General features: G+C 60.5%; 200 protein-coding genes, 5 tRNA genes and 6 pseudogenes (2 of these 211 running past the window's edge). 89 read left to right on the top strand and 122 right to left on the bottom strand.

What is annotated here, in order from left to right:
• The 8 genes from tldD to mreB form a co-directional block, all read right to left on the bottom strand.
• Nucleotides 1–957, bottom strand: partial view of a metalloprotease TldD gene (gene tldD, locus ACUN0G_RS18055; RefSeq protein ID WP_010170608.1) — the 5' portion only. 486 nt of this gene lie to the left of the window's left edge; only the first 957 of its 1,443 coding nucleotides appear in the window; its start codon is at nt 955–957; its stop codon lies off the left edge, out of view.
• Between the two features lie 16 nt (nt 958–973).
• Nucleotides 974–1,822, bottom strand: a complete 849-nt coding sequence (locus tag ACUN0G_RS18050; protein WP_008437218.1) for a carbon-nitrogen hydrolase family protein — start codon at nt 1,820–1,822, stop codon at nt 974–976.
• 48 nt (nt 1,823–1,870) lie between these two features.
• On the bottom strand, nt 1,871–5,686 hold the full coding sequence (locus tag ACUN0G_RS18045) for a YhdP family protein (RefSeq protein WP_258348020.1): 3,816 nt from the start codon (nt 5,684–5,686) through the stop codon (nt 1,871–1,873).
• Between the two features lie 75 nt (nt 5,687–5,761).
• Nucleotides 5,762–7,219, bottom strand: coding sequence for a ribonuclease G (gene rng, locus ACUN0G_RS18040; RefSeq protein WP_003216085.1), 1,458 nt, complete (start codon nt 7,217–7,219; stop codon nt 5,762–5,764).
• Between the two features lie 70 nt (nt 7,220–7,289).
• Nucleotides 7,290–7,886 (bottom strand): Maf family protein, encoded by a 597-nt coding sequence (locus tag ACUN0G_RS18035; protein WP_445573946.1) that lies wholly within the window; start codon nt 7,884–7,886, stop codon nt 7,290–7,292.
• Between the two features lie 50 nt (nt 7,887–7,936).
• Nucleotides 7,937–8,425, bottom strand: a complete 489-nt coding sequence (mreD, locus tag ACUN0G_RS18030) for a rod shape-determining protein MreD (protein WP_258348024.1) — start codon at nt 8,423–8,425, stop codon at nt 7,937–7,939.
• Complete coding sequence (gene mreC / locus ACUN0G_RS18025; protein WP_445575564.1) at nt 8,425–9,543, bottom strand: rod shape-determining protein MreC; 1,119 nt, start codon at nt 9,541–9,543, stop codon at nt 8,425–8,427. The genes mreD and mreC overlap by 1 nt, the downstream gene beginning before the upstream one ends.
• Nucleotides 9,544–9,683: 140 nt before the next feature.
• On the bottom strand, nt 9,684–10,721 hold the full coding sequence (gene mreB / locus ACUN0G_RS18020) for a rod shape-determining protein MreB (RefSeq protein ID WP_002555108.1): 1,038 nt from the start codon (nt 10,719–10,721) through the stop codon (nt 9,684–9,686).
• Nucleotides 10,722–10,931: 210 nt separating this feature from the next.
• On the opposite strand from mreB, the gene gatC reads away from it, so the two are divergent.
• The 6 genes from gatC (at nt 10,932) to ACUN0G_RS17990 (ending at nt 16,154) form a co-directional block, all read left to right on the top strand.
• On the top strand, nt 10,932–11,219 hold the full coding sequence (gene gatC, locus ACUN0G_RS18015; protein WP_003216077.1) for an Asp-tRNA(Asn)/Glu-tRNA(Gln) amidotransferase subunit GatC: 288 nt from the start codon (nt 10,932–10,934) through the stop codon (nt 11,217–11,219).
• A gap of 16 nt (nt 11,220–11,235) precedes the next feature.
• Nucleotides 11,236–12,687 (top strand): Asp-tRNA(Asn)/Glu-tRNA(Gln) amidotransferase subunit GatA, encoded by a 1,452-nt coding sequence (gene gatA / locus ACUN0G_RS18010; protein WP_445573945.1) that lies wholly within the window; start codon nt 11,236–11,238, stop codon nt 12,685–12,687.
• A 10-nt stretch (nt 12,688–12,697) separates the two neighbouring features.
• A complete protein-coding gene (gatB, locus tag ACUN0G_RS18005) occupies nt 12,698–14,143 on the top strand; it encodes an Asp-tRNA(Asn)/Glu-tRNA(Gln) amidotransferase subunit GatB (RefSeq protein ID WP_445573944.1) in 1,446 nt (481 codons plus the stop codon).
• Between the two features lie 156 nt (nt 14,144–14,299).
• Nucleotides 14,300–14,671 carry a septal ring lytic transglycosylase RlpA family protein gene (locus ACUN0G_RS18000; protein WP_093205155.1) on the top strand — a complete coding sequence of 124 codons (372 nt, stop codon included), beginning with the start codon at nt 14,300–14,302 and terminating at the stop codon, nt 14,669–14,671.
• A 59-nt stretch (nt 14,672–14,730) separates the two neighbouring features.
• Nucleotides 14,731–15,777: a calcium/sodium antiporter gene (locus ACUN0G_RS17995; RefSeq protein ID WP_258348638.1), complete on the top strand. Its 1,047-nt coding sequence runs from the start codon at nt 14,731–14,733 to the stop codon at nt 15,775–15,777.
• A complete protein-coding gene (locus ACUN0G_RS17990; RefSeq protein WP_063027132.1) occupies nt 15,774–16,154 on the top strand; it encodes a carboxymuconolactone decarboxylase family protein in 381 nt (126 codons plus the stop codon). Before ACUN0G_RS17995 ends, ACUN0G_RS17990 begins: the two co-directional genes overlap by 4 nt.
• Here the strand turns inward: ACUN0G_RS17990 and ACUN0G_RS17985 are convergent.
• The 5 genes from ACUN0G_RS17985 to kdgD all read right to left on the bottom strand — a co-directional run bounded on the left by ACUN0G_RS17985 (nt 16,151) and on the right by kdgD (nt 22,698).
• The gene (locus ACUN0G_RS17985) at nt 16,151–17,092 is read right to left on the bottom strand and encodes an AEC family transporter (RefSeq protein WP_177008730.1); all 942 of its coding nucleotides are present in this window, start codon (nt 17,090–17,092) and stop codon (nt 16,151–16,153) included. The two genes, ACUN0G_RS17990 and ACUN0G_RS17985, sit on opposite strands and share 4 nt — an antisense overlap.
• A gap of 175 nt (nt 17,093–17,267) precedes the next feature.
• Nucleotides 17,268–18,821: a galactarate dehydratase gene (garD, locus tag ACUN0G_RS17980; RefSeq protein ID WP_258348051.1), complete on the bottom strand. Its 1,554-nt coding sequence runs from the start codon at nt 18,819–18,821 to the stop codon at nt 17,268–17,270.
• Between the two features lie 13 nt (nt 18,822–18,834).
• Nucleotides 18,835–20,199, bottom strand: coding sequence for an MFS transporter (locus tag ACUN0G_RS17975; protein ID WP_167662905.1), 1,365 nt, complete (start codon nt 20,197–20,199; stop codon nt 18,835–18,837).
• An 87-nt stretch (nt 20,200–20,286) separates the two neighbouring features.
• Complete coding sequence (locus ACUN0G_RS17970; protein WP_258348053.1) at nt 20,287–21,732, bottom strand: aldehyde dehydrogenase family protein; 1,446 nt, start codon at nt 21,730–21,732, stop codon at nt 20,287–20,289.
• Between the two features lie 54 nt (nt 21,733–21,786).
• Complete coding sequence (gene kdgD / locus ACUN0G_RS17965) at nt 21,787–22,698, bottom strand: 5-dehydro-4-deoxyglucarate dehydratase (RefSeq protein ID WP_003216058.1); 912 nt, start codon at nt 22,696–22,698, stop codon at nt 21,787–21,789.
• Nucleotides 22,699–22,932: 234 nt separating this feature from the next.
• Between kdgD and ACUN0G_RS17960 the strand changes: the two genes are divergently transcribed.
• Nucleotides 22,933–24,090: a phospholipase gene (locus tag ACUN0G_RS17960; protein WP_445573943.1), complete on the top strand. Its 1,158-nt coding sequence runs from the start codon at nt 22,933–22,935 to the stop codon at nt 24,088–24,090.
• A 143-nt stretch (nt 24,091–24,233) separates the two neighbouring features.
• On the opposite strand, the gene ACUN0G_RS17955 is transcribed toward ACUN0G_RS17960, so the two are convergent.
• The 8 genes from ACUN0G_RS17955 to rplM form a co-directional block, all read right to left on the bottom strand.
• A complete protein-coding gene (locus ACUN0G_RS17955; protein WP_008437251.1) occupies nt 24,234–24,983 on the bottom strand; it encodes a FadR/GntR family transcriptional regulator in 750 nt (249 codons plus the stop codon).
• 170 nt (nt 24,984–25,153) lie between these two features.
• The gene (locus tag ACUN0G_RS17950; protein ID WP_003216051.1) at nt 25,154–25,573 is read right to left on the bottom strand and encodes a ClpXP protease specificity-enhancing factor; all 420 of its coding nucleotides are present in this window, start codon (nt 25,571–25,573) and stop codon (nt 25,154–25,156) included.
• Between the two features lie 17 nt (nt 25,574–25,590).
• Nucleotides 25,591–26,208, bottom strand: coding sequence for a glutathione S-transferase N-terminal domain-containing protein (locus tag ACUN0G_RS17945; protein WP_010170749.1), 618 nt, complete (start codon nt 26,206–26,208; stop codon nt 25,591–25,593).
• Between the two features lie 145 nt (nt 26,209–26,353).
• Complete coding sequence (locus tag ACUN0G_RS17940) at nt 26,354–27,133, bottom strand: cytochrome c1 (protein ID WP_445573942.1); 780 nt, start codon at nt 27,131–27,133, stop codon at nt 26,354–26,356.
• Complete coding sequence (locus tag ACUN0G_RS17935) at nt 27,133–28,344, bottom strand: cytochrome b (protein ID WP_076014447.1); 1,212 nt, start codon at nt 28,342–28,344, stop codon at nt 27,133–27,135. Before ACUN0G_RS17935 ends, ACUN0G_RS17940 begins: the two co-directional genes overlap by 1 nt.
• Nucleotides 28,344–28,940, bottom strand: coding sequence for a ubiquinol-cytochrome c reductase iron-sulfur subunit (petA, locus tag ACUN0G_RS17930; protein WP_003216040.1), 597 nt, complete (start codon nt 28,938–28,940; stop codon nt 28,344–28,346). The genes ACUN0G_RS17935 and petA overlap by 1 nt, the downstream gene beginning before the upstream one ends.
• 266 nt (nt 28,941–29,206) lie before the next feature.
• The gene (gene rpsI, locus ACUN0G_RS17925; RefSeq protein ID WP_003216038.1) at nt 29,207–29,599 is read right to left on the bottom strand and encodes a 30S ribosomal protein S9; all 393 of its coding nucleotides are present in this window, start codon (nt 29,597–29,599) and stop codon (nt 29,207–29,209) included.
• 14 nt (nt 29,600–29,613) lie between these two features.
• Nucleotides 29,614–30,042 (bottom strand): 50S ribosomal protein L13, encoded by a 429-nt coding sequence (rplM, locus tag ACUN0G_RS17920; protein ID WP_003216032.1) that lies wholly within the window; start codon nt 30,040–30,042, stop codon nt 29,614–29,616.
• A gap of 248 nt (nt 30,043–30,290) precedes the next feature.
• Here rplM and ACUN0G_RS17915 point away from each other — a divergent pair, with 248 nt between their 5' ends.
• The gene (locus tag ACUN0G_RS17915) at nt 30,291–31,331 is read left to right on the top strand and encodes an NADP(H)-dependent aldo-keto reductase (RefSeq protein ID WP_445573941.1); all 1,041 of its coding nucleotides are present in this window, start codon (nt 30,291–30,293) and stop codon (nt 31,329–31,331) included.
• Nucleotides 31,332–31,489: 158 nt separating this feature from the next.
• Here ACUN0G_RS17915 and ACUN0G_RS17910 read toward each other — a convergent pair whose 3' ends face one another.
• The gene (locus ACUN0G_RS17910) at nt 31,490–32,626 is read right to left on the bottom strand and encodes an acyl-CoA dehydrogenase family protein (RefSeq protein WP_445573940.1); all 1,137 of its coding nucleotides are present in this window, start codon (nt 32,624–32,626) and stop codon (nt 31,490–31,492) included.
• Nucleotides 32,627–32,845: 219 nt separating this feature from the next.
• Here ACUN0G_RS17910 and ACUN0G_RS17905 point away from each other — a divergent pair, with 219 nt between their 5' ends.
• Entirely contained in the window at nt 32,846–33,766 is a 921-nt protein-coding gene (locus ACUN0G_RS17905) for a GlxA family transcriptional regulator (protein ID WP_172834601.1), read from the top strand.
• A gap of 123 nt (nt 33,767–33,889) precedes the next feature.
• Here the strand turns inward: ACUN0G_RS17905 and zapE are convergent, their stop codons facing one another.
• From zapE to ACUN0G_RS17890, 3 genes are all read right to left on the bottom strand, one after another.
• Complete coding sequence (zapE, locus tag ACUN0G_RS17900; protein ID WP_421552050.1) at nt 33,890–34,984, bottom strand: cell division protein ZapE; 1,095 nt, start codon at nt 34,982–34,984, stop codon at nt 33,890–33,892.
• 78 nt (nt 34,985–35,062) lie between these two features.
• Nucleotides 35,063–36,418 (bottom strand): tryptophan--tRNA ligase, encoded by a 1,356-nt coding sequence (locus ACUN0G_RS17895; protein ID WP_445573939.1) that lies wholly within the window; start codon nt 36,416–36,418, stop codon nt 35,063–35,065.
• A 16-nt stretch (nt 36,419–36,434) separates the two neighbouring features.
• Nucleotides 36,435–37,064: an alpha/beta hydrolase gene (locus ACUN0G_RS17890; protein WP_445573938.1), complete on the bottom strand. Its 630-nt coding sequence runs from the start codon at nt 37,062–37,064 to the stop codon at nt 36,435–36,437.
• A 147-nt stretch (nt 37,065–37,211) separates the two neighbouring features.
• Here ACUN0G_RS17890 and ACUN0G_RS17885 point away from each other — a divergent pair, with 147 nt between their 5' ends.
• A complete protein-coding gene (locus tag ACUN0G_RS17885) occupies nt 37,212–37,649 on the top strand; it encodes a YhcB family protein (RefSeq protein ID WP_445573937.1) in 438 nt (145 codons plus the stop codon).
• A gap of 198 nt (nt 37,650–37,847) precedes the next feature.
• Here ACUN0G_RS17885 and ACUN0G_RS17880 read toward each other — a convergent pair whose 3' ends face one another.
• From ACUN0G_RS17880 to ACUN0G_RS17870, 3 genes are all read right to left on the bottom strand, one after another.
• Nucleotides 37,848–39,572: an ABC transporter ATP-binding protein/permease gene (locus tag ACUN0G_RS17880; RefSeq protein WP_445573936.1), complete on the bottom strand. Its 1,725-nt coding sequence runs from the start codon at nt 39,570–39,572 to the stop codon at nt 37,848–37,850.
• Nucleotides 39,573–39,672: 100 nt separating this feature from the next.
• On the bottom strand, nt 39,673–40,233 hold the full coding sequence (locus ACUN0G_RS17875) for a response regulator transcription factor (RefSeq protein ID WP_003216016.1): 561 nt from the start codon (nt 40,231–40,233) through the stop codon (nt 39,673–39,675).
• Nucleotides 40,226–41,488: an ATP-binding protein gene (locus ACUN0G_RS17870; RefSeq protein ID WP_076016515.1), complete on the bottom strand. Its 1,263-nt coding sequence runs from the start codon at nt 41,486–41,488 to the stop codon at nt 40,226–40,228. Before ACUN0G_RS17870 ends, ACUN0G_RS17875 begins: the two co-directional genes overlap by 8 nt.
• A 206-nt stretch (nt 41,489–41,694) precedes the next feature.
• Between ACUN0G_RS17870 and ACUN0G_RS17865 the strand changes: the two genes are divergently transcribed.
• From ACUN0G_RS17865 to ACUN0G_RS17815, 11 genes are all read left to right on the top strand, one after another.
• A complete protein-coding gene (locus ACUN0G_RS17865; protein WP_445573935.1) occupies nt 41,695–42,408 on the top strand; it encodes an SIMPL domain-containing protein in 714 nt (237 codons plus the stop codon).
• Between the two features lie 193 nt (nt 42,409–42,601).
• Nucleotides 42,602–45,910, top strand: coding sequence for a dermonecrotic toxin domain-containing protein (locus tag ACUN0G_RS17860; protein ID WP_445573934.1), 3,309 nt, complete (start codon nt 42,602–42,604; stop codon nt 45,908–45,910).
• A 102-nt stretch (nt 45,911–46,012) separates the two neighbouring features.
• On the top strand, nt 46,013–47,614 hold the full coding sequence (locus tag ACUN0G_RS17855; RefSeq protein WP_445573933.1) for an ABC transporter substrate-binding protein: 1,602 nt from the start codon (nt 46,013–46,015) through the stop codon (nt 47,612–47,614).
• A gap of 258 nt (nt 47,615–47,872) precedes the next feature.
• The gene (locus ACUN0G_RS17850) at nt 47,873–49,501 is read left to right on the top strand and encodes an ABC transporter substrate-binding protein (protein ID WP_177077925.1); all 1,629 of its coding nucleotides are present in this window, start codon (nt 47,873–47,875) and stop codon (nt 49,499–49,501) included.
• A gap of 364 nt (nt 49,502–49,865) precedes the next feature.
• Entirely contained in the window at nt 49,866–51,410 is a 1,545-nt protein-coding gene (locus ACUN0G_RS17845) for an ABC transporter substrate-binding protein (protein ID WP_445575563.1), read from the top strand.
• A 171-nt stretch (nt 51,411–51,581) separates the two neighbouring features.
• Nucleotides 51,582–52,979 (top strand): OprD family porin, encoded by a 1,398-nt coding sequence (locus ACUN0G_RS17840; RefSeq protein WP_258348115.1) that lies wholly within the window; start codon nt 51,582–51,584, stop codon nt 52,977–52,979.
• Nucleotides 52,980–53,060: 81 nt separating this feature from the next.
• Entirely contained in the window at nt 53,061–54,659 is a 1,599-nt protein-coding gene (locus tag ACUN0G_RS17835) for an ABC transporter substrate-binding protein (RefSeq protein WP_445573932.1), read from the top strand.
• 74 nt (nt 54,660–54,733) lie between these two features.
• Nucleotides 54,734–55,744 carry an ABC transporter permease subunit gene (locus tag ACUN0G_RS17830; RefSeq protein WP_003215992.1) on the top strand — a complete coding sequence of 337 codons (1,011 nt, stop codon included), beginning with the start codon at nt 54,734–54,736 and terminating at the stop codon, nt 55,742–55,744.
• A gap of 10 nt (nt 55,745–55,754) precedes the next feature.
• Nucleotides 55,755–56,666, top strand: a complete 912-nt coding sequence (locus ACUN0G_RS17825) for an ABC transporter permease subunit (protein WP_003215991.1) — start codon at nt 55,755–55,757, stop codon at nt 56,664–56,666.
• A 10-nt stretch (nt 56,667–56,676) separates the two neighbouring features.
• Nucleotides 56,677–57,645 (top strand): ABC transporter ATP-binding protein, encoded by a 969-nt coding sequence (locus ACUN0G_RS17820; RefSeq protein ID WP_008437263.1) that lies wholly within the window; start codon nt 56,677–56,679, stop codon nt 57,643–57,645.
• Nucleotides 57,645–58,616, top strand: coding sequence for a peptide ABC transporter ATP-binding protein (locus tag ACUN0G_RS17815; RefSeq protein WP_445573931.1), 972 nt, complete (start codon nt 57,645–57,647; stop codon nt 58,614–58,616). The genes ACUN0G_RS17820 and ACUN0G_RS17815 overlap by 1 nt, the downstream gene beginning before the upstream one ends.
• Before the next feature lie 108 nt (nt 58,617–58,724).
• Here ACUN0G_RS17815 and ACUN0G_RS17810 read toward each other — a convergent pair whose 3' ends face one another.
• The 3 genes from ACUN0G_RS17810 to ACUN0G_RS17800 all read right to left on the bottom strand — a co-directional run bounded on the left by ACUN0G_RS17810 (nt 58,725) and on the right by ACUN0G_RS17800 (nt 61,984).
• Complete coding sequence (locus tag ACUN0G_RS17810; RefSeq protein ID WP_421525981.1) at nt 58,725–58,994, bottom strand: hypothetical protein; 270 nt, start codon at nt 58,992–58,994, stop codon at nt 58,725–58,727.
• Between the two features lie 112 nt (nt 58,995–59,106).
• The gene (locus tag ACUN0G_RS17805; protein ID WP_445573930.1) at nt 59,107–59,382 is read right to left on the bottom strand and encodes a hypothetical protein; all 276 of its coding nucleotides are present in this window, start codon (nt 59,380–59,382) and stop codon (nt 59,107–59,109) included.
• 1,018 nt (nt 59,383–60,400) lie between these two features.
• Complete coding sequence (locus ACUN0G_RS17800) at nt 60,401–61,984, bottom strand: peptide chain release factor 3 (RefSeq protein WP_010175060.1); 1,584 nt, start codon at nt 61,982–61,984, stop codon at nt 60,401–60,403.
• A gap of 331 nt (nt 61,985–62,315) precedes the next feature.
• On the opposite strand from ACUN0G_RS17800, the gene ACUN0G_RS17795 reads away from it, so the two are divergent.
• From ACUN0G_RS17795 to ACUN0G_RS17775, 5 genes are all read left to right on the top strand, one after another.
• Complete coding sequence (locus ACUN0G_RS17795; RefSeq protein ID WP_003215977.1) at nt 62,316–63,032, top strand: ABC transporter permease; 717 nt, start codon at nt 62,316–62,318, stop codon at nt 63,030–63,032.
• A gap of 38 nt (nt 63,033–63,070) precedes the next feature.
• Nucleotides 63,071–63,964, top strand: a complete 894-nt coding sequence (locus ACUN0G_RS17790) for a glycine betaine ABC transporter substrate-binding protein (protein WP_258348144.1) — start codon at nt 63,071–63,073, stop codon at nt 63,962–63,964.
• An 11-nt stretch (nt 63,965–63,975) separates the two neighbouring features.
• Nucleotides 63,976–64,629, top strand: coding sequence for an ABC transporter permease (locus tag ACUN0G_RS17785; RefSeq protein ID WP_010175055.1), 654 nt, complete (start codon nt 63,976–63,978; stop codon nt 64,627–64,629).
• Complete coding sequence (locus tag ACUN0G_RS17780; protein WP_008437274.1) at nt 64,626–65,783, top strand: osmoprotectant ABC transporter ATP-binding protein OsmV; 1,158 nt, start codon at nt 64,626–64,628, stop codon at nt 65,781–65,783. Before ACUN0G_RS17785 ends, ACUN0G_RS17780 begins: the two co-directional genes overlap by 4 nt.
• Nucleotides 65,784–66,258: 475 nt before the next feature.
• The gene (locus tag ACUN0G_RS17775) at nt 66,259–67,422 is read left to right on the top strand and encodes a type III PLP-dependent enzyme (RefSeq protein WP_003215969.1); all 1,164 of its coding nucleotides are present in this window, start codon (nt 66,259–66,261) and stop codon (nt 67,420–67,422) included.
• Nucleotides 67,423–67,480: 58 nt separating this feature from the next.
• Here the strand turns inward: ACUN0G_RS17775 and ACUN0G_RS17770 are convergent, their stop codons facing one another.
• Both ACUN0G_RS17770 and ACUN0G_RS17765 read right to left on the bottom strand, forming a co-directional pair.
• On the bottom strand, nt 67,481–68,278 hold the full coding sequence (locus tag ACUN0G_RS17770) for a tetratricopeptide repeat protein (protein ID WP_445573929.1): 798 nt from the start codon (nt 68,276–68,278) through the stop codon (nt 67,481–67,483).
• Nucleotides 68,279–68,280: 2 nt separating this feature from the next.
• Entirely contained in the window at nt 68,281–68,961 is a 681-nt protein-coding gene (locus ACUN0G_RS17765) for a Fe2+-dependent dioxygenase (protein WP_063027088.1), read from the bottom strand.
• Between the two features lie 218 nt (nt 68,962–69,179).
• Here ACUN0G_RS17765 and ACUN0G_RS17760 point away from each other — a divergent pair, with 218 nt between their 5' ends.
• Both ACUN0G_RS17760 and ACUN0G_RS17755 read left to right on the top strand, forming a co-directional pair.
• Nucleotides 69,180–71,471: a TonB-dependent receptor gene (locus ACUN0G_RS17760; RefSeq protein WP_445573928.1), complete on the top strand. Its 2,292-nt coding sequence runs from the start codon at nt 69,180–69,182 to the stop codon at nt 71,469–71,471.
• 134 nt (nt 71,472–71,605) lie between these two features.
• A complete protein-coding gene (locus tag ACUN0G_RS17755) occupies nt 71,606–74,131 on the top strand; it encodes a PepSY domain-containing protein (RefSeq protein WP_445575562.1) in 2,526 nt (841 codons plus the stop codon).
• A 132-nt stretch (nt 74,132–74,263) separates the two neighbouring features.
• Here ACUN0G_RS17755 and ACUN0G_RS17750 read toward each other — a convergent pair whose 3' ends face one another.
• From ACUN0G_RS17750 to ptsP, 4 genes are all read right to left on the bottom strand, one after another.
• Nucleotides 74,264–75,805, bottom strand: coding sequence for an alkaline phosphatase D family protein (locus ACUN0G_RS17750; RefSeq protein WP_445573927.1), 1,542 nt, complete (start codon nt 75,803–75,805; stop codon nt 74,264–74,266).
• 186 nt (nt 75,806–75,991) lie between these two features.
• The gene (locus tag ACUN0G_RS17745) at nt 75,992–77,704 is read right to left on the bottom strand and encodes a PTS fructose-like transporter subunit IIB (protein WP_445573926.1); all 1,713 of its coding nucleotides are present in this window, start codon (nt 77,702–77,704) and stop codon (nt 75,992–75,994) included.
• A gap of 11 nt (nt 77,705–77,715) precedes the next feature.
• Nucleotides 77,716–78,636: a 1-phosphofructokinase gene (gene pfkB, locus ACUN0G_RS17740; RefSeq protein ID WP_445573925.1), complete on the bottom strand. Its 921-nt coding sequence runs from the start codon at nt 78,634–78,636 to the stop codon at nt 77,716–77,718.
• Entirely contained in the window at nt 78,637–81,495 is a 2,859-nt protein-coding gene (gene ptsP / locus ACUN0G_RS17735) for a phosphoenolpyruvate--protein phosphotransferase (RefSeq protein WP_445573924.1), read from the bottom strand. It abuts the gene before it with no gap.
• 293 nt (nt 81,496–81,788) lie between these two features.
• On the opposite strand from ptsP, the gene cra reads away from it, so the two are divergent.
• Both cra and ACUN0G_RS17725 read left to right on the top strand, forming a co-directional pair.
• Nucleotides 81,789–82,784, top strand: a complete 996-nt coding sequence (cra, locus tag ACUN0G_RS17730; RefSeq protein ID WP_445573923.1) for a catabolite repressor/activator — start codon at nt 81,789–81,791, stop codon at nt 82,782–82,784.
• A 5-nt stretch (nt 82,785–82,789) separates the two neighbouring features.
• Complete coding sequence (locus ACUN0G_RS17725; protein WP_258348167.1) at nt 82,790–83,566, top strand: TatD family hydrolase; 777 nt, start codon at nt 82,790–82,792, stop codon at nt 83,564–83,566.
• A gap of 18 nt (nt 83,567–83,584) precedes the next feature.
• Here the strand turns inward: ACUN0G_RS17725 and ACUN0G_RS17720 are convergent, their stop codons facing one another.
• From ACUN0G_RS17720 to ACUN0G_RS17705, 4 genes are all read right to left on the bottom strand, one after another.
• Complete coding sequence (locus tag ACUN0G_RS17720) at nt 83,585–84,289, bottom strand: methyl-accepting chemotaxis protein (RefSeq protein WP_445575561.1); 705 nt, start codon at nt 84,287–84,289, stop codon at nt 83,585–83,587.
• Nucleotides 84,290–85,849: 1,560 nt separating this feature from the next.
• Nucleotides 85,850–86,686 carry a regulatory signaling modulator protein AmpE gene (gene ampE, locus ACUN0G_RS17715; protein WP_421525587.1) on the bottom strand — a complete coding sequence of 279 codons (837 nt, stop codon included), beginning with the start codon at nt 86,684–86,686 and terminating at the stop codon, nt 85,850–85,852.
• Nucleotides 86,683–87,246 (bottom strand): 1,6-anhydro-N-acetylmuramyl-L-alanine amidase AmpD, encoded by a 564-nt coding sequence (ampD, locus tag ACUN0G_RS17710; protein ID WP_445573922.1) that lies wholly within the window; start codon nt 87,244–87,246, stop codon nt 86,683–86,685. Before ampD ends, ampE begins: the two co-directional genes overlap by 4 nt.
• 61 nt (nt 87,247–87,307) lie before the next feature.
• Nucleotides 87,308–89,467, bottom strand: coding sequence for a DUF1631 domain-containing protein (locus ACUN0G_RS17705; protein ID WP_445573921.1), 2,160 nt, complete (start codon nt 89,465–89,467; stop codon nt 87,308–87,310).
• 284 nt (nt 89,468–89,751) lie between these two features.
• Here ACUN0G_RS17705 and nadC point away from each other — a divergent pair, with 284 nt between their 5' ends.
• Nucleotides 89,752–90,600, top strand: a complete 849-nt coding sequence (gene nadC / locus ACUN0G_RS17700) for a carboxylating nicotinate-nucleotide diphosphorylase (protein WP_010175009.1) — start codon at nt 89,752–89,754, stop codon at nt 90,598–90,600.
• A 69-nt stretch (nt 90,601–90,669) separates the two neighbouring features.
• Here the strand turns inward: nadC and ACUN0G_RS17695 are convergent, their stop codons facing one another.
• From ACUN0G_RS17695 to ACUN0G_RS17680, 4 genes are all read right to left on the bottom strand, one after another.
• Nucleotides 90,670–90,975, bottom strand: coding sequence for a DUF6388 family protein (locus ACUN0G_RS17695; RefSeq protein ID WP_076016485.1), 306 nt, complete (start codon nt 90,973–90,975; stop codon nt 90,670–90,672).
• Between the two features lie 136 nt (nt 90,976–91,111).
• Nucleotides 91,112–91,184 (bottom strand) — tRNA-Thr (locus ACUN0G_RS17690).
• 39 nt (nt 91,185–91,223) lie between these two features.
• On the bottom strand, nt 91,224–92,633 hold the full coding sequence (locus ACUN0G_RS17685; protein ID WP_445573920.1) for an O-antigen ligase family protein: 1,410 nt from the start codon (nt 92,631–92,633) through the stop codon (nt 91,224–91,226).
• 86 nt (nt 92,634–92,719) lie between these two features.
• A complete protein-coding gene (locus ACUN0G_RS17680) occupies nt 92,720–93,133 on the bottom strand; it encodes a pilin (protein ID WP_445575560.1) in 414 nt (137 codons plus the stop codon).
• Nucleotides 93,134–93,334: 201 nt separating this feature from the next.
• Between ACUN0G_RS17680 and ACUN0G_RS17675 the strand changes: the two are divergent.
• The 4 genes and pseudogenes from ACUN0G_RS17675 to yacG all read left to right on the top strand — a co-directional run bounded on the left by ACUN0G_RS17675 (nt 93,335) and on the right by yacG (nt 96,233).
• Nucleotides 93,335–94,541: pseudogene (locus ACUN0G_RS17675) on the top strand (type II secretion system F family protein).
• Nucleotides 94,538–95,416 carry a prepilin peptidase gene (locus tag ACUN0G_RS17670; protein WP_445573919.1) on the top strand — a complete coding sequence of 293 codons (879 nt, stop codon included), beginning with the start codon at nt 94,538–94,540 and terminating at the stop codon, nt 95,414–95,416. Before ACUN0G_RS17675 ends, ACUN0G_RS17670 begins: the two are co-directional and overlap by 4 nt.
• The gene (gene coaE / locus ACUN0G_RS17665) at nt 95,413–96,036 is read left to right on the top strand and encodes a dephospho-CoA kinase (protein WP_421553130.1); all 624 of its coding nucleotides are present in this window, start codon (nt 95,413–95,415) and stop codon (nt 96,034–96,036) included. Before ACUN0G_RS17670 ends, coaE begins: the two co-directional genes overlap by 4 nt.
• Nucleotides 96,033–96,233: a DNA gyrase inhibitor YacG gene (gene yacG, locus ACUN0G_RS17660; RefSeq protein WP_063027056.1), complete on the top strand. Its 201-nt coding sequence runs from the start codon at nt 96,033–96,035 to the stop codon at nt 96,231–96,233. Before coaE ends, yacG begins: the two co-directional genes overlap by 4 nt.
• Here yacG and ACUN0G_RS17655 read toward each other — a convergent pair.
• The 3 genes from ACUN0G_RS17655 to ACUN0G_RS17645 form a co-directional block, all read right to left on the bottom strand.
• Nucleotides 96,230–96,445: a hypothetical protein gene (locus tag ACUN0G_RS17655; RefSeq protein WP_258348194.1), complete on the bottom strand. Its 216-nt coding sequence runs from the start codon at nt 96,443–96,445 to the stop codon at nt 96,230–96,232. The genes yacG and ACUN0G_RS17655 overlap by 4 nt on opposite strands.
• Nucleotides 96,446–96,510: 65 nt before the next feature.
• A complete protein-coding gene (locus ACUN0G_RS17650) occupies nt 96,511–97,200 on the bottom strand; it encodes an energy-coupling factor ABC transporter permease (RefSeq protein WP_258348195.1) in 690 nt (229 codons plus the stop codon).
• The gene (locus tag ACUN0G_RS17645; RefSeq protein ID WP_445573918.1) at nt 97,197–97,664 is read right to left on the bottom strand and encodes an FAD/FMN-containing dehydrogenase; all 468 of its coding nucleotides are present in this window, start codon (nt 97,662–97,664) and stop codon (nt 97,197–97,199) included. The genes ACUN0G_RS17650 and ACUN0G_RS17645 overlap by 4 nt, the downstream gene beginning before the upstream one ends.
• 102 nt (nt 97,665–97,766) lie before the next feature.
• Here ACUN0G_RS17645 and ACUN0G_RS17640 point away from each other — a divergent pair, with 102 nt between their 5' ends.
• From ACUN0G_RS17640 to ACUN0G_RS17630, 3 genes are all read left to right on the top strand, one after another.
• Nucleotides 97,767–98,396: a DUF1780 domain-containing protein gene (locus ACUN0G_RS17640; RefSeq protein WP_445573917.1), complete on the top strand. Its 630-nt coding sequence runs from the start codon at nt 97,767–97,769 to the stop codon at nt 98,394–98,396.
• A gap of 89 nt (nt 98,397–98,485) precedes the next feature.
• Nucleotides 98,486–98,659, top strand: a complete 174-nt coding sequence (locus ACUN0G_RS17635) for a DUF3094 family protein (protein ID WP_076016477.1) — start codon at nt 98,486–98,488, stop codon at nt 98,657–98,659.
• A gap of 60 nt (nt 98,660–98,719) precedes the next feature.
• On the top strand, nt 98,720–100,018 hold the full coding sequence (locus tag ACUN0G_RS17630; RefSeq protein WP_258348198.1) for an NAD(P)/FAD-dependent oxidoreductase: 1,299 nt from the start codon (nt 98,720–98,722) through the stop codon (nt 100,016–100,018).
• A gap of 192 nt (nt 100,019–100,210) precedes the next feature.
• Here ACUN0G_RS17630 and ACUN0G_RS17625 read toward each other — a convergent pair.
• The 7 genes from ACUN0G_RS17625 to rluD form a co-directional block, all read right to left on the bottom strand.
• Nucleotides 100,211–100,287 (bottom strand) — tRNA-Pro (locus ACUN0G_RS17625).
• A 94-nt stretch (nt 100,288–100,381) separates the two neighbouring features.
• Nucleotides 100,382–100,457 (bottom strand) — tRNA-Lys (locus ACUN0G_RS17620).
• 5 nt (nt 100,458–100,462) lie between these two features.
• Nucleotides 100,463–100,539: transfer RNA gene (locus ACUN0G_RS17615), tRNA-Pro, on the bottom strand.
• A gap of 10 nt (nt 100,540–100,549) precedes the next feature.
• Nucleotides 100,550–100,625, bottom strand: a tRNA-Asn gene (locus ACUN0G_RS17610).
• Between the two features lie 300 nt (nt 100,626–100,925).
• Nucleotides 100,926–103,490: an ATP-dependent chaperone ClpB gene (gene clpB, locus ACUN0G_RS17605; protein WP_017477793.1), complete on the bottom strand. Its 2,565-nt coding sequence runs from the start codon at nt 103,488–103,490 to the stop codon at nt 100,926–100,928.
• Between the two features lie 135 nt (nt 103,491–103,625).
• The gene (gene pgeF / locus ACUN0G_RS17600) at nt 103,626–104,351 is read right to left on the bottom strand and encodes a peptidoglycan editing factor PgeF (protein WP_445573916.1); all 726 of its coding nucleotides are present in this window, start codon (nt 104,349–104,351) and stop codon (nt 103,626–103,628) included.
• Nucleotides 104,348–105,310 carry a 23S rRNA pseudouridine(1911/1915/1917) synthase RluD gene (rluD, locus tag ACUN0G_RS17595; protein ID WP_003215899.1) on the bottom strand — a complete coding sequence of 321 codons (963 nt, stop codon included), beginning with the start codon at nt 105,308–105,310 and terminating at the stop codon, nt 104,348–104,350. The genes pgeF and rluD overlap by 4 nt, the downstream gene beginning before the upstream one ends.
• A gap of 149 nt (nt 105,311–105,459) precedes the next feature.
• Between rluD and ACUN0G_RS17590 the strand changes: the two genes are divergently transcribed.
• Entirely contained in the window at nt 105,460–106,485 is a 1,026-nt protein-coding gene (locus tag ACUN0G_RS17590; protein WP_258348207.1) for an outer membrane protein assembly factor BamD, read from the top strand.
• A 124-nt stretch (nt 106,486–106,609) separates the two neighbouring features.
• Nucleotides 106,610–106,843: a PP0621 family protein gene (locus tag ACUN0G_RS17585; protein ID WP_076014003.1), complete on the top strand. Its 234-nt coding sequence runs from the start codon at nt 106,610–106,612 to the stop codon at nt 106,841–106,843.
• Here ACUN0G_RS17585 and thiO read toward each other — a convergent pair.
• The 5 genes from thiO to pilV all read right to left on the bottom strand — a co-directional run bounded on the left by thiO (nt 106,830) and on the right by pilV (nt 110,131).
• A complete protein-coding gene (thiO, locus tag ACUN0G_RS17580) occupies nt 106,830–107,939 on the bottom strand; it encodes a glycine oxidase ThiO (protein ID WP_445573915.1) in 1,110 nt (369 codons plus the stop codon). The genes ACUN0G_RS17585 and thiO overlap by 14 nt on opposite strands.
• Nucleotides 107,940–108,001: 62 nt before the next feature.
• Complete coding sequence (locus ACUN0G_RS17575; protein ID WP_445573914.1) at nt 108,002–108,403, bottom strand: type IV pilin protein; 402 nt, start codon at nt 108,401–108,403, stop codon at nt 108,002–108,004.
• A 12-nt stretch (nt 108,404–108,415) separates the two neighbouring features.
• On the bottom strand, nt 108,416–108,943 hold the full coding sequence (locus ACUN0G_RS17570) for a pilus assembly PilX family protein (RefSeq protein WP_445573913.1): 528 nt from the start codon (nt 108,941–108,943) through the stop codon (nt 108,416–108,418).
• Nucleotides 108,944–108,950: 7 nt separating this feature from the next.
• Nucleotides 108,951–109,658 (bottom strand): PilW family protein, encoded by a 708-nt coding sequence (locus ACUN0G_RS17565; protein WP_445573912.1) that lies wholly within the window; start codon nt 109,656–109,658, stop codon nt 108,951–108,953.
• Nucleotides 109,655–110,131, bottom strand: coding sequence for a type IV pilus modification protein PilV (gene pilV / locus ACUN0G_RS17560; protein ID WP_445573911.1), 477 nt, complete (start codon nt 110,129–110,131; stop codon nt 109,655–109,657). Before pilV ends, ACUN0G_RS17565 begins: the two co-directional genes overlap by 4 nt.
• Nucleotides 110,132–110,350: 219 nt before the next feature.
• On the opposite strand from pilV, the gene ACUN0G_RS17555 reads away from it, so the two are divergent.
• Nucleotides 110,351–110,932 carry a GspH/FimT family pseudopilin gene (locus ACUN0G_RS17555; protein ID WP_445573910.1) on the top strand — a complete coding sequence of 194 codons (582 nt, stop codon included), beginning with the start codon at nt 110,351–110,353 and terminating at the stop codon, nt 110,930–110,932.
• Here the strand turns inward: ACUN0G_RS17555 and ispH are convergent.
• The 6 genes from ispH to murJ form a co-directional block, all read right to left on the bottom strand.
• Nucleotides 110,886–111,833, bottom strand: coding sequence for a 4-hydroxy-3-methylbut-2-enyl diphosphate reductase (ispH, locus tag ACUN0G_RS17550; protein ID WP_048724209.1), 948 nt, complete (start codon nt 111,831–111,833; stop codon nt 110,886–110,888). The genes ACUN0G_RS17555 and ispH overlap by 47 nt on opposite strands.
• 139 nt (nt 111,834–111,972) lie before the next feature.
• Nucleotides 111,973–112,410 (bottom strand): FKBP-type peptidyl-prolyl cis-trans isomerase, encoded by a 438-nt coding sequence (gene fkpB / locus ACUN0G_RS17545; protein ID WP_003215879.1) that lies wholly within the window; start codon nt 112,408–112,410, stop codon nt 111,973–111,975.
• A 7-nt stretch (nt 112,411–112,417) separates the two neighbouring features.
• Nucleotides 112,418–112,927, bottom strand: coding sequence for a signal peptidase II (gene lspA, locus ACUN0G_RS17540; protein ID WP_003215877.1), 510 nt, complete (start codon nt 112,925–112,927; stop codon nt 112,418–112,420).
• Entirely contained in the window at nt 112,920–115,751 is a 2,832-nt protein-coding gene (gene ileS, locus ACUN0G_RS17535) for an isoleucine--tRNA ligase (protein WP_258348228.1), read from the bottom strand. Before ileS ends, lspA begins: the two co-directional genes overlap by 8 nt.
• A 13-nt stretch (nt 115,752–115,764) precedes the next feature.
• Nucleotides 115,765–116,703, bottom strand: coding sequence for a bifunctional riboflavin kinase/FAD synthetase (gene ribF, locus ACUN0G_RS17530; RefSeq protein ID WP_076014011.1), 939 nt, complete (start codon nt 116,701–116,703; stop codon nt 115,765–115,767).
• A 118-nt stretch (nt 116,704–116,821) separates the two neighbouring features.
• The gene (murJ, locus tag ACUN0G_RS17525; RefSeq protein WP_445573909.1) at nt 116,822–118,360 is read right to left on the bottom strand and encodes a murein biosynthesis integral membrane protein MurJ; all 1,539 of its coding nucleotides are present in this window, start codon (nt 118,358–118,360) and stop codon (nt 116,822–116,824) included.
• A gap of 254 nt (nt 118,361–118,614) precedes the next feature.
• Between murJ and rpsT the strand changes: the two genes are divergently transcribed.
• The gene (gene rpsT / locus ACUN0G_RS17520; RefSeq protein WP_003215870.1) at nt 118,615–118,893 is read left to right on the top strand and encodes a 30S ribosomal protein S20; all 279 of its coding nucleotides are present in this window, start codon (nt 118,615–118,617) and stop codon (nt 118,891–118,893) included.
• A 147-nt stretch (nt 118,894–119,040) separates the two neighbouring features.
• Here the strand turns inward: rpsT and ACUN0G_RS17515 are convergent, their stop codons facing one another.
• From ACUN0G_RS17515 to rplU, 5 genes are all read right to left on the bottom strand, one after another.
• A complete protein-coding gene (locus ACUN0G_RS17515; protein WP_076014013.1) occupies nt 119,041–119,502 on the bottom strand; it encodes a CreA family protein in 462 nt (153 codons plus the stop codon).
• Nucleotides 119,503–119,519: 17 nt separating this feature from the next.
• Nucleotides 119,520–120,638 (bottom strand): glutamate 5-kinase, encoded by a 1,119-nt coding sequence (gene proB, locus ACUN0G_RS17510; RefSeq protein WP_017477809.1) that lies wholly within the window; start codon nt 120,636–120,638, stop codon nt 119,520–119,522.
• Between the two features lie 123 nt (nt 120,639–120,761).
• Nucleotides 120,762–121,985, bottom strand: a complete 1,224-nt coding sequence (gene cgtA / locus ACUN0G_RS17505; protein ID WP_003215864.1) for an Obg family GTPase CgtA — start codon at nt 121,983–121,985, stop codon at nt 120,762–120,764.
• A 193-nt stretch (nt 121,986–122,178) separates the two neighbouring features.
• The gene (gene rpmA, locus ACUN0G_RS17500; RefSeq protein ID WP_003215862.1) at nt 122,179–122,454 is read right to left on the bottom strand and encodes a 50S ribosomal protein L27; all 276 of its coding nucleotides are present in this window, start codon (nt 122,452–122,454) and stop codon (nt 122,179–122,181) included.
• 34 nt (nt 122,455–122,488) lie between these two features.
• The gene (gene rplU / locus ACUN0G_RS17495; protein WP_003176051.1) at nt 122,489–122,803 is read right to left on the bottom strand and encodes a 50S ribosomal protein L21; all 315 of its coding nucleotides are present in this window, start codon (nt 122,801–122,803) and stop codon (nt 122,489–122,491) included.
• Nucleotides 122,804–123,180: 377 nt separating this feature from the next.
• On the opposite strand from rplU, the gene ACUN0G_RS17490 reads away from it, so the two are divergent.
• The 3 genes from ACUN0G_RS17490 to ACUN0G_RS17480 all read left to right on the top strand — a co-directional run bounded on the left by ACUN0G_RS17490 (nt 123,181) and on the right by ACUN0G_RS17480 (nt 125,130).
• Nucleotides 123,181–124,149, top strand: a complete 969-nt coding sequence (locus ACUN0G_RS17490; RefSeq protein WP_003215860.1) for a polyprenyl synthetase family protein — start codon at nt 123,181–123,183, stop codon at nt 124,147–124,149.
• A 184-nt stretch (nt 124,150–124,333) separates the two neighbouring features.
• Nucleotides 124,334–124,675, top strand: a complete 342-nt coding sequence (locus ACUN0G_RS17485) for a zinc ribbon domain-containing protein YjdM (RefSeq protein ID WP_177026205.1) — start codon at nt 124,334–124,336, stop codon at nt 124,673–124,675.
• A 197-nt stretch (nt 124,676–124,872) separates the two neighbouring features.
• Nucleotides 124,873–125,130, top strand: coding sequence for a PA4570 family protein (locus ACUN0G_RS17480; RefSeq protein WP_003215856.1), 258 nt, complete (start codon nt 124,873–124,875; stop codon nt 125,128–125,130).
• 131 nt (nt 125,131–125,261) lie between these two features.
• On the opposite strand, the gene ACUN0G_RS17475 is transcribed toward ACUN0G_RS17480, so the two are convergent.
• Nucleotides 125,262–125,879 (bottom strand): FKBP-type peptidyl-prolyl cis-trans isomerase, encoded by a 618-nt coding sequence (locus ACUN0G_RS17475; protein WP_034115957.1) that lies wholly within the window; start codon nt 125,877–125,879, stop codon nt 125,262–125,264.
• A gap of 121 nt (nt 125,880–126,000) precedes the next feature.
• The gene (locus tag ACUN0G_RS17470) at nt 126,001–126,489 is read right to left on the bottom strand and encodes a TIGR00645 family protein (RefSeq protein WP_076014015.1); all 489 of its coding nucleotides are present in this window, start codon (nt 126,487–126,489) and stop codon (nt 126,001–126,003) included.
• A gap of 166 nt (nt 126,490–126,655) precedes the next feature.
• Here ACUN0G_RS17470 and ACUN0G_RS17465 point away from each other — a divergent pair, with 166 nt between their 5' ends.
• Entirely contained in the window at nt 126,656–128,491 is a 1,836-nt protein-coding gene (locus ACUN0G_RS17465) for a hypothetical protein (RefSeq protein ID WP_445573908.1), read from the top strand.
• Between the two features lie 133 nt (nt 128,492–128,624).
• Here the strand turns inward: ACUN0G_RS17465 and ACUN0G_RS17460 are convergent, their stop codons facing one another.
• Together ACUN0G_RS17460 and ACUN0G_RS17455 are read right to left on the bottom strand one after the other, a co-directional pair.
• Nucleotides 128,625–128,951, bottom strand: a complete 327-nt coding sequence (locus ACUN0G_RS17460; RefSeq protein WP_076014017.1) for a PA4575 family protein — start codon at nt 128,949–128,951, stop codon at nt 128,625–128,627.
• Nucleotides 128,952–129,151: 200 nt separating this feature from the next.
• Entirely contained in the window at nt 129,152–131,590 is a 2,439-nt protein-coding gene (locus ACUN0G_RS17455) for a Lon protease family protein (protein ID WP_258348254.1), read from the bottom strand.
• Nucleotides 131,591–131,857: 267 nt separating this feature from the next.
• Between ACUN0G_RS17455 and ACUN0G_RS17450 the strand changes: the two genes are divergently transcribed.
• From ACUN0G_RS17450 to ACUN0G_RS17435, 4 genes are all read left to right on the top strand, one after another.
• Nucleotides 131,858–132,346 (top strand): DUF3015 domain-containing protein, encoded by a 489-nt coding sequence (locus ACUN0G_RS17450; RefSeq protein WP_003215845.1) that lies wholly within the window; start codon nt 131,858–131,860, stop codon nt 132,344–132,346.
• Nucleotides 132,347–132,439: 93 nt separating this feature from the next.
• Nucleotides 132,440–134,293, top strand: coding sequence for an Lnb N-terminal periplasmic domain-containing protein (locus tag ACUN0G_RS17445; protein ID WP_445573907.1), 1,854 nt, complete (start codon nt 132,440–132,442; stop codon nt 134,291–134,293).
• Between the two features lie 149 nt (nt 134,294–134,442).
• On the top strand, nt 134,443–134,739 hold the full coding sequence (locus tag ACUN0G_RS17440) for a chorismate mutase (RefSeq protein ID WP_445573906.1): 297 nt from the start codon (nt 134,443–134,445) through the stop codon (nt 134,737–134,739).
• A gap of 390 nt (nt 134,740–135,129) precedes the next feature.
• Nucleotides 135,130–136,215, top strand: a complete 1,086-nt coding sequence (locus ACUN0G_RS17435) for a type I restriction endonuclease (protein ID WP_445573905.1) — start codon at nt 135,130–135,132, stop codon at nt 136,213–136,215.
• A 116-nt stretch (nt 136,216–136,331) separates the two neighbouring features.
• On the opposite strand, the gene ACUN0G_RS17430 is transcribed toward ACUN0G_RS17435, so the two are convergent.
• Nucleotides 136,332–136,622: a DUF3077 domain-containing protein gene (locus ACUN0G_RS17430; RefSeq protein ID WP_076014022.1), complete on the bottom strand. Its 291-nt coding sequence runs from the start codon at nt 136,620–136,622 to the stop codon at nt 136,332–136,334.
• A gap of 428 nt (nt 136,623–137,050) precedes the next feature.
• Between ACUN0G_RS17430 and ACUN0G_RS17425 the strand changes: the two genes are divergently transcribed.
• Nucleotides 137,051–137,407 carry a hypothetical protein gene (locus ACUN0G_RS17425; RefSeq protein ID WP_258348258.1) on the top strand — a complete coding sequence of 119 codons (357 nt, stop codon included), beginning with the start codon at nt 137,051–137,053 and terminating at the stop codon, nt 137,405–137,407.
• A gap of 70 nt (nt 137,408–137,477) precedes the next feature.
• A complete protein-coding gene (locus ACUN0G_RS17420) occupies nt 137,478–137,975 on the top strand; it encodes a GreA/GreB family elongation factor (protein WP_445573904.1) in 498 nt (165 codons plus the stop codon).
• Here the strand turns inward: ACUN0G_RS17420 and gdhA are convergent.
• Nucleotides 137,972–139,309, bottom strand: a complete 1,338-nt coding sequence (gene gdhA, locus ACUN0G_RS17415) for an NADP-specific glutamate dehydrogenase (protein ID WP_445573903.1) — start codon at nt 139,307–139,309, stop codon at nt 137,972–137,974. The genes ACUN0G_RS17420 and gdhA overlap by 4 nt on opposite strands.
• A 348-nt stretch (nt 139,310–139,657) precedes the next feature.
• Nucleotides 139,658–141,322 (bottom strand): energy-dependent translational throttle protein EttA, encoded by a 1,665-nt coding sequence (gene ettA / locus ACUN0G_RS17410; RefSeq protein ID WP_003215833.1) that lies wholly within the window; start codon nt 141,320–141,322, stop codon nt 139,658–139,660.
• 285 nt (nt 141,323–141,607) lie between these two features.
• On the opposite strand from ettA, the pseudogene ACUN0G_RS17405 reads away from it, so the two are divergent.
• Nucleotides 141,608–145,461 (top strand): annotated as a pseudogene (locus ACUN0G_RS17405) (EAL domain-containing protein).
• 241 nt (nt 145,462–145,702) lie between these two features.
• Nucleotides 145,703–146,956, top strand: a complete 1,254-nt coding sequence (gene glyA / locus ACUN0G_RS17400) for a serine hydroxymethyltransferase (RefSeq protein ID WP_063027005.1) — start codon at nt 145,703–145,705, stop codon at nt 146,954–146,956.
• 126 nt (nt 146,957–147,082) lie between these two features.
• Here the strand turns inward: glyA and yjiA are convergent, their stop codons facing one another.
• The 3 genes from yjiA to ACUN0G_RS17385 form a co-directional block, all read right to left on the bottom strand.
• A complete protein-coding gene (gene yjiA / locus ACUN0G_RS17395) occupies nt 147,083–148,042 on the bottom strand; it encodes a GTPase (protein WP_445573902.1) in 960 nt (319 codons plus the stop codon).
• A gap of 147 nt (nt 148,043–148,189) precedes the next feature.
• A complete protein-coding gene (locus ACUN0G_RS17390; RefSeq protein ID WP_003176208.1) occupies nt 148,190–148,387 on the bottom strand; it encodes a YbdD/YjiX family protein in 198 nt (65 codons plus the stop codon).
• 15 nt (nt 148,388–148,402) lie between these two features.
• The gene (locus tag ACUN0G_RS17385) at nt 148,403–150,469 is read right to left on the bottom strand and encodes a carbon starvation CstA family protein (protein ID WP_445573901.1); all 2,067 of its coding nucleotides are present in this window, start codon (nt 150,467–150,469) and stop codon (nt 148,403–148,405) included.
• Between the two features lie 173 nt (nt 150,470–150,642).
• Here ACUN0G_RS17385 and ACUN0G_RS17380 point away from each other — a divergent pair, with 173 nt between their 5' ends.
• Entirely contained in the window at nt 150,643–151,011 is a 369-nt protein-coding gene (locus ACUN0G_RS17380; protein WP_445573900.1) for a PilZ domain-containing protein, read from the top strand.
• Between the two features lie 115 nt (nt 151,012–151,126).
• Here ACUN0G_RS17380 and radA read toward each other — a convergent pair whose 3' ends face one another.
• Genes radA through katB form a run of 3 tightly spaced genes read right to left on the bottom strand, consistent with a single transcriptional unit; the run spans nt 151,127 to nt 154,667 of the window.
• Nucleotides 151,127–152,494, bottom strand: coding sequence for a DNA repair protein RadA (gene radA, locus ACUN0G_RS17375; RefSeq protein ID WP_003215821.1), 1,368 nt, complete (start codon nt 152,492–152,494; stop codon nt 151,127–151,129).
• A 34-nt stretch (nt 152,495–152,528) separates the two neighbouring features.
• A complete protein-coding gene (locus tag ACUN0G_RS17370) occupies nt 152,529–153,068 on the bottom strand; it encodes an ankyrin repeat domain-containing protein (protein WP_445573899.1) in 540 nt (179 codons plus the stop codon).
• A gap of 57 nt (nt 153,069–153,125) precedes the next feature.
• Nucleotides 153,126–154,667, bottom strand: a complete 1,542-nt coding sequence (katB, locus tag ACUN0G_RS17365) for a catalase KatB (RefSeq protein WP_093204888.1) — start codon at nt 154,665–154,667, stop codon at nt 153,126–153,128.
• A 286-nt stretch (nt 154,668–154,953) separates the two neighbouring features.
• Here katB and mscL point away from each other — a divergent pair, with 286 nt between their 5' ends.
• Nucleotides 154,954–155,370, top strand: coding sequence for a large-conductance mechanosensitive channel protein MscL (gene mscL / locus ACUN0G_RS17360; protein ID WP_003215816.1), 417 nt, complete (start codon nt 154,954–154,956; stop codon nt 155,368–155,370).
• A gap of 42 nt (nt 155,371–155,412) precedes the next feature.
• Here the strand turns inward: mscL and ACUN0G_RS17355 are convergent, their stop codons facing one another.
• Nucleotides 155,413–156,189, bottom strand: coding sequence for a ferredoxin--NADP reductase (locus ACUN0G_RS17355; protein ID WP_445573898.1), 777 nt, complete (start codon nt 156,187–156,189; stop codon nt 155,413–155,415).
• A 404-nt stretch (nt 156,190–156,593) separates the two neighbouring features.
• Here ACUN0G_RS17355 and ACUN0G_RS17350 point away from each other — a divergent pair, with 404 nt between their 5' ends.
• Nucleotides 156,594–157,304 carry a helix-turn-helix transcriptional regulator gene (locus ACUN0G_RS17350; RefSeq protein ID WP_445573897.1) on the top strand — a complete coding sequence of 237 codons (711 nt, stop codon included), beginning with the start codon at nt 156,594–156,596 and terminating at the stop codon, nt 157,302–157,304.
• Nucleotides 157,305–157,431: 127 nt separating this feature from the next.
• Nucleotides 157,432–158,556: a methyltransferase gene (locus tag ACUN0G_RS17345; protein WP_445573896.1), complete on the top strand. Its 1,125-nt coding sequence runs from the start codon at nt 157,432–157,434 to the stop codon at nt 158,554–158,556.
• 41 nt (nt 158,557–158,597) lie between these two features.
• Here ACUN0G_RS17345 and ACUN0G_RS17340 read toward each other — a convergent pair whose 3' ends face one another.
• The 4 genes from ACUN0G_RS17340 to ACUN0G_RS17325 all read right to left on the bottom strand — a co-directional run bounded on the left by ACUN0G_RS17340 (nt 158,598) and on the right by ACUN0G_RS17325 (nt 163,445).
• Entirely contained in the window at nt 158,598–158,765 is a 168-nt protein-coding gene (locus ACUN0G_RS17340; protein WP_003215809.1) for a DUF2474 domain-containing protein, read from the bottom strand.
• A 12-nt stretch (nt 158,766–158,777) separates the two neighbouring features.
• On the bottom strand, nt 158,778–159,785 hold the full coding sequence (cydB, locus tag ACUN0G_RS17335; protein ID WP_008432810.1) for a cytochrome d ubiquinol oxidase subunit II: 1,008 nt from the start codon (nt 159,783–159,785) through the stop codon (nt 158,778–158,780).
• A 3-nt stretch (nt 159,786–159,788) separates the two neighbouring features.
• Nucleotides 159,789–161,228: a cytochrome ubiquinol oxidase subunit I gene (locus tag ACUN0G_RS17330; protein ID WP_008432808.1), complete on the bottom strand. Its 1,440-nt coding sequence runs from the start codon at nt 161,226–161,228 to the stop codon at nt 159,789–159,791.
• Nucleotides 161,229–162,320: 1,092 nt separating this feature from the next.
• Nucleotides 162,321–163,445: an IS481 family transposase gene (locus ACUN0G_RS17325; RefSeq protein ID WP_421553410.1), complete on the bottom strand. Its 1,125-nt coding sequence runs from the start codon at nt 163,443–163,445 to the stop codon at nt 162,321–162,323.
• Nucleotides 163,446–163,701: 256 nt separating this feature from the next.
• On the opposite strand from ACUN0G_RS17325, the gene ACUN0G_RS17320 reads away from it, so the two are divergent.
• Nucleotides 163,702–164,943 carry an MFS transporter gene (locus tag ACUN0G_RS17320; protein ID WP_421526034.1) on the top strand — a complete coding sequence of 414 codons (1,242 nt, stop codon included), beginning with the start codon at nt 163,702–163,704 and terminating at the stop codon, nt 164,941–164,943.
• Here the strand turns inward: ACUN0G_RS17320 and ACUN0G_RS17315 are convergent.
• The 4 genes from ACUN0G_RS17315 to ACUN0G_RS17300 form a co-directional block, all read right to left on the bottom strand.
• Complete coding sequence (locus tag ACUN0G_RS17315) at nt 164,940–167,123, bottom strand: xanthine dehydrogenase family protein molybdopterin-binding subunit (protein ID WP_445573895.1); 2,184 nt, start codon at nt 167,121–167,123, stop codon at nt 164,940–164,942. The genes ACUN0G_RS17320 and ACUN0G_RS17315 overlap by 4 nt on opposite strands.
• Nucleotides 167,120–168,109, bottom strand: coding sequence for an FAD binding domain-containing protein (locus ACUN0G_RS17310; protein WP_421526035.1), 990 nt, complete (start codon nt 168,107–168,109; stop codon nt 167,120–167,122). Before ACUN0G_RS17310 ends, ACUN0G_RS17315 begins: the two co-directional genes overlap by 4 nt.
• Nucleotides 168,106–168,630 (bottom strand): (2Fe-2S)-binding protein, encoded by a 525-nt coding sequence (locus ACUN0G_RS17305; protein WP_258348292.1) that lies wholly within the window; start codon nt 168,628–168,630, stop codon nt 168,106–168,108. Before ACUN0G_RS17305 ends, ACUN0G_RS17310 begins: the two co-directional genes overlap by 4 nt.
• Before the next feature lie 106 nt (nt 168,631–168,736).
• Entirely contained in the window at nt 168,737–169,189 is a 453-nt protein-coding gene (locus tag ACUN0G_RS17300) for a DUF4879 domain-containing protein (RefSeq protein WP_445573894.1), read from the bottom strand.
• Between the two features lie 200 nt (nt 169,190–169,389).
• Between ACUN0G_RS17300 and ACUN0G_RS17295 the strand changes: the two genes are divergently transcribed.
• Together ACUN0G_RS17295 and trmA are read left to right on the top strand one after the other, a co-directional pair.
• Nucleotides 169,390–170,685 carry an NCS2 family permease gene (locus ACUN0G_RS17295; protein WP_003215557.1) on the top strand — a complete coding sequence of 432 codons (1,296 nt, stop codon included), beginning with the start codon at nt 169,390–169,392 and terminating at the stop codon, nt 170,683–170,685.
• Complete coding sequence (gene trmA / locus ACUN0G_RS17290) at nt 170,682–171,761, top strand: tRNA (uridine(54)-C5)-methyltransferase TrmA (protein ID WP_445573893.1); 1,080 nt, start codon at nt 170,682–170,684, stop codon at nt 171,759–171,761. The genes ACUN0G_RS17295 and trmA overlap by 4 nt, the downstream gene beginning before the upstream one ends.
• A gap of 163 nt (nt 171,762–171,924) precedes the next feature.
• Here the strand turns inward: trmA and ACUN0G_RS17285 are convergent.
• Nucleotides 171,925–172,083: pseudogene (locus ACUN0G_RS17285) on the bottom strand (TolC family protein); the annotation flags it as partial.
• Here ACUN0G_RS17285 and ACUN0G_RS17280 point away from each other — a divergent pair.
• A pseudogene (locus ACUN0G_RS17280) lies at nt 172,084–172,155 on the top strand (hypothetical protein); the annotation flags it as partial.
• A 163-nt stretch (nt 172,156–172,318) separates the two neighbouring features.
• Here the strand turns inward: ACUN0G_RS17280 and ACUN0G_RS17275 are convergent.
• Nucleotides 172,319–172,477, bottom strand: a pseudogene (locus ACUN0G_RS17275) (TolC family protein); the annotation flags it as partial.
• On the opposite strand from ACUN0G_RS17275, the pseudogene ACUN0G_RS17270 reads away from it, so the two are divergent.
• Nucleotides 172,478–172,549 (top strand): annotated as a pseudogene (locus ACUN0G_RS17270) (hypothetical protein); the annotation flags it as partial.
• Nucleotides 172,550–172,712: 163 nt separating this feature from the next.
• Here ACUN0G_RS17270 and ACUN0G_RS17265 read toward each other — a convergent pair.
• The 7 genes from ACUN0G_RS17265 to ACUN0G_RS17235 all read right to left on the bottom strand — a co-directional run bounded on the left by ACUN0G_RS17265 (nt 172,713) and on the right by ACUN0G_RS17235 (nt 182,267).
• Nucleotides 172,713–174,041, bottom strand: a complete 1,329-nt coding sequence (locus tag ACUN0G_RS17265; protein WP_445573892.1) for a TolC family outer membrane protein — start codon at nt 174,039–174,041, stop codon at nt 172,713–172,715.
• Nucleotides 174,038–175,369, bottom strand: a complete 1,332-nt coding sequence (locus ACUN0G_RS17260; RefSeq protein ID WP_445573891.1) for an HlyD family type I secretion periplasmic adaptor subunit — start codon at nt 175,367–175,369, stop codon at nt 174,038–174,040. The genes ACUN0G_RS17265 and ACUN0G_RS17260 overlap by 4 nt, the downstream gene beginning before the upstream one ends.
• The gene (locus ACUN0G_RS17255) at nt 175,366–177,108 is read right to left on the bottom strand and encodes a type I secretion system permease/ATPase (RefSeq protein ID WP_445573890.1); all 1,743 of its coding nucleotides are present in this window, start codon (nt 177,106–177,108) and stop codon (nt 175,366–175,368) included. The genes ACUN0G_RS17260 and ACUN0G_RS17255 overlap by 4 nt, the downstream gene beginning before the upstream one ends.
• An 87-nt stretch (nt 177,109–177,195) precedes the next feature.
• Complete coding sequence (locus ACUN0G_RS17250; RefSeq protein WP_421552842.1) at nt 177,196–177,816, bottom strand: heme acquisition protein HasA; 621 nt, start codon at nt 177,814–177,816, stop codon at nt 177,196–177,198.
• An 81-nt stretch (nt 177,817–177,897) separates the two neighbouring features.
• Nucleotides 177,898–180,558, bottom strand: a complete 2,661-nt coding sequence (locus ACUN0G_RS17245) for a TonB-dependent hemoglobin/transferrin/lactoferrin family receptor (RefSeq protein WP_445573889.1) — start codon at nt 180,556–180,558, stop codon at nt 177,898–177,900.
• A gap of 134 nt (nt 180,559–180,692) precedes the next feature.
• Complete coding sequence (locus ACUN0G_RS17240) at nt 180,693–181,682, bottom strand: FecR family protein (RefSeq protein ID WP_258348305.1); 990 nt, start codon at nt 181,680–181,682, stop codon at nt 180,693–180,695.
• Nucleotides 181,683–181,745: 63 nt separating this feature from the next.
• Nucleotides 181,746–182,267, bottom strand: a complete 522-nt coding sequence (locus ACUN0G_RS17235) for an RNA polymerase sigma factor (RefSeq protein WP_093204841.1) — start codon at nt 182,265–182,267, stop codon at nt 181,746–181,748.
• Between the two features lie 205 nt (nt 182,268–182,472).
• Between ACUN0G_RS17235 and aroQ the strand changes: the two genes are divergently transcribed.
• Both aroQ and ACUN0G_RS17225 read left to right on the top strand, forming a co-directional pair.
• Nucleotides 182,473–182,910, top strand: coding sequence for a type II 3-dehydroquinate dehydratase (aroQ, locus tag ACUN0G_RS17230; protein WP_445573888.1), 438 nt, complete (start codon nt 182,473–182,475; stop codon nt 182,908–182,910).
• On the top strand, nt 182,907–183,773 hold the full coding sequence (locus ACUN0G_RS17225; protein WP_445573887.1) for a shikimate dehydrogenase: 867 nt from the start codon (nt 182,907–182,909) through the stop codon (nt 183,771–183,773). The genes aroQ and ACUN0G_RS17225 overlap by 4 nt, the downstream gene beginning before the upstream one ends.
• A 60-nt stretch (nt 183,774–183,833) precedes the next feature.
• Here ACUN0G_RS17225 and ACUN0G_RS17220 read toward each other — a convergent pair whose 3' ends face one another.
• Both ACUN0G_RS17220 and quiC read right to left on the bottom strand, forming a co-directional pair.
• Complete coding sequence (locus ACUN0G_RS17220) at nt 183,834–184,499, bottom strand: TetR/AcrR family transcriptional regulator (RefSeq protein ID WP_258348313.1); 666 nt, start codon at nt 184,497–184,499, stop codon at nt 183,834–183,836.
• 71 nt (nt 184,500–184,570) lie between these two features.
• The gene (gene quiC, locus ACUN0G_RS17215; RefSeq protein WP_445573886.1) at nt 184,571–186,469 is read right to left on the bottom strand and encodes a 3-dehydroshikimate dehydratase QuiC; all 1,899 of its coding nucleotides are present in this window, start codon (nt 186,467–186,469) and stop codon (nt 184,571–184,573) included.
• On the opposite strand from quiC, the gene ACUN0G_RS17210 reads away from it, so the two are divergent.
• Together ACUN0G_RS17210 and ACUN0G_RS17205 are read left to right on the top strand one after the other, a co-directional pair.
• On the top strand, nt 186,468–186,605 hold the full coding sequence (locus ACUN0G_RS17210) for a hypothetical protein (RefSeq protein ID WP_157721300.1): 138 nt from the start codon (nt 186,468–186,470) through the stop codon (nt 186,603–186,605). The genes quiC and ACUN0G_RS17210 overlap by 2 nt on opposite strands.
• Nucleotides 186,606–186,725: 120 nt before the next feature.
• Nucleotides 186,726–188,060 (top strand): MFS transporter, encoded by a 1,335-nt coding sequence (locus ACUN0G_RS17205; protein WP_063026959.1) that lies wholly within the window; start codon nt 186,726–186,728, stop codon nt 188,058–188,060.
• 5 nt (nt 188,061–188,065) lie between these two features.
• Here the strand turns inward: ACUN0G_RS17205 and ACUN0G_RS17200 are convergent, their stop codons facing one another.
• Entirely contained in the window at nt 188,066–188,944 is an 879-nt protein-coding gene (locus ACUN0G_RS17200) for a DMT family transporter (RefSeq protein WP_258348322.1), read from the bottom strand.
• A 186-nt stretch (nt 188,945–189,130) separates the two neighbouring features.
• On the opposite strand from ACUN0G_RS17200, the gene ACUN0G_RS17195 reads away from it, so the two are divergent.
• From ACUN0G_RS17195 to ACUN0G_RS17185, 3 genes are all read left to right on the top strand, one after another.
• Nucleotides 189,131–189,547: a hypothetical protein gene (locus ACUN0G_RS17195; protein ID WP_017477865.1), complete on the top strand. Its 417-nt coding sequence runs from the start codon at nt 189,131–189,133 to the stop codon at nt 189,545–189,547.
• 236 nt (nt 189,548–189,783) lie between these two features.
• Nucleotides 189,784–190,674, top strand: a complete 891-nt coding sequence (gene ypfJ / locus ACUN0G_RS17190) for a KPN_02809 family neutral zinc metallopeptidase (protein WP_003215526.1) — start codon at nt 189,784–189,786, stop codon at nt 190,672–190,674.
• Entirely contained in the window at nt 190,675–191,652 is a 978-nt protein-coding gene (locus tag ACUN0G_RS17185; protein WP_445573885.1) for an alpha/beta hydrolase, read from the top strand.
• A 135-nt stretch (nt 191,653–191,787) separates the two neighbouring features.
• Here the strand turns inward: ACUN0G_RS17185 and ACUN0G_RS17180 are convergent, their stop codons facing one another.
• The 3 genes from ACUN0G_RS17180 to ACUN0G_RS17170 are packed head-to-tail and all read right to left on the bottom strand — an operon-like array spanning nt 191,788 to nt 193,852.
• A complete protein-coding gene (locus ACUN0G_RS17180) occupies nt 191,788–192,375 on the bottom strand; it encodes an HAD family hydrolase (RefSeq protein WP_445573884.1) in 588 nt (195 codons plus the stop codon).
• Nucleotides 192,372–193,241: an acyl-CoA thioesterase II gene (gene tesB / locus ACUN0G_RS17175; RefSeq protein WP_017477869.1), complete on the bottom strand. Its 870-nt coding sequence runs from the start codon at nt 193,239–193,241 to the stop codon at nt 192,372–192,374. Before tesB ends, ACUN0G_RS17180 begins: the two co-directional genes overlap by 4 nt.
• Nucleotides 193,242–193,282: 41 nt before the next feature.
• Entirely contained in the window at nt 193,283–193,852 is a 570-nt protein-coding gene (locus tag ACUN0G_RS17170; protein ID WP_017477870.1) for a GNAT family N-acetyltransferase, read from the bottom strand.
• 76 nt (nt 193,853–193,928) lie between these two features.
• Between ACUN0G_RS17170 and ACUN0G_RS17165 the strand changes: the two genes are divergently transcribed.
• Together ACUN0G_RS17165 and ACUN0G_RS17160 are read left to right on the top strand one after the other, a co-directional pair.
• Complete coding sequence (locus tag ACUN0G_RS17165) at nt 193,929–194,849, top strand: histone deacetylase family protein (RefSeq protein ID WP_445573883.1); 921 nt, start codon at nt 193,929–193,931, stop codon at nt 194,847–194,849.
• Nucleotides 194,850–195,021: 172 nt separating this feature from the next.
• Nucleotides 195,022–196,254 (top strand): TIGR03862 family flavoprotein, encoded by a 1,233-nt coding sequence (locus ACUN0G_RS17160; protein WP_445573882.1) that lies wholly within the window; start codon nt 195,022–195,024, stop codon nt 196,252–196,254.
• A 242-nt stretch (nt 196,255–196,496) separates the two neighbouring features.
• Here the strand turns inward: ACUN0G_RS17160 and ACUN0G_RS17155 are convergent, their stop codons facing one another.
• Both ACUN0G_RS17155 and yedA read right to left on the bottom strand, forming a co-directional pair.
• Complete coding sequence (locus ACUN0G_RS17155; RefSeq protein WP_017477873.1) at nt 196,497–197,828, bottom strand: DEAD/DEAH box helicase; 1,332 nt, start codon at nt 197,826–197,828, stop codon at nt 196,497–196,499.
• Nucleotides 197,829–197,876: 48 nt separating this feature from the next.
• A complete protein-coding gene (gene yedA / locus ACUN0G_RS17150; RefSeq protein ID WP_445573881.1) occupies nt 197,877–198,773 on the bottom strand; it encodes a drug/metabolite exporter YedA in 897 nt (298 codons plus the stop codon).
• Nucleotides 198,774–198,932: 159 nt separating this feature from the next.
• Between yedA and ACUN0G_RS17145 the strand changes: the two genes are divergently transcribed.
• Nucleotides 198,933–199,385, top strand: coding sequence for an Lrp/AsnC family transcriptional regulator (locus ACUN0G_RS17145; protein ID WP_445573880.1), 453 nt, complete (start codon nt 198,933–198,935; stop codon nt 199,383–199,385).
• Between the two features lie 46 nt (nt 199,386–199,431).
• Here the strand turns inward: ACUN0G_RS17145 and ACUN0G_RS17140 are convergent, their stop codons facing one another.
• On the bottom strand, nt 199,432–200,073 hold the full coding sequence (locus tag ACUN0G_RS17140) for a hypothetical protein (RefSeq protein ID WP_445573879.1): 642 nt from the start codon (nt 200,071–200,073) through the stop codon (nt 199,432–199,434).
• A gap of 18 nt (nt 200,074–200,091) precedes the next feature.
• Nucleotides 200,092–201,474: an AAA family ATPase gene (locus tag ACUN0G_RS17135; RefSeq protein WP_445573878.1), complete on the bottom strand. Its 1,383-nt coding sequence runs from the start codon at nt 201,472–201,474 to the stop codon at nt 200,092–200,094.
• 654 nt (nt 201,475–202,128) lie between these two features.
• On the opposite strand from ACUN0G_RS17135, the gene ACUN0G_RS17130 reads away from it, so the two are divergent.
• The gene (locus tag ACUN0G_RS17130) at nt 202,129–202,422 is read left to right on the top strand and encodes a DUF6124 family protein (protein WP_445573877.1); all 294 of its coding nucleotides are present in this window, start codon (nt 202,129–202,131) and stop codon (nt 202,420–202,422) included.
• Nucleotides 202,423–202,552: 130 nt separating this feature from the next.
• Here the strand turns inward: ACUN0G_RS17130 and ACUN0G_RS17125 are convergent, their stop codons facing one another.
• From ACUN0G_RS17125 to ACUN0G_RS17115, 3 genes are all read right to left on the bottom strand, one after another.
• The gene (locus ACUN0G_RS17125; RefSeq protein WP_017476222.1) at nt 202,553–203,164 is read right to left on the bottom strand and encodes a 3'-5' exonuclease; all 612 of its coding nucleotides are present in this window, start codon (nt 203,162–203,164) and stop codon (nt 202,553–202,555) included.
• 24 nt (nt 203,165–203,188) lie between these two features.
• Nucleotides 203,189–203,665 (bottom strand): NYN domain-containing protein, encoded by a 477-nt coding sequence (locus ACUN0G_RS17120; protein WP_017476223.1) that lies wholly within the window; start codon nt 203,663–203,665, stop codon nt 203,189–203,191.
• 129 nt (nt 203,666–203,794) lie between these two features.
• Nucleotides 203,795–204,565 carry a DUF2076 domain-containing protein gene (locus ACUN0G_RS17115; protein WP_421552831.1) on the bottom strand — a complete coding sequence of 257 codons (771 nt, stop codon included), beginning with the start codon at nt 204,563–204,565 and terminating at the stop codon, nt 203,795–203,797.
• Nucleotides 204,566–204,744: 179 nt separating this feature from the next.
• Between ACUN0G_RS17115 and ACUN0G_RS17110 the strand changes: the two genes are divergently transcribed.
• On the top strand, nt 204,745–205,404 hold the full coding sequence (locus ACUN0G_RS17110; RefSeq protein WP_258348345.1) for a YciC family protein: 660 nt from the start codon (nt 204,745–204,747) through the stop codon (nt 205,402–205,404).
• 41 nt (nt 205,405–205,445) lie between these two features.
• Nucleotides 205,446–206,534: an endonuclease/exonuclease/phosphatase family protein gene (locus ACUN0G_RS17105; protein ID WP_445573876.1), complete on the top strand. Its 1,089-nt coding sequence runs from the start codon at nt 205,446–205,448 to the stop codon at nt 206,532–206,534.
• Nucleotides 206,535–206,655: 121 nt separating this feature from the next.
• Here ACUN0G_RS17105 and hrpB read toward each other — a convergent pair whose 3' ends face one another.
• Nucleotides 206,656–209,163: an ATP-dependent helicase HrpB gene (gene hrpB / locus ACUN0G_RS17100; RefSeq protein WP_445573875.1), complete on the bottom strand. Its 2,508-nt coding sequence runs from the start codon at nt 209,161–209,163 to the stop codon at nt 206,656–206,658.
• A gap of 199 nt (nt 209,164–209,362) precedes the next feature.
• On the opposite strand from hrpB, the gene ACUN0G_RS17095 reads away from it, so the two are divergent.
• Both ACUN0G_RS17095 and ACUN0G_RS17090 read left to right on the top strand, forming a co-directional pair.
• A complete protein-coding gene (locus ACUN0G_RS17095; protein ID WP_258348350.1) occupies nt 209,363–209,782 on the top strand; it encodes a polyribonucleotide nucleotidyltransferase in 420 nt (139 codons plus the stop codon).
• A 15-nt stretch (nt 209,783–209,797) separates the two neighbouring features.
• Complete coding sequence (locus ACUN0G_RS17090) at nt 209,798–210,691, top strand: cation diffusion facilitator family transporter (RefSeq protein WP_008436590.1); 894 nt, start codon at nt 209,798–209,800, stop codon at nt 210,689–210,691.
• Here the strand turns inward: ACUN0G_RS17090 and ACUN0G_RS17085 are convergent.
• Nucleotides 210,688–211,797 (bottom strand): DUF6515 family protein, encoded by a 1,110-nt coding sequence (locus ACUN0G_RS17085; protein WP_445573874.1) that lies wholly within the window; start codon nt 211,795–211,797, stop codon nt 210,688–210,690. The two genes, ACUN0G_RS17090 and ACUN0G_RS17085, sit on opposite strands and share 4 nt — an antisense overlap.
• A 414-nt stretch (nt 211,798–212,211) precedes the next feature.
• On the opposite strand from ACUN0G_RS17085, the gene ACUN0G_RS17080 reads away from it, so the two are divergent.
• Together ACUN0G_RS17080 and ACUN0G_RS17075 are read left to right on the top strand one after the other, a co-directional pair.
• Nucleotides 212,212–212,691: an Lrp/AsnC family transcriptional regulator gene (locus ACUN0G_RS17080; RefSeq protein WP_003194418.1), complete on the top strand. Its 480-nt coding sequence runs from the start codon at nt 212,212–212,214 to the stop codon at nt 212,689–212,691.
• A gap of 227 nt (nt 212,692–212,918) precedes the next feature.
• Nucleotides 212,919–213,128 carry a DUF2788 domain-containing protein gene (locus ACUN0G_RS17075; protein ID WP_026077819.1) on the top strand — a complete coding sequence of 70 codons (210 nt, stop codon included), beginning with the start codon at nt 212,919–212,921 and terminating at the stop codon, nt 213,126–213,128.
• Here ACUN0G_RS17075 and ACUN0G_RS17070 read toward each other — a convergent pair.
• The 4 genes from ACUN0G_RS17070 to ACUN0G_RS17055 form a co-directional block, all read right to left on the bottom strand.
• Nucleotides 213,123–213,764, bottom strand: a complete 642-nt coding sequence (locus tag ACUN0G_RS17070; RefSeq protein ID WP_445573873.1) for a pseudouridine synthase — start codon at nt 213,762–213,764, stop codon at nt 213,123–213,125. The genes ACUN0G_RS17075 and ACUN0G_RS17070 overlap by 6 nt on opposite strands.
• A 71-nt stretch (nt 213,765–213,835) precedes the next feature.
• On the bottom strand, nt 213,836–215,335 hold the full coding sequence (gene amn, locus ACUN0G_RS17065; protein ID WP_172834544.1) for an AMP nucleosidase: 1,500 nt from the start codon (nt 215,333–215,335) through the stop codon (nt 213,836–213,838).
• A 174-nt stretch (nt 215,336–215,509) separates the two neighbouring features.
• On the bottom strand, nt 215,510–217,162 hold the full coding sequence (locus ACUN0G_RS17060) for an acyl-CoA dehydrogenase family protein (RefSeq protein ID WP_445573872.1): 1,653 nt from the start codon (nt 217,160–217,162) through the stop codon (nt 215,510–215,512).
• Between the two features lie 89 nt (nt 217,163–217,251).
• Nucleotides 217,252–219,624, bottom strand: a complete 2,373-nt coding sequence (locus ACUN0G_RS17055) for a hybrid sensor histidine kinase/response regulator (RefSeq protein ID WP_445573871.1) — start codon at nt 219,622–219,624, stop codon at nt 217,252–217,254.
• Nucleotides 219,625–219,909: 285 nt separating this feature from the next.
• Between ACUN0G_RS17055 and ACUN0G_RS17050 the strand changes: the two genes are divergently transcribed.
• The 4 genes from ACUN0G_RS17050 to ACUN0G_RS17035 all read left to right on the top strand — a co-directional run bounded on the left by ACUN0G_RS17050 (nt 219,910) and on the right by ACUN0G_RS17035 (nt 223,430).
• Entirely contained in the window at nt 219,910–220,707 is a 798-nt protein-coding gene (locus ACUN0G_RS17050) for a hydroxymethylpyrimidine/phosphomethylpyrimidine kinase (RefSeq protein ID WP_258348361.1), read from the top strand.
• An 18-nt stretch (nt 220,708–220,725) separates the two neighbouring features.
• Nucleotides 220,726–221,349: a thiamine phosphate synthase gene (gene thiE, locus ACUN0G_RS17045; protein ID WP_258348362.1), complete on the top strand. Its 624-nt coding sequence runs from the start codon at nt 220,726–220,728 to the stop codon at nt 221,347–221,349.
• Between the two features lie 17 nt (nt 221,350–221,366).
• Nucleotides 221,367–222,650 (top strand): glutamate-1-semialdehyde 2,1-aminomutase, encoded by a 1,284-nt coding sequence (gene hemL, locus ACUN0G_RS17040; protein WP_445573870.1) that lies wholly within the window; start codon nt 221,367–221,369, stop codon nt 222,648–222,650.
• A 225-nt stretch (nt 222,651–222,875) separates the two neighbouring features.
• Complete coding sequence (locus ACUN0G_RS17035) at nt 222,876–223,430, top strand: tetratricopeptide repeat protein (RefSeq protein WP_017476238.1); 555 nt, start codon at nt 222,876–222,878, stop codon at nt 223,428–223,430.
• A gap of 129 nt (nt 223,431–223,559) precedes the next feature.
• Here ACUN0G_RS17035 and ACUN0G_RS17030 read toward each other — a convergent pair whose 3' ends face one another.
• Nucleotides 223,560–223,886: a DUF1820 family protein gene (locus ACUN0G_RS17030; protein ID WP_003215457.1), complete on the bottom strand. Its 327-nt coding sequence runs from the start codon at nt 223,884–223,886 to the stop codon at nt 223,560–223,562.
• A gap of 132 nt (nt 223,887–224,018) precedes the next feature.
• On the opposite strand from ACUN0G_RS17030, the gene miaB reads away from it, so the two are divergent.
• The 5 genes from miaB to lnt form a co-directional block, all read left to right on the top strand.
• Nucleotides 224,019–225,347, top strand: a complete 1,329-nt coding sequence (miaB, locus tag ACUN0G_RS17025; protein ID WP_445573869.1) for a tRNA (N6-isopentenyl adenosine(37)-C2)-methylthiotransferase MiaB — start codon at nt 224,019–224,021, stop codon at nt 225,345–225,347.
• Between the two features lie 214 nt (nt 225,348–225,561).
• On the top strand, nt 225,562–226,563 hold the full coding sequence (locus ACUN0G_RS17020) for a PhoH family protein (RefSeq protein WP_003215453.1): 1,002 nt from the start codon (nt 225,562–225,564) through the stop codon (nt 226,561–226,563).
• Nucleotides 226,556–227,029, top strand: coding sequence for an rRNA maturation RNase YbeY (ybeY, locus tag ACUN0G_RS17015; RefSeq protein WP_258348373.1), 474 nt, complete (start codon nt 226,556–226,558; stop codon nt 227,027–227,029). The genes ACUN0G_RS17020 and ybeY overlap by 8 nt, the downstream gene beginning before the upstream one ends.
• A 27-nt stretch (nt 227,030–227,056) precedes the next feature.
• A complete protein-coding gene (locus ACUN0G_RS17010) occupies nt 227,057–227,896 on the top strand; it encodes an HlyC/CorC family transporter (protein WP_003215451.1) in 840 nt (279 codons plus the stop codon).
• 8 nt (nt 227,897–227,904) lie between these two features.
• Nucleotides 227,905–228,953, top strand: the 5' portion of a protein-coding gene (gene lnt / locus ACUN0G_RS17005; RefSeq protein ID WP_445573868.1) for an apolipoprotein N-acyltransferase. Its footprint extends 475 nt past the window's final position; 1,049 of the gene's 1,524 nt are visible here — the first part of the coding sequence; its start codon is at nt 227,905–227,907; the stop codon falls past the right edge of the window.

Raw genomic sequence — 228,953 nt, 5'->3', positions numbered from 1 at the left:
GGTGCACTCGGTCGGGGTGCCTTCGTCATCGACGCTCAACGAGCCGCGACGCCCGGCCAGGGTGCCGTCATCGACGATGGTGCACAGCTTGGACGCGACCATCTCGCCCATGCGCCCGCTGTAGGCCGAACTGCCCTTGCGGTTGAAGTCACCTTCCAGGCCGTGGCCCACCGCTTCATGCAGCAGCACGCCGGACCAGCCGGAACCCAGCACCACCGGCAACGTACCGGCCGGTGCCGGAATCGCTTCCAGGTTAACCAGCGCCTGGCGCAGCGCTTCACGGGCATAACCCATGGCGCGGTCTTCGGTGAGGAAATAACGGTAGTCGGTACGCCCGCCGCCGCCATGGCCGCCGCGCTCGCGGCGGCCGTTCTGTTCAACGATCACGCTGACATTGAAACGCACCAGCGGCCGCACATCCGCCGCCAGGCCGCCATCGGTGGAGGCCACGAGGATGCGCTCCCACACACCGGCCATGCTCACGGTGACTTGCTGGATACGCGGGTCCAGGGCACGGGTCGCCGCGTCCACACGCTTGAGCAGCTCGACCTTTTCAGCGCGGCTGATCACTTCCAGAGGGTTATCCGGCGCGTACAATTGGGCCACGTCCTGGGTGCTGAACGCCTGCACCGTGCCGTTTTGGCCGGCACGGGAGATCGAACGCGCCGCGCGAGCCGCCAGGCCCAGGGCTTCAAGGGTGATGGCATTGCTGTAGGCAAAACCGGTTTTTTCACCGGACTGCGCACGCACGCCCACACCTTGGTCAAGGTTGAAACTGCCTTCCTTGACGATCCCGTCTTCCAGGGCCCAGGACTCGGAAATCTGCCCCTGGAAATACAGGTCGGCAGCGTCGATGCCTGGCCCGGCCAGATCACCGAGGACCGTTTGCAAGCTTTCGATGGTCACGCCACCGGGCGCCAGGAGGTGTTCACTGACTGAGGACAACAACTCGCTCATAGGTTTGGCCTTAAATTCATCGTTCTGAAGCAGGTCGCTGCGCGCCCTGCGAGAAAAAGCGCCGGTGGCCCGCCACCGGCATGCGCGTCCGTATCGACGCCTGTTCACTGCTATCGCGTTCGGCCAACAACACCGCTTCGCCTTGATCCTGTTGTGCCAGCACGCGCCCCCAAGGGTCGATGATCGCTGCATGCCCGAAGGTTTCCCGGGGCCCCGGATGCACGCCACCCTGGGCGGCCGCCAGCAGGTAGCACTGGGTCTCGATGGCCCGGGCACGGATCAGCACGTCCCAGTGCGCAGCCCCCGTTACCGCCGTAAAGGCCGAGGGCGCGGTGATCAGTTCGGCACCCGCCGCGCGCAATTCGCTGTACAGCTCCGGGAAGCGCAAGTCGTAACACACTGTCAGCCCCAGACGGCCAACTGGCGTATCCGCCACCACCACCTGGCTACCATGAGCATAGTCATCGGATTCACGATAACGACCCCGGGCATCGGCCACGTCGACATCAAACAGGTGCAGCTTGTCGTAACGGGCAACGATTTCGCCCTGATCATCGATCAGCAACGAGCAGGCATTGGACTTGGCGTTGGGTTGGTCCTTTGGAGGCAACGGCAAAGTGCCGGCCACTATCCATAAGGTGAGGTCGCGGGCGGTCTGTTTCAACCATGGCAGGATAGGACCTTCGCCCAAGGCTTCGGCGCGACCGATATCGGCCACATCGCGACGGCCCATGGCGGCGAAGTTTTCCGGGAGTACCGCAAGCCTTGCACCACCCGCCGCTGCTTGCTCCAGCAGGCGCCGGGCCTGGGCCAGGTTGGCCAGCACATCGCTTTGGCTGACCATTTGGATTACCGCAAAGGACATGGGCCTACACTCCAGAAAAGGCATGAGGCCATGCTACTCCACGGGTACTCAGTTTGGCTTTTCAAATGGCTTGTCGAAGGTGATTTTCGGGTCCTTCCACGGGCCTTCTACCTTGTACTGCACGCTGGCGAAACGCGAAACACGGTCGCCAATCAGCTTGTCGATCAGGAACAGCGCACCACCAATGGCCGGCGCGCCGACGATCAGCGCGGCAATCGGCAGGTTGTTGGTGACCGGCAGCGTCACCAACAGCTTGGCATCGACACGATCAGCCACCAGGTCCAGGGTGCCGTTGAGCTCCAGGTTGCTCGACGGGCCGGTCATGGTGATCGGTTCACGGGTCACAAACACGCCATTACTGGCCGCCAGCAAGCCTTTGACCCGGTCATAGCTCAAGCCTTTGCCGAGCAAGTCCGAGAAGTCCAGGCGCAGCCGGCGACCGATGGAGTTGAAATTCAGCAAGCCAAACACCCGCAGCGCCTGGGCGCCGCCTTCCACTTCAACAAACTGGCCTTTACGGAAGCTTGCATCCAGGCTACCGGAGAAGCGCTTTGGACCGACCCAGGCTGGCGAGCCCGGCCAACGGCCATCCACGTCCACATGAAACTCTTCACTGGTCACGCTCGGTGCAAACCCCCAGCCCTTGAGCACGTCCCCGATGTTCTTGCCGTCCAGGCGGCCCTTGTACCAACTGCTGCTAGCGCCGGGAGCGCCCTCCCAACCGCCGGCGCCCTGGAGCAGCATGCCCTTGAGGCCCAGGTTGAGGCTGTTGAATGCCATACCTTTGGCCGTCGGCCGCACTTTCAACGACCAGGCACCCACCAGGTCCGGCCCCTGGAACAACTGGTTGATCGCGATATCCAGCGCCGGAATATCCTTGGGATCAACATCAGCCAACGGGTCCGGCGCATTTTCGTCCGCCTGCACCGTCGGATCCACCGCAGGCAATTTCACGTACTGCAAGTTGATCGCAATCGGCGCGCCCTTGGCGTCCGGCAAGCCCACGGTGCCCTTGGCCTGCTGGCTGTCGAACTGCAAGCCCCAGGCGCCGGGTTTGCGATCCAGTTGCAGGTTGACCTGATCAAACTGGGTGCCGAAGCCGGTCAGCTTGCCGACCTTGAAGTCGGCCCCGCTCAACAGCTGCTTGGCACTGCCACCCGGGTCGTTGCCGGCGTAACGGTCCACGAGTTTTTTCCAGGGATCGATATCCAGCTCCGACAACACACCGCGGATACGCAAGCCCTTGCCCGCCGGTAACACCGCAGCGCCATCCCCCAGGAATAGCTCGCCACGGCCATCGGCAAAACTGTCAGCCGGGGCGGCGAAGGTGAAGCTGCCCAGCTCGCCATAATCAAACCAGTAACGGCGCTCCTTACCCTGCAAGGTCATGCGGAACACACTGTCACGGCCCTGGCTCGCCGGCATGCCGAACGGTGCCGGCAGGTCCACAGCTACGCCCTTGAGGTTGGAACTGACCATCAACTGGCTGTCGGCGCCGTCGAGGTTGAGCTGCAATTGGTAGGGGATATCGCCGGACACCGGCAACGGCTGGCTGACCTTCAGCCAGTCAGTCAGGCGCTTGACGGTCACCTGCCCTTTGGCGGTGACGCGGGTATTCAAGTTACCTTGCTTGCCATCGGCGAAAATCTGCGCGGTGACGGGGCGATCAAAGGCCTGGGCGCTGATGTTCTGGCCACTCAGCCCCTTGGCGCTGTCGAAGCGGAAGTCACCCTTGAGCTGGGTCAGGTCCAATGTCGGCTCAGCCAGTTGCAGGCGGGCCTTGTCGGTCTTGAAGTCCACCACAATCTTGGGCTCGGTGCCCTTGGCCAGGGGAACATCCAGGTCGAGCTTGCCTTGCAGATCACCCTCGCCTTTCCAGCCGGCAAAGGTCGAAGCGGTACCAATCGGCGCTTCCTGAAGGATTTTCAGGCCATCGCCCAAGCCGCCGGCGAAGTTGCCGGTGAGCAGCAGGTGACTGTCCTTGCCTTCGGGCGCATGGGGAATGTTGACGTAGATGTCGTTGACCTTGGTATCGAGCAACTGGCCCTTGCTGGCCAGGATGCGCACGCCGCTTTCCTCGACAAACACTTCACCCTTGACCTTGCTGACGTGCGGCCAGCCCGGCTGGAACGCCAGCTCGGCATCATGCACCTTGAAGAACAGGCTGATATTGCGTGAGGCGGGCAGCGCATCGTGATTCAGCGAGCCTTGGTACTGGAAGAAGCCCTCGTCCACCGCGCCCTTGAGAATGGCGGTACGCAGCCATTCATCGAGTGCCGGGCTCAACACGGCCGGGAGGTATTTGGGGGTAAAGCGGCCATCGCCATCGACCATACCGACCCGCAGGTCCATGTAGTCTTCCTGGCTATGGTCGAAATGCAGGCGAATCAGGAAGTCGGCGGCGACTTTGCCCTCCTCCCCCAGCACCTTGATGTACGGCGCGATGAGGGTGAAGCCTTCTTTATCCAGCTTCCACGTCAGGCGCGCATTGGCCTGGATGTATTGCCAGGGCTTGGCGAAAATCGGAAACAGGTGCAAGGAGAAGTCCTTGCTGTCCATACGCAACTCGCCCTTGCCCAGGTCACCGCTGATGCTGCCGCTGACATTGCGCGCGGCCGGTGCGCCGAAGTAGGCATCAAAGCCGATGCGGTCGAGGTTGGCCGCAAAGCTCACGCGCTGGTCGGTGGTGTCTTGAGGCCGGTAATCCAGCAACACATTGCGCAGCGTGCCGGTGGCCTTCAGATGATCCAGGGTTGTGGCCACGGCTTCCGGCAAAGGCGCCAAGGCGTGCAGCAATGGCGTGATCGGCGTCAGGTCGAGGCGATCGGCCTGCAGGTTCCAGACTTCCTGGGCCTTGTCGGTCGCCAGGGTTTGTTGCAGTTGCAGGCGCGATTCCCAGCGGGTGTCGCCGAGGTTCATCGCCAGCGAGTCAAACAGCACCTTGAGGCCGCTGTCACTGCGTTGCAGGTAGGCGGTGAGGGCCAGGTTCTCGATGTGCGTCGGCTTTCGATCGGCATAGCTGCCTTTGAGTTGCGGGGCGTTAAGGCGCACGGCAGCACTTTGCACAGTGCCCTTGGCCCAGGTCAGCCAGAATTCGCCGCCAGCCTTGAATTCGGTGAGCTTCCATTGCTGGAGCAGTTTCGCCGGGATCCATTTTGCCCAATCACTCTGGGGCAAGCTCAGGTAAGCCTGGGCTTCGCCGTCCTTCCACTGGCTGGCGCGGATCCGGGTGTTCAGGTTCAACGCCAGGGGCTGGCCGTCAGGCAGGGTCAAGCGCGCGTCCAGGCGCTGGCGGTTGGCTCCGGTCTGCAGGCTCACGCCCACATAGGTCAAGGTCAGCGGCGCCTGGTCGAATGGCTGCAGCGTCACCTGGCTGTCGATCAATGAAACCTGCCCGACCATTTGCATGCGCGTCAGCAGTTGTTCGGGATCCAGTGGCTGGTCGTCCTGCACCGGCAGGCCTTGCAGCGCCCAATGGCCGTCCTGGTCTTCCTTAACGCTGACTTGCAGGCCGCTGACTTCCAGGTGGGCAATGCGTACTTCGCGCGCCAGCAGGCTGGCCCAGATGTCCGGCACCACTTGTACCTGATCCAGGCGCAGGGCACTGGTGCCCTCGCCGACCATCACGTCGTGAGCCATCAATACCGGGGCAAAGCCGCTCCAGCGCCCTTCCAGGCTGCCGATGCTCAAGGGCATATCCAGCGCCGTACGGGCCTTGGCCTCGATTTCGCCACGGTACTCCGCCACCAGCGGCGTCAATTCACGGCCAAGGCTCACGTACACCGCTGCCAATACCAGCAGCAAGGCGCACAAGCCGAGGCCCCAGCGGGTCAATGCGGCAAAAAAGCGTATCAGACGCTCCATGTCAGGCGACCCTCAAAGGAATAGTCGGACGGCAGATCAAGGTCTGCCCGTCTCGTTGATAAGAGCTAACGCCAATCAGAGCAGCACCACGTCATATTGTTCCTGTGAATACATGGTTTCGACCTGGAAGCGAATGGTGCGCCCGATAAACCCCTCCAGTTCGGCCACGTTGCCGGACTCCTCATCCAGCAAGCGGTCGACCACCTTCTGGTTAGCCAGGACTCTATAGCCCTCGGCCTGGTAGGCGCGTGCCTCCCGTAAGATTTCCCGGAAAATCTCGTAGCAAACCGTTTCCGGCGTCTTCAACTTGCCGCGCCCCTGGCAACTGCTGCACGGCTCGCACAGCACTTGCTCCAGGCTTTCGCGGGTGCGCTTGCGGGTCATCTGCACCAGGCCCAACTCGGTGATGCCGATGATGTTGGTCTTGGCGTGATCGCGCTCCAGTTGCTTCTCCAGGGTACGCAGCACCTGGCGCTGGTGCTCTTCGTCTTCCATGTCGATGAAGTCGATGATGATGATCCCGCCCAGATTGCGCAGGCGCAGTTGGCGGGCGATCGCGGTGGCCGCTTCGAGGTTGGTCTTGAAGATGGTTTCTTCGAGGTTGCGATGGCCCACAAAGGCGCCGGTGTTGACGTCGATGGTGCTCATGGCTTCCGCCGGGTCCACCACCAGGTAGCCGCCGGACTTAAGTGGCACTTTGCGCTCAAGGGCTTTCTGGATTTCGTCTTCGACGCCATACAGATCGAAAATCGGCCGCTCGCCTGGGTAGTGCTCCAGGCGATCAGCGATTTCCGGCATCAGTTCGGCAACAAATTGCGTGGTGCGCTGGAAGGTTTCCCGCGAGTCGATGCGAATTTTCTCGATCTTCGGGCTGACCAGATCGCGCAAGGTGCGCAGGGCCAGGCCGAGGTCTTCGTAGATCACGCTGGGCGCACCGATGGTCTTGATCTGCGCGCCGATCTGGTCCCAGAGGCGACGCAGGTAGCGGATGTCCATGAGGATTTCGTCGGCACCCGCGCCTTCAGCGGCGGTACGCAGGATAAAGCCACCGGCCTCCTTGATGCCTTCCAGCGCCACGCAATCGCTGACCACCTTTTTCAGGCGCTCGCGCTCGGCCTCGTCTTCGATTTTCAGGGAAATGCCAACGTGGGCAGTGCGCGGCATGTACACCAGGTAGCGCGAAGGGATCGACAGTTGCGTGGTCAGCCGCGCGCCTTTGGAGCCAATCGGGTCCTTGGTGACTTGCACCACCAGGCTCTGCCCTTCATGCACCAGGGCGCTGATGCTTTCAACCGCCGGGCCCTCGCGCAGGGAGATTTCCGAAGCATGGATAAACGCGGCGCGGTCCAGGCCGATGTCGACGAAAGCCGCCTGCATCCCCGGCAGCACACGCACAACCTTGCCTTTATAGATATTGCCGACGATCCCGCGCTTTTGGGTGCGCTCGACGTGCACTTCTTGCAGAACACCGTTCTCTACCACCGCCACGCGCGATTCCATCGGCGTGATATTGATCAGAATCTCTTCACTCATGGCTGGGTCTCGTTCAGGCGTTTTCACAATAGTGACCGATCGCTTAAGGCTTGGCGCTGGGATACGGCGTTTAGCGCACGGTAAGGTTTTGCCAACAGGGTATGCCGAATTGGCCCAGCAGTTCTGCGGTTTCGCAGACAGGCAGGCCTACGACGGCGGAGTAGCTGCCATTGAGTCCGGCGACGAACACCGCCGCCAAGCCTTGAATAGCATAGCCGCCCGCCTTGTCCTGGGGTTCGCCGCTGTGCCAATAAGTGGTGGCTTCATCCGCTGAAATCTTGCGAAACCGTACGCGACTGCTGACCCGCCGCGTTTCGCAACGCTGGCCGTCAATCAGGGCGATGGCAGTCAAAACTTCATGTTCACGATCCGAAAGGGCCAGCAACATGGCCAGGGCATCGGCTTGGTCCAGGGGTTTGCCAAGGATTTGGCCGTCGAGTATGACCGCCGTATCAGCCCCAAGCACGCAGGCGGCGGTGGCATCGGCCAAGGCCGCGCGACCGGCCGCAGCCTTGCCGCGCGCCAGGCGTTCTACGTAGGACGCGGGCGATTCATTTGTAAGGGGAGTTTCATCAATGGCGGCGCTGACGACGGTGAACGGCACGCCGATCTGTGTCAGCAGTTCACGCCGCCTCGGGGAGCCCGAGGCCAGATAAAGCGAATTCATGCAGACTCTCCCTGTAGGGTTCGATAACCAGGCAGAGCCTCGCGATCCATTCAATTGATTTTATAGCGACGACGCAACCCACGCAGGCCAAAACTGACCCAAGGCCACAACAGCGCACTGACCAGCGCCGGCAACACCAGCGCGAGGGTCGGTTGGCGGTTGCCGGTCAAGGCACTGAGCCACAGCTGTACCAACTGCGCCAGGCCGAAGATCACCAGGATCACCAGGCACTGTTGCCACATGGGGAACATGCGCAGGCGCTGCTGCAACGACAGCACCAGGAAGGTAATCAGGGTCAGGATCAGCGCGTTCTGGCCGAGCAAGGTGCCGTAGAGCACATCTTCCATCAGCCCGAGGCACATGGCCGTGACCATCCCGACCTTGTGCGGCAGCGCCAGAGACCAGAAGGCCAGCAGCAAGGCGAGCCACAACGGACGCAGGATTTCCATGAATTGCGGCAGCGGCGAAACGCTGAGCAGCAAGCCGATGGCAAAGGTCAGCCAGACAATCCAGCCGTTACGCGAATGAGTACCGGCCATTATTCTTCCCTCTGCCGAGTGGTTGCCGGGGCCGCAGCCGGTGGCTTGGTGGCGGCGGGCGGTTTGGCAGCGGCAGGTGTTGCGGCCGCAGGCTTGGCCGGACGTGCGCTATGGGCCACAGGCTTGACCGGCGTCGCGACCGGCGCGGCTGGCGTTGCCGGAACCGCTGCCGGTGCGGCGGATGCGGCGGGAGTGGCAGGCTTTGGCACGGTCGCAGGGATAATCGGCGCCGTGCCGTTTTGCTTGTCTTCCGCTTCCTGGGCCTGGGCAGCTTCGTTGGCGCGCTCTTCCGGGGTGCGGTTGTCGCTGAACACCAGCAGCAGGTAACGGCTGCGGTTCAATGCAGCCGTCGGCACCGCACGCACGATAGCGAATGGCTGGCCGGAATCGTGGATCACTTCCTTGACCGTCGCTACCGGATAGCCCGCAGGGAAACGCTGACCCAGGCCGGAGCTCACCAGCAGGTCGCCTTCCTTGATGTCGGCGGTGTCCGCGACGTGACGCAGTTCCAGGCGCTCCGGATTACCCGTACCGCTGGCAATCGCCCGCAGGCCGTTGCGGTTAACTTGCACCGGAATACTGTGGGTGGTGTCGGTCAGCAACAGCACGCGGGAGGTGTATGGCATCAACTCCACCACCTGGCCCATCAAGCCACGGGCATCGAGCACCGGCTGGCCAAGGACCACGCCGTCGCGCTCACCCTTGTTGATGATAATGCGATGGGTGAAGGGATTCGGGTCCATACCGATCAACTCGGCCACTTCGACCTTCTCGTTGACCAGCGCGGAGGAATTGAGCAACTCGCGCAGCCGAACGTTCTGCTCGGTGAGGGCCGCCAGCTTTTGCATGCGCCCCTGCAGCAGCAGGTTTTCGGTCTTGAGTTTTTCGTTTTCGGCCACCAGTTCGGTACGGCTGCCAAATTGGCTGGCCACACCCTGATAGAGACGCTGCGGCAGGTCGGTGATCCAGTAAGTCTGCATCAGGACCAGCGACATCTGGCTACGCACTGGCTTGAGCAGTGTGAAGCGGGCATCGACCACCATCAGCGCAACCGATAGCACGACCAGCACCAACAGGCGCACGCCCAATGAGGGGCCTTTGGAGAAAAGCGGTTTAATAAGCCGCTCCTCCCAGGCAAATGTTTTCTTTATTCATACGGCATCAAACCGGCCTGGATGCAGATTGAAGAAGATAAACGCCAACAGGCAGCACTGCAAAGTGCTGCCTGTGAGCGAAACATGGGCAACTCAGCAAACGCTTATTCGCTGGAGAGCAGGTCCATGGTGTGTTTATCCATCATTTCCAGTGCACGGCCACCGCCACGGGCGACGCAGGTCAGCGGGTCTTCAGCGACGATCACTGGCAGACCGGTTTCCTGGGCCAGCAACTTGTCGAGGTCGCGCAGCAGGGCGCCACCACCGGTCAGTACCAGGCCACGCTCGGCGATATCGGAAGCCAATTCCGGAGGCGATTGCTCCAGGGCGCTCTTCACAGCCTGAACGATGGTGGCCAGGGACTCTTGCAGAGCTTCCAGCACTTCATTGGAGTTCAAGGTGAAAGCACGTGGAACGCCTTCGGCCAGGTTGCGACCGCGAACATCAACTTCGCGAACTTCGCCGCCCGGGTAAGCGGTACCGATTTCCTGCTTGATGCGCTCGGCGGTAGATTCGCCGATCAGGCTGCCGTAGTTACGACGCACGTAGGTGATGATCGCTTCGTCGAAGCGGTCGCCGCCAACCCGTACGGATTCGGCATACACCACACCATTGAGGGAAATCAGGGCGATTTCAGTGGTACCACCACCGATATCCACCACCATCGAACCGCGCGCTTCTTCAACCGGCAGGCCGGCACCGATCGCAGCCGCCATCGGCTCTTCGATCAGGAACACTTCACGGGCACCGGCGCCAAGGGCCGATTCACGGATGGCACGACGCTCCACCTGGGTGGACTTGCACGGAACGCAGATCAGCACACGAGGGCTGGGCTGCAAAAAGCTGTTTTCGTGAACCTTGTTGATAAAGTACTGCAGCATCTTTTCGCAGACGCTGAAGTCGGCAATCACGCCATCCTTCATCGGACGAATGGCAGCGATGTTGCCCGGTGTTCGGCCAAGCATGCGCTTGGCCTCGGTGCCAACGGCAACGACACTTTTCTGATTACCATGGGTCCGAATGGCCACAACCGATGGCTCATTCAGAACGATACCGCGCTCGCGCACGTAAATAAGGGTGTTGGCAGTGCCCAGGTCGATGGAAAGATCGCTGGAAAACATGCCACGCAGTTTCTTGAACATGGGAAAGGGACCCTAGGCAACGCGTGGGTAAAAAAGTGCGGCAAACTCTAACAACGACAGGGATTTTGGGCAAGGCGCCAATGTGCTAAATTGGCCGACTTTCTGTGCACCAACCCCCACAATCGCGGCCATATGACCGTAGAAATGCGGTAGTGTTCCTACAATCTAACACACGGATAGCTTCCGTTCTGTTTTCCACTGGAGAATCCCATGGCGCTTGAACGCTCCGACGTGGAAAAAATCGCTCATTTGGCCTGCCTGGGCCTTAATGAAGCCGATCTTCCACAGACCACCGCAGCCCTGAACAGCATTCTCGGGCTGGTCGACCAAATGCAAGCCGTGAACACCGACGGCATCGAGCCCCTGGCTCACCCGCTGGAAGCCAGCCAGCGCCTGCGCGCCGACGTCGTGACCGAGCGCAATAATCGCGAGGCCTACCAGTCCATCGCGCCAGCGGTCGAAAACGGCCTGTACCTGGTTCCGAAAGTCATCGACTAAAGGGAAAGAGCCTGCAATGCATCAATTGACTCTGGCCGAGATCGCCCGCGGTCTCGCCGACAAAAAGTTTTCTTCCGAAGAGCTGACCAAGACCCTGCTGGCACGTATCGCCGAGCTGGACCCCAAGGTCAACAGCTTCATCAGCATCACCGAAGAGCTGGCCCTGAGCCAGGCCAAGGCCGCCGATGTACGTCGCGCCAACGGTGAGAATGGCGCCCTGCTGGGTGCGCCGATTGCCCACAAAGACCTGTTCTGCACCCAGGGCATTCGCACCAGCTGCGGCTCGAAGATGCTCGACAACTTCAAGGCGCCCTACGATGCCACCGTGGTCGCCAAGCTGGCTGCTGCCGGGGCGGTGACCCTGGGCAAGACCAACATGGACGAGTTCGCCATGGGCTCGGCCAACGAGTCGAGCCACTACGGCGCGGTGAAAAACCCGTGGAACCTTGAGCACGTGCCCGGCGGTTCGTCCGGTGGTTCGGCTGCAGCGGTTGCCGCTCGTCTGTTACCTGCTGCCACGGCCACCGACACCGGTGGCTCGATCCGTCAACCGGCCGCGTTCACCAACCTCACCGGTTTGAAACCGACCTACGGTCGCGTTTCCCGCTGGGGCATGATTGCCTACGCGTCCAGTCTCGACCAGGGCGGCCCTTTGGCTCGCACCGCTGAAGACTGCGCAATTTTGTTACAAGGCATGGCAGGCTTCGATACGCAGGACTCCACCAGCATCGATGAACCTGTGCCGGACTACAGCGCCAGCCTGAATACGTCGATCAAAGGCCTGCGCATCGGCGTGCCGAAAGAGTATTTCAGCGCCGGCCTCGACCCGCGTATCGCCGAACTGGTGCACAACAGCGTCAGGGAGCTGGAGAAGCTCGGTGCCGTGATCAAGGAAATCAGCCTGCCGAACAACCAGCACGCGATTCCTGCCTACTACGTGATCGCCCCGGCAGAAGCGTCCTCCAACCTGTCGCGGTTCGACGGTGTGCGTTTCGGCTACCGCTGCGAAAACCCGAAAGACCTCACCGACCTTTATAAGCGCTCCCGTGGCGAAGGTTTCGGCGTGGAAGTACAACGCCGGATCATGGTCGGTGCCTACGCCCTGTCGGCCGGTTACTACGACGCGTACTACCTCAAGGCGCAGAAGATCCGTCGCCTGATCAAGAACGACTTCATGGCAGCCTTTAATGAAGTCGACGTGATCCTCGGCCCAACCACGCCGAACCCGGCCTGGAAGATCGGCGCCAAGACCGGCGACCCGATCGCCGAGTACCTGGAAGACCTGTACACCATCACCGCCAACCTCGCCGGTCTGCCGGGCTTGTCCATGCCTGCTGGCTTTGTCGACGGTTTGCCGGTGGGCGTGCAACTGCTCGCCCCGTATTTCCAGGAAGGCCGCCTGCTCAATGTGGCGCACCAGTACCAGTTGAACACTGACTGGCACACTCGCACCCCTACCGGCTTCTGAGGAGAACACTATGCAATGGGAAGTCGTGATCGGGCTGGAGATTCATACCCAGCTCGCCACCCAATCGAAGATTTTCTCCGGTAGCGCCACCACGTTCGGCTCCGAGCCCAACACCCAGGCCAGCCTGGTAGATCTGGGCATGCCCGGCGTATTGCCGGTGCTGAACCAGGAAGCGGTGCGCATGGCGGTGATGTTCGGCCTCGCCATCGATGCCGAGATCGGCCAGCACAACGTGTTTGCCCGCAAGAACTACTTCTACCCGGACCTGCCCAAGGGCTACCAGATCAGCCAGATGGAATTGCCGATCGTTGGCAAGGGCTACCTGGACATCCCGCTGGAAGACGGCACCATCAAACGTGTCGGTGTGACCCGCGCGCACCTGGAAGAAGATGCCGGCAAGAGCCTGCATGAAGAATTCAACGGCGCCACCGGCATCGACTTGAACCGCGCCGGCACCCCGCTGCTGGAAATCGTTTCCGAGCCGGACATGCGCAGCGCCAAGGAAGCCGTGGCCTACGTCAAGACGATCCACGCGCTGGTGCGCTACCTCGGCATCTGCGACGGCAACATGGCCGAAGGCTCGCTGCGTTGCGACTGCAACGTGTCGGTGCGGCCAAAAGGCCAGGTCGAGTACGGCACCCGCTGCGAGATCAAGAACGTCAACTCGTTCCGTTTCATCGAGAAGGCGATCAACACCGAAGTGCGTCGCCAGATCGAACTGATCGAAGACGGCGGCAAGGTGATCCAGCAGACCCGCCTGTACGACCCGAACAAAGACGAAACCCGCGCCATGCGCAGCAAGGAGGAAGCCAACGACTACCGTTACTTCCCCGATCCGGACCTGTTGCCGGTGGTCATCGAGGACTCGTTCCTGGCTGACGTACGCGCCACGCTGCCGGAACTGCCGCCGCAAAAACGCGAGCGTTTCCAGGAGCAGTTCGGTCTTTCGGTGTACGACGCAAGCGTGCTGGCGTCGAGCCGCGAGCAAGCCAACTACTTCGAAAAAGTCGTGAGCATCGCCGGCGACGCCAAACTGGCGGCCAACTGGGTGATGGTTGAGCTGGGCAGCCTGTTGAACAAACAGGGCCTGGAAATCGACGAGGCACCGGTATCGGCCGAGCAACTGGGCGGCATGTTGCTGCGGATCAAGGACAACACCATCTCCGGCAAAATCGCCAAGACCGTGTTTGAAGCCATGGCCGCAGGCGAAGGCAACGCTGACGAGATCATCGAAAAGCGCGGCCTGAAGCAAGTCACCGACAGCGGCGCGATTTCGGCCGTGCTCGACGAGATGCTGGCCGCCAACACGGAGCAGGTTGAACAGTATCGTGCGGCGGATGAAGCCAAGCGCGGCAAGATGTTCGGCTTCTTTGTCGGCCAGGCGATGAAAGCCTCCAAAGGCAAGGCCAACCCGCAACAGGTCAACGAACTGCTGAAAAGCAAACTCGAAGGCTAAACGCGGTCGCCTCACTGCGGGAGCCGGCTTGTGTGGGAGCTGGCTTGCCTGCGATAGCATCACCTCGGTGCACCTGAAAGACCGAGGCGCTTGCATCGCGGGCAAGCCCGGCTCCCACATAAGCCGGTTTCCACATCACTTTCGGGGACACCTTGAATGAAGCGTCTACTCGGCCTGCTGGCCTTGTTCTCTCTACTCGCCGGCTGCGCCAGCGGCCTCATCGACCCCAACGGCTACGACGAAACCGGCACCGCCTCCTACTACGGCGCCAAACACCACGGTAATCGCACTGCCAGCGGTGAACCGTTCAACCAGAATGCCTTGACCGCCGCCCACCGTCGCCTGCCCTTCGGCACGCAAGTGAAGGTCACCAACCTCGACAACAACAGAAGCGTCGTTGTCCGCATCAACGATCGCGGCCCGCACACCCGTGGGCGCCTGATCGACCTTTCGCGCAAAGCCGCCGCACAGCTGGGTATGATAGGCAGCGGCACCGCGCGTGTTCGCGTGCAAGCCCTCAGCAACTGACCGACGGAGCCCTGGCCATTTCCGCATTAACCGCCCTCTCGCCCTTTAGCGTGATCGAACTGATCAGCGGCCTGCTGCTGTTGATCTTCGGTGCCGAAGTATTGGTGCGCGCCGCCGTACGCCTGGCAGCCAGCCTCAAGGTGCGTCCGCTGATCATCGGCCTGAGCATCGTCGCCTTTGGCAGCAGTGCGCCGCAGATGGCGATCAGCTTGCAAGCCACCCTGGCGGACAACACCGACATCGCCGTCGGCAGTGTGATCGGCAGCAGTATCTTCAATACCCTCGTGACCCTTGGCCTGGCAGCCCTGATCATTCCACTGCGGGTTTCACGGCAACTGGTGCGCCTGGACATCCCGATGATGATCCTCGCCAGCCTGCTGCTGTTTGTGCTCGCCGCCAATGAAGAACTGACGCCGGTTGATGGCCTGTTGCTGTTGGTGGCGCTGGTGGCCTACCTCGGCGTGTTGCTCTACCAGACCCGCCACTCCCGTCGGCCTCGCACCCGGGACACCGTGGTGCAAGCGCCGTGGCTGAGCAGCGTGCTGCTGATGATCGGCGGGCTGTTGATCCTGGTACTCGCCGGGCATCTGGTGCTGGGCGCTGCAGTGGATGTGGCCTCTGACCTGGGCCTGTCGGAACGCATCATCGGCCTGACGCTGATTGGCGTCGGCACCTCCCTGCCCTGCCTGGCCACCTCGTTGATCGCGGCCCTGCGCGGCCAGCGGGAAATTGCCGTGGGCAACGTGATCGGCAGCAACCTGTTCAACCTGCTTGGGGTGCTGGGTTTTACTGCCCTGGTGGCGCCCTCGCCGCTGTCAGTGTCGCCCAACGCCCTGGATTTCGACTTGCCGGTGATGCTCGGCGTGGTCGCACTGTGCCTGCCAGTGTTTTATTCGGGCTACCGCGTCACCCGGGCCGAAGGCCTGGTGTTCCTGGGCCTGTACCTGGTGTACGGGCTGCATGTGGTGTCGTTTACCTTCGGCATGCCGCTGGCCAACAAGCTTGAACAACTGATGCTGTATTACGTCCTGCCAGCGCTGGTGGCTTTCCTGTTGTTCACCTCGCTGCGAGCCTGGCGCCGCCAACACAAGAGGGAATCGCAATGACCGAACAGAAAAAGCCCGGCGTTGAAGTGCGCCGCCAGGTGATGGGTGATGTGTTTGTCGATCGGGCGCTGGGCAATGCCACCGAGTTCAGCCAGCCGCTGCAGGATTTCGTCAACGAACATGCCTGGGGCAGCGTGTGGAACCGCGAAGGCTTGCCGCTGAAAACCCGCAGCCTGATCACCCTCGCCGCGCTCACCGCGCTGAAGTGCCCGCAAGAGCTCAAGGGCCACGTGCGCGGCGCGCTGAACAACGGCTGCACCGTGGAGGAGATTCGCGAGGCGCTGCTGCATTGTGCGGTGTATGCCGGCGTGCCGGCGGCGATTGACGCCTTCCGCGCCGCTCAGGAAGTGATCGACAGCTACCAGAAAGACGCCTAGATCCAGCCGCCCGCCTGCAACACGAAAATCCCGATATTCGTGGTCACCGCCGCCATCAAGGTGGTGATCACGATAATCGCGGCCGCCAGCTCATGATTGCCCTCCGCCGCCCGCGCCATGACAAAACTGGCCGCCGCTGTGGGCGCACCGAAGTACAGGAACAAAATCCCCAGCTCCGGCCCACGGAACCCCAGCAGCCAGGCGCCAAAGGTAGCGAGCACCGGCAGCCAGATCATCTTCATCAAGCTGGCACTCAGGGCCATGTCCCCGCTTTTGCGCAGTGCCGCCAGCGACAACGTGCCGCCGATGCAGATCAATGCCAATGGCAAGGTCATGTCCGCCAGGTACTGCCCGGAGGATTCCAGCCAGCCAGGCAAGCCGATCTGGAAATACGCGAAGGGCGCCGCTGCGATCACGCTGATGATCAACGGGTTGGCCAGCACGCTCTTGAAGATGCTCCACGGGTCGGACTTGATCACCGGGCTGTACACCGCCAGCACGATGGTCGACAGGGTGTTGTAGAACAGGATCACCAGCGCCGCGAGCACCGCGCCAAGGGAAATCCCGTAGTCGCCGTACATGCTGGCCGCCAGCGCCAGGCCGATAACCCCGTTGTTACCACGGAAAGCGCCTTGGGCGTAAATGCCACGGTCTACACGCGGGCACCGAAAGATCGCCCAGCCCCAGGCCAGGGCGAAGCTCAACAGCGTGGCAACGGCGAAATAGATCAGCAGGCCGGGCTTGAGGGCCGAATGCAGGTCGGCGTGGAGAATCCCGAGAAACAGCAACGCCGGCATGGTGACGTTGAACACCAGGGCCGAGGCGATGTGGATAAAGTTGTCGTTGATCCAGTTGATGCGCTTGAGCAGGACGCCCAGGAACAGCATGGCAAACACCGGCGCGGTGATGTTCAGGGTTTGTAGAAAGATAGCCAGCATGCCGGGGAGAACCTTGGGTGGGCGTCGGTAGGTGGCTAATGATAAGCCAGCATGGCCAGCTTCGTCTGGACTACCGCTTTCGCGAGCAAGCCCGCTCCCACATTTGACCGAGTTCTACCTTTGGAATGCAGTCAAATGTGGGAGCGGGCTTGCTCGCGAAGCAGGCGACTCGGTCTTAAGTAATCGGTGCCGGATTGAACAACGTAATGTCGTTATGCAGCTTGTGCTGCTCCGCCCACGTCTGCTTTTTGCCGCTGGCCACATCCAAGTAGAAGTGGAACAACTCCCAACCCAGCTCCTCAATCGTCGCCCGGCCGGTGGCGATCCGCCCGGCGTCGATGTCAATCAGGTCAGGCCAACGCTGCGCCAGCTCCGTCCGGGTCGAGACCTTCACCACCGGCGCCATCGCCAGCCCATAGGGCGTGCCACGCCCGGTGGTGAACACATGCAAATTCATCCCCGCCGCCAACTGCAACGTCCCGCATACAAAATCACTGGCCGGTGTGGCGCAAAAGATCAGGCCCTTGCGATTGAACCGCTCGCCCGGGCCGAGCACGCCATTGATCGCACTGCTGCCCGACTTGACGATCGACCCCAGCGACTTCTCGACAATATTCGACAACCCACCCTTCTTGTTCCCCGGCGTAGTGTTGGCGCTGCGATCCGCCTCGCCCTTGGCCAGGTAGCGGTCGTACCAGTCCATTTCCCGCACCAGCTCCCGGGCTACATCCTGGTTTTCCGCACGGGAAGTCAGCAGGTAGATGGCATCGCGCACTTCGGTCACTTCGGAAAACATCACCGTCGCGCCCGCCCGCAGCAGCAGATCCGAGGCATACCCCAGCGCCGGGTTGGCGGTAATGCCGGAAAACGCATCACTGCCACCGCACTGCATGCCGAGAATCAACTCCGACGCCGGTACCGTTTCCCGCCGGCGCTGGTCGAGTTTCTTCAGGCGGGTTTCGGCCAATGCCATGATCTGTTCGATCATTTCAGTAAAGCCGTGGCTGGAGTCTTGCAACCGATACAGCCATGGCTCACTCAGATCCACCGAGCTGTCGTTGTCGTGCATCACCTGCCCGGCCTGCAATTTCTCGCAACCCAGGCTGATCACCAGCGCTTCACCGCCCAGGTTCGGGTTGCGCGCCAAATTGCGCACAGTGCGGATCGGGATGTAGGCGTCGGTGGCCGTAATCGCCACGCCGCAGCCGTAGCTGTGGGTCAGCGCCACCACGTCATCGACGTTCGGGTACTTGGGCAGCAACTCGTCCTTGATGCGCTTCACTGCATGGTCCAGAACGCCCGTGACGCACTGCACCGTGGTGGTGATGCCGAGGATATTGCGCGTGCCGACGGTGCCGTCGGCATTGCGATAACCCTCGAAGGTAAAACCCTCCAGGGGCGCCTGGGTCTCGGGCACTTCGGTGGACAGCGGCAAGCTGTCCAGCGGCGGCGCCGTGGGCATGCGCAGTTGATCTTCCTGGACCCAACTGCCGCGCGGAATCGGGCGCAAGGCATAACCGATGGTCTGGCCGTAGCGAATGATCCGGCCGCCTTCGGGGATGTCTTCCAGCGTCACCTTGTGGCTTTGGGGAATGAAATCCACCGTCACCAGGCCATCGGGAAACTCGGTTCCCGCCGGTACACCCTGGTCGTTGACCACAATCACCACGTTATCCAGCGCGTGCAAACGGATGGAGCGTGGCGAATCGGCATGTTCAATCAACTGCATGACGCGGGCCCCTTCAGGAATGCGCTTGGGAAAGTTTAGTCAGCTCAGGGCCTTTGGCCGGCGGCTCTTTGAGCACCACACGCTTGATCGGGCCGACGATTACCAGGTAGCTGAACACCGCCAGCAACGCGTTGGCACCGACGAACACCAGCGCCCACTTGAAGGAGCCAGTGGTGCTGATGATGTAGCCGATCACGATCGGGGTGCTGATGGAAGCCAGGTTGCCGAACATGTTGAACAAACCGCCACTCAAACCTGCGATTTGTTTCGGCGAAGTGTCGGACACCACCGCCCAGCCCAGTGCGCCAACGCCTTTACCGAAGAAGGCCAAGGCCATGAAGCCCACCACCATCCATTCGATGTCCACGTAGTTGCACGCGACAATGCTGCTGGAAATCAGCAAGCCACCAATGATCGGCGCCTTGCGGGCGAAGGTCAGCGAATGGCCCTTGCGCAGCAGGTAGTCGGAAATCACCCCGCCCAACACGCCGCCAATAAAGCCGCAGATCGCCGGCAATGACGCGATGAAGCCGGCCTTGAGGATGGTCATGCCGCGTTCTTGAACCAGGTACACCGGGAACCACGTCAGGAAGAAATAGGTGATGCCATTGATGCAGTACTGGCCCAGGTACACGCCGAGCATCATGCGGTTGGTCAGCAACTGACGGATGTAATCCCACTTCGGGCCGTCGGTTTTCTTGCCTCTGCCCTTGTCCTGGTCCATGTCGACCATGGCCCCGTTGGCAGCGATGTGTTGGAACTCGGCCTCGTTGATCATCGGGTGCTGGCGCGGGCTGTGGATAACTTTCAGCCAGATCAGCGAGAACACAATACCGATGCCGCCCATCACCACGAACACGTGCTGCCAGCCGAAGGTGTAGACGATCCAGCCCATCAGCGGCGCGAACAGTACGGTCGCAAAGTACTGCGCCGAGTTGAAGATCGCCGAGGCAGTCCCGCGTTCAGCCGTAGGAAACCACGCCGCCACGATGCGGGCATTTCCGGGAAAGGATGGCGCTTCAGCCAGGCCCACCAGGAATCGCAACATGAACAGCGCAACGATGGCGGTGGAGACACCGAATTCACCGACATAGCCTTGCAGCACGGTGAACAGTGACCAGGTGAAAATACTCAGGGCGTAGACTTTTTTCGAACCGAATCGGTCCAGCAGCCAGCCGCCGGGAATTTGCCCGGCCACGTAGGCCCAACCGAATGCGGAGAAAATATAGCCGAGGGTGACCGCGTCGATACCGAGGTCTTTTTGCAGGCTGGAGCCGGCGATGGCGATGGTGGCCCGGTCGGCGTAGTTGATCGTGGTCACCAGAAACAGCATGAGCAGAATCAAATAGCGGACATGGGTCGGCTTGGTCGCTTGCATGAAGATGTACTCCCACTAATTATTTTTTTTGCGGGTAAACAAATTGTAAGCCTGCGGCGGGCACGGACCCGCCACAGGATGTTGCTGTTACGAACCGATGTAGCTGGTTTTCACCACGGTGTAGAACTCTTGCGCATAGCGACCCTGCTCACGCGAGCCGTAGGATGAGCCCTTACGGCCACCGAACGGAACGTGGTAATCCACGCCGGCCGTCGGCAGATTGACCATCACCATCCCGGCCTGGGAATGACGTTTGAAGTGATTGGCATACTTAAGCGACGTGGTAGCGATACCGGCCGAGAGACCGAACTCGGTGTCGTTGGCCATCGCCAGCGCCGCCTCGTAATCCGCCACGCGCACCACGTTGGCCACCGGGCCGAAGATCTCTTCGCGGCTGATGCGCATTGCGGCTTCGCTGTCGGCAAACAGCGTCGGCGCGAGAAAGTAGCCTTCGGTGTCGCACGTCACCAGTTCACCACCGCTGACCAACCGAGCACCTTCGCTCTGGCCGATGTCGATGTACTTCAAGTCCTGATCCAGCTGGGCCTGGGAAACCACCGGGCCAATGTCGGTACCGCTTTTCAGCGCGTGGCCGACCTTGATCGACTTCATCCGCTCAGCCACGGCGGCGACGAACTGGTCGTGAATCCCGGCGGTGACGATAAAGCGGCTGGACGCGGTGCAACGCTGGCCGGTGGAGTAGAACGCGCTCTGTACCGACAGCTCGACGGCTTGCTTGAGGTCGGCGTCGTCGAGAATGATCTGCGGGTTCTTGCCGCCCATTTCCAACTGCACCTTGGCCTGGCGCGACACGCAGCTGACGGCAATCTGACGACCTACGCCCACCGAGCCGGTGAAGCTGATGCCGTCGACTTTCGGGCTGTTGACCATGGCATCACCCACCACACGGCCGCTGCCCATCACCAGGTTGAACACACCGGCGGGGAAGCCGGCGCGGGAGATGATTTCGGCCAGGGCCCAGGCGCAGCCCGGTACCAGTTCAGCCGGTTTGAGCACCACGCAGTTACCGTAGGCCAAGGCCGGCGCGATCTTCCAGGCCGGGATGGCAATCGGGAAGTTCCACGGGGTGATCAGGCCAACGACGCCCAACGCCTCACGGGTGACTTCGACGTTGACGCCCGGACGCACCGACGGCAAGTAGTCGCCGGACAGGCGCAGGCATTCACCCGCGAAGAACTTGAAGATGTTACCGGCGCGGGTCACTTCGCCGATGGCTTCCGGCAAGGTCTTGCCCTCTTCCCTGGCCAGCAGAGTGCCCAGCTCTTCGCGACGGGCGAGGATTTCGGTGCCGACTTTATCCAGGGAGTCATGACGCGCCTGGATGCCGGAAGTGGACCACGCCGGGAATGCAGCGCGCGCAGCGTCGATGGCCGCGTGAACCTGGGCGAGGTCAGCCTTGGCGTATTCGCCAATGACATCAGACAACTCCGACGGGTTGATGTTGGCCGAGTAGTCGGCGCCGGCAACCCACTGGCCACCGATGTAGTTTTCAAAACGCTTGGCTTGGGACACGAATTCTCTCCTGACGCAAAAAGCCGCTGATTACTCAGCGGCCTTGGTGATGGGTTATTGCGCGCCTTGCTTGTCGATCAATGCGGCCAGGGCTTCGTATTCTTCCGGCAGCAGATCGGTCAGCGGCGTACGCACGGGGCCGGCGTCATAGCCGACGATTTTCGCCCCGGCCTTGACGATGCTCACGGCGTAACCGGCCTTGCGGTTACGGATGTCGAGGTACGGCAGGAAGAAGTCGTCGATGATCTTGCCGACGGTGGCGTGATCTTCCCGGGCGATGGCGTGGTAGAAATCCATCGCGGTTTTTGGAATGAAGTTGAACACCGCCGAGGAGTACACCGGCACGCCCAGGGCCTTGTAGGCAGCGGCGTAAACCTCTGCAGTCGGCAAGCCGCCCAGGTAGCTGAAACGGTCACCGAGACGACGGCGGATCGACACCATCAATTCAATGTCACCCAGGCCGTCCTTGTAGCCGATCAGGTTCGGGCAGCGCTCGGCCAGGCGTTCCAGCAGCGGCGCGGTCAAGCGGCAGACGTTGCGGTTGTAGACCACGACGCCGATCTTGACCGACTTGCACACCGCTTCAACGTGGGCGGCAACCCCATCCTGACTGGCTTCGGTCAGGTAGTGCGGCAGCAGCAACAGGCCTTTGGCGCCAAGTCGCTCGGCTTCCTGGGCGTACTCGATGGCCTGGCGGGTCGCACCGCCGACACCGGCCAAAATCGGCACGCTGGTGGCGCAGGTATCCACCGCGGTTTTCACCACTTGCGAATATTCGCTGGCCGCCAGAGAGAAAAACTCACCGGTGCCGCCAGCGGCGAACAAGGCAGTAGCGCCGTAAGGGGCCAGCCATTCCAGACGCTTGATGTAGCCCGCCTGGTGGAAATCACCCTGGGCGTTGAAATCGGTTACCGGGAAAGACAGCAGACCGTGAGAGAGGATGGACTTCAGTTCTTGTGGATTCATTATTCGAACACCCTGGGCGAAGACTTTCTGTTGAGAGATTACGGATGGTTATCTTGATGTCGTACGTCATCGTACAACTATAAAAATATTCGTCAACTGCAATTCATCAACCTTCATGCGGGTCAGGCCTCAATGCGGCGTTCTTGACGTAGGAATTTTTTCCTCTATGCTCGATTTAACTGTATATACATACAGTTATTACGGAAGATTCCTACGACATAGCAAGGAGCTAACATGTCAGATCTTGAACTCGCCACACCTGAAAAACGACCACCCACCCTGCGCTTCGAAGGCGGTGAACACACGGCCATTGGCGACGACACCCTGTTGCGCTTCGTCAAGGGCGCCCCGGCGATTCCCGCGCGGCAGGTCGAATTGCACCTGCCCAACGGCCTGGCCCTGAGCTACGGCCAGATCATTGCCCTGGGCGGTGATTTCTATGGCATTCCCGGGCGCCCCATCAACGAGGGCGCATCGCCTGCGAACCGCGTGCAGCGCTTTACCGATGCGTTCAACTCGTTGGCGGTATTGCCGGCATCGCGAGAGGAAGCGGGCAAGATCCTCGCGGTGATGCAAAAGGAGATCAACGCGGTTAACCAGGCGATCAAGGATGGCAAGCAACCCCATGAAGCGTATGACGCACTGGGTGACACCTTGTCCGAGGAATGGAACCGCATCACCGGTGGCGGCAGTGCCGTGTCGGCGCTGATTCCACTGGGACGCTACCTGAAACTGGCGGCAGATAATGCCGACCACTTCGGCGAATGGGCGTTGGCAGCGTATCTGGCGGGGCATACGGCAGCCCTGCAACAAGCCGTCGTCGCTCATCAGACCGGCACCGACCAGGCGCTGGAACTGGCCTATGCCATGAACGGCTTTGCTGATCACTTTTTGACCGATCTATTTTCCGCCGGCCACTTGCGGGTACCGCGCAAGCAACTGGCGGCGGTGGTAACACCGGGTGAACTGGGCTCGCTGATCAGCCGCTTCATGCACGATGAAGACAGCAAGTTCGGGCTCAATGTGCGCAATGCCTTCGGCGATCAGTGGCACGCTTACGGTGATAAACGCTACTTCGACAGCAGCGACGCGGCCAACCGGGCCATGGTCAAACGTGCCGTACAGGCCTCGGCGGATGAGATCTTCGAAACCTTTATCAGCGGCGTAGCGCCCTCCCCGGCCAACTTCAAGGCACCGCTGTATGTGCCGGACCTGAACGCCGCGCAAAATCCGGCGAATAACTTTTCACCGCTGTTCAAGGCTGAAGGCGACAAGGTGCTGCGGCGCAAGGACGTCAACAACCTGAATGACAAGCAGTGGACCAATGACTGGTGGGGTTGGAGCACGTATCTGTTGCTGAAGGACTACAAGCCAAACCAGCCTGCCAGCTAATCTTCCAGGCAACAAAAAACCAAATGTGGGAGCTGTCGAGCCCTGGCGAGGCTGCGATGGGAGCGACTCGGTGAACCTGCCGGACCTCAGCGCCTGCATCGCAGCCTCGCCGAGGCTCGACAGCTCCTACATTTGAATAGGCATTAGCCGCGCTGGGCTTCTGCCTCTTCATGGGCATGGCGCAGCCGCTCACGGCTGTTGGTCAGGTGCAAACGCATGGCCGCCCGTGCCGCGTCCGAATCCTGGCGAGCGATCGCCTCATAGATCTCTTCATGTTCGCGGCTCAGGCGGCTCATGTAGTGCTGCTGGTCATCATGGGCCAGGCGTGCCGAGTTCAGCCGCGTGCGTGGAATGATGCTGGTGCCCAGGTGGGTCATGATGTCGGTGAAGTAGCGGTTGCCGGTGGACAGGGCAATCTGCAGGTGGAACTGGAAGTCCGACGCCACCGCATCACCGGCGTGAGCCGCACTTTCGTTCAGGGCATCGAGGGCTGCACGCATGCCGGCCAATTGCTCATCGCTACGCCGCTGGGCAGCAAGCCCGGCAGACTCCACTTCCAGGCTGATCCGCAGTTCAAGAATGGCCAGTACATCCCGCAGGGTCACGACAGTAGCCGGGTCGATCCGGAAACCGCTGGGGCTTGGCGTATCCAGCACAAAGGTGCCGATGCCATGGCGGGTTTCCACCTGCCCGGCCGCCTGCAATCGCGAGATGGCTTCACGCACCACGGTGCGGCTGACCCCATGGGCGTCCATGATCGCCGACTCGGTGGGCAGTTTGTCGCCACGTTTGAGTTGGCCGTCGCGGATCTGCTCGGACAACACCGTGACCAATTCCTGGGCAAGGCTGCGGCGCTTGCGGGGAAGACGAGGGGCGGCGCTGGAGTTTTCCATGATGAATCATCTGTCTCGGCGATCTGAAGCACGCATGATAGCCCATGGCGGTTGTACGATCACCGTCCTGTCATGACTTTCATCCATAACTGACGAGGTTTTCCCCAGGCAAAAAAATGCCCCGGCATCACCGAGGCATTTTCAACACTGGCTCAAGGGCCTGCGCCTTGTTACTTCACCACTTTCAGACTCGGCCGACCGCTTGGGCGCGGTGGCTCGGAATCCGGCGGCGGCACATCATCTTCGCCTTCGAGCTCGATCGCTTCGTCATCCTCAAGGGACGACTCCAGATCAAACACCATGCCCTGGCCATTTTCCCGGGCGTAAATCCCGAGGATGGCGCCGATGGGCACGAACAGCGTATGCGGCACACCGCCGAAACGCCCTTCAAAGCTGACCGCTTCATTGTCCATGTGCAGGTGTCGCACGGCACTGGGTGAAACGTTCAGGACGATTTGTCCGTCACTGGCAAAACCTTGCGGTACCTGAACCGCGGGAAACTCGGAATTGACCAGCATGTGCGGGGTGCAATCGTTGTCCACTATCCACTCATAGAGCGCGCGGACCAGGTAAGGTCGACTGGAGTTCATCAACGGCTCCTTAAGCCTTAGCGCATATCGCGTTCGACACCAGACAGACTCGCCTGGAAAGCCTCACGCGCAAACTGGCGCTCCATGTAGTCAAGCAGCGGCTTGGCAGGCCGCGGCAATTCAATGCCCAAAATCGGCAAGCGCCAGAGTATGGGTAATAGGCAGCAATCCACCAGACTTTGTTCCTCGCTGAGGAAAAAAGGTTTGTCGGCAAATAACGGCGAAACACCGGTCAGGCTCTCGCGCAATTCCTTGCGCGCCTGAACCCGGGCCGCTTCTTTGCTGCGTGAATCCAGAATCAGGTCCACCAGGCCACACCAGTCACGCTGGATCCGATGGATCAGCAGGCGGCTGTTGGCACGCGCCACCGGATATACCGGCAACAACGGCGGATGGGGATAACGCTCATCCAAGTATTCCATCACCACGGTTGACTCCCACAACGCCAGGTCACGATCGACCAGGGTGGGCAAGCTGCCGTAAGGGTTCACTTCGATCAGTTTCGGCGGGTGACGACCAGCCTCCACAGTAATGATCTCTGCGCTGACACCCTTCTCTGCGAGCACGATGCGTACTCGGTGGGAATAGTGGTCGGCGGGGTCGGAGTAACAGGCCAACCGATTGGTCACGCCCATGGCGGTCCTCCTCGCTTGTTGAAATTATCGGAAGCTCAAAAACGAGCGCGCCCAGTGAGCATCTCCGTGACGCCTGGATAAACCAGACTTACCTTCAGAGATGCCGCTGGGCGCGCAAGATTAACAGCAATTACTTACGGTTGGATCAATGCACATCCTTCCAGTATTCGCGTTTCAGCAGATAGGCGAACACGAAGAAGAAGGCCAGGTACAGCAACACATAGGTACCAATGCGCTGATGCTGCAGCTTCACTGGGTTGGCCGAGTAGGCCAGGAAGGTCACCAGATTCTTGACCTTCTCGTCGAACTGCTCTTCGTTCAGCGCGCCGGTCTTCGGCACTATGGTCAGCTGATCGCACGCTTCATGAGTCAAAGGCGTACCGGTAAGCGGATCATACTGCTTCTTGCCGTCTTCGACGATTTGTACTTGCTTGCATCCTACCACTTGGCGGCCTTGCAGGCCGACCAGAACGTTAGGCATACCGACGTTCGGGAACACTTTGTTGTTCACGCCGTAGGGACGCAACGGGTCTTCGTAGAAAGATTTCAGGTAGCCGTAGAGCCAATCGGTGCCACGCACACGGGCCACCAGGGTCAGGTCGGGCGGTGCAGCCCCGAACCAGGTCTTGGCGTCGGCAGGCTGCATGCCGATGGTCATGTGGTCGCCGATCTTCGCCCCCGTGAACACCGAGTGGCTGAGCATCACGTCATGGGGAATGCCCAGGTCGTCGGCCACACGCTCGTAACGCTGGAACTTGGCACTGTGGCAGCCCATGCAGTAGTTGGTGAACGTACGCAGCCCGTCCTGCATCGCGGCCTTGTCCGACACGTCGATGTCGACTTTTTCCAGCTCTGGGCCGTGTTCAGCGGCGAAAGACAGCAGCGGCAGGGCCGCAAGAATGAATGCAACGAATAATTTTTTCATCAGCCAGTCACCCTATCCGGTACCGGTTTGGTCTTCTCGAGCCGGGTGTAGAACGGCATCAGAATGAAGTAGGCGAAGTACAGGAACGTGCAGACCTGCGACAGCAACGTACGCTCCGGGGTCGGCGCCAATACGCCCAGTACACCCAGGATCACGAACGAAATGCAGAACACCCACAGCCAGATCTTGCTCAGCCAGCCCTTGTAGCGCATGGACTTGACCGGACTACGGTCGAGCCAAGGCAGCACGAACAGCACCGCAATCGCCGCCCCCATGGCGATCACGCCCATGAGCTTGTCGGGAATCGCCCGCAAGATCGCGTAGAACGGGGTGAAGTACCAGACCGGGGCAATGTGTTCCGGAGTCTTGAAGGCGTTCGCCTGTTCGAAGTTCGGTTTCTCGAGGAAATAACCGCCCATCTCCGGGAAAAAGAACACGATCGAGCAGAAGATGAACAGGAACACCACCACGCCGACGATATCTTTCACGGTGTAGTACGGGTGAAACGGAATGCCGTCCAGCGGTACGCCGTTTTCGTCCTTGTGCTTCTTGATGTCCACGCCATCGGGGTTGTTCGAACCCACTTCGTGCAGTGCCAGAATGTGCAGCACCACCAGACCGAGAATCACGATGGGCAAGGCCACCACGTGCAAGGCGAAGAAGCGGTTCAGGGTGATCCCGGAAATCAGGTAGTCACCACGAATCCACTGGGTCAGGTCGTTGCCGATGACCGGGATCGCACCAAACAGCGAGATGATCACCTGGGCGCCCCAATAGGACATCTGGCCCCACGGCAGCAGGTAGCCCATGAAGGCCTCGGCCATCAGCGCCAGGTAGATCAGCATGCCGAACACCCATACCAGCTCGCGAGGCTTCTGGTACGAGCCGTAGAGCAAGCCGCGGAACATGTGCATGTAGACGACGATGAAGAACGCCGAGGCGCCGGTGGAGTGCAGCAGACGCAGGATCGAGCCGTACTCGACGTCGCGCATGATGTATTCGACGGAGGCGAAGGCTTCTTCGGCCGACGGGGTGTAGCTCATCGTCAGCCAGACACCGGTAACGATCTGGTTGACCAGTACCAAAAGTGCCAGGGAGCCAAAGAAATAGAAGAAGTTGAAATTCTTCGGTGCGTAGTACTTGCTGAGATGGTCTTCCCACATCTTGGTCGCGGGGAAGCGCGCATCCACCCAATCCATGAACTTGCTCATCAGGCTTTCTCCCCCTCGTCGACGCCAATGACAATGACACTGTCAGTCTCGTAGTGATGTGGCGGAACTGGCAGGTTCAGTGGTGCGGGTTGTGACTTGTAGACGCGGCCAGCGAGGTCGTAGTGAGAACCGTGGCACGGGCAAAAATAGCCCCCGACCCAGTCCTTGCCCAGGTCCGCAGGCGCCACTTCCGGACGGAAGGTGGGAGAGCAACCCAAGTGGGTGCAGATACCGATCAGCAGCAGAATCTCCGGCTTGATCGAGCGAATTTCCTTATCGACGTAAGCGGGTTGGTCGGAATTCTTCGAGTCGGGGTCGGACAACTGGCCCTCGATCTTCTTCAGATTTCCCAGGATTTCCTCGGTACGACGAACGATGAACACTGGCTGACCGCGCCACTCAGCAATCATTTGCTGGCCTGGATCGATCTTGCTGACATTCACCTTCACCGGTGCACCTGCGGCTTTCGCCTTGGCACTGGGAAACCATGACCCCACGAACGGGACCGCAGCCCCCACCGCTCCTGCAGCACCCACCACGGATGTGGCTGCTACCAAGAAGCGACGCCGGCCTGCATTCACGCCGTCATTGCTCATTCAGTCCTCTCCCATCAGCTTTGTGGCCTGTTAAATCAGGCGTCTACTAAGTGTTAAATCTGAACTTATAAAAATTTTGCCGAATGGTAATGAAAAGCCCCACGTCTGACAAGGTAATTACCCCCGGCACTGGCTCCAAGCCTTTGAGTATAGGGGCTCTACGGATGTGGCAAGTTGTCACAGAGATTTTTTTACATAAATAGCAGGCAATAAAAAACGCCCAGCTCCGTGAGGAGGCTGGGCGTTTTCTGGAACGTAAAAGCGAATTAACGCTTCGAGTACTGCGGACGCTTACGCGCTTTACGCAGACCAACTTTCTTACGTTCAACTTCACGAGCATCGCGAGTCACGAAGCCAGCTTTGCGCAGAGCGCCACGCAGGGTTTCGTCGTACTGCATCAGAGCGCGAGTGATACCGTGGCGGATTGCGCCAGCTTGACCACTTACACCGCCACCGATAACGGTGACGTAGATGTCGAACTTTTCAACGGTCTCGGTCAATTCCAGCGGCTGACGAACTACCATGCGGGCAGTTTCGCGACCGAAGAAATTTTCCAGAGTGCGGTTGTTGATCGAGATGTTACCAGTACCCGGACGCAGGAAAACGCGAGCGGTAGCGGTTTTGCGACGGCCAGTGCCGTAATTTTGAGTCGCCGACATAATGAACTATTCCGTTAAAACTTCAGTTCTTGGGGCTGCTGAGCAGCATGAGGGTGAGCAGCGCCCGCATAGACTTTCAGCTTGCGATACATGTCGCGACCCAGTGGGCCCTTCGGCAGCATACCTTTGACCGCGATTTCAATCGGGGCTTCAGGCTTTTTGGAGATCAGGCCTTCGAAGTTCGAAGACTTGATACCGCCTGGGAAACCGGAGTGACGGTAGTACATTTTGTCTTGCGCTTTGTTGCCGGTAACACGTACCTGCTCAGCGTTGATGATGACAATGTAGTCACCGGTATCAACGTGAGGGGTGTACTCAGGCTTGTGCTTGCCACGCAGACGGCTGGCGACTTCAGTGGCCAGACGACCCAGGGTCTGACCAGCGGCGTCGACGACAAACCAGTCGCGCTGAACTGTTTCTGGTTTTGCAGTAAAAGTTGTCATTCTTTAATAGCCTCAGGGGCCGCCCTGTAAATTAGACGGCGGATCTTACTGAATAGTGCGTACTTTGACAAGTCAAAGGCAGCCGGATACAGACGCTATCGGGGGCTCGGGTCGGCGCGTCCGTTCAACGGCAAGATTCTTCGGCAGGCGGCGCATCACTTCCACTGCAGAAAGAGGTGGGCAATTATGCAGATTGCCAAAAAAATTTCAACCTGCTTTTATGATTGTTTTCCCTGAAGGAGTACCCGATGGACTATCGACAGCTGGGCCGAACCGATCTGAACGTGAGCGCGATAGCCTTGGGCACCATGACCTGGGGCGAGCAGAACAGCGAGGCAGAGGCCTTCGCACAGATCGAACGGGCCAAGGCCGCGGGAATCAACTTCCTCGATACCGCCGAAATGTACCCGGTGCCGCCCAAGGCAGACACCTACGCCACCACCGAGCGCTACATCGGTAATTACTTCAAAAGCCGCGGCGACCGTGCCGACTGGATCCTCGCCAGTAAGATCGCCGGTCCCGGCAACACCATCGACTACATCCGCGATGGCAGCCTCAAGCACAACCGCAAGCACGTCGTCGAAGCCCTGGATGCGAGCCTCAAGCGCCTGCAAACTGACTGGATCGACCTCTACCAGTTGCACTGGCCCGAGCGCAGCACCAACTTTTTCGGCCAACTGGGCTACAAGCACAAGGCCGAAGAAGACCTGACGCCGCTGGAAGAAACCCTCGAAGCCTTGGATGAGCAGGTCAAGGCCGGCAAGATCCGCCACATCGGCCTGTCCAACGAAACCCCGTGGGGCACCATGAAATTCCTGGCCCTGGCCGAAGCCCGTGGCTGGACCCGCGCCGTGTCGATCCAGAACCCCTACAACCTGCTCAACCGCAGCTTTGAAGTGGGCCTGGCGGAAATCGCCATCCGTGAGCAATGTGGGTTGCTGGCGTACTCGCCACTGGCGTTCGGCATGCTCAGCGGCAAATACGAAGGTGGCGCACGCCCGGCCAAGGGTCGCCTGAGCCTCTATAGCCGCTTCAGCCGCTACTTCAACCCGCAATCGGAAGCTGCATGCAGCCGTTACGTGGCACTGGCCCGTGAGCACGGCCTGGACCCGGCGCAGATGGCATTGGCGTTTGTAACCCAGCAACCGTTCGTGACCAGCAACATCATTGGCGCCACGACCCTGGAGCAGCTGGACAGCAACATCGCCAGCGCCGACCTGAAACTGTCGGATGAAGTGCTGGCGGGGATTGAGGCGATCCAGAAGGATCATCCGAATCCTGCGCCTTGATTGACCCTGTGGCGAGGGGGCTTGTCCCCCGTTGGGCTGCGCAGCGGCCCCAAAACCTGCCATCTCAATCTGCCAGCAAGAATGAGGTGCTTTTATTGGGGCTGCTGCGCAGCCCAACGGGGGACAAGCCCCCTCGCCACATAGATCTCACTGCACCTTCAAAGCGCCCGCGCAATAATCTCCTTCATGATCTCATTCGTCCCCGCATAAATCCGCTGCACCCGCGCATCCGCCCAGGCCCGCGCAATCGGGTATTCCCACATGAAACCGTAACCCCCGTGCAGTTGCACACACTCATCCAGCACTTTGCATTGCAGGTCTGTGGCCCAGTATTTGGCCATCGCAGCCGTGGGCACATCGAGTTTGCCTTGCAGGTGCAGTTCCATGCACTTGTCGACAAACACCCGGCCAATCTGGGTTTCCGTCGCAATCTCCGCCAGTTTGAAGCGAGTGTTCTGGAAGTCGATGATCGCCTTGCCGAACGCCTTGCGGTCGCGGGTGTACTCCAGCGTCCATTGCAACGCCGCCTCGGCTGACGACAACGCCCCGATGGCCACCGTCAAACGCTCCTGCGGCAGCTCCTGCATCAGATAGGCAAAGCCCATCCCCGCCTGCCCCAGCAGATTCTCCCTGGGCACTCGCACATCCTGGAAAAACAGCTCTGACGTGTCCTGGGCCTTCATCCCGACCTTCTCCAGGCGCTTGCCCTTGTCGAAGCCCGGCGTATTGGCTTCCACCAGGAACAGGCTCGTACCCTTGGCACCTGCCTTGGGATCAGTCTTGGCGACAACGATCACCAGGTCCGCCAGGAAGCCATTGGTAATGAACGTCTTGGAGCCGTTGATCACGTACTCATCGCCATCCAGCACGGCGGTGGTCTTGACCCCTTGCAGGTCAGACCCGGCACCCGGCTCGGTCATGGCGATGGCCGTGACCATCTCCCCGGAGATCAATTTGGGCAGGTACTTGTGCTTCAGCGCCTCACTGCCGTAATGCAGGATGTACGGCGCGACAATGTCCGAATGCAGGGAGAAACCAATCCCGGTCAGACCCAGGCGGCTGATCTCTTCGATCACCACGGCGCTGTAGAGAAAGTCCGCGCCGAGGCCGCCGTACTCTTCCGGCAAATGCGAACAGAGCATCCCCGCCTCCCCTGCCTTGTTCCACAGGTTACGGTCGATGTAGCCCTGCTTTTCCCATTGCCCGTGGAACGGCGCCGCGTCTTTTTCGAGGAAGGTGCGCACGCTCTGGCGGAAGAGTTCGTGCTCCGAGCTGAACAAGGTTCTGGGAATCATGGGTCACCTGCGTGAATTGTCGGACAAGACCGGATCACAGAGCCTAAGCCGCGAAGGCGTCACAGGACACTGGACACATGCGACAAAAAATAAGACGATCCAGCCGTCTGGTGACCACTTTCCCCTATAAGAATAAATGAAATTATGTCTAACCAAATCTCCACGCCTTTGCGGCGCGTCAGCATTTTGGCCATTGATCGGGTATTCGCTTCAACCCTCATGCAAGCCAAGGATTTCTTCCACCTCGCGAGCCTGCGCTACGGCAAACAGCTGGGCCAGGGCCTTACTCCCGCTTTCGAAACGCGCCTGGTCAGCCCCGATGGGCAATCGGTGCGCAGCTTCAGCGATGTGATCATGCCGGTGGACGGCGGCCTCGAAAACGCCGACATCATCGTGCTCCCGGCCTTCTGGGACGACTTCGACTCACTGTGCCAACGCTACCCGCAAGTGCTGCCCTGGCTGCGCGAACAACATGCCCGTGGCGCCGTACTGTGCGGCGAAGCCACCGGCGTGTTCTGGCTCGCCGAAGCCGGCCTGCTGGACGGCAAGGAAGCGACCACCTACTGGCGCTTCTTCAACGCCTTCAGCGAACGCTTTCCCAAGGTGCAACTGAACCAGGACAAGCACCTGACCGACGCCGACAACCTCTACTGCGCCGGCGGCACCACCTCGGCCTGCGACCTCTACATCTACCTGATCGAACGCTTCTGCGGCGCCAACATCGCCCAGGCGGTGGCCCGCGACATCCTTTACGAAGTGCAGCGCAGCTATGCGCCCGGACGCATCGGTTTTGGCGGCCAGAAGTTGCACCAGGACGTGATCATCCTGCAGATCCAGCATTGGCTCGAAGAGCACTTCGCCGACAAGTTCCGTTTCGAAGACGTGGCACGGGAACACGGCATGAGCATCCGCAACTTCATGCGCCGCTTCCAGACCGCCACGGGCGACAAGCCGCTGCATTACCTGCAACGCCTGCGCATCGAAACGGCCAAGGGCTTGCTGTCCGGCAGCCGCAAAAGCATCAAGACCATCAGCTACGAAGTGGGCTACGACGACGCGAGCTTCTTTGCGCGGCTGTTCCGGCAGCACACCGAGCTGTCGCCCAATCAGTACCGCCAGCAATTCCAGCAGGCGGCATAGGTCGCCCTGACTGTAGGAGCGAGCTTGCTCGCGAAGGTCGTTAACGAAAACGCGGGGCATCTGAAGCCCCGCGTTGTCATTGAGTTCTTCGCGAGCAAGCTCGCGCCTACAGGGGGCTAGCGCTTAAGGCTTGTGCGCCCGCGACAGGAACTCGTGGGACTGCATTTCGAGCAAGCGGCTCAAGGTCCGTTGGAATTCGAAGTTCAAGCGGCCGCCGGTGTAGAGATCCTTGAGTTCAACTTCCGCCGAGATGATCAGCTTGACGTTACGGTCGTAGAATTCGTCGACCATGTTGATAAAGCGCCGCGCGATGTCGTCGGTGGTGACGCTCATCTGCTCGACGCCGCTCAGGATCACCGCGTGGAAGATCTTGCCCAGTTCGATGTAGTCGTTCTGGCTGCGGGGGCCGTCGCACAGTTCGCGGAAGTCGAACCAGGCCACGTCGTCGCAGGTGCGCAGCGCGATGATTTCGCGATTTTCGATGATCAACTTGTCGTTTTCCACCGCCTGGGTGCATTCCGGCGTCAGCGCGCGGAAGCTTTTGCGCAGGCTTTCCTGGGCCACTTCGTTGAGCGGGAAGTGGAACAGTTCGGCTTGCTCAAGGTGACGCAGGCGGTAGTCGACGCCGCTGTCGACGTTGACGATCTCGGTGTTCTGCTTGATCAGGGCGATGGCCGGCAGGAAGCGTGCGCGTTGCAGGCCGTCCTTGTACAGGCCGTCAGGCACGATGTTCGAGGTGGCGACCAGGGTCACGCCATTCTTGAACAGCTCTTCCATCAGGGTGCCGAGGATCATCGCGTCGGTAATGTCGGAGACGAAGAACTCATCGAAACAGATCACCCGGGCTTCTTCCGAGAAACGCTTGGCGATGATGGTCAGCGGGTTCTTTTCGCCCGGCAGGGTCTTCATCTCTTCGTGCACGCGCTTCATAAAGCGGTGGAAGTGAGTGCGGACCTTTTCCTTGAACGGCAGCGCCTCAAAGAAGGTATCCACCAGGTAGGTCTTGCCCCGGCCAACACCACCCCAGAAGTACAAGCCCTTTACCGGCGTGTGGTCTTTCTTGCCAAACAACTTGCTGAACATGCCCGGCTTGTTCTGCGAGGCCTGGACCAGATCGTCGTACAGGCGCTGCAAATGGCGCACCGCAGTTTCCTGGGCAGCGTCATGGAAGAATTCAGGGCGTTTCAGATCAGCTTGATATCGTTCTAGGGGCGTCATAATTCGTTAGCAAGGCAACAAAAACGGGCCGCCACTGTAACGACGGCCCTGAAGAATGGCAATTAACCCTTGGTCGGGTCAATCCTCGATTGGGGTCAACGCAACGCGCAAGGCTTCGATCGCGGCATCCCGCGAGGCGCTGTCGGCGAACGCCGGGCTATCGGCGACGGCAGCACCTTCCAGCCATACGCTGAAGCTCAGGGCTTCGCTGCGCACATCCAGCGCCTGACCCGATTGCAGCTGCTTGGTCACCGCGCCGGCGGTTTTACCGTCGGCAAAGTTACGCGACAGCAGCAGTTGCTCGCCTTCGGCCGCCAGCAAACGGAAGCGGAAGCTGCCGTCGTCTTCGCGGAAGCTGACAAAGCGCGCGGCTTTCGCAGCTTTCTTCTTGGTGGTGGCGGCAACGGCGACCGGGTTGACGAACGAGCGCAGGCCCACCGCTTCACGCAGTTCGGCCAGGAACGGTGCAGCCACGGCGCGGGCCTTCCTGGCACCGATCAGCAGCAGGTCTTCCATGTCCGACGGACGCGACATCAACTGGTGGTAACGCTCGCGCGCTTCGCCCAGTTGGCCGTCCAGCAGTTGGAACAGACGGTTCTTCGCCTCGCCCCAGCCCAGGCCTTGCAGCAGCTCGCCGCGGAACTCTTCTTCCTGAACCTTGGTGGCAAACGCCTGGTACAGGGTGAACAGGTGCGAGTTGTCCGGATCCTTGGCTTCGCCCGGCGCGCGGGAGTCGGTGACGATCCGCGAGATCGCGTCCTTCATGTCCTTGGCGCTGGTGAACAACGGGATAGTGTTGTCGTAGCTCTTGGACATCTTGCGGCCATCCAGGCCCGGCAAGGTGGCGACGCTTTCTTCGATCAGCGCCTCGGGCATGGTGAAGAATTCTTTACCGTTGCCGAACAGGTGGTTGAAGCGCTGGCCAATATCGCGGGCCATTTCCACGTGCTGGATCTGGTCACGACCGACCGGCACCTTGTGGGCGTTGAACATCAGGATGTCCGCGGCCATCAGCACCGGGTAGCTGTACAGGCCCATGGTGATGCCCGCATCCGGGTCTTCGCCGTTCTCCAGGTTCTTGTCCACCGAGGCCTTGTAGGCGTGCGCACGGTTGAGCAGGCCCTTGGCCGCCACGCAGGTCAGCAGCCAGGTCAGCTCGGGGATTTCCGGGATGTCGGACTGGCGGTAGAAGGTTACCCGGTTCACATCCAGGCCACCGGCCAGCCAGGTCGCGGCGATTTCCATGCGCGAGCGCTGGATGCGCTGCGGGTCATCGCACTTGATCAGGGCGTGGTAGTCGGCCAGGAAGTAGAAGGAGTCGGCATTGGCGTCCTGGCTGGCAAGGATCGCCGGGCGAATCGCGCCGGCGTAGTTGCCCAGGTGCGGCGTGCCGGTGGTGGTGATGCCGGTGAGGATGCGGGTACGGGTCGTCATGGGTGATCGCTTGTCATCAATTCGAAAGACGTGGCAGCACAAGATCCTTGAGATCGGTCAGCTTGCCATGAAAAAAGTGTCCGCATTCTGCCACTTTCAGCAGCTCATGGGGGCGATTCAGGGCGGCGGACCAGTCGTAGACGAGTTGTGGGTCGACCACTTCGTCGGTTTCCGGCTGGATCACGGTCAATGGGCAGCCTTGTGGCAGCACGTCGTTATCCCGCAGGCGCATCACCGCCGCGGCCACCATGAACAGGTGCGCGAGTTTTTCGCCCTTGGCTTCCAGGCGGCCGCCGAGGGTGGCCGCCACAAACCCACCGAAGGAAAAACCCAGCAGGGTAATCGGCAGGTCGGGATGTTTTTCACGCAGCCAGGCGGCGGCGGCTTCGGCGTCGTCGACTTCACCGGTGCTCATATCGTGCGCACCGGCGCTGGCGCCGACACCGCGATAATTGAAACGTAACGTGATCAAGCCGGCATCCCGCGCGGTGCGTTGCAGGGTCGATACGACTTTGTTGAGCATGGTGCCGCCCTGCACCGGGTTAGGGTGGCAGATCAGCGCCAGGCCACGTGGCTCGGGGTGATCCAGATACAGGGCTTCCAGTTGGCCTACCGGGCCATCGATCAAAACGGGGGTTTCACGCATCAGCAAGGAAGGAACTCCGTGACCTCTCAAGGGGTCGACTCGTCTAGCTAAAAGTCTGTGCATGGCATCATTGCGAGCTTAATCGCGGTATACAGCGCAGGTCCGAGCCGTTAACGTAAAGCAAAGCCGTTTATAGAGGAAGGACTCGTGGAACACTCGCTCTTAGTTTGGTTGTTGCCGACTCTCGCCTTGGTTGCCGGTGTCGCCATTGGATTCCTGGTTGCCCGCCTGCTGCCGAATGCCGCGCCTAACCGCACGCAGCGTCAGTTGGATGGCATTCAGGAACGTTTTGACAGTTATCAGAACGAGGTTGTTACCCACTTCAACAGCACCGCGACCCTGGTGAAAAAGCTCACTCAGAGCTATCAGGAAGTACAGGATCATCTCGCCGAGGGTGCCAACCGCCTGGCCCTGGACGACATCACCCGCCAGCGACTGCTGGCCGCGCTGCATTCCGATGCACCGCACGCTCCACGGGAACGCCTGACCCCACCCCGGGAAAACCAGGAACCGCCACGGGACTACGCGCCAAAAACGCCAAACGCCCCGGGGATGCTGGATGAGCATTACGGCTTGAAGAAGTAATACCTTTTCAAGCGACATGAAAAAGCCCGGCTGATCGATGATCAGCCGGGCTTTTTTGTTGGTCGCAGGTCGACCAGACAACACTGATCCAATGTGGGAGCGGGCTTGCTCGCGAAGGCGGTGTGTCAGTCACCCGATGTATTAACTGGCCCACCGCCTTCGCGAGCAAGCCCGCTCCCACATTGACCGCGCCCTGCCTCAGGACACGGGTTGTTCTTGCAGCTGCCCGTCCTGTATCCGCACATGCCGCCCATGGAATCGCTTGAGGCTGCTGCGATGCCCGACGCTGACGATGCTCAAGCCCGGCAACTCATCGATCAACGCCTGATACAGCGTCGCCTCATCTTCCTCGTCCATCGCCGACGTGGCCTCATCCATGTACAGCCATTGCGGTTCAAACAACAACGCCCGGGCAAACGCCAGGCGCTGCTGCTCACCCGGTGACAACATGCGCTGCCAGTGATTGGCTTCGTCCAGGCGTGGGATCAGGTGCGCCAGGCGGCAGGTTTCCAGGACCTGTGCATAACGTTCCGCCGGGTACGCGCCCTCCTCCTGTGGATAACTCAACACGCCACGCAGCGTACCAATCGGCAGATACGGCTTCTGCGGCAGGAACAGGTAACGCTCGGCCGGCAAACGAATGTTGCCGTGGCCGTTTGGCCACAAATTGCCCATGGCCCGCAGCAAGGTTGATTTGCCGCTGCCGGAACGACCGCTGAGCATCAGGCGCTCACCTTCGGCAACCGTCAGGTTGGCGCCTTCGAGCAGGTGACGACCATCCGCCAGGTCCAGGCAGAGGTTGTTCATCTGCAGGTCACCACCCTGGCGCTGCAACTCGATGCCCATGTTGCGACCTTCATTTTCGTCCATCGCCTCGCCGAAGCTCAGCAGACGATCACAGGTCGCGCGCCAGCTGGCCAACACGGTGTACGCGTCGACAAACCAGCTGAGGCTGCCCTGCACACTGCCAAACGCCTGGGCCACCTGCATCAGTACGCCCAACTCGATCTTGCCGGCAAAGTAACGCGGCGCAGCCACCACAAACGGGAAGATGATCGCGATCTGCGAGTAACCGCTGGTGAAGAAATTCAAGCGCTTCTTGAGCTGCATGATGCTCCAGAAGTTGCTCCATACCCGCCCGAAACGCGCACTCAGTTGCTGGTGTTCATTGGGCTCGCCATTGAACAGCGCGATGCTTTCCGCGTTCTCCCGCACCCGCACCAGGCTGAAACGCAAGTCAGCCTCGAAGCGTTGTTGGCGGTTGCTCAAGCCGATCAGTTTTCGACCAATCAAGTGGGTCAACCAACTGCCCAGCACCGCATACACCAGCGCTGCCCAGAACATGTAGCCGGGAATGGTGATGCCCCACACTTCGATGCTGCCGGACACGCCCCACAAAATCACCGAGAACGACACCAGGCTTACCAGGTTACTGATAAAACCCAGGCCCAGGCTCAGGGTGCTGCTGGTGAAGGCGTTGAGGTCTTCGGAGATACGTTGGTCGGGGTTATCGGTGTACCCGCCGTATTCCAGGTGGTAGTAGTTCTTCTGGCTCAGCCACTTGGCAAAATAGGTTTCGGTCAGCCAGCGCCGCCAGCGGATGGTGAGCATTTGCTGCAAATAGGAGGTGAACACCCCGGTGACGATTGCCACCACGGCGATCACGCTGAAATACATCAGCAAGTGGGTGAAGGCGTCGTAGTCCTTCTTTTCCAGGGCGTTGTAGAAGTCACGGTTCCAGCTGTTGAACCACACCGACACCGCCACACTGAACAGTGACAGCCCCAGCACCACCAGCAGCAACAGCCAGGCCTTGCCCTTCTCCTCACTGCGCCAGTAAGGGGTGATCAGCGCCCACACTTTCCTTAAAAATTGCCCACGCACCGCGTCATTGACCGCGGAATACTCAGCGTTCTGATTCATTGTTCAGGCTCGGTAGGAAAAAAATAACAGGCGTTTGAACCGATCATAGACGATCGGTTCAGGGCTCCGTGCGGCCTGAAGCAGATTGTTCAGTCGCCGTTCAACGTCGAACCGGGCGTTTCTGCAACTTGCGTTGCAACGTTCGTCGGTGCATGCCCAGGGCGCGGGCCGTAGCGGAAATATTGCCTTCGTGCTCGGTCAATACGCGCTGGATGTGTTCCCACTGCAGGCGGTCCACCGACATCGGGTTTTCCGGCACCAGGGTGTCGAGGTCGGCGTGCTCGGAGAGCAAGGCGGCCAGCACGTCGTCGGCGTCTGCCGGCTTGCACAGGTAGTTGCACGCGCCACGCTTGATCGCCTCGACGGCGGTGGCAATGCTGGAATAGCCGGTGAGGATCACCACGCGCATTTCCGGGTCCAGCTCCAGCAGCTTGGGCAGCAGCACCAGACCGGAGTCGCCGTCCATTTTCAGGTCCAGGGCCGCGTATTCCGGCAGGTCGGCCGTGGCGATGGCCAGGCCTTCCTCGGCGGAGCCTGCGGTGCTCACGCGAAAGCCACGACGGCTCATGGCGCGGGCCATCACGCGGGTAAAGGTGGCGTCGTCATCTACCAGCAACAGGTGCGGCAGTTCTTCGCCTTCGACTTGGATCTCGTCACTCATCGATGTCTCCTCGTGCGACACGGGGCAGGCGCAGCTCGGTGAGCGTGCCGCCTTCCTCATGACTATAGAGTTTCACTGAGCCGCCCGCGCGAGTCACGCTGGCCTTGCTCAAAAACAGGCCGAGGCCGAAGCCTTTGCCCTTGGTGGTAAAGAAGGGCTTGCCGATCTGCTCGGCAATCGCCAACGGAACGCCGGCGCCGTGGTCGCGAATGCTGATGGTGAGGTCTTCCGCGTCCCAGTCCAGGGTCACTTCCAACCCTTCCGGGCAGGCATCGGCGGCGTTGTTCAGCAGGTTCAGCAGCGCCTGGGTCAAGTCCGGCGGCGGCGCCATGCGCGGCACCGTGCCCTGGCCCAGCAGGTGGAAACGGTAGCTGGCTTCGGGACGCATCAGGTGCCAGCGGTTCAGGGCCTCGTCCAGCCACTGGGTGACGTCCTGCATCTCCACCGCGAGACGGCGATTGGCCTCGGCGGCGCGTACCAGTTGTTGCAAGGTCAGCTTGCACTGCTTGACCTGTTCCTGAAGCACACTCAGGTCGTCTTGCAGGGCCGGGTCGTGGTGGTCCTGGGTCATTTCCTTGAGCAGTACGCTCATGGTCGCCAGCGGCGTGCCCAATTCATGGGCCGCGCCGGCGGCCTGGGTGGCGACGGCCAGCAACTGCTGGTCCCGCAGGCCTTCTTCACGGCGAATGGCGCGCAGTTCTTCCTGGCGGCGCAGCTCTTCCGCCATCCGCGCGGCAAAAAAGGTGATGACCGCCGCCGACAGGGCAAAGCTCAGCCACATGCCGTAGATCTGCAGGTTTTCCCGGGCGATGGGAAAGGTCTGTAACGGATAGAACTGCGCCAGCAGCAGGGTGTACAGGGTCAGGGCGATGCCCGACAGCACTACCGAATAGCGCCACGGCAGCGTCACCGCCGCAATGGTCAGTGGCACCAGGTAATAAGAAACGAAGGGGTTGGTGGAACCGCCGGAGAAGTAAAGCAACACACTGTGGATAAACAGGTCGCAGGCCAGTTGCAGGGAGTATTCCAGTTCGGTCACCGGCCACGTGGTGCGCAGGCGAATGGCGGTAAATACGCACAGTACCGTGGAAAACCCGAGGGTCACGGCCAGTTGCAGCCAAGGCAGCGGCAACAGGTTGAACCAATAGGCGAGCCCGACCGAACCGGCCTGCGCGGCCAGTACCAGGGTGCGGATGAACGTCAGGCGCCAAAGGTTCTGGCGGGTGGCGGAAGTCAGTTTTACGGCGGCGAGCATGAGCTCTCCCGATGAGCGCTGCAGGCGGATCGCACGGAGTATAAACGAAGCGACGGCGCTGGCACGGCGTGTGTGGCTCTTTGACGCAGGGGTCAGGAACATGACCGTTCGTCGGCATCCGTCAACATGTAGCGAATGTGTAAACCCGAAGAACTGAAACCTTGCGTCTACAGTCTTACCGAACACGAACATCTCAAGGAGCTTACATGTCTCGTTTCATTCGCAGTGCAGCCACCCTCACCCTCGGCGCCGCTACCCTCGCCAGCCTGCCGGCCATGGCCGCTGACGAACTGCATTACAACCAGATTTCCCTGCGTGCCGAAGTCAGCCAGGAAGTGGCGCGCGACCAGATGATCGTCACCCTGTACACCGAGTCGCAGAACACCGACCCGGCCAAGCTTGCCGCCGAAATCACCACCACCATGAACAAGGCGCTGGCCCAGGCCCGGGAAGTCAAAGGCGTGACCCTGCGCCAGGGCAGCCGCAACAGCTACCCGATCTACGACAACAAGAACCAGAAAATCACCGGCTGGCGTGAACGCGCTGAACTGCGTATGGAAAGTGCCGACTTCGCCGCCCTGTCCAAGCTCACTGGCGACATGCTGACCAACCTGAAAATGGACAGCATGGATTTCGCCATCGCCAACCCGACCCGCAAGGCCAGCGAAGATGCTTTGCTTAAAGAAGCGGTCACCGCGTTCAAGGCCCGTGCACAACTGGCCACCGATGCGCTGGGCGGCAAGGGCTACAAGATCGTCAACCTGAACTTCAACACCAACGGTTATCCACATTCGTATGCACGTGGCGGGATGATGATGAAAGCCGCCGCGATGGATTCGGCGCCGACGCCGGAAGTTGAAGCGGGCACCAGCCAGGTCAACATGACCGCGGATGGCGTGATCGAAGTCCAGATGCCCTGATTGAGTGGTACCCGAGTTGCAATGACGCTGCCTACGGGCAGCGTTTTGTATTCAGGTGAGAACATATTCTGTAAATCACCTCTGAATTCATTACGGAATCGACACTCCGGTTTTCGACACCTATATATACCCCCCATATTGACAGGGATTGCTCTGCGGGTATGTGTCCAAACCACTATCGAGTATCGCAACCATGTCCCATCATTTGTCTCCGTCCCAACAGAGCTTAAGTACCCACTTCCTGCAGCCGTCAGCCTCAATGAAGGCACCGCCCATTCCACACCCCAGCGTTCACAACACGCTCCCCCCTACCCCAGCACGACCGTCGCAAGGTGAAGCCGCAGCTCCCGGGGACCCTGGCCTGATCCAGGCCTACATCGGGGCGGTACAACGTAAGGTTGAAGGTCACACACCCGGCCTGGTCAAGGTCCCCTCCCAGACGGTGTTGGGCCAATGGCTTGAGCTGCATCGCTCGCAACTGGAACACCCGGTTATCCAGGGCTGGATGCGCGAGCAGAACATTGACCCGTCCACCCTGTCGGTCGTGCCTTCCACTGGTGCCATGTCCGCCAACGTCAACGGCGTGAAGAAGGACTTTTCGCTGACCGACGGTTCAGGCTGGGCACAGGTTTCTGGGCCCCTTCTGACGTCCGCCCAGGTTATCGCGCCCGGCGCCGGTCAGGCGTTACACATACGCTCAGACGAAAATACGGTGAATGTCAGCGCGAAAGTGATCGCAAACTTCTACGGCATACCGCTCCCCGCCAACCTTGCGGAGGCTAGAACACAGCTAAGGCAACTGGAGCGCAACCACTCTTTCGGCGCCATTGCCACCGATGACCGCCGGCGGCCCGCCAACCTGCGCTCGGCCCAGGCGCTGGAAACCCAGAAGGCCAATACCGAAGCATTCAATAGCGTTGCACCGCAGAAGCTGGCCTATTCAAACCTGGCAAACAGTGTGGCTAACGCCTTTCCCAGTGTGCACAACGAAGCCAAACAGTGGGCGAAGGAGCTGATCGAAAAAGCGACCGGGCAAACCAATGTCGACCCCGACACCCTGTACCTCAACCGCTTCCGCCATGGCCAGAGCGCCTCGCCCGGCACCGCGACCGGCGCGATGCACATGAATGAAGAACCTTTCTATTCCAAACGCCTGCCGGATGCACTGCTGGATAACTTTTCCGAACATGACTGGAACCCCGGTCAAATTGATGCTGAAGCCGGCATCTATACGGCGGGGCCCGGAGAAAGTACCAAGGGCGGCTATGGTGCCCACAACCAGTTCCCCCTTGCCCCTTCGACGCTGATGCACGAAACCTGGAAAACCGACTTCCAGGGGCGCATGACCAGCAAAATAAATGACTTCTGGAACACCCATGGGGATGCCTATCGCACCACCCTCAAGGGGCAATTCGTCCAACAGGCGCGCCAGCAACTGAGCGCCTATGAAGCCAAGTCCCCCGCCGAAAAAAAGCTGATGCCGGCCGAGCACCAGTTCACCCGGGATGACTATCGCCTGGTCATGAAGGCGGCGTCCAACCTTCCTCAGGCCGAAAAGGCGCCGCTGACTGTCGACCAACTGAAGGCTGAAGCGCCGGCCAAAGATCAGTTGCGGGCGTACCCTTTCGATATCAACGGCTGGGGTTCCAGCGACATCATCCGGTTCGCCGTCCTTGATGACGGCCAGTACAACTACCAGAACAATCGGCGCGACGGCCTGCAGATTCTCTACATTCCCGGTGCCACACCAGCATTCCTGAGGTTCGCCTCCCTGGACAAAATGGATGAGTGGGTGGTCGAGCAGGCCAAGGACCCGAAAAAGCGCGAGGCCCTGGCTTCGCACTTCTCCCAACTCGACCGCCAGGACGGCGGCCCGCTGGGCAAATCCGGGGTCGACGCCTCATTGGCGCATTTGGCCAACGGCGATTGGTCGAAGATGGAGGGCGAAACGATTGATCGCAACCCCGTGCACATCGAGGGTGACGTCTTCAGTCAAATGCGCGACCAGGCCAAGGCACGGATGACCAGCGATGCGGACACCTCGATCAAATCCAACAGCGAAGTAACCCGCGATACCTGGCTTAATGACGTCTCCACCGCCCTCAAGATATTCGCCCCCATGGCGCCTGGCGGAGTCGCCGCGGCCGCCACCGTCGGGGCCTTGGGCGTCACGGAGCTGGCGTTAGGCGCGGAAAAAACCGCATCGGGCGACACCCAGGCAGAACGCAGCGACGGCGCCTGGAAAACCTTCGATGGTGCGCTCAACACCTTGTTTTCCGCCGGTGCGAGCGGGAAGGTCGAAGACCCGTTTGCAGCGCCTCGTGAAAACGTGACGACGCTGCCCGGCCAGGGCAACACACTCAATACCCTTGATCAAAGCCGTGCAGGCCGTGGTTTGGCTGACCGGTTACAGCCTTCGCAGGCGGGCAACATCAGTGACCATGCGGTAGCGGATGGCCAGCGCCTGATTGCAAACCGCACGCCCAACAGCAAGGGCATCTATCAGGTCAAGGACACTGACGGTGCTGACCAGTGGCTGATCCGCCACACCGACAGCAGTGGTATGAGCAAGGTTTACGAGATCAGAGGGGATTTCAAACTCAGTGACAACTATGTGCAGATTATTGACCCTGCCACCCGCAAACCGGTGATGACGGTGCAGTCCAACGGTGACGGCGGGTGGGTGCGCGATACGCTTCAAGGGGGCTGGCCGTGGTCCCGGTCCACGTCGACTTCACCCAGTACTCCGACAGCACCTGGACCGAAATTCTCCGAGCTCTTTGTGGACAACAAGGGGGTGAAAGTCAGTGATGCCGAAAAGTTTGATAGCTACCTGAACCTGGTGCTCGACAAAGACCTTGTGCCAAACGACATTGTTTATGCCGACGGCTCCAAGATGAAAAGGAAGCTCAGCGTTTCCTGGACAGTCGACGACAACGCATTCGCCGTCAGCGCAGGTGAAAAGGCAAGGGAATCCCCCTATTCAAACACCCAATACTCATCCAGCTTTGCGCCTGATCTGAATCGCGAAAACTATACGATTAAGAAAACCGAAGCCGGTGTGGAATCACGTACGGAGTTGAATTTCAGGGTAGAAGATGAACACGACACCCTAAGTCACAGGTTTGCCACATTCGAGGAGCAGGTGCCTGACCCGGCGTTACGCGCCCGAATTTCCGAGGTAGCCCACCAAGGTTCATCGTTACCGGCATTGCTTGAACTGTCGCAACCGTTGTTGAAGGATGATTACAGCGTCGCCGCAGGCCCGAAGAACTTTACTATCAATTACAACCCGGCAAGCAATGAACATACCGTCATCGCCGAAACGAACTGGGTCCTTAAATATGCAACGGAAGATGGCATGATTATCAATCGGGACCTGGATATAAAAAGTACCCGGACATTCACAATACGTGAAAGGAATGAGGTTGCTGGGGACAATTACACTATCGACAAGTCAGCGCCGACCACAATAGAAATCTCCACGCCAACGAGCATCTGATCGCATTCCCCTCGCCAGTCAGATGATGGGCCCCTACCTGGCAGCACTAAACGGCGGTAACCTCGGTAACCGCCGTTTTTTTGTGCCATCTCTGGGGTCTCCATGGAAAGAATCGCCTTTAAACCGCTTCTCCTCGCTGCCGGCCTGCTGGCGTTCATGCCTCTGGCCCAGGCGGCCAGCACCCTGGTCTACTGCTCCGAAGCCAGCCCCGCCGGCTTCGACCCCAGCCAGTACACCAGCGGAACCGATTTCGATGCCTCCGCCGAAACCGTGTTCAACCGCCTGACCCAGTTCAAGCGCGGCGGCACTGAAGTCGAACCCGGCCTGGCGACGAGCTGGGACGTGTCCAAGGACGGCCTGACGTATACCTTCCACCTGCGGGATGGCGTCAAGTTCCACACCACTGACTACTTCACCCCCACCCGGGACTTCAACGCCGACGACGTGGTGTTCACCTTCCAGCGCCTGCTGGATCCCGAGAGCCCGTTCCGTAAAGCCTACCCGTCGGAATCGCCCTACTTCACCGACATGGGCTTGAACACCACCATCAAGAACGTCGGAAAACTCGACGAGCACACCGTGCGCTTCAACCTGAACAACGTTGACGCCTCCTTCGTGCAAAACCTGGCCATGAGCTTCGCCTCGGTGCAGTCCGCCGAATATGCCGCGCAGTTGCTCAAGGAAGGCAAGGCCGCCGATATCAACCAGAAGCCGGTGGGCACCGGGCCGTTTGTGTTCAAGCGGTACCAGAAGGATTCGCAGATTCGCTACAGCGCCAATAAACAGTATTGGAAACCCGACGATGTGAAGCTCGACAACCTGGTGTTCTCGATCACCCCGGACGCCGCCGTGCGCCTGCAGAAACTCAAGGCCGGCGAGTGTCAGGTCAGCGGTTATCCGCGCCCTTCCGACATCGAAGTGATGAAGCAGGACCCCAATCTGCGGGTGCTCCAGCAAGCCGGCTTCAACCTGGGCTTTCTCGCCTACAACGTGACCCATCCGCCCCTGGACCAGCTCAAGGTGCGCCAGGCCTTGGACATGGCCATCGACAAGCCGGCAATCATCAAGGCCGTGTATCAGAGTGCCGGACAATTGGCGCAGAACGCCCTGCCTCCGGCGCAGTGGTCTTATGACCCGACGATCAAGGACGCGCCCTACGATCCGGCCAAAGCCCGGGCGCTACTAAAAGAAGCAGGGGTTGCACCAGGTACCACCCTCAACCTGTGGGCGATGACGGTCCAACGCGCGTCGAACCCCAACGCCCGGATGTCGGCGCAGATGATCCAGCAGGATTGGGAAAAGATCGGCATCAAGGCCAATATCGTCAGCTATGAGTGGGGCGAGTACATCAAACGCGCCAAAGCCGGCGAGCATGACGTGATGATCTACGGCTGGACCGGCGACAACGGTGACCCGGATAACTGGCTCGGCGTGCTCTACAGTTGTGCTGCGGTGAAGGGCAGTAACTATGCGAAGTGGTGTAACCCGGCCTACGACAAACTCGTGCAGCAGGCCAAGGTCAGCAGCGACCGTGAGCAACGCATCAAGTGGTATCAACAGGCACAAAAAATCCTTAAGGAACAAGTACCTATAACACCTATCGCAAACTCGACGGTTTTCCAGCCCCTTCGAAAGGAAGTACAGGACTTCAAGATCAGTCCATTTGGACTCACACCGTTCTATGGCGTCAGTCTGAATAAGTAACAGCCACGCCCCAACCGGGTGCGCCAGACGCCTCGGTTGGGCATTCCTGGTGCGCCCCTCGCACCGAAAAAACCCCTCAAAAATGCAAAAATGTGTCTGAACTTACACATATGCGACATTCGTGTACGTTCGTACCACTGTTTAGCCGTTGTAGGCTCTCAACATCTTGCATTGGGTATGGGCCCTGCATAAGTATCCGCAGGTCGACTCACGAGGTCGCCCTCACTACCAAAAATGACAACAAATCATGAGGCCAACATGCTTAAACACGCAGTCATTCCGTTATTAGTCAGCGCCGGTTTAATGGCTGCTGCACCTTTCGCCCAAGCGGCGAGCAACCTGGTGTTCTGCTCCGAAGGGAGCCCGGCCGGTTTTGATCCAGGCCAGTACACCACCGGAACAGACTTCGATGCTTCGGCCGAAACCATGTTCAACCGTCTGACCCAGTTTGAGCGCGGCGGCACCGCTGTTGTTCCTGGGCTGGCCACGACCTGGGACGTTTCCCCGGATGGCCTGACGTACACCTTCCACCTTCGTGAAGGCGTCAAGTTCCACACCACCCCGTACTTCAAGCCAACTCGTGAATTTTCGGCTGACGACGTACTGTTCACTTTCAACCGGATGATCAACAAAGACGATCCGTTCCGTAAAGCCTACCCAACCGAGTTTCCGTACTTCACGGACATGGGTATGGACACCAACATCAAGAACATCGAGAAAGTCGACGCCCACACCGTCAAGTTCACCCTTGGCACTGTGGACGCTGCTTTCATCCAGAACCTGGCCATGAGCTTCGCCTCTATCCAGTCGGCTGAATACGCCGCCCAACTGTTGAAGGAAGGCAAGGCACAGGACATCAACCAGAAGCCAATCGGCACTGGTCCGTTCGTGTTCAAGAGCTACCAGAAAGACTCCAACATCCGTTACACCGGCAACAAGGATTACTGGAAGCCTGAAGACGTGAAGATCGACAACCTGATCTTCGCCATCACCACCGACCCGTCGGTGCGTATCCAGAAGCTGAAGAAAAACGAATGCCAGGTGACCCTGTTCCCACGTCCGGCCGACCTCAAGGCACTGGGTGAAGACAAGGACCTGAAACTGCCGCACCAGGCCGGTTTCAACCTGGGCTACATCGCCTACAACGTAATGCCGGTCCTCAAGGGCCAGACCGCGCCTAACCCGCTGTCGGACATCCGGGTGCGTGAAGCCCTGGACATGTCGGTGAACAAGCAGCAGATCATCGACTCGGTTTACCAGGGCGCAGGCCAGCTGGCCGTCAACGCCATGCCGCCTACCCAGTGGTCCTACGACACCACCATCAAGGATGCGCCGTTCGACGTGACCAAAGCCAAGGCTTTGCTCAAGGAAGCCGGCGTCAAGGAAGGCACCGAGATCACCCTGTGGGCGATGCCGGTCCAGCGTCCGTACAACCCGAACGCCAAGCTGATGGCTGAGATGCTGCAGAACGACTGGAAACAGATCGGCCTGAAAGTGAACATCGTCAGCTACGAGTGGGGCGAGTACATCAAGCGTTCCAAAGGCGGCGAGAACCAGGCCATGATCATTGGCTGGAGCGGCGACAATGGTGACCCGGACAACTGGTTGAACGTGCTGTTCGGCTGCGATTCCCTGGCCGGCAACAACTTCTCCAAGTGGTGCGACAAGAAATTCGACGGCATCGTGAAAGAAGCCAAGGCAACGTCCGACGTAGCCAAACGCACCGAGCTGTACAAGCAGGCGCAACATATCCTCAAAGACGCAGTCCCGATGACACCTATCGCGCACTCGACGGTGTATCAACCCATGCGCAACAACGTGCAGGACTTCAAGATCAGCCCATTTGGCTTGAACTCCTTCTACGGCGTGAGCGTAAGCGGCAAGTAAGGAGCTCTGGCGGCGACGTTTCATAACGTCGCCGTTATTGCATCCGCCAAGGCCGTAGGAAACAGACCACCTCCGCACACGCTGCCGTCCTACGGCAGCTAACTGCGAATCGCGGTGCCGTTACCTACAAGGTCTGTCAGATTCGTTGCATTTACTGCCCGGCTCCCGACCCATAACGTCGTGGCACGGCAGAAGCATCGTCTCTGTGGGGCAACTGCCGTTGTGGGATCAGTGTTGTCGCAAGGCCCTGAATGGCCTTGCGATTGCTCACTGACGAAAACAACAAACAAGGATCGGGATTGTCATGCGCCATACCACCGTTCTATCCGCGATATTCGGCACCAGCCTGTTGGCTGTGGCCTCGATGGGCCAGGCTGCCGAGAAAAAGAGCCTGGTGTTTTGCTCCGAAGGCAGCCCGGCTGGCTTCGACACCGCGCAATACACGACGGCCACCGATAACGACGCCGCCGAGCCTATCTACAACCGCCTGGCCGAGTTCGAAAAAGGCGCGACCAATGTCGTACCAGGCCTGGCAACCCGTTGGGATATTTCCGAAGACGGCCTGACCTACACCTTCCACCTGCGCGAAGGGGTGAAATTCCACAGCAACAAGGACTTCAAGCCGACGCGTGATTTCAACGCCGACGACGTGCTGTTCACCTTCAATCGCATGCTTGACCCCGAACACCCGTTCCGCAAGGCCTACCCCACCGAGTTCCCGTACTTCAACGGGATGAGCCTGAACAAGAACATCGCGAAGGTCGAGAAAACCGGCCCGCACACCGTGGTGATGACCTTGAACACGGTCGACGCCGCGTTCATCCAGAACATCGCCATGAGCTTCGCCTCGATCCTGTCGGCTGAATACGCCGACCATTTGCTCAAGACCGGCAAGCCCAGCGACATCAACCAGAAGCCGATCGGCACCGGGCCGTTCGTGTTCCAGCGTTACCAGAAAGACTCGCAGATCCGTTACACCGGCAACAAACAGTACTGGGACCCGAGCCGCGTGAAGCTCGACCAGCTGATTTTTGCGATCAACACCGACGCGTCGGTGCGGGTGCAAAAACTCAAGGCCGGTGAATGCCAGATCACTCTGCACCCGCGCCCGGCCGACGTCGAAGCCCTGAAGGCCGACCCGAAGCTGCAACTGCTGACCAAACCAGGCTTCAACCTCGGCTACATCGCCTATAACGTGCGGCACAAGCCTTTCGACCAGCTCGAAGTGCGCCAGGCCCTGGACATGGCGGTGAACAAGCAGAGCATTCTCAATGCTGTTTACCAGGGCGCGGGGCAACTGGCGGTCAACGCCATGCCGCCGACCCAATGGTCTTACGACGACACCATCAAGGACGCCGCCTACAACCCGGAAAAAGCCAAGGAACTGCTCAAGGCTGCCGGCGTGAAGGAAGGCACCGAGATCACCCTGTGGGCGATGCCGGTGCAACGGCCGTACAACCCCAACGCCAAGCTGATGGCCGAAATGCTGCAAAGCGATTGGGCGAAGATTGGTCTCAAGGTCAAGATCGTCAGCTATGAATGGGGCGAGTACATCAAGCGCACCAAGAATGGCGAGCACGATGTCAGCCTGATCGGCTGGACCGGCGACAACGGTGACCCGGACAACTGGCTGGGCACCCTCTACAGCTGCGACGCCATCGGCGGGAACAACTACTCCATGTGGTGTGACCCGGCGTACGACAAGCTGATCAAGCAAGCCAAGGTCGTGACCGACCGCGAACAAAGGACTGTTCTATACAAACAGGCGCAGCAACTGCTCAAGCAGCAGGTGCCGATCACGCCAGTCGCCCACTCGACGGTCAACCAGCCGTTAAGCGCCAAAGTCGAAGGTTTTAAAGTGAGCCCCTTCGGCCGCAACGTGTTCTCGGGCGTCAGCATTACCCCATAAAAAAATAACCGGATTGCGCAGGGTGAGCATTCACCCTGCTGCAAACGTGCAGCCTTATTTCGGGTTTTACCCTTGGGCAAACGTTTGCAAAGGCTTGAAAGAGTTACACACCCAATAGCCGGTTCACCTAAAAAGACCGGCATTAAAAAGAGAACCAAAGGAGCTTCACCCATGAAACTGAGCAGCACCGCGCTACTGGCCCTGGCCATCAGCAGCATCACGGCTACCGCCTACGCTGAACCTGCAAGCCAGGACTTCGTTCCTACCACACTGGCCGGCACCAGCGCCCAAAGCGAGGCCAAAGGCTTTATCGATGGAGCAAGCCTGGGCGGTACAACCCGCAACTGGTTCTCCAACGAACAACGCTTCCGTGGCAGCAAGTTCACTTACCAGAAGCACGGCGAAGCCCGTACTGACAACTACCGTACCAACTGGGTGCAAGGCACCATCCTCAACGCTACCTCGGGTTTCACCCAAGGTACCGTTGGCGTGAGCACTGAAGTGGCGGTCTACAACGCTGTGGTCCTGGACCGCAGCAAGCGCGACATCAAGGGCGGCTCCAACCGTACCCTGGCTGACTCCGACGGCGACGCTGTAGACCAGTGGAGCAAACTGGGTCTGGCCAACGTCAAGTTCCGTGTCTCGAACACCACCTTGACCGCCGGTCGCCAGAACTTCAGCAGCGGCATCGTCGACACCATCGGCAACCGTGCGCTGCCTTCGAGCTTCGAAGGTGTGAGCTTCAACAGCGAAGAGTTCAGCAACCTGTCGTTCCAGGGCGGCGTGTTTGACCGCGTTTCGCCACGGACCGAGCAGAGCCTGTCGAAATTCCGTACCGAATACGGCAACGGTCGCCAGGAAACCGACAAGGTCAACACCCTGGGCGTCAACTACCAGCCGTTCAAGAGCCTGAAGACCAGCCTGTTCGCCGCCAACGTGGAAGACTTCTGGAACCAGTACTACTTCGGTGCTACCCACGAGCTGGGTGACAGCCAGACCCTGTCCCTGACCACCGGCCTGAACTACTACAAAACCGTCGACGAAGGCAAAAAGTTGATGGGCAAGATCGACAACGACACCTACTCGCTGTCGTTCGGCCTGACCCACCAGGCTCACAGCCTGACCTTCTCGTACCAGGCCGTGAACGGCGACGAGTACTTCGACTACCTGCACGAAACCAACGGTATCTACCTGGCCAACTCCCTGACGTCCGACTTTAACGGTCCGAACGAGAAGTCCTTCCAGATCGCCTACGGCATCAACATGGCCGAATACGGCGTGCCGGGCCTGAAGTTCAACATCTACTCGGCTCGCGGCTGGGGTATCGATGGTACTCACTACACCGGCGACGGCGGCCGCGCTGGCTTTGCCTACAACGGCATTCAGGCCCAGGACGGCGAGAAGCACCAGGAATACGGTGTAGGCGCGGCTTACGCGATCCAGAGCGGCGCACTCAAGGCCACCACCATTCGTGGTACCTACGTGACTCACCGTGCCAGCGCCAACCAGGCTGACGGCAACCTGCGTGAGTTCCGCCTGGTGACCACCATCCCGTTCAACATTCTTTAATCAGCGCCAGGTAAGCGGCGGGCTCAGGACGAGCCCGCCGCTTACGCTTGTCTGGTCCAATCGATTGCAGAGGGCTCTTAGATGAAAATGCTCCCGTTACAAGCTGCCATTGCCGCTGCGCTGTTGAGCGTCGCTGTCGGCATCTCGGCCAAACCGTTGGTCGTCTGCACCGAAGCCAGCCCGGAAGGCTTCGATCCGGTCCTGTACACCACGGCTGTCACCGCCGACGCCGCGGCCGAAACCATGTTCAACCGTCTGGTGGACTTCAAGCCCGGCACCACCGAAGTGATCCCGGCGCTGGCCAAGGACCTGCCGCAAATCAGTGCCGATGGCCTGACCTACACCTTTCACCTGCGTGACGACATCAAGTTCCACACCACCGACTACTTCAAACCCACGCGCAACATGAATGCCGACGACGTGCTCTGGAGTTTCCAGCGCCAGCTGGACCCGAATCACCCGTGGCACAACAAGTCCAACGTGGGCTACCCGTACTTTGAAAGCATGGGCTTCAAGGAACTGCTCAAGAGCGTCACGAAGACCGATGACCACACCGTGGTCTTTACCCTGACCCGCCCTGAAGCACCGTTCCTGGCCGACCTGGCCATGGCGTTTTCCTCGATTCACTCCGCCGAATACGCCGACCAGTTGCTCAAGTCCGGCAAGACCGATGACCTGAACGCCAAGCCCATCGGCACCGGCCCGTTCATCTTCTCGCGCTACGCCAAAGACGCCCAAGTGCGCTTCAAGGCCAACCCGGACTACTTCCGTGGCAAGCCGCCGGCTGACCCGTTGATCCTGGCCATCACCACCGACAGCAACGTGCGCCTGCAAAAGCTCAAGGCCAACGAATGCCAGATCGCGCTGTATCCCAAGCCCGATGACGTGCCGAATGCCAAGGCTGATCCAAACCTGAAAGTCGCGGAACTGGCGGCCATGACCACCAGCTACACCGCCCTGAACACCACCCACAAGTACATGAGCGACGCCCGGGTGCGGCACGCGATCAACATCGCGTTCGACAAGAAAGGCTACAACGAATCCCTGTACGGCAAAGGCAACTCCATTGATGCCACCGGCCCGTACCCGCCAACCCTGCTGGGCTTCAGCGAAAAGCTGAAAAACCCGCCGCGTGACCTGGACAAGGCCCGCGCCCTGCTCAAGGAAGCCGGCGTACCGGAAGGCACCGAGTTCACCCTGTTCACCCGTAACGGCGGCGGCCCGACCAACCCCAACCCGATGCTCGGCGCCCAGCGCATGCAGGCGGACCTGGCGCAAATCGGCCTGAAAGTGAACATCAAGGTCATGGAATGGGGCGAAATGCTCAAACGCGCCAAGAATGGCGAACATGACATGGTCTCCGCCGGCTGGGCGGGGGATAACGGGGACCCGGATAACTTCCTCACCCCGAACTTGAGTTGCGATGCAGCGAAAAACGGCGAAAACTACGCCCGCTGGTGTAACAAAGAGTTTCAAGACTTGATCGACAAGGCACGCGCTATCGCTGAACCCACCCAGCGCGCTGCACTCTATGAACAAGCACTGGACGTTTTCGAAAAGGACCAACCATGGATTCCCATGGCTTACCCGAAAATGTTCACCGCCATGCGTAAAAACGTCGAAGGTTTTACCCAAAGCCCTCTGACTACAAATAACTTCGCCACCACCCAGGTGAAGTAGATAAGAGACGCTCGGCACCGTCGACATTGACGGTGCCGAACCTGCCTAACCGGCTGATTGAGGTACACAACAAGATGTTTAGTTTTATTGCCCGCCGATTGGGGTTATTGATCCCCACGTTTTTCGGCATCACCTTGCTGACGTTCGCGTTGATTCGCATGATCCCAGGCGACCCTGTCGAAGTCATGATGGGCGAACGACGAGTCGACCCCGAGATGCACGCTCAGGCAATGGAACGCCTTGGTCTGAACAAACCGTTATATGCGCAATACCTGGATTATGTCGGCAAGCTCGCCCACGGCGACCTCGGCGAATCCCTGCGTACCCGTACCAGCGTGTGGACTGAATTCACCGCACTTTTCCCCGCGACCCTGGAACTGTCCATGGCCGCCCTGTTGTTCGCCGGCATCCTGGGGCTGTTAGCCGGGGTGATCGCGGCCTTGAAACGAGGATCCCTGTTCGACCATGGGGTGATGGGCATCTCCCTGGCGGGATATTCGATGCCGATCTTCTGGTGGGGCCTGATCCTGATCATGTTCTTCTCCGTGAGCCTGGGCTGGACGCCAGTGTCGGGACGGATCGACCTGCTCTACGACATCGAGCCGCGCACCGGCTTCATGCTGATCGACACCCTGCTGGCTGACGAGCCGGACGCATTCTGGGATGCCCTGCACCACCTGATCCTGCCAGCCATCGTGCTCGGTACCATCCCGCTGGCCGTTATCGCCCGGATGACCCGTTCGTCGATGCTTGAAGTATTGCGCGAAGACTACATCCGGACCGCCAAGGCCAAAGGCCTGTCGCCGGCGCGCGTGGTATTCGTCCACGGCCTGCGTAACGCCTTGATCCCGGTACTCACCGTGGTCGGCCTGCAAGTCGGCACGCTGCTGGCCGGTGCGGTCCTGACCGAAACCATCTTCTCGTGGCCCGGCATCGGCAAATGGCTGATTGAAGCCATTGGCGCACGGGACTATCCCGTGGTGCAAAACGGCATCCTGTTAATCGCCTGCCTGGTGATTCTGGTGAACTTCGTGGTGGACATCCTCTACGGCTTCGCCAACCCACGCATCCGTCACCAGCGCTGAGATCATGACCATGACCACACCTACTCCCGCGGTAGCAGTCGATCAAAGCCTGCTGTACCCGTCCCCGTACAAAGAATTCTGGCAAGCCTTCTCCAAGAACAAAGGCGCGGTTGCCGGCCTGCTGTTCATGTTGCTGGTGGTATTTTGCGCGCTGTTCGCCCCTTGGGTGGCCCCGCACAACCCGAGCGAGCAATACCGTGACTTCCTGCTGACCCCTCCGGCCTGGCTGGAAGGCGGGCAGATCCAGTTCCTGCTGGGCACCGATGAACTGGGCCGTGACCTGCTGTCGCGCCTGATCCAGGGTTCGCGCCTGTCCTTGCTGATCGGCTTGTCGTCGGTGGTGATGTCGCTGATCCCGGGGATCCTGCTGGGCCTGTTCGCCGGTTTCTTCCCGCGCCTGCTTGGCCCGACCATCATGCGTCTGATGGACATCATGCTGGCCCTGCCATCGCTGCTGCTGGCTGTGGCCATTGTCGCGATCCTCGGCCCTGGCCTGATCAACACCGTGATCGCCATCGCGATCGTGTCGTTGCCATCCTATGTCCGCCTGACCCGTGCTGCGGTGATGGGCGAACTGAACCGTGACTACGTGACCGCCGCACGCCTCGCCGGCGCCGGCCTGCCGCGCCTGATGTTCGTCACCGTGCTGCCGAACTGCATGGCGCCGCTGATCGTTCAGGCCACCCTGAGTTTCTCCTCGGCCATTCTCGATGCTGCAGCCCTGGGCTTCCTGGGCCTTGGCGTACAACCGCCAACCCCGGAGTGGGGCACCATGCTGGCTTCGGCCCGCGACTACATCGAACGCGCCTGGTGGGTCGTGAGCCTGCCTGGTTTGACCATTTTGCTCAGCGTGCTGGCAATCAACCTGATGGGCGACGGGCTGCGCGATGCGCTGGACCCGAAACTCAAAAATGCCGCCTGAGGAGATTCCCATGTCACTGCTAGAAATCAAGAATCTCAATGTCCGCTTCGGCGACAAGACCGCTGTACCTGTGGTCGATGGCCTCGACATCTCCGTCGACAAAGGCGAAGTACTGGCGATCGTTGGCGAGTCGGGTTCGGGTAAATCCGTGACCATGATGGCGCTGATGGGCCTGATCGAGCACCCCGGCATCGTCACCGCCGACGCCCTGAACTTCGACGGCAAGGACATGCTCAAGCTGAGCAACCGCCAACGCCGGCAGATCGTCGGTAAAGACCTGGCGATGGTCTTCCAGGACCCGATGACCGCCCTGAATCCCAGCTATACCGTGGGTTTCCAGATCGAAGAAGTGCTGCGCCTGCATTTGAAAATGTCCGGCAAGCAAGCGCGCAAGCGTGCCATCGAACTGCTCGAAAAGGTGGAAATCCCGGGCGCTGCCAGCCGTATGGATGCCTACCCGCACCAGTTGTCCGGTGGTATGAGCCAGCGTGTGGCTATCGCCATGGCCATCGCCGGCGAGCCGAAACTGCTGATCGCCGATGAACCGACTACTGCGCTCGACGTGACCATCCAGGCCCAGATCATGGACCTGCTGCTGGCCTTGCAGAAAGAGCAGAACATGGGCCTGGTGCTGATCACCCACGACCTCGCGGTGGTGGCTGAAACCGCCCAGCGCGTGTGCGTGATGTACGCCGGCCAAGCCGTGGAAGTCGGCCAGGTGCCGCAGTTGTTCGACATCCCGGCGCACCCGTACAGCGAAGCGCTGCTCAAGGCGATTCCCGAGCACAGCCTGGGCGCCACGCGCCTGGCCACGCTGCCGGGTATCGTTCCCGGCCGTTATGACCGCCCGCAGGGTTGCCTGCTGTCGCCACGCTGCCCGTATGTGCAGGAGTCCTGCCGCGCCCAACGCCCGGGCCTTGACCCGAAAAGCAACAGCCTTGCCCGCTGCTTCTACCCGCTGAATCAGGAGGTGGCGTAATGGCCGTCGTACTTACCGCCCGCGACCTGACCCGTCACTACGAAGTGTCCCGTGGCCTGTTCAAGGGCCATGCCCTGGTGCGTGCGCTCAATGGTGTGTCGTTCGAGCTGGAAGCCGGCAAGACCCTCGCGGTCGTGGGCGAATCCGGTTGCGGCAAATCCACCCTGGCCCGCGCCCTGACGCTGATTGAAGAACCGTCTTCCGGCTCGCTGAAAATTGCCGGGCAAGAAGTGGCCGGCGCCGACAAGGCCCAGCGCAAGCAACTGCGCAAAGACGTGCAGATGGTGTTCCAGAGCCCGTATGCCTCGCTGAACCCGCGCCAGAAGGTCGGTGACCAACTGGGCGAGCCGCTGCTGATCAACACCACCCTGTCCGCCGCCGAACGCCGCGAAAAGGTCCAGGCGATGATGAAGCAAGTGGGCCTGCGCCCTGAGCACTATCAGCGCTACCCACACATGTTCTCCGGTGGCCAGCGCCAGCGGATCGCACTGGCCCGGGCAATGATGCTGCAACCGAAAGTGCTGGTGGCGGATGAACCGACCTCGGCGTTGGACGTGTCGATCCAGGCTCAGGTGCTGAACTTGTTCATGGATTTGCAGCAGGAATTCAACACCGCCTACGTGTTCATCTCCCACAACCTCGCGGTGGTGCAACACGTCGCCGATGACGTGATGGTGATGTACCTCGGGCGCCCGGTGGAAGTGGGTCCGAAGGAAGACATCTACGCACGCCCGCTGCACCCGTACACCCAGGCGCTGCTGTCGGCGACCCCGACCATTCACCCGGACCCGAACAAGCCGAAGATCAAGATCGTCGGCGAGCTGCCCAACCCACTGAACCCGCCGTCTGGCTGCGCCTTCCACAAGCGCTGCCCGTATGCGACCCAGCTGTGCAGCACCGATGAACCGGCGCTGCGACCACTCGACAACCGCCAGGTGGCGTGCCACTACGCGGAACAGTTCGTGGTCTGACCCATAAAAAATGCCCTGGGGTTGAGTCCAGGGCATCGACTGTGTTCTACAGCCCCTCTCGCCGGATAGCGCATCTGTCCGGCAAGAGGGGCTTTTTTTCAGTGCAACTCAGGTATCGCTGTCACCATCACCCGCATCGCTATCATCGTCATCCGGGGGTGCTTGTTGATCATCATCATCCTTGGAGCCGCCCTGGTCCTCGTCACCAGGCTCGGATTCACTTTTGGCCAGTTGCAAACCACCTGCCTGTACCGTCTTCGCTGCCACAAACCCCGTGGAATGGCTTTGCACGGCCGTAGTGGCCCACGCGGAGGACATGCCCAGCGACAACATCACCAGCACTTTGAGCAACAGCACCACACGTTGAAAGATACTCATGGTCGATTTCCGTCCAGTCAGTAAGTAAATCCCGCACGACAGCCTTTTTCCGCCGCCAGCGTTGAAGTTAGTCCCCATGGAGGGTTTTCGCCAGCGCAGTCCGGCGGCGCACTCAACTATTGCCATCATCGTAGGTTTGGCTGTCTTCACCCTCGTTATCCGGGTTTTCGGCGTCATCACTGCTGGTGGTGCTGGTTTGTGGCTTCCAGCTGCCGGAGTTGCTTTCCTTGGTGCCGCTGGTCTTGCCTGTGTCTTTCCAGGTCTGGTCTCCCGTAGCGGCCAATAGCATCTCGCCCTGTGCCGGCTGATGCGCCCAGGCTGACGATATGCCCAGGGACGTCAGTGCCAGCACTTTCAATAACAACACGACCCGCGGTAGAACACGCATGCTTATTTTCCTCCTGCTGGTGGGTACATCCCGTACTCAAGACGCTAGTCTCAATGCGCGTGTTTTGCCAATAGAGCTTGAGTATGTGCATACCTTGTGCGCAGGGGGCTGTTGGGGGTGGGTTGAGTACATATCCGTTTCTTCGGTAACGGCGGCTTATGGTTCCGCTCTTACAGCGGCTCACTTTGGAAAAGCCCCAAAGTAAGCAAAGGGCTCTGCCCCGCCTGTCGGCACCTCGCCTAGGCTCGGTGTTCCCTCACTCCGGCATTGCTCCGCGGGCCGCCGCGACGGGCCATCCATGGCCCGGCGCGGCTAAACCGGCGTCCTGCCGGTTTACCCGCTCCGCAATACCTGCGTTCGGCCTCGGGCTTATTGGGGCAGTCAGATCAAGATCAAAAGCAAAAGCACAGCGGCCTCCCGGCCGGCTTGAGTGTTAAAAGCAGAGGCAAGATCCAGAGCGAAAGCCAAATCTGAAGCTGATGCAACTCTGCTTTTCTGTGGGAGCGGGCTTGCTCGCGAAAAACCTGAGACCGCCGCGTTCATCCAGAATGCCCGCGTCATCGTTAACGACCTTCGCGAGCAAGCCCGCTCCCACATTTGAACCGTGCCCGCTTTAGCTTTTGATTTTGCTTTTAACACTCAAGCCGGCCGGGAGGCCGCTGTGCTTTTGCTTTTGATCTTGATCTTAGGCGCCCCGTTAAACCACGCTGGCCGAACGCAGGCTTTGGAGCGTGGGTAACCCGGCAGGACGCCGGGTTAGCCGTCCTGGGCCAAGGATGGCCCATGACGGCGGCCCACGGTCCAAAGCCGGAGTGAGGGCACACCGAGCCTAGGCGAGGTGCCGAGTGGTGGGGCAAGAGCGTTTTGCTTACTTTTGCGCTCTTCAAAAGTGAGCCGCTGTAAGAGCGGAACCAATACCAGCCATCACCCAAATAACGGATATACACCCCACCTAACCCTGCCCACACAAAAAAGGGCGAAGCCATGACAGCTTCGCCCTTTCCCCCACCGCTAACCCTTAATGGTGTTCGCGAGTCGCACGGAATTTCACATCCGGCCAGCGCTCTTCCATCAGCGCCAGGTTGACCCGGGTCGGGGCCAGGTAGGTCAGGTGACCACCGCCGTCGATCGCCAGGTTTTCCACCGCCTTGATCTTGAACTCTTCCAGCTTCTTCTTATCGCTGCAATCAATCCACCGCGCGGAGTACACGGTAATCGGCTCGTAGGAGCATTCCACCTTGTATTCCTCTTTCAGACGACTGGCCACCACATCGAACTGCAGCACACCAACGGCGCCAAGGATGATGTCGTTGCTGCGCTCCGGGAAGAACACCTGGGTGGCGCCCTCTTCCGCCAACTGCTGCAAACCCTGGCGCAGTTGCTTGGATTTCAACGGGTCACGCAGGCGCACGCGGCGGAACAATTCTGGAGCGAAGTGCGGGATACCGGTGAAGCCCAGTACTTCGCCTTCGGTGAACGTGTCGCCGATCTGGATGGTGCCGTGGTTGTGCAAGCCGATGATGTCGCCGGCAAACGCTTCTTCCAGCTGCTCACGCTCGGACGAGAAGAACGTCAGGGCGTCGCCGATGCGCACGTCCTTGCCGGTGCGCACGTGGCGCATCTTCATGCCTTTTTCGTATTTGCCGGAGCAGATGCGCATAAAGGCGATGCGGTCGCGGTGTTTTGGGTCCATGTTCGCCTGGATCTTGAACACGAAGCCGGCAAACTTTTCTTCCACCGGTTCAACGGTACGCTCGTTGGCAACACGGGCCAGCGGCTTGGGTGCCCAATTGACCACGGCATCCAGCACGTGATCGACACCGAAGTTGCCCAGGGCAGTACCGAAGAACACCGGCGTCAGCTGGCCATCGAGGAATTCCTGCTGGTTGAACTCGTGGCAGGCGCCCTGCACCAGTTCCAGCTGGTCGACAAACCGGTCGTACTCGTCACCCAGGTGGGCGCGGGCTTCGTCGGAGTCGAGCTTCTCGATGATTTTCACATCGGTCCGTTCGTGGCCATGTCCGGCGGTGTACACAATGATGTAGTCGTCGGCCAGGTGGTACACGCCCTTGAAATCGCGATAGCAACCAATCGGCCAGGTGATCGGCGCGGCCTTGATCTTCAGGACGGCTTCGATTTCGTCCAGCAGTTCGATCGGGTCGCGGATGTCACGGTCGAGTTTGTTGATAAAGCTGACAATCGGCGTGTCCCGCAGGCGGCAGACGTCCATCAGCGCGATGGTACGTGGCTCAACGCCTTTACCGCCGTCGAGGACCATCAGTGCCGAGTCCACCGCGGTCAGGGTGCGGTAGGTGTCTTCGGAGAAGTCTTCGTGGCCCGGGGTGTCGAGCAGGTTGATCATGTGGTCGCGATACGGGAACTGCATGACCGACGTGGTAATGGAAATACCACGCTGCTTTTCCATTTCCATCCAGTCGGAGGTGGCATGGCGGTCGGATTTACGGGATTTCACCGTGCCGGCCACCGCGATCGCCTTGCCCATCAGCAACAGCTTTTCGGTGATGGTGGTTTTACCGGCATCGGGGTGGGAAATAATGGCGAAAGTGCGGCGTTTCGCGACTTCGGCGGCCTGGTGGGTCATGGGAAATCGCCTGGCAGGTGAGTCAAAAAAGGGCGGCGAGTATAGCGCAAACCCGGGGTTACAGACCACCGTTCACCCCATTGGGGGTGGCTAATTGCTGCCAAGTATGGAACCTTTTAAAAGGTAGAGACGTCCACTCCCCTGCTATCGCACTCGTAACAGGGGCTGAAAAATCAGCAAGTTAGCCTGACGAGGCTGCGCTCATGGCTCGACCTCATACCGCGTTGCCGGTATTGGCGAGCTGCATTTCGCGACCACATTCAGAGGCAGCCAGTAATGGCATTGCCGCTCGGAAATGTGTTCGCCGACAGAAGAAAAAAGGAGTCCGCCTGTGGCTATTCGCTATGGCAAAGGGCTTATAGGAGGAGCGGTTGTCGTCGCTCTCCTGGCCCTGCTGGTCCACTGGATCGGCATCAACACGATCGAACTGTACCGCGACGATTTGTTGTTTTACCTGCAAGCTCACTTGATCCTCGTCCTGGTTTCGATGCTGGCCGCCCTGATCGTAGGGATTCCCGCCGGTATCCTGCTCAGCCGACCCAACATGGTCGGGCGTGCAGAACGCTTCATGCAGATCTTCAACATCGGCAATACCGTCCCTCCCCTGGCCGTACTGGCCATCGCCCTCGGTGTCCTTGGCATCGGCAGCGGCCCCGCGATCTTCGCGCTGTTCCTCGCCTCGTTGCTGCCCATCGTGCGCAACACCTATGAAGGCCTGAAAAACGTTCAAGGTTCCCTGAAAGAAGCCGCCGTCGGCATCGGCATGACGCCGCGCCAGGTGCTGTTTCGCGTGGAACTGCCCAACGCCGTGCCGATCATCATCGGCGGTGTGCGCGTCGCGCTGGCGATCAACGTCGGTACCGCGCCCCTGGCGTTCCTGATTGGCGCCAACAGCCTGGGCAGCCTGATCTTCCCCGGCATCGCCCTGAACAATCAGCCGCAACTGCTGCTCGGCGCCGCGTGCACCGCGCTGCTGGCCTTGCTGCTCGACGGTCTGGTGACCATGGCCAGCCGCCTTTGGCTGGAACGCGGGTTGCGTCCGTCTTAAGGCTTTGGCCCCGTCTTGGGCCTGAAACAGGAATTCACATGAAAAAACTGACATTGATATTGAGCTGCGTCCTGCTGTTCGCAGGGTTTGCGCAAGCCGCTGAAAAACCGGTCATTCGTATCGGCGCCCGGGTGTTCACTGAACAGACCCTGCTCGCCGAAATCACTTCCCAGTACCTGCGCACCAAGGGTTACGACACCCGTGTGACCGGCGGCCTGGGCAGCAACCTGGCGCGCAGTGCCCAGGAAAGCGGGCAACTGGACCTGATCTGGGAATACACCGGCGTGTCGCTGGTGGCCTACAACCATGTTGACGAGAAGCTCGACAGCGAACAGTCCTACGCCCGGGTGAAAGAACTCGATGCGAAAAAAGGCCTGGTCTGGCTCTCCCCGTCGAAATTCAGCAACACCTACGCCCTGGCATTGCCGGAGAACGTGGCCAAGGAATTCCCGCAGATCAACAGCATCAGCGACCTGACTGCGGCACTGGCCGAGAAGACCAAGGAAAACCGCCTGGTGGCCCTGGACACCGAGTTCGCCAACCGTTCCGACGGCATGGCCGGCATGGTCAAGCTGTACGAGATGAACCTGACCCGCAAAAACACCCGCCAGATGGACGCCGGCCTGGTTTACACCGCGCTGCGTAATGGCCAGGTGTTTGCCGGTTTGGTCTACACCACCGACGGTCGCCTGAACGCCTTCAAATTGAAGCTGCTGGAAGACGACAAGCACTACTTCCCCGACTACACCGCAGCCCCCGTGGTGCGCCAGGTTTACCTCGACGCCCACCCGCAACTGGCTGCTGACCTTAAGCCCTTGGCCGCGCTGTTCGACGACGCAACCATGCGCCAGTTGAATGCGCGGGTCGACGTCGACCATGAAAGCCCATCCGCTGTGGCCGCAGATTTCCTGCGCCAGCATCCGATCAACTAAGAGGAGAAGACATGGAATTCCTGAACGCCTTTTCCCATCTTGATTGGGCACTCGTCCTGCAACTGACCTGGCAGCACATCACCCTGGTCGGCATTGCAGTGATCCTGGCAATCGTCGTAGGCGTGCCCCTGGGCGTGCTGATGACCCGCTTCCCGACCCTCGCCGGCCCACTGCAAGCCAGCGCCACCGTGCTGCTGACCGTGCCGTCGATTGCGCTGTTCGGCCTGCTGCTGCCGTTCTACTCCAAATTCGGCCAGGGCCTGGGGCCGATGCCGGCGATCACCGCCGTGTTCCTCTATTCCCTGCTGCCCATCATGCGTAACACCTACCTCGCCCTCACCGGTGTCGAGCCGGGCATCCGCGAAGCCGCCAAAGGCATCGGCATGACCTTCGGCCAGCGCCTGCGCATGGTCGAACTGCCGATTGCCGTGCCGGTGATCCTCGCCGGTGTGCGCACCGCCGTGGTGATGAACATTGGTGTGATGACCATCGCCGCCACCATCGGCGCCGGTGGCCTGGGTGTACTAATTCTGGCTTCCATCAGCCGCAGCGACATGTCGATGCTGATCGTTGGCGCCGTACTGGTCAGTCTCCTGGCCATCTTCGCCGACCTGCTTCTGCAATGGCTGCAACGCACGCTGACTCCAAAAGGACTGCTCAAATGATCGAACTTCAAAACCTGACCAAGACCTTCCAAAGCAACGGCAAGACCATCACCGCCGTTGATTCCGTAAGCCTGACCGTCAACGAAGGCGAGATTTGCGTGTTCCTCGGCCCGTCGGGCTGCGGCAAGAGCACCACGCTGAAAATGATCAACCGCCTGATCAAGCCGACCTCGGGCAAGATCCTGATCAACGGTGAAGACACCACCGATCTGGACGAAGTGACCCTGCGTCGCAACATCGGCTATGTGATCCAGCAGATCGGTCTGTTCCCGAACATGACCATCGAAGAGAACATCGTGGTGGTGCCCAAGCTGCTGGGCTGGGACAAGCAGAAATGCCACGACCGCGCCCGCGAATTGATGAGCATGATCAAGCTGGAACCCAAGCAGTACCTGCACCGCTACCCGCGTGAACTGTCCGGCGGCCAGCAACAGCGGATCGGCGTGATTCGTGCGCTGGCGGCGGATGCACCGTTGCTGCTGATGGATGAGCCGTTCGGCGCGGTCGACCCGATCAACCGCGAGATGATCCAGAACGAGTTCTTCGAGATGCAGCGCGCGCTGAACAAGACCGTGATCATGGTCAGCCACGACATCGACGAAGCCATCAAGCTGGGCGACAAGATCGCGATCTTCCGTGCCGGCAAGCTGCTGCAGATCGATCACCCGGACACCCTGCTGGCCCACCCTGCTGACGAGTTCGTCAGCAATTTCGTTGGCCAGGACAGCACCCTCAAGCGCCTGTTGCTGGTGAAAGCCGAAGATGCGGCGGACAACGCACCGTCGGTCAGCCCGGAGACGCCGGTGGCGGACGCCCTGGAGCAGATGGACGAGCTGGACCGTCGCTACGTGGTGGTGACCGATGCCGAGAATAAGGCACTGGGTTATGTGCGACGTCGCGACCTGCATCGTCAGACCGGTACCTGCGGCCAATACCTGCGCGAGTTCAACGCCACGGCGGCGTACGACGAGCATTTGCGCATCCTGTTGTCGCGCATGTACGAGTTCAACCGCTCGTGGTTGCCGGTGATGGATGCGGAGCGGGTGTTCCTCGGGGAAGTCACCCAGGAGTCGATTGCCGAATACCTGAGTTCCGGTAAGTCCCGTGGGGGCAAGACCAGCATTGTGTCGCCTGCCGAGACAGCACTCGCATGACCTGACACAGCGCGGTTCAAATTGTGGGAGCGGGCTTGCTCGCGAAGGCGGAGTGTCAGTCACCGGATGCATTGGCTGATACACCGCCTTCGCGAGCAAGCCCGCTCCCACATTGGATCTTCACTGTGCCTGCAACACGTCAAATTGCCCCTCCCGGGGAACATCAATCCGTCATACCGGTCGGTTACATAAGTAGCTGCACGCGGCCTCACGACGAACGCGTGCAAAAACGCGACATTTTTAGTTGATCTATAGCCCCTCACGTCCTAAAGTTCGCGCCGAACGTCCATGCTGGAAACGATCCATCCGGCTCAAGTACTGACGACGAGACAGCAAGGCCAAGGGAAGCGGTTGATCCCATGGCCTTTTTGCTTTCGGCGACATGCCTTGGGAAGTAGGCGAACCAAAGTGGGGATACGGAGGACGTTCATTTGCACCCATTGATCAATTTAGTTTGCCAGTAGGAGTTCCCAGCATGTCGATCCAGGTCGAAGACTATTTCGCGCGCGCCACTTTTGACAAAATGAAGGCGTTCGCTGACACCCAGGAAACCCCGTTCGTGGTGATCGACACCGCGATGATCAGCCAGGCCTACGATGACCTGCGCGCCGGTTTCGAATTCGCCAAGGTGTACTACGCCGTCAAGGCCAACCCGGCCGTCGAGATCATCGACCTGCTCAAAGACAAGGGTTCGAGCTTCGACATCGCGTCGATCTACGAGCTGGACAAGGTCATGGACCGCGGCGTCAGCCCTGACCGTATCAGCTACGGCAACACCATCAAGAAATCCAAGGACATCCGCTACTTCTACGAGAAAGGCGTGCGCCTGTTCTCCACCGACTCCGAAGCCGACCTGCGCAACATCGCCAAGGCCGCCCCGGGTTCGAAAGTGTATGTACGTATTCTCACCGAAGGCTCGACCACGGCAGACTGGCCGCTGTCGCGCAAATTCGGCTGCCAGACCGACATGGCCATGGACCTGCTGATCCTCGCCCGCGACCTTGGCCTGGTGCCTTACGGCATCTCCTTCCACGTCGGCTCGCAACAGCGTGATATCAGCGTGTGGGACGCGGCGATTGCCAAGGTCAAAGTGATCTTCGAGCGCCTGAAGGAAGAAGACGGCATCCACCTCAAGCTGATCAACATGGGCGGCGGTTTCCCGGCCAACTACATCACCCGCACCAACAGCCTGGAAACCTACGCCGAAGAAATCATCCGCTTCCTCAAGGAAGATTTCGGTGACGACCTGCCGGAAATCATCCTGGAGCCGGGCCGTTCGTTGATCGCCAACGCCGGCATCCTGGTCAGCGAAGTGGTACTGGTTGCGCGTAAATCCCGCACCGCCGTCGAGCGTTGGGTATACACCGACGTGGGCAAATTCTCCGGCCTGATCGAAACCATGGACGAAGCCATCAAGTTCCCGATCTGGACCGAGAAGAAAGGCGAGATGGAAGAAGTGGTCATCGCGGGCCCGACCTGCGACAGCGCCGACATCATGTACGAGAACTACAAGTACGGCCTGCCGCTGAACCTGGCGATTGGTGACCGGATGTACTGGTTGTCTACTGGTGCGTACACCACCAGCTACAGCGCTGTTGAGTTCAACGGCTTCCCGCCGTTGAAATCGTTCTACCTGTAAACGCACGCCCTGATCGTTCCCACGCTCTGCGTGGGAACGCATCCGGTGACGCTCTGCGTCACGTCGTTAGAGCGTCCAGGGCGGCATTTCCACGCAGCGCGTGGGAACGATCAAGTTCAATCGCATGCTCTTGATAAATCTCGGCCATCGCCCGTATCCGCGGGTCATTGGCGGCAGACAACGCCTTGTGCGCCACCCGCAAGAACTTCAAATTCCCGCCCGCCAGTGCCTTGCGCAACCATTCCAGTGCCGTTTCTATCTCGCCCCGGTCCGCCAACACCGCCGCATAACTGAACTGCCCGCGAAAATCCCCGCCTTCCGCTGACCGGCGATACCACGCCACCGCCGCCTCCAGATCCCTCGGGCAGAACTGCCCTTCTTCCAGATAACGCCCCAGCAGGTTCATCGACTTGGCATGGCCCGATTGCGCCGCCTGTCGATAACACGCGAGCGCCTGGGTTTGATCCTCGGCAACCCCGCGCCCGGTCGCCAGCAGGTTGGCGTAGTTGTACAAGCCCCAATCCAGCCCGGCCTCCGCCGCCAGCCGATATTCCCGGGCCGCCGCCACGGCATCTGCCCCACACCCCCAACCATGCTCCAGGCAACGCCCTAGCATGTTGCGCGCCATCAAATGCCCACCGTGGGCCGCGATCCGGAACCAGCGCACCGCCAGCGCTTCATCGCGTTCGATGCCGCGCCCTTCCAGCAGGATTTGCCCGAGCAGCGCCTGGGCATCCACAGCGCCCTCTTTCGCCGCGATCAAAATCGCCTGGGCGGCGCGCACCGGGGAATCGTCGAGCATGGCCTGTAATTGCTCAACGTTAAGCACTTCTTCACGACGCAATAAAAAGCCCACGCTCAGACCTCAACCCAGCGGCGCAGCAGATTGTGATAGGTGCCGGTGAGCTGGATCAGCGCCGGGTGGTCGGGCACGTCCCGACTCAGTTGCTGGATCGCACCGTCCATCTCGAACAGCAAGGTGCGCTGGCTGTCTTCGCGCACCAGGCTTTGGGTCCAGAAAAACGAGGCGTAGCGCGCGCCACGGGTCACGGCGTTGACTTTGTGCAGGCTGGAGCCGGGGTACAGCACCATGTCGCCCGCCGGCAACTTGACCCGCTGCAGGCCGAAGGTGTCCTGGATTTCCAGCTCGCCGCCGTCGTAGTCGTCGGGGTCGCTGAAAAATACCGTGGAGGACAGGTCGGTGCGCACTCGCTCGTGGCTGCCCTTGGACTGGCGCACGGCATTGTCGATATGAAAGTCGAAACTGCCACCGGCGGTGTAACAGTTGAGCAACGGAGGGAAGACCTTGTGCGGTAACGCCGCTGACATGAACAGCGGATTTTTCCACAGTCGATCAAGAATCGCCGCGCCGATTTCCTGCGCCAGTGGGTGGCCTTCCGGCAGTTGCAGGTTGTGTTTGGCCTTGGCCGATTGATGCCCGGCAGTGATTTTGCCGTCGGCCCACTCGGTGTGCGTCAGGGCTTCGCGGATGCGCAGCACTTCCTCGCGAGAGAACAGGCCGGGAATGTGCAGCAACATGGGGGCATTACCTGAAAACAGTGAGGCGCCAATGGTAGTGATTCTTATTGACTGTGTACAACCCCACCGCCGCCCGATGACGAACGAGAATGTAAAAACCGTAAGCAAAAAGTGTAAAGAACGTAAATTCAGCGCGAATAGTAATGTATCGCAATTGATATAAAGTCTTGTTCTCCCTATATTCCGCGGCCTCACCTCCTTGGGGAAAGGACACTTTCATGCCGCGCACTTCAATAAAAACACCTGCCAGTTCACCGCGTTTGCTGGCCTCGGCCATCGGCGTTGCCATCAGCGCAAGCTCTGCCGCCCAACTGGCGCAAGCGGCTGAAAACACCGAGCAGAAAGGCGAGCGCAACAGCATTTCCCTGGGAGCCACCAGCATCACCGGCCAGGAACAGGACAGCACGTCCTACCAGGTCGAAAAAGCCTCTTCGCAAAAGTACACCGCACCGCTGGTAGACACTCCGCGCTCGGTCACCGTTGTGCCGCAGCAAGTCCTCAAGGACACCGCCGCCACCTCGTTGCAGGACGCGTTGCGCACCGTGCCGGGGATTACCTTCGGCGCCGGTGAAGGCGGTAACCCCCAGGGCGACCGTCCGTTCATTCGCGGCTTTGACGCCCAGGGCGATACCTACCTCGACGGCGTACGCGACACCGGCGGCCAGAGCCGCGAGATCTTCGACATCGAGTCCATCGAAGTGAGCAAAGGTCCCAATTCGTCCTTCGGCGGCCGCGGTTCGGCTGGCGGCAGCCTCAACCTGGTGAGTAAGACGCCACAGGCGCGGGACTTCACCAACGGCGGCTTCACCTACGGCTCCGACCAGACCCGCCGCTATGTGCTCGACGTCAACCGCCAGTTCCTCGACAGCGCGGCGTTCCGCTTGAACCTGATGAGCCACGAACAGAACGTCGCCGGGCGTGACGCCGTCAATTACGACCGTTGGGGCGTGGCCCCGTCGCTGACCTTTGGCCTGGGCACCCCGACTCGCGTCAACCTCAGCTACTACCACATGGAAAGCAACGACCTGCCGGATTCGGGGATTCCGTATGGCTACAGCTCGCCGACCGCCACCGCCCACGTACATGACAAACCCACCGATGGCGGTGACAGCAATAACTTCTACGGCCTGAAGAGCCGCGACTTTCGCAAGACCCGCGCGGACATCAGTACGGTCTCCATCGAGCACGACCTGAACGACAACATGACGCTGAAAAACACCTTGCGCCATGGCAACACCGGGCAGGACTACATCCTCACGCAACCGGACGACAGCAAGCGTAATGTCAGCCAGTTCGGCACCGTATGGCGCCGCGCCAACGCACGGGTGTCCACCACCGAAACCACCACCAACCAGACGGACCTGTTTGGCAGCTTCCAGGCCCTGGGCTTCAAGCATTCTTACTCCACTGGCCTGGAATTTACCGGTGAAGAAACCCGCGTCAGCGGCTACAACTTCGGCAACTCCAACAACGCGCAAGTGTGCAACCCCGGCACCGCGCCCAGCTGTACGTCGTTGAGCAACCCGAACCCGGATGATGCCTGGACCAGCAGCATCGCGCGCAACTACAACGGTACCAACACCAAAGCCACCAGCCGTGCGGCCTATGTGTTCGACACCATCGAGCTGGACCCGAAATGGCTGCTGAACGTCGGCCTCCGCTACGACACCTTCGACACCGTGGCCAACACCAACGCGGTGCCGAGCGCTACCGCCAAGGCCCGCAGCAAGATCAAGAACGACAGCCAGTTCTTCAACTGGCAGGCCGGCCTGGTCTGGAAGCCGGTGGAAAACGGCAGCATCTACGCGTCCTACGCCACTTCGGCATCGCCCGCCGGCGGCCTGGTGGGCGAAGGTGCCGATGGCAACCCGCTGTCTGCCGGCGCCGCGATCAGCGACCTGAAACCCGAAGAAACCGTCAACTACGAGCTGGGCACCAAGTGGGACATGTTCCACGACCGCCTGTCCCTGACCGCCGCGGTGTTCCGCACCGAGAAGAAAAACACGCGCATCCTGGTGGACGCGCTGACCTATGAGAACGGTGGTGAATCCCGCGTCGACGGCCTGGAGCTTTCCGCCAGCGGCAAGCTCACCGATCAATGGCAAGTGTTCGCCGGCTACAGCTACCTGAAAAGCGAACTGGTGGACCCAGGCTTGAACGGCCGTAACGGCGTCGTCAGTGCCGGCTCCAACAAAGGCAACCAGATGCCCAACACGCCGAAGAACACCTTCAGCCTGTGGACCACCTATGACGTGACACCGAAGCTCACCATCGGCGGTGGCGCGTTCTATGTCGACGAGGTCTATGGCGACGTGGGCAACACCGTTTACGTGCCGTCCTACACCCGCTACGACGCCATGGCCAGCTACAAGCTGACCAAGAACGTCGACCTGCAGCTGAACGTGCAAAATCTCACCGACAAGACGTATTACGACAAGGCGTTCGCGGCACACTTCGCCAACCAGGCAGCGGGCCGCACGGCGATGCTGACCACCAGTTTCCATTTCTAAACCGATACACATCACCGCAAAAACCCCACGCATCGGATGCGTGGGGTTTTTGCGTGTAAAAAAGAATGTTTCTCGACAACTCGCGGCATAATGCGCGCCGTGAAACACCTAACCTGATGACGAGGCCGTACGACGTGTTGAAGAAAACCCTGTTCCAGTTGCATTGGTTCTTCGGCATTACCGCCGGGCTGGTGTTGGCGTTGATGGGGATCACCGGCGCGACGGTGTCGTTCCAGGATGAAATCATCGAGGCGCTGAACCCGACGGTGCTGACGGTGGAAGAACGTCCGGCCGGCGTACTGCCGCCCGCTGAACTGGTGCGCCTGCTGGAGGCCCGTGAAGGCAAAGTGGTGTCGATGCTCACGGTGCAACCCGACAGCACCGACGCCGCCAAGGTCTGGTTCACCCCGCCGCCCGGTGAACGTCGTGGCCAGATGCGCTACTTCGACCCGTACACCGGCGACTACCTGGGCGATGCCGTCGGCCAGGAGTTCTTCGGCTTCGTGCTGCAACTGCACCGCTTCCTCGCCATCGGCGACACCGGCCGGCAAATCACCGGCGCCTGTACGCTGATCCTGGTGTTCTTCTGCCTCTCGGGCCTGTACCTGCGCTGGCCGCGCCAGGTGGCCAGCTGGCGCGCATGGCTGACCCTCGACTGGCGCAAAAAGGGCCGCAGCTTCAACTGGGACCTGCACTCGGTGTTCGGCACCTGGTGCCTGCTGTTCTATCTATTGGCGGCGCTGACCGGGCTGTTCTGGTCCTACGAGTGGTACAGCAATGGCCTGACCAAACTGCTGTCCGACGCCCCGCAAAACGAACGCGTACGCAAACGCGGCCCGGCGCCGGAAGGCCCAGCGCCCGTGGCCAATTACGACGCGATCTGGAGCAGCATCTACAGCAATGCCGGGCCTGGTTTGAGCGCCTATAACATCCGGATGCCAGCGGTCGCCGGGCAACCCGCCACCGTCTACTACCTGCTGAAGACCTCGCCTCACGACCGCGCACTGAATCAGATCAACCTCGACCCGGCCACCGGCGAGGTGAAATCCCACGACACCTACGCCGGCAAAAGCTTCAAGGCACAGATCCTCACCAGCATCTATGCGCTGCATACCGGCAGCTATTTCGGCCTGGCCGGCCGCATCATCCTGACCCTCACCGCGCTGCTGATGCCGCTGTTCTTTATCACTGGCTGGCTGCTGTACCTGGACCGCCGCCGAAAAAAGCGCCAGGTGCGCGATGCGCGTAAGGGCCTGACGGACAACCACAGCGAGGCACCGGCGTGGTTGATCGGCTTTGCCAGCCAGAGCGGTTTTGCCGAGCAGCTGGCCTGGCAAACCGCCGGCCAATTGCAGGCCGCCGGCTTGCCGGTGAAGGTGCAATCGTTGGGCAGCGTCAGCGAAGACGATTTGCGCCAGTCGAGCCATGCATTGTTTGTGGTCAGCACCTTCGGCGACGGCGAAGCGCCGGACAGCGCCCGGGGTTTCGAGCGCAGCGTGCTCGGCCAGGACCTGTCCCTCAAGGGCTTGAACTATTCGGTGCTGGCTTTGGGTGATCGCCAGTATCAACACTTCTGCGGCTTCGCCAGGCGCCTGCATTTCTGGCTGACCAACCAGGGCGGCAACCCGTTGTTCGCCCCGGTAGAAGTCGACAGCGGCGACACCGATGCGTTGCTGCACTGGCAACAACAACTCGGCCAACTGACCGGCCATGCACCCGCGGCAGCATGGGCCAGCGCGACCTACGAAAACTGGACCCTGAAGCAACGTACCCTGCTCAATCCGGACAGCAGCGGCTCCGGCGTCTATCTGCTCGGGCTCACCCCGCCAGCCCCACGGGATTGGCTGGCCGGTGACCTGGTAGAAGTGCTGCCGCGTAATTGCCCATGGGCCATCGAACATTTCCTCGACGGCCTGGGACTGGCCGGCAGCGAAGGTGTGGTGATCGACGGCCTGGCACACACCCTCGACCAGGCTTTGGCCAGTCGTCAGCTACCCGACAACCGCGCACACCTGGTAGGCCTGCATGCCCAGGCGCTGGTCAATGCACTGGTGCCGTTGAGCATGCGCGAATACTCCATCGCCTCGATTGCCAGCGACGGCGTGCTGGAGCTGATCGTGCGCCAGGAACGTCACCCCGATGGCAGCGTGGGCGTGGGTTCCGGCTGGTTGACCGAACATGCACCACTGGGCTCGACCATCAGCCTGCGACTGCGGCGTAACAGTGGTTTCCACCTGCCGAGCGAGCCGGTGCCGATGATTCTGCTGGGCAACGGCACCGGCCTTGCCGGGTTGCGCAGTTTGCTCAAGGCGCGGATTGCCGACGGTCAGCAGCGCAACTGGCTGCTGTTTGGCGAACGCAATATCGCCCACGACTACCACTGCCAGGACGAGCTGCAAGGCTGGCTGGCCAGCGGTGACCTGGCGATGCTGGACCTGGCGTTTTCCCGGGATCAGGCAGAGAAAATCTACGTTCAGGACCGCCTGCGTGAGTCGGCGGATGTGCTGCGTAAATGGGTGGCCGATGGCGCCGCGATTTACGTCTGCGGCAGTTTGCAGGGGATGGCGGCGGGTGTGGATCAGGTGCTGCACGAGGTGTTGGGCAGTGAGGCGGTTGAGCGGTTGATCGAGCAAGGCCGCTATCGCCGGGATGTGTACTGATTTCCTCCAGACAATGAAGGTCAACTGTGGGAGCTGGCTTGCCTGCGATGGCGGTGTATCAGTTAAAAATTATTGACTGACACTCCGCTATCGCAGGCAAGCCAGCTCCCACATGTTTAATTGCATTCCAAATCAGGCGGGCTGCAGCTTCTGCTCAAACACCGACACCCCATCCAGGTCCCGCAAAATCACCGTCAACTCCGCCGTCTGCCCATCAATCTGCACTTCGCCAAAAAACTGAAACCCGGCAAACGGCGAGGTGTTCTGCACGGGCGGAGCCTTCTCGAACACCACTTCCGGCCCAAAGGTTTTATCCAGCGGATTAGGCCCAAAACTCCCAGCGTTCAACGGCCCGGCGACAAACTCCCAGAACGGTTCAAAATCCTGAAACGCCGCCCGATCCGGATGGTAATGATGGGCCGCGCAGTAATGCACATCCGCCGTGAGCCACACGTGATTACGCACCTGCTGCGCCCGCAAAAACGCGAGCAATTCGGCGATCTCCAATTCGCGACCCTGGGCCGGGCCCGGGTCGCCGTTCGCGATCGCTTCCCAGCGCGGCACGCCGGGGCTGACCTCACCGTCGGGCACGCCAAGGCCAATGGGCATGTCCGCAGCGATGACTTTCCATTGCGCCTGGGAGGCTTTCAATTCGCGCTTCAGCCAGTCCAGTTGCTCACGCCCCAGGAACGGTTTTTCGCCGCCAAGGTTGTCGTCGTTCGGGCCGCGATAGCTGCGCATGTCCAACACAAAGACATCCAGCAACGGGCCGTAGCTGAGCTTGCGATAAATCCGCCCGCCCTGGTCGGCGCTTTGCCGGCGCATGGGTGAATATTCCAGCCAGGCCTGGCGCGCACGGCCCACCAAAGTGTTGATGTCGCGGGTTTTGTAGCGCTCATCCAGTTGCTTGCTCGGCGACCAGTTGTTGATCACTTCGTGGTCGTCCCACTGCCAGATCTGCGGCACTTCGGCATTGAAGCGACGCACGTTTTCGTCCATCAGGTTGTAGCGATAGTTGCCACGGTATTCATTCAGGGTTTCAGCGACTTTGCTTTTGGCTTCGGTGGTGATGTTGCGCCAGATGCGTCCGTCCTCGGTGGTCAGTTGCGCGGGCACCGGGCCGTCGGCGTAGATGGTGTCGCCGCTGTGGATAAAGAAGTCCGGCAGGCGCAGGCGCATGGCTTCGTAGATGCGCATGCCGCCGATGTCCGGGTTGATGCCGAAGCCCTGGCCGACGGTGTCGCCGCTCCACACGAAACGGATATCCCGGCGTTGCTGCGGCACGCTGCGCAGGTGGCCGAACCAGGGCTCGCTGGCCACACCGGTTTGGGCATCTTCGAAGTGCACACGGTAGAAAATCGCCTGGTCGACAGGCAGGCCGGTGAGTTCGACACGGGCGGTGAAGTCGGTGCGGCTGTCGGCCAGGGGCGAGACGAATTTGCGCGGGTTGCTGAACACACTGCGGGTGTCCCACTCCACCACCATCCGTGCCGGGCGGTCGCTGCGGCTCCAGATCATCGCGCGGTCGCCCAGCAGGTCGCCGGACTGCACACCGTCGGTGAGTTGCGGGCGATCCTTGACCGAGGCGATCACCGCAGGCGCGAGGCCCGGCAGCAACAGGCCGGCGCCGACGGCTTGCATCACACGGCGGCGACCGAGGTTGAAGTGGGTCATGCAGGTTCCCTCTCGAGCAGCAAAAGGGAAACTTAAGCATGAAGGGATGAAGGGGATATGACACAGACCTTATTCATAACGAAGATCAAATGTGGGAGCTGGCTTGCCTGCGATCGCATCACCTCGGTTACGCTGATACACCGAGGTGATGCGATCGCAGGCAAGCCAGCTCCCACATGAACCGAGTTATGCCTGGGCGGGTGCGACAGAAAGCTCTACGGTCTCCGGGCGTTTGAGGAAGGCATACACCACAGCGGTCAACAAACTTCCCGCCACAATCGCCAGCAAATACAGCAGCGCATGGTTGATCGCATTCGGGATCAGCATCACAAAAAACCCGCCATGGGGCGCCATCAGTTTGCAGCCGAAATACATCGACAGCGCACCGGTCAGCGCGCCGCCAGCGATGCTCGCCGGAATCACCCGCAGCGGGTCCTTGGCAGCAAACGGAATGGCGCCTTCAGAGATAAAGCACATGCCGAGAATCAACGCAGCCTTGCCGGCTTCGCGTTCGGTCTGGGCGAACTTGCGCCGCGCCAGGAAGGTGGCGATGCCCATGCCAATCGGCGGCACCATGCCGGCAGCCATGGTCGCGGCCATGGGTGCACCGCTTTGCGCTGCCAGCAGGCCGACGGAAAACGCGTAGGCCGCCTTGTTGATCGGGCCACCGAGGTCGACGCACATCATGCCGCCCAGCAAGATGCCCAGCAGCACAGCATTGGTGGTACCCATGGTGCTGAGGAAATCCGTGAGGCCGGTGAGCATCTTCGCCACCGGTGGCCCTACCAGGTAAATCATCGCAAGACCCGTGAACAGACTCGCCAGCAACGGGATGATCAGGATCGGCTTGAGGGCTTCCAGGCTCTGGGGTAAACGGATCGCACGGCTGATGAATTTGACGCAGTAGCCGGCGAGGAAACCGGCAAAAATCCCGCCAATAAAACCCGCGCCCAAGGTGCTGGCCAGCAGGCCGCCGATCATGCCGGGAGCCAGGCCCGGACGGTCGGCAATCGAGTAGGCGATATAACCCGCCAACAGCGGCACCATCAGCATGAAGGCCTGGTCGCCGACGGTTTTCAGCGCGGCGGCCAGGGTGCCTTTTTCTTCAAAGGCATGAATGCCGAACACAAACGACAGGGCGATCAGCAGACCACCCGCCACCACCATCGGCAGCATGAACGACACGCCGGTGAGCAAGTGTTTGTAGACGCCGGTCTTCTCCGGTTTGGCGGCCGCACCGCTGGCGGCGGATTCCTGCTTGCCCTCGGCCAGCGCCTTGTTGAGGGTCGCCTCGGATTGCTTGAGCGCGATCCCGGTGCCACAGCGATAGATTTTCTTGCCGGCAAATCGCTCGGTGGCGACTTCGATATCGGCGGCCAACAGCACCACATCGGCGTCACGAATAGCCTCGGCGCTCAGCGGCGTGCGGGCGCCCACCGAGCCCTGGGTTTCCACCTGTAAGTCATAGCCGAGGCGCTTGGCGGTTTGCTGCAACGCTTCGGCAGCCATGAAGGTGTGAGCGACGCCGGTCGGGCATGCCGTAATCGCGACGATACGCGGCGTGCTTTTCGCCGGTGCCGCATCAGCCTCCTGCACCTGAGCCTCTTCGACCCCGCGACGCAGCACCGCGTCCACATCCTGCAACGCCTGGGCCGGCGTGCTGCGGAATACGCGCTTGCCAACAAAACGCTGCATGTCCACCGGCGTGCTGCTGACCAGCAACACCCACTCGGCGGCTTCAATGGTGGCCGCCGACAATTGGCGTTCCGGGTGTTGCACGTCCACCACTTCGACGCTGGTACTCCAGCCCTGGCGCTGCGCGGCAGCGTCCAGCAAGCGGGCGCACAGCACACTGGTGACCATGCCGTTCGGGCAGGCAGTAACAATGGCTAACTTCATGACCAACCCTCTTATTGTTCTGTCAGCGGGCGCACGTGGACGCCGCTCTGCAAAGTCTCAAGCTGTGCCTCATCGGTGATGCCAAAGCCGATTTGCGTGACCGCCATCGCGGCAATGGCGGTGGCGCGGCGCAGGGTCTGCTCCGGCGTATCGCCATTGAGCAAACCGTGAAGCATCCCGGCCAACAGCGAGTCGCCGGCCCCTACGGTACTGGCCACCGTTACCTTGGGTGGCGTGGCGTGCAGCGTGGTATCCGCGCTGTACCAGCTCACACCGGCGGCACCGTCGGAGACCACCACATGCTCAACACCTTGCCGATGCAATTGGCTGACAGCATCCGTGGCATGACCGAGGGCGTCGGCCAGCTCTTCGGTATTGGGTTTGACCAGCCATGGGCCGGCCTTCAACCCGGCGCGGAGCGCTTCGCCGCTGGTGTCCAGGGCGACTTTCAAACCGAGGTTTTTCAGTTGCTGCAGCAGGCCCTGGAACCACTGAGGGGTGATGCCGCGTGGCAGGCTGCCGGCGACCACCACCGCATCGAATTCAGGGCCGATTACCGCCAGTAGTTTCAGCAGTTGAGCTTGCGCCTGCTCACTCACCCACGGCCCCGGTGCATTGATGTCGGTGACCCGGCCATCCTGTTCGGCAATCTTGATATTGCTACGGGTTTCTCCTGGCACGCGAATGAACGCATCGCCAAACCCACGACTAGCGATCAGCGCATCGAACGCCTGTGGGTTCGCTGCACCGAGAAAACCGCCCACGCTCACCAGATGACCAAGGTCCGCCAGCACCTGCGCGACGTTCACGCCCTTGCCGGCAGCATGGGTAATCATCGCTTCACTGCGGTTGACCTCACCCGGTTCCAGGCGCGCCAGGCGCACCGTCAGGTCCAACGCCGGGTTCAGCGTCAGGCTTAAAATCCTTGCCATTTACACGGCCTCCACAAGCGCACGCACTTCGGCGGGAGAACCCACCGCCAGAGCTTTTTGGGCCAGGCCCTGGGCCTCGCTCAGACTGAATTCACGTACCCGTGCCTTGACCTCTGGAATGCTGCGCGCAGACACACTCAGCTCATCCACCCCCAGGCCGACCAGCACCGGAACCGCCAACGGGTCGGCTGCCAACTCGCCGCAAACGCCGACCCATTTGCCATGGGCATGGGCGGCTCGCACGGTGATGTCGATCAGTTGCAACACCGCCGGATGCAGGCCATCCGCCTGGGCCGACAGCGTCGGGTGGCCACGGTCGATGGCCAGGGTGTATTGGGTCAGGTCGTTGGTGCCGACGCTGAAGAAGTCCACTTCCTTGGCCAGTACCGGCGCCAGCAACGCGGCCGACGGCACTTCGATCATGATCCCCAGTTGCAGGTCGGCCACCGGAATTTCCAGGCGCAGGCGCTCGGTCATGTCCCGGGCCTGGCGCCACTCATCCACGCTGCCGACCATGGGGAACATGATGCGCAGTGGACGGTTGTCCGCCGAACGCAACAGCGCGCGCAATTGCGCTTCCATGATCTGCGGGCGTTGCAGGGTCAGGCGGATGCCGCGCACGCCGAGGAAGGGGTTTTCTTCCTTGGCGATCGGCCAGTAAGGCAGCGGTTTGTCACCGCCCACATCCAGGGTGCGCACCACCAGTGGCCGACCGCCGAGGCCGTCGAGCACGCGGCGGTATTCCGCTTCCTGGGTGGCTTCGTCGGGCGCTTGTTTGTGGGCCATGAAAATCAGTTCGGTGCGTAACAGGCCGATGCCTTCGGCACCCTGCTCCACCGCGCTGGCAACCCCGGCGCTTTCGCCGATATTGGCAAACACTTCGACGGCATGGCCGTCGCGGGTCAGCGCCGGTTCATGGCGTTGCGCGGCGGCGGCTTGCAGGCGTTGTTCGCGGGTATCACGCTCGACAGTGGCGCGCTGCAAGGTGGCGGCGTCGGCGTCGACATGCAGGCGACCGCGTTGGCCATCCAACAGCAACGGCGTGCCCGAGGCCAGCAGCAACACCGCCGGGCCTGCCCCCACCAGCGCGGGAATGCCCAGGGCACGGGCGACGATGGCGCTGTGGGCAGTGGCGCCGCCACGGGCGGTGAGGATGCCGGCGACGCGAACCGGGTCCAGGCGCGCCACGTCCGAGGGGCCGACTTCGTCCATCACCAGAATGTAGGGCTCGTCCGGCTCCTGGGCGGTTTCGACACCGCACAGTTGCGCCAGCACGCGGCGGCCAATGTCACGCAGGTCAGCGGCGCGCTCGGCGAGCAAGGCGTCCTGCAGCGATTCCTGCTGTTTGGCGGCGGCTTCGATCACGCTCATCCAGGCGGCTTCGGCGCTTTCGCCCTGCTTGAGACGCGTCTCGACTTCGTCGGTCAGTTCCGGGTCGTCGAGCATCTCCTGGTGGGTGATGAAGATCTCGCGGATGGCCTTGGATTTGCTGCGCTCGATCAGGCCCTGGATATCCCGGCGCACGTCGGTCAATGCCGTGTGCAGGCGTTGGCGCTCGATCACCGGCGACTCACCGCGCAGCGGGTATTCGAAAGGTTGCAGCACCTGGATATGCGCCGGGCCAATCGCAATGCCGGGGGCGGCGGCGATGGCCTGGATCAGGCTGCCGGATACCGGGGCGCTGAGCACCGGCTCGATGTCGACGACGACCTGCTGGGCGCTTACCGCTGGCAGCGGCTCGACTTCTTCACCGAGACCTTCTTCCACTGCCGCCAGCAAGGCGGGCAAGGCGTCACCGGCAATGGTTGGCTCAGCGACAAACTCCAGCACCTGGCCACGCCGCGCGCCAAGGCTCAGCAACTTGCTCAGGCTTTTTACCGACACCGCGCTGACATCACCCTCCACGATGCGCACACGGATTTCACCGTCAAAACTTTTCGCCAATTGCGCGAGGATCTTCGCGGGGCGCGCATGCAGGCCGTGGGCGTTGGCCAGGGCGATGCGCACGCTTGGCCAGTCGGCCGGCAGTTCACCGCCGAGCACTTCCAGTACGGCGCGGCTGCTGGTGGCGCGGCCGAGTTCCTGGCCGCGACCTTCGATCAGCAAAGCACACAGGCGTTCGAGCAAGGTCTGGTGAGCCTCGCCAAGGCTGGCCAGGCAGAACAGGCCGCTCAATGGCTGGCCCAGGTAACGCATCGGTTTGTCCGGGGTGACAAAGGCCAGGCCCGGGCGCTTCACCGTCTGCTCGCTGTGCAGCCACCACAGGCCATCGCCCAGGGGCAACGCATCGACTTGTTGCAGGACGGCGGCAAAGCCGTTGCTCACGCAATCGGCCTGGCGCAGCAGGCGTGCGCCGCGCCACACCAGTTCTTCGAAATCGTCCGCCGACACGCCCAGACCAATCATCTGTGCGTCCAGCGCCAGCTCCTGCGGTGCGCCTTGCAGCAGTTTCAGCAAAGCTTCGGCGGAGCTGGCGCGGCGCAGGGCCTGGCCCAGGTCGGTCTCGCCGAGGGCGCGGGTCAGCAGTTGCAGGAGGCGCAGGTGTTCGTCGGATTTGGCGGCAATGCCGATCGCCAGGTAAACGATCTGGCCATCCCCCCAATCCACGCCGTCGGGAAATTGCAGCAGGCGCACGCCGGTGGCGAACACCTGGTCGCGGGTTTCGGGGGTGCCGTGGGGAATGGCGATGCCTTGGCCGAGAAAGGTCGAGCCTTGGGCTTCACGCGCTTGCAAGCCACTGAGGTAACCCTCGGCGACCAGGCCATCGGCCACCAGTTTTTCAGCGAGCAGTTGCAAGGCAGCAGACTTATCCACAGCCGTCTGGCCCATGGATATCTGCTCGTGGGTGAGCTCAAGCATGCCGTTCTCCTAGTTAGTGCGGCGTGCGCACTAGGTATTATTTTGAATAAATCAGTGCAAAGGCGTTCGAAAAAATTGACTGAGTGGTCAGTTGGCAGGACCACGTTCGTCGCGATAATCGTAAAAATACGCTTGCTGAAACGTTTAATCTAGAATTTATGGCAGATTACGCGTTAATTTCCCATGATTGAAGCGCCACTCGGCTGTTGAGTTGCGACAATGGTCGTCTGCAGTAATCGGTTACGATTGGACAAAGTGTCGGGGCAAGCTCTAAAAAACAAGGAAATCCCGGTTTGAAACTCAGTGATATTGCGCGCATTGCCGGTGTGTCTGTGACCACCGCCAGCTACGTCATCAATGGCAAGGCCGAACAGCAACGGATCAGCAGCGCAACCGTCGAACGGGTGCGCGCCGTGGTTGAAGAACATGGCTTTACGCCCAACCCCCAGGCCGCCGGGCTGCGCAGCCGGCATACCCGTACCCTGGGTTTTATCCTGCCAGACCTGGAAAACCCCAGTTACGCACGTATCGCCAAGCTGCTGGAGCAAGGCGCCCGGGCGCGGGGTTATCAGCTGCTGATCGCCAGTTCCGATGACGACGCCAACAGTGAACGGCAATTGCTGCAATTGTTCCGCGCCCGCCGTTGCGATGCGTTGTTTGTCGCCAGCTGCCTGCCGCCCAATGACGACAGCTACCGCGAGCTGCAAGCCAAGGGTTTGCCGGTGATCGCCATTGACCGGGTGATGGAGTCTACGCAGTTCTGCTCGGTGGTCAGTGATGATCGCCAGGCCTGCCAGCAATTGACCAGCAGCCTGCTGCAACCGCTGCCCAAGCAGATCGTGTTGATCGGCGCGCGGCCAGAGCTGAGCATCAGCCAGGAACGTGCCGCCGGCTTCAAGGAAGCGCTGAAAGACTTCAAGGGTGAAGTGCTGATCGAACAAGGCGAGTCCTTCAGCCGTGACTGTGGCCGACAGTTGATGGAGCAATTGCTGCAAAGCCTGGGGCATTTGCCTGACGCGCTGGTGACGACGTCCTACGTCCTGCTGCAAGGGGTGTTTGATGCGCTGCATGACTTCCCGCTCAAATCCCGCCCGCTGCGCCTGGGGACATTTGGCGACACCCAACTGCTGGATTTCCTGCCGTTGCCGGTGAATGCCATGGCCCAGCAGCATCAATTGATCGCCGACACCGCGCTGCGCCTGGCGCTGGCGGCCGTTGAAGAACAGCACTACGCGCCAGGGGTGCACGCCATCGGCCGCACGTTCAAGCAGCGGATTCACTCGGAGTAAGCGGTGTGGAGCTGATCGACAGCCACACCCACCTGGACTTCCCGGACTTCGACGCTGATCGCGCTGAAGTTCTGAGCCGCTGCCGCGGTTTGGGCGTGCGCCGGATAGTGGTGCTGGGGGTCTATCAGCAGAATTGGCAACGGCTGTGGGACCTGGTGCAAACCGACGCGGATTTATTCGCCGCCTTCGGTCTGCACCCGGTGTATCTCGACGACCATCGCCCCGCCGACCTGACCGAACTGGGCGACTGGCTGACCCGCCTGAATGGCCACCGTCAACTGTGCGCGGTGGGCGAAATCGGCCTGGATTACTTCCTCGAACAGCTGGACCGCGAACGCCAGCAAAGCCTGTTTGAAGCCCAACTGAAGCTGGCGGTGGATTTCCAGCTACCGGCGCTGCTGCATGTGCGCCGCAGCCACGCGGCTGTGATCGCTACCCTCAAGCGTATTCGCCTGCCACGGGGAGGCATCATTCACGCGTTTGCCGGCAGCCAGGAAGAAGCCCGCGAATACATCAAACTCGGATTCAAACTGGGCCTGGGCGGCGCCGCGACATGGCCGCAAGCCCTGCGCATGCACAAAGTGATCGCCCGCCTGCCGCTGGAAGCTGTGGTGCTGGAGACCGATTCGCCGGACATGGCGCCCGTCATGTACCCGGGCCAGCGCAACAGCCCCGAACATCTGCCGGACATCTGCGTCGCCCTGGCGCAGCGCATGGGCCTCAGCCCTTCAGCGTTGGCTGAGGCGAGCAGCCGCAATGCCTGCGAGCTGTTCAACTGGTAGGGTTCCGCCCCCGGTGCCTCACACCCGAAAGTTACCGATCAGTTGCTTAAGTTCGATCACTTGCAAGGACAACTGCCGGCTGGCGGCTTCGGTCTGGTGCGCGCCCTGCGCCGCATGCTCACCCGCACGGTTGATCTCGACGATGTTCTGATCGATGTCGTGTGCCACGGCCGTCTGTTGTTCGACGGCAGCGGCAATCTGCTGGTTCTGGTCGACGATCATTCCCACGGCACCGAGGATATTCTCCAGCGCCTGCTGGACCTTTTCCGACTGCCCCACCGTGCCATTGGCCATCTCGTGGCTGCTGCCCATGGCCTTCACAGCTGCGCCGACGCCGCTGTGGAGCTTGGCAATCATCTGCTCGATTTCCTCGGTGGACTGCTGGGTACGCCGGGCCAGGGTGCGCACCTCATCGGCCACCACGGCGAAACCGCGCCCTTGTTCACTGGCACGCGCGGCCTCGATGGCGGCATTCAGCGCCAGCAGATTGGTCTGTTCGGCGATGCTCTTGATCACTTCCAGCACGCGGCTGATGGATTGACTGTCGACGGCCAACTGATTAATCACCCGCACCGATTGATCGATCTCCGAGGCCAGCGCCGCGATACTGCCTTGCTGGGACTGCACCAGCCCGCGACCGCTGACGGTTTCTTCGTTGACGCTGTGGGCGCTGCTGACCGCCGCCGCCGCACTGCGGGCGACTTCCTGGGCGGTGGATGACATCTGGTTCATGGCGGTCGCCACTTGCTCGATCTGGCTGCGCTGGCCGGAGACGGCCTGGTTGCTGCTGGCCGAGACCGACTCCACTTGCCCGGCCTGGTGTTCGACCTGGTTGACGGTGTGCCCTACCCGCTCGATCAGGTCGTGGATTTTTGCCACGGTGGCGTTGAACACCTGACCCAGATCCCCCAGTTCGTCGCGGCTTTGGGCGATAAAGGTGACGGTCATGTCACCCGCCGCCACCTTGTCCATCATCGCTCCGAGTCGGCGCAACGTGGTGCGGGTCGAGGCGTAGAACCCGGCGTACAGATAGAAGATCAGCAAAAACACCGAGGCCAGGGCCGCCACCAATCCGATCATGTGCGTGCGGTTTTCTGACAGGCGTTGCTCCAGTTGCTGCTCGAGAAAGGTCAAGGTGGCTTCGTCGAGTTGATAGGTCTTGGCCATCAACGTGCTGACTTCGTCGTAGAAGCCTTGCCATGGAGCGTCGAGGGTTTCGGCCACGACGACCTGCTCTTCGAACAACTCACTGCCTTGCTTGAGGCTGGCCTGGCTCGCCTCCGCCAGGCTCGCCAACGCGGCGTGGGCAGGTTTGCTGGCGCCGAGGGCGTCTTGCAGTTTCAGGCCGTATTCGGCCTGGAGTTTTTCCAGTTGCTGCAACAATTCATCAAAACGGGTGCTGGAGGAAGAGTTGAGAAAGCCCTGACCCAACGAATAAGCGCCCATTGCCCGGCCTTCGCCCAGGGTTTGGGTGACTTGCGGGGTGACGCTGGTGATCAGTTCGCTGAGTTGGCGCAGGTCGCCCTGAGGGTCGCGGCTCAAGCCTGACTGGCTGGCGATGATCTGGCTGAGCATCTGCGCCTTGTTGAGGAGTTTGCCGATCAGCGCGCTCTTGCTCAGCAGCGAGGTTTCCTGTTGCTGGGCCTTGAAGGCGGCGATCATTTCATCGCGTTTGGCGTCGAAGGCGGCGGCTTGCTCGGGGTCGGCAGACAGGGCGTGGAAGCCTTGCAGGCGCTGCAGCAGTTTTTCTTCCAGGGCGACGATCTTGCTTTCAATGTCGCCGGCTTTGCCTGATTGGCCGAGGGTTGCGTTGATCTGAACCTGGTTGTTCAGGGTTTCCAGGTCGCGGCGCAGGGCCAGGCTGCTGCCCAGCAGGTCGAGGCTTTGCAGCTCGATGCGGGTGCCCTGGAATTCACGCCAGGAGTCGCGCACCAGGTAATAGTTGGTGGCCAGCATCGGCAACAGGAACAGCACGCTGATAAGGCTGAACTTCATGCCGAAGGTCAGGCGGTTCATGAACGCGACGGCGGGATAGAGCAAGCTCTTCACAGGTGAACTCCCTTTTTCTTTTATTTTTATTGAGGGCGCAGGGCGGCGGCAGATAGCCACTATTTGGCGCTCTGTCTGTATAGCTCAATTCGAAAAGGAGGTTTGTAACTTAAGGTTAACGAGGTAGGAGCGAGCTGGCTTGTGAAGAACGTCGACGATAATGCGCGCTATCTGGATGCACGCGGTGTCCTTGCGTTTTTCGCGAGCCAGCTCGCTCCTACAGAGGGGGGTGGATCAGGGCAACACGGTCCAGATGGCAAAACCGGCGTACCACAGCACGGCGGCGCGCAACAGCAATTCCCAGATACGGTCGAGGCTGTTGATACCCTCAGGCCCCGCCACCGGAGGCGGGATTTCAGCGGCCACCAGGCCCACCTTTTCTACCAGTTGCGCCGCGCTGATGTCCCAGCTCAGCAACTCATGCAGCATCACCCGGCCGACCGCCACAAAGTTGCCTACCAGGGCAAAACTCGCCGCCAACAGGCGTACCGGCAACCAGTCGAAGGCATGGCGCAATTGCCCGGCGCGCTCGGCCACCAGCGGGTTCTGGCTGCGCTCGGTCGCCAGCGCCAGCAACCGGTAGGCCAAGGCAGCCACCGGCCCGAGGAGGAAGTACCAGAAAATCACCGCGAAGAAACTTTGATAGGCCTGCCATAACAGATGGCCCTGGACTCGTTCCAGCAGTTGCTCGCCACTGTCGGCGCTGATGCTCAAGTCGCGCTCGGCCACATGTTCGGCCGCTTGCAGGTCACTCCGGCGCCAGGCATCACGGAACGGGCCCAACCCGGCCAGTAGATCGCCACGGCCAAGGCTATAGATCACCACCAGCAAATGCACCGGCAGCGCCAACAGGCCATAAGCCACTGGCTCCAGCACCAACAGCAACAGCGCCAGCAATGCCACCGGCAGCAGCACCAGCAGCGCGAGAATCAGCCACGGCCGTTTGCCCAGGCTGGCGCTTGATTCCAGCTTCGCCAGCTCCCGCAGCCAACCGCCATCACGTTGTATACGCTGGCGCAGGGCCGAGAATTTCTCGATCCATACCGCCAACACCAACACCAGAAAACTCATTGTGCGTGTCCTCCATCCTGCAAGGCGCTGCGAAAGCGCGCCCAATCAAATTCGGGTCCGGGATCGGTTTTGCGTCCCGGGGCGATATCGCTATGGCCACAAATGCGCTGGCGGGTAATGCCCGTGTACACCGCCAGCAACTGGCGCGTCAGGGCAATCAGGGATCGATACTGAGCATCGGTGAAAGGCAGGTCATCGGTACCCTCCAGTTCAATTCCCAGGGAAAAGTCGTTACACGTTTCACGGCCCTCGAAGCTCGATACGCCGGCGTGCCAGGCACGGTCCAGGCACGAAACAAATTGCGTCACCGCGCCATCACGCTCAATCAGAAAATGCGCAGAAACCCGTAGGTCGGCAATACCTTCAAAGTAGGGATGTTCCGTGACATCCAGACGATTCTGGAAAAACTCATGCACCTTGCCGGTGGCGAATTGCGCCGGTGGCAGGCTGATGTTGTGCACCACCAACAGGGAAATCTCGCCACCGGGGCGCTCGTTGAAGTTGGGTGAAGGGCAATGACGAATGCCCTGGCACCAACCGCTGGCGGGGTCCAACTGCATACAGGTTCCTTGAGCGAGGCTGGGGTGCCTCAGTATGCCGCGTTCCGCTGTCCGGTTGCGATCACTTGGCGCGATGAAGTTGGCGCAGGTTGCCAATCACCGAGGCCAGGGCACGGTCAAACAGCAGCGCATCGTCCAGGGTTCGCACCGCGCCGCGCTTGAACTCCAATGCCAGTTCAATCGGGCTTTTTTCCAATACCTTGAGGCCGGTGCGGTTGACAAAAATACAGGTATTGGCCGGCGCAATAATCGCCGTCAGCTTGCAGCGCAGGGTGTTTTCAGGGTCTTCCTGGAATTCGACCCAGCAACCGATTCGCAGTTGGCGAACCTTGAGCAGGTCGGGGTCATCTTCCGGCAGGCTCACCGCAAGGGCCGATGCAGCAGGGCTGAGGACGAATGCCTCGCGCACTTCAACCTGCGCCAGCGAAGACTGTCCATCGGTATTGCCCCGGAAAGACAGGACATGCAGCGTCTGCAACTGGGTGAAAAATTCCCGGGTAATGAAGGGATCAAACGCGGCGCCGCTCAAGCCGTCGCGCAAGGCCTTGAGCAATTCAGGCAGCTGCTCCAGCAAGTGCCGCCCCGCTTCGGTGTCTTCACTCAGGCCGACACTCCAGATCAACTCATCCATGGTGCGCAACCCGGCCGCCCATTGCGGCGAGTGTTCGCCGTGCTTCAGGCAGGCCAGCAACAGCACCTGGCTCCAGGCCTGCTGCAGGAACTGCACCACAAACTCGGGCAAGACTTTGCCCAACAGCCTCAGATTGAGGGCTTCGGCCACCCGCTGACGGGCGATTTCGGTACGGACACGCCCTTCTTCCGCGTCACGGGTGCGTTGCTCCAGTAACTCGCTGCGGCGCCGCTCGTCATGGGTAAACGCGGTGAACTCTGCCAGCAGCTGGGAAAAAATCGCCGGGTCATCGACAAAATCGTTCAGCAAGCGCTGCACCACCTGCTCGATGTGCACGTACAAGCTGTCGCGCTGATAGCCGTCGCGCCGGCTCCAGCCCATGGCTGCCGCAGCGATTTCATTGAGCAGGCGTCGCGCCGGGTGGTTGGCGTGACTGAAAAAACTCTTGTCGAGCACCGCCACTTTCAACATCGGAATCTGCAGGCGGGCGATCAGGGCCTTGAGGGACTCGGGCACCGTACTGTCATCGAGAATGAACTCGAAGAGCATGGCGATCAGGTTGATCACGTCCTCGTCGGCGTCCTCAACCACCCGCGACTTGCCGCTCTTTACGCTGACCCGGGTCAGCAATTGTTCAAGCTGGTTGCGCAGGTCGAAATCATCCTCCACCTCGGGCTCAGGTACGTATTGCTGCAAATGGGACAGCAGGCGCAGCAGGTCACGGGTGGAGATTGGCTGGGTCTCGGCGCTGGCCTCAAGGGTGGGCGCCACACTGCCGCGCACGGCGGACAGCAACTCTTGCAGCGCCGCGAATACTTCCTGCTCGCTGTCGTCTGCTGGACGGCCGGTCATCGGCGGTGTGTCTTCAGGCAAATCGGCGGGAGCGACAGCACGCCGCGACGGTACCGCCTTGAGCTCAGGCAATACGCCGGTGGCGATCAACAACTGATTGGCTTCGCCGTACAACAGATCAGCGTCACTGAGGACGTATTTTTCAAACAGTTTGAGGATGATCAGCTTGACCCGAATTTCCACGCCAAGGCTGCGGCCCGCTTGCAGAAAGAACGCGCAGAGCATTGCCGGGCCCAGGGGGTTGTCCCGATCATCCATGTGCCTGTCGAGCAATGCGTTCAAACGCGCCGTCAACTGCCCAAGGGCCAGGCCATCGCGGCGCAGCACCTTGCCCAGCATGGCCTCGAGGGCAACGGCTTTTTCCAGCTCGTCGCCGGAGACGCCGGGCACCGCCGCGTAGGACACCACCGGAATCAGTTGCAGCTCACCGCGCTCCACGTTGCCAAGATTGGCAAACGCCTCGTAAAGCTGCTCCATGAAGCCGCGCTCGAAATTCTTGCGCTTGAGGCGCAAGTCGCGCATGGCCTCAAAGAAAATGCCGTGGTCGACATTGCTGCGGGACTTGTCGGCCATTTCGAACAGGGTGTCGTCGGCGTTATCAAACAGCTCCTGCAAGCCCTGCCTGAGTTGCTGCGCCGCCTTGTCACGGACCTGGAGCAATACCACCGGCAGGCGGGCGAGCGGCGACGGCGTCGCCCGTGCCTTACTGATCGGCACCACCTTCCCGTCTTTATGCATCCTGGCCTCCTGAAACGGCGGTATTCAAGTGTGTGAAAGATCGGTGCGGCAACGGGGCGCAAAGTACCCCGGAACACTGCGAAAATCGGGCTATCACTGTAACGTCAAAGCTATGACGCCAATTGCAAGGCGCGAGATTATCTTGCAAATGAGGGTTGTTGCGCCAGCAAACTCTGTAATCACCGGGTAAATGAGCACCTCAAGCAGTGCCGGTAGCACCTGCCGCCTTGGGTTCAGGCCCGCCCTGCCCCTATAATCCAGGCACTTTGTTTGTGGAGCCTGTCATGCCCAATCTTCGTCTAGCCGACCTGACCGCCGAAATCGAAGCCAACGTGCGTCGCGCACTGCTGGAAGATATCGGCAGTGGGGATATCACCGCACAACTGATCCCGGCCGAACGCCTGGCGAAGGCCACGATCATCACTCGCGATGCCGCGGTCATCAGCGGCACGGCCTGGGTGGAAGCGGTGTTTCGCCAGCTGGACCCACGCGTCGCCGTGCATTGGCAGGTGCGCGACGGTGAGCGCGTCAGCCCGAACCAGGTGCTGTTTCACCTCGAAGGCCCGGCCCGTTCGCTGCTGAGTGGCGAGCGTTGCGCGCTGAATTTTCTGCAACTGCTTTCAGGCGTTGCCACTCGGGCCCAATATTTGGCGGATTTTGTCGCGTCCACCCAGGTCAAGCTGCTGGATACTCGCAAGACCCTGCCCGGCCTGCGCCTGGCGCAGAAGTACGCGGTGACCTGCGGCGGTTGCCACAACCACCGCATCGGTCTGTATGACGCGTTCCTGATCAAGGAAAACCATATCGCGGCCTGCGGTGGCATTGCCCAGGCCATCAGCGCCGCCCACAAGATCGCCCCGGGCAAGCCGGTGGAAATCGAAGTGGAAAGCCTGGAGGAACTGCGCGAAGCACTGGCGGCGGGCGCCGACATCATCATGCTGGATGAGCTGAGCCTGGATGACATGCGCGAAGCGGTGCGCCTGAACGGCGGCAAAGCCAAGCTGGAAGCCAGTGGCGGGATCAACGAAAGCACCCTGCTGCCCATCGCTGAAACCGGCGTGGACTACATCTCCATCGGGGCAATGACCAAGGATGTGAAGGCGGTGGATTTGTCGATGCGGCTTAGCCTCTGAAACGCCCTTAAATCTAAGCGCAAGCTTTTGTGGCGAGGGAGCTTGCTCCCTCGCCACATTAAGCTCGTATCAGATCGCGAGGTTGTTCATCCCGCAATACTCGTTCCAGTCCACACCCAGCACCTCGGCGGCCTCCTTGTGCAAAGCCAGGCGTGCCGCCTCGAACTCTTCCGGGGTGGTGGTGTACTTCAGGGTCAGTTCCCACGGCTGCAGGCCCTGGGCCTCGGCCTCATCTTCAAATGACCATTGGATCTGGTCCCTTTGATCATCGGCGCTCAGGTCCTTGATCTCATCCAGCAGTTCCGGCGACTCCGCAACGTACTTTTTGAGGGCTGCTTCGTGCCGCGCTTCCTGGGTCATTTCTTGTATGGTCATGTCGTTCTCTTAGATCGAGGAATGGGGATGCATCTGGGTCATCAAGGTTTCGCAGATACAAAAGAACAGGCATGAATACCGGTTCGTCTGGCCTTCAGAACCATTCTGGGATCATCTGAAAACTGTGTTGCCTTTGTGCCCGAGACAGGAATCGAACCTGCGACCTTCGCGTTACGAGTGCGCTGCTCTACCGGCTGAGCTACACGGGCGGTGGGCTAAAGCTAGCACTGCCTTGGGCGTCCGGCAACTCACTGCTTTGGGAGGGCAATCACACCCTGCGCCCAAAAGCGCGGCTGCAGGTGATCTTGGCCCAAGCCCATATAGTGCTGGATACGCTCTGTGAGGTGGGGCACGTCACGGATTGCAATGAACACCAACATGCCAACGGACACGACACTCGCCGCCGTCCACATTTTGGCCAGGATCGGCGACGGCGTGACCGCTGGAGTTCGCCACACATGCAGTGCCATCAGCCACCCGGCCACCAGCGACAGCCAGAGTTGCGAAACAGGCATCACGATCACGCCATCCACCATGGCTTGGGTCAGCGCACCGACCAGCGAGGCAAGCAGGCACAAGCGCAGCAGGTCCACGGGTGCCAACGACAACACCCGATCGCGTAACACACCGATGGTTGCCCACCCTGCCCACGTAACCAACGCAATCACACCTAGCGTTGACGGCACACCCCATTCGCTGGCCCATTGCAGAATCGCCTGATGAGGGTGAGCAGCAATGTCGTTGGCGATGTCGGCAAAATGCATCGGCCCGAAACCCAGCCAAGGACGCTCAACAATCATGTGCCAGGCCTGCCACCAGATAGGTCCACGCCCGGACAAACTGGTCGTCAGGCGGTCTGCGGCAGCGTTGGAAATTTCAATCCCCAGGTACCTTGCCAGCACGCTGAACACCAGCCAGTACAGCAACAATCCGCAGGCCAGTGCGGCCAACTGCAAGACCACCCAGCGGCGACCCTGCAGCCCCAAAAACATCAAGACGGAGCCCGCAACGCCCATACCCAGCCACGTGCCGCGGGTACCACCACTGATCGCGATCAGCCACCACACGCAGAGCAGCGCAAACACCGCGGCCCGTGCTGGACGAGCGACGTTTGAAACCAGTAAGGGAAGTGCCAGCAGTGGCAGGGTGAAGGTCTGGAACTGACCGTAGAAGCGCTTGTTGGAAAATCCGGACAACAGCAAATCGGGGTCTACGACCGATTCGCCACTGGTAAACGCGAGGACACCTGCGTGCAGATATTGAATGCTTTTAATCATGCACAAGAGCAATACGAACAGGATCAAGACACGGTCCAGGGACTCATCCCCGTTGCGCCTGGCCCGGCTGAAAGCCACGGCAATGGCGCCACAACTGATGAGCAGCGCCAGTTCGGTCAACGCCCAGAGCGGTTGATGGGCCAACAGCGCCGAAACCAGGCCCGCCAACCCAATCAGCAACACCCCGAGCACTGTTGGCCTATCGACGCATCGCTCTGCCTGCGACAAGCACAGCCCATACACCACCGCACACAGCGCCACCGCTATCTGCACCACACGTTGCCAATCGTGGCCACTGAACGGCGCGCAGATAGCCAGCGTCAGCAGGCACACAACCACGACGAGGAAAGTATTCCCCCGCTGCTGAACGGACAACGTCATCGGCAACCTCTACTTCCTTGTGGCGTGTGCGGAACGAGTTGCGCACACGCTCTCGATTGTTGCGTAAACAGTAGACGGTCTCAGGATCAGGCGCCGCCGGCGGTACAACCTTTGGCAGCGTATTGGTCTTCTGCCGTGGTGGTGCACTTCCAGCCGGACGTGGCACTACGGGTCAAGGTGATGATTTTGCCCAGGACCGGCGCGGGGGCGTCGAGGATTTCACAGGCAATCGTGCCAGCACCGGTGGCGATGTCGCCGGTCACGTCAATCTTGCAGTTGGCCGTTGGGCTGGTCCCGCCGAGCAACTCCAGGGTGGGTGGCGTACCCTGGTTCAGCGTGTCTTCAAAGCCGGCCTTCAATGAGGAGACCTCGGCCAGCCCAGCGGTGAACTTGGCCTTGGCCTGGTGCTTGGTATACATGGGCAGGCCGATGGTGGCCAAAATGCCGATGATTGCCACGACGATCAACAATTCGATCAAGGTAAAACCTTTATGACGCATCACATTCACTCTCCAGAATAAAACCTATCGCGAGGCGCGTCCTGCACCCCGTCTCGGCAACCGCGCCAGTGTACTCACCCCTGCGCAGCCGATGCTGAACAAGACGCACAAATTGACATTTTTTCGCTCGAGACTCCCCGGCCCGAGTCCGTCACCTGACTAAGCTATAAATCTTCCACTGTCTGTGTGCGGAACTGCGAAATGAATGATGTTTCAGCGATCTATGCCTGGGAAGGCGTCAACCGCAACGGGCGCAAGGTCTCGGGAGAAACCAGCAGTCACAACCCTGCACTGGTCAAAGCACTGTTGCGTCAACAAGGCATCAACCCTGGCCGCGTACGCAAAAAATCCGCGGGCTGGCCAAGTCTTGCCCCGTCGGTCAAACCCGTGGAGATTGCCCTCTTCACCCGCCAGCTGGCGACGCTCTTAAAAGCCGGCATCGCGCTTCTGCAAGCACTGGATATCATCGCCGAAGGCTTCGAAAACCGGCACATGCGCACGCTGGTACAAAGCTTGAAGCAGGAGCTTGCCGCTGGCAGCAGCCTGTCTGTCGCGTTGCAGAAACAGCCCCGATACTTCGACGAACTGTACTGCAACCTGATTGCGGCGGGGGAGCAGGCGGGCGCGCTCGAAGCGCTGTTGGAACGGGTCGCCACCCACTTGGAAAAAAGCGAGCAGTTGAAAGCCAGAATCAAAAAGGCGATGACCTATCCCATGACGGTGCTGGCAGTCGCCACCCTTGTCAGTGCGATCTTGCTGATTCACGTTGTGCCCCAGTTCCAGGGCCTGTTTGCCGGCGTCGACGCGCAACTGCCGGGCTTTACCTTGGCGGTCATCAGCCTGTCGGAGTTCATGCAGCAAAACTGGTGGGCGCTGATTTTGGCCGCGGGGAGCGGTTTCGCCGGACTGCGCAAAGCCTATCGCTCATCCACAGGCTTCCCATTGGCTCGATGCCAATTTGTTGAAAGCACCGGTGGCAGGCACACTGCTGAAAAAATCGGCGCTCGCCCGCTACGCCCGCACGCTCTCGACCACCTTTGCAGCCGGCGTACCCCTGGTGCAAGCATTGGACTCCGTGGCCGGCGCTACGGGTAATGGACTGTTCAAACAGGCAATCAATCGTATGCGGCACGACGTATCAACCGGAACGCAATTAAATGAATCCATGGCCGTAAGCGGCCTGTTTCCAGGCATGGCGATCCAGATGACCGCGATCGGCGAGGAGTCGGGCACCCTCGACACCATGCTGGAAAAAGTCGCCAGCCACTACGAGGCCGACGTCGATAACCTGGTGGACAACCTCACGAGCCTGATGGAGCCGCTGATCATGGTGGTACTCGGGGGCATCGTCGGGGCATTGGTACTCGCCATGTACCTGCCGATCTTTCAACTCGGTACCGCCTTTTGAGCACGCCACTGACTGAGATCCTTGTTTATCAGCCATGGTTTTTTGTATCAGGCGCGTTGCTGCTGGGCTTGATTGTCGGCAGCTTTATCAACGTGCTGGTTTGGCGCCTGCCGAAGATGCTGGAGCGTGAATGGCGAGCCCAGGCCCATGAAGTCCTTGGCCTTCCCGCCGAGCCCATCGCGGCGCCCTATAACCTGATGCGCCCCAATTCCTGTTGCCCACACTGCAATCATCCGATTCGCCCCTGGGAGAATATTCCGCTGCTCAGCTACGTATTGCTCAAGGGGCGTTGCTCAAGTTGCCATCAACCTATCAGCGCGCGTTATCCGCTCACCGAGTTGGCGTGCGGGTTGATCTCGGCGGTTGTCGCCTGGCATTTCGGTTTCGGCTGGGCCGCCGGCGCGGTGATGGGGTTGAGTTGGGGCTTGCTGGCGATGAGCCTGATCGACGTGGACCACCAACTGCTGCCGGATGTGCTGGTGCTGCCATTGCTGTGGCTGGGCCTGATCCTCAACAGCTTTGGCGTTTTTGTGTCATTGCCCGATGCGCTGTGGGGCACCGTGGCCGGGTACATGAGCCTGTGGTCGGTGTTCTGGCTGTTCAAGCTGATCACCGGCAAGGACGGAATGGGTTACGGGGATTTCAAGCTTCTGGCCATGCTCGGCGCCTGGGGCGGCTGGCAGATCCTGCCGATGACGCTGCTGCTGTCGTCCCTGGTGGGCGTGATGGGCGGCCTGATTCTATTGCGTCTGCGCAAAGCCCAAGTGTCGGTTCCAATGCCTTTTGGTCCGTATCTGGCAATTGCTGGCTGGATTGCATTGCTCTGGGGTGGTCAAATAACCGACTTCTATTTGCAGTCTGTCGGTTTCAGATGACCACTTCTGTTGCAACCCCCTGGATTCTTGGCCTCACTGGCGGCATCGGCAGTGGCAAAAGCGCGGCAGCCGAACACTTCGTACGGCTCGGCGTGGACCTGATTGACGCCGACCATGCCGCGCGCTGGGTCGTCGAGCCAGGGCGTCCGGCCCTGGCGCAAATTGCCGGGCATTTCGGTGCAAGCGTGCTGCAGCCTGATGGGCAGTTGGACCGTGGAGCATTGCGCAAGCTGATCTTCGAAGTGCCCGAAGAACGCCTCTGGCTGGAAGCATTGCTGCACCCGCTGATCGCCGAGGAGATTCGCAGCCATCTGGCACGCGCCAAATCGCCTTACGCGATTCTGGTGTCACCGTTGCTGATCGAGTCCGGCCAGTACACCATGACCCAGCGGGTGCTGGTGATCGACGTGCCACAATCGTTGCAGATTCAGCGTACCCTGCAGCGCGATGGCATCAGCGAAGCGCAGGTGCAGGCGATTCTCAAGGCCCAGGCCACCCGTGAAGACCGCCTGCTCCATGCCGATGACGTGCTGGTCAATGACCAGGACCTGGCCCGGCTGCATGCCGAGGTCGAGCGACTGCACCACTTTTACCTTACTTTGCGTGGAGGCCGATCATGAGCCAACCCTTGACCGTCGAATGCCCAACCTGCGGCGCACCCGTGGAATGGAAAGCGGAAAACCCCAACCGTCCGTTCTGCTCGGACCGTTGCAAACTGATCGACCTGGGCGCCTGGGCGTCGGAAGAACACAAGATCCCGGTCAGCCCGGACGCCGAGGACGAACTGTTCTCAGAAGATTTTCAGCCCAAACACTAAGGCCGCATAAAGCCATAGTCCTGCTGGTCGTCGAGATTCTCTGCGAGATATTGCAGCTCGTCGGCCAGGTCTTCAAAACTGCGCACGCCTTTGCTCTGCTGTACCACTGCACTGAGCATGGCGCGCAGGGTCAAGCCCGGGTCAAAGCCGATTTCCTGCGCCGCGTCCTGGCTTCTGCGTAACTCCTGCCGTGCCCACTCGTACACACCCATGATTCCGTGCTCCTGGAAATTTTGCAGAGCATGCGACCACTCGCGTATGCGGGGTTTGACCTGGATCAAGGCCGCGGATCGTCATCCTTCCAGGGCGCCGAGAGGTAGCGAGTGCGGTTGAATGTCTCCAGCCACTCCGGGCAAAACACCACCAGGGCACTGATCACCATGCCGTTGATAAAGGCCTCGGGAAAGATGATCAGCCACAGGTACCCGACGAAATCCTCGATCCACTCCGGCATCGCGAAACGACCGTCGAACCACAACAAGCCCAGGCCCACCAGCAGGCACATCAAGGCCGACAGCGCAGCGGCGAAAAAGCCCGAACAGAAGATATACACAAAGGGATTACGTGGCTTCGCCCGCTCCACCAGCAGCGCACAGCCTTCGGTGACCAGCACCGGCAACAGGACCAGCAGCATGCCGTTGATCCCCACGGCCGCCAGGTCCTGGCGACCGAGTAATACCAGGCCGAGCTGTGCGGCAAACCCGCCGACGATTGCCAGGGGCCAATCAAGCAGCAAAGTCACGGCGGTCATGCCGATGAAGTGGTAGGACACCCCCGTGTCGAAATCCCGGCGGACCAGCCACAACATGAACAGCGCGAACACCGTGCCAAACAGCAAGTGCTGGCGCCGCCGGTCAGCAAACAGCTCGACCCAGGGCGAACGCAGGAGTGCCCACATCACCACTGGCGCATACAGCAGCCAGCCGATGCTGAGGGTTTCCGGTGCCAGCACCGCTGCGCTGATCACGGCTGCACCTGCTCCAGGGCCTGGCGCAGTTCAGCGGCGGAGTCGTACTCGTGCTGCGCCACCCACTTCCCGTGATCCAGTTGCAGCCACAGCACTTTATCCACAGGTGCCGGATAGCGTGGGGTTACACGGGCATCACGGTCGAGCATGACGCGATAGTTGTAGGCCTGCATGGCCGGTACCGCGAACATCTTCGCAATCAGCCGAGGCATGCGCTGGATATCGGCGAGAAACACCGCATGCCGTGCTTCCAGATAACCTCTGGGCTGGCCCTGCAGCGCCGCGTCGACGATTTTGGCGGCGTCCATGCTGCGCGCCACCAGCAAGATTTGCGCCTGGTCATCCAGGGTGTAGGCCTGGTCGAACTGGTCAAGCAAGGTCCAGGGGGCAACACGCTCACCCACTTCGACGGCCTGGGCCCACACGGGCAAAAGACTCAAGAACAGCACCACAAAAAACTTCACTGCACACTCCTCATGCCACGGGGAACTGTCGAGTGGCCAGTCTACACCGACCTTTTGACGCGGGACTTCCTGCGGTCATCATTTGGACGCTAAGCTGGTGACATGGATGACTCAGATTATTTGCGCCTGCTTACCGTAGCGGCCGAACAAGCCAACGCGTTCCTGTCCAATGCCCGCAAATGGGAGCGTGAGCGTTGGGTCTGCCAGCGCCTGTTGCAAGGCTTGAACGTGCCCTACCGCGCTGAAGAGTTCCACGCCGCCGGGCAAGAGCCGCCGGATGTGCTGTTTCGCGACGCCAGTTTCGAGGTGTTTTTCGTGCTTGACGAAGGCCGGCGCCTGAACGATGAGTGGCGCGACGAACTGTTGCGTCGGCGTAGTGCGTTCTCCCTGAGCCAGCTGGTTCGACGAGAAGCCAAGCCTCGGCGCATTCCCGCCCACGAATTCCTGCTGCGCCTGGCGCCGACCCTGCGCAAGAAGGCCCACAACTATAAAGAACGTGGCATGGACCTGGGGGAGCTCGACCTCATTGCCTTCGCCAGCCTCAAGCGCGAAGTACTCGACCTCAACAGTCATTTCCCGCCGCCCATCGAGTACCTGCGCCAGGGCTGGCGTTCGCTGTCCCTGGTGGGCCCGACGTTTGCTCGCGTTTTGTTCGCGCATCCGGACGCGCCGGACTTCTTGCGCAACAATCTGGGCCGCAGCATAGTGTTCGATGTGGGCATCAGCCTGTGATCGGGTCAACGACTATGCTTCTGTCGATGCCGCCAATCCCCCGACTGTAACGTGGCGCCCTTTAGCAACGTCTACCTGACGAGGCCTTTATGACCAGCCGCCTGAACCCCGACGACCAACAGCATGTCGAAGAGTACCTGCAACTGTCCCAGAACCAAGTCGAGCGCAAGCCTTTCCGGCCCTGGCTGCTCCTTGCCGTGGTGGTGGTTGCAGTGATCGGCCTGGGTTTGCTGAGCCGCCTTCTGAGTTACCTGACGCTATGAGCTGCCTTGCGCTCGCTCGGGTAACCGTACCGATTTCTTTTAGCCTTGCGAGATATCCCCATGACCCATCGTATTATTATCGTCGGCGGCGGCGCCGGCGGCCTGGAGTTGGCTACCCGCCTGGGTAAGACTCTGGGCAAGCGCGGCACCGCCAGCATCACGCTGGTGGACGCCAACCTCACCCACATCTGGAAACCCTTGCTCCACGAAGTGGCGGCCGGCTCGCTGAACTCTTCGGAAGACGAACTCAATTATGTTGCCCAGGCAAAATGGAACCACTTCGAGTTCCAGCTGGGGCGCATGAGCGGGCTTGATCGCGAGCAGAAAAAAATCCAGCTGGCCGCCACCCTCGACGAAGAAGGCCGTGAACTGGTGCCCGCGCGCGTGCTGGACTACGACAGCCTGGTGATCGCCGTCGGTAGCACCACCAATGACTTCGGCACCGAGGGCGCGGCGCAACACTGCCTGTTCCTCGACACCCGCAAGCAAGCCGAGCGCTTCCATCAGCAATTGCTCAACCACTATCTGCGCGCCCATGCCGGGCAGACGGACGTGGTAGAGCAGATCAGCGTCGCCATCGTCGGCGCCGGCGCCACCGGGGTCGAGCTGGCTGCCGAGCTGCATAACGCCGCCCATGAGCTGGCTGCCTATGGCCTGGACAAGATCAAGCCGGAAAACATGCACATCACCCTGATCGAAGCCGGCCCACGGGTGTTGCCTGCCCTGCCGGAGCGTATTGGCGGGCCTGTGCATAAAACCCTGGAGAAACTCGGGGTGACGGTACTGACCAACTCCGCCGTGAGTGAAGTGACATCCGACGCCCTTATCACCAGCAGCGGCCAGGTGATTCCGGCCAGCCTGAAGGTCTGGGCTGCCGGAATTCGCGCGCCGGGCTTCCTCAAGGACATTGACGGCCTGGAAACGAACCGCATCAACCAGCTGCAGGTGCTGCCGACCCTGCAAACCACCCGTGACGAGAATATTTTCGCCTTCGGTGACTGCGCCGCCTGCCCGCAACCCGGCACCGACCGCAATGTGCCGCCACGGGCCCAAGCGGCTCACCAACAGGCGTCGTTGCTGGCCAAGTCGCTGAAACTGCGGATCGAGGGCAAAGATCTGCCGTCGTATAAGTACACCGACTATGGCTCGCTGATTTCGCTGTCGCGTTTTTCGGCTGTGGGTAACTTGATGGGTAACCTGACCGGCAGCGTGATGCTGGAAGGCTGGCTGGCGCGGATGTTTTATGTGTCGCTGTACCGCATGCACCAGATGGCGCTGTATGGCTTCTTCCGCACGGCGATGCTGATGCTGGGGAGCAAGATCGGGCGAGGCACTGAGCCGCGCCTGAAACTGCACTGACAGCACGTTCCCGGATAGGACTCGGTTAGTGTGGGAGCGGGCTTGCTCGCGAAAGCGGTGGTTCAGTGCCAGATGTACTGACTGACACACCGCTTTCGCGAGCAAGCCCGCTCCCACATTTGTTTTGTGGTGTGGCCAGGATTCCGCGCACAAAAAAAATCCCCGTATCTTTCGATACGAGGATTTTTAATATGGTCGGGGTAAGGGGATTCGAACTCCTGACATCCTGCTCCCAAAGCAGGCGCGCTACCGGACTGCGCTATACCCCGGTAAAAAAAAGGCGACCTCTCAGTCGCCTTCTTCGATCAGCGCTTTTGGCCTCTGATCTTAAGATTCGATTCCAGCGTTAACTGGTCTCAAAAATGGTGGGTCGTGTGGGATTCGAACCTACGACCAATTGGTTAAAAGCCAACTGCTCTACCAACTGAGCTAACGACCCAAATATGGTCGGGGTAAGGGGATTCGAACTCCTGACATCCTGCTCCCAAAGCAGGCGCGCTACCGGACTGCGCTATACCCCGGTTTTGAAATTGGCTCCGTGACCAGGACTCGAACCTGGGACCCAATGATTAACAGTCATTTGCTCTACCGACTGAGCTATCACGGAACTACATATTTCAAAGTGTTACGTTGTTGCTTGTTACCTTCTCTTCGATGCTTCCGTATCGCTACGTTAGTGTCTCTGAGGCGCGCTATTCTACAATCTTAAAAACCCCTGTCAACCCTTTAAATTGCTTTTAAGACAATGATTTGCGCTTCTTTCTGATTTCTCCTTGGGGAGAAGAAACCGTTGGGCTGACGTTGCTGCGGGGCGCACTTTACAAGCCTTTGCCTTACAGTTCAACGCCCTATCGAAAAAAAAGGCCCCGCAATGCGGGGCCTCTTCTTATAGCAGTACCACTCGAGCTTAGTGGAAGACGATTTCGTCGTTCTCCACCGTCGCCTCGACGCTGGTGCCCGGCATGAAGCTGCCCGACAGGATCAGCTGTGCCAACGGGTTCTCGATCCAGCGCTGGATCGCACGCTTCAACGGCCGTGCGCCATACACCGGGTCGTAACCGACGGCGATCAGTTTGTCCAAGGCCTCGCGGCTCAGGTCCAGGGACAACTCGCGCTCCGCCAGACGGCTGCGCAGGCGGCCCAACTGGATCTCGGTGATGCCCGCGATCTGATCCCGCGCCAGAGGCTCGAAGATCACCACTTCATCGACCCGGTTGATGAACTCCGGCCGGAAGTGGCTGGTCAGCGCGTCCATCACGGCTGCGCGCTGGGCTTCACGATCACCCACCAGCTCCTGGATCTGTACCGAGCCCAGGTTGGAGGTCATCACGATCACCGTATTACGGAAGTCCACGGTACGTCCGTGACTGTCCGTCAGGCGGCCATCTTCCAGCACTTGCAGCAACACGTTGAATACATCCGGGTGGGCCTTCTCGACCTCGTCCAGAAGGATCACCGAGTAAGGCTTACGCCGCACAGCCTCGGTCAGGTAACCGCCCTCCTCGTACCCTACATAGCCTGGTGGCGCCCCGATCAGGCGGGCCACGGAATGTTTCTCCATGAACTCGGACATATCGATCCGCACCATCGCCTCTTCAGTATCAAAGAGGAACTCGGCCAAGGCCTTGCACAGCTCAGTCTTACCCACACCGGTCGGGCCGAGGAACATAAACGAGCCGCTCGGACGGTTCGGGTCGGACAACCCGGCTCGGGAACGCCGTACCGCGTTGGACACCGCAATCACCGCCTCGTCCTGGCCGATGACGCGCTGGTGCAACAGGCTTTCCATCTTCAACAGCTTGTCGCGCTCGCCCTCGAGCATTTTCGACACCGGGATACCGGTCCACTTCGAGACGACTTCGGCGATTTCTTCCTCAGTCACCTTGCTGCGCAGCAACTGGTTCTCAGGCTTGCCGTGCTGGTCGACCATCTGCAGGCTGCGCTCCAGGTCCGGGATCACCCCGTACTGCAACTCGGCCATGCGGTTCAGGTCGCCTTTACGGCGCGCGGCTTCCAGTTCCTGACGGGACTGCTCGATCTTTTGCTGGATCTGCGCAGACCCCTGCACTTCGGCTTTTTCCGAGGTCCAGATTTCTTCAAGGTCCGAATACTCACGCTCGAGGCGAACAATTTCTTCCTGAAGTTTTTCCAGGCGTTTCTTCGCCGGCTCATCCTCTTCTTTCTTCAGGGCCTGGGATTCAACTTTCAGCTGAATCAGGCGCCGATCCAGACGGTCCAGCACTTCGGGCTTCGAATCGATCTCCATCCGAATACGGCTGGCCGCTTCGTCGATCAGGTCGATGGCCTTGTCCGGCAACTGACGGTCAGTGATATAGCGATGGCTCAGCTTCGCCGCCGCAATGATCGCGCCGTCGGTGATCGCGACTTTATGGTGGACCTCATACCGCTCTTTCAGGCCACGCAGAATGGCGATGGTGTCTTCTTCGCTCGGTTCTTCCACCAGTACTTTCTGGAAGCGACGCTCAAGGGCCGCGTCCTTCTCGATGTACTGGCGATATTCGTTCAGCGTGGTTGCACCGACGCAATGCAACTCACCACGCGCCAGGGCTGGCTTGAGCATGTTGCCCGCATCCATCGAACCTTCGCCTTTACCGGCGCCGACCATGGTGTGCAGTTCGTCGATAAACAGAATGATCTGCCCTTCCTGCTTCGACAGTTCATTCAGTAGGGATTTCAGGCGCTCTTCGAACTCGCCACGGAACTTGGCACCGGCAATCAGCGACCCCATGTCCAGGGACAGCAGGCGCTTGCCTTTAAGGCCATCCGGCACTTCGCCATTAATGATGCGCTGGGCCAGGCCTTCGGCAATGGCGGTTTTACCCACGCCAGGTTCGCCGATCAGCACCGGGTTGTTCTTGGTGCGACGCTGCAGGACCTGGATGGTGCGACGAATCTCATCGTCACGACCGATCACCGGGTCGAGCTTGCCCTCTTCGGCGCGCTTGGTCAGGTCGACGGTGTATTTGTCCAGCGCTTGGCGAGACTCCTCGTGGTTAGGGTCATTTACCGCTTCGCCGCCACGCAGATTGTTGATGGCATTTTCCAGGGCTTTCTTGCTCACGCCCTGGCCCAGCAACAATTTGCCGAGCTTGCTGTTGTCGTCCATCGCGGCGAGCAGCACCACTTCACTGGAAATGAACTGGTCACCCTTCTGCTGGGCCAGGCGGTCTGCCTGATTCAACAGGCGCGCCAAATCCTGGGACATATTCACGTCGCCAGTAGGATTTTGGATTTTCGGCAGTTGGTCGAGCTCTTTGCTCAACTCCTTGCGCAGGCTGTTGACGTCAAAGCCCACCTGCATCAGCAAAGGCTTGATGGAACCGCCTTGCTGCTCCAGGAGCGCTTGCATCAAGTGCGCTGGCTCAATGGCCGAATGGTCCAGGCCAACCGCCAGAGATTGGGCGTCAGATAAAGCCAACTGCAATTTGCTGGTTAAACGATCAATACGCATTAGTCACCTTCCTTTTGAGCAGGCCGGAGCTATGAACAAACACATCCTGAATGAAGAAACCTGCCAGATACCCTTATAGATGGGGTGGATTCTGGAAGATTCAAGCTACGGATAGTTGACGCAGGTCAGGAGAGTCTAGCGTTCCAGCCAGATAAGGGAGGCAAACCGACCGGTGCGCGCGTTGCGACGGTAGGAATAGAAACGGGGATCGGTCACGGTACAGAAGCCGCCACCGTACACGGCCGTGACGCCGCGGGCGGCAAGGCGCAGGCGGGCCAGTTGGTAAATGTCGGCCATGAACTTGCCCGGGTTCTGACTGGGGACGAACGCCTCAATCGTTTCCGGAAGTTGCTGCATAAAGGCTTCACGCACTTCCGGGCCCACTTCAAAGGCTTGCGGGCCGATGGCCGGGCCCAGCCAAACCAGCACTTCACCAGGTTCGGCATCCAGGCTTTCGAAAGCGGCTTCCAGGACACCCGCAGCCAGGCCACGCCAACCGGCATGGGCAGCCGCGACGCGGGTGCCGGCGCGATTGCAAAACAAGGCAGGCAGGCAATCAGCCGTCATTGATGTGCAAGCAATGCCTGGGGTGCTGGTCCAACTGCCATCGGCTTCGGCAGTTCGGCCAGGATCAGCCTCAACCACAACCACGCCGTGAACCTGACGCAGCCAGGCCGGCTGGATATTGAAGACATCGGTTAGGCGACGACGATTTTCGAGAACGGCCTCAAGGCTGTCCTCAACGTGATCGCCGAGATTGAGGCTGTCGAACGGCGCCACACTGACGCCGCCCGCACGGGTGGTAACGCAGGCTTTCACCCCGGCCGGCGCGGGCCAGTCAGGAATCAGCCAGTCACTCATCCGATAAACGCCTCGCGGTCCTGCTTGAGCAACGACAGCAACCAGACAAAATCGTCTGGAAGTGGCGATTCCCAGCTCATCCGCTTACCGCTCGTCGGATGATCCAGTTCCAGGAAGCGTGCATGCAGTGCCTGGCGCGGGAAGGTTTTCAGCGAATCAACCATGGTTGCACTGGCTGCCGGCGGAATACGGAAGCGGCCACCGTAGGCCGGATCTCCGACCAACGGGAAGTTGATGTGCGCCATGTGTACCCGAATCTGGTGGGTACGACCGGTTTCCAGCTTGACCCGCACGTGGGTGTGGGAGCGAAAACGCTCGAGCACGCGGTAGTGGCTGACAGCTTGCTTGCCGCCTTCCATCACCGCCATGCGCTGGCGCTGCTGGCCGTGGCGACCGATCGGGGCATTGATTTTGCCACCTGCGGTTACCACGCCGATCACGATGCATTCATAGATGCGGCTGACGCTGCGGCTCTGCAGTTGTGTGACCAACTGCGTCTGCGCCTGAATGGTCTTGGCCACCACCATAAGGCCGGTGGTGTCCTTGTCCAGACGGTGCACGATGCCGCAACGCGGGACATTGATGATGTCCGGCACGTGGTGCAGCAAGGCATTGAGCAGGGTGCCGTCAGCGTGCCCGGCAGCCGGGTGAACCACCAGACCTGCGGGTTTATTGATCACCAGGATGTCGTCGTCTTCATAGACGATGTCCAGTTCAATGTCCTGGGCGATCCATTCTCCCTGGGCTTCCTGCTCGGCAGTCAGCTCAAGAATCGCACCACCATGGACTATGTCTCGCGGGCGGATAACCGCTCCATCCACAGTCAGGCGGCCGTCTTTGATCCAGGCGGAAAGGCGCGAGCGCGAGTGCTCAGCGAATAATTGTGCGGCGACTTGATCGAGGCGTTGGCCGCCCAATTCGGACGGCACCTCTGCGCGAAGTTCAATTTTATCGGACATGCTCAGACTAGGCGTGGCACAGCCTTTGGTTTCGGCTGCGCGCTTGTGGTTAAATACGGCGTCTTTTGCCCCGAGGCTTTCCAAGGGGCGCTCATCATAACAGGACGGCCCCGCCCAAGACAGCGGCCGTCATAGGGACGCAAGCCGCCATGCAAGTGAAACACCTGCTGCTGATCGCCATCCTCGCCATGACTGCTGCTTGCTCGTCAACAAAGGAAGTCGTCGACGAAAACCTGAGCGAGGTCGAGCTGTACCAACAAGCTCAGACCGACCTGAACAATCACAGCTACACCAGCGCCACGGCAAAGCTGAAGGCACTGGAGTCGCGGTATCCGTTCGGGCGTTACGCCGACCAGGCCCAGCTCGAGCTGATCTACGCCAACTACAAGAACGCCGAGCCGGAAGCTGCCAAGTCCGCCGCCGAGCGTTTTATCCGCCTGCACCCACAACATCCGAACGTGGACTACGCCTACTACCTCAAGGGCCTGACCTCGTTTGACCAGGACGTGGGCCTGCTGGCGCGCTTCCTGCCGCTGGACATGACCCAGCGTGACCCGGGTGCTGCACGCGACTCCTACAACGAGTTCGCCCAGCTGACCAGCCGCTACCCCAACAGCCGCTACGCGCCGGACGCCAAGCAGCGCATGATCTACCTGCGCAACCTGCTGGCTTCCTACGAGATCCACGTAGCCCACTACTACCTGACCCGTCAGGCGTACGTCGCTGCTGCGAACCGTGGCCGCTATGTAGTGGAAAACTTCCAGGAAACCCCATCCGTGGGTGACGGCCTGGCCGTGATGACCGAGGCTTACCAGCGCCTGCACCTGGACGCCCTGGCGGCCACCAGCCTGGAAACCCTGAAGCTCAACTACCCGGATCACCCAAGCCTGAAGGACGGCCAGTTCGTACCGCAGGTTGCCGAGGCCGACAACCGTTCCTGGCTGAGCAAATACACCCTGGGCCTGATCGAGTCCCGTCCACCGCTGCCGCCGGGCGAAACCCGCGCCAACCAGGACATCATCAAGCAATACCAGGACGCCAAGGATTCGATCCCATCGGACCTCAAGCCGCGTGACGAAAACGGCGATATCATCGAAGAGCAAGGGCCTCAAGCCCTGGGCAACAACGAAGATCGCTCGTGGTTCAGCTACATGACCTTCGGTATCTTTGACTGATTGTTCGCCGCGATGCAAAAAGGGAGCTCTTGAGCTCCCTTTTTTATTGCGCTGCATAATTGCGCTGTGCGCCCATCACGTCCTTGGCTAAACTGGCTCATTACTTGTCGAGAAGCTGCCCACCATGGTTCGTCTACTGTTCTGGATTGCCGTTATTGCTGCCGCGGTATGGATTTGGCGCAAATTCAAAAGCCCGGCCGCCAAACAGCAGCGGCCCAGCGAGCAAGGCACCATCCAGATGGTTCGTTGCGCTCACTGCGGCCTTCATCTGCCGCAGGATCGAGCCTTGAGCTTGCGCCAGGAGTGGTATTGCACCCAGGCGCATCTGGAGCAGGGCCCGAAGGCTATCCAGCGTTGATCCGGCCTGCCGGCGCGTAGGGCGTCGGATCAATGATCGGCTTATGCTCCAGCAACAAATCGGCAAACAACTGACAGGACGCCGGCGCCAGCACCAGGCCATTGCGGTAATGCCCGCAATTGAGCCATAGCCCGTCAAACCCTGGCACCTTGCCGATATAGGGTATGCCTTCCGGCGACCCGGGCCGCAAGCCGGCCCAATGCCCCACCACCTCGGCATCGGCCAGGGCAGGAATCAGCTCTACAGCAGAGGCTTTCAGGCTTTCCAGTGCGGAATCGGTGGGCGTCTTGTCGAACCCCTCATGCTCCAGCGTACTGCCGATCAGGATGTGACCGTCTCGCCGGGGAATCGCGTAACGCCCCTTGGCCAGGACCATGCACGACAGGAAGTCCGACGCGCATTTGTACAAGATCATCTGCCCCTTGACCGGCTCAACAGGCAACGCCAACCCCAGGCTACCCAGCAACTCACCGCTCCAGGCCCCGGCAGCGAGCACTACCTGTTCGCCACGGATCGGCCCAAGAGCCGTATTCACCCCAACAACCTTACCGCCCTCCTGAATAAACCCTTCAACCGCGCACTGCTCGTGAATCGTCACGCCAGGCAGGGCCAGCAAGGCCGCCTTGAGGGATTTGACCAACCGCGGATTACGCACATTGGCCACATCCGCCATATAGATCGCCTGGGTAAACCCGGCACCCAGCACCGGCACAGCGTCATGGGCCGCAGAAACATCCACCTTGCTCAGTGGGCGCCCTTCGCGCGCCGCCCAGGCAAGCGCCTCGGCCTCATCGTCCAGGTCCAGCCAATACAGGCCGGTGGTGTGAACTTCCGGGTCAACGCCCGTAGCGGCGAACAGACGCTCTGCCAGTTGCGGGTAGAAATCCTGGGACCAATGCGCCAAAGCAGTCACCGCCGGGCTATAGCGCCATGGGTACAGCGGGGAAACGATGCCACCACCAGCCCAGGAAGACTCCTGCCCGACCGCGGAGCGATCCAGCAGCACAACCGCCTGCCCCTGGGTCGCCAGGTTGAACGCCGTCAACAAGCCAATTACCCCGCCACCCACAACCACTACTTGCTGCTGCTTAGCCATTGTTCGATCCAGCCGATAAAAAGAAAAAGGCACGCCCGGCGCCCAATCGTCCAGCTTCCTCATCATTGCCCCCAGCACGCCTTGCGCGTCATTTCGGGCGCGGCGCCCGGATTGCTTCGCGCACCGGCACTGGTCAGGCTGAAGGCTGCACAGGGATCGCCCGCCATCACCGAATCAGTTGCGGGCGTGGCAAGCAGAACGAAATCCTGAGGGTTCAATGCAGGGGTGATTCTATAGCGATCATTGCCGGTGAGGACGCCAGTCGCATCAATAAAAGTGCCGTTCCTCGCGTAATAACGCTCAAGGTGCTGGGCTTGCTCGCTCAGCAACCCGGCAATTTCGGCGCGATAGACCTTTTTCATATGGCTCGTATAGCCGGGATAGGCGACGCCAACCAGAAGGCCGATGATCGCCACGGCGATCAATAATTCGATCAGGGTGAAACCAGTGCAATCCTTGCTCATCGTGCCGCTCACCTATTGAAGTTGTCGCCACATGATTCGTCGAAAACGCTCACCGGCGCCGCTGCCCACACGCGCATACACCGTCTCCAGGACGGAACGCGAGTGACCGCTGATCCCCACCGAAGTCACTCGATAGAGGGTGGCTTGGGTCTCTGCCGGGAGATGAGCCAAGCCCATCCCCGGCCCAAGATTTTGAATACCGTAAACGCCATCTTTCATCCCCACCCAGGTGACAGCCGACACAGGGTTCGTCCCGGGTCCCACTACCGAAACAGACTCGGGAGGTGGCGCACACGCAGCAGTCGAGTGGCAAGGACGCAAGCCAAAACCAGGCGCCTGCACCACAGATTCACCAAGCCTGAGACCGCTTTCGGCCAGCTGAAACGACTGGTTGCGTTGTCGAACGCTGCCGGTCATTTTTTCTTGCGAGATGGCCCCCTGCATCGAAGACAATCCGAGGAGCGCCAACAACAGCAGGAATATCAGGCTGATCAGCAAAACCATGCCGGCCTGCCTCGAACGAGAGCGGTAATAACCCATGGGCGAGCTACTCCAGACGATTACGTAGCGCCGCTACAACGCTGTAGGTCTGGTCTCTCACCCGCCCAGTGGGATCCTGAAGCGTCAGCAGAATCCGAACGCTGCGTATAAGCGATTCGTCGCCGGGGCTGGGGTCATATCGGGTGACAACCGTTGAGCCCGCCTTCCCGGCCACCCCGAAACTGATATCGAAAGCGCCCACGTTATCCACCAGTACCGCCTTGCTCGGGGCTGCCAACGTGCTGAGCTTTAGCTGCCCACCCTCGAAGGTGTAAGTCAGCTTGCGCAATGGAAAGCGGATCTGCCCGGGCGCTGGTGCCGGTGGTTTTCCCCCAAAAGCGTGGGCAAAACCGGTGCAATCGGAAAGCACTGTCCAGTCAGGCTTGCTGCCACCCTCTCCGACGTCAGCGGTCACCAGCGTCAGGGACCGGGAGTTGCCGGTGGCACTCCAGCCGATGGGACGGTCGAACCCTGCGGGAGCGTTGCTGATTGATGCGGTGGACAGGCAACCAAACATGCCTGCCTGGCGTATTTCCTGAATCAGTTTGCCCAGGACAAACCGCGCATCATCCTGCAATAACGAAGCCGCGCGCTGGCTGGCATGAGTGGTACGGGAGCTGAGCGCAATCTGGGTCACCCCCATGATCAGCAGCAGGCCGAGGGCCAATGCAAGCAGCAACTCCACCAAGCTGAAACCGCGAGCAAAGCCGGTCATGGCAACCCCCTCGGGTCGACGGCGACCCGGCTGGTCAGGGTGAACGTTTCCCGGGCGCCTTGAGCCTTGGCTCCACGGGAGTCGTCCCAACTGATGCTGATGGTCACCTCTCGCTGATTGACCGCAACCGAACCCTTGGCGCTCTCCCCCGCAAATCCTGCGATGTTGGCTTCAAAATCGTGCAGGTCCAGATCACGGACACTCGCGACCGAAGTGCTGGAGGGCGCGTACTCACTCTGCCCCCACGAATAATCGGCGCCTGAGTTGGCGCGGATGCGGTCGAGCATGTCGTAAGCGATGAAACTGGCCTGGCTGGTCATCCTGGAACTGTCGGTGTATTTCAGCGCATTGAGCTGAATCACCGCAGCCCCCAGCAGGCCGACGGCGAGGATCAGCACAGATACCAGGACCTCGATCAGGGTCATCCCGGCTTGGGTCAATTGAGGGTGATTCGTTACGGGGAAAGCGATCATTACCATCGTCATCCATGTCGAAGGTCATCAAAAAGCAGTGGGAAATCTGCCGTGCGACGCAAGACTAGCGCCGGTCTTGCCTGAGCGCTGCATCCCGGAACAAAGCGAAATACTTTGGACAGGATGGCCATCATTCGCCACGCCGGACTGGCCGCTATAACTAAGTCTGCCACTCGGCATCCACTGAAAAAGCACACCGCGTCCACGGAGGGACGGCACATGAAACAACGAGGTTTCTCTCTGATTGAGCTGGTTCTGGGTCTGTTCCTGAGCGGCATCCTGGCCAATCTGGCAGTGCCGAGCCTCAAGGGGCTGCTTGAATCGCAACGTCGCCAGAGCGCCGCCGAATCACTCGCCGGCGGGGTGCGTTACGCCCGCGCGGAAGCCATCGCGCGCAACCGCACGGTGGTTATCCATGCGCTGGATGATGACTGGAGCCGGGGATGGAGGGTGGTACTGGACCTGAACGGCCGCGGCCATCTGGACGATAAAAACCCGGTGCTGCTGGAGCGCCAGGACAGTGGCCAGATACCGATTGTAGGGAATACGCCAGTGAGAACCCAGATACGCTTCAGCGGCCTGGGTGAACCGTTGCTGTCGGCAGGGGCTTTCAGCGCCGGCACCGTTCACGTGTGCGCGACGGACCAGCAACTGAGCCTGTATCAAGTCGTGCTGGCCGCCAGCGGGCGCATCAGCCTGCGCAGTAACAAAACCGAGCAGGCGCTGTGCCGGGGCTACGCCGGCACCTTGGGACTCAGAGCAGCGAGCGAACCCGCAGCTCCTTGGGCATGGAGAAAGTGATGTTCTCTTCACGGCCAGCCAGCTCATCAGCGCCTGTGGCGCCCCAGGCCTGCAGTTGCTGAATAACGCCGCGAACCAGCACTTCCGGGGCCGAGGCACCCGCCGTGATGCCGATGCGCTCGACGCCATCGAACCAGCTGCGCTGCATGTCTTCGGCACCATCGATCAAATAGGCCGGAGTGGCCATGCGCTCGGCCAGCTCACGCAAACGGTTGGAGTTGGAGCTGTTGGGGCTGCCCACCACCAGCACCACGTCGCATTCGTCGGCCAATTGCTTGACTGCATCCTGACGGTTTTGCGTGGCGTAGCAGATGTCGTCCTTGCGCGGCCCGCCAATCGCAGGGAAGCGCGTACGCAGCGCATCGATGACGCGGCTGGTGTCGTCCATGGACAGGGTGGTCTGGGTAACGAAGGCCAGCTTTTCAGGGTTGTGCACCTGCAACGCGGCGACGTCTTTTTCGTCTTCCACCAGGTAGATCGCGCCGCCATTGCTGGCGTCGTACTGGCCCATCGTGCCTTCGACTTCCGGGTGACCGGCGTGGCCAATCAGGATGCATTCACGACCATCACGGCTGTAGCGCGCGACCTCGATGTGCACCTTGGTCACCAGCGGGCAGGTGGCGTCGAACACTTTCAGGCCACGGCCTGCCGCTTCGGTGCGTACAGCCTGGGAAACGCCGTGGGCGCTGAAGATGACGATAACGTCGTCCGGCACCTGATCCAGCTCTTCAACGAAGATGGCCCCGCGGCTGCGCAGGTCTTCGACCACGAATTTGTTGTGGACGACTTCATGGCGCACATAAATCGGCGGCCCGAAGACTTCCAGGGCGCGGTTGACGATTTCAATCGCCCGGTCCACGCCGGCGCAGAAGCCACGGGGGTTGGCGAGTTTGATTTGCATGCTGTGCCTCGTGTCTTGCCCTGTAGGAGCGAGCTTGCTCGCGAAGATCGTCAACGATGACGCGTTTTTTCTGGATAAACGCGCTGCCCTTGAGTTTTTCGCGAGCAAGCTCGCTCCTACAGCAGGCCGATTTCGTTAGTTACAGCGCTTTAACGTCGATGATTTCGACATCAAAGGTCAAGGTTTTCCCGGCCAACGGGTGGTTGAAGTCGATGGTCACTTGCGCGTCATCAAAAGCTTTCACCACACCCGGCAGTTCGGTATTCGCCGCATCGTTGAAGATCACCAGCAAGCCTTCCGACAGTTCCATGTCCTGGAACTGCGAACGCGGGATGATCTGCACGTTTTGCGGGTTGGGCTGGCCAAAGGCGTTTTCCGGCAGGATCTGCAGGTTGCGCTTGTCGCCGGCCTTGAAGCCGAACAGTGCCGCTTCGAAACCCGGCAGCAGGTTGCCGTCGCCGACCTTGAAGGTCGCCGGGGCCTTGTCGAAGGTGCTGTCGACCGTATCGCCATTCTCCAGGCGCAATGCGAAATGCAAGGTGACTTCCGTGTTCTGGCCGATGCGTTGCTCAGCCAATACCTGTTCAGTCATGAACGGTCTCTCCGGTTTTCTTGCTTTTGAACATATCCAACGCCAGCATGATTGCACCGACGGTGATGGCGCTGTCGGCAAAGTTGAACGCCGGGAAGTACCAGCGGTTCTGCCAATGCACCAGAATAAAGTCGATCACATGGCCCAGGGCAATGCGGTCGTACAAGTTGCCCAATGCACCACCCAGCACCAGCGCCAAAGCGACGGCCAGCCAGGTGTCATTGCGCCCCAGGCGCTTGAGCCAAACCACCAGCACCGCACTGACCACTACGGCGATCAGGGCAAACAGCCAGCGCTGCCAGCCGGAACTGTCAGCCAGGAAGCTGAACGCAGCGCCGGTGTTGTAGGCCAGGGTCCAGCTGAAGTAGTCGGGAATCACCACGATCTGCTGGTACATCTCCAGGGCGCCTTCGAAGTGAGCCTTGCTGAGCTGGTCAATGACCAGCACCAGCACGCTCAACACGAGCAAGCCCAGGCGTCCAAAACGACTGGCTTCAGGCATAGTGACGAACCTCGCCAGCGCCAGAGATGTTGTCGACGCAACGACCGCAGATTTCCGGATGCTCAGGGTTCACGCCGACATCTTCACGGCAGTGCCAGCAACGGGCGCACTTGGCGAAGGACGACTTGACCACTTTGAGCTTGAGGCCCGGGACTTCGGTCGCGACGGCATCCGCAGGCGCTTGGGCAAACGGCGCCAGGCTGGCGGTCGAGGTGATCAAGACGAAGCGCAGTTCGTTGCTCAGCTTGGCCAGGTCAGCGGTCAGGCCTTCCTCGGCAAACAGCGTGACTTCGGCCTGCAAGTTGCCGCCAACGGCCTTCGCCGCGCGCTGCACTTCCAGTTCTTTGTTCACGGCAACCTTGACGGCCATCACGCCTTCCCAATACTCGCGACCCAGTTCGAAGTCGGCCGGCAATTCGGTCAGGCCTTCGTACCAGGTGTTGAGCATCACGGACTCGTTACGCTCGCCCGGCAGGTATTCCCAGAACTCGTCGGCGGTGAACGCCAGGATCGGGGCGATCCAGCGCACCAGCGCTTCAGAGATGTGGTACAGCGCGGTTTGCGCCGAACGGCGGGCCTTGCTGTTGGCGCCGGTGGTGTACTGGCGGTCCTTGATGATGTCGAGGTAGAAACCACCCAACTCCTGCACGCAGAAGTTGTGGATCTTCGAGTAGACGTTCCAGAAGCGGTATTCGCCGTAGTGCTCTTGCAGCTCGCGCTGCAGCAACAAGGTACGGTCCACGGCCCAACGGTCCAGGGCGAGCATTTCCTCGGCCGGCAGGATGTCGGTGGCCGGGTTGAAACCGGTCAGGTTCGACAGCATGAAACGTGCGGTATTACGGATCCGGCGATAGGCATCGGCGCTGCGCTGCAGAATCTGCTCGGACACGGCCATCTCGCCCGAATAATCGGTAGAGGCAACCCACAGGCGCATGATGTCGGCGCCCAGGGTGTCGTTGACCTTTTGCGGCGCGATCACGTTGCCCAGGGACTTGGACATCTTGCGACCGTTCTCGTCGACGGTGAAACCGTGGGTCAGCAGCTCGCGGTACGGGGCGTGATCGTCGATCGCGCAGCCGGTCAGCAACGAGGAGTGGAACCAGCCACGGTGTTGGTCGGAACCTTCCAGGTACAGATCGGCACGCGGGCCGGTCTCGTGGCCCATTGGGTGCGAACCGCGCAATACGTGCCAGTGAGTGGTACCGGAGTCGAACCAGACGTCGAGGGTGTCGCTGATCTTGTCATACAGCGGCGCTTCGTCGCCCAACAGCTCGGCGGCGTCCAGCTTGAACCAGGCTTCGATGCCCTCTTGTTCAACACGCTGGGCCACCACTTCCATCAGCTCGACGGTACGTGGATGCAGCTCGCCGCTTTCCTTGTTCAGGAAGAACGGGATCGGCACGCCCCAGTTACGCTGGCGGGAGATGCACCAGTCCGGACGGTTGGCGATCATCGAGTGCAGGCGCGCCTGACCCCAGGCCGGAACGAACTTGGTGTCTTCGATCGCCTTGATCGCACGCTTGCGCAGGGTTTCGCCGCTGGTCGGCTCTTTGTCCATACCGATAAACCACTGCGCAGTGGCGCGGTAGATCAGCGGGGTCTTGTGACGCCAGCAGTGCATGTAGCTGTGGGTGATGGTTTCGGTGTGCAGCAGCGCACCGACTTCAGCCAGCTTGTCGACGATCGCCGGGTTGGCCTTGAAGATGAACTGGCCGCCGAAGAATTCCAGGGACGGCACGTACACGCCGTTGCTTTGCACTGGATTGATGATGTCGTCGTTGACCAGGCCGTACTGCTTGCAGATCACGAAGTCGTCTACGCCATAGGCAGGCGAGCAGTGAACCACGCCGGTGCCGGCGCCCAGTTCAACGTACTCGGCCAGATAGATTGGCGACAGACGGTCGTAGAACGGGTGACGGAAGTTGATCAACTCCAGCGCGGAGCCAGTAGTGGTCGCGATCACCGAGCCTTGCAGGTTGTAGCGGGCCAGGCACGCCTCGACCAGCTCTTCAGCCAGCACCAGCAGCTTGTCACCGACGTCCACCAGGGCGTAGGTGAATTCCGGGTGCACGTTCAGCGCCTGGTTGGCCGGGATGGTCCACGGGGTAGTGGTCCAGATCACGATGGAGGCTGGCTTGGCCAGGCTCGCCAGACCGAAGGCTTCAGCCAGTTTGGCTTCATCGGCGATCGGGAAGGCGACGTCGATGGTCGAAGACTTTTTGTCTTCGTACTCAACTTCGGCTTCAGCCAGGGCCGAGCCGCAATCGAAGCACCAGTTCACGGGCTTGAGGCCCTTGAACACGAAACCGCCCTTGACGATTTCGGCCAAGGCGCGGATTTCACCGGCCTCGTTCTTGAAGTTCATGGTCTTGTACGGGTTGGCCCAGTCGCCCAACACACCCAGGCGGATGAACTCGGACTTCTGCCCTTCGATCTGCTCGGTGGCGTAGGCACGACACAGTTCGCGGGTTTTATCCGCGCCCAGGTTCTTGCCGTAGGTCACTTCGACCTTGTGTTCAATCGGCAGGCCGTGGCAGTCCCAGCCCGGGACATAAGGCGCGTCGAAGCCCGAAAGGGTTTTCGAGCGGATGATCATGTCCTTGAGAATCTTGTTCAGTGCATGACCGATGTGAATCGTGCCGTTGGCATAAGGAGGGCCGTCGTGCAGGACGAATTTCGGACGATCCTTGCCAATCTCGCGCAACTTTCCGTACAGGCCAATACTGTCCCAGCGCTGCAGGATCTGCGGTTCGCGCTGTGGCAGGCCGGCCTTCATTGGGAAGGCGGTGTCCGGAAGGTTTAGCGTGGCTTTATAGTCGGTCATTTAAGGCTCTTCATTAGCGATGGGCGCTAGGTGCGGCTAGTGCACGGGCGGCGGCGACATCCGCATTGATCGCCGTTTTCAACGCCTCCAGGGAGGCGAAACGCTGCTCTTCACGCAGCTTTTGGTGGAAAGCCACCGTCAAACGCCGGTCATACAAATCACCGGCAAAATCCAAAAGGTGAACTTCCAGGTGGGCTTTGCCATCACCTGCAACCGTGGGCCTGACGCCTATGTTGGCGACTCCGGGCCACGATTGGCCGTCGATGTCGACACTCACCAGGTAAACCCCGGTCAGTGGCACACGACGGCGCTTGAGCTGCACGTTGGCGGTTGGCGTGCCCAGTTGGCGCGCCAGCTTCTGGCCGTGCAGGACCCGCCCGGCAATCCGGAACGGGCGACCGAGCAAACGCTCGGCCAAGGCGAAGTCGGCAGCGGCCAGGGCGTTACGCACCTGAGTACTGCTCACGCGCAGGCCGTCCAGTTCGACGGTTTGCGCGGCTTCGACGGTAAAACCCTGGGTAACGCCGGCCTGTTGCAGGAAATCGAAATCCCCTACCCGGTCGCAACCGAAACGGAAGTCGTCACCGACCTCCAGGTGCTGCACGCCCAGGCCGTCCACCAGGATACGGTCGACAAACTCGGCGGCGCTGAGGCTGCGCAAGCGCTGGTTGAAAGCCAGGCAGAGGACGCGGTCCACGCCTTCTTCAGCCAGCAGTTGCAGCTTGTCCCGCAGACGGGCCAGACGCGCCGGCGCCGTCTCCGGGGTAAAGAATTCGCGCGGCTGTGGTTCAAAAATCACCACGCAGCTGGGCACGCCCAACTCAACCGCACGCTCACGCAGGCGGGCCAGGATAGCCTGGTGGCCACGGTGAACACCGTCAAAGTTGCCAATAGTGGCGACGCAGCCCCGATGCTGGGGGCGCAGGTTGTGGAGACCTCGAACCAGCTGCATAACGCGCTTCTTGCTCATAAAGTGGTCGATTATAACCACACCCAGCCCCGGACGACAGGCAACAGCGCAGGCCATTTGCGCGAATCGATAAAACAACCGTCTTATCGACGAAAAGTCTCTAGCTCAGCGACTTGCGATTGAAATCCCGTAAACGGAAGCCCATCAGCAGCAACATGCCGAAGTACACCAGCACGCCAGCGACCACCAATGCACCGAGACGCATAAACCGCTCCAGCATATGGCCTTGGTCCCACGCGGGCATGAAATGCATCAGCCCCAGTAGCACCGCGGCCATCGTGCCCACCGCCACCACCAACTTGAGCCCAAACGAACCCCAGCCTGCCTGAGGCTGGAACATTTTCTGTTTGCGCAGCTGATAAAACAGCAGCCCGGCATTGATGCAGGCACCCACACTGATTGCCAGCGCCAGCCCCGCATGCTTCAGCGGACCGATAAACGCCAGGTTGAGCAGTTGTGTAACCACCAAGGTGAAGATCGCGATCTTTACCGGCGTACGAATGTTTTGTTGAGCATAAAAGCCTGGGGCCAGCACCTTGATCACGATAATGCCCAGCAGGCCGACGGAATAGGCGATCAGCGCACGTTGCGTCATCGAGGCGTCAAACGCGGTGAACTGGCCGTACTGGAACAGGGCAACCGTCAGCGGTTCAGCGAGCAATCCCAAGGCCACGGCGCACGGCAGCACCAGCACGAAGCACAGGCGCAGCCCCCAATCGAGAATTCGCGAGTACTCGTGGCGGTCTTTGCTGGCATAGGTGCGGGACAGCGTTGGCAGCAGGATGGTGCCGAGCGCCACGCCCAGTACGCCGGACGGCAACTCCATCAGGCGATCGGCGTAGTACATCCACGACACCGAACCCGAGACCAGCAACGAGGCAAAGGCGGTATTGATGATCAGCGAGATCTGGCTGACGGAAACCCCGAGGATTGCCGGCAGCATGTTGCGCATCACCCGCCACACGCCGGTGTCCTTGAGGTTCAGGCGCGGCAGCACGAGCATACCGATCTTCTTCAGGTGCGGCAGCTGGTACAGCAGTTGTGCCAGGCCACCGGCCAAGACCGCCCAGCCCAGAGCCATCACGGGCGGATCGAAATACGGCGTCAGGAACAGCGCGAAAATAATCATGCTGACGTTAAGCAGGGTCGGCACGAAGGCCGGCACCGAGAAACGGTTCCAGGTATTGAGGATCGCCCCGGCCAAGGACGACAGGGAAATCAGCAATATATAAGGAAAGGTCACCCGCAACAGGTCAGTGGTCAGGGCGAATTTTTCCGGTGTATTGGCAAAACCGGGGGCCGTGGCCCAGATCACCCAGGGCGCGGCGAGCATGCCTGCGATGGTCACCAACGTCAGCACCAACGTCAGCAAACCCGAAACATAGGCAATAAAGATGCGGGTCGCCTCCTCCCCTTGCTGGGCCTTGTATTCCGCCAGAATAGGCACGAAGGCCTGGGAAAAAGCCCCCTCGGCGAAGATCCGCCGCAGCAGGTTGGGCAGTTTAAAGGCAATAAAGAAGGCATCCGTGGCCATGCTGGCGCCAAAAATGCGTGCCAGCAGCGTGTCACGCACAAACCCCAGAACCCGGGAAATCATGGTGATAGAGCTGACAGCGGCCAACGATTTGAGCAGGTTCATTGAAAGAGTTTTTGCCTATAGATAAAGAGCAGGCGAACAAACGGCCCACATATGCGATACTCCGCGCCTGCAACAAGCACAGAGCCAAAGCTCGCGAGTTTACAGGTCAAGCGCCGGAAATAAATCACCCGCCTCTTAAGATCGACCACTCAGCAGTTCGCATCACACGCCCTTGACAAGACTTCAACTCATCGGCATGATTCGCGGCCTATTTTGTTTGCTATTTCCTAAAAAGTCTTTCGAGGAGCTCGACGGTGGCCAACACACCTTCCGCCAAAAAACGTGCAAAACAGGCTGAGAAGCGTCGCAGCCACAACGCCAGCCTGCGTTCCATGGTTCGTACCTACATCAAGAATGTAGTTAAAGCCATTGACGCAAAAGACGCTGAAAAAGCTCAAGCTGCTTACGTTCTGGCTGTGCCAGTTATCGACCGTATGGCCGATAAAGGCATCATCCACAAGAACAAAGCTGCTCGCCATAAAGGTCGTCTGAATGGCCACATCAAGGCTCTGAACCTTGCTGCTGCAGCCTAAGCGATAAGCTTGTTAAAAAACCGACCCCAGGGTCGGTTTTTTATTGCCTGCTTGCTGGAGCAAGCTTGTTCGCGATGGTCTTTAACGATTATGTGCGCCGCCTGAATAAACGCGGCGCTCTCTGGCATTTCGCGAGCAAGCTCGCTCCTACTGGGCAGGCCACGGCAAGATCGGAATCGCCGTCACCGCATTCTGCGGACTGCCTTCGATCAAGCGATCGCTGTACACCAGATACACCAGGGTATTGCGCTTCTTGTCGAGGAAACGCACCACCTGCATGGTCTTGAACACCAGGGACGTGCGCTCCTTGAATACTTCATCCCCGTCCTTCAGCTCACCCTTGAAGTGAATCGCGCCCACCTGACGACAGGCAATCGACGCCTCAGCACGATCCTCAGCCAACCCCAGACCACCTTTCACCCCACCCGTCTTGGCGCGAGACAGGTAGCAGGTCACGCCATCGACCTTCGGGTCATCAAAGGCTTCGACCACAATCCGGTCATTGGGGCCGACAAACTTGAACACCGTCGACACCTGGCCAATCTCTTCGGCCGATGCCAGCAACGGCATCGCCAGCAGTACACCGAGCAACCCCTTCATCACGCGCATCGAGAATTCCTTTTTACTTAAACCAGAATCAGGTTATCCCGGTGAACCAGCTCCGGCTCAGCCATGTAACCCAACAGACCGACAATCGCATCAGACGATTGCCCAATAATTTTCTGCGCCTCAAGGGCACTGTAATTGGCCAGGCCACGGGCAATCTCGCGACCATCCGGCGCCACGCACACTACCATCTCGCCACGGCGGAAGCTGCCCTGGACCAATTTTACGCCCACCGGCAGCAGGCTTTTGTTGCCTTGAGACAGCGCCGACACAGCCCCTGCATCCAGCACCAGGGTACCGCGCGTCTGAAGATGCCCCGCCAGCCACTGCTTGCGCGCCGCCAGCATGCCGCGCTCAGGCGACAGCAGCGTACCGATGCGCTCGCCCGCCTTGAGACGGTCCAGGACCCGCTCAATCCGACCGCCAACGATGATGGTATGCGCGCCGGAACGCGCCGCCAGCCGTGCCGCACGCAACTTGGTCTGCATGCCGCCACGCCCCAGGGCACCGCCGACACTGCCCGCCACTGCATCCAGCGCCGGATCATCGGCACGCGCCTCGTAAATCAGCTGCGCCTCAGGGTTATTGCGCGGATCAGCGTCGAACATGCCGTCGCGATCCGTGAGAATCACCAGCAAATCGGCCTCAACCAGGTTCGCCACCAGAGCCGCCAAGGTGTCGTTATCGCCAAAGCGAATTTCGTCAGTCACCACGGTGTCATTCTCGTTGATCACTGGGATCACCTTGAGTTCAACCAAGGCGCGCAGCGTGCTGCGAGCATTCAGATAGCGCTTGCGGTCGGACAAGTCGTCATGGGTCAGCAGAATCTGCGCCGTATGACGGCCGTGCTCGGCAAAGCTGGATTCCCAGGCTTGCACCAGGCCCATCTGACCAATGGCGGCAGCGGCTTGCAGCTCGTGCATCGCGCTGGGTCGCGCGGTCCAGCCAAGGCGACTCATACCGGCGGCAACCGCCCCGGACGACACCAGCACCAACTCGACGCCAGCCTCATGCAAAGCCACCATCTGGTCCACCCAGACGCTCATGGCCGCACGATCCAGCCCCTTGCCATCCGCCGTCAGCAGCGCGCTACCGATCTTAACGACCCAACGCTGCGCACCTGTCACCTTGCTCCGCATCATCTTCAACCTTAGATAGAGGGCCGCGCGACCCAGCGCCGCCCATAACGTTATTCGTGACTACCGATTTCCAGATACCAAAACGCCGCTCGATTGAGCGGCGCTTAAGTTTACTGCAACGAATCAGTCGCGCACGTAAATGATTTCCGGACCATCTTCATCATCCACGTCTTCTTCGTCCCAATCATCGTCACCGATGTCATGGACCGACTTGACGCCACTGCGACGCAGGGCACGCTGATCATCCAGCGCCTGCAACTGGGCACGGGCTTCGTCTTCGATGCGCTGATCCAGTTCAGCCAACTCGGCCTTGTAGACAGGATCGGCGGCCAGGCGGTCGGCACGGTCTTCGAGGTAACGCATGATGTCGCGAGTCAGGCGCTCAGTGCCTTCTTTGGCAATGGCCGAGATCACGTAGACCGGGCCCGTCCATTCCAGGCGATCGACGATTTCCTTGACGCGCTCTTCGTGCTCCTCCTCGAGGATCTGGTCGCACTTGTTCAGCACCAACCAACGATCACGCTCAGCCAGGGACGGGCTGAACTTGGTCAGTTCGCTGACGATCACTTCAGCGGCGTCCGGCGCGCTGGTGTCATCCAGTGGCGCCATGTCGACGAGGTGCAACAGCAAACGGGTACGGGACAAGTGCTTGAGGAAACGAATCCCCAGGCCCGCGCCGTCGGAAGCGCCTTCGATCAAGCCCGGAATGTCCGCAACCACAAAGCTTTTCCAGCGATCAACACTGACCACACCCAGGTTTGGCACCAAGGTGGTGAACGGGTAATCGGCAACTTTCGGCTTGGCAGCAGACACCGAGCGAATGAACGTACTTTTGCCGGCGTTCGGCAAGCCCAACAGGCCCACGTCAGCCAGTACCTTCATTTCCAGCTTGAGGTCACGCTGTTCGCCAGGCTTGCCCGGCGTGGTCTGGCGTGGTGCACGGTTGGTACTGGATTTGAAACGGGTGTTGCCCAGACCGTGCCAGCCGCCATGAGCCACCAGCAGGCGCTGACCGGCTTTGGTCAGGTCGCCGATGACTTCCTGGGTCGCGGAGTCGATCACGGTGGTACCGACCGGAACCCGCAGCACCAACTCTTCGCCTTTTTTACCGGTGCAGTCAGTGCTGCCGCCGTTGGAGCCACGCTCGGCATCAAAGTGCCGGGTGTAACGGTAGTCCACCAGGGTGTTGAGGTTTTCGTCGGCGATCATGTAGACCGAGCCGCCATCACCGCCATCACCGCCGTTAGGACCACCGTTTTCGATGAATTTTTCCCGACGGAAACTCATGCAACCGTTACCGCCGTCGCCAGCTTTTACTCGGATCGAAACTTCATCAACAAACTTCATAACAAAACGCCTCTCGCCACACGGACGAGCTTAAGAAACCAAGACATAAGACTCTTGCAAAAATGAGCGCAGCGACCTCAAGCAACGACCGCAAATCCACTGCTTTCGCCCATCACAAACAGCTTTGCAAGAGACTCACCCCACAAACGAAAAAGCCCCGTCGCGAGACAGGGCTTTTCCAGCAACTACGTAATTATGCCGCGACGACTTCAGTCTTCGGGACAATGCTCACGTAACGGCGGTTGAAAGCGCCTTTTACTTCAAACTTGATCACGCCGTCGATTTTAGCGAACAGAGTGTGATCTTTACCCATGCCAACACCGTAACCGGCGTGGAATTGGGTGCCGCGCTGACGCACGATGATGTTGCCCGGAATGATAACCTGGCCGCCATACATCTTCACGCCAAGGCGTTTGGCTTCTGAGTCGCGACCGTTACGGGTACTACCACCAGCTTTTTTGTGTGCCATGAGTCAATTCTCCTAGTGAGGAATTAGGCTGAAATTAAGCCTGAATACCGGTGATTTTGATCTCGGTGTACCACTGGCGGTGGCCCATACGCTTCATGTGGTGCTTACGACGACGGAACTTGATGATGCGGACTTTATCGTGACGACCTTGGGAGATCACTTCAGCCACAACGGTAGCGCCTGCAACAACTGGAGCGCCGATGTTCACGTCATCGCCATTGGCGACCAACAGAACGCGATCAAAAGTAACGGATTCGCCAGTAGCGATTTCCAGCTTCTCAATCTTCAGGTATTCACCTGGGGCGACCTTGTATTGCTTGCCACCAGTAACAATTACTGCGTACGACATGGTATTTCTCCGATAATCCTGCTCACCCAGCGCTTTATAAGAAGAGGTATTGGCTGGCATGGCTGCATGGGATGGACGTCCCGAATGCAATTGCGTAAGGCAGGTGCTGCCCAGGAAGTTCAGGGTGCGCGATTGTACGCAAGCTATGGAGGTGTTGCAAGTGGCCGCCAGTCGCCGTGAAAGCGTAGCGAGCGAAGGCAAGACAAGGAAAAAACAGGCGAGGAAGCGGAGTCTACTGGCTGTAAATGAGCATTCCGAGCCTGTTTTTGACGCAGGATTGCCGAGCGCAGTAGCTTTCATGGTGACTGGTCGCGCCTTGACACTACGGGACGCGGGTCCTAGCATGCCGCGCAACCCTTCTGGAGCGACTGTCGCTGATGCAACCCCAAGCTTTCTACCGCGCGGTGGCGGACGATTTTAGCGCCGTCGACGGCATCATCAAGAAGCAGCTGACTTCTAAAGTGCCGCTGGTCTCCAAAATTGGCGACTACATTACGTCGGCCGGCGGTAAACGCCTGCGTCCTTTATTAGTGTTGCTGTGTGGCAAGGCCCTTGGCCGCGAAGGCGATGACCTGCGCCTGCTGGCCGCAACCATCGAGTTCCTACACACCGCCACCCTGCTGCATGACGACGTGGTCGACATGTCCGGCATGCGCCGTGGTCGCGAGACGGCCAACGCGATGTGGGGCAACGCGCCGAGCGTGCTGGTGGGCGACTTCCTGTACTCGCGCTCGTTCGAAATGATGGTCGAACTGGGCTCGATGCCGGTGATGAAGATTCTTTCACAGGCCACGCGCATCATCGCCGAAGGCGAAGTGTTGCAACTGTCGAAGGTTCGCGACGCCAGCACCACCGAAGAAACCTACATGGAAGTGATTCGCGGCAAAACCGCGATGCTCTTCGAAGCCTCGACCCACAGCGCTGCCGCCCTGTGCGAAGCGACGCCCGAGCAGAGCGAAGCCCTGCGCACCTTCGGCGATCACCTGGGCGTAGCCTTCCAACTCGTAGACGACCTGCTGGATTATCGCGGCGACGCCGAAACCCTGGGCAAGAACGTCGGTGACGACCTGGCCGAGGGCAAGCCGACCTTGCCGCTGATCTACACCATGCGCGAAGGCACGCCGGAACAGGCCGCCCTGGTGCGCAAGGCGATCCAGAAAGGCGGGATCGAAGACCTGGAAAGCATCCGCGAAGCCGTGGAAGCCTCGGGCTCCCTCGAATACACCGCGCAACTGGCCCGTGACTACGTGGCTCGTGCCATCCAATGCCTGGAAGCCCTTCCAGCCAGCGAATACCGGGACGCCCTGGTTGAGCTGAGTGAGTTCGCGGTCGCCCGCACTCACTAAGCAATCCCTGTAGGAGCGAGCTTGCTCGCGAAGGTCTTTAACGATGACGCGTATACCTGATTACACGCGGCGTCCTTGAGTTTTTCGCGAGCAAGCTCGCTCCTACAAGGGACGGTGCGCCCTCACCACGCTAAAACCCTATATAATGTGCGCTTTTAGCCATCCTGAAACCAAAGGAGCTTTAGTGAGCACGTTGCCACCCTGCCCAAAATGCAATTCCGAATACACCTACGAAGACGGCGCCCAGCTGATCTGCCCGGAATGCGCCCATGAGTGGGCCATCGGTGGCGAAGCCGAGGCTGCCAGCGATGAATCCGTGAAGAAAGACTCTGTGGGCAATGTCCTGCAGGACGGCGACACCATCACCGTGATCAAGGACCTCAAGGTCAAAGGCACATCGCTGGTGGTCAAGGTCGGCACCAAGGTCAAGAACATCCGCCTGTGCGACGGCGACCACGATATCGACTGCAAGATCGACGGTATCGGCCCGATGAAACTCAAGTCCGAGTTCGTCCGAAAGGTCTGAACCGGATGCCTCCATCTCGTGCCCTGCACGGGATGGCGCTTCACCCTCCCCGCGTTATTTCCGCACTAGCGGCAAAAGGCCAGCCCTTTTGATCAAAAACAATATCCACACAGAAAAGTCCGGAAATCGCCAATAGGGACTTGCTATTCCTTGAATAAGAATTATTCTCATTGAAACCCATCAAGGAGATGCTTCCCATGACTTATTTGATCGATGCCTGGCTGGACCGTCCACACCCTTACCTGCGAATCCTCCATCGGGAAACCGGTGAAGTCTGCGCGGTGCTGGAAGAAGAAGCGTTGAGCGAACTGCAGGATCAGGGCGACCTGGACGTCAATGGCCTGAGTTCCAGTGAACCTGGGGTGCTGAAGGAAGTGGTGAGAAACCTGTTTCTGTTCTGCTATGCCCGGGCGTTGCGCCCGGTGACGGATCTCAATGGCAAGTTTCATCCATGAGCAACCTGCAAAACCGCGTAGGAGCAAGCTTGCTCGCGAAGACCTCAAAGACACCGCGTTCATTCAGCATGGGCGCGTCATCGTTGACGTTCATCGCGAGCAGGCTCGCTCCTGCAACCTAGTCAGCGGTCTTACAGTACGTCGAGCAGCTCGACGTCGAACACCAGAACGCTGTGCGGCGGGATGCTGCCAACGCCTTGAGCGCCGTAAGCCAGTTCGCTCGGCACGTACAGGCGCCATTTGCTGCCGGCATTCATCAGTTGCAGGGCTTCGGTCCAGCCGGCAATTACGCCACCAACCGGAAACTCTGCTGGCTGACCGCGCTCGTAGGAGCTGTCGAACACAGTGCCGTCGATCAGGGTGCCATGGTAGTGAGTACGCACTTGGTCTTCACGGGTCGGCTTGGCGCCGGTACCGGCAGTCAGCACTTCAAATTGCAGGCCGGAAGCCAGGGTGGTGATGCCGTCGCGCTTGGCGTTTTCAGCCAGGAAAGCCAGGCCTTCGCCAGCAGCAGCTTCAGCCTTTGCAGCGGCTTCGGCTTGCATGATTTCGCGGATGACCTTGAAGCTGGCGGCCATTTGCTCTTGGTCCACACGGCTAGGCTTGCCGGCGAAAGCGTCGGTCAGGCCAGCCAGGATCGCGTCCAGGCTCACGCCCGGTGGCGGGTTGTCGCGCAGTTGGTCGCCCAACTGACGGCCAATGCCGTAGCTCACGCGGGTTTCGTCGGTGGACAGATTAACTTCGGACATGGAAAGGCTCCGCTGTAGGACGACACAAGTGTCGTCCAAACTAAAAGGGCGAGCAGACTAGCACACAAGCCCCGCTCTTGATGAGCCCTGGAGCCTCAGGCGCACACCCGCCGGGCGCTGATCAATGCTTAGTCAGTTTGTCCAGATAACCCATGGCAAACGCCGACACTACAAAGGTCATGTGAATGATCACATACCACTTCAGATGCTCGGGATCGACGTTCTTGGCGTCCATGAACACCCGCAGCAAATGGATCGACGAAATCGCCACGATGGACGCCGCGACCTTCATCTTCAGCGACGAGGAATCCATGGTCCCCAGCCAGTTGAGCTTCTCTTTGCTTTCGTCGATGTCCAGCTGGGAAACGAAGTTCTCGTAGCCGCTGATCATCACCATCACCAGCAAGCCGCCCACCAGCGCCATGTCGATCAACGACAGCAGCACCAGGATCACATCCGACTCGCTCATGGAAAACACCATGGGAATCACATGGAACACTTCCTGGAAGAACTTCAGCCCAAGCGCCAACAGCCCCAGGGACAACCCGAAATAGATCGGCGCCAACAGCCAGCGTGAGGCATACATTGCATTTTCGATAAAGCGTTCCATTGAATCTCACACAGCGTGGCTAAAAATGGCGGCGAGTATACCAGCCGCACGCAAACGCCAGAAACCGTCGATAAAACTGATCTGTACGGCATCTGTAAAAGATTTTTTCTGCTAGTGTCGAGCTCATCAACTCGGCTCGATGATGTCGGACAGGAAAACTCAGATAATGGATGTGCGATCCCCTTTGGCCAGCCTTGGCCTGTGCGCGGCGTTGCTGATGGGCGGCGGTTGCTCCCCAAGCGATGAACACAAGCAAGCCAGCCTCGAAGAGAAAACCGCCAAGTTCGAACAGTCCCTGGACGCGATCCAGGACCCCAAGCTCAAGGACGCCGTATCCGAGCTCGGTGGCTCGCTGCTGTTGCTGGAGCGGGCACGGGCCAAGCTCGCCAGCAAGCCTATCGAGGCCGAGTACAGCGAAGACGCCCTGGCATTGCTCAAGCACTACCCCACGCCCCAGGCGTTGGTGGATACCTACATCAATGGCCTGTTTGTCCTGCGCAAGGCATCCCACTCGGACTACCTGACGGACCTGCAACCGATCTTCCCGTTCAACTTCAACATGCCCGACCAGTTCCCCTTCCCCCACGGCCTGGAATGGCAGTCGGTGACCTTGAGCAACAACAAGGTCATCCCCTTCCAGCCGGAATGGTCGGAAACCGACCCGGGCATCCAGCTGAGCCCCACCAGCTCCAACCTGACCAACCCCGATGATCTGACGGTGACCTACCCGTTCATCGAAGGCATCGAGACTGAAAACAAGAGCCAGCCGCAGCCCGTCTCCCTCAAAGGCAAGGTGGAAGTCATCGCGCCGCGTAAAGTCTTCACCTTCGACCTGTCGAAAAAGGACGTGGGCCGCAAACGCACCGAAGAAAACGTCACGGTCACCCTGTTGACCCTGGAAAAGAACTACGCCGAGATCGAACTGACCAACAGCGCCCCGCTGGCGCCGGAAGTCGCGGACGAATCGCCTAACCCGCTGCTGGTGCAGGCTCGCGACACCACCGGGCAATTTCTCTCGCGCTCAGGCTCAATCAACGAGAACGCCGCGCAACTGGCGTTCTACGAGAAGCAACTGGCAGAGATGCAAAAGCAGACGGCCTGGTCCGACGCCTTTGAAAAGCAGTTGGAAGACGAACAGAAAGCCTTTGAACACAAGCAGAACAGCCACTACACCAAGGTGTACTTCAACGGCCTGGTCGACAATGTGCAAGTCAGCGTCCTCGACTTTTCCCAGGCCACCGTGACCCGCAAGGACCTGGACCTGCCCGTAAGGCGCTTCGACAAGAACAGCCTGGAGAAAACCGTACAGCCGCTGCCGATGCCCGTCACCGTATATGACGACCAGGCTGCGGACTGGCTCAAGGACGCCACCCTGTCCGAAGACCAATTGAAGAAAAGTGTCACCATCAACCAATCGGTGGATGACGCCAGCGCAGCACACATCGAGTTCGATCACCCCTACACCTTCAACGACGACCTGCTGGGCGAAGACCGGGGTGGCGGCGATGCCCCCGTGACCTTCCTCACCGCCAACGACGAAGGCAAGCTCGGTGAGCCCATCGAACTGCCCGCCGAAGCCTACGAGGTCGATCCTGGGCGCGGCACCATCACCTATGACCTGAACCTTTTCCCCGAGAATCCGGGTTTTGCCGTGGGATCAATGCCACTGTTCCTGGCCACCATCGAAAAAGGCAACCTCACGGCCGGGCAACTGCCCAAGGGCCTGGAGCTGAAGGATAACGCGCTGATTGTCGACCAGAAGCTGTTCCCGTCCGATAGCTGGCGGTTCTATGCCAAGGACGCCAGCGGCAACTACCTGAAGGAAATTCTCGGCGTCAGCCACCGCGCCGAGGAATACGGCACGGCGCTGTTCGACGTGCATTACTTCTACGGCCAGCCGACGACATTGGAGACCTACCAGCGCACCGGTCTGGACACGGTGCAGTATGGGTTTGAGGTGAAGCTGGACAAACCTGAGACGACCCTAGCTCCCAAGCCATAACATCAGCTCCACTGGCGTTGAAGATCCAATGTGGGAGCGGGCTTGCTCGCGAATGCAGTTCATCAGTCACAGATATATTGACTGACACAGCGCATTCGCGAGCAAGCCCGCTCCCACATTTGGCTTTCGGTGCTCAGCGGATATCGCTCAGCGCCGTCTGCCGCCCGCCATTGAGCTGTCGCAAGTGCGCCTGCAGGTGCAGGCACCAGATCTGCGGGTCGTCCGCCAGTTCGTACCCGTGCAGGGTCAGGCTTTCGACAATCGAATCAAGGATGGTTTGTGCCACGAAAGGTCCATGAAACGGGCCTTGGGACTTGATGGTGGAAGGCTGCTCACCGGTCATTCCGGCGGCAAACAACAAGGTCCACATCCCGGTATCCCCGGCGAGAGGGCGAATGGAACATTCGATACGAGTAACCAGGCCCAGGCACTGGCGGGTGAGGCAGAGGTTGCGCGACATGGCGGCGACCCTCGGTAGATCCGGTATTCAGCCTCGCAGGGCAAGACTGTTTCTATCCAGCGACTCCTGTGGATATCCCTTGAGCTGAGAATAGAAGAAACCCGGTACAAACCAAGGCCGGGGGACCAACGGACGACTGCCGTCACGACGGCGTCAAAAATATGCCGAAGGGACCCCAAATCAGGCCCCTTCGGCAGTGATTACACCGGTTTGGCCTCTGCCAACGCCTCCTGCGCCAGCTCCTTCTCGGCTTCCTTCAGATCATCTTCACTGATCATCTCGGCAATCGCCCGCAAACGCTCCACCACCCGCGCATTGACGCTGCCTTCCGGGAATTGACCGTCCTCGTCGGGCGAACCCGCAGGCTCCCCCACCAGCAGGCTCAAGGCCTCGTCGGCCTGGCGCACGGCGTAGACGTGGAACTGCCCCTGCCGCACAGCCTGCAATACCTTCTCGTCGAGCATCAGCGTCGCAACGTTGGCCTGGGGAATGATCGCCCCCTGCTCGCCGGTCAGCCCGCGGGCTTCACAAAGGCGGAAGAAGCCTTCGATCTTCTCGTTGACCCCGCCCACCGCCTGCACTTCACCAAACTGGTTGATGGAGCCGGTGATGGCAAAGCACTGCTTGAGCGGCGTCTTCGACAGCGCCGAGATCAAGGTGCAGGCCTCGCCCAGGGAGGCGCTGTCGCCGTCGACATAACCGTAGGACTGCTCCAGGGCGATACTCGCCGAGATCGCCAACGGGAATTCCTGGGCATAACGGCTGCCCAGGTAACCGGTGAGGATCATTACGCCCTTGGAGTGGATCGGCTGGCCGAGGTTAACTTCACGCTCGATATCCACGATGCCGCTGCCGCCCGGGTACACCGAGGCAGAGATCCGCGCCGGTACACCAAACGCGGAGTCACCCACCTCCAGCACCGTCAGCCCGTTGCACTTGCCCACCGCCGCACCGGCGGTGTCGATCAGGATCACCCCGGCGAGCATGTCGTCGAGAATCCGTGCCGACACCCGCCCGGTGCGCGTGGCCTTGGCCTTGAGTGCGCGCTCGATGTGCCCGGAGTCGGTGCGCTCATCACCCGCCAGGTGACGAATGAAGTCCGCCTCGCTGACCAGTTGGAACAAATCACCGATACGCGCCGACAGGCGGCCCTGGTTCTCCGCCAGCCGCGCGCTGTAGGTCGCCAGTCGCGCTACCGCATCGGAGGTCAACGGCGCCATGCCTTCTTCCGAGGTACGGGTTTTCAGCAACTGGGCGAACTGCTCCAGGCTTTCATCCACCATCGGGATGTCTTCGTCAAAGTCCACCAGCACCCGGAACATCTCCTGGAAGTCCGGATCGGCGTCCTGCAACGCGTAGTACAGCTGGCGGGAGCCAATGATGATGACCTTGAGCTGCAACGGGATCACTTGCGGGTTGAGGGTCACCGTGGCCAGGCGGCCCAGTTCGCCCAACGGTGATTCCATCTTCAGCTTGCGCGATTGCAGGGCGCGCTTGAGGGCGTCCCATACAAACGGCTCGCTGAGCATTTTCTCGGCCTCGAGGATCAGGAAACCGCCATTGGCACGGTGCAGCGCACCCGGCCGCAACTGGCGGTAAGTCGTGTAAAGCGCGCCCTGGTCGGTGCTGTATTCGATACGGCCAAATAGGTTGTCGTAGGTCGGATGCGGCTCAAACACTACCGGTGCGCCACCGTTGACCGGATGGCCTACCACCAGGCTCGGGCAGTACTGCTCCTCCAGCAACTTGCGGGCCTGGGCATCGGTTTTCGCATCGTCCACCAGTTGCTCGACCACGGTTTTCAGCAGATAGACCTGCATTGCCTGCAAGTAGCCGCAGACTGCCGCGTTCTCCGCATACTTCTCGGACAGCGGCGACAGCAGTGGCTGCAAGGCCAACGTGATGGTTTCTTCGTTGAACTGGCGCATCTGGTTGTTGGACTCGCGCTTCCACTGGGGCAGGCTGGCGAGTTCTTCGTTGAGGCGTTCTTCCAGTTCGGAAATATCGGTATGGAAACGCTCGCGATCGGCTTCCGGCAGCTGCGAGAATTCAGCCTCGTCCAGAGCCTTGCCGTCGAGCATCGGGGTGAACGCAATGTTGGTGCTGTCACGGTACAGCGCCACGTCCTTTTCAAGGGCCAGGCGCTCGATGACGTCCAGAGCACGGTCGTAGCGCTGGTTGAAGGCGCGGTCGATGGCGCTTTTGCGCTGTTGATAAGTCGGGTGTTCAAACACGGCCGGAAAGGTCGCGACCAGGTTGTCGATCAGGCCATTGATATCGGAGATGAACGCGGCAGCACCGCCCGCAGGCAGTTCCAGCGCGCGGGGTTCGCGAGGCTCATCGAAATTATTGACGTAGACCCAGTCGGCCGGGGTCTGCAGGCGCTTTCCTTCGGCTTTGAGGTAGCGTTTGACGAACGAAAAGCGCCCGGTACCGGGCTCACCCATGACAAATACGTTGTAACCGGGGCGTGGCATGGCCACGCCGAACTGCAAGGCTTCGACCGCACGTTCCTGGCCAAGCACACCGCGAAAGGGCTCCAAATCATTGGTGGTCGAGAAGCTGAACTGTTCAGCGGAGAAAGGACGGGTCAGCGCTTCGGGCGCTAGACGCAAGCTGGCAGCAACAGGATCAGGCATCGGGCTTCCTTACATCAGGCGGGGCAGATGACGGCATTCTGGCGCCGGGTTGGGCCGACTGGCAAGGACGGCTTAGGGAAAGCATAGCCCCAGGTTTGACGCTGTAAAAAAACCGAGTGTTTCCGGCTTGTTTCATAAAAAGTCACGGAACCCTTGGATCATGCCTAAACTCCAACCTGCTGCGGGTTGGACTAATAACCGACCCCTAGGGTGCTGTCAGGCACCTGAACCCTTGTCCATTGGTTTGCACACAAAGAGAACAAAGCTATGAAACGGATCCTTCTCGGTACTCTCTTCACCGTCGTCTCCCTCAATGCAATGGCAGAAGCGCCAGGTGGCCCGAACTGCGGTTGGGGCAACATGTTGTTCGAAGGCCAACGCGGCACTCCGGCTCACTTCCTGGCCTCCACCACCAACGGTACCTCGGGTAACGCCACGTTCGGCATGACCTCGGGCACCAACGGCTGTAGCACCAACAGCGCACTGACCTACGGTGGCAAATCGTGGATTGCCATGAATGGCATGATGAACGAGCTGTCCGAAGACATGGCCAAGGGTAACGGCGAAGCGCTGACTACCTACGCTGTAGTACTGGGCGTTGCTCCTGAAGACCGCGAGCACTTTGCCGCTGTGACTCACGAGCACTTCCAGCAAATCTTCAGCAAGGCTGACGTAACCGCTGATGACGTGCACAACAACACCCTGGCTGTACTGAAAAGCGACACCCGTCTGGCGAAATACGCTACCCAGGCTTAAGCTCGACCCACCCGTGCCTTTCGAGGCACGGGTTTTATTATTTTTGGACCTGCCTCCCCTTTGGGTCTTTTTATCTCGACTTAAGTTGCCCACATGCTCAAACGCCTTGCCTACCTGGCACTCTTCGCCTGCGCCCCGCTGTATGCGGCGCCGCACCTTGATGATCAACGTTTGCAGCAGCTGGCCAACGACCCGTTCTGGCTCTCGCTGGGGCATTACGAATCCGGCAAGTTCGAAGGCTGGCGCAGTTATGTCAGCGACAAGAAATTCTTCCTCGCCCCCGATGGCGCCCACCATCCGGACCAGGAGCTGAAGGCCACGGTAGAGGCGTTGTATGCCCCGGCCAGCCTCGGCGAAAAACACGTCCAATGCGTTTATCCTGCACGTACCCGCTGGCTCAAGGACCAGTTGCACCTGACTGACTTGCCAACGCTGGACTGCAAGGAATTCAAGCAATGGTTCAAGGACGTTGCACCCCACAGTGCGGTGATGATCTTCCCGGCGGCTTACCTCAACAGCCCGTCGTCAATGTTCGGCCACACCCTGCTGCGCATCGACCAGGCTGACGTGCAGAGCAACAACACCGCCCTGCTCAGCTACGCGATCAACTTTGGCGCCTATATCGAAGGCTCGGACAACAGCATCCTCTACGCCTGGAAAGGCCTGATGGGCGGCTATCCGGGGCTGTTCGCGCTGGTGCCCTACCAGGAAAAGCTCTCGGAATACCGTAGCCTGGAGAACCGCGACCTGTGGGAATATCGCCTGAACCTGACCCAGGTCGAAACCGAGCGCATGGTTGAGCACGTGTGGGAGCTCAAGCAGATCCAGTTCGACTACTTCTTCTTCGACGAAAACTGCTCCTATCGCCTGCTGGAATTGCTGCAAGTGGCCCGCCCAAGCCTGCGGCTGACCGAACAGTTCCCGCTGACCGCCATTCCTACCGACACGGTAAAAGCCGTGAAAGAAGCCGGCCTGGTAGAAAAAATCGACTATCGCCCGTCCCGTGAACGGGAACTGCTGGAACGCGCCAAGCCGCTGGACAGTGACGAGCAGCAATGGGTGCTGAAGATCAGCGACGACCAGAAACAACTGCAAGACCCGACCTTCAAAGCGATCGCCAAAGACCGCCAGGCCCTGATCATCGACGCCGCCTATCGCCTCGGCCGCTACCGCGCCAACGGCCTGGAGCGCGACACCGAACGCTCCCAGCGCAGCTTCGAACTGCTGCGGGCGATCAACCAGAACCCGGCGCCGGACCTGAAAATCGAACGCCCCGGTCTCCCCGAGGACGGCCACGAATCCCGCACCTGGCAAGCCGGCATCGGCACCCGGGGCGACAAGGCCTTCGGCGAATACGGCCTGCGCATGGCCTACCACGACCTGAATGACAACGCCGAAGGCTTCCCCCTGGGCGCGCAGATCGAAATCCTGCAAATGAAGCTACGCCAGTACGAAGGCAACCACTGGCAGTTACAACAGCTGGACCTGGCGACCATTCGCTCACTGACCCCGCGTAACGAACTGCTGCAACCCTGGTCGTGGCAAGTGACCGGTGGCCTTGAACGCGTACCGGGCAAGCATGACGACGAGACGTTGGTCAGCCACGTCAATGGCGGCGCCGGCGGCACCTGGCAACTGCGTGACGACATGCTCGGCTTCGCCCTTGGCACCGTGCGCGTGGAACACAACAGCGACTTTGGCGAAGCCATCTCCCCGGCGGCCGGCTTCAACACCGGCGTGCTATGGCGAAACCCGCTGGGCAACCTGAGCCTGGAAGCCAAGGGTGATTTCTTCACCAATGGCGAAGTACGGCGCAGTATCAGTCTGAATCAACAGTGGGAACTGTCGCGCAACCTAGGGTTGAGATTGAGTGCGCAACGGGAATACAGCCACCTCGCGACACCGGTGAACGAAGTGATGCTGGAAGTGAAGTGGTATCACTATTAACCCCTGAGCCGTAGATCGTTCCCACGCTCCGCGTGGGAATGCATCCTGTGACGCTCCACGTCACGACCGTTAAAAGCGGACGCAGAGCGTCCAGGGCGGCATGCCCACGCAGAGCGTGGGAACGATCACCAAAAGGAGCTTCAACCCACATGGCCGTTAATTGCACCAACCTCGAGCAAGTCCGGGAAAACATCGACCGCCTTGATCACCAGATCGTTACGCTGCTGGCCGAACGGGGCGGCTTCGTTTCCCAGGCGGCGCGCTTCAAAAAAGACAGTGACGGCGTGAAAGCCCCGCAGCGGGTTGAGCAGGTGATCGCCAAGGTTCGTGATCTCTCTCACACCGTAGGCGCAAACCCGGACGTCACGGAGCACGTCTATCGGGCGATGATTGCCGCGTTCATCCAGCAAGAACTCGCAGAGCACGCCGCGCTGACACCAGACTGAACCACACAAAATAACCTTGTGGCGAGGGAGCTTGCTCCCGCTGGGCTGCACAGCAGCCCCCAAACCAGAAGCTGAGGTCTGACTGAAAGAGTTCGCCGACAGGAACAGCGGCCGCGTCGCGCCCCAGCGGGGGACAGGCCCTCTCACCACTGGTTCAGCGGCCGACTGAACTAGCCCTCCACGGACAAATCCATTTCCGGACAGAAATTTTCATGCCCGTCTCAACTCATTGATAAATAGACATGAAATTTCGTACGAGTTTTTAGCTTTTTTCATTCGATGTAAATCAGCTCTAAGTCCATTCTCTTTATCAGCATTTATGACTAGTATCGGATGGCAATCAAATTGCCACCATCTCTATACACGGATCTGAATAGATAAGAGGCTCGTATGGAATTCTTTGAAAAGCTCACCAGCCTGGCGGCCAAAGTCCGCCTGCAGGGCCCCGCAATTCAAACGGAAGAAGCCACAAAAAATGCTTTTGTCATGCCCTTTATAAATACGGTGTTGGGCTACGACGTATTTGATCCTCAGGAAGTAACACCGGAATTTGTCTGCGACATCGGGACGAAGAAAGGTGAAAAGATTGATTACGCCATCATGAAAAATGGGGAAGTCCAGATGCTCATCGAATGCAAAAAAATCGGTGAGTCACTCAGCATCAATCACGCGTCCCAGCTGTTTCGCTATTTCCACGTCACAAGCGCAAGAATTTCGATTCTCACCAACGGCCAGGTCTATCGGTTTTTTACGGATTTGGACGCACCCAACAAAATGGATGAAAAGCCATTTTTAGAGCTGGATTTACTAGACATTGATGAGTATTCAGTCCCGGAACTGATCAAGCTGACAAAATCTGCATTCGATGTAGATTCGATTATCAGCGCTGCTGGCGAATTGAAATATGTCAGCCAAATCAAAAAAGTTATCACCGCGCAGATCAGCAAGCCAGACGATGACTTCGTAAAAGTTTTCGCTTCACGTGTGTATGAAGGGGTTATCACACAGAAAGTTCGAGAGCAGTTTTTTGAGTTAACCCGAAAGGCGTTAAGCCAGTTCCTCAACGATCAGATCAATGATCGCCTTAAGTCAGCTATGAGTGGTTCCATTCAGCCGGCTCAAGCCTCACTACCCACTTCTCTCTCCGCTAATACCGAAGTTATAGAGCGTGACGAGTCAGAAGACAAAATAATCACCACTCTGGAAGAACTTGAGGGATATCACATAGTAAGAGCTGTCGTACGCTCTGTGGTCGATGCCAAACGCATCGTGCAGCGAGATACGCAGAGCTATTTTGGGATATTGCTGGACGACAACAATCGCAAGCCGATTTGCCGCCTGCACTTCAACCGCAGCCAGAAATACATCGGGATTTTTGACGCGGAGAAAAATGAAACACGACATGCAATTTCATCAATTGACGAGATTTACGAATACTCAGATCACCTGAAAAAAACGGTGGGTTACTACGACTGAATGCTAGATGGTAGAGGTCTTAATACTCTTATAAGCCCGTCTATGTCATGTAGTGAGGGCTGCTACGCAGCCCAACGCGGGGCAAGCCCGCTCACCACAGGAGCATTTGCTTGTCTCTAGGTGACAGGCGTCATCGCTTGGGTAAGGTCGTCTACAACTGCCTTGCCCATCTCGCATAGATAATGCGCTGCCCACGCATATTGCTCACCTCGCACATCCATGGCGGCTTCCATTGCGAGTGTCTTGGAGTAGTGAAGCAGTGTGGATACATGCTCCAGCGCTTCACTAATCGGCATGCCTGCGTTCACGCGGAACAGAGGCTTCTCGTTTTCGCCATAGTCACCGAAGGTGACTACACCGACGGTAATGATCGAGGACAGAGGTGGATCGGGGACAATTTTAGCCATGATGTCTCTTCTAAGTGAAAAAGGGGACCACCGCGACACGTCGCTAAACATGAAAGGGTGGCAGCTGTACGCAGGTTAGCGAACCGGTCACCTAGACACCCGGCAGATCCGAAGATCTCCCGCGCACAGCCGCCATAGCACGATACGGCCGGCAAAAAAACCGCCTGCCAAGTATGTAAAGAGGTTGCGTCTTGGTGGTTCGGGCCGCTAAACCCGTTCACTGTTTTCACAGCGAAGTCAGGAGGCTAGTGACCCAAACCCTAAGGCGCAATAGGGTGGAGATTCTCTAGGAATCGTCCTGCAATTTAAAGGGAATCGTCGTTGATGGCCTTTCAACTCAACACCTTTCTCACGTCCCTTTCACATCTATCCAACGAATCCACTCCTACACTTCCCCCATCAGCCGTTCAACGGCCAGGGAGCAAGCGATGTGGCGGTACGCAGCAGTGCTGGGCCTGATGGCCCTCCTTTCAGGTTGCCAATCAACCCATGAAGACTTGCTGGCCAAGGGTTACCCGCCCGCGTTCGCCGATGGCTACGACGACGGTTGCAGCAGCGGCCGCCAAGCCGCCGGGGTGATCACTGGGGAATTTCGCAAGAATGTCCCCCGCTACCTGAAAGACCGCACCTACGCCGAAGGCTGGGAAGATGGCTTCCGCCAGTGCAAGGCCATGCGCGAGAACGAAGACCTGAACGACTACAAGAACCGTCACTGGGACGACCGCGAACGCGCCTGGCAGCAGGAAAAGGACCGCGACGCCGCACGAGCCTATCGCTCGCCATAGGTCGCTTTCAGACATCCGGCGAAACTTAACCCCTGCGACCATGGCCCAAACTCCATAGCAGGAGAACGCCATGAGTCGAGCTTTCGTCAACGAAGACAGCGCCGCTGCCCAGGCCAGCCAACCGGTGGAACGCCAGGTCAGCGAGCAACCCAATCACCTCACTGCCCGTGGGCTTGCACAGTTGCAGGCCAAAGTGGCGCAGTTGCAAAGCGAGCACAGCGAAGAGTCCGCCAAGGGCGAGCAGGCCGATAAACAGCGCCAGGCCGATCTTGAGCGGGATTTGCGTTACTTCAACCAGCGCCTGCAAAGCGCTCAGGTGGTGGCGCCAGCGACCTCCACCGAGAAGGTGCAGATCGGCAGTTGGGTAACGTTTGCCAACGAACAGGACGAAGAGCAGCGGATTCAACTGGTGGGCGAAGACCAGGCCGACGCCACGGTGGGCCTGATCAACTGGGGCTCGCCCCTGGGTCGGGCGCTGCTGGGTGCACAGGTAGGCGACGAGGTGCTGTGGAAGCGCCCCGTCGGGGATCAGCTGATCGAGATCCTGCGCATCGAGCCCGACGCTTAGACGATACCTTGAGCCAGCATTGCGTCCGCGACTTTCACGAAGCCGGCGATGTTGGCGCCCTTCACGTAGTTGACCCGACCGTTTTCTTCGCCGTAATGCACGCAGGCATGGTGGATCGACTGCATGATGTTGTGCAGCTTGCTGTCCACTTCGCCGGCGGTCCACAGCAGGCGCATGGCGTTCTGCGACATCTCCAGCCCGCTCACCGCCACCCCGCCGGCATTGGAGGCCTTGCCCGGTGCGAACAGGATGCCGGCGTCGATAAAGATATCCACAGCCTCCAGGGTGGTGGGCATGTTGGCGCCTTCGGCCACGCACACGCAGCCATTGCGCAACAGGGTGCGCGCCGCTTCGGCGTCCAGTTCGTTCTGGGTGGCGCAGGGCAGTGCGATGTCGCAGGCCAGTTCCCAGGGTGCTTGGCCGGCGCGGAATTCCAGGCCGAAACGCGGTGCCAGCTCGCTGATGCGCCCGCGCTGGACGTTTTTCAGCTCCAGCAGCGCCGACCATTGTTCTTCGGTCAAACCGCTTTCGCAGTACAGGGTGCCTTCGGAGTCGGACAGGGAAATCACTTTGCCGCCCAGGTCCATGACCTTGCGCGCCGCATATTGGGCGACGTTGCCGGAGCCGGAGATGGCCACGCGCTTGCCTTCGACACGCAGGCCGTTGCGCTTGAGCATTTCTTCAGCGAAGTACACGCAGCCAAAACCGGTGGCCTCCGGGCGGATCAGGCTGCCGCCGTAGCTCATGCCCTTGCCGGTCAACACCGAGGTGAACTGGTTGCTCAGGCGCTTGTACTGGCCGAACAGGAAGCCGATCTCCCGGGCGCCCACGCCGATATCACCGGCGGGCACGTCCACGTCCGAACCGATGTGGCGATACAGCTCGCTCATGAACGCCTGGCAGAAGCGCATCACCTCGGCGTCGCTCTTGCCCTTGGGATCGAAGTCCGAGCCGCCCTTGCCGCCGCCCATGGGCAGTGAGGTCAGGGAATTCTTGAAGGTCTGTTCGAAGGCGAGGAATTTCAGCACGCCCAGGTTCACCGAGGGGTGGAAGCGCAGGCCGCCTTTGTAGGGGCCGATGGCGCTGTTCATCTGGATCCGGAACCCGCGGTTGACCCGCACCTTGCCCTGGTCGTCTTCCCACGACACCCGGAACACAATCGCACGCTCCGGCTCGCAGATGCGCTCCAGGATGCCCGAGTTCAGGTAGTGGGGATTGGCTTCAAGAAACGGCCACAAACTGCGCAGGACTTCTTCCACGGCCTGGTGGAATTCCGGCTGGTCGGGGTCGCGTTTCTTGAGGCGGGCAAGGAAGGATTCAACGGATTCGATCATGAAAAGTCTCGGCAAATTTATTGTCGTTAAAGGAGATTTGTCCCGGACTTTATCAATTCATGTCGCACCGCGACAGGGCGAAATGTCGCTTTTGTGAATTTAAATGGTGCATTAGATATAAATACAGGCGGTTTTTGCACCTTAATGAGGATTTCAATCCAGGCCTTGCACCAACAGTTAACCCGCTATCGCAGGCGAGCCAGCTCCCACATTTGATCGATTACATCCAAGACAACGCGGTCAACTGTGGGAGCTGGCTTGCCTGCGATGCAGACGACGCGGTCCACCTGAAAACACGCAAAAAAAACGGAGCCCGAAGGCTCCGCTTTTTCAAACCACCAACCCGAATCAGGCCAGTTTTTTGTGCCGTACACGATGCGGCTGGGCAGCAGCTTCGCCGAGGCGTTTCTTGCGATCGGCTTCGTATTCGGTGTAGTTGCCTTCGAAGAACACGGCTTGGGAGTCGTCTTCGTACGCCAGGATGTGAGTGGCCACACGGTCAAGGAACCACCGATCGTGAGAGATCACAATGGCGGCGCCCGGGAAGTCCAGCAGGGCTTCTTCCAGGGAACGCAGGGTTTCAACGTCGAGGTCGTTTGACGGTTCGTCGAGCAGCAGAACGTTGCCGCCTTCTTTCAAGGTCAGGGCCAGGTGCAAGCGACCGCGCTCACCACCGGACAGGTCCTTGACGAACTTCTGCTGGTCGCCGCCCTTGAAGTTGAAGCGGCCCACATAGGTGCGCGACGGGATTTCGTAGTTGCCGATACGGATCTGGTCGGAACCGTCGGAAATCTGCTGGAACACCGTCTTGCTGCCGTCGAGGTCGTCGCGGCTCTGGTCCACACAGGCCAGTTGCACGGTTTCGCCGACTTCGATGGTGCCCGAGTCCGGTTGTTCCTTGCCCATCAGCATGCGGAACAGGGTGGATTTACCCGCACCGTTACCGCCGATCACGCCAACGATGGCGCCTTTAGGCATGGAGAACGACAGGTTGTCGATCAACACGCGGTCGCCGTAGCCCTTGCAGACGTTCTTGAACTCGATGACCTTGTCACCCAGGCGCGGACCGGCCGGGATGTAGATCTCGTTGGTCTCGGAACGCTTCTGGAATTCCTGGGACTGCATCTCTTCGAAACGCGCCAGACGGGCCTTGGATTTCGACTGACGTGCCTTGGCGCCTTTACGCACCCATTCCAGCTCGTCTTTCATGGCCTTTTCATGGGCCGACTGCTGCTTGGATTCGGCCGCCAGACGGTCGGACTTGGCTTCCAGCCAACCGGAGTAGTTGCCCTCGTAAGGGATACCGGCGCCACGGTCGAGCTCGAGGATCCAGCCGGCAACGTTGTCCAGGAAGTACCGGTCGTGCGTGATCGCAACCACGGTGCCCGGGAAATCGTGGAGGAAGTGCTCCAGCCAGGCAACGGAATCGGCGTCCAGGTGGTTGGTGGGTTCGTCGAGCAGCAGCATGTCGGGGGCCGACAGCAGCAGGCGGCACAGGGCCACACGACGCTTCTCACCACCGGACAAGTGTTCAACCTTGGCGTCCCACGCCGGCAGGCGCAGCGCGTCGGCGGCGACTTCCAGCTGGCGGTCCAGGTTGTGACCGTCGGCGGCTTGCAGGATGGCTTCGAGCTTGGCCTGTTCTGCCGCCAGTTTGTCGAAGTCGGCATCTTCTTCAGCGTAGGCCGCGTAGACCTCGTCCAGGCGCGCCTGGGCGTTCTTGATCACGCTGACCGCTTCCTCGACCACTTCACGCACGGTCTTGGTCGGGTCCAGGATAGGTTCCTGTGGCAGGTAGCCGATGTTCAGGTCGGGCATCGGGCGGGCTTCGCCGTCGAACTCGGTGTCGACGCCGGCCATGATTTTCAACAGGGTGGATTTACCCGAACCGTTGAGGCCGAGCACGCCGATCTTGGCGCCCGGGAAGAAGGACAGAGAAATATTTTTCAGGATTTCCCGCTTCGGCGGAACAACTTTTCCCAGCCGATGCATGGTGAAGACGTATTGAGCCATGGTGAACCTAGCGTCAGTGACTGATGAATTAAGCGGGCGAAACCCGTGCCAGGCCATGCGCCGCGCGGGCCGTTGATGTCTATCAATGCCTGCGTACGGTAGATGCCTGATTGTCTGGGGCTGGAACGCCCTCGCGTAACCGGCAAAGCTACCTGAATGCGCATGGGCAGTCCAGCCAAGCGGGGCTGGCACTTTGCCACAACACAAGGCATGCTAGCCGCCCTCCGGGCGTCCGGCTTATAGTGCACGTCGCGCGCCAGTCCAGCCAATCCGCAGGATCACAGTTTGTCCAACGTAACGCCGCCAACTCCCCTGCGCGCCGCTCATATAGCGCCGGGAGCGCCCCTGCACGGAACCTTGAAGGGCGCATTGGCGACGCTGGTCCTGCTGCTGCTCGCGTTATTGTTCTGGCAACTGCTGGACCAACTGCAGCAAAACCAGAAAAATCAGCAGCAATACACCATCGACTACAGTGCCGACCTGGCCGAACAAATCAGCCTGAACATGGCCCTCAGTGCACAGATCGCGCTGAACCTGTTACCGATCGTCGAGCCGCCACGGGACACTGAACAGCAACAAATCCTGATGCGCACCCTGCAACGCTCCCTGCCGGAACTGCGCAGTGTCGCCCTGCTCGCCCCCAGCGGCGCGATGATCAGTGACAGCGCCGGCGACAGCCAGGACAGCGCCTGGCTCGAAGAGCTGGTCAAACGCAGCCACGCCCAGTCCTACTACCTGAGCAACAACAACGACGGCACCGTCATCTACCTGCTGCTGCACCAGCCCAGCGGCGGCACCAAGATGTACTGGGCCTTGCGCCTGGCGCCCAATTACCTGGCCAACCTGACTCGCCAGGACAGCCAGGGCCAGCGCCCGATGTGGGTCATCGAAAACCGCCTCAACCACCGGGTGGTCAGCCGTGACAGCGGCATGCCGGCCCAGTGGGCCTCGGCGTTGACCCCGGACGAATTGAACAAAAGTGTACTGGTCACGCCCCTGAGCAAAAGCGACTGGCAACTGCGCGGCCTGTTCGACCGTGCCGCGGTGCTGGAGCAACTGCTGCCGGCCTTTATCGGCAAATGCCTGCTGGGCCTGGCCTTCTCGCTGATCCCGGTGATCGTGCTGCTGAACATGCGCCGCCGCCAGCGCCAGGTGCACGAGGGGCGCCGGCGCTACCAGGATATTTTTGAAGGCACCGGCGTGGCCTTGTGCGTGCTCGACCTGTCGGGCCTGCGCGCGTTCTTCGATAGAGCCCGACTGCAAACCCGCGAACAGTTGCAACAGTTACTGCTAGACAGCCCGGAGCAACGCCAGCAATTGCTCAAGGAACTGCGCATTACCGAGGTCAATCAGGTGGCGGTGCGCCTGCTGAATGTCGCCTCCTGCGAACAAGCCTGGGAGCGCCTGATCGACGCCTGCCCCTCAAGCCCAACCGCCATCGGCAATCAGGTGATCGACGCGGTACTGACCCAACAAAAACAGCTCGAACTGGAAATCCAGCTCAGCGACGTTGAAGGCAACGACCAATACCTGTGGCTGGTGATGCGCCTGCCGGAGCAACAGGACGACTTCAAGGCAGTGATCCTGAGCATCAGCGACATCACCAGCCGCAAGCTGATCGAATTATCGCTGGTGGAGCGCGAGGGTTTCTGGTCGGACGTGGTGCGCACCGTGCCCGATCACCTGTATGTGCAAGACGTGATCAGCCAGCGGATGATTTTCAGCAACCACCACCTGGGCCACACCCTGGGCTACAACAAGCCCGAGTTGCAGCAGATGGGCGAGTATTTCTGGGAAATCCTGCTGCACCCCGAAGACGCCGAGCACTACCACTACCTGCGCCTGCAACAGCGCCAGGCCGGCTACCTGAGCCAACTGCAGTGCCAGTTGCGCTTTCGCCACCGCAACAACCAATGGCGGCGCTTCGATATCCGCGAACAGGCCCTGGCCCGGGACAAGACCGACCAGGTCACGCGCATCATCGGCGTGGCCAAGGACATCACCGACCAGATCGAAGCCAGCGAATCCCTGCGCGACAGCGAACAGCGCTACCGCATGCTGGCCGAAAGTATCAGCGACGTAATCTTTTCCACCGACAGCAAGCTGGCCCTCAACTACGTCAGCCCTTCGGTGAACGCGGTGCTGGGCTACGACGTGGACTGGATCTTCGAAAACGGCTGGCAATCGACCATCGCCAACCCGCAGCAACTCACGGGCATCTACAGCCTGGTAGAGCAAGTCAGCCGCGCCTTGGACCAACCCGAATCCCTGGCGGCCTTGCGCAACGACGTGCAGACCCAGCTATTCCTGTTCGACTGCCTGCGGGCCGATGGGCGCAAGGTCCCTATCGAACTGCGTCTGGTGCTGGTGTGGGACGAACACGGTGCGTTCGAAGGCATCCTCGGCGTGGGTCGCGACATCAGCCAGCAACGCCGTGCGGAAAAAGACCTGCGCATGGCGGCCACGGTATTCGAACACTCGACTTCGGCGATCCTGATCACCGACCCGGCCGGCTATATCGTGCAGGCCAACGAAGCGTTCAGCCGGGTGAGTGGCTACGCGGTGGCGGACGTGCTCGACCAGTTGCCGAACATGCTCACCGTCGACGAACAGCAGGAAGCCCACCTGCGCTACGTGCTCAAGCAATTGCACCAGCACAGCACCTGGGAAGGCGAAGTGTGGCTCAAGCGCCGCAACGGCGAGCATTACCCGGCCTGGGTCGGGATTACCGCCGTGTTCGATGACGAAGGCGACCTGGCCAGCTACGTGTGCTTCTTCAGTGACATCAGCGAACGCAAGGCCAGCGAACAGCGGATCCACCGCCTGGCCTACTACGACGCCCTGACCCACCTGCCCAACCGCACGCTGTTCCAGGACCGCCTGCACACCGCGTTACAGTCGGCGGAACGGCAAAAGTCGTGGGTGGTGCTGATGTTCCTTGACCTCGACCGCTTCAAGCCGATCAACGATTCCCTGGGCCACGCCGCCGGCGACCGCATGCTCAAGGAAATGGCCACCCGCTTGCTGGGCTGCGTGGCCGAAGACGACACCGTGGCACGCATGGGCGGCGACGAGTTCACCTTGCTCCTGCAACCGCGGGTCAACCGTGAGATGGCGCTGAACCGTGCGATTCACGTGGCCGAGCAGATTCTCGCCAGCCTGGTGAAGCCATTCGTGCTGGAAGGCCGCGAGTTCTTCGTGACCGCCAGTATCGGCATCGCGCTAAGCCCGCAGGACGGCAACGAACTCAGCCAGTTGATGAAGAACGCTGACACGGCGATGTACCACGCCAAGGAGCGCGGCAAGAACAACTTCCAGTTCTACCAGGCCGACATGAACGCCAGCGCCCTGGAACGTCTGGAGCTGGAAAGCGACCTGCGCCACGCCCTCGAGCAAAACGAATTCGTGCTGTATTACCAGCCGCAGTTCAGCGGCGACGGCAAACGCCTGACCGGCGCCGAAGCCCTGCTGCGCTGGCGTCATCCCCGCCGCGGGCTGGTGCCGCCGGGGGACTTTATCCCGGTGCTGGAGGAGTTGGGGCTGGTGGTGGACGTGGGCGACTGGGTGATCAGCGAAGCCTGCCGTCAACTCAAGACCTGGCACCAGAACAAGGTGCGGGTGCCCAAGGTGTCGGTGAATATCTCGGCCCGGCAGTTCTCCGACGGGCAACTGGGCGAGCGCATCGCCACCATCCTCAAGGACACCGGCCTGCCGCCGGCGTGCCTGGAGCTGGAACTGACTGAAAGTATATCCTGATGCGCGAGGTCAACGAGGCGATGCAGATCCTCGCCAGCCTGAAAAACCTCGGCCTGAGCATTGCGGTAGATGACTTCGGCACCGGTTATTCATCGCTGAACTACCTCAAGCAGTTCCCCATCGACGTGCTGAAGATCGACCGCACTTTCGTCGACGGCCTGCCGTCGGGTGAACAGGATGCGCAGATTGCCCGGGCGATTATCGCCATGGCCCACAGCCTGAACCTGGCGGTGATCGCCGAGGGTGTGGAAACCCATGAGCAGCTGGACTTCCTGCGGGAGCACGGTTGTGACGAGGTGCAGGGCTACCTGTTCGGACGGCCGATGCCGGCGAGCCGGTTTGAGGCGCAGTTCAGCAATGACGCTCTGTTCATGTTCGACTGAAATCCTGCTGTGTTGCTGATGACCTCTTCGCGAGCAAGCCCGCTCCCACACTCGACCGCATTCCCCCTGAAGGAACCCGATTGAATGTGGGAGCGGGCTTGCTCGCGAAGGGCCCGCACAAACACCCCCCCATCCCCAGATGAGCCCCGCTTGTCCGCGACATGATGTCCTTTCATATGCCATCTAAAACCCATTGGGTTAGAATGCGCTTCTTTTCTGCCCCCGATCCTTGAGGACCGCCATGTTCAGCCGTGATTTGACTATTGCCAAGTACGACGCCGATCTCTTTGCCGCCATGGAGCAAGAAGCCGTGCGCCAGGAAGAGCACATTGAGCTGATCGCTTCGGAAAACTACACCAGCCCTGCGGTTATGGAGGCTCAAGGTTCGGTTCTGACCAACAAGTACGCCGAAGGCTACCCGGGCAAGCGTTACTACGGCGGTTGCGAGTACGTCGACATCGTTGAGCAACTGGCCATCGACCGTGCCAAGGAACTGTTCGGCGCCGATTACGCCAACGTCCAGCCACACGCCGGCTCCCAAGCCAACAGCGCCGTGTACCTGGCCCTGCTGCAAGCGGGCGACACCATCCTGGGCATGAGCCTGGCCCACGGCGGTCACCTGACCCACGGCGCCAGCGTTTCCTCCTCCGGCAAACTGTACAACGCCGTTCAGTACGGCATCGACGGCAACGGCCTGATCGACTACGACGAAGTCGAGCGCCTGGCCGTTGAGCACAAGCCAAAAATGATCGTGGCCGGTTTCTCTGCCTACTCGCAGATCCTGGATTTCCCACGCTTTCGCGAAATCGCCGACAAAGTGGGCGCCTACCTGTTCGTCGACATGGCCCACGTGGCCGGTCTGGTCGCTGCTGGCGTGTACCCGAACCCGGTGCCATTCGCCGACGTCGTGACCACCACCACCCACAAGACCCTGCGCGGTCCACGTGGCGGCCTGATCCTGGCTCGCGCCAACGCCGAGATCGAGAAGAAGCTGAACTCCGCCGTATTCCCTGGCGGCCAGGGTGGCCCGCTGGAGCACGTGATCGCCGCCAAAGCGATCTGCTTCAAGGAAGCCCTGCAGCCTGAGTTCAAGACTTACCAGCAGCAAGTGGTGAAAAACGCCAAGGCCATGGCCGGCGTGTTCATCGAGCGGGGTTTTGACGTGGTGTCCGGCGGTACTGAGAACCACCTGTTCCTGCTGTCGCTGATCAAGCAAGACATCTCCGGTAAAGACGCTGACGCCGCTCTGGGCAAAGCCTTCATCACCGTGAACAAAAACTCGGTACCGAACGACCCACGTTCGCCGTTCGTCACCTCCGGCCTGCGCTTCGGCACCCCGGCTGTGACCACTCGTGGCTTCAAAGAAGCAGAGTGCAAGGAACTGGCTGGCTGGATCTGCGACATCCTGGCTGACCTGAACAACGAAGCAGTGATTGATGCTGTTCGTGAGAAGGTCAAGGCCATCTGCAAGAAGCTGCCGGTATACGGCGCTTAATAGCAAAAAGCCCGCTGTAGGAGCGAGCTTGCTCGCGAAAAACGTCAACGATAACGCGTGCATCCTGGATGCACGCGGTGCCTATAAGTTCTTCGCGAGCAAGCTCGCTCCTACAAGTGGGCTTTTTTATGCCTGATAGATGCGCTGGAAACCTTCGCGAATCTTCTCTTCCGGCAACTCGTCGGCAATAAACACAATCACACTTTCCCGCGTCTCGCCTTCGGCCCATTCGGTATCCCAGTCGAACCCGTAGAGCTTCAGCACGCCCTGGAACACCATCCGCCGGTCTTCCCCGGCAATGTTCAGCACGCCTTTGTAACGCAGCAATTGCTTGCCGTGGTCTTCCAGCAGCTCGTTCATGAACTCGCTGAGTCTGTCGATATCCAGCGGCTGGTCGGTGCGCAGCACCAGGCTGGAAATACGATCAATGGACGGCGCCTGGCTTACCGGGCGCAAGGTCATGCCGGCATTGAGGTTGAAGCCACGCACATCCAGCAATTCGGCGAGGTCGATCTTGCCGTGTTCCACCACGCGTATCGGTGCGCGGCGGTTGATGCGGGTCAGGCGCTCGCTGAGGGCGTCGAAGGTGGCGTCGTCCACCAGGTCGCGCTTGCTCACCAGCAGGCGGTCGGCAAAACCGATCTGCGCCTGGGCGATGGTCTGGGTCAGGTGGTGCTCGGCGTGGGCCGCGTCCACCAGGGTAATGATGCCGTCGAGGATATAGCGCTCGCGCAGTTCTTCATCGATGAAAAAGGTCTGGGCCACCGGGGCCGGGTCGGCCAGGCCGGTGCATTCGATCACCAGGCGATCGAAGGCGATCTCGCCGCTGTCCAGGCGTTCCAGCAGCAGGTACAGGGCCTTGGTCAGGTCGGTGTGGATGGTGCAGCACACACAGCCGTTGGACAGGGTCATGACTTGCACCGGCTCGCTGCCCAGCAGTTGGGTGTCGATACCGGCGTCGCTGAATTCGTTTTCGATCACGGCGATTTTCAAGCCGTGCTCGGCCTTGAGCAGGTGACGCAACAAGGTGGTCTTGCCAGCGCCGAGAAAGCCGCTGAGGACGGTGACGGGAATGGGAGAGGACAAAGAATTCTCCTTGAAGAAACACAAAACAAATGTGGGAGCGGGCTTGCTCGCGAAGGCGGCGTGTCAGTCAGCACAGGAATCACTGAAAGACCGCCTTCGCGAGCAAGCCCGCTCCCACAAGGGATCACCGTAACCCGAACTAACGGGCTAGCAGCACTTGGGCCCACCCTTGCCGCCGTAACGGGCTTCCTGGCGTTCCCGGAAGAACGCCTTGTAGTCCATCATCGGCTTGTCCGGGTGCTTGGTTTGCATATGCTCGACGTAAGTGTCGTAGTCGGGCATGCCGACCATCAGGCGCGCGGCCTGACCGAGGTATTTACCGAGGCGACTGATGTCATTGAACATGATTGCAATCCTCTATCACGCGTCCGGAATGGCCTGGTATGGCGCTTCTTTGTCCGTACGTTCCTTTTTGCCCCAGGCGGCAATGCCGACTTTGAGCGCATAGAACAGGATGCTGAAGACCACGAACAGGAACAGCGCCGTCAGCGTTGCGTTGGTGTAGGCGTTCCAGATCACGTGTTGCATCTGGTCGATGCTCTTGGCCGGTGCGAGGATCTGGCCGCCGGCCAGGGCGTCGCTGTATTTCTTGGCCAGGGACAGGAAGCCGATCGCCGGGTTGGCGTCGAACAGCTTGATAAAGCCTGCGGTCACGGTGCAGATCAGCAGCCAGACAGCCGGCAGCATGGTCACCCAGATGTAGCGCTGGCGTTTCATTTTGATCAGCACAACGGTGGCGAGCATCAGCGCGATACCGGCCAGCATCTGGTTAGAGATACCGAACAGCGGCCACAAGGTGTTGATGCCGCCCAGTGGGTCGATCACGCCTTGGTACAGCAGGTAACCCCACATCGCCACACAACCTGCGGTAGCGATCAGGTTGGCGGTCCAGGACTCGGTACGCTTGAGCGCCGGCACGAAGGAGCCGAGCAAATCCTGAAGCATGAAGCGACCGGCACGGGTACCGGCGTCGACTGCGGTCAGGATGAACAGCGCTTCGAACAGGATCGCAAAGTGGTACCAGAACGCCATGGTGTTTTCACCCGGCAGGACGCTGTGCAGGATCTGCGCGATACCCACCGCCAGGGTCGGCGCACCGCCGGCACGGGCCAGGATGGTGGTTTCACCGATGTCATGCGCCACCGCCTGCAACGCTTCCGGGGTAATCGCAAAACCCCAGCTGCTGACAGTTTGCGCAACGGTCACCACGTCAGCACCGACAATGGCGGCCGGGCTGTTCATGGCAAAGTACACCCCTGGCTCGATCACCGAAGCGGCAACCATCGCCATGATGGCCACGAACGACTCCATCAACATGCCGCCGTAACCGATGTAACGGGCGTGCCCTTCATTGGCCAGCAACTTGGGCGTGGTGCCCGAGGAGATCAGTGCGTGGAAACCCGAGACCGCGCCACAGGCAATGGTGATGAACAGGAACGGGAACAGACCGCCCTTCCACACCGGGCCGGTGCCATCGATGAACTGGGTCAGCGCGGGCATTTTCAGGTCGGGCATGGTCACCAGGATGCCAATGGCCAGGGCGATGATGGTGCCGATTTTCAGGAACGTAGACAGGTAGTCACGTGGCGCAAGGATCAGCCACACCGGCAACACGGCGGCGACAAAGCCATAACCCACCAGCATCCAGGTGATCTGGATCCCGGTGAAGCTGAAGGCCTTGGCCCACACCGGGTCAGCGGCAATCTGCCCGCCCAGCCAGATCGAGCCCAGCAGCAACAGCACGCCGACAATCGAGATTTCGCCGATGCGACCCGGGCGGATGTAGCGCATGTAGATGCCCATGAACATCGCGATCGGGATGGTCGCCATCACCGTGAAGATGCCCCACGGGCTTTCGGCCAGGGCCTTGACCACGATCAGCGCCAGCACCGCGAGGATGATGATCATGATCAGGAAGCAGCCAAACAGCGCGATGGTCCCGGGAATGCGGCCCATTTCTTCGCGGACCATGTCTCCCAGGGAACGGCCGTTGCGACGGGTGGAGAGGAACAGGATCATGAAATCCTGCACCGCGCCCGCCAGCACCACACCGGCTATCAGCCACAAGGTGCCGGGCAGGTAGCCCATCTGCGCTGCCAGTACCGGGCCGACCAAAGGCCCGGCGCCGGCGATTGCCGCGAAGTGGTGACCGAAAAGAATGTGTTTGTTGGTCGGCACGTAGTCCAGACCGTCGTTGTTGATCACGGCGGGGGTAGCCCGCAGTGGATCGAGCTGCATCACATGGTTAGCGATGAACAGACTGTAGTAACGGTAAGCAACCAGATAAATGGCCACTGCTGCGACCACAATCCACAAGGCGTTGATCGCCTCGCCGCGGCGCAAGGCCACTACGCCCAGGGCGCACGCTCCTACGATTGCCAGCAGCAGCCAGGGTAGATGGCGTAGCAGGCTATTATTATTTTTCATTTTTATATTCCAGCCAGGGTGGACAGAAAGACAGCCATCCCGAGTTTAGCGCTACTGGCCTTAAAGGCCACCCCCCTACGTTGGTCTAGAGCCTTGCCGGAGCGAAAAAAGCAGAAAAAACCGTCCCATGATGGCGCACGGCTACAATTCTTTTATCCACAGAGGGTTTCACCATGAGCGAACAGCCTTCAGACCGACGCCGTTTCCGACGCATTGCCTTCGATGCCAGGACCGAGCTCACGCAAGACGGCCATGTCTGGTCGGTGCAATTGGTAGATTTGTCGCTCAAGGGCTTGCTGGTTCAACGGCCGCAAGACTGGCACGGCCATCGCTACGAATCATTCGACGTGGACATTCATCTGGACGCCGAGACCGACGTGAAGATGCAGGTGCGGCTGACCCATGACGATCATGGGCAGCTCGGTTTTGTGTGCGAGCACATCGACCTAGACTCCATCAGCCACCTGCGGCGGATAATCGAGCTGAACCTCGGTGATCAGGCAGAGCTGGAGCGGGAATTCGCCGCCTTGCTGGAGACCTGAACATGTGGGAGCTGGCTTGCCTGCGATGGCGGTGTGTCAGTTTGCATATCAATCAGCTGATACACCGCCATCGCGGGCAAGCCCGGCTCCTACAGGGGTGATGGGTGGCTGGCGACTACTCGAACAGGGCATCCAGCGCCTGCTCCAGGCGCGTCACCCCGATCACTTGCAGCCCCGGTGGCATTTCTTTCGGCGCATTGCCCTTGGGCACGATGGCGCGCTTGAAGCCGTGCTTGGCCGCTTCCTTCAGGCGCTCCTGGCCGCTGGGCACCGGGCGCACTTCACCCGACAGGCCCACCTCGCCGAACACCAGCAAGTCATGGGGCAACGGCCGATTGCGCAGGCTGGACATCACTGCCGCCATTAACGCCAGGTCGGACGCGGTTTCCAGCACCTTGACCCCGCCCACCACGTTCAGGAACACGTCCTGGTCATGGGTGGGAATGCCGCCGTGGCGGTGCAGCACCGCCAGCAACATCGCCAGGCGGTTCTGATCCAGGCCCAGGGTGACGCGGCGCGGGTTGGCCAGGTGGCTGTCGTCCACCAGCGCCTGCACTTCCACCAGCATCGGGCGGGTGCCTTCCCACGTTGCCATCACCACACTGCCTGGGACTTCTTCCTGGGCGCGGGTGAGAAAAATCGCTGACGGGTTGGAGACTTCTTTCAAGCCCCGGTCAGTCATGGCGAACACACCCAGCTCGTTGACCGCGCCAAAACGGTTCTTCACCGCCCGCAGCAAACGCAACCGTCCGTCGGACTCGCCTTCGAAATACAGCACGGTGTCGACCATGTGTTCCAGCACCCGCGGCCCGGCCAGCGCGCCTTCTTTGGTCACGTGACCCACCAGGAAAATCGCCGTGCCGCTCTGTTTCGCATAGCGCACCAGCAGCGCGGCACTTTCCCGCACCTGGGACACGCCACCCGGAGCCGATTGCAGTTGTTCGGTGAAAATCGTCTGGATCGAGTCGATCACCATCACTTTGGGCTTTTCCAGGCGCGCGGTGGCGATGATGCTTTCGATGCAGGTTTCGGTCATCACCCGCAGTTGGTCCTGGGGCAGGCCCAGGCGGCGCGCACGCATGGCCACTTGCTGCTGGGATTCTTCGCCGGTGACATACAGCGCCGGCATACGGCTGGCGATGCTGCACAGGGTTTGCAGCAGGATCGTGGATTTACCAATCCCCGGGTCACCGCCGATCAGCACCACCGAGCCGTCCACCAGGCCGCCGCCCAGCACCCGGTCCAGTTCACCGGAAGCGGTGGAAAAACGCGGGATTTCTTCGACGCTGACTTCGGCCAGGGTCTTGATCTGGGTTTGTTGCCCGGTCCAGCCGGAACGACCGCTGGGGGCCACTGCGCCGCCGCTCTCGATCATGGTTTCGGTCAGGGTGTTCCACGCACCGCATTCCGTGCACTGGCCGGCCCACTTGGGAAAGGTCGCGCCGCACTCCGTGCAGCCATACATGCGCTTGGCCTTTGCCATTTGAGAACCTCCAACCGAAAACCGCGATGATAGCTCAGCGCGGCGCCGGGGTACGGATTTCACCGCTGGCCAAGCGTGAAGCGCTGTTACCGATCGGGTCTTCGGCATTCAGATCGGCGCCCTTGGCTTTCAGTTCGTCCAGCAGTTCCACGCGTTTGAACAGCCCGGCATACATGGCCGCCGTTTGTCCGGCACCGTTGCGCTGGTCGGGGTTGCAGTCGGTGGCCAGCAGGCGCTGGGCGATTTTCAGCTCACCCTTGAAGATCGCGCCCATCAAGGCGGTGTTGCCGCGTTTGTCCTGCACACAGGCATCGGCGCCGGCGGCGAGCAATCGGTCCACATAGGCACTTTCGCCGTGATAGGCGGCGAGAATCAGTGCCGTGTAGACTTTTTCATCCTGGGTGTTCAGCGAATAGCCGGAGTCGATGAAGGTGTTGAGCATTTCTACGTCGCCACGGCGGGCGGCGTCGAAGTAGTAATCCTGCAGTTGTGTCTTCACCGCTTGCGGGTCGGGTGACTCGGCATGGGCGGTAAAAGCCAGCAAGGCTGTGAATAAAGCGATGTAGATACGCATGGGTTTTCTCCTGCGAGGTGTCGACGCCCATGCGGGGCGCCGACAGGGGACAACCAATCAGTCAGTCAGCTTTTCAGCCAGCGCCTTGACGCGGGCCAGGTCACCCTTGGCGACTTTGGTCACGCCGGTGCCGTACTCCGGATCCGCCTTGTAGAGGAACGACAGGATGATGTGCTTGCTCTCGTCATCGGTGGTGGCCAGGGAGCCGCCGAAGTTGTCGATCAAGTCCTGACGCTCTTTCTTGTTGAACGAGCGGTACAGGTCGCCGGCCTGCTTGAAGTTCTGCTCACGCTGGATCTTCGCTTGCTGAGTACTGCCCGACAGGGCCGACTGGCTGTACCGCGCGGTTTGCGGCTCTTCCCGTGGCAGCAGGCGGCTTGGCTGGTAGTTCACGCCGGTGGTGGTCTTGCCGAAGTTCATCGCGCCGTCCTGGTTACCGTTGTTGACGGTCACCCGGGGTGCGTTGATCGGCAGTTGCAGGGCGTTTGGCCCCAGGCGGTACATTTGCGTATCAGCATAGGAGAACACCCGGCCTTGCAGCAGGCGGTCTTCCGACGGCTCGATGCCCGGCACCAGGTTGGCCGGCGCCATGGCGACTTGCTCGGTTTCCTGGAAGACGTTGGCGGGGTTGCGGTTCAGCACCATCTGCCCGACTTTGCGTTCAGGCACGTTTGGCCAGATCTTGGTGGCGTCCAGTGGGTCGAAATCAAACTTGGCCAGGTCTTCAGGCTTCAGCACTTGCACATACAAGTCCCACTTGGGGAAGTCACCCTTATTGATGTGCGTGACCAAATCATTGGTCATATGGCTGTAGTCACGGCCCTGTACTTCAGCTACTTGTTTAGGGTCAAGGTTCTTGATGCCTTGCAGGCTCTTCCAGTGGAACTTGACGTAGTGCACTTCGCCCTTGGCGTTAATCAACTTGTAGGCGTGTACACCGTTACCGTCCATTTCCCGGTAACTGGCTGGAGTGCCGGAGTCCGAGTACAACTCGGTCAACGTACGAGTGGACTCCGGAACATGGGAGAAGAAGTCAAAGCGACGGGAATCATCATCCAGGTTAGTGCGCGGGTCTGGTTTAAAAGCGTGAACCATGTCCGGGAACTTGATCGCATCGCGAATAAAGAACGTCGGGAAGTTATTACCGACCAGGTCCCAATTACCTTCGGCGGTGTAGAACTTGGTGGCAAAGCCGCGTGGGTCACGCAGGGTTTCCGGCGAATGGTTACCGTGAACTACCGCAGAAAAACGCACAAATACCGGCGTGGCTTCACCGGCGGCAAATACCTTGGCCTTGGTCAGGTCGCTGAGGTTGTCGGTGACGGTGAAGGTACCGTGAGCGCCAGTGCCACGGGCATGCACAACGCGCTCCGGAATACGCTCGCGATCAAAGCGCTGCAATTTCTGGATCAGTTGCACGTCTTGCAACAGGACCGGGCCATTCGCACCGGCGGTTTGCGAGTTCTGATTGTCACCGACCGCCGCGCCATTGTCGCGCGTGAGGTTGGCGGCGTGTACGGACAGCGAAAGAAGACTGGCGCTCACTACAAACAGCACCTGTCGCGCAGAAATAGGCCCGCGGCTAATAGGGTTTTTCATCGAGGTTTCCTCTGGTTTTTTTAATGCACATTGAGTTGTGCTTGCCAGAGGCTAGTGACCCGCGAGTCAGAAGATAAATAGAAAAGCCGTACCAACCCGATTAAAAAAATAGTGTGGTAACCCCCTGAAATAGCGGGTATTCCGCGCGCGACTGGTGGCACTTTGCAAACTATTTGCGATTTAATGTGTCGATAAAAACGGACACTGTAAGCAGTTGTGTCGCGCAAGCCGCGCCACACTGTCTTACACTGGTTTCTACCTCCTCATCTGTAACAAGGAATAACCTATGGGCGTGTTAAGTGAGTTCAAGGCCTTCGCGGTCAAAGGTAATGTGGTCGACATGGCCGTCGGTATTATCATCGGTGCCGCCTTCGGCAAAATCGTTTCCTCCTTTGTAGGCGACGTGGTGATGCCACCCATCGGCCTGTTGATCGGGGGTGTCGACTTCGGCGACCTCGCCGTAACGCTTAAAGCCGCCCAGGGCGATGCGCCTGCCGTCGTACTGGCATACGGCAAGTTCATCCAGAGCGTGATCGACTTTGTGATCGTTGCGTTTGCGATCTTCATGGGCGTGAAGGCCATCAACCGCCTGAAGCGTGAAGAGGCCGTGGCACCTAGCCTGCCGCCGGTCCCGACCAAGGAAGAAGTGCTGCTGGGGGAGATCCGCGATCTGCTCAAGGCACAGAACAGCAAGCCCGAGTAAGCTCGGCAAATAAAATAAAGGCGCCTGCAGGGCGCCTTTGTTTTACCAGTAGTTTTCTACCGCGACCTGCCCCGGACGACGGGTCAGGCTCAGTTGCATGTCGCGCAGTTTCAGCAACTGACGCGTGTCGTCGATCATCTGCGGGTTACCGCAAATCATCACTCTGGAATGCTCAGGGGTCAGCTCGATGCCTGCGGCGCGTTCCAATTCACCGTTCTCGATCAGGGTGGTAATCCGCCCATTCAGCGCGCCCGGATGTTGCTCACGGGTCACGATAGGAATGTAGGTGAGCTTGTGGGCGTGCTCCGCCAGGTACTCTCGTTCGCCCAGCTCATGGATCAACGACTGGTAAGCCAACTCCCTTGCTTCGCGGGCGCTATAGACGAGGATGATCCGCTCGAATTTTTCCCACACGTCGAAGTCTTGCAGGATCGATAGAAACGGCGCAATACCGGTCCCGGTACCCAACAGCCACAGATCGCGACCATCCACAAAACGGTCCAAGGTCAGAAAGCCCGTGGCCTGGCGTTCCACCAGCAGGGTATCTCCCTCGCGCAGGCGGCTCAGCTCACTGGTGAACTCGCCACCCGGCACAACGATAGAGAAGAAATCCAGGTGCTCGTCAAAGGGCGAGGACACCACCGAATAGGCCCGCCACACAATGCTGCCATCGGCCTTGGTCACTCCCAGGCGCACGAATTGCCCGGCGCGAAAGCGAAAGCCCGGGTCCCGGGTGGTGCGCAGGGTAAACAGGCTGGGGGTCAGCGATTGCACGTCGAGCAGGGTCTGGCGGGTGTATTTTTCAGCACTGGCCGTCATGGGGAACTCCATTTGCAGAGGCGCCTAGTGTCCCTCAAAGCGCCGCCTGGAAACACCGATGGTTTGTGCTGGCATTGCCGCTGCGCATAGGGCCAACCGCTGGGCGGTACTAAATATTTGGCTATTAGCCGCCTTCCAACTAGCCATTAGATGATGGAATGTAACCAAATATTAACTAGTTGCATTCAAAGCAAGTCCTTAAAAAAAATAGAAAAATCTTATCGAGCACCTGGAACTTGTACGCCGTAGCCAGGTTGTACAACCGTTATTAGCCTAACGCCAGACTGTACGTAAGCAAATTTTTTATTTTGACCTGTAGCCGTTGTCCTACACTATTTTTTCATGTTGTAACCGGGGGCCTTGGAAGTACCCCATGTAAAAACCGTACACATGGAGAGTTACAGATGGTCAACTGGCACAACGCTCGCCTGCCCAAACTCGAAGGGGAAAGCGAAATAACCAGCATGTACGAAGCTGCCCTCAACCTTACCTACGAGCTTGGCTTCCAATACTGCGCATTCACCCTTAGTTCTCATCTACCCAACAGCCAAACGAAAACCGTCAACCTCAACAACTATTCAAATGAGTGGAATACGCTGTACAGACAAGAACACTACTTTGATCTCGACCCTGTGGTTGCGCATTGCAAACGCTCGGTTCTACCGATCGTATGGGACGAGAAAACCTTTTCTTCGGTACCGGACCTATGGGCTCATGCCCAGTCCAACGGATTGAATTTCGGATGGAGCCAATCGGTTCATGACTTCCAGGGTGTTTTCAGCATGTTGAGCCTGGGGCGTGCCACCGGCCCAGTGGGCCCTGAAGAACTCTATGAAAAAGCCGGACAAGTGCTCTGGATTTGCCACGCCATGCACGCGGTGGTGGCCAAAAAATATGCAGACAATCCCAGTCCGCAAGCGCCCAGCAAATTGACCCCGCGTGAAACCGAGATCCTGCAATGGTCGGCCATGGGCAAGACCGCCTCGGACATCGCCACCATCCTGTGCCTGTCCGAACGCACGGTCGGCTTCCATATCAGCAGTGCGATGAAGAAACTGGGCGTCAGCAACAAGATTGCCGCAGTGATCACGGCAGTCAAATGCGGGTTGTTTTAAACACCGCATGTAATCCAGGGGAAAAAAACGTAACATTTGCGGCCAGTTACGGGTGATGACGCGAGCCCCTGATGCCCTCGCGTCGCCGCTCACCCCGATGGTTCGCTTACCCAGAGTCTCCCCCGCCATGCCCCTGCTCGACAGCCCCTTCGCCCAACTCGACCTGATCCGTCAGCCAGAACAGCACAACGACCCGCTGCAAGCGTTTGATGCAGCCGATGAGTATTTGCTCAGCTACCTGGCGGAACAACAGCTGACGCCGGCGACCCGCGTGCTGGTGCTCAACGACAGTTTCGGCGCGCTGGCGGCCAGCCTTGAAGGGCATGTGCAGGTCACCTCCAGCGGTGACTCGTTCCTCGGCGCCCTGGGCCTGGAGAAAAACCTCGCGCGCAACGGCAAGGCTTTCGACGCGGTAATGTTCCTGCCCGCCAGCCAGACGCCGACCGGACCGTTCGACCGTGTACTGATCCGCGTGCCGAAAACCCTGGCCTTGCTCGAAGAACAACTGATTCGCCTGCAAGGCCAGCTGGCACCCGGCGCCGAGGTGATTGCCGGGGCGATGGTCAAGCACTTGCCACGGGCCGCCGGTGAATTGCTGGAGCGCTTTATCGGGCCGATGCACGCCTCTCTTGCGGTCAAGAAGGCCCGCCTGCTGATCGCTACCCTGGCCGACCGGCCGCACGCCGTATCGCCCTACCCGACACGCTACAGCCTGGAAACCCCGGCTATCGAACTGCTCAACCACGCCAACGTGTTCTGCCGCGAAGGCCTGGATATCGGCACCCGAGCCTTCCTGCCGCACCTTCCGGCAAACCTGGGGGACGCCCGGGTAGCAGACCTGGGCTGTGGCAACGGCGTACTGGCAATTGCCAGCGCGCTGCAGAATCCGCAGGCGCAGTACACGCTGGTGGATGAGTCCTATATGGCTGTGCAATCGGCCGCCGAGAACTGGCGCGCGGCACTGGGTGAGCGCGACGTGCTGATTCGCCCCGGCGACGGCCTGGCCGATCAAGAAGCGCAATCACTGGACGTGGTGCTGTGCAACCCGCCGTTCCACCAGCAGCAAGTGGTGGGTGATTTCCTCGCCTGGCGCATGTTCCAGCAGGCACGGGAAGCACTGGTGGTAGGCGGCGCCCTGTATATCGTCGGCAACCGTCACTTGGGTTACCACAGCAAGCTGGCGCGTTTGTTCCGCGGTGTCGAGCAAGTGGCGGCCACGCCGAAGTTCGTGATTCTCAAAGCGCGCAAATAAAAAAGCCCTCCATAAAGGAGGGCAATAGTTACAACGGGATGTCAGTGGGTGGTCAGGCCCGCGGCATTCATGAACATGCGCATCAGGCTGGCCACCACGAACAGGGCCAGGACGCTGCCGGTCCAAATCATCGCCAGCCAGCCCAGGCGCTGCCAGAGCGGCTTTTTCTCGGCCTGTTCGATGTCGTGCAACGAAGGTTTGCCGGACATGAGTCAATCCTCCTAGTGATAACCGTCTTCGTGGGTGACCTTGCCGCGGAACACGTAGTAGCTCCAGAAGGTGTAGCCCAGGATGAACGGGATGATGAACAAGGTGCCCACCAGCATGAAGCCCTGGCTTTGCGGCGGCGCGGCGGCGTCCCAGATCGATACCGATGGCGGGATGATATTCGGCCACAGGCTGATCCCCAGACCACTGTAGCCGAGGAAGATCAGCACCAGCGTCAGCAGGAACGGCGTGTAGTGCGCATTCCGGGCCACGGCGCGAATCAGGCCGTACATGGTCACCAGCACCAGGATCGGCACCGGCAGGAACCAGAACAGATTCGGCAGGGTGAACCAGCGCGACGCGATTTCCGGATGAGCCAGTGGCGTCCAGAGGCTGACGATGCCGATCACCGCCAGCACCACGAAGGCCAGGGGCCGTGCGAGGTTGTGCATCTTCTCCTGCAAGCTGCCTTCGGTCTTCATGATCAGCCAGGTGCAACCCAGCAGCGCATACGCCACGATCAGGGCCACGCCGCAGAACATCGTGAACGGCGTCAGCCAATCCAGTGAACCGCCGGCAAACTGGCGGTCGACCACTGGAATGCCATCAATGAACGCCCCCAGCGCTACGCCCTGGAAGAACGTCGCCGCCAGCGAGCCGCCGATGAAGGCTTTGTCCCACAGGTGACGCTTGTCGTCCTTGGCCTTGAAGCGGAATTCAAACGCCACGCCTCGAAAGATCAGCCCGATCAGCATCAGCATCAGTGGCAGGTACAGCGCCGAGAGCACCACCGAATAGGCCAGCGGAAACGCGCCAAACAACGCCGCGCCGCCGAGTACCAGCCAGGTTTCATTGCCATCCCACACGGGAGCGACGGTGTTCATCATCACGTCACGGTCAGTCTTGCCTGGGATGAACGGGAAGAGAATGCCGATCCCCAGGTCGAAGCCATCCATGACCACGTACATCATGATGCCGAAGATGATGATCACGGCCCAGATCAGCGGAAGATCAATACCCATGGCTCAGTTCCCCTTGTTCAAGGTGTCGCCGTGATCGGCATCGGCACTGTCATCAGCCGCCGACAACGGACGGGCCGGTGTGCGTTTCTGCCCAGGACCACCGTGAGTAGGCTCGGTGCTTTCGTGGGTCACAGGACCTTTGCGCACCAGGCGCATCATGTAGCCCAGGCCCGCGCCGAACAGCGCGAAGTACACCACCACAAACAACACCAACGTAATGCTCATCTGCGCAAAGCTGTGATTGGACGAAGCGTCCGCCGTGCGCATCAGCCCGTAGACCACCCACGGCTGCCGGCCGATTTCGGTGGTGAACCAGCCGGCGAGAATCGCGATCAGGCCGGACGGGCCCATCCACAGCGCCAGGTACAGGAACGGCTTGGACGTGTACATCTTGTCGCCACGGCGCAGCCAGAGGCTGAACAGGCCGGTGAAGATCATCAGGAAGCCCAGGCCCACCATGACCCGGAACGACCAGAACACGATGGTCGAATTCGGACGGTCCTCAGGCGGGAACTCCTTGAGGGCCGGCACCTGCTTGTCCAGGGAGTGGGTCAGGATCAGGCTGCCCAGGTACGGGATTTCCACCGCGAACTTGGTTTTTTCAGCCTTCATGTCCGGCCAGCCGAACAGGATCAGCGGCGTGGGCTCGTTGCCGATATTTTCCCAGTGGCCTTCAATCGCGGCGATCTTCGCCGGCTGATGCTTCAGGGTATTCAGGCCATGGAAGTCACCGATGACCGCCTGGATCGGCGCGACAATCAGCGCCATCCACATCGCCATCGACAGCATGGTGCGGATCGCCGGGTTGTCCTTGCCGCGCAGCAAGTGCCAGGCTGCCGAAGAACCGACGAAGAACGCGGTCGCGACGAAGGCTGCCGTGGCCATGTGCATCAGGCGGTAGGGGAACGACGGGTTGAAAATCACGGCCAGCCAGTCGGTAGGGATCACCCGGCCATCAATGATTTCAAAGCCCTGTGGTGTCTGCATCCAGCTGTTGGAGGCGAGAATCCAGAAAGTCGAGATCAGCGTGCCGACGGCCACCATCACCGTGGCAAAGAAGTGCAGCTTGCGCCCGACCTTGTTCCAGCCGAACAGCATGACCCCCAGGAAACCGGCTTCGAGGAAGAACGCCGTGAGTACTTCATAGGTCAGCAACGGCCCGGTGACGGCGCCGGCGAAGTCCGAGAAGCGGCTCCAGTTGGTGCCGAACTGATAGGCCATGACGAGACCGGAGACCACGCCCATGCCGAAGTTGACGGCAAAGATCTTCGACCAGAAATGGTAGAGGTCACGGTAGGTGTCGTTGTGGGTCTTGAGCCACAGGCCTTCCAGCACCGCAAGGTAACTGGCCAGGCCGATGGTGATGGCCGGGAACAGGATATGGAATGAGATGGTGAACGCGAATTGAATTCGGGCGAGATCTAGCGCCTCCAAACCGAACATAAGTCTTCCTCTGTCAGGTAATACCGAATGCTGGCTGGAGGCCTGCACCCACTGCCCCCACGGATATGGAGTGTGGCGAATTCAAATTCGTTTCTTTTTATAACCAATCACGCAGGGATTCTGGCCTTGCGGCCGCCAGAGCAATTCCGGCGAGGGTTTTGATCTGGATCAAGCATTGCTGAAAGAGTAGTCCCATTTTCGCGAGAGCAAGGCGTGGTCTTTTGCCGCGTGACAGGTTGCCTCAGTGGTGGCTGGGTGTTGTCTTTGGTGAGATTGGGCGTGCTTTGGGTGTATATCCGTTATCTGGGTAACGGCCACCTATGGTTCCGCTCTTACAGCGGCTCACTTTTGAAGAGCGCAAAAGTAAGCAAAACGCTCTTGCCCCACCACTCGGCTCCTCGCCTGGGCTCGGAGTGCCCTCACTCCGGCTTTGGACCGTGGGCCGCCGTCATGGGCCATCCCTGGCCCAGGACGGCTAACCTGGCGTCCTGCCAGGTTACCCACGCTCCAAAGCCTGCGTTCGGCCAGCGTGGTTTAACGGGGCGCCTAAGATCAAGATCAAAAGCAGATCAAGAGCACAGCGGCCTCCCGGCCGGCTTGAGTGTTAAAAGCAAAATCAAAAGCTAAAGCGGGCACGGTCAAAAATGTGGGAGCGGGCTTGCTCGCGAAGGTCGTTAACGATGACGCGGGCATCCTGATTCAACACGGCGCTCTCAGGTTTTTCGCGAGCAAGCCCGCTCCCACAGAAAAGCAGATTTGTTTTCGCTCTGGTTTTTGCTTTTGCTTTTCAACACTCAAGCCGGCCTGTAGGCCGCTGTGCTCTTGCTTTTGATTTTGATCTGCGGGCCCCGTTAACCACGATGGCCGCAAGTAGGCACGGTGGAGCGGGTAAATCGGCAGGGAAGCCGATTTAGCCGCGCCGGGCCATGGATGGCCCGTCGCGGCGGCCCGCGGAACCGGGCCGGAGTGCGGGCATGCCGAGCCTAAGCGAGGCACCGAGTGGTGGGGCAAAGACCTTTTGGTTACTTTTGGGGCGTTTGCTGTACGGACCGGACACATGGTGGACACATGTGCGGGGACATGGTTGACACATTATGGACCATAGTCTGGCTTGCTCACGTCGATTGTTCGTAGGAAGTGATGGCAAAAGTAGACGTCAAAAAGCCCATCACTTTCAGGATTAGGACGTATGGCGAGGTGATGCCCAGCCAGACCCTTAGCGATGCTGAAATAGCGTTTCTGAAAGCGGAATCGGCTGTGATAAGCCTTGGCCAATACGTCGTCCGGTCCGTATTCAAACTCCGATAACTGCTGCGGATAAGCCCATGGGCTGGCTCGATACCGGTCCATCGGCACCTTGTAGTCCAACGCTTGATGAGGCCGTTGCAAGTTATAAACCTCACGCCATTGATCAAATGCTGTTTGAGCTTCCTTGATCGTGGAAAACTGACGCCCATCAAGCACTTCGGCCTTGAGTGACCGATGGAAACGCTCAATCTTTCCATTGGTTTGGGGGTGGTAAGGACGGCTAAAGCTGATCCGAATTCCTAAGCGAATCAACCAGATACTCAGCTCTGTGATTTCGCCAGGGTTGCGTGGCGAGCCCCAGGGCGGGCCGTTATCGACGTTGATGCGAGCCGGTAATCCGAAGCGCTGGAACACTTCGATCATTTTCTCTTTCACCGTGGTCCCACGCTCGTTATCACAGGCCTGAATCGCCAGGTTGAATCGCGAGTGGTCGTCCAGCAGGGTCAGGGGATGGCATCGGCCTTGTTGCGTCGGGAAATGCCCTTTGAAGTCCATCTGCCAAAGATCGTTAGGCGCATCGTGTTCAAATCTCAACTTTGCCGCTTGTTCCTTCTGAGCAGGCTGAATTAGCCCGTGTCGGTGCAGAACATTAGTAACGGTGCTGGGAGCGATTTGTTTTTTCAAAATGCTGCTGATCGTGCGCCCACCCCACGCTGGATGCTCTTGCCTGAGCGCTATGACCGCCGTCTCTAGAGTGGTGTTGGTCAGCTTGGGGCTGGTGACAGGTTTGCGGGACTTCTCTTGCAGCCCCGACCGGCCTTGCGTCTCGTAGCGATCGAGCCACTTGTACGCCGTTTGGGGGCTGATACCGAATCGTCGACACAGTTCTCGTTTATTACTGCCGGGTTGCCGCGCCAAGGCGACAAACTCTTCTTTCAGGCTCATGGCATCTCTCGTGTCCCAGGGCATGATGGTTTTCCGGCGAAGTTAGCTCGCCGAAAAGTGTCCACCATGTCCCCGCACACCCGTCAACCATGTGTCCGGTCCGTACAGGGCGTTTGCCAAAAGTGACCCGCTGTAAGAGCGGAACCATAAGTGGCCGTTACCGCAGCAACGGATATGTACCCAATCAGCTGCACATATCCCCCGCCCAACCCACCTACGCAACTATTGGTTACAAGTTGGTGATAACCTCACCGTTCCCCCACCCAGACCCGTCTCCCCGATGCCCAGTGAACCCGCGCTGCTGTTACGTCACCACCGCCCTTTCATCGCGTTCTGGCTGGCGCGGATATTCACCGCCAGCGGCTTCCAGATGCTCACCGTGGCCATCGGCTGGAACCTCTACCAACTGACCGGCAACGTGCTGGACCTGGGTTTGGTCGGCCTGGTGGAATTCGTGCCGCGGGTGCTGTTCATGCTGCACACCGGCCATGTGGCCGACCGCTATGAACGGCGCAAGGTCGCAGCCATCTGCCAGACCGTTCAAGCCTTGATCGCGCTGTCCCTGGCGATCGGCGGACTGACCGGCAATGTCACCCGCGAGATGATTTTTATCCTGGCATTCCTCCTGGGCGCAGCCCGCTCGTTTGAAATGCCCACCACCCAAGCCATGCTGCCGAGCATAGTGCCCACCGCACTGTTCCCCCGCGCCGTAGCGTCGTCGCAATCGGCACAGCAACTGGCCACCATCGTGGCGCCAGCGTTGGGCGGTTTGTTATACGCCTTCGGCAGCGTCTGGGTGTACGGCCCCACGGTGGTACTGTACCTGATTGCCTGCGTCCTGACCCTGAACCTGCCCGCACGCCAGACGCCCTTGAACAAGGCCAAGGCGACCATGGACTCGCTGCTGGCCGGGATTCGTTTTATCCGCAGCCGGCCGGACATTCTCGGGGCGATTTCCCTGGACCTGTTCGCCGTACTGCTGGGCGGCGCCACCGCGTTGCTGCCGGTGTTTGCCAAGGACATTCTGCTGACCGGAGCATGGGGCCTCGGGCTGCTGCGTTCGGCGCCAGCGGTCGGGGCCTTGTTGATGTCGTTGTGGCTGGCACGGTTTGCCGTGGACCGGCATGTGGGGCGGATCATGTTTACGGCGGTTGGGGTGTTTGGCGTAGCCACCATTGCATTCGGCCTGTCGACCTCGTTCTGGTTCTCCCTGGCCGTGCTGGTGGTATTGGGCGCAGCGGACATGATCAGCATGGTGATCCGCGCCTCGTTCGTGCAACTGGAAACCCCCGATGAAATGCGCGGCCGGGTGAGCGCGGTCAACGGGCTGTTTATCGGCGCGTCGAATCAGTTGGGCGAGTTTGAGTCCGGGATCACCGCCCACTGGTTCGGCACCGTGCCCGCCGTGGTCATGGGCGGCATCGGCACGTTGGTGGTGACCGGGGTCTGGATCAAACTGTTCCCGACCCTGGCCAACCGCGACCGTATGCATGTACCGGTGGAGGAACCCGCCAAGGTTTAGAACACCTTGTCGAGGGTGACGGGAAAGTCCCGCACCCGCTTGCCGGTGGCGTGATACACCGCGTTGGCCACCGCCGCCGCCACCCCGACAATCCCGATCTCGCCGACGCCCTTGGAACCCAGGGCGTTGACGATCTCGTCGTGTTCTTCGACGAACAGCACGTCAATCTCGCCAATGTCCGCATTTACCGGGATGTGATACTCGGCCAGGCTGTGATTCATATAGCGGCCTAATTGATGGTCAATCTGCGTCTCTTCATGCAACGCCATGCCAATACCCCAGACCACACCGCCGAGAATCTGGCTGCGGGCCATCTTCGGATTAACCACGCGCCCGGCCGCAATCGCACTGACCACCCGGCTGACCTTGATAGTGCCCAGGTCCTCATCCACCCGCACTTCGACAAACACCGCCGAATGCGTGGCTGAGGCGTAGCCTTCGCGCTGCTTGCCCGGCTCGCAGTCCACCTGCACCTCCAGCGCCTGCTCGCCGCTGTCCTGAACCAGTTGCGCCAGGGAGATGCGTTGGTCACCGGCATGCAGCTGGCCGTTTTCAAACCGCGCTGATTCGGCGTCTTTAAAGGCGGGGTAAGTCTTGCGCGCAATCTCCAGCAGCTTGGCATTCAACGCCTCGCACGCCTGTTGGACCGCGCTGCCCACCGACGACACGGTAAACGAGCCACCCTGCAGCGGCGCCGTCGGCAGCGAGGAATCCCCCAGCAGGAACGTCACGTCACCCACCGGAACACCACTGGCCTGGGCCGCAATCTGGGTCATGACCGTATAAGTGCCGGTACCGATATCGGTGGTGGCACTGCTGACCGTAAGCTTGCCCAGGTGATCGATCCGCGCCTTGGCGCTGGCCTTCATTTGCAAGGCCTCCCACACACCGCCGGCCATGCCCCAACCGATCAGTTGGCGACCATAACGCATGCTTCGCGGTTCCGGGTTGCGCTGGCTCCAGCCGAAACGCTCGGCACCTTCGCTGTAACACTCACGCAAGGCTTTGCTGGACCAGGGCTTGTCTTCGTTCTGATTGCGCTCGGCGTAGTTGATCAGCCGCAGTTGCACCGGGTCGATGCCCAGGGTGCAGGCCAGTTCGTCCATGGCGCACTCCAGGCCGATCAACCCGAGGGCTGCGCCGGGTGCACGCATGTCCAACGGCGTGGACACATCCAGCGGCACCAGTTTGTAGGTCAACAGCACGTTGTCGCAGTGGTAGAGCATGCCGCTCCATTCCACCACGTGCTCGCTGAAGTCCTCAAAGCGCGAGGTCTGGCCGATGGCGGTGTGGCCCAGGGCGAGCAAGCGACCATTGGCGGCCGCGCCCACTTGCAGGCGCTGCAAGGTGCGCGGGCGATAGCCGAAGGTAAACATCTGCTGGCGTGTGAGGGTGACGCGCACCGAACGCTTCAAGGCCAGCGATGCCATCACCGCCAGCGGCAACTGGTACTGCGGCCGCAGGCCGGAACCGAACGCACCACCGACAAACGCAGCGAAGATTCGCACCTGGCTCTTATCCAGGCCGAAGACTTTCTGCACGTAGGCCTGGCAGTTCTGCGGGCCCTGGGTCTTGTCGTGGATATGCAGGGTGCCGTCGGGCTGATATAGCACGGTGCTGGCGTGTGGCTCCATCGGGTTGTGGTGTTCGATGGGCGTGCTGTAGTGCAGATCCAGGCTCGTGGCGGCGCCGGTCCATTCGGCCTGGAAGTTGCCGCGCGGCTTTGGCGGTGTTTGCGGCGATGGGTGGGCCTGTTCCTGCAAGGCCAGCAGGTCGGTCTCGGCAGGCTCGGCGGCGTATTCGATCTCCACCAGAGAGCCGGCATGACGCGCCAGTTCCAGGTTATCGGCAATCACCAATGCCAATGGCTGGCCGCTATACAGCACGCGGTCGTTGTACAGCGGGCGAAATGGCGAGCCATCGGCGGCATCGGCATCGGCGTAGCTGTCGTCGTAGCTGGCGAGTTTCGGGCGATTGAGGTGATCAAGCACCATCACTACCCCGGGCAGCGCCAGGGCTTTGGAAGCATCGATGCGGACCACCCGGCCCTTGGCGATGTTGCTCGACACCACACTGCCGTGCAGCAGGTCATCCTCGGGGAATTCCCCGGCATATCGCGCTTGCCCGGTCACTTTGAGCAGACCGTCCACCCGGTCCAACGGCTTGCCGATCGCACTCATGATGTGGCTCCCGCAACAGCGGCATCGCTCAGGGCGCGAATGATCGCGCGGCGTGCCAGTTTGATCTTGAAGCCGTTGTGCTCCAGCGGCTCGGCGTCCAGCAACAAGGTTTCGGCGGCAGTGCTGAACGTTTCGCGGCTGACGGACTGGCCGATCAGCGCGGCTTCCACCGCGCGGTCACGCCAGGGTTTGTGGGCGACGCCGCCCAAGGCCAGGCGGGCGTCGACAATCACGTCACCTTCCAGCTCCAGCGCCGCCGCGACGGATACCAGCGCAAACGCATAGGAAGCGCGGTCACGGATTTTCAGGTAGTGACTGTGGGCAGCCAGGTGGTCAGCGGGCAACTCGATAGCCGTGATCAACTCATCATCGGCCAACTGGTTATCCCGCTGGGGTGCATCGCCCGGCAGTCGGTGGAAGTCGGCAAACTCGATCACCCGCGCACCGCCCCGACCCTGCACATGCACCCGGGCATCCAGCGCGGCCAGGGCCACGCACATGTCCGAAGGATGGGTGGCGACACACTGATCGCTGGCGCCGAGAATCGCATGGATACGGTTCAAGCCGACCCGCGCCGGGCAACCGCTGCCGGGCTCGCGTTTGTTGCAGGGCACGGCAGCGTCATAGAAGTAGTAGCAACGGGTGCGCTGTAACAGGTTGCCGCCGGTGCTGGCCATGTTGCGCAATTGCGGCGAGGCGCCGGCGAGGATGGCTTGGGACAACAACGGGTAGCGTTGTTCGATCAGCGGGTGCCAGGCCAGGTCGGCGTTGCTCACCAGGGCACCGATCATCAGGCCGCCTTCAGGGGTTTCTTCCACCTCGCGAAGCGGCAGGCCGGTGATATCGATCAGGTGCTCGGGGCGGCTGATGTTTTCTTTCATCAAGTCCAACAGGTTGGTACCACCGGCAATAAATCGCGAGGCCGGGCTGACCAGGTGCACCGCCTCCTGCACATCCACCGGTTTGCTGTAATGGAAGGGATTCATTGCTCACCTCCCTGCGCACGGCACGCCGGCAAGGCTTCTTCGATGGCATCGCGAATATTGTTGTAGGCACCGCAGCGGCACAGGTTGCCGCTCATCAGTTCCTGGATTTGCGCAGTGTCGTGGGCGCGGCCTTCACGGGCCAGGCCCACCGCCGAGCAAATCTGCCCCGGCGTGCAGTAGCCGCACTGAAAGGCGTCGTGCTTGATAAAGGCCTTTTGCATCGGGTGCAGGTCGTCGCCCGAGGCCAGGCCTTCGATGGTGGTCAACTCGGCACCGTCGCACATCACCGCCAGGGTCAGGCAGGCGTTCACCCGTTTACCGTTGAGCAACACGGTGCAGGCGCCGCACTGGCCGTGGTCGCAGCCCTTCTTGGTGCCGGTCAGGTCCAGTTGCTCGCGCAGCAGGTCCAGCAACGTGGTCCAGGGCAATACGTCGAGTGAGTGGTCCTGACCATTGAGGGTCAAGCGTATGGAGTGGGCGACGAACGGCTGGGCCGCCGCGCCATTGGGGGTCGCGCTCATAAACACCTCACGGGTTGGTGTGCATCCGCGGCGTTCAGAAAAGTCGCCGTCTTAGCGGTCCGACTTCCGGAGTTTATGAGCGTTCAAGGCAATTGATGGGTGGCGATCAGCGAATGCTGAGGGTGGTGACCAACTGGTTGCGCGGTGGGTTGATCGAGGTGTTGCTGTACTGGAACGTGCCGCCAGCTTCGACATTATCCAGCTGGAACGTATAGATGTAGCCCATCAACGTTCCCGCGCCGCTGCATGGCTGGCTGATGGAACCCACCTGGCAGATGGCGGTGGTGCTGATACGGGGCACCGGCGCGCCGTCGAAAAACGCCTGGGAGCTGTTGCCCAGGCCGACTTCCATCACGTACACCAGCGTCTGCCCACGGTGCGTGCACATCTGGGTGCTGGCGGCCCGTTCAGGGATGGTTTCCGTGCAATTGGCCGACTGCACCTTGAACACCCGTACCTCGCTCAACGCCGGTGCAGGCGCGCCCCACGTCGGTGCTGCACCGAGCCACAGGCCGATACAACCGAACAGAGCTAGACTCCAGGCGCTGGCTTTTTTCATGCTGTCGATGACCCTGTAATAAACGTCGGCGCAGTATGCCTCAAGGCCATGATCAAGCCTATGCGCCACTGGCCCTCGGCTGCTGGTATGATGCGCCGCTTTTTCCGATCCTCTCTGGAACCACAGCCGCTTGGCGCAGTTTGTGCTTTGACTTAGAGGTCAACAAATAACGACGCAAAATAGCGTCACAGGGAGCAGGCATGCTGGAAAAGCTGTTTCAACTCAAGGCACACAACACAAATGTGCGCACCGAGATTCTCGCGGGCGTCACCACCTTCCTGGCCATGGCCTACATCCTGTTCGTCAACCCGAGCATCCTCGGCGAGACCGGCATGGACAAGGGCGCGGTCTTTGTCGCGACCTGCCTCGCGGCGGCCATCGGCTCCACCGTGATGGGCCTGATTGCCAACTACCCGATTGCCCTGGCACCGGGCATGGGCCTCAACGCATTCTTCACCTACACCGTTGTCCTGCACATGGGCCATACCTGGCAAGTGGCGCTGGGTGCCGTGTTCATCTCGGCGGTGCTGTTCTTCCTGCTGTCGATCTTCCGCATCCGTGAATGGATCATCAACAGCATCCCGCTGCCGCTGCGCTCGGCGATTGCGGCGGGTATCGGCCTGTTCCTGGCGTTGATCGCCCTGCACAACGCCGGCATCGTGGTCAGCAACCCGGCCACCATGGTGGGCCTGGGCGACCTGAAACAACCGGCACCGATCCTCGCCACCCTCGGCTTCGCGCTGATCGTTGCGCTGGAAGCCTTGAAAGTGCGCGGCGCGGTATTGATCGGCATCCTGGTGGTGACCATCGCCTCCATCGTGCTGGGCTTCACCCCGTTCGGCGGCGTGATGTCGATGCCACCTTCGCTGGCGCCGACCTTCCTGCAACTGGACATCAAAGGCGCCCTGGACATCGGCCTGGTGAGCGTGATCTTCGCGTTCCTGTTCGTCGACCTGTTCGACAACTCCGGCACCCTGATCGGCGTCGCCAAGCGCGCGGGTCTCATGGGCAAGGACGGCCACATGCCGAAAATGGGCCGTGCGCTGATCGCTGACAGTACGGCGGCCATGGCCGGCTCGCTGCTGGGCACCTCGACCACCACCAGCTACATCGAATCGGCGGCGGGCGTGAGCGCCGGTGGCCGTACCGGTTTGACCGCCGTGGTGGTCGCGATCCTGTTCCTGCTGGCGCTGTTCTTCTCGCCACTGGCGGCCAGCGTTCCGGCCTTCGCCACCGCACCGGCGCTGCTGTTCGTCGCCGTGCTGATGACCTCGGGCCTGGCCGAAATCGACTGGGACGACATCACCGTCGCCGCGCCGGTGGTGATCACCGCCCTGGCGATGCCATTCACTTATTCCATCGCCAACGGCATTGCCTTCGGTTTCATCGCCTGGACCGCCATCAAGCTGCTTTCGGGCCGCTACCGTGAGCTGAACCCGGCGCTGGTGATCCTGTCGATTCTGTTTGTGATCAAGCTGGGCTGGTTCAACGCATGACTTTTGACGCCGCAAGCTACACCGTTCAACTGGAAGAAAAGGTCACGCGCTTGCGTGACCTGCTGGCGCCGTTCGACGCGCCGGAGCCTCAGATTTTCGACTCGCCGTTGCAGAACTTCCGCCTGCGGGCGGAGTTCCGCCTGTGGCGCGAAGAGGGTCAGCGCCACTACGCAATGTTCTCCCAGGACGACAAGCGCACGCCGATCCTCATCGAAGAGTTCCCGATTGCCAGCCTGCGCATCAACCAGTTGATGCCGCAGCTCAAGGCCGCCTGGCAAGCCAGCGCCGCCCTGAGCCACAAGCTGTTCCAGGTGGAGTTCCTCACCACCCTGGCCGGCGACGCGATGATCACCCTGTGCTATCACCGCCCGCTGGACGAGCATTGGCATACGGCAGCGAACAAGCTGGCGGCGGATCTGAACGTCAGCATCATCGGCCGCTCCAAGGGCAAGCGCGATGTGATCGGCCGCGATTACGTGGTGGAGAAACTCGACGTCGGCGGTCGCACCTTCAGCTATCGCCAGCCCGAAGGCGCGTTCACCCAGCCCAACGGCACCGTGAACCAGAAGATGCTCAACTGGGCGTACGACGCTTTGGGCGACCGCAGTGATGACTTGCTGGAGCTGTATTGCGGCAACGGCAACTTCACCCTGCCCCTGGCCACCCGCGTGCGCAACGTGCTGGCCACCGAAATCAGCAAGACCTCGGTGAATGCGGCCCTGAGCAACCTCGATGAAAACGCGGTGGATAACGTCACCCTGGTGCGCTTGTCTGCTGAAGAACTGACCGAAGCCTTGAACGAAGTGCGGCCGTTCCGACGCCTGCACGGTATCGACCTCAAGAGCTACGAATTCGGTAGCGTGTTCGTCGACCCGCCGCGTGCCGGGATGGACCCGGACACCTGCGAACTGACCCGGCGCTTCGAGAACATCCTCTACATTTCCTGCAACCCGGAGACGCTGGCGGCGAACATCGCGCAACTGCATGACACGCACCGGATTACCAAGTGCGCGCTGTTTGACCAGTTCCCGTGGACGCACCACATGGAATCGGGTGTGTTACTGACCCGGCGTTAAATCCCCAGCACTGCACAGATCAAAATGTGGGAGCCGTCGAGCTTTAGCGAGGCCGCGATGGCGGTAGGTCAGACAGAAAAACGTCATCAGTCCCGCCGCCATCGCAGCCTCGCCAAGGCTCGACAGCTCCCACAATCGACCGGTGTGTTGGCAAATATCGCCATCATGCCGACGGCTGGAAATACCCCGCCAACGCCCGCAGATCCTGCTCGTTCAGCAACCCCGCAAAATACTTCAGCTGTATCCGCGCCAGCAGATACGCATGCCGCGCATCCGCCAGGTCGCGGCGTGCCGTGAACAGTTGCTGCTCGGCATCCAGCACAAGTGCGCACTGTTTGACCAGTTCCCGTGGACGCACCACATGGAATCGGGTGTGTTACTGACCCGGCGTTAAATCCCCAGCACTGCACAGATCAAAATGTGGGAGCCGTCGAGCTTTAGCGAGGCCGCGATGGCGGTGGGTCAGATAAAAAAATGTCATCAGTCCCGCCGCCATCGCAGCCTCGCCAAGGCTCGACAGCTCCCACAATCGACCGGTGTGTTGGCCAATATCGCCATCATGCCGACGGCTGGAAATACCCCGCCAACGCCCGCAGATCCTGCTCGTTCAGCAACCCCGCAAAATACTTCAGCTGTATCCGCGCCAGCAGATACGCATGCCGCGCATCCGCCAGATCGCGGCGTGCCGTGAACAGTTGCTGCTCGGCATCCAGCACAAGTGCGCACTGTTTGACCAGTTCCCGTGGACGCACCACATGGAATCGGGTGTGTTACTGACCCGGCGTTAAATCGCCAGCACTGCACAGATCAAAATGTGGGAGCCGTCGAGCTTTAGCGAGGCCGCGATGGCGGTGGGTCAGATAAAAAAATGTCATCAGTCCCGCCGCCATCGCAGCCTCGCCAAGGCTCGACAGCTCCCACAATGGATCGATGTGTTGGCAAATATCGCCATCATGCCGACGGCTGGAAATACCCCGCCAACGCCCGCAGGTCCTGCTCGTTCAGCAACCCCGCAAAATACTTCAGCTGTATCCGCGCCAGCAGATACGCATGCCGCGCATCCGCCAGGTCGCGGCGTGCCGTGAACAGTTGCTGCTCGGCATCCAGCACATCGAGGTTGACGCGCTCGCCACCGGTCACGCTTTTCTTCGTCGCCGTCACCAGGGCGGTGGCCGAGCTGACCGCCATTTCATACGCCCGCACTTTGGCCGCGCCGCTGGTGTTGAGGTTGAATTGCTTGCGCAGTTCGATCAGCGTCTTGGCGGTTTGCGCGTCCAGTTCATATTGCGCCTGGGACAGTTGATTCGCGGCCTGGCGGGTTGACGCCGACACCGAGCCACCGGCAAACAGCGGCAAGCTCACCTGGATGCCGACGCTGTTGGTGTCGTACTTCTGGTTGTAGCTGCTTTCCGAATCGGAGCTGGTCTGGCGGCTGCTCGCATACAGGCTGACCTTGGGCATGTGCCCGGCGCGCTTGCGCTCCACTTCGTACTCGGCGGCGTCCAGCGCGTGGTGCTGGGATTTGAGTTCCGGGTTGTTGGCCATCGCCAAGTCGCGCCAGGTTTCGAAGCGATTGGGTTCCAGCGGCGGAATGTCGAACTGTCGGGTCAGAGGCGCCAGCTCTTCTATCTGTAACGGCTCACCGACTATCGCTTCGAGTTCGCGCAAGGCAGCGTCCTGGGTGTCCAGCGATTCGATCTCTTCGGCCTGGGCCAGGCTCAGGCGCGCCTGGGTTTCCAGCAGGTCGGTGCGGGTGCCCTCGCCGCCCTTGAGCAGCCGTTTATTGAGTTGCAGGCGCTCGGCATACGCGCGTTTCTGGGCGCGGCTCAGCTCGATCCGCTCCTGGGCCAGCAACGCCTGGCTGTAGGCGCTCAACACCCGTACCGCCAGCTCCTGGCTCTTGCCGCGAAAGCGCTCATCGGCAAACAGCGCCTGCGCTGCGCCCTGGCGATAGCGCGCATAGGCTTCGTAATCGAGCAGCGGTTGTTGCAAGGTCAGGGTCGACGCATAGCTGCGGTAATCACGGTCGCTGGTGACATTGCCCACCGCCGTCGACTGGGTGACTTCGGATTCGTTGCGCGAGTTGTTGTAGCTCCAGGACAGGTTCGGCAGCAGTCCGGCGCGACCGATGATGCGGTTTTCCTCGCCGGCCTCGCGTTCCTGGATCGCCGCCTGAAACGTCGGATCGTTGCGTAGCGCCAAGTCATAGGCATCGAGTAATCCCAGCGCCTGGACCGAACCGCTACAGGCACAGCACAGGCTGAATACCAGCGCCTTCATTCTTCCACCAACGCCATGTGAGTCCGATCCAGCAAGGGTTTGAACAGGTAGTTGAGCATCGAACGCTCACCGGTTTTGACGAACGCTTCCACCGGCATGCCCGGACGAACCTGCAAGCCGTCTAGCTGGCGCATGCCGGCGGCGCTGACCTGGGCGCGCACGGTGTAATACGGTTCGTCGGTGCGCTCATCGACCTGGCGGTCGGCCGACACCAGCGTCACTTCACCGGCAATGCGCGGCGTGGTGCTCTGGTTGAAGGCCGAGAACAGCAGCTCCACCGGCAAGCCCGGGTGCACCTTGTCGACCATCTGCACCGGCACCCGCGCCTCCACCAGCAACGGTTCGCCCTGGGGCACGATGTCCATCAATGCCTGGCCGGGCTTGATCACACCGCCTTCGGTGTACACATCCAGCCCAACCACCACGCCGGCCGCCGGCGCGCGCACCAGGCTGTTGGCCAGTTCGAACTCAGCCGAGGCCAGGCGGTTACGCAGGTCGTCGCTGCGGGTACGGGTTTCCGCCAGTTGGCCGCGCAGGTCTTTCTGGAAGTCTTCGCCCAGCTGGCGGATGCGCAGGCGCAGTTCGAGAACTTGCCGTTGCAACTGGCCAATGCGGCCGAAATCCTCGGCAATCGCGCCGTCGAGCTGGGCGTACAGGCGCTCACTTTCCAGCAGCCGATTGCGCGGGATATAGCCGTCCCGCGCCAGCTCCCGCAGGCCTTGCAGTTGCTCATTCATGGCGGTGCGTTGCAGTACTTTGCTGGCCTGGGAATCCCGGGTGCCACGCAGTTGCGCCTCGGCCCCGGCGATGGTTTCCCGCAGGCCTTGCTGCTCCGTCGCCAGGGCTTGGGCACGGCTGCTGAACAGTTGCCGTTGCAGGCTCAAGGTGGCAGCGGCGTCCGGATCGCTCAGCAGCTCGGGACCAAAAACGATGGCCGACAAGCCTTCACTCTCGGCACTCAAGCGCGCTTCGCTGGCCTGGGACGCGATGAACTGGCTGCGCAAGGACTGCATCTGCCCGCGCAACGGGGTTTCCTTCAAGCGGATCAATACCTGGCCGGCGCTCACCACCTCGCCATCGCGCACCTCGATCCGTTCGACGATCCCGCCCGCCGGGTGCTGCACCGTCTTGCGGTGCCCCGAGACCATGACTTTTCCGGACACCGCCACACCCTTGTCCAACGGCGCCAGTGCGGCCCAGCCGAGAAACCCGGCAAACCCGCCGAGCACCAGCAGCCAGCCCAGGCGCGCGTATTTTTTATCGTCCAGCGCCAGTACGTTATTCACGGGCGGCACGCTGTTGTCCGCCACAAGCACAGGTCGATTCATGCTTTTTTTCCTTCACCGAGGCGGTAGCTCATGCTCATCGTCGACACCGGTTTGGGCGGCGCTGCTGCAGGTTTCTGCGTGGCCTCCAACACCCGAACCGTCGGCCCGAACGCTTGCAGCTGGCCATCCCGCAGAATCAACAATTGATCGGTCAGGGTCAGCACGTTGGTCTTGTGGGTGATCAACACCAGCGTGCGGCGCTGCGCCTTGAGCGAGGTGATGGCCTGCAGCAAAGCCTGCTCGCCGGCTTCGTCGAGATTGGCGTTGGGCTCGTCCAGCACGATCAGCGCGGGCAAGCCATACAACGCCCGCGCCAGTGCGACACGTTGCTTCTGCCCGCCGGACAACCCGGCGCCGCCCTCACCCAGTTGGGTGTCGTAGCCTTGGGGCAGTTGCAGAATCAGTTGATGCACGCCGGCCATTTGCGCGGCGGCCAGGACCTTGTCCGAATCCACCGCGCCGAAACGCGCGATGTTGTCAGCGATGCTGCCGGCGAACAGCTGGATGTCCTGTGGCAGATAACCAATGTGTGGGCCGAGTTGCTGCTTGTCCCATTGCGCCAGGTCCGCGCCGTCCAGGCGCACCTTGCCGGCCATTGGTGCCCAGGACCCCACCAGCAGGCGCGCCAGCGTCGACTTGCCACAACCGGACGGCCCGATCACGCCCAGCACTTCACCGGCAGGAAGACTGAAGCCGAGGTTGGCCAGCGCAGGTCGACGACTGCCCGGCGCACACGCGCTCACCTGCTCCACCGTCAACTGGCCGCTGGGCGCCGGCAAGCTCATGCGCTCCGTACGCGCGGGGTTGGCCGCCAGCATCACTGACAAACGCTCATAGGCCAGGCGTGCCGAACTCCACTGTTTCCACACGCCGATCAACTGGTCGATGGGGCTCAGTACCCGGCCCATCAGGATCGAACCGGCGATCATCATCCCCGGTGTAATCGCCCCTTGCACCGCCAGCAACGCGCCCAAACCGAGGACCAATGACTGCAACGCCAGGCGCACGCCCTTGGACCAGGCACTGATGGCCGCAGTCTTTTCACTCGCCAGGTTCTGCGCCGCCAGAAACGCCTGGTGCTGGGCAAACCAGCGTGCGCGCAAGGTCGCCAGCATGCCCATGGCTTCGATGGTTTCGGCGTTGCGCAGGTTGGCCGTGGCCTGCTGACTGGCGCTGATGGACAGTTGCGTGGCCTGGGCCAACGGCGCCTGGCAGATGTGCTGGTTGGCCCAGGCGAAGGCCACCAGGATCACTGCGCCGGCCAGGGCCAGCAGGCCGAGCCAGGGGTGGAACAGGAAGATCACCAGCAGGTACACCGGGAACCACGGCGCATCAAAAAACGCGAAAAGCGCCTGGCCGGTGGCGAACTGGCGCAAGGCCGTCAAGTCGCTGAGCGCCTGCCCCGCTGCCTGGGTGCCGCCTTTCAGTTGCGCCTCGAACGCGGCGTCGTACACCCGCTGGTTCAGGCGCATGTCCATCTGCGTACCGAGGCGAATCACCACCTGGCTGCGCACCCACTCCAGCGCGCCCATCAAGCCGAACAAGCCGAGGATCATCAGCGTCAGCATCAACAGGGTCATCTCGTTGCCGGAGGCCAGCACTCGGTCATAGACCTGCAACATGTACAGCGCCGGGGCCAGCATCAGCAGGTTGATCACCGCCGAGAACAGGCCAATGTTAAGGAAGCCGCTTTTATAGGCGGTGAGGGCGGCCAGGGTTTCGTTGCCGGCATGGCGCATCGGGGAATTCTCATGGGGGAAATCGGGAAACACCGAAAGCCGATGAAGGCGTGATCCTTCATCGGCTTGTTTCATGCAGCCAAGGCGTCAGGCGGCCAGGGCAAAGTCCTGAGGCACGTCCTGCACGCCTACCAGGGCCACGTCGGCCGCCGCGAACGACGTCGAATCCGCATGAGCCACACCCGCTGCGGCCAGTTGGTCGAAGGTGGAGTTGACCGACAGGCTTGGGTCGATGTCCTTGAGCAGGGAATCGATCGCCGAGGCGAGTGCCGAACTGTCGCCGCTCATCAGGCCGTAGACGATCTGGTGCACCTGGCCCGCACGACCTTCGGACTGCAGGCTCTCAAGGCCCAGGTTGGTGAAGCTGACTTCCTGGTCGGCGAGGCTGTAGCTACCGCCGGCAGCGCCGCCCGTCAGGACAGTGCCCAGGTTGAGGGCGTCGAGCGAACCCCACAACGTGTGCGACGGCGGGTTGAACAGGGTGTAGTGCAGGTCGCCGTCAGCGACCACCGCCGCATTGCTGACCGTGCTGGACACGCCATATTGGGTACCGTCGAACGGCCCAGGATTGAAACCACCAGTGTTCGAACCCTCTTTGACCGAACCTTCACGGTGGTTCAGGTCGCCAAAGTAAGCCGACCAGTCGCTCAGGTACTCGGCAACGGTATTAGCGGCATAGGCCGTGCTGTATGAAATAGAAATGCTCATGCAAAACTCCAAGTCATGGGGTGGTAACTCCGCAGCAAGCCAGTGCCTGCTGTGGCTTTGCCCGTCACTGGGCAAAATCGGTCAGAACTGATATTCAACGGTGCCCTGCAGGGTGCGCCCACGGCCGAGGGTGAAGGCCAGCACGTCGCCCAGCGGCACCAGGTACGCGCGGTCGGTGACGTTTTCCATGGCCAGGCGCAGCGTCAACTGATCAGTAGCGCGGTAGCTGCTGTAAAGGTCGTAGACGGTGTAGGGTTTCCAGTCAGCGGGGTAAACGCCGGTTTGCGAGGTGGTCACGCCGACGCCGCCTTTTACGTAGTAACCGGCGCTGTAGCGGGCGCGGACACCCACATCCAGCTTGCGCTCGAAGAAACGCGCGCCCAGCGTCGCGGTGCCACGGTCCATCGGCATGTGCTCGGAGGAACCGAGGATGGCGTTGCAACCCACGGCGGCATTGGCCACGTTGTCCGGCACCATGGCGTCCACCGGCCTACGGTTACCTGGCCGGCTCTGGATCTTGGTCACGCCGCCGAGCCAGGCGGTGTTGCTGCAGAACTTGTTGCTGCCGAGCATGCGGGTGTAGTTGACCTGGCCGTAGGCAAACCCGGCGTCGTAATCCAGTTGGTATTCGAGGCCGCGAAAACGGGTGGTCTCCAGGTTGTTCACATACGCCGCATTGCCAATGTTGGCGATGCCATAACCGGGTGGCTGCACCCCCAGGGCCATATAGGAGAAGTCATCGACGCGGGTGTTGAAGTAGGACACTTTCACGCCCACACGGTCGCCTTCCAACAGCAGGTCTTGCTTGAGCACGTTGAACCCGACCTCCCACGCCGTGGACTTCTCGGGCTTCAAGTAAGGGTTGGGCAGGATCGATTCCGAGCCACCGCCATGGGGCCGGCCGCTGACCAGGGTTTCGGTGACCGCCGGAGGACGCCAGCCCTTGCCGTATGTGGCGAACAGCTGCAGCCAGTCGACACCCGGCTTGATCGACAGGCCGAAGGTCGGCGAGAAATGCCCCTCCTCCCGGTCAACGTCATAGGCCACGGGTACGCCGATCTGGCGGGTGGTGCCGATGATGAAAGTGCGGGTGTTCAACCCGGTTTCGCCCCGCAGTCGATAGCGGTCGTAACGCAGCCCGGCATTCAGGTTCAGCCAGTCGTCGTAGTCGTAATCCAGGCGACCGAACAGGCTGCCCATCGCCCGGTCACCTTTGGGGGTGATGCTTTCCAGCGCGGAAGCCTCAACCGCAGAGCCAGCCTCCACCGGTTGGTTGGAGTCCGGCCGGACCTTGTCGTAGAAAAACTCCAGCCCGTAGTTGGCCTTGAGCACGGACAGCTCGCTCAAGGCAAAGGTCGAGGTGTTCTGCGCCTGTACGCCATAGGTGTCGGTTTGATAGGTCACGTCGTAGCCGGGTGTGCGGCCACGGGCCAGCGTGGACTGGTCATTGCGGGTGTCGACGGCGTAGAGCTTGGCCTTGAAGTCGATCAGCGGATTGTCCGGCGTGTAGCTGTAGTCCAGCGCGAGGTTCTGTGCCTTGACGTTGCTGCTGCCGAGCTTTTCCCATAATTGAGGTTTTTCGGCGGTCATCATGTTGACGTCGTCGTAGTCGACTTCGGTCAACAGGTAGCTCAGTTGCAAACGCTGGTCAGCCGGCAAGTTGAGACCGAGCTTGAGCAGACGCGAACGCATCACCGAGCCCGAATAGGCGACCTGGGTATTCTTGATGCGATCCTGGCTGGCCGGTATGAACGCCGTGCCGGTACGCAGGTCGCCGATGCTGCCCTGGGTGCCGGGGTCGTAATCCCCCAGATGCCGCTCACTGGCCGCCACCAGCATGTCCCACACATCGGTGCCGACGGCAAACGCCGAACTGCCGATAAAGTGCGTACCGTTGCTGAGCCCGCCGAGGCCCGTGGTGACACGAATGCGCCCGCCGATTTGCTTGCCGTCCTTGAGCAGGTCAGCCGCCTCCACGGTACGAAAGTTGGCAACCCCGCCAATCACTCCTGCACCGCCCATGGTGGAGGTCGCGCCCTTTTCGATCACCACCTCGGACAGCAACTCCGGGTCGACATACAGCGTGCCGTTACGTTGCTGGTGACCGCTCTGCTGATAATTCTGGCGCATGCCGTCGACCGACATGTTGACCCGGCCATAGTCCTGGATCCCGCGAATATTCACCGACAGGCCCGGGTCCTGCTGACTGACCGCCGAGTAGACCCCAGGGGCCTCTTCCAGCATCTCGGCGGCATGGCGCGGCGGGTTGCGATCCAACTGTTCACGCCCCACCACACTGACCGAGCGCGGCGATGAGTACACCCAGTCATTCCTGTGCTGGCCGGTGATCGTGGTGGTCGCCAATGCCAACGCAGCGTTGGCCGGCTGTTCAACCCGGGTCAGGGTGACCTGGCGGGCGCCGGTAAAGCGGTACTCCACCGGCGCGGCACCGAGCAAACGGCCGAGGCCTTCGTGCACGCTGAAGCTGCCCTTGAGCGCGGTGCTGCTCAACCCTTGCAGGCGCTGGCTGTCGAACAGCACCTGCAAGCCGGCCTGGTCGGCGAAGCTCAGCACGGCACTGCCCAAGGGTTGCGCAGCGATGTCGAACATCAAGGTAGCGGGCTGGGATGCACCAGCCGGCGCCTCGGCGGCCTGCACCTGGCAGGCAGAGGCGAACAGCCCCAAGTGAATGGCAAGGGCCAACCGGCTGCCGGTGATACGCCCCTTGGTGATTGCAGACATCTACGTTATCCCTTCGCTGACCATTCTTGTTTATGCGAATACTTCTCACTTAACAGGACGTGTCAGGCGTGGGAACTCAGTAAGGTTTTTTTGAAAGTTTTTTCGAAGGCTGGAAATGGGGCCTGGCGACCCCATCAATAGATCAGGCTAAGCCCCGCCAGATCGAAGCGCTGCACCTGCAATTCTTCGGTCAGGGTACCGAGGGCGGTGTCGAGCATGTCAAGACGGAACACGCCGCTGACTTCACGGGTGCCCAGGTCGGCGTCGGTCAGTACGACCTTGCCAGGCCGGTAGCGGTTGAGTTGCTCGATGACCTTGGCCAGTGGCAACCGGTCGAAGATCAGCACCCCCCGCCGCCAACTGGTGGCGCGCTCCAGGTCGAGGTCATCAAGGGCGACCACGCCGTTTTCGGGACTGTAGCGCGCAGCCTGGCCTTCCTTGAGCACGGTTTCTTTCTGCGGCAGCGCCTGGAGCGTCACCGCCACACTGTGCTGCAACACGCCGACCCAGGCCTGCCGGTCATCTTCCCGCTCGACCACAAACCGCGTGCCCAAGGCGCGAGTTTGCCCGCTGGCGCTTTGCACCACGAACGGCCGCTTTTCCTCGCCGGCCATGGGCGCCACATCAAAGATCGCCGAGCCCTTGATCAGGCTGATGCGCCGCTGCACACCGTCAAACTCCAGCTTGATTGCACTCGCAGAATCCAGCTGCACGCTGCTGCCGTCGGCCAGGTGCACGGTGCGCACTTCGCCCTTGTGAGTCACGTAATCGGCCTGCAGGTGCAGCAACGCCTCGGGCCCGCGCACCCAGCCGACGCCGGCCGCCACCAGCAACAGCGCGACACTCGCTGCCACGCGCCACGGCTTGCGGCGCCGAGAGCCGCGCACCGGCGCAGCGGCGGTGGCTGGGCGCTGGCGATGCACCGTCTCATCACGATGCACCTCCCCCAGCGCCGCCCACGTCTGCTCGGCAAAGCGCAGCGCCGCTTCATGGCGGCTGTCCCTGGCGATCCATTGGCGCAGCTCGGCTTGCTCCTGATCGGTCAGGGCACCGGCGTGCAGGCGCACCGCCCAATCGGCAGCCGCCTCGGTAATGCTGTGCTGTTGCGGACCCGGGCTATTCACGTGTGAATCTCGAATTTTTCGTTATGTAACGCTGTGACGTCTGACCCCAGGTTTGTCGGTAATTCATTCGTCGGATGGCCCCGCCTCGCCTTCCTGCAAACGCTGCATGACATACGCCAGCGCCTTGGCCAGGTGCTTTTGCACTGAGCTGTCGGAAATATCCAGGTGCCGTGCGACCTGGGCATGGGTCATGCCCTCGATGCGGTTGAGACGGAAAATCTGTCGGGTACGCTCCGGCAATTCCGCCAGTGCCTGCTTCAATGCCTGCCGCTGTTGCTGCGCCATCGCCTGAGCCTCCAACCCGGCCATTTCGTCTTCAATCTCGGCCAGCGCCTCATGGGGCACGGAGTCGGTCTTGCGCCGTGCTTCCTGGCGAATATGGTCGATCAGCAGATTGCTGGCCGTGCGATAGAGATAGCCCTGGGAGTTGTCGATGCGCTCGCCGACCGGCTTTTGCGCCAGGCGCAGGAAACTCTCCTGCACCAGGTCTGCGGCCAACTGCGGGTCCCGTACCTTGCGCGCGAGATACCCGCGCAGGGTATCGGCGTGCTTGAGAAACAGGCCTTTGAGATCCACGTCCGACAAACCGACTCCCTGGAATGTAAAGGAAACAGGCGGGCATCTTAAGCGTTGTCGAGAATGATTTTCAATTGATATCAACTCTGATCTGCATAACGGTGGTTTTCATTCTGCGTTCGATAATCGAACGGTTCCCACCCAGGTGATTGACCAAATTAACCATCCAGTACATTTTATCGGCATACATAAAAACAACAGTGGAGAACCCTTCATGCCCATCGTGCTGGTGCTCAACGGCCCCAATCTCAACCTGCTCGGCACTCGCGAGCCCGCCACTTATGGCCACGAAACCCTGGCCGACGTCGCCGCCCTGTGTGGCCGCAGCGCCGAACAGCTGGGACTGAAAGTCGAATTCCGCCAGACCAACCACGAAGGCGAATTGCTGGACTGGATCCACGGCGCCCGCGCCCGTTGCGCCGGCATCGTGATCAACCCAGCGGCCTGGACCCACACCTCGGTGGCGATCCGCGACGCACTGGTGGCCAGTGAAGTGCCGGTGATCGAAGTGCATTTGTCCAACGTGCATGCCCGGGAAGCCTTTCGTCATCACTCGTTTGTGTCACCGATTGCCAAGGCGGTGCTGGCCGGATTTGGCAGCCATGGTTATCACCTGGCCCTCGAACATTTCAGCAAGACCTTGAAGGGATGAGCCCGGTGTCCAAACGTCGAATTCTCGCCGGCCTGATAGGCGCCGGCATCCAGGCCTCCCGTACTCCAGCCCTGCACGAGCGCGAAGGCGATGCACAGGGCCTGCGTTACCTGTATCGCCTGATCGACCTCGACCAGTTGCAAACAGATACCCGCGCCCTGCCCGACCTGTTGATGGCCGCCGAGCAGATGAACTTTACCGGCTTGAACATCACCTACCCGTGCAAGCAGGCGATCCTGCCGCTGCTGGACGAACTGTCGCCCGAAGCGCGGGGCATCGGCGCGGTGAATACCGTGGTGCTTTGCGACGGTAAACGCATCGGCCACAACACCGACTGCCTGGGCTTTGCCGAAGGTTTTCGCCGAGGCTTGAATGATGTGGCTCGCACGTTCGTGGTGCAGATGGGCGCAGGCGGTGCCGGCGCGGCAGTGGCCCATGCGCTGCTGGGCGAAGGCGTGGAACGCTTGAGTATTTTTGACGTGGACGCCGAGCGCGCCCGCAGCCTGGCGGATAACCTCAACCAGCATTTTGGTGCCGGTCGGGCCCAGGCCGGCAATGACCTGGAAAGCGCCATGGCCGAAGCCGACGGCCTGGTGAATACCACACCGATGGGCATGGCCAAGCTGCCGGGCATGCCCGTACCGCTGGACACCTTGCGCGCCGACTTGTGGGTAGCGGAGATCGTGTACTTCCCGCTGGAAACCGAACTGCTGCGCAACGCCCGCGCCTTGGGCTGCCGCACCCTGGATGGCGGCAACATGGCGGTGTTTCAGGCGGTGAAGGCGTTTGAGTTGTTCACTGGCGAAGTGGCGGATGCAGACCGCATGCTCGCGCACTTCCAGAGCATGACCACCCAACTGTAGAAACCGGATCAGAAATGTGGGAGCGGGCTTGCTCGCTCCCACATTTGCTCAGTGTTGAACTCAGGCCTGCAAATAGCGCAACACCGACTCGCAGATCATCGCCCGATGCCGCTGTTTGACCGCCTCATCAGACAACTCGATCTGAAAGATCTCGCTGAAGGTGTGGCGGTTGGACACCCGGTAAAAGCTGAACGAGTTGATCAGCAGGTGCACGTCCAGCGGCTCCAGCCCTTCGCGGAACAGCCCCATCTGCGCCCCACGGCGTAACGTGGTGCCGAGGGCTTCGAGGATGTTGCTGTTCATCGCCTTGATGGACGTCGACTGCTTTACGTACTCGGCGTTGTGGATATTTTCGATGCTCACGATCCGCACAAAATCCACGTTCTGATCGTGGTGATCAAAGGTAAATTCCACCAGCCGGCGAATCGCTTCCCGGGGCTCCAGGGCCGTCAGGTTCATCCGGGTCTCGGTGTTGCGAATGTCGCCGTAGAGCTTCTCCAGCACCTCGACGTAGAGCTGTTCCTTGCTGCCGAAGTAGTAATAGATCATGCGCTTGGAGGTCTGGATACGCTCCGCGATCGCGTCCACTCGGGCGCCGGACAGACCCTGCTGAACAAATTCGACGATGGCTTCCTGGAGAATGTTCTCGCGGGTCTTTTCCGGGTTGTTCTTGCGGCTCTTGCGCGGCGCAGTGGCCGCGGCGGGAAGCTCGGAAGTCAGGGTCATGGTGCGCTCACGGCCTTAGGTGCAGGCGGTGATTATGGGCCGCGCCGCACGCCGAAGGAAGCGCCAGCACCTTACAACCTGGCCTGGCGCGCCGCTCCGCTGCGGGACTTGGCCATGGCCGCCAGGCGCACCGCCACGTTGGCCGCGCCGTAACCGGTGTAACCGTTCTTGCGCTGGATGATCTCGAAGAAAAACCGTCCTTCGAACGGCTCGGTGTAGACGTGAAACAGTTCACCGCCCTGGGCATCGCGGTCATACAGCACGTTGTAGTACGCCAGCTGGCTGAGGAACTCGTCGTCGAAATCAAACCGCGCCGCCAGGTCATCGTAGTAGTTCAGCGGGATATCCAGCAGCGGCACACCGGCATCCTTGGCCCGGCTGACCTCGGCGAAAATGTCCGCGCAGTCGAAGGCAATGTGGTGCACGCCCGAGCCGCGATAGCTCGACAACGCGTGGGAAATCGCGGTGTTGCGGTTTTCGGAAATATTCAGCGGCAGGCGAATCGAGCTGCAGCGACTGCGCAGTGCCCGGCTTTTCACCAAGCCGTAGGGGTCGGGCAGCACCACTTCGTCATCGGCTTCGAAATCCAGCAAGCTTTTGTAGAACAGCACCCAGCTGTCGAGGCTGTCGGCGGGCAAGGCCATCGCCATGTGGTCGATGCGCAGCAGGCCGCCGCTGGCAGCGCTTGCGGGTTGCAGGTTGAAGTCGGTGTCGTAGAGGCCGCCTTCGTTCTGGTCTACCAGGTAGATCAGGCTGCCATCCGGTGCGCGCACCGCCGCCAGCTCCAGCTCGTTGGGGCCAACCAGCCCGCGATACGGCTGGCCCTTGTAGGCCACCGCCCGCTCCAGGGCCTTGGCGCTGTCCTTCACGCGGATCGCCGTGGCGCACAACGACGGGCCGTGGGCCTCGAAGAAGTTGTGGGCGAAGGAATAGGGTTCACAGTTGAGGATCAGGTTGATATCACCCTGGCGCAGCAGACTCACGCTCTTGGAGCGATGCTGCCCGGCCTTGACGAAGCCCAGGCGCTCCAGCCATGAAGTGAGCTTGGCGCCGAGGTTTTCATCCACGGCAAATTCCAGGAATTCAATGCCGTCGTATTCGCTGGCGGCCGGGGTTTCGAACAGAATCTCGGGGACCGGTTTGGCTTCCTCCGCCAGCCGCTGGCGGGTCTTCTCTTCGAGGTACAGCAGCGAGCGCAGGCCGTCGGCGGCGTTGGCCCGGGTCGGTGCGGCGCGGAAGCCGTCGTTGAAGATTTCCAACGACAACGGCCCGGTGTAGCCGCTCTTGATGATGGGGGCGAGAAAGCCCGCCAGGTCGAATTCGCCTTGCCCGGGGAAGCAGCGGAAATGCCGGCTCCATTCCAGTACATCCATCGCCAGGATCGGCGCGTCGGCCATCTGCACAAAGAAAATCTTGTCGCCGGGGATTTCGGCAATAGCGCTCGGGTCGCCCTTGAGGGACAGGGTGTGGAAGCTGTCGAGCAACACGCCCAGGCTCGGATGATCGATCTTGCGCACCAGGTTCCACACCTGTTGCCAGGTGTTGACGTGTCGGCCCCAGGCCAACGCTTCATAGCCAATGCGCAGGCCACGGCGGCCAGCGTGTTCGGCCAGCAGGCTCAGGTCATCCAGTAGAATGCTTTCATCGCCAACGGAATCGGCTGACGCGTTACTGCACACCAGCACCAGGTCGGTGCCCAACTCCTGCATCAAGTCGAACTTGCGCTCGGCTCGTTCAAGGTTGCGCGCCAGGCGGTCGCGGCGGCAGCCCTCAAAATCCCGGAACGGCTGGAACAAGGTGATGGCAATGCCGAGGTCGGCGCACATCTGCCTGACTTCACGCGGGCTGCCGTCGTAATACAGCAGATCGTTTTCGAAGATTTCCACGCCATCAAACCCGGCAGCCGCGATGGCTTCGAGTTTTTCCGGCAGGGTTCCGCTCAAGGAAACGGTGGCGATGGAGCGTTGCATGGGGCGACTCCCGGCAGATGAAGCAGGTCTTATTTACGGCAAATTATTGGCCGCCAGGTTCATCACAGCAATTGAAATGTACGAACCGGTTAGTTTTATGGGCGATTATCGAACAGAATGGCAATCGGCGAATTGACGATTTTTTAGCCTCTGCGCACCATCGACAGCACATTGAGTCCCGCTCGGGTTGAGTGGCCTCGGTTAACCAAGACCCTGAACACACCATAAAAATTTCAAAAAAAACGGGTACTTCCTCATGCCTTCGCAAAATCCCGCCGTGGCCGTGCGCCACAGCAATCCCCATAGCGGCATCGGCGACAAAATCCGTGGCGCCATGGCTGTCGGTAAAACCCGCTGGGGCATGCTGGCCCTGGTGTTTTTCGCCACCACCCTGAACTACATCGACCGCGCCGCCCTCGGCGTGATGCAACCGATCCTGGCCAAGGAAATGAGCTGGACGGCGATGGACTACGCCAACATCAACTTCTGGTTCCAGGTGGGTTACGCCATCGGCTTTGTGCTGCAAGGCCGGCTGATCGACCGGGTCGGCGTCAAGCGCGTGTTCTTCTGCGCGGTGCTGCTGTGGAGCCTGGCCACCGGCGCCCACGGCCTGGCCACCTCGGCGGTGGGTTTTATGGTCTGCCGGTTCATTCTCGGGCTGACCGAAGCGGCCAACTACCCGGCCTGCGTCAAGACCACCCGCTTGTGGTTCCCCGCTGGCGAGCGTGCCGTGGCCACCGGGATCTTCAATGCCGGCACCAACGTCGGCGCAATGATGACGCCGATGCTGCTGCCGCTGATCCTCCACGTATGGGGTTGGCAGGCCGCCTTCCTGTGCATGTCGGCACTGGGCGGGATCTGGCTGTTGTTCTGGGGTTTGAAGTACTACAACCCGGAAGACCATCCAAGCGTTAAGCAATCGGAACTGGACTACGTGCAGCAGGAAGTCGAACCGGAACAACCCCGCGTGCCGTTCAGCCGCATCCTGCGGATGCGCGGCACCTGGGCCTTCGCCCTCGCCTACTCGATGACCGCACCGGTGTTCTGGTTCTACCTGTATTGGTTGCCGCCGTTCCTGAATCAGCAATACAACCTGGGCATCAACGTGACCCAGATGGGCATTCCGCTGATCATCATTTACCTGACGGCGGACTTCGGCAGCATCGGCGGCGGGATTCTGTCTTCGTTCCTGATCGGCCGTGGGATGAATCCGATCAAGGCGCGGCTGTTGTCGATGCTGCTGTTCGCCTGCTGCATCGTCGGGGTGATCATGGCCGCCGGTTCCAGCCAGCTGTGGGTCGCGGTGTTTGCCATCTCCCTGGCCATCGGCGCACACCAGGCCTGGACGGCCAACATCTGGAGCCTGGTGATGGACTACACGCCCAAGCACATGATGAGCACGGTGTTTGGCTTTGGCGGCATGTGCGCGGCCATCGGCGGGATGTTCATGACTCAGATCGTCGGCCACATCCTGACCGTGACCAACAACAACTACACCGTGCTGTTCACCCTGATTCCGGCGATGTACTTCATCGCGCTGATCTGGATGTACTTCATGGCGCCACGCAAGATTCCGACCGTCGAGGTCTGAATCGCCTACTTGCGCCGCTGCTGCCAGGCAGCGGCCAACCCGCTCAGGCAGATCACCCCGATCCCGACCACCGTGGTCAGGTCCGGGGTGTGATTGAACACCAGCCAGCCCAACAACCCCGCAAACACGATCTGGCAATAGCCGAACGGCGCCAGCAGGGCCGGCGCCGCGAAGCGGAAGGCCTGGGTCAGCATCAAGTGGGCGGTCATCCCGCAACTGCCCAGCGCCAGCATCAACACCCCATGCCACAGGCTCGGCACTTGCCAGAAGAACGGCACCAGCGCACTCATCACCAAGGTGTTGCACAGCCCGGCGAAGAAGTTGCTGGTGGTGGGCGTGTCGTACTTGCTGAGGATGCGGGTGAGCAGTTGGTAGAAGCAGAAGAACAGCGCGGACGTCAGCGGCAACAACACCGCCGGGGTGAACAGCTCACCGCCCGGGTGCACAATGATCAGCACCCCGATGAACCCGCAAATCACCGCCAGCCATTGGCCACGGGTCACATGCTCACCCAACAGCGGCACCGACAAGGCGGTGACCAGGATCGGCGCAAGAAAGTTGACCGCCGTGGCCTCGGCCAACGGGATAAAGTGCAACGCCGCCGTGAAAAACAGGCTGGTACCCAGCAAGCACAACGCCCGCGCCACCTGCAGCAACGGTCGTTTACTGCGCAGCACCCGCAGCCCTGATTGCGGCAGGAAAATCCCGGCCATCAACAGCGTATGCACCAGATAACGGGCCCACACCACCATCACGATCGGGTAAAACCCGGCCAGGTATTTGGACAGCGCGTCGTGGCTGGAGAACAGAAAAGTGGCCACCACGATCAGCAAAATGCCTTTGAGCGGGTGGTTGACGCCGGAAAGTGGGGTGCTGAGGGTCATTGCATTCTCTTGAGTGGCAGGCTGAAATGACCGCCGCATACCGCGGCATAATCTAGAACGGGTAAAGCGCCTCGCTCAAGAGCATAACCAAACACTGTTCGAACAGCGCACTAAATTGCGGTTTTCCAGTCCAACGCTTCACGCCGCCCCGCCCACTGCGCGTTTTTTAACCAAGGCCTTCGTACCATGAAAAAAACCCTGTTGATTCTTTCGACCCTGGCGCTGCTCAGCGCCTGCGACAAGCAAGCCGAGACCGCCAAGGCGCCGGCGCCGCCCTCCGTCCAAGCGACGCTGGTACCGGAAGTGCTGCCCACCGACAAATGGGTCGGCAAGTGGATTGGCGTCGAAGGCCTGAACCTGACCATCGCCAAGGACGACAGCATCGGCCGTGGCCACTATGTACTGACCATGAAATACGGCCTGGATGACGATGATTCCGGCACCTTCAAGGGCCAGGCATCCGAAGACGGCATCACCTTTGAACGCCCGGACGGCCCGCAGATTCTGAGCGCCGGCGACGGCGAAGCCACCGGCCTGAAATGGCTGGCCGACAAGAAAGACTGCCTGATCGTCGACACCGGCGAAGGGTATTGCCGCGACTGACACCCATAACTTCCCGCTGGACACCCATTACCTGTGGCGAGCGGGCTTGCCCCGCGTTGGGCTGCGCAGCAGCCCCATAGCAGGCAAAAGTGTTCTTTCCGGAAGGATTCGGTGTTCTTATTGGGACTGCTACGCAGTCCAACGGGGGACAAGCCCCCTCGCCACCGACAGCCGGACTGGCGCCAACCCTACACACCAACAACACTGAGCTGCAGAACCATCAAGAGGATTGCCACATGCTATGGAAAAAAGGCCGACGCAGCGACAACGTGGTGGACGCCCGCGATGACAGCGGTGGCGGTGGCGGCGGCATGCGCTTTGGCGGTGGCAAGGGCCTGAGCCTGACGGCCATCGTGCTGATCGTCGGCATCGGCTGGCTGACCGGCCAGGACCCGATGCAAATCCTCGGGCAACTCAGCGGCCAGCTCACCGAGCAAGCGCCCTCCGTCAGCCCGCAAACCCGCCAGGCACCGCCGGCCAATGATGAACAGGCCGACTTCGTGCGCGCCGTCCTCGGCGACACCGAAGACACCTGGGCCCAGGTGTTCCAGGAAAACGGCCTGACCTACAAGAACCCCAAACTGATCCTGTTCCGCGGCCGGGTGAACTCCGCCTGCGGTGGCGCCACGTCCGCCAGCGGGCCGTTCTATTGCCCGGCAGACCAACAGGTATACCTGGACCTGGATTTCTTCCGGGAAATGTCCCAACGCTTCAAGGCCGCCGGGGATTTCGCCCAGGCCTACGTGATCGCCCATGAAGTCGGACACCACGTTCAGACGCTGCTGGGCATCTCGGCGAAGATTCAGGCAGCCCGCCAGCAAGGCCGGCAGATGCAAGGCGACGGCGGCCTGCTGGTGCGCCAGGAACTGCAAGCCGACTGCTTCGCCGGGGTGTGGGCCAACCGCGCGCAAAAACGCCTGAACTGGCTGGAGCCCGGCGACATTGAAGAAGCATTGAATGCGGCCAACGCCATCGGCGATGACCGCTTGCAGCAACAGGGCCAGGGCCGCGTGGTGCCTGACTCGTTTACCCACGGCACCTCGGCACAGAGGGTTCGCTGGTTCAAGACCGGCTTTGCTCAGGGCCAGATCACTCAATGCGACACCTTTACCGCCAAGAGCCTTTAAATGAATAAACGACTGGGTCTGCTGTTAGGTTTGTTGATCACCTGTTCCTCCTCCACCTGGGCTGCCGAGCATGGCGTCAAGGTGGTCAGCCCCGATCGTTTTCACCTGGATGCCGGCGACCTGAGCGTCGGCTTGAGCCAGGACTGGCGCCAGCCGCTGCCTCAAGTCACCCGCGCGCTGATCATCGTGCATGGCCGCCTGCGCAACGCCATGACCTACCTGGGCAGCGGCGAAAAAGCCGCCGAAGCCGCAGGGCAAAACGCCAACACCCTGGTGATTGCGCCGCAGTTTCTCAACCAGGCCGACATCAAGCGCAACCAGGTCGACAGCCAGACCCTGCGCTGGAACAGCAATGACTGGATGGCCGGCGAGCCGTCCACCGGCCCGGGCCAAATCAGCTCCTACGGCGCCCTGGACCAGATCATCAAGCACCTGGGCAACCGCAAACTGTTCCCGAACCTGAAAGAAATCGTGGTGGCCGGCCATTCTGGCGGCGGCCAGGTGGTGCAGCGTTTTGCACTGACCGGGCATGATCACCCGCTGCTGCAAACCGAAGGCATCAGCCTGCGCTACGTGGTGGCTAACCCTTCGTCCTACGCGTACTTCAGCCCGCAGCGGCCGGTGAAGTTCGATGTGGCCAGTTGCCCGGGCTTCAATGACTGGAAATACGGCATGCAAAACCTGCCGGCCTACGCCAAGGGGCAAAGTGCCGAGCAGCTCGAGCAGGCTTACGTTTCGCGCAATGTCACTTACCTGCTGGGCCAGCAGGACACCGACCCGAATCACCCGGCGCTGGACAAGAGCTGCGGGGCTGAAACCCAGGGTGCGTATCGCTTGATTCGCGGGCACAACTATTTTGACTACCTCAAGCAGCGGCATCCGCAGTTGGGCCATAAGCTGGTGGAAGTGCCGGGGGTTGGGCATGACGGGGACAAGATGTTTACGTCGCCTGAAGGGCAGAAAGTACTGTTCCAATAACCACTGAAGAAACCGGATCAAAAATGTGGGAGCTGGCTTGCTCGCGAATGCGGTGGATCAGTCAGCCTATGTATTGACTGACACACCGCATTCGCGAGCAAGCCCGCTCCCACATTTGATCTTCATTGCCTGGGGTTAGAGCATCCGGCGCAATACCGCGCAATCTTCGGCATGCCAATCCGCCAGCTCCGGCCACGGGTTATCCGGCAAATTAACCAACACCGTCCTGGTCCCCGCCGCCCGCCCACAATCCAGATCAAACCGGTAATCACCGACCATCACCATCTCTTGCGGCGTCACTTCCCACGCTCGCGCCAGCTTCAACAAACCACCCGGGTCAGGCTTGGGCGGCGCATCATCGCGCCCCAACACATCCTCAACCGCAAAGCAGTCCGCCAGGCCGATTGCCTGCAACGTCACATGGGCCAGTTCCCGCGCATTGCGCGTCAGGATGCCCAGCCGATAACCACGCCCGGCCAGTTCCCGCACCAACTCCACCGCACCTGTCGCCGCCACCGAGCCCAGCGCCAACTCGCGCTCATGCTCCAGCAGCCACGCATGCTTGGCTGCTGCTTCATCAGCAGGCAATGCCGCCAGGTGTGTAAGAATGTCGTCAGTCGGCGGAATATCCAGCGCTACGCGAATCGCCGCAAAGTCATGCACGGCCACCGTCAGGGTGCCATCCATGTCGAACACCCAATGCTTCACATCACTCAGGCTCATGCCCAATCCTTGCGATGACGAATCAAGCCTTCCTGGGTGACCGACGCCACCAGCTGCCCGGCGCGGTTGTACACGCTGCCCCGGGAGAACCCACGGGAATTGCCGGCCCACGGGCTGTCCATGGCGTAGAGCAACCAGTCATCGGCACGCAGGTCGGCGTGGAACCACAGCGCGTGGTCGAGACTGGCGACTTGCATGTCTTTCTGCCACACGGTTTTGCCATGGGGCAGCAGCGAAGTGGTCAGCAGGCCGAAATCCGAGGCGTAAGCCAGCAGGTATTTGTGCAGGGCCGGCGAGTCGGCCAAGGCGCCATCCGCACGAAACCACACGTACTTGACCGGGTCGGACGGCTGCGGGTTGTACGGGTCTTTCTCGGTCACCGGCCGCACTTCGATCGGCTTGGGGCACAGCAGCTTTTCGCGCATGTGCTCAGGAATCAGGTGCGCGCGCTGCTGGGTCAGTTCCAGCTCCGAGGGCAGGTTTTCCGGGCCGACCACCACGGGCATGGTGGTCTGATGCTCGAAGCCTGCTTCGTCGTACTGGAACGAAGCGCTGCAGGTGAAGATCGGGTTGCCCTTCTGGATCGCCGTCACCCGGCGCGTGCTGAAACTGCCGCCATCGCGTACCCGGTCAACCGAATACACCACTGGCAGCGCCGCATCGCCCGGGCGCAGGAAGTAACCGTGCAACGAATGCACATGCCGCGCCTCTTCAACGGTCTGGCTGGCCGCCGACAGCGACTGGCCGAGCACTTGGCCGCCGAACAGCTGGCGAAAGCCCAGGTCCTGGCTGCGGCCACGAAAGAGGTTTTCCTCGATCGGCTCCAGGGTCAGCAGGTCCACCAGATCTTCCAACACTTGGCTCATAGAGCATCTCCTACAACAATCTATTGGGCATTCCGGGCTGCTTATCCGTGCAGCGTGTCCAACCATTGGGCGCGGGTGATGCGATACAACACATGATGCCGCACCGGGTCATCCGCTGCGACCTTGGGGTGTTCAAAATCTGCCAGGGGATCGTAATGCATACCGATGGCCTGCATGACTTTTTGTGATGGCAGATTGGCTTCAGTGGTAAATGAAACGATCTCGTCCAGCTTCAGCCGGTCGAAACCACAGCGCAGGGCGGTCCAGGCGGCCTCGCTGGCGTAGCCCAGGCCCCAATGTTCCTTGGCCAGGCGCCAGCCAATTTCCACCGCCGGGGTGAACGGCGCCTCGAAGCTGACATTCAGCAAGCCGGTGAGGCCGATGAATTCGCCGCTGTCTTTACGCTGCAACGCCCACAGGCCAAACCCGTACTCGGCAAAGTGGCCGCGAATACGCCCGATCAGCGCAGCGCTTTCCAGGCGGCTCAAGGTGGCCGGGAAATAACGCATCACCTGCGGGTCGGCGCACATGCGCGCAAACTCCGGCAAGTCGGCATCACTCCATTGGCGCAGCACCAGGCGTGCGCTTTCCAATTGCAGTATTGGCTCCATTGATCCCCCTCCCTTGCCATGTGCGTGAGTGTAACGCGCTGTTAAGATCCGTCGCTGGTTCCCGTCAGAAATCGCCATGCCTTTGCCACTGATCTACCACGACGACTACAGCCCCGAGTTCCCGGCGGACCACCGCTTCCCCATGGATAAATTCCGCCTGTTGCGCGACCACCTGGTGGAGAGCGGCCTGACCAAGGACAGCCAACTGCTGCGCCCGGAACTCTGCCCAGCCGAGATTCTGGCCCTGGCCCATGAACCTGGGTATATCGAACGCTACATGAGCGGCGAGTTGTCCCGCGAAGACCAGCGGCGCCTCGGCCTGCCCTGGAGCGAAGCCCTGGCCCGGCGCACCGTGCGCGCGGTGGGCGGCTCGTTGCTGGCGGCCGAGCAGGCTCTTGAGCATGGCCTGGCCTGTCACTTGGCCGGCGGCACCCACCACGCCCACTTCGATTACCCGGCGGGTTTCTGCATCTTCAATGACCTGGCGGTGATCAGCCATTACCTGCTGGCCAGCGGGCGGGTCAACCGGGTGCTGATCTTCGACTGCGACGTGCACCAGGGCGACGGCACCGCGCGCATCCTCCACGACACCCCGGACGCAATCACCGTGTCCCTGCACTGCGAAAAGAACTTCCCCGCCCGCAAGGCCGAAAGCGACTGGGACATCCCGCTGCCGATGGGCATGGGCGACGCGGACTACCTCAAGGTCGTCGACGATGCCCTCAACTACCTGCTGCCGCTGTATCAGCCAGACCTGGTGCTGTATGACGCCGGCGTAGATGTGCACAAGGACGACGCCCTCGGCTACCTCAAGCTGACAGACGCAGGCGTCGCCGCCCGCGATGAAAGCGTGATGCGCCACTGCCTGGGCCGCGACATTCCGGTGGTCGGCGTGATCGGCGGTGGCTACAGCAAAGACCGCCCTGCCCTGGCCCGTCGCCACGGGATCCTGCACCACAGCGCGCAGCGAGTCTGGACGTCATCAGGTTGTCATTGAGTTATGCACCTTACCCACAATCGCTGTGGAACTGCCTGTGGATAACCTGAGTGAAAGCCGCTGCAAGCCATAAGCTGTATGGCCTGCAGAAGGCTGCTCATTTTTTGATCAGGCAGGTTCGCCGTCCTCGGGTAGAATGCTCGGCCTACTTTGCCGAACCGCAGTTATCCCCATGCCCCAGACTCAAACCTCACCTCAACACGTCATCATCATCGGCGGCGGCCCCGCCGGGCTGATGGCCGCGGAAGTGTTGAGCCAGGCCGGGGCCCGGGTCGACGTGTACGACGGTATGCCGTCGGTGGGCCGCAAGTTTCTGCTGGCGGGCGTCGGCGGCATGAACATCACCCATTCCGAAGCCTACCCGGCGTTTCTGTCGCGCTACGCCGAGCGCGCGCCGTACATGGCGCCGTTGCTGCGTCAGTTCGGTGCCGAAGCGTTGTGCGAATGGATACAGGGGCTGGGGATTGAAACCTTTGTCGGCAGCTCCGGCCGGGTGTTTCCTACCGACATGAAAGCCGCCCCGCTGCTGCGCGCCTGGCTCAAGCGACTGCGAGACCAAGGCGTAGTTATCCACACCCGTCATCGCTGGCTGGGCTGGAATCCCGACGGCAGCCTGCTTATCCACAGCCCTGAAGGCGACAAATGTGTGCGCGGGGATGCGGTGCTGCTGGCGTTGGGCGGCGGCAGCTGGTCGCGGCTGGGCTCGGACGGGGCGTGGCTGAAGTTGCTGGAAGACAAAGGCGTGCCTTACGCGGCGTTGCAACCGAGTAACTGTGGCTTCGAGGTGTCAGCCTGGAGCGAATTGATGGTCAGCAAATTCGCCGGGGCACCGTTGAAAAACGTCGCCATCGGGTTAGCGGACGATAAACCTCGGCTGGGTGAATGCGTGATCACCGCCACGGGCATCGAAGGCAGCCTGATCTATGCGTTGTCGGCGCCGATTCGTGAGGCGATCAACCGGGATGGATCGGCCACCGTGCATATCGACCTGTTGCCGGGCAAGCCGCTGGACAAGGTGATTGCGGCGTTGAGCAAGCCACGTGGCTCACGCTCGATGAGCAAGCATTTGCACAGTCAGTTGGGAGTGGACGGGGTGAAGGCGGCGCTGCTGCGGGAATTGACCCCGGCCGAGCATTTCAATGATCCGGCGCAATTGGCCGTGGATATCAAGGCGCTGCCGCTGACGCTGGTGAAAACCCGGCCGATGGGCGAAGCCATCAGTACGGCGGGCGGTGTGCCGTTTGAGGCGCTGGATGAACGCTTGATGATCAAGCAACTGCCAGGCGTGTTTTGCGCAGGCGAGATGCTGGATTGGGAAGCACCCACGGGCGGGTATTTGCTGACGGGGTGTTTTGCCAGCGGGCGAGTGGCTGGGCGCGGCGTGCTGGAATGGCTGAAGAACTGATCGTTCCCACGCTCCGCGTGGGAACGCCGCCCTGGACGCTCCGCGTCCGCTTCTGAAGCTGACGCAGAGCATCACAGGATGCATTCCCACGCAGAGCGTGGGAACGATCCTTAACTGATTACCTGTGGCGAGGGAGCTTGCTCCCGCTGGGCTGCGTAGCGGCCCCAAAAAAAGCGGGAGCGCTGCGCACTCCAGCGGGAGCAAGCTCCCTCGCCACAGCAAGCTCCCTCGCTACAGTGACCTTACTTCTTCTTACGCGGCCCAGTGTTAAACGCAGGCACCTTGCGCACCGGCTTGATCGACGGCTCCGCCACCGACACTTCACCACTCTCCACCCACTTGCCCAGGTTGCGCTTGCCGCCACCGGACGCCTTGGGTTTCTTCGGTTTTTTCGGCTTCTTCACCACCTGGCCAGTGGCATCGGTGTCCGGCACGCGATGTTCCGGCTCGAAGTCCTGCTCCATCTTCCGGGTCAATGTCTGACGGGTCAGCATCTCAATGGCCGACAGCATGTTCACTTCATCCGCACACACCAGGGAAATCGCCTCACCGGTGTTGCCCGCACGACCGGTACGGCCGATGCGGTGGATGTAGTCCTCAGCCACAATCGGCAGGTCAAAGTTGACCACCAGCGGCAAGTCTTCGATGTCCAGGCCACGGGCCGCTACGTCAGTAGCCACCAGGATCTGCACATCACTGCTCTTGAAGCGATCCAGCGCGCGCTGGCGAGTGGCTTGTGGTTTGTCGCCGTGAATCCCGTCGGCATTGATGCCCAGACCTTGGAGTTTCTCTACCAGCGCATCCACGCCGTTGCGGGTCTTGGCGAACACCAGCACCTGCTTCCAGCGGCCCTTGCGCATCAGGTGCACAAACAGTTCCGCCTTGCGCTTCTTGTCCACCGGCACCACCCACTGCTTGACGGTGTTGGCGGCAACGTTGCGCGGGCTGACTTCGACGGTCAGCGGGTCAATCAGCATCTGCCCGGCCAACTGGCGGATCTCGTCGGAGAAGGTCGCGGAGAACAGCAAGGTCTGACGCTTTTTCGGCAGCATGCGGTAGATGTTCGCCAGTTCTTCGGAGAAGCCCAGGTCGAGCATGCGGTCGGCTTCGTCCAGGACCAGGGTTTGCAGCTGGTTGAGTTTCAGCGCGTTCTGGCGGAACAGGTCGATCAGGCGGCCAGGGGTGGCGACCAGCACATCAACACCCTTGCGCAGCTTCATCATCTGCGGGTTGATGCTCACGCCGCCGTACACGGCGTACGTGGTCAGCGGCAGGTGTTGAGCGTACTCGGCGACGCTGGCGTGAACCTGCTCGGCCAGTTCGCGAGTCGGGCACAGGATCAGCGCGCGCACCGAGTTGGCGCTGACTTTCGGCCCTTCCATGGTCAGCAGCTGCAGCAGCGGCACGGCGAAACCGGCGGTCTTGCCGGTGCCGGTCTGGGCCGCAGCCATCAGGTCACGACCGGCCAGCACCGCCGGAATGGCTTGCGCCTGCACCGGCGTCGGGGTCTGGTAGCCAAGCGTCTCAAGGGCGCGCAGCAAGGGTTCGATCAGGCCAAGTGTGGCGAAAGTCATGGAAATACCGTAGGAAAAAGTCAGCGCAAGGTCGCAATGCGCGGCAGTTTACCTTATTTCCGGTTTCGGCTTTCGCCACTGTGGCAGGCTGATCAGCAGCACGGCGCTGATGATCACCAACATTGCCAGGGCTTCTTCCACGCCGATGGTCTCGCCGACAAACACAATCCCGAGCAACACCGCCACCGCCGGGTTGACGTAGGCATAGCTGGTGGCCGCCGCCGGCCGCACGTGCTTGAGCAGGTACATATAGGCATTGAAGGCGATGATCGAACCGAACACGGTCAAGTACGCCAGGGCCAGCCAGCCTTCCAGCGGCGGCATGGCTTGCAGGTGTTCACCGCTGACGGCACTGAGCACCAGCAGGACGGCACCGGCAATCAGCATCTCCGCCGCACTCGCCATCGCGCCTTGAGGCAGCGGCAAATGTTTGCTCCACACCGACCCGAAGGCCCAGGCCGCCGCCGCAAAAATCAGCAAGGCCGCACCGGTGGGACTCGATTGCAGGTTGGAGCCCATATTCAGCATGGCGATGCCGATAATCCCCAGCACCACCCCGGCCCATTCCAGACGGGTATTACGCGCGCCCCAGAAATAACCACAGAGCAAGGTGAACAACGGCACCGTCGCCACCGCCAACGCGGCAACCCCGGACGCCACGCCCGTATGTTCGGCCACACTGACCGCACCGTTACCGAAGGTCAGCAGCAAAATGCCGATCTTCGCGGCAGCCTTCCACTGCACCCACGTCGGCGCCGGCGCCCCGCGCCAGCGCAGGAAGGCATACATCAGCGCGCCCGCTGTCATAAAGCGAATCCCCGCCAGCAACAACGGCGGCCAGTACTCCACACCAATGCGAATCACCAGGTAGGTAGACCCCCAGATCACGTACAACGCAAAAAAGGCAGCGATCAACGGTAAGGGAAAGCGACGTGGGCCAGGCATTGGGTAGCTCTGCGGCAGGACAGGGAGCGTTATTTTAGAAATCCCCGGCCGTAAACATAAGTTACAAAACCTGTTTAAAGCGCCCGTACACTTTTCAAAACACGGTTATCAAGGCTATAAACCGTGCTTTCGAAAGCAACGCCTTCCCGGAGCCTTATCATGGACAAATACGACCGCATGCTTCTCAGCGCCCTGCTGGAAGACGGCCGCGCGTCCTACGCGCAACTGGCGCGCACCGTGAACCTGTCGGCCCCCGCCGTGGCCGAGCGAGTGGCGAAGCTGGAAGCCAGTGGTGTGATTACCGGGTATCAGGCCAAGGTCGACCTGTCGAAGGTGGGGTTGCCGATACAGTGCGTGATTGAGTTGCGGTTGACCAACCATGGGAACCAGAAAGTTTACGACGCCCTGGCTGAAATCCCTGAGTTGACGGAGTGCCATCGGGTGACCGGGGATCCGTGCGTGATCATGCAGGCGGCGGTGGGGTCGATGCCGGAGTTGGAGAGTTTGATCAATCGGCTGGCGAAGTTTGGGTTCAGCAAAACGTCGATCATCTTGTCGAGCGCGATAGAGCGGCGAGTGCCGTTGGGGCAGTTGGAAGGTAGTGGAAAATAGTAGGCAATGAGGGGGAGACAGACCCCCTTGAGCTACTCCCTAGAAACTAGGCATTCAACTTGGCTTGTGCGTAGTCACTAATCTTCTGTCTAAAGACTTGATAGGATGGCAACTCTTGAACTGGCCCATTAGGATCTAGATCAACTGTAAGTCGAGCCCGCATCTCTGAGAAACGCTTCTTAAATTTACCCAAGCGAGCCCCTTGGGTTTCACTCGCCTCACATAGTGCATCCATTAATATTTGCTTTGTATCACGGGCATCTTCAAGCCTACGAGTAGCAGGAATACAGTTAATCCCACCACGACGCCCCGAGTTCCCCGCCACGCGCTTTATGGCATCGGCATCTGCAAGCAACCATGTTTCAAGCATCGTGACCGGGACAATCGAAATTATGCGATCTAACTCAACGATCCCCTCGCACGCCCCAGAAATTTCCGTCTCTCTAACTGCTGCCCCGACATTATCCGCATCACGATGAACAAATATAACATCAGCATGAGGATAGTACTTTGCCAACGCCACTAGCTTATCGCGAACAGACCGCCCCACAGCAGGCCTAAACAACCCCAAGTCTGGAATTTCGCCACTAACCTCAGAAAAGCCCTCATCAATCAATATTGTTTGGATATGCTCAACTAGCCGCAAATCTGAGGAACCTTCCCCAGTAAGAACAAATCTTATTTTCATGCTTAGAGATCCCAGAACTTAATCTTCGAATTCCATGGAGATTTGGCTATCTGGAGGAAGAGCAAGATAAGCGATAATGGAACCCTTATCAATACATTCAGACCCAGACTTAAAACGCCAACTTTCGCGCAAACTCTTACAACGAATGGTGGAGGCAGGTGCGCCGTCAGGACCGCGAACCTTTACAACATCGGCGTAGATCAAATCATCTGGGGACTCCAGTTTCACCAAGACCGGAGAATGTGTAGCAATCAGTATTTGTCGCATTGGATTATCTTCACCCACCGGATAACTAGTATCAACAGCAAGTTCTTTCAATAGAGCCAGCATTGCTCCCATTTTTGCGGGATGGATACCATTCTCCGGCTCCTCAAAACAAAGAAGACCTTTAAAGTCGGGATCCTCTGCCATGATACAAAGCGCCATGAAGCGAAGAGTGCCGTCAGAAAGAGCCCGCGCTGGTAAAAAAGCACCAGAACGTTCTTTGACCTCAACCGTTAACAACTGCCTAACTTGGTCAACATCGACCCTAACATCTGATGTAGGAACAATCTCAGAGAGCCGACTCGCAATACGCGAATAAACATTTTCGTCTCTACGATATAACTTATGCAAAGCTGCCGCGAGTCGCCCCCCATCAGCCCCAACGCTGGTTTCCTCATGCATCTTGTTAGACCGTCTCATTGCAGTCGGCTCAAGAGAAAGAAAACGCCAAGACTGCATTTCTCGCCTAGCTGCAAGAATAGTCGGCCACACAGCACTATTAGTGTTCGCAACAACCGTCTTCGGGATGTATCTAGCCGGAATTTTTTGCGGCTGCCCGCTACTTCCTCCATCCTGATGAAGATGTATCTCGACTATCCCGTCATCTACTTTCTGGGTAGAGATAAAGCCCGCACCCTTCCTCTTATTCAGAACCACCTGATCACGAAACTGCGAAACGCTTAATGGAAAGTGAAGGAGGTTTGTAGCTTCACCTTTATTAATATGAACAAGTGTCTCACGAGAAAGATATAAACCAAGAGAGCCTGACTGCTCTTCAAGCGGATCCCTTGCAATTTCAACCTCATAACGCAGAAACGTCGATGTCGCCTGAGCTTTACGCCCGAAGTCATCGACTATATCTAGAGGTACAATCATTTCGACGGCGAGCTTTAAATTCTCTACACGATAATCGCCATTCGTCCAGAAAATATCTAAAGGGTCAGTAGACTCAGAGTCTCGAACGGCCAATGCCGCTTCGACTATAGATTTATCGCTCAACAAGGAGAGAAATTTTATAGCATCAAAAATATTTGATTTTCCGACACCGTTAAGGCCCGCAATGCAGTTAAACGGACCAAGTGAGACGGAAAAATCTAGAAGATTCTTGAAACCATGAGCTTCGAGTTTGGTAAGCATAAGAGCTCTCTATCATCGAGCAGTGGCTAAATTACATCGAGTATCTTTGAAGTGACCATTTGACTCAAGAGAAGAAATCGATCCTTTTTCACTTACCATTTTTCTCTGCTTCGCAGACGGCATACCCACATACGTGGCATCGCCGATTTCCCATCGCCTAAAAGCGAGGCCTCCTGCCTTCGAAGAACCTCTAATAACCGTCGGAACGAGCTTTCATTTACCAACGGGCCCAAGACAAATCAGAGGTTCATCAGCTCATATTGAGTGGTATCAGCCTACACAGCTTCCGCCCGAGCCATCAATCGGGGAGCGCATTACACAACACTGACATTTATGATGACTAGCAAGACGGATCCCTTTCATTTGCAGGACCTTTCCTAGAAAATCCAACCGCCTTGTTTCGGCCGGATCAGGTAGCTAGTCTCGCTCGGTCATCGAACAATCGACGACCGGACGTGCAAGTCCGACTGGCAAGGATATACAGACGCCCTACTCCTCAACGTCCGACGTTATCTGTTATGGCGGCTGTGCGCGGGAGGTCCTCGGATCTGCCGGGTTTTCCTTTGCCCCGGTCTTGCACACCTGCGTACAGCTGCCACCTTCATTCGCGTGCAAGCGAACGGTGATAGTTTCTTACCTCAAAGGAGTTCCACCATGGTCAAAGTCACCCCCGATCCACCAGAGTTTTGCAGCGACAGCCCACTCACCCGCCGCGCCATCGATTACTACCTCAAAGCCTCCGCACCGGACGGCGCACCCTTCGTGCTCAACGACAACATGAGTTTCGAAGATGCCCTGGCACGGGCGGCCGATTTGCTGCATTGCGCCGTGGCAACCGCGCAGATACCCGGCGACCCCATGAACGGGCAGCAGCGGGCGGTGATGCATTTGGTGGAGATGGCGAAGGTGGTGGTGGATCGGTCGCTGGACTGCTTACAGCCTCGATAACCACCGCAACTCGTTCCCACGCTCTGCGTGGGAATGCATCCGGTGACGCTCTGCGTCACGACTTCAAGAGCGGACGCGGAGCGTCCAGTGCGGCATTCCCACGCGAAGCGTGGGAACGATCATTGCCAGGTCAGAACCCGCGATGCTTCTTCAGATGATCATTGATCTTCGCCGCCGGAACCTTCTGCAAGCTGCACAGCAATTCGTGGGACAGCTCCCGCAACCCGTGGGTGCGGCGCAGTTCCTGGGCCAGATGCGCGGTAAGGTTCGCCGCCATCTCCGCATCCGCCATCGCCCGGTGAGCCTTGCCGGTGTGGGGCAGTTGGGCAAATGAGGTCAGCGTGCCCAGCTTGTGGTTAGGCGCCGCCGGCATCAAGCGCCGCGCCAGCAGCAATGAACAGGCAAACTTCTGCAATCGGGTGCGTCGGATCAACCCCAGTTCAAAATCCCAGAACTTCTGGTCAAACGCGGCGTTGTGGGCCAGCAACGGCGTGGTGCCGACAAACTCGTTCACCTCGTTCATCACCCGCTCCGCCGACGGCGCGGTGCGCAACATGGCGTTGCTGATGCCGGTCAGTTGTTCGATAAACCCCGGCACGCGCACGCCGGCGTTCATCAGGCTCTGGTAGCGGTCCACGATCTGGCCCTGCTCCAGGATGACCACGGCAATTTCCGTGGCCCGGCAGCTGCTGCTCGGCTGGATGCCGGTGGTTTCAAAGTCGATGACCGCTATACGTTCCAAACCTGTTCCAACTCCGTCGAAAATCTATTTAAGCAGCAACGCGCCTTCGATCGGCACGTAGCGGCTGGCGGCGCGTATCAGTGAGTTGGCCGTCAGCCCCGGCACGCCGTAGGCCACAGCCTCGACGCCATGCTTGTTGATGATGCGGTCCAGCAGCATGTCGAAATCACCGTCGCCGGAAGCCAGCACCACTTCGTCGACATGGGCGGCGGCGTCCATGATGTCGATGGTGATGCCCACGTCCCAGTCACCCTTGGCCGAGCCGTCGCTGCGCTGGATGTAAGGCTTGAGCTTCACGGTAAAACCGAGGTTGCGCAGGATTTGCTGGAACTGCTGCTGCTTGCTGTCGCCACGGTCGATGGCATAGGCATACGCCTCGACAATCTGCCCGCGCTGGCTGATGTCAGCCCACAGGGCGGCATAGTTGAAGTGACAGCCGTACGCCTGGCGCACGGTGTAGTAGAGGTTTTGTACATCGGCGAACACGGCTATCTTTTTCACCGCAAATCCTCATGACACGCGCATGGACCCCGGGCTCAAAGGCCCGGAAAGGTTGCCAGTATGCCAGCCACAAGGCAGTTTCCGAGAAAAATCAGCCCGGGGCGACGAAGCGCCCCGGTTGAGTGTGGGTCAGACGAAGGAATCGTCGTCGCCAAAGGAGGAGGAGTCGTCGGAATAGTCGTTGTCGGCGAAGCTGTCGGAGCCGTTGTCGCTGCCCCAGCTGTCGTTGCCGGCAAATTTCTGGTCGTCGTTGCCCCAGTTGCCGTTGTCGCTGGCCGGCGCCGGCTCTTCGCGGATGATTTCTTCCACCACTTGCGGCTGCTGCGAGTTGTGGTTGAACAGGCTGCTGATGCCTTCTGCCAACATCACACCACCGGCCACGCCGGCTGCGGTTTTCAGTGCGCCGCCGAGGAAGCCGCTGCCGATTGGCGCTGCGGGAGCTTGTTGTGGCTGTTGGTAATTCTGCTGTGGGGCGCCGTAGTTCTGCTGTGGCGCGGGTTGGCCGCCAAACGACGGACGCGCCGGTTCACGCCAGCCGCCGCCGGAGGGCGCAGGCGCGTTCTGGGTAGGCTGCGGGTCGCGAGAGCCGCCGCCAAAGATGCTCGACAGGAAACCGCCACTGCTGGGTGCAGGCTGCGCCGCCTGGGACCTGGCCTGTTGCAGCTGCTCCTGCAATTGCTGAATTTGTTGGGCCTGCTGCTTGTTCTGCGCATCAAGGCTCTTGATTGCATGCTCTTGCACCAGAATCGACTGGGTCATGTAGTACGCAGCGGCCGGTTGGCGAGTGACGTGTTCCTTGATCCGCGCTTCGGCCTGGGCGTCGCGGGGGGCTGAGTCCGTTTCGGCTTGCTGCAACCGTGAAAACAGTCCATCGATCAGGGTTTGCTCTTCGCTGTTCATGGCGACCTCGTTAGATTGCCGGTAGAAATCTTCGCCTTGCCCACTATGTGCAAGGTACAACCCAGTTATGGGGCTGTTACTGATTGTTTCAATGGTCTTTACGCAAGGTTTACGTTTGCTTGCATCTGGTCATGATCGGTTAAAGTAACGCCCTTGCTTTTCGGCCTGTGAAGACCCTGATGAATCCGTTAGACGTGCTGCGCGACTCCTTCTTCTTTTTCAAGCGCAACCTGGGCGCCATCGTGCAGTTGTGCCTGCCATTGGTAATCCTAGAGGCCCTGTTGCAACAGGTGCTCGACCACACCCTCGGCCCTGATGCATTTCCCGGCTACAGCGTGATCGTCGGGCTGCTGGTGTATCCGCTGTACACCGGCGCACTGATCCTGTTCCTCGACGCCCGCACCCGGGGCGAATCGCCACGTACCCTGGATGTGCTGGCCATGGCGTTGACCCTGTGGCCGCGCTTCGCCTTGCTGACGGCAATCAGCACGCTGCTGATCCTGCTGGGCCTGTCGCTGTATTTCCTGCCAGGCTTGTGGCTGATGGTGGTGCTGGCCTTCGCCGAATACTTGCTGGTACTGCGGGGCATGTCGGCGCTGTCGGCCATGAAGGAAAGCCTGCGTCTGACTCGTGGGCATTTCTGGCGCATCCTGGTGTGCCTGCTGTGCGTGATGACCCCGCTGTGGTTGCTCAAGGGCGCCAGCGTGGCGGTCTACCCCGATCCGAACCCGTTGCTGGGCCTGCTGATGGACAGCGCGCAAAGCTTCCTGCAGCTGTTCACCAGCGTGGTGCTGTTCCGCCTGTTCATGTTGATTGGTGGCGACGCCGACGCGCGGTGATATGCTCCGGGCCTTGTCCTGCAACGCCATAAGCCGAGCCGATGACCCGATTACTGCGCATTACCCTGCTGGGCCTGCTGATGCTCGCGGCCCTGCTGAGCGGCTTGATCTACAGCCTGACCTGGCGCCCTGCCGACAAGGAAACCCTGCCCATCCGCTGCGTTGCGCCCCGAGCGCCGACGCTGCTGCCGGGCCAGGCGCTCAAAGTCATGACCTGGAACGTGCAGTACCTGGCCGGCAAGAACTACGTGTTCTGGTACGACACCCCGGACGGCAGCGGCCCGGACGACCGCCCTACCGTTGAAGACATGGCTTCAAGCCTGGACGAAGTGGCCCGGGTGATCCGCGACGAACAGCCCGACATTCTGCTGTTGCAGGAAGTCGACGAAGGCGCCAAGCGTTCCAGCTACCAGGACCAACTGGCCTTGCTCCAGGAGCGCCTGGCCGACCTCTATCCGTGCAGCGTCCAGGCCTTCGACTGGAAAGCCGACTTCGTGCCCGACCTGCACATCTTCGGCAGCGTCGGCCGCAAGCTGGTGACCATGAGCCGCTACCAGATCGAACACGCCGAGCGCCTGCAATTGCCCGCGGCCCGTGCCAACCTGATCAGCCGTCAATTCCAGGCCAAACCCGCGTTATTGCTGACCTACCTGCCGTTGAGCGACGGCGGCCAGTTGGCCGTGCTCAATACCCGCCTGGACGGCACGGCCCCCGGGCACAACGCGGTGCTGGAACAGGTGCAGGCGACCGTCAAGCTGGTGGATAAATTCGAAAGCCGTGGCACGCCATGGCTGATGGGCGGGGATTTCAACCTGTTGCCGTTGGGGCAATTCCTGCGCCTGGACGCCGGCAAACGCGGGCAATATTCGCCGGACAGTGAGCTGCACCTGCTGTGGGAAAAGTACCCGATGGTCCCGAGCAACAGCCAATCCAGCGGCATTGATCGGGATAAATGGCTGACGTACTTCCCGAATGACCCGACCGTGGACGGGCCGGATCGTACGCTGGACTACCTGTTCTACAGTTCGCGTATCAAAAAGGTTGAGAGCACGGTGCGGCAGAGCGATACGGTGCTTATCTCCAATCACTTGCCGGTGATTGCGCGATTCCTGTTGCCTGCCGCGCAGTAACTAACACTGCAAAATGGTGTGGGAGCTGGCTTGCCTGCGATAGCATCGCCGCGGTGCCACTGAAAAACCGAGTTGCCTGCATCGCAGGCAAGCCAGCTCCCACAGTTGATCTTCATCGCGCTTACTTTCTCGGTTTGATCCGGGCAGTCGGTTCCGCAATCAACGGATCATCGGGCCAGTAATGCTTCGGATACCGCCCTTTCAAATCCTTCTTCACCTCGGCGTAAGTACTGCGCCAGAAGTTCGCCAGATCTTGGGTTACCTGCACCGGGCGCCTTGCCGGTGACAGCAGATGCAGCTTGACCACCTGCCGCCCGCCGGCGATCCGTGGGGTGTCCGCCAGCCCGAACAATTCCTGCAAGCGCACCGCCAGAATCGGCGGCTGCTCGCTGTAGTCCAGCCGCACCGACGAGCCGGACGGCACCTTCAGATGATGCGGCGCCAACTCGTCCAACCGCGCAGGCAACGGCCACGGCAGCAAGTTATGCAGGAAGCTGGAAATATCCAGATTGGCAAAATGGCTCAGGCGCGACACCTTGCCCAGGTATGGCATCAACCAATGTTCCAGGCTGGCAAGCAAGGCGCTGTCGCTGACATCTGGCCATTCACTGGCCTTGCCGGTATCCAGATCACGCAGCAGCATCACCCGCGCCTGCCATTGGCGCAGCTCCGGGGTCCAGGGCAGCAGTTCGAGGCCTTTGCGCCGTACCAGGTTAACCAGCGCCTGGCTGCGGGCGGATTCGTCGAGGCCGGTCAGCGGCTCGCGGCTGAGCACCAGTTCGCCGACCTTGCGCTGGCGTTCGGCCCGCAGCACGCCTTCGCGCTCATCCCAGTCAAGCTGGTCGACATTGCGCACCTGCTCGGCCAATACCGAATCAAACAACGCCGGATCAAAGTCCGCCGCGAGGTAAATCCGTTCTTCGCGCTGGCCCTGGCGGCTGCCCAGGTCGGCGATCACCAGCCAGGGTTGTTTCATCAGGCTGTCGGCGTCGGCGAACAGCGCGGCGCGGCCGTTGGCCAAGCGGTATTCGGCACCGCCGGCACGGCGCTGCTGTGCGACACGGTCCGGGTAGGCCAGCGCCAGCAACGCACCGAGCCAGCGCGGGTGATCGGGATCGGCAACCGGTTGCTCAGCCTTGCCTCTTAAATAGCCACGGTACTGCCGGGCCAGTTGTTTGGCGCGCTGCACGCCACCTTGGGTGCCACGGGCTTTTTCCTCGCCGGATAACAACGCCAGGCGACTGTGCAAATCCGCACCGGCGCCGCGCAAGATATCGCGCTCACCCAACAGCGCCGCCACGTCACAGGCCATGTTCGCCAGGCCCAGATCCTGACCACGCAACAGCAAATGAGCGATACGCGGGTGCGCAGGTAACCCGGCCATTTTCTGGCCGTGAGCGGTCAGCTTGGCATCGTTCAACGCGCCAAGACGCTCGAGCAAATCCTGGGCCTGTGCATAAGCGGCGGTGGGCGGCACGTCGAGCCACACCAACTGAGTGGGCGCCACGCCCCAGCGCCCCAATTGCAGTGCCAGACCGGAAAGATCCGCCGAGAGAATTTCCGCGCTGGAATACGCCGCCAGCCCTTCATGCTGATCCTCGGACCACAACCGATAACACACCCCCGGTTCCAGTCGCCCTGCCCGGCCGGCACGCTGGGTGGCGCTGGCGCGGGAGATGCGCTGGGTGTCGAGACGGGTCATGCCGCTGCCCGGGTCAAAACGCGGGACCCGCGCCAGCCCGGCATCGATCACCACGCGCACGCCGTTGATGGTCAGGCTGGTCTCGGCAATATTGGTGGCCAGCACCACTTTGCGCTGGCCGGCAGGCGCCGGGTCGATGGCGGCGCGTTGGGCCGCCAGGTCCAGTTCGCCATGCAACGGGCACAGCAGCACATCGGGGTGATCGCCGAGTGCATCAGCCAATTGCTGATTGACCCGACGAATCTCCGCCTGGCCCGGCAGGAACACCAGCACGCTGCCGGTCTCATCGTGCAGGGCCTCAAGGATGGTCTGCACCAACCGCGGCTCGATAAATTCACCGGGCTGGAATGGCCGGCCCCAGCGCATCTGCACCGGGTACATGCGCCCTTCGCTGCGCAGGATCGGCGCGTCGTCCAGCAAACCGGCCAGGCGCTCGCCTTCCAGGGTGGCGGACATCAGCAGGATCTTCAGTGGCTGCTCGTCGCGAAACAGGTCTCGACCATTGAGGCTAAGGGCCAGCGCCAGGTCGGCGTCCAGGCTGCGCTCGTGGAATTCGTCGAAGATCAACAAACCCACACCGTCCAGCGCCGGGTCATCCTGCAAACGGCGGGTGAGGATGCCTTCGGTGACCACTTCGATCCGCGTATTGGGGCCGACCTTACTGTCCAGGCGAATGCGGTAGCCGACGGTTTCGCCGACCTTTTCACCCAGCTCGCTGGCCAGCCTTTCTGCCGCTGCACGGGCGGCCAGGCGGCGGGGTTCGAGCATCAAGATGGTTTGCCCGGCCAGCCAGGGTTCATTCAACAGCGCCAACGGCACCCGTGTGGTTTTACCGGCGCCGGGCGGCGCTTCGAGCACGGCTTCATGGCGCGTCGCCAAGGCGTCACGCAGGGCGGGTAAAACATCATCGATTGGCAACGAATTCATACTGGCTCCAAAGCAGAGCGGCGAGTATAACGGCGAACTGCCGGGTGCCGGTGGTGGTCTCAACGACATACCCTTCACTTGTAGGAGCGAGCTTGCTCGCGAAAAACCCGAGAGCGCCGCGCACATTCAGGCAGTACGCGTTATCGTTGACGTTTTTCGCGAGCAAGCTCGCTCCTACAGTTCATTTCAGGAGAGTCCCATGCGTATTGCTTCCCGTGTCATCGGCGGTGTTCTGGCCGTCACCCTGCTGAGCCAGTTGACGGCGTGCGGCTCGATTTTCTACCCCGACCGCCGTGGCCAGATCGACGGCAAGATCGACCCGGCGATTGCCGTGCTCGATGCGGTCGGCCTGCTGTTCTACGTGATCCCGGGTCTGATCGCCTTTGGTGTCGACTTCGCCACCGGCGCGATTTATTTCGAACCAGGCAAAACCGCCCAGGTGGCCCCGGAAAAACTCCAGCAAGCCATCGGCGCCGACGGCAAGGTCGACAACGCCAAGCTGCAAACCATTATCCAGAAAGAAACCGGGCACAACCTGCCGCTGGACGACCCGCGCATGATCCAGTTCAAGGGCAGCGTGCAACAGCTCGCCACCCTGGGCCTGCAACCCGCCGCATAAGGACTGACTCGCCCCATGACCACCAGTCCCGAACACGCCCGGTTGTTGCGCCTGGCCACCCGCGCGTCCGTCGGTGTGGCCTGTGTGTTGATTGTGACCAAGGCCATCGCCTGGTGGCTCAGCGGCTCGGTGAGCATGCTCGCCGGGCTGACCGACTCGCTGCTCGACGGCGTCACCTCGCTGCTGAATTTGCTGGCCGTGCACTATGCGTTGCGCCCGGCAGATGACGATCACCGTTATGGCCATGGCAAGGCGGAATCCCTGTCGGGCATGGCCCAGGCGCTGTTCATCGCCGGCAGTGCGGTGTTGATCGCGTTCCAGGCGTTCCAGCGTTTGCAGCATCCGGAACCTGTGGGTGCGCCATGGCTGAGTATTGGCGTGATCGTTCTGTCCCTGGCGCTGACGGCGGCGCTGCTGATCCTGCAATACCGGGTGATCCGCGAAACCGGCTCCAACGCCATCCGCGCCGACTCGCTGCACTACCGCTCAGACATGATGCTCAACGGCAGCATCCTGGTGGCGCTGGTGCTGGCGGCGTTTGGTTTTCATCAGGTGGACGCCTGGTTCGGCCTGGGCATCGCGGCCTACATTTTGTGGAGCGCCATCCAGATCGCCCGGGAAAGTTTTTCGGTGCTGATGGACGAGGAACTGCCGCCGGATGTCAGCCAGCACATGCTGGAACTGGCGTGCAGTGTGCCCGGTGTATTGGGTGCCCATGACCTGCGCACGCGGATTTCCGGCAGCCACTGGTTCGTTCAGCTGCACCTGGAGTTACCGGGGGAATTGAGTTTGTCCGTGGCCCACGGCATCAGCGATCAAGCCGCCGATGCAATCCACAAAGCCTACCCGCGAGCCGAAGTGCTGGTGCACGCCGACCCGCAGGAAGTGGTCAAGGGCGCGAAGGCCTAGTACTGCACCTGATAACCGCGACTGCTCAGGCAGTTGCCCTGGGCCTGGCGGTAGGTTTGCACCACGGCCGGGTCTGGGGCGTAGGTGACGGTCCTTGGGTCAAAACCACTTTGTTGCACCGCCCAGCGATAGCAGTCGTAACCGTCCTGCTGGACCTGCGCCGGTGATTGGCCGTTGGCCGGGTAAGCCACCACGTCATACCCATTGCCCTGGGGAGCTGGCTGCGGCGCTGGCGCGGCGGGTGGCGGCTGCACCACCACATACTGCTGGCTGCTTTCCTCGTAGGTGTAATAGGCACCGGCGGCAAGGAAAAACAGTGCGCTGCCCACCCACACTTCCCGTGCGTAATCCGGCAGGTATTGCACGCGAATCCCGTATGGCGGCGCCACTACGACATAGCGCGGGCCTTGTGGGCGATACCAGTAGCCACCCGAGAAGAAGTAGTCCTGGCCACGATACGGTACGCGATAATTGCGGTCGGGGAAGCGGTCGACGATGTAACCCGGACGGTATTGCGGGCCTGGGCCCCAGCCATTGCCGTGCCCGTCGGGGCGGCCTGGCCAGCGGTGATCGTTGGGGTGGTTATTGCCACCACCATTGAAGCCGGGCCGGCCGGGGCCACCCTGGCCGCCATTGCCGGCCTGCCAATGCTGATTGCCATCGTTGCGACGCGGAATGTCCTGGTAGTTGCCAGGACGTGGTTCCTGGGTCTGGCGCACGGTATCCGGACGCCCCTGAATCGGCAGATTATTGGCCGGCTGGGGCGCCTGGTGCGGAGGTTGCTGTTGATTGCCTTGGGGCCGACCTTGCCACTGGCCACCACCGTTCGGGCGCTCGAAGTTCTGATTCTGCGGCCGTGGCTGATTATTTTCGAAATGCGGGTTCTGCGGACGCGGCTGATTGTTCTCGGGACGAGGGGCTTCAGGACGCGGTTGATTATTTTGCGGTCGAGGCTGGTTGTTCTGCGGCCGCGGCGGGTTATTGCCCGGGCGCCCTTCCTCACGCTGGCCACCGCCTTCAGAGCGAGGCTGTTCGTCGGCCATCACTTGCGCACCAACGGTGACCATCAGCAAACCAACACCTGCCAAACGCCAGATGCGCTTCATGCTATTCCTCACTGCGGATTAGGGCCTACACGTAAGACTGGAAAACCGGGGCCCGGTTCTGCGACAGGTTATCAGTCACGAGAAGTATTTTCGCAGGCAATAAAAAGGGGCGACCCGTCGGCCGCCCCTTGAGAACTTCGTCCTGGCTCAACGCTTATGACGTTGGCTCACCTCACGCCGTCTTGTGGACAGTGTGCAGCCCGGGGGCCGGGGCAACCCTGTGGGGTTGGCGGCCGCAGCCGGCGGTATGAGCGGGCTGCAGTGGACTGTATGTCCGGGCGGTGATTCTGTTGATAACTTTACGCGCCAGGCCCGGGCAGATGATTGCGAAGATTGCGTCAATAAACAGTGCTTGCGCAATTTTTAACCCTGGATAGATAATTCGCCGCAATAGTTACGACAAAGGCCAGCCCCATGAGCAAACTTGACCGATACGACCTGAGTATTTTGGCGGAATTGCAGCGCGACGCGAGGATCTCCAACCAGGAGTTGGCCGAGCGCATCGGCCTGTCGCCTTCGCCGTGCTCACGCCGGGTCAAGCAATTGGAGGACGACGGCTACATCGCCCGCCAGGTCGCCTTGCTCGACCGCAAGATGCTTGGCCTGAGTCTCACGGCCTACGTACTGATCGGCATGGACCGACATACACCCGAGCGTTTCGAGAACTTCGAAGCGGCCATTCGCACCTTGCCGCAAGTGCTGGAGTGCAGTTTGGTGACCGGGATGGACGCCGACTATCAACTGAAGGTGGTGGTGCCAGACATGGATCACTACCAGAAACTGCTGCTGGGGCACCTGACCCGCATCGAAGGCGTCACCAGCGTGCGCTCAAGCTTTGTGCTGAACCAGGTGCTCAACAGCACCGAGCTGCCGCTGACCCACCTGCGCACTTAAGACCAGCGCGGAACAAATGTGGGAGCGGGCTTGCTCGCGAATGCGGTGGATCAGTCAGCACATTCGGTGCCTGGCACAACGCATTCGCGAGCAAGCCCGCTCCCACATTTTGACTGTGTTTCAGCAGGGTGGTAAGTCTGCGGCAGACCGACGCAGGTCAATGATGAGCTGATGCTGCTGGCGTATACTTCCCGCCCTGCCCCAGCCGGAAATGCCCCATGAACTCGATTGATCCCGCCGTGTTTGAAGAATGGATGATGACCGGCCTGGTCAGCATCCTGATCATTTTCATGGGCTTTATCGTCTGGGACCTGGCGAAGAAATCCAAGGCCGGGCGCTTTGGCTCGATGATCCTGTTCTTCGTGCTGGGCCTGGGCGTCGCCGCGTTCATCATCAAGAGCGTGGTGATCGGCCTGATCGAGTCCGGCGCCTTATAAGCGCGCCGGCACTTCCTTCCACTGGCCTTGATCCAGGCCGTCGATCGACCAGTCACCAATGCGCACCCGCACCAGACGCAAGGTCGGCAAGCCTACGGCGGCCGTCATGCGCCGCACCTGGCGGTTACGCCCTTCTCGAATCACCAACTCCAGCCAATGGGTCGGCACGCTTTTGCGAAACCGCACCGGCGGATTGCGCGGCCACAGTTGCGGCTCGTCCAGTTGCCGGGCTTCGGCGGGCAGGGTCATGCCGTCGTTGAGTTCCACACCGTCGCGCAGGCGTTGCAGTTGCTCTTGCGTCGGCTCACCTTCCACCTGCACCCAGTAGGTTTTCGCCAGCTTGTGCTTGGGGTCGGCGATGCGCGCCTGCAACTGGCCGTCGTTGGTCAGCAGCAACAGGCCTTCACTGTCACGGTCCAGGCGCCCGGCCGGGTAAATACCGGGGATGTCGATGAAATTCTTGAGGGTCGCCCGCCCGCCTTCGTCGCTGAACTGGGTCAGCACATCGAAGGGTTTATTGAACAGGATCAACTTGGGCTCAGCCGGTGGCGCCTTGGCGACACGACGCGGGGCTGACGAGGTTTGCGTACTTTTCACACCAGGGCGGCGGGAAACGGGAAGGGCAGGACGGGACATGGCAAAGGAACATCTAACGGTCAGGACCGACAATGCTAGTGGCCTGACCGTTAAATAACCATCCCAACCGTTTAGCGGAACGGCGGCTCGTCGAAGCTGCGCAGTTTGCGCGAGTGCAGCGAGTTGAGTTCGGTGCGCAACAGATCCACCGCCTCGATGCCGATCTTCAAGTGCTGGCTGACCGCACGCTCATAGAACGCGTTGGCCGAACCCGGCAGCTTGATCTCGCTGTGCAGCGGTTTGTCCGACACACACAGCAACGTGCCGTACGGCACCCGCAGGCGGTAGCCCTGGGCGGCGATGGTGCCGCTTTCCATGTCCACGGCCACGGCGCGGGACAGGTTGATCAGCGGACGCTCCTGGGCCCAACGCAGCTCCCAGTTGCGGTCGTCGTAGGTCAACACGGTGCCGGTGCGCAGGCGCTTTTTCAGCTCCTCGCCCTTCTCGCCGGTGACGTTGGCGGCGGCTTGCTGCAAGGCCATCTGCACTTCGGCCAGGGCCGGGATCGGGATGTTCGGCGGCACAACCCGGTCGAGAATCCCGTCGCGGCGCATGTAGGCGTGAGCCAGCACGTAGTCGCCGATGGTCTGGGATTGGCGCAGGCCGCCACAGTGACCAATCATCAGCCAGCAATGCGGACGCAATACCGCCAGGTGGTCGGTGATGTTCTTGGCGTTGGACGGGCCGACGCCGATGTTCACCAGGGTCACGCCGTGGCCATCGCTGGCCTGCAAGTGGTAGGCCGGCATCTGGTAGCGGTGCCAGACCACGCCTGCGGCGATGGCAGATGCTTCGCCGTGGTCCATGCTCTTGTCGATGATCACGTTGCCCGGCAGTACCATGCGGATAAAGCGCGGGTCGCTGCGCAACTGTTCCAGGCCATGCACGATGAACTGGTCAACGTAGCGGTGGTAGTTGGTCAGCAGGATCCACGGCTGCACATGGCGCCAGTCGCTGCCGGTGTAGTGCACCAGGCGGCGCAGGGAGAAATCGACACGGGCGGCATCGAACAGCGCCAATGGCAGCGGGTCGGTGTTTTCCCAGTCGTACAGGCCGTCGGCGATGCCATCGGTGGCGGCGGACAGGTCGGTACTCGGGAACACCCGCGCCAGCGTGGCGGCGGTCACGCCGGAGCCGGCAAGTTCATCGCCCTGCTCCACCACGTACGGGTAGGGAATGTTCTGCTGGCTGACGCCCACTTCCACCGTCACGGTGAAGTCATGCATCAACGGCACCAGTTGCTCCAGCAGGTATTTGCGGAAGGCTGACGGATGGGTGACGGTGACGCTGTAGGTCCCCGGCAACTGGACCTTGGCATACGCGCGGGTGGTCTGTGGGACTTCGCCCTGCACCAGGTAGGTCAGGCGAAGTTCCGGGTAGCGAAACATCGCACGTTGTTCGGCGTCGGGTTCGACGCGGTCTTTGAGGTAGCGCTTGAGGGCTTGATTGAGCGCGCCAGTGGCACGCTCATGGAGAGCCGCCAGCCGATCCACGGCTTCTTCGGCGGTTTGAACGACAACAAAAGCTTCGGTCACGGTAAGCATCCTGTGTTCTGACTTGCAGGCCTTCATCTTGCCTGTATCCCTGGCGCACTGGAACACCGGAATTGGAATGCGATCAATAATGTGGGAGCGGCGGTGCGACGATTCGACTTGCTCGCGAAAGCGGTAGGTCAGTCAGCACATGTATTGGCTGATCCACCGCCTTCGCGAGCAAGCCCGCTCCCACATTTTGACCGTATTTGTTCAGGAAAAAGGAGGTGTCGAGCGCGCGACAATCGCTTCCACATCCACACCGCGCGGCAAGGTGCCATAGACCCGGCCAGACGACTCACCCAGTCGGCTGGCGATAAAACCATCACTCACACTGGCATTACCCGCCTCCAGCAACAACTTGGCCTGCAACGCCACCGCAATATCCTCAGTGAGTTGCCGGGCCCTGTACTGAATGTCCTGGGTGTCCATGAACGCTGACTTCAACTGCTCGATGTGCCGCGCCAGGTGCTTGTGACCATGACCATCCCCCAGCTCGACAAACAGCGCTTCCAGCACGCCCGGTTCTTTCGACAAGGCCCGCAGCACATCCAGGCACTGCACGTTGCCGGAACCTTCCCACGTGGAATTGACCGGCGCCTCACGGTACAAACGCGGCAGGATGCTGTCCTCCACATACCCGGCCCCGCCCATGCACTCGGCGGCTTCGTTGATCATCGCGGGCGCGCGTTTGCAGATCCAATACTTGCCCACTGCCGTTACCAGTCGAGCGAATTTGGCTTCCTGTTCGTTATCCAGATGGTCCAGCGCGCGGCCCATGCGCATGCTCAAGGCCAGGGACGCTTCGCTTTCCAGGGCCAGGTCGGCCAGTACGTTTTGCATCAGTGGTTGCTCGCTGAGCACCCGGCCGCCCACCAGGCGATGGGCGCAATGATGGCTGGCCTGGGTCAGCGCCTGGCGCATCAAGGCGCTGGAGCCGACCATGCAATCGAAACGGGTCATGGCCACCATTTCGATAATGGTCGGTACGCCACGGCCTTCTTCGCCGATCATCCAGGCAAGCGCCCCTCGAAACTCCACTTCGCTGGAAGCGTTGGAGCAGTTGCCGAGTTTGTTTTTCAGGCGCTGGATGTAGAACTCGTTGCGGGTGTCATCCGGGCGGTGCCGGGGCAGCAGGAAACAGGTCAGGCCCTTGTCGGTCTGGGCCAGGGTCAGGAAGCCATCGCACATCGGGGCCGAACAGAACCACTTGTGCCCCACCAACTCATACGCCTGGCCCGGGCCGCCGGCACCTACCGGGTAAGCACGGGTGGTGTTGGCGCGCACGTCGGTGCCGCCCTGTTTCTCGGTCATGGCCATGCCAATGGTGGCGCCGGCCTTGTGGGCGATGCCGACGTTGCGCGGGTCGTATTCGGTGGCGAGAATTTTCGGCAGCCAGGTTTCAGCCAGGTCCGGTTGCAAGCGCAGGGCCGGCACGCAGGCGAAGGTCATGGTCAGCGGGCAGCCGGTGCCGGCCTCGGCCTGGCTGTGCAGGTAGGTCACCGCCGCGCGGGCCACATGGGCGCCGGATTGCGGGTGGGCCCACGGAAGCGAAGGCAGGCCATGCTCGACGGCGGTGCGCATCAGTTCGTGGTAGGCCGGATGAAATTCCACCAGGTCGATACGGTGGCCAAAACGGTCGTGGCTGTTGAACACCGGCTTGTTCTGGTTGGCCAGGAAACCGGCCTCCATCAGCGGCCCGCCCGCCAAAGCACCGTAGGTATCGATACGCTGCTCGGCCCAGCCGGCACCAAAGCGCCGGGACCATTCTTGCAGGGGTAGATCGATACGGTACAGGTTGGTGCCGTCCAGGGACGGTGGCTGGTTGGTGACGTCGTGGGTTTCGGCGAACGAGTGCAGGTTCATGACGGGCCTCCTGAAAAAAAGGCCACGTTCATTGAGGCCCGAATTTCAGTTAAGCACCGTCAACCGGGTTAAAAAAGTGGCATAAGCGCCTAAGTGGCGGCGCTTTCACCCTCAACCATGTGCAACAACCGCAGTTGCAGCACCTGCTGCAAGGCCTCAAAGCGCACTGGCTTGGCCACTCGGTCGGTGACACCCACACCATGGCAGCTCTCACGCTCCGGGGCTTGCAAGGAGGTGCTCAAGGCGATCACCGGCAACTCGGCACAGCCGGGCAATGCACGGATCTGGCAGCACAGCGAGAAACCGCCCTCCGGCACATCCAGCAGCACCGCATCAAAGGTGTCACTCTGCAACAGCGCCAGGGCGGCCGGTCCGTTATCGACGGTTTTCACGCGGTAACCGAGCTTGAGCAACATGCCGCGCACCACCAATTGCGCCACGCTGTTGTCGTCCACCAGCAACACCGTGCACTCCTGAGGCGTACGTTGTGCCCTCGGCACTCGTCGCACGGGCTCAGGTTGCACCGGGCTCACGGCAAGTTCCAGCTGGAAGCGACTGCCGCGCCGCGGCTCGGAATTATGGGTGAGGCGACCTCCGAGCAACTCGATCAATTGCCGGCAGATCGCCAGGCCAATGCCCATGCCGCCGTATCGGCGAGTGGTCGAGCCATCGAGCTGGAAGAAGCGCTGATAGAGGGTCGCTTCATCGAGGTAGGCGAAACCGATGCCGGTGTCGGTGACAATAAAGGTCAGGCGCAGGGTTCCGTCCGCCTGGGGCACGCCAACCACCCGCACACGTACCGAACCCTCGTGGGTGAACTTGAAGGCATTGTCCAACAGGCAATCCAGGCATTGCGCCAGCTTGCCGGCGTCACCGTTGATGCGGTCCGGCAGGTCCTCCGCCAGATCAATGGAGAACTCCAGGCCCTTGCTCTGGGCGCTGGCCGCAAACTGCTGGCGCAAGGTGTCGAGCAACCCGCGCAGGCTGAACACCTGGGGTTGCGGGCTAAGGCGCCCGGCCTGCAATTCGGTGAGGGTGAGAATGCCGTTGACCATGCGCATCATCTCGCGCGCCGCACCAGCGGCGGTTTGATGGTACTGCGCAAGGTCGCCCGGCAGCGGCTCGGTCTGCATCAACTCCAGGGAGCCGATCACACCGTTCATCGGAGTGCGCAATTCGTGGGTCAAGGTGGCGAGGAACTCGTCCTTGAGCTGGTTGCTGCGGGCCAGTTGCGTGTTCAGTACTTCGAGCTTCTGGCTGGCATCAAACAGGATTTGCGCCTGTTGCTCACGCATCGAATTGATCCGGTCGGCCAGGGCCAGGGACAGCAAGGCCACTTCGAGCGCCGAGCCGATCTGGCTGGCGTACATCGTGAGGAACACATTGGGCAGATAGCCCAGGACCATCATGGTATTGACCACGCCGCCCAACAGGAACGCAGTCCAGGCAATGATGAAGTAGCGCGCCATCCGCTGGCCGCAATACCAGGCCTTGATGGCTGCCACAAAGATGGTCACGGTGAACACCAGCGCCAACCCGGTAGCCAGACGCAACGCCAGCGCATAGCTGGTGAACAGCGCCAGCACCATCACCCCCGCACCGCAAACGGCCAGCGCCACCAGCAGCCGGTTGATCCAGCGACTGTAAAGTGCGGTGTGCAGGAAGCTGCGGGCAAACAGGCTGCCGAACAGCGCCGCCGAACCGATCAGAAAGGGAACCGCCGCATTCGCCCACCATGGGTTGTTGGGCCAGAAGTACTGCACGGCCACGCCGTTGACCGACAGCTGATACAGGCCGAACGAGGCGATATACAGGATGTAATAGAGGTAGCTGGTGTCGCGCACGCTCAGGTAGATGAACAGGTTGTAGATCAGCATGCCGAGCAACACGCCGTAGATCACACCCAGCACATAGAGGCGCAGTGGCTGTTCTTCGAGGTACGCGGTGGTGGACCAGAGGGTCAGCGGCGCCTGGATCGAGCCTTGGCTTTGCAGGCGCAGGTACAGGGTTTCCCGTTGGTCAGGCGCAAGGTCGAGCTTGAACAGGTAGTTGCTCTGGCGGATTTCGCGGCTGGAGAACGGCAAAATGCTGCCGGTGCGCGACACTAGGCGATAGTTGCCGACGCTGTCGGGCTGGTACAGCTCCAGTTGGTTGAGCGGCGGATAGGCCAGTTCCAGCAGCCAGTTGCGCGAGGCTTCCGGTTTTTTCGGACGGTAATGAAGGTCGACCTTGAGCCAGAACACCGAGCGCGAATAGCCGGCATTCAGGGTGGCTTTGTCATGGGGTTTGAAACGGCTGGCCAGGATCGGGGAGCTGATATCGCCAATCGTCAGGGCACCCGTAGGGTCTTCAAGGACTTGCATCACTTGGCCCAGGGGCAGGCGGGAGGTGGACTCGTTGAACTCGACTGCGCCGGCCAGCATCGGCAGCCCGCTCAACAGTAACATCAGCAAATAGCGCATAGAGCCCCAGCGTGACCTGTCCGGTATGTCAAAAGCCTCCATTCCTTTTGAGTAGACGTATACCGGCGATACAGTTATTGGTTTTAATCCACTCTAGCATAGCCATTACAGGCCAAAAGACACCATTGAAATAATTTTTTGAAAGGCTCTAGAGCGGGCATTACAGAGCATTTGACCTGCTTTCGACGATGATAGCAAACAGCCATTTCAGCCTGTTCATCCGTTAAAAATTCAACCATCGCCCGACAGCCACCCAAAAAGCGTTTGGTGGTAAGCTCGCGCACCATGAATATCTACAGCTCTCGCCCCGTTGTCCTCTGTCTCTCCGGCCATGATCCCAGTGGTGGCGCCGGCTTGCAGGCAGATATCGAAGCCCTGCTCGCCCAGGGTTGCCATGCGGCCCCGGCGGTCACCGCGCTGACCGTGCAGAACACCGTCAACGTCAGCGATTTCCGCGTGCTGGACCGCGAATGGGTGCTGGCCCAGGCCAACGCCGTGCTCGGCGATTCCGAAGTGGCGGCGGTGAAACTGGGCATGCTCGGCTCCCTGGAAATGGTCGACACCGTGGTCGAGCTGCTCAAGGCGCACCCGCATCTGCCGGTGGTCTGCGACCCGGTGCTGCGCGCCGGCGGCGGCGGCAGCCTGGGCAAGGACGAGGTTGGCTACGCCATGCGCGAGCGGCTGTTACCGCTGTCGCTGATTGCCACGCCGAACCTGCCCGAGGCTCGCATCCTCGCCGAACTGCCCGAAGGCACGGCGGACCAGTGCGCCGCAAAGCTGCTGCCCTTCATCAAGCACCTGCTGATCACCGGCGGCCACGGCGACGAGCACGAAGTGCACAACCGCCTCTACAGCCGCGACGGCACGCACCAGACCTTTACCTGCCAGCGCCTGCCCGGCAGTTATCACGGTTCCGGCTGCACCCTGGCCAGCGCATTGGCCGGTCGACTGGCGCAAGGCGAAGGTTTGGTCAGCGCAGTGCAATCGGCCCTCAACTACACTTGGCGCACCCTGCGTGACGCTGAACAACTCGGCCAGGGGCAATTCGTGCCTCGTCGTCTGCCGTTGGATTTCTGCTCGTAACACCAAGAGGCCTGCCCGATGAAACTACGTGGCCTTTATGCCATTACCGACAGCCAACTGTTGGCCGGCAAGTTCCTGGCCTACGTCGAAGCGGCGTTGGACGGTGGCGTGACCCTGCTGCAATACCGCGATAAAAGCAGCGACGAAGCGCGCCGCCTGCGGGAAGCCGAAAAACTGCGGGAGCTGTGCTCGCGCTACAAGACGCAACTGATCATCAACGATGACGCCGAACTGGCCGCGCGCCTCGGCGTCGGCGTGCACCTGGGCCAGACCGACGGCCCGCTGACCCCGGCCCGCGCGCTGCTGGGCTCCAAAGCGATCATCGGCTCCACCTGCCACAGCCAGATCGAACTGGCTGAGCAGGCTGCCAAGGAGGGTGCCAGTTACGTCGCCTTCGGCCGCTTCTTCAACTCCAACACCAAGCCCGGCGCCCCGGCGGCCACCGTTGAACTGCTGGCCCAGGCCCGCACGCGGTTGCACCTGCCGATCTGCGTGATCGGCGGCATCACCCTGGAAAACGCCGAGCCCCTGGTAGCCCATGGTGCCGACCTGCTGGCGGTAGTCCACGGCCTGTTTGGTGCCGACAGCACCCAGGAAGTCACGCGCCGCGCCCGCGCCTTTAACGACCTTTTAAAATCTTGAATTCAGAGAACACGATCATGTCCCGTTCCGAAACCCTGTTTGCCAATGCCCAGAAACACATCCCCGGCGGTGTGAACTCCCCCGTGCGAGCGTTCAAGAGCGTTGGCGGCACACCATTGTTCTTCAAGCATGCCGAAGGCGCCTACGTCACCGACGAAGATGACAAGCGCTACGTCGACTACGTGGGTTCGTGGGGCCCGATGATCCTCGGCCACAGCCATCCGGACGTACTGGACGCGGTGCGCCAGCAGCTGCAACACGGCTTGTCCTACGGCGCACCAACCGCCATGGAAACCGAGATGGCCGACTTGGTCTGTTCCATCGTGCCGTCCATGGAGATGGTGCGGATGGTCAGCTCCGGCACCGAAGCCACCATGAGTGCGATTCGCCTGGCCCGTGGTTTCACCGGCCGCGACAGCATCATCAAGTTCGAAGGCTGCTACCACGGCCACTCCGACAGCCTGCTGGTCAAGGCCGGCTCCGGCGCGCTGACCCAGGGCGTACCGAGCTCCGCCGGTGTGCCGGCTGCATTTGCCAAACACACCCTGACCCTGCCGTTTAACGACATCGCTGCGGTCGAGCAGATGCTCAGCGAAGTCGGCCAGGAAGTGGCGTGCATCATCGTCGAGCCGGTGGCCGGCAACATGAACTGCGTACCGCCAGCGCCGGGTTTCCTGGAAGGCCTGCGGGAACAGTGCGACAAGCAGGGCGTCGTGCTGATTTTTGATGAAGTGATGACCGGTTTCCGCGTCGCCCTCGGCGGCGCCCAGGCTTACTACGGCGTTACCCCGGACCTGAGCACCTTCGGCAAGATCATCGGTGGCGGCATGCCGGTGGGCTGCTTCGGCGGCAAGCGCGAAATCATGCAACACATCGCACCGCTGGGCCCGGTGTACCAGGCAGGCACCCTGTCGGGTAACCCGCTGGCCATGGCCGCCGGCCTGACCACCCTGCGCCTGATCAGCCGCCCGGGCTTCCACGCCGAGCTGACCGACTACACCACTCGCCTGCTGGACGGCCTGCAACAGCGCGCCGATGCGGCCGGCATTCCGTTCGTGACCACCCAGGCGGGTGGCATGTTCGGCCTGTACTTCAGCGGCGCTGACGACATCGTCACCTTCGACGACGTGATGGGCAGCGATGCCGACCTGTTCAAGCGCTTCTTCCATCTGATGCTGGAAGGTGGCGTGTACCTCGCCCCGAGCGCTTTTGAAGCCGGCTTCACCTCGATCGCCCATGGTGATGCCGAGCTGAAACTGACCCTCGATGCCGCCGAGCGCGCCTTCGCCGCCTTGAAATAAGCGGCGCAAAAATCCGACGTCGCCCCTGGCGGCGTCAGATTTGCTACTTTGCTTACAGGCATTTCCGTCTTTTTTCGAGAATTCACCTGCAATCCGGCAGATAACTTGCCCACGCAGCAGAAAAACGAGTAAAGACTTTGTAAGCAGGTGCCTGCTTATTTCATAATGCGCGCTTATTGGATCCCCCCGTGGGTCCCGCGCCCCGTCAGAGGTAAGTCGATTCCCATGAAACGCACCGGCCGCACCCTGGTTCTGGGCTGCCTGTTGCTCCTTCAGCCGCTGCTGGCGTTTGCCCAGGCAGGCGGCAACTCGTTGTTAATCCCAGCGATGGGTCGTTGCACCCTCAATACCCAGCCAGAAAGCCAGGCCGAAGCCCTGAGCGCGTGCCAGAAACAGGCCGATGGCGGGGATGCGCAGGCGCAATACGAGTTGGGCGAGTACTTCTACGACAGTAAAAATCCCGCACGCGACCTCAACAAAGCCTTGAGCTACTTCGAGAAAGCCTCGTTGCAGGGCCACGCCCAGGCGCAATTCCAGCTGGGCACCATGTTTTTCCACGGCGAAGGCGTACCGGCCAATAACGTTCAGGCGTATATCGTGCTGAAAATGGCGGCGGTCAACGGCGCCGAAGATGCACTGGACACGGCCGACGAAGTGGCCGAGCACATGCAGCGGGACGAACTGGAAGTGGCGACCCAGGTGCTGGGGCAGATTTTCCGTAACTACCTGCAGGAACTGCAGAGCGCAGATGGCAGCTCGCCATTTTCGCCACTTCCCTGAGTTTTGTAGCGCCTTTACTGCCGCCTTCGCGAGCAAGCCCGCTCCCACACTCGACTGTATTCCAAAGGTGGAACTCGGTTGAAAGTGGGAGCGGGCTTGCTCGCGAAGGGGTCGACGCGGTCTAAAGCCTTACTTCTCAGGCATCGGCATCGGAAACGGCATGACATTGCTCATGCCCCGGGCCTCGCTGATTTTCGGCGTGCCCAAGCGCTCGACTTCATCGATGCGCACAATCGAATGCATCGGCACAAAACTGCGCACCACGCCCTCGAACTGAGCCTTGAGTTTTTCCTCGCCCGGGTCGACGACCAACTGTGTGCGCTCGCCAAAGACGAACTCTTCCACTTCCAGGAAGCCCCACAGATCACTTTGATAGATCTGCTTGGCGTACATTTCGAACACCTGGCCCTGGTTAAGGAAAATCACCTTGTAGATTGGAGCTTCACGTTTGGTCATGGTGGGCGGGTAACACATCGGGGGATATAAAAGAGGGCGCGAACTATAGCATGGCGTCCGATGCACAGTGCTAGGAACCTATCGGCATGCCCCCTATAATGCGCGGTTCTTTACCACCAGTTGACGATCCCCATGGCCAAGAAGCTTTACATCGAAACCCACGGTTGCCAGATGAACGAGTACGACAGCTCGCGCATGGTCGATCTGCTGGGTGAACATCAGGCCCTGGAAGTCACCGCCCGCGCTGAAGATGCCGACGTGATCCTGCTCAATACCTGCTCGATCCGCGAGCGGGCCCAGGACCGGGTCTACTCGCAGCTGGGCCGCTGGCGCGAACTGAAACTGGCCAACCCGGACATGGTGATCGCCGTCGGCGGTTGCGTGGCCAGCCAGGAAGGCGCCGCCATTCGCGACCGCGCACCGTACGTCGACGTGGTGTTCGGCCCGCAAACCCTGCACCGCCTGCCGGAAATGATCGACGCCGCACGCATCACCAAGCTGCCGCAAGTCGACGTCTCGTTCCCGGAAATCGAAAAATTCGACCATTTGCCCGAGCCGCGCATCGACGGCCCGAGCGCCTATGTGTCGGTCATGGAAGGCTGCAGCAAGTACTGCACCTTCTGCGTGGTGCCCTACACCCGCGGCGAAGAAGTCAGCCGCCCGTTCGACGACGTACTGGCTGAGATCATTCACCTGGCCGAGAACGGCGTGCGTGAAGTGACCCTGCTGGGGCAGAACGTCAACGGCTATCGCGGCCAGACCCATGACGGGCGCCTGGCGGACCTCGCAGAGTTGATCCGCGTGGTGGCGGCCGTCGACGGGATCGAGCGGATTCGCTACACCACCTCGCACCCACTGGAATTCTCCGACAGCCTGATCCAGGCCCACGCCGAAGTGCCGGAACTGGTCAAACACCTGCACTTGCCGGTGCAATCGGGCTCGGACCGCATCCTCGCGGCGATGAAACGCAACCACACCGCCCTGGAGTACAAATCCAAGCTGCGCAAATTGCGTGCGGCGGTGCCGGGAATCTGCATCAGCTCGGACTTTATCGTCGGCTTCCCGGGTGAAACCGAGAAAGATTTCCAGCAGACCATGAAGCTGATCGAAGACGTTGGTTTCGACTTCTCCTACTCGTTCGTCTACAGCCAGCGCCCGGGCACCCCGGCGGCGGATCTGGCGGACGAGACTCCGGAAGCGGTGAAGAAAGAGCGCTTGAACGCCCTGCAGCATCGCCTCAATCAACAAGGCTTCGAGATCAGCCGACAGATGGTGGGCTCGACCCAGCGCATCCTGGTGACCGACTACTCGAAAAAAGACCCTGGCGAATTGCAGGGCCGGACCGAGAACAACCGGATCGTCAACTTCCGCTGCGATAATCCGACACTGATCGGGCAGTTCGCCGACGTGCACATTGACGCGGCACAACCGCACTCGCTGCGCGGCTCGCTGATCCAATAAACCAAGTTTCTGTAGGAGCGAGCTTGCTCGCGAAAAACCTGAGGGCACTGCGTATATTCAGGCTGCAAGCGGTATCGTTGACGTTTTTCGCGAGCAAGCTCGCTCCTACAGAATCGCCCTCAGCCAAGATGCTCCGTTTAAGTGCTTTCGCACCCGGCCTGCTGGCGTTATCCTTGATTTCATCTTAATTGCCCCTGGGCGGCTAAAAACGACCTTGAACGCACCCATAGAACCACATCGTTTTCTCCTCGAGCCCTTTGAGGCTCGCCGTTTCGCCAATCTGTGCGGACAGTTCGACGAGCACCTGCGCCTGATCGAACAACGCCTGAGCATCGAGATCCGCAACCGCGGCAATCAATTCGAGCTTATTGGTGAACCCCAACACACCACCTCGGCAGAAAACCTTCTGCGCCGCCTCTACCGGGAAACCAAAGGTAGCGAGCTGTCGCCGGAAACGGTGCACCTGTACCTGCAGGAATCCGCCGTGGAAGACCTGGCCAATAACCCGGTAGCCGAAGCCAGCGTCGCGTTGCGCACCAAGAAAGGCATGATTCGCCCTCGCGGCTTGAATCAGCAGCGCTACGTCAAAGAGATCCTGGGTAACGACATCAACTTCGGCATCGGCCCTGCCGGTACCGGCAAGACCTACCTGGCCGTGGCCTGTGCGGTCGACGCCCTCGAGCGTGAGCAGGTGCGACGCATCCTGCTGGTGCGCCCGGCGGTGGAAGCCGGCGAAAAACTCGGCTTTTTGCCCGGCGACCTGGCCCAGAAGATCGACCCGTACCTGCGCCCGCTCTACGACGCGCTCTACGAGATGCTCGGCTTCGAATACGTGGCCAAGCTGATTGAGCGCCAGGTGATCGAGATCGCCCCGCTGGCCTACATGCGCGGCCGCACGCTGAACAACAGCTTCATCATCCTCGACGAAAGCCAGAACACCACCGTCGAGCAAATGAAAATGTTCCTGACCCGGATCGGCTTCGGCTCAACGGCCGTGATCACCGGCGACGTCACCCAGGTCGACCTGCCCAAAGGCACCAAGTCGGGCCTGGCGCAGGTGATCGACGTGCTCAAGGACGTGCCGGGGATCAGCTTCACGCACTTCATGCCCAAAGACGTGGTCCGTCACCCGCTGGTGCAGCGCATTGTCGAAGCCTACGAGCGCTTCGAACACCGCGATGACCAACCGGCCAAGGACACTCGCCGCGATGCTTGAGCTTGACCTGCAGCTGGCCACCGAAGCGCCCGCCCCCAGCGAAGAACAGTTCCGCCAATGGTGCGCCCTGGCCCTGCGCCAGCGCACCGCCGACTCGGAACTGACCATTCGCCTGGTGGACGAGCCCGAAGGCCGTGAACTGAATCACACCTGGCGACAAAAAGACTACGCGACCAACGTGCTGTCGTTTCCCGCTGACGTTCCCGACGAGTTACTGGACATCCCACTGCTGGGCGACCTGGTGATCTGCGTCGAAGTGGTCGAGCGTGAAGCGGCAGAACAAGGAAAGGAACTTGAAGCCCATTGGGCTCATCTAGTCATCCACGGCTGCTTGCATCTCTTGGGTTACGACCATATAGACGATGACGAAGCCGAGGAAATGGAAGCACTGGAACGAACGTTGCTTGCAGAATTGGGTCATCGCGACCCATATGCAGATGACGAAATTGAAACTACACCTAACTGAAACAACAAAGGATTTAGAGTAATCGCTATGAGCGAAGACCGATCGAGCAACGGGCAAAAGTCATGGCTGGGGAAACTCACCCAGGCCTTTGCCCACGAGCCGAAAAACCGCCAGGAGCTGCTGGAGCTGCTGCGCGAGGCACATCAGAACAAGTTGCTGGACAGCGAAGCGCTGGCCATCGTCGAAGGCGCTATCCAGGTCGCTGACTTGCAGGTGCGGGACATCATGGTTCCGCGCTCGCAGATGGTCAGCATCAAGGCGACCCAGACCCCACGGGAATTCCTCCCGGCCGTCATTGATTCGGCGCACTCGCGCTACCCGGTGATCGGCGAAAGCCATGACGACGTCATGGGCGTCCTTCTGGCCAAGGACCTGCTGCCGCTGATCCTCAAGGAGAACGGCGACAGCTTCAACATCAAGGACCTGCTGCGTCCTGCCACTTTCGTCCCCGAATCCAAGCGCCTGAATGTGCTGCTGCGCGAATTTCGTGCGAACCACAATCACATGGCCATCGTGATTGACGAATACGGCGGTGTGGCCGGCCTCGTGACCATCGAAGACGTGCTGGAACAGATCGTCGGTGACATCGAAGACGAACACGATGTGGAAGAAGACAGCTACATCAAGCCGCTGCCCAGCGGTGACTTCCTGGTCAAGGCCCTGACGCCGATCGAGAACTTCAACGAGTTCTTCGACAGCGAATTCTCCGACGATGAGTTCGACACGGTTGGCGGCCTGGTGATGAGTGCGTTCGGGCACCTGCCCAAGCGTAACGAGACCACGGAAATCGGTGCCTATCGCTTCCGCATCCTGAATGCCGACAGCCGCAGGATCCATCTGATTCGCCTGACACCTATTGCCCGCTAAGGACTGACATGCGCCGTCTCACTGCACCCGGCTGGCCCGGTAACCTGCTGGCCGTGGTGGCCGGCGCCATCACTACCCTGGCGCTGGCGCCGTTCGACCTCTGGCCGTTTGCGCTGGTGGCCGTCGGGTTCTTTTATGCGGGATTGCGTGAACTGACACCACGCCAGGCCCTGGGCCGTGGCTGGTGTTTCGGTTTCGGTCTGTTTGGCGCCGGTACCAGCTGGATCTACTACAGCATTCACCATTTTGGCGGCGCTTCGGTGCTGCTGGCTGGCATGCTGATGCTGGCGTTTACGGCGGCCATTGCCTGGTTCTTTGCCCTGCCTGCCTGGCTGTGGGCGCGCTGGCTGCGCCGCAACGAAGCGCCACTGGCGGATGCCCTGGCCTTCGCGGCCTTGTGGGTTGGCCAGGAAGCATTTCGCGGCTGGTTCCTCACCGGTTTTCCCTGGCTCTATTCCGGTTACAGCCAGCTCGACGGCCCTCTTACCGGCCTCGCGCCGCTGGGCGGAATGTGGCTGATTTCCTTTGCCCTGGCGCTGACCGCCGCACTGATCTGCAACCTGCCGCGTCTGCTGGCGGCTAAGCGCAACCTGTTCATCGGTGCCGGCTTGCTTCTGTTGGTGGCGCCATGGGCCATCGGCCTGGCACTCAAGCATCACGCCTGGACCAGCCCTTCTGGCGCGCCGCTGACCGTGGCGGCCGTCCAGGGTAACGTCGAACAAAGCATGAAGTGGGACCCCGAGCAGTTGAATGCGCAGCTCGCGCTGTACCGCGACATGAGCTTCAGCTCCAAGCCCGTCGACCTGCTGGTATGGCCGGAAACCGCTGTGCCGGTGCTCAAGGAATCCGTCGAGGGTTACCTGGGCATGATGGGCAAGTTCGCTGCCGACCGGCACACCGCGCTGATCACCGGCGTGCCGATCCGCCAGGAAGTGCACCACCAGAAGCGCTTCTTCAATGGCATCACGGTGGTGGGCGAAGGCGACGGCACCTACCTGAAGCAGAAGCTGGTGCCGTTTGGCGAGTACGTGCCGCTGCAGGACATGTTGCGCGGCTT

It is taken from the genome of Pseudomonas sp. 32A, from assembly GCF_052682255.1.
This window is presented reverse-complemented; position numbering and strand designations above follow the sequence as displayed.

Coding starts and splice junctions, on each gene's coding strand:
- ACUN0G_RS17210 (WP_157721300.1), top strand. CDS start 186,468: ATGGGGCGACTCCCGGCAGATGAAGCAGGTCTTATTTACGGCAAATTA.
- ACUN0G_RS17435 (WP_445573905.1), top strand. CDS start 135,130: ATGGAATTCTTTGAAAAGCTCACCAGCCTGGCGGCCAAAGTCCGCCTG.
- radA (WP_003215821.1), bottom strand. CDS start 152,494: ATGGCAAAGGCCAAGCGCATGTATGGCTGCACGGAGTGCGGCGCGACC.
- ACUN0G_RS17790 (WP_258348144.1), top strand. CDS start 63,071: ATGAAAAAACTGACATTGATATTGAGCTGCGTCCTGCTGTTCGCAGGG.
- ACUN0G_RS17490 (WP_003215860.1), top strand. CDS start 123,181: ATGCAACCCCAAGCTTTCTACCGCGCGGTGGCGGACGATTTTAGCGCC.
- ACUN0G_RS17195 (WP_017477865.1), top strand. CDS start 189,131: ATGAAAAAAACCCTGTTGATTCTTTCGACCCTGGCGCTGCTCAGCGCC.
- petA (WP_003216040.1), bottom strand. CDS start 28,940: ATGAGCAATGACGGCGTGAATGCAGGCCGGCGTCGCTTCTTGGTAGCA.
- ACUN0G_RS17085 (WP_445573874.1), bottom strand. CDS start 211,797: ATGAAGCGCATCTGGCGTTTGGCAGGTGTTGGTTTGCTGATGGTCACC.
- ACUN0G_RS17680 (WP_445575560.1), bottom strand. CDS start 93,133: ATGCGTCATAAAGGTTTTACCTTGATCGAATTGTTGATCGTCGTGGCA.
- ACUN0G_RS17305 (WP_258348292.1), bottom strand. CDS start 168,630: ATGAGCGCGACCCCCAATGGCGCGGCGGCCCAGCCGTTCGTCGCCCAC.
- ACUN0G_RS17685 (WP_445573920.1), bottom strand. CDS start 92,633: ATGACGTTGTCCGTTCAGCAGCGGGGGAATACTTTCCTCGTCGTGGTT.
- amn (WP_172834544.1), bottom strand. CDS start 215,335: ATGAAGGCCTGCAAGTCAGAACACAGGATGCTTACCGTGACCGAAGCT.
- ACUN0G_RS17940 (WP_445573942.1), bottom strand. CDS start 27,133: ATGAAAAAATTATTCGTTGCATTCATTCTTGCGGCCCTGCCGCTGCTG.
- rplU (WP_003176051.1), bottom strand. CDS start 122,803: ATGTCGTACGCAGTAATTGTTACTGGTGGCAAGCAATACAAGGTCGCC.
- ACUN0G_RS17480 (WP_003215856.1), top strand. CDS start 124,873: ATGACTTATTTGATCGATGCCTGGCTGGACCGTCCACACCCTTACCTG.
- ACUN0G_RS17170 (WP_017477870.1), bottom strand. CDS start 193,852: ATGGAGCCAATACTGCAATTGGAAAGCGCACGCCTGGTGCTGCGCCAA.
- ACUN0G_RS17815 (WP_445573931.1), top strand. CDS start 57,645: ATGGCCGTCGTACTTACCGCCCGCGACCTGACCCGTCACTACGAAGTG.
- ACUN0G_RS17975 (WP_167662905.1), bottom strand. CDS start 20,199: ATGCAAGCGACCAAGCCGACCCATGTCCGCTATTTGATTCTGCTCATG.
- ACUN0G_RS17990 (WP_063027132.1), top strand. CDS start 15,774: ATGACCGAACAGAAAAAGCCCGGCGTTGAAGTGCGCCGCCAGGTGATG.
- ACUN0G_RS17060 (WP_445573872.1), bottom strand. CDS start 217,162: ATGAACCTGCACTCGTTCGCCGAAACCCACGACGTCACCAACCAGCCA.
- ACUN0G_RS17840 (WP_258348115.1), top strand. CDS start 51,582: ATGAAACTGAGCAGCACCGCGCTACTGGCCCTGGCCATCAGCAGCATC.
- ACUN0G_RS17385 (WP_445573901.1), bottom strand. CDS start 150,469: ATGAAAAATAATAATAGCCTGCTACGCCATCTACCCTGGCTGCTGCTG.
- rpsI (WP_003216038.1), bottom strand. CDS start 29,599: ATGTCGGCGACTCAAAATTACGGCACTGGCCGTCGCAAAACCGCTACC.
- hemL (WP_445573870.1), top strand. CDS start 221,367: ATGTCCCGTTCCGAAACCCTGTTTGCCAATGCCCAGAAACACATCCCC.
- ACUN0G_RS17655 (WP_258348194.1), bottom strand. CDS start 96,445: ATGGGTGTGTACGAGTGGGCACGGCAGGAGTTACGCAGAAGCCAGGAC.
- ACUN0G_RS17875 (WP_003216016.1), bottom strand. CDS start 40,233: ATGAGTGACGAGATCCAAGTCGAAGGCGAAGAACTGCCGCACCTGTTG.
- ettA (WP_003215833.1), bottom strand. CDS start 141,322: ATGGCTCAATACGTCTTCACCATGCATCGGCTGGGAAAAGTTGTTCCG.
- ACUN0G_RS17430 (WP_076014022.1), bottom strand. CDS start 136,622: ATGGCTAAAATTGTCCCCGATCCACCTCTGTCCTCGATCATTACCGTC.
- ACUN0G_RS17130 (WP_445573877.1), top strand. CDS start 202,129: ATGGTCAAAGTCACCCCCGATCCACCAGAGTTTTGCAGCGACAGCCCA.
- ACUN0G_RS17080 (WP_003194418.1), top strand. CDS start 212,212: ATGAGCAAACTTGACCGATACGACCTGAGTATTTTGGCGGAATTGCAG.
- ACUN0G_RS17090 (WP_008436590.1), top strand. CDS start 209,798: ATGACCACCAGTCCCGAACACGCCCGGTTGTTGCGCCTGGCCACCCGC.
- pfkB (WP_445573925.1), bottom strand. CDS start 78,636: ATGGCAAGGATTTTAAGCCTGACGCTGAACCCGGCGTTGGACCTGACG.
- ACUN0G_RS17910 (WP_445573940.1), bottom strand. CDS start 32,626: ATGATTCCCAGAACCTTGTTCAGCTCGGAGCACGAACTCTTCCGCCAG.
- rluD (WP_003215899.1), bottom strand. CDS start 105,310: ATGTCCGATAAAATTGAACTTCGCGCAGAGGTGCCGTCCGAATTGGGC.
- thiE (WP_258348362.1), top strand. CDS start 220,726: ATGAAACTACGTGGCCTTTATGCCATTACCGACAGCCAACTGTTGGCC.
- ACUN0G_RS18045 (WP_258348020.1), bottom strand. CDS start 5,686: ATGGAGCGTCTGATACGCTTTTTTGCCGCATTGACCCGCTGGGGCCTC.
- gatB (WP_445573944.1), top strand. CDS start 12,698: ATGCAATGGGAAGTCGTGATCGGGCTGGAGATTCATACCCAGCTCGCC.
- ACUN0G_RS17575 (WP_445573914.1), bottom strand. CDS start 108,403: ATGAGCAAGGATTGCACTGGTTTCACCCTGATCGAATTATTGATCGCC.
- ACUN0G_RS17640 (WP_445573917.1), top strand. CDS start 97,767: ATGGATGACTCAGATTATTTGCGCCTGCTTACCGTAGCGGCCGAACAA.
- ACUN0G_RS17440 (WP_445573906.1), top strand. CDS start 134,443: ATGGCCGTTAATTGCACCAACCTCGAGCAAGTCCGGGAAAACATCGAC.
- ACUN0G_RS17810 (WP_421525981.1), bottom strand. CDS start 58,994: ATGAGTATCTTTCAACGTGTGGTGCTGTTGCTCAAAGTGCTGGTGATG.
- ACUN0G_RS17460 (WP_076014017.1), bottom strand. CDS start 128,951: ATGTCGCGCAACCTCTGCCTCACCCGCCAGTGCCTGGGCCTGGTTACT.
- ACUN0G_RS17465 (WP_445573908.1), top strand. CDS start 126,656: ATGGATGTGCGATCCCCTTTGGCCAGCCTTGGCCTGTGCGCGGCGTTG.
- ACUN0G_RS17155 (WP_017477873.1), bottom strand. CDS start 197,828: ATGACTTTCGCCACACTTGGCCTGATCGAACCCTTGCTGCGCGCCCTT.
- ACUN0G_RS17935 (WP_076014447.1), bottom strand. CDS start 28,344: ATGAGCAAGTTCATGGATTGGGTGGATGCGCGCTTCCCCGCGACCAAG.
- ACUN0G_RS17095 (WP_258348350.1), top strand. CDS start 209,363: ATGCGTATTGCTTCCCGTGTCATCGGCGGTGTTCTGGCCGTCACCCTG.
- rpmA (WP_003215862.1), bottom strand. CDS start 122,454: ATGGCACACAAAAAAGCTGGTGGTAGTACCCGTAACGGTCGCGACTCA.
- ACUN0G_RS17115 (WP_421552831.1), bottom strand. CDS start 204,565: ATGAACAGCGAAGAGCAAACCCTGATCGATGGACTGTTTTCACGGTTG.
- ACUN0G_RS17805 (WP_445573930.1), bottom strand. CDS start 59,382: ATGCGTGTTCTACCGCGGGTCGTGTTGTTATTGAAAGTGCTGGCACTG.
- ACUN0G_RS17310 (WP_421526035.1), bottom strand. CDS start 168,109: ATGAATCCCTTCCATTACAGCAAACCGGTGGATGTGCAGGAGGCGGTG.
- ACUN0G_RS17960 (WP_445573943.1), top strand. CDS start 22,933: ATGTCAGATCTTGAACTCGCCACACCTGAAAAACGACCACCCACCCTG.
- ACUN0G_RS17565 (WP_445573912.1), bottom strand. CDS start 109,658: ATGACCGGCTTTGCTCGCGGTTTCAGCTTGGTGGAGTTGCTGCTTGCA.
- hrpB (WP_445573875.1), bottom strand. CDS start 209,163: ATGAATTCGTTGCCAATCGATGATGTTTTACCCGCCCTGCGTGACGCC.
- clpB (WP_017477793.1), bottom strand. CDS start 103,490: ATGCGTATTGATCGTTTAACCAGCAAATTGCAGTTGGCTTTATCTGAC.
- ACUN0G_RS17135 (WP_445573878.1), bottom strand. CDS start 201,474: ATGCTTACCAAACTCGAAGCTCATGGTTTCAAGAATCTTCTAGATTTT.
- pgeF (WP_445573916.1), bottom strand. CDS start 104,351: ATGAGTGACTGGCTGATTCCTGACTGGCCCGCGCCGGCCGGGGTGAAA.
- quiC (WP_445573886.1), bottom strand. CDS start 186,469: ATGCAACGCTCCATCGCCACCGTTTCCTTGAGCGGAACCCTGCCGGAA.
- ACUN0G_RS17945 (WP_010170749.1), bottom strand. CDS start 26,208: ATGGGCGTGACCAATCGGTTGGCCTGTTACTCCGACCCCGCCGACCAC.
- ACUN0G_RS17895 (WP_445573939.1), bottom strand. CDS start 36,418: ATGACGACCCGTACCCGCATCCTCACCGGCATCACCACCACCGGCACG.
- proB (WP_017477809.1), bottom strand. CDS start 120,638: ATGCGGAGCAAGGTGACAGGTGCGCAGCGTTGGGTCGTTAAGATCGGT.
- ACUN0G_RS17745 (WP_445573926.1), bottom strand. CDS start 77,704: ATGAAGTTAGCCATTGTTACTGCCTGCCCGAACGGCATGGTCACCAGT.
- ACUN0G_RS17845 (WP_445575563.1), top strand. CDS start 49,866: ATGGGCCAGGCTGCCGAGAAAAAGAGCCTGGTGTTTTGCTCCGAAGGC.
- ampD (WP_445573922.1), bottom strand. CDS start 87,246: ATGCAGTTGGACCCCGCCAGCGGTTGGTGCCAGGGCATTCGTCATTGC.
- ptsP (WP_445573924.1), bottom strand. CDS start 81,495: ATGCTTGAGCTCACCCACGAGCAGATATCCATGGGCCAGACGGCTGTG.
- ACUN0G_RS17760 (WP_445573928.1), top strand. CDS start 69,180: ATGCCGCGCACTTCAATAAAAACACCTGCCAGTTCACCGCGTTTGCTG.
- ACUN0G_RS17140 (WP_445573879.1), bottom strand. CDS start 200,073: ATGAAAATAAGATTTGTTCTTACTGGGGAAGGTTCCTCAGATTTGCGG.
- ACUN0G_RS17635 (WP_076016477.1), top strand. CDS start 98,486: ATGACCAGCCGCCTGAACCCCGACGACCAACAGCATGTCGAAGAGTAC.
- ACUN0G_RS17870 (WP_076016515.1), bottom strand. CDS start 41,488: ATGCTCGCCGCCGTAAAACTGACTTCCGCCACCCGCCAGAACCTTTGG.
- yacG (WP_063027056.1), top strand. CDS start 96,033: ATGAGCCAACCCTTGACCGTCGAATGCCCAACCTGCGGCGCACCCGTG.
- kdgD (WP_003216058.1), bottom strand. CDS start 22,698: ATGAATCCACAAGAACTGAAGTCCATCCTCTCTCACGGTCTGCTGTCT.
- ACUN0G_RS17030 (WP_003215457.1), bottom strand. CDS start 223,886: ATGACCAAACGTGAAGCTCCAATCTACAAGGTGATTTTCCTTAACCAG.
- ACUN0G_RS17835 (WP_445573932.1), top strand. CDS start 53,061: ATGAAAATGCTCCCGTTACAAGCTGCCATTGCCGCTGCGCTGTTGAGC.
- ACUN0G_RS17850 (WP_177077925.1), top strand. CDS start 47,873: ATGCTTAAACACGCAGTCATTCCGTTATTAGTCAGCGCCGGTTTAATG.
- ypfJ (WP_003215526.1), top strand. CDS start 189,784: ATGCTATGGAAAAAAGGCCGACGCAGCGACAACGTGGTGGACGCCCGC.
- ACUN0G_RS17765 (WP_063027088.1), bottom strand. CDS start 68,961: ATGTTGCTGCACATTCCCGGCCTGTTCTCTCGCGAGGAAGTGCTGCGC.
- glyA (WP_063027005.1), top strand. CDS start 145,703: ATGTTCAGCCGTGATTTGACTATTGCCAAGTACGACGCCGATCTCTTT.
- ACUN0G_RS17420 (WP_445573904.1), top strand. CDS start 137,478: ATGAGTCGAGCTTTCGTCAACGAAGACAGCGCCGCTGCCCAGGCCAGC.
- ACUN0G_RS17720 (WP_445575561.1), bottom strand. CDS start 84,289: ATGTCATCCACCGCCCAGGAAGTCGCCCGCAGTGCGGCGGCGGCGGTC.
- ACUN0G_RS17475 (WP_034115957.1), bottom strand. CDS start 125,879: ATGTCCGAAGTTAATCTGTCCACCGACGAAACCCGCGTGAGCTACGGC.
- ACUN0G_RS17200 (WP_258348322.1), bottom strand. CDS start 188,944: ATGACCCTCAGCACCCCACTTTCCGGCGTCAACCACCCGCTCAAAGGC.
- trmA (WP_445573893.1), top strand. CDS start 170,682: ATGACTTTTGACGCCGCAAGCTACACCGTTCAACTGGAAGAAAAGGTC.
- thiO (WP_445573915.1), bottom strand. CDS start 107,939: ATGGCTAAGCAGCAGCAAGTAGTGGTTGTGGGTGGCGGGGTAATTGGC.
- ACUN0G_RS18000 (WP_093205155.1), top strand. CDS start 14,300: ATGAAGCGTCTACTCGGCCTGCTGGCCTTGTTCTCTCTACTCGCCGGC.
- ACUN0G_RS17450 (WP_003215845.1), top strand. CDS start 131,858: ATGAAACGGATCCTTCTCGGTACTCTCTTCACCGTCGTCTCCCTCAAT.
- ACUN0G_RS17350 (WP_445573897.1), top strand. CDS start 156,594: ATGGTCAACTGGCACAACGCTCGCCTGCCCAAACTCGAAGGGGAAAGC.
- miaB (WP_445573869.1), top strand. CDS start 224,019: ATGGCCAAGAAGCTTTACATCGAAACCCACGGTTGCCAGATGAACGAG.
- ACUN0G_RS17955 (WP_008437251.1), bottom strand. CDS start 24,983: ATGGAAAACTCCAGCGCCGCCCCTCGTCTTCCCCGCAAGCGCCGCAGC.
- ACUN0G_RS17330 (WP_008432808.1), bottom strand. CDS start 161,228: ATGTTCGGTTTGGAGGCGCTAGATCTCGCCCGAATTCAATTCGCGTTC.
- ACUN0G_RS17570 (WP_445573913.1), bottom strand. CDS start 108,943: ATGGGTTATTACCGCTCTCGTTCGAGGCAGGCCGGCATGGTTTTGCTG.
- ACUN0G_RS17830 (WP_003215992.1), top strand. CDS start 54,734: ATGTTTAGTTTTATTGCCCGCCGATTGGGGTTATTGATCCCCACGTTT.
- ACUN0G_RS17250 (WP_421552842.1), bottom strand. CDS start 177,816: ATGAGCATTTCTATTTCATACAGCACGGCCTATGCCGCTAATACCGTT.
- gatC (WP_003216077.1), top strand. CDS start 10,932: ATGGCGCTTGAACGCTCCGACGTGGAAAAAATCGCTCATTTGGCCTGC.
- garD (WP_258348051.1), bottom strand. CDS start 18,821: ATGCAGTTGATTGAACATGCCGATTCGCCACGCTCCATCCGTTTGCAC.
- ACUN0G_RS18035 (WP_445573946.1), bottom strand. CDS start 7,886: ATGAATTCGCTTTATCTGGCCTCGGGCTCCCCGAGGCGGCGTGAACTG.
- ACUN0G_RS17915 (WP_445573941.1), top strand. CDS start 30,291: ATGGACTATCGACAGCTGGGCCGAACCGATCTGAACGTGAGCGCGATA.
- ACUN0G_RS17340 (WP_003215809.1), bottom strand. CDS start 158,765: ATGTCCGGCAAACCTTCGTTGCACGACATCGAACAGGCCGAGAAAAAG.
- ACUN0G_RS17355 (WP_445573898.1), bottom strand. CDS start 156,189: ATGACGGCCAGTGCTGAAAAATACACCCGCCAGACCCTGCTCGACGTG.
- ACUN0G_RS17750 (WP_445573927.1), bottom strand. CDS start 75,805: ATGACCCACTTCAACCTCGGTCGCCGCCGTGTGATGCAAGCCGTCGGC.
- ACUN0G_RS17380 (WP_445573900.1), top strand. CDS start 150,643: ATGAGCGAACAGCCTTCAGACCGACGCCGTTTCCGACGCATTGCCTTC.
- ACUN0G_RS17860 (WP_445573934.1), top strand. CDS start 42,602: ATGTCCCATCATTTGTCTCCGTCCCAACAGAGCTTAAGTACCCACTTC.
- ACUN0G_RS17315 (WP_445573895.1), bottom strand. CDS start 167,123: ATGAGTGCGATCGGCAAGCCGTTGGACCGGGTGGACGGTCTGCTCAAA.
- ileS (WP_258348228.1), bottom strand. CDS start 115,751: ATGACCGACTATAAAGCCACGCTAAACCTTCCGGACACCGCCTTCCCA.
- ACUN0G_RS17245 (WP_445573889.1), bottom strand. CDS start 180,558: ATGTCTGCAATCACCAAGGGGCGTATCACCGGCAGCCGGTTGGCCCTT.
- aroQ (WP_445573888.1), top strand. CDS start 182,473: ATGCCCATCGTGCTGGTGCTCAACGGCCCCAATCTCAACCTGCTCGGC.
- lspA (WP_003215877.1), bottom strand. CDS start 112,927: ATGCCTGAAGCCAGTCGTTTTGGACGCCTGGGCTTGCTCGTGTTGAGC.
- ACUN0G_RS17055 (WP_445573871.1), bottom strand. CDS start 219,624: ATGCGCTATTTGCTGATGTTACTGTTGAGCGGGCTGCCGATGCTGGCC.
- ampE (WP_421525587.1), bottom strand. CDS start 86,686: ATGAGTTTTCTGGTGTTGGTGTTGGCGGTATGGATCGAGAAATTCTCG.
- nadC (WP_010175009.1), top strand. CDS start 89,752: ATGCCCAATCTTCGTCTAGCCGACCTGACCGCCGAAATCGAAGCCAAC.
- ACUN0G_RS17515 (WP_076014013.1), bottom strand. CDS start 119,502: ATGCGCGTGATGAAGGGGTTGCTCGGTGTACTGCTGGCGATGCCGTTG.
- ACUN0G_RS17070 (WP_445573873.1), bottom strand. CDS start 213,764: ATGTCCCGTCCTGCCCTTCCCGTTTCCCGCCGCCCTGGTGTGAAAAGT.
- ACUN0G_RS17775 (WP_003215969.1), top strand. CDS start 66,259: ATGTCGATCCAGGTCGAAGACTATTTCGCGCGCGCCACTTTTGACAAA.
- ACUN0G_RS17555 (WP_445573910.1), top strand. CDS start 110,351: ATGAAACAACGAGGTTTCTCTCTGATTGAGCTGGTTCTGGGTCTGTTC.
- ACUN0G_RS17265 (WP_445573892.1), bottom strand. CDS start 174,041: ATGAAGGCGCTGGTATTCAGCCTGTGCTGTGCCTGTAGCGGTTCGGTC.
- ACUN0G_RS17050 (WP_258348361.1), top strand. CDS start 219,910: ATGAATATCTACAGCTCTCGCCCCGTTGTCCTCTGTCTCTCCGGCCAT.
- ACUN0G_RS17695 (WP_076016485.1), bottom strand. CDS start 90,975: ATGACCATACAAGAAATGACCCAGGAAGCGCGGCACGAAGCAGCCCTC.
- zapE (WP_421552050.1), bottom strand. CDS start 34,984: ATGACGCCCCTAGAACGATATCAAGCTGATCTGAAACGCCCTGAATTC.
- ACUN0G_RS17455 (WP_258348254.1), bottom strand. CDS start 131,590: ATGCCTGATCCTGTTGCTGCCAGCTTGCGTCTAGCGCCCGAAGCGCTG.
- ACUN0G_RS17220 (WP_258348313.1), bottom strand. CDS start 184,499: ATGACCCTGACTTCCGAGCTTCCCGCCGCGGCCACTGCGCCGCGCAAG.
- ACUN0G_RS17855 (WP_445573933.1), top strand. CDS start 46,013: ATGGAAAGAATCGCCTTTAAACCGCTTCTCCTCGCTGCCGGCCTGCTG.
- ACUN0G_RS17325 (WP_421553410.1), bottom strand. CDS start 163,445: ATGCCCTGGGACACGAGAGATGCCATGAGCCTGAAAGAAGAGTTTGTC.
- ACUN0G_RS18050 (WP_008437218.1), bottom strand. CDS start 1,822: ATGTCCTTTGCGGTAATCCAAATGGTCAGCCAAAGCGATGTGCTGGCC.
- yedA (WP_445573881.1), bottom strand. CDS start 198,773: ATGCCTGGCCCACGTCGCTTTCCCTTACCGTTGATCGCTGCCTTTTTT.
- ACUN0G_RS17785 (WP_010175055.1), top strand. CDS start 63,976: ATGGAATTCCTGAACGCCTTTTCCCATCTTGATTGGGCACTCGTCCTG.
- ACUN0G_RS17035 (WP_017476238.1), top strand. CDS start 222,876: ATGAAACGCACCGGCCGCACCCTGGTTCTGGGCTGCCTGTTGCTCCTT.
- ybeY (WP_258348373.1), top strand. CDS start 226,556: ATGCTTGAGCTTGACCTGCAGCTGGCCACCGAAGCGCCCGCCCCCAGC.
- murJ (WP_445573909.1), bottom strand. CDS start 118,360: ATGAACCTGCTCAAATCGTTGGCCGCTGTCAGCTCTATCACCATGATT.
- rng (WP_003216085.1), bottom strand. CDS start 7,219: ATGAGTGAAGAGATTCTGATCAATATCACGCCGATGGAATCGCGCGTG.
- rplM (WP_003216032.1), bottom strand. CDS start 30,042: ATGACAACTTTTACTGCAAAACCAGAAACAGTTCAGCGCGACTGGTTT.
- ACUN0G_RS17185 (WP_445573885.1), top strand. CDS start 190,675: ATGAATAAACGACTGGGTCTGCTGTTAGGTTTGTTGATCACCTGTTCC.
- ACUN0G_RS17145 (WP_445573880.1), top strand. CDS start 198,933: ATGGACAAATACGACCGCATGCTTCTCAGCGCCCTGCTGGAAGACGGC.
- gdhA (WP_445573903.1), bottom strand. CDS start 139,309: ATGATCGAATCCGTTGAATCCTTCCTTGCCCGCCTCAAGAAACGCGAC.
- ACUN0G_RS17255 (WP_445573890.1), bottom strand. CDS start 177,108: ATGCGCCATGCCGGCAACGAAACCCTGGCCGCCCTCACCGCCTATAAA.
- ACUN0G_RS17825 (WP_003215991.1), top strand. CDS start 55,755: ATGACCACACCTACTCCCGCGGTAGCAGTCGATCAAAGCCTGCTGTAC.
- ACUN0G_RS17345 (WP_445573896.1), top strand. CDS start 157,432: ATGCCCCTGCTCGACAGCCCCTTCGCCCAACTCGACCTGATCCGTCAG.
- ACUN0G_RS17010 (WP_003215451.1), top strand. CDS start 227,057: ATGAGCGAAGACCGATCGAGCAACGGGCAAAAGTCATGGCTGGGGAAA.
- ACUN0G_RS17390 (WP_003176208.1), bottom strand. CDS start 148,387: ATGTTCAATGACATCAGTCGCCTCGGTAAATACCTCGGTCAGGCCGCG.
- ACUN0G_RS17110 (WP_258348345.1), top strand. CDS start 204,745: ATGAATCCGTTAGACGTGCTGCGCGACTCCTTCTTCTTTTTCAAGCGC.
- ACUN0G_RS17260 (WP_445573891.1), bottom strand. CDS start 175,369: ATGAATCGACCTGTGCTTGTGGCGGACAACAGCGTGCCGCCCGTGAAT.
- gatA (WP_445573945.1), top strand. CDS start 11,236: ATGCATCAATTGACTCTGGCCGAGATCGCCCGCGGTCTCGCCGACAAA.
- ACUN0G_RS17985 (WP_177008730.1), bottom strand. CDS start 17,092: ATGCTGGCTATCTTTCTACAAACCCTGAACATCACCGCGCCGGTGTTT.
- ACUN0G_RS17205 (WP_063026959.1), top strand. CDS start 186,726: ATGCCTTCGCAAAATCCCGCCGTGGCCGTGCGCCACAGCAATCCCCAT.
- ACUN0G_RS17180 (WP_445573884.1), bottom strand. CDS start 192,375: ATGAGCCTGAGTGATGTGAAGCATTGGGTGTTCGACATGGATGGCACC.
- ACUN0G_RS17820 (WP_008437263.1), top strand. CDS start 56,677: ATGTCACTGCTAGAAATCAAGAATCTCAATGTCCGCTTCGGCGACAAG.
- ispH (WP_048724209.1), bottom strand. CDS start 111,833: ATGCAAATCAAACTCGCCAACCCCCGTGGCTTCTGCGCCGGCGTGGAC.
- ACUN0G_RS17585 (WP_076014003.1), top strand. CDS start 106,610: ATGGTTCGTCTACTGTTCTGGATTGCCGTTATTGCTGCCGCGGTATGG.
- mreD (WP_258348024.1), bottom strand. CDS start 8,425: ATGGCCGGTACTCATTCGCGTAACGGCTGGATTGTCTGGCTGACCTTT.
- ACUN0G_RS17705 (WP_445573921.1), bottom strand. CDS start 89,467: ATGCATAAAGACGGGAAGGTGGTGCCGATCAGTAAGGCACGGGCGACG.
- cgtA (WP_003215864.1), bottom strand. CDS start 121,985: ATGAAGTTTGTTGATGAAGTTTCGATCCGAGTAAAAGCTGGCGACGGC.
- mreB (WP_002555108.1), bottom strand. CDS start 10,721: ATGTTCAAGAAACTGCGTGGCATGTTTTCCAGCGATCTTTCCATCGAC.
- ACUN0G_RS17950 (WP_003216051.1), bottom strand. CDS start 25,573: ATGAACTCCAGTCGACCTTACCTGGTCCGCGCGCTCTATGAGTGGATA.
- mscL (WP_003215816.1), top strand. CDS start 154,954: ATGGGCGTGTTAAGTGAGTTCAAGGCCTTCGCGGTCAAAGGTAATGTG.
- ACUN0G_RS17105 (WP_445573876.1), top strand. CDS start 205,446: ATGACCCGATTACTGCGCATTACCCTGCTGGGCCTGCTGATGCTCGCG.
- ACUN0G_RS17470 (WP_076014015.1), bottom strand. CDS start 126,489: ATGGAACGCTTTATCGAAAATGCAATGTATGCCTCACGCTGGCTGTTG.
- ACUN0G_RS17890 (WP_445573938.1), bottom strand. CDS start 37,064: ATGCGTGAAACCCCCGTTTTGATCGATGGCCCGGTAGGCCAACTGGAA.
- ACUN0G_RS17295 (WP_003215557.1), top strand. CDS start 169,390: ATGCTGGAAAAGCTGTTTCAACTCAAGGCACACAACACAAATGTGCGC.
- katB (WP_093204888.1), bottom strand. CDS start 154,667: ATGAAAAACCCTATTAGCCGCGGGCCTATTTCTGCGCGACAGGTGCTG.
- ACUN0G_RS17165 (WP_445573883.1), top strand. CDS start 193,929: ATGCCTTTGCCACTGATCTACCACGACGACTACAGCCCCGAGTTCCCG.
- ACUN0G_RS17320 (WP_421526034.1), top strand. CDS start 163,702: ATGCCCAGTGAACCCGCGCTGCTGTTACGTCACCACCGCCCTTTCATC.
- ACUN0G_RS17160 (WP_445573882.1), top strand. CDS start 195,022: ATGCCCCAGACTCAAACCTCACCTCAACACGTCATCATCATCGGCGGC.
- ACUN0G_RS17445 (WP_445573907.1), top strand. CDS start 132,440: ATGCTCAAACGCCTTGCCTACCTGGCACTCTTCGCCTGCGCCCCGCTG.
- ACUN0G_RS17905 (WP_172834601.1), top strand. CDS start 32,846: ATGCAAGCCAAGGATTTCTTCCACCTCGCGAGCCTGCGCTACGGCAAA.
- pilV (WP_445573911.1), bottom strand. CDS start 110,131: ATGATCGCTTTCCCCGTAACGAATCACCCTCAATTGACCCAAGCCGGG.
- ACUN0G_RS17225 (WP_445573887.1), top strand. CDS start 182,907: ATGAGCCCGGTGTCCAAACGTCGAATTCTCGCCGGCCTGATAGGCGCC.
- ACUN0G_RS17300 (WP_445573894.1), bottom strand. CDS start 169,189: ATGAAAAAAGCCAGCGCCTGGAGTCTAGCTCTGTTCGGTTGTATCGGC.
- ACUN0G_RS17590 (WP_258348207.1), top strand. CDS start 105,460: ATGCAAGTGAAACACCTGCTGCTGATCGCCATCCTCGCCATGACTGCT.
- ribF (WP_076014011.1), bottom strand. CDS start 116,703: ATGCAGCTGGTTCGAGGTCTCCACAACCTGCGCCCCCAGCATCGGGGC.
- ACUN0G_RS17865 (WP_445573935.1), top strand. CDS start 41,695: ATGTCTCGTTTCATTCGCAGTGCAGCCACCCTCACCCTCGGCGCCGCT.
- coaE (WP_421553130.1), top strand. CDS start 95,413: ATGACCACTTCTGTTGCAACCCCCTGGATTCTTGGCCTCACTGGCGGC.
- ACUN0G_RS17800 (WP_010175060.1), bottom strand. CDS start 61,984: ATGACCCACCAGGCCGCCGAAGTCGCGAAACGCCGCACTTTCGCCATT.
- ACUN0G_RS17780 (WP_008437274.1), top strand. CDS start 64,626: ATGATCGAACTTCAAAACCTGACCAAGACCTTCCAAAGCAACGGCAAG.
- tesB (WP_017477869.1), bottom strand. CDS start 193,241: ATGAGCCAAGTGTTGGAAGATCTGGTGGACCTGCTGACCCTGGAGCCG.
- ACUN0G_RS17370 (WP_445573899.1), bottom strand. CDS start 153,068: ATGCGTATCTACATCGCTTTATTCACAGCCTTGCTGGCTTTTACCGCC.
- ACUN0G_RS17880 (WP_445573936.1), bottom strand. CDS start 39,572: ATGAATCAGAACGCTGAGTATTCCGCGGTCAATGACGCGGTGCGTGGG.
- cydB (WP_008432810.1), bottom strand. CDS start 159,785: ATGGGTATTGATCTTCCGCTGATCTGGGCCGTGATCATCATCTTCGGC.
- ACUN0G_RS17630 (WP_258348198.1), top strand. CDS start 98,720: ATGACCCATCGTATTATTATCGTCGGCGGCGGCGCCGGCGGCCTGGAG.
- ACUN0G_RS17425 (WP_258348258.1), top strand. CDS start 137,051: ATGTGGCGGTACGCAGCAGTGCTGGGCCTGATGGCCCTCCTTTCAGGT.